The sequence below is a fragment of the Pseudoalteromonas citrea genome, assembly GCF_000238375.3.
Taxonomy (GTDB): domain Bacteria; phylum Pseudomonadota; class Gammaproteobacteria; order Enterobacterales; family Alteromonadaceae; genus Pseudoalteromonas; species Pseudoalteromonas citrea.
On sequence record NZ_AHBZ03000014.1, the window covers coordinates 1 to 230,686 of the forward strand.

The following is a 230,686-nucleotide window of genomic DNA, read 5'->3' on the forward strand; positions in this document are numbered from 1 at the left end:
GAGCCAACCAGCATATAATCAATATTACCGCTTAACACACTGCACCCACTGAGCAGTACGGTATACCCTAAAACGAGGCAGACTATTATCTTGTAACCCTTTATTTTACAAGCCAGTATCTCGCTGCTGAATATGTTTCCTAGTTTGCTTACCATGCGGCACTCACTCCTTGCGGTACTTATGCATATGATGCACGTCTATATAACATTGATTTTAAGAGAAAATAAAATAATAGCTAAGCCATTTAATTATCTTCTGGTACCGCTCGCCACTGGGCTTGCCCTGCCCCCACTTGAGTAATGACTCGGTCGGAATAACTCACGTAAGCGGCGCTGGCCACCCATACTTCAATCTCCCCGTTTTCACCAAACTCAACGATTAGATAAGGGTTTGGGTCCATATTTTTTCTGCCTGAACCATAAGTATACGGCGGTATATTCTTCGTAAATGCCGTGCCTTTTTTACTGTCAATGGTCACCTCACCAAAGTAAATTCGATTTTGACTGATATCCGTCCATGTGACTGATAGTTTTTTCGGAAAAGGAATATCACTAATACTGCTGCGTTTTCCGGCGCTGAGCGGGCAACAGCCAAGGCGACCCGGTGCGCCACCCCACGCATCATCAAACTTGAGTTCACTGACCATTATCTCATTGCCTTGCACTGTGCCAGAGCCAACCAGCATATAATCAATATTACCGCTTAACACACTGCACCCACTGAGCAGTACGGTATACCCTAAAACGAGGCAGACTATTATCTTGTAACCCTTTATTTTACAGCCCAGTATCTTGCTGCCTTGTATCATGCCTGTGAATATTTTTGTCAGCTTGCAAGCCATACCGTCTTCCCTCTCAATTGGTATTTCGTAAATGGTTTTATGTTAATTGCGGCATTAGCGGGGTCGTTATAAAAGACTTCACGCACCCCATTACCCGTGGTATGCAGTGCTTTTTCTTCTTTACCATTGGCGAGCCCATTTACAAACCCCGTGTATTTATGGCTATGGTGAATATAATGTTCACGCAAAGTGTCCCAACTAACGCTTACTGGACCTTGCATAATGGCGTGCTCCACTGAGCTTTTAAGACTTTTTGATAATTCATAAGGGTATAATTTTTTGCCATTTTTATGTCTTTTCGTGTCTAGTTCACTTAAAGGGTAAAATGGTACGCCATTGTCTTTGGCGATTTGATGCATTTTGTGTAACGCATAATGTGGTAAGCTGTTATCTATACTGCGCCGCCAAAAAGGTTGATACGGGGTGATCACCTCATTATCGCGCACTCTGCGCATTTGCCCTTGTGCATTAGGTGCTCTGCGTATTGTCCCTTGGTTTAGTTTTGCGGCCTTGGCTTTAAATTCAATATTGATCCCAGGCCAAGCATACTCTTGCTCAAGCTGCGCTTTTAATGCCTGTAGCGCCGCATGTTGGCCGGGGTTATTTCGCCTGCCCACTAAATGTTGGCGTGGAAAGTTAATATGGGTTTGCTGTGTACTATACCCCCCGCCCACATCAGCGTGCGCCCCCGGTAAAGCAACTTCAATGATATTACTGGGTGTATTGCCACTTGCATCTTGTAAGGTATGGAGCGGGAAGTTGTCTCGGTATTCATCATAGGCCACTGGGTGATATACCACCCCCGCTGAGTGTGTACTAATGTCAATATTGACGCGATACGGTAGGTTATCACTGGCATAAAATTCATTATGATTATCGTCGCCATCACCACCAATTGACGACACAGTATCAAATGGCCCTAAAAACCGGATCATAGGCTTAGCGTTACCCCAATAATTGGGGTTATTTACAGTGATATTATATATTTGGTTGACAAAAGCCCGTGCTGCAGTGGCCCCTCGGCTAAAGCCAAAAACATCAACTGTTACTAATTGCATAAATATATAATCTTGTTGATCTATAAACTCTTGTAGTTCTTTTAAAGCTTCCAAAACCCGTTCATCAAAGCTACTGGCAATTGCCAAGTCTAGTATCGAGTCACTTTTATATGCTTCAGTGCCAATTCCTTCAACATAGTAAGAATCACCATACAACTCCCCTCTAGGATAGAGCTCATATAACTTTGTGATATTGGTAGGCTCTTTATCATCTTCAAGGTCTATGTTGTCGTTAATACGGTTATTGCCGGTGCCATCAAAAAACACCCCAAAGCTGGGTGGCTCAGTGAGTAAAGTCAGCTCAATATGCCCATGCGCTGTGATGGTATGCGACAACAATTGTGGGCCACCATTTACGCCAATATTGAGTGCCGTTATTTTTTGTGGGTCGGTTAAATCACTTAATTGCTGTTCACTAAACACCGTAATGGTGAGCTGTGCCGCAATTTTAACTTGCAAGGTATAGCGTTTATTGTCATCTAGGTGCTTAAAATTATAATGGCTATGGCTACTTTGGCAGGCTTGAGGACGGCTGTTGCAGAACAAAATGGGCTCTACGTCGGCACTTTTTATTTCATGCCCTGCTACCAATTTAACGATGAGGTTTTTACCTTGCTTATTGTCTGGCGAAGCGACCACCAATCGATTAATGTTATTAACCGCCATGGGTATTGTATGATTCATCGTATCTTAACTCCCATAAACTTGCTGTAACTTGGCTTGGGTGTTTGGCCCCGCAATGGCGTCAACCGTTAATTTATGCACTTGCTGAAATTGCCTAACCCCTGCCCGTGTTTTTGGTCCGTTTAATCCATCCACTTTGCCGCACTCAAACCCGAGCGCATTGCATCGCCCTTGTACCCCCGACAGTGATGTAATTGGATCTAAATGAGCAACCTGTACAGTAAACGTGTGTATGGGTGTGTCGCTTTCAAGTGACGGGTAAATTTCAACCTGCCCGGTTAGCGCAGTGTGATCTTGTATTGCGAATTCAATTAACCCATTAGAGGCAACCACTCCCTCAAATGTTTGCTCTCCCAGTGTTACCACCACCTTTTTGCCGACCATATTATCGCCATTGGCCGCTTCAACACGTAGCCTGAACATGTCGTGCTCAGCTTGTCGGGCAAATATATTGTTTTGGTTTTCACGTAGGTTACTAAATTTAACTGCTTTAGCTGGAATATTAAGCGTGTCGCCGGGGTAAAGTAGATTTGGGTCTGGTCGTAGCGTGCGAAAGGCATGATTACTTGGGTGTTGATAAATGCACTCGGCATGATAAAAGCCGTGTAGCTTAGCAATACGCAGTAAGGTGTCTCCTTGCGCAACAGTATATTGCTGGGTAAAGGCGGTGTTTACTTTAGTCAGTGTGTTGCCTAACCCTTGAGCGTTACCCCAATCTTGTGCGTCTAACTCGGTAAAATTCACTTTAAGCGATTCATATAATGGGCTCGATAAGGTAACTTGCCCCGCCTCATCGAGCTCGCCTTCGATTATATGCCCTGATTTTAATCGTGCTTGATATTTAGCATGTTTGATCGGCTGTTGCTGCTCATCAAGTAGGCTAATATGATACGTATATACCCGCGCTTTAACCGTAAAATGCGTTTCGTCATATACACCACGGCTCGACACCGTTAACTGATAATCGCCCGGCTCAATTGGCAATTTGTAGTGCCAAAAATCCAGTGAGTCTATGGGCCGCTTTTCAAGTTCAAGCTCAGCTTCACCAGATGTTGGCCCTTGCCATTGCAACAATACACTTTGGGTGTTGCACGCAGAGCCTTCTACTTCAAGTTCCCACCCACTTGGTACCCTAAGTGGCGTGCCCACTGGCGCAGGCTTTTGTTCCGTTACACCCAAATTATAGTTATAAACCAAGTTGGGATCGGCCATGCCACTGTATTGTTCTGCAATACGCAGCGCGGTGTCGTTGGCGTTTACGATATGCGTTACAAAGGCGCGATTTATTGGCCCTTTTCGTTCAAGTAACCACTGTGAATTAAGCTCTGGGGTATATATTTTTACCGTTGGTACACCCGGTCGTACTGCGTGCTGTGGGCCGTTGGCTTTGACTTGCTTTTTACTGGCCTCGTATAGCCCTTGTTTCGTCGTTTGTGTTCGTTCATTTACCAACACAGTATTATTGGCCATATCAAGCTGTTGGTGTTGTAACGCGATAGGAGTGTACCCGGTTTGCTTGGTATTTTTTGACGTCGTGTTGGACTGAGGGTTCGCACCACCGTGTGAGGTACGTAAGTGCTTTGCGTTACCTTGCCCTGTTAACGACTCACCCGCTATACTGCTTCTTTGTTGAATTACCTGCTGAGTGTTCTCATGTTGATGGTATGCGTCTAAAGGGCCGCTTTTTGCATTAACCTTGCTATCTCGTTTTATCAAATCCGTTATTGTTGATTGAGGTTGTGTGATATTGCTGGTGTTATTTCCTTGATTCGTCAAAGGCGTTAACGCCCCCGCTGTTAGCCAAGTTAACGGGTTGTGCGCATCAATTGCATGTTGCTCTGCACTATTGCGCTGCTCAACGACCGCCTTAGGCACGATCGCAAGGCCTTGTTCAGCCCTGATGTAATCTTGATAACCCCGCTTATTCCAAGTTTTACGATCACTAACCCAAAACGTACATTGTGGGTGATCTCGTAATAAAGCCGCAGACGAGCGACTAACGACTATATTATTTGCATCCCTTACACTGGCTTTTAATTGCGGAGGTAAAGCTCCTAATAAACTTGGCGGTACACGATAGGTTTCTATCGCTGAGTGTGTATTTTTTATAGGTGCAGGTGCAACACTGAGATCAGTACTGTATACCATGGTCTGCTATTCCTTTAACAAGTACAAAGTATTTACTTTATTAACGCGACGACATAATACACTAATAATTTAGAATGAAAAGATTCTGTCACATAGATCTTTTGGGTTTATTTTCACACCAATTAGATTAATTAACACTCTAAAAACCATACCTTTGTTTAGGGGATGTTGATCTTTTAGGTTTGTTTTTGCAGCAGTTTGATTGAGCACCCTTTTTTCTTTGTTACTTACTATTCGCTTAAATTACTAAGCCACACATTAAGCGCCGCGATAAAAGCCCGCTCAAAAAAACAAAAATAGACCAGCAAAGATCAACAGTCCCTAGCCTTTTAAAAGTCGTAACAATCCCTTTTACAACAAAATATTTAAGCAACTGAATTTTATGTTAAATTAGTCATCACTGTTCGCGCGCACACACCATATTTTAAGTTATGAAAATCACAGCTCAATTATCAAACAATATTGATACCAGATATCAGCAGTTTTTATCTTTACCCCCTTTTCAGCAATGGGCCTTTACTGTACTTGCTGTGATTTATAAACCTATTTCTTTGGGTCATTTAAATAAACTGCTAAAACAACTTACGATACAGTTAGACGAAAAAGACACCGCCCCGTTTGAGCGTATTTCATCAACTATATTAAGTGATTGGCGAAAGCAAGGCTTTGTCAATGTTGATAAAGGTGACATTAAACTAACCTATTTACTTAATAACAAACTCACTCAAGATGCCATCGCTAATGATGTATTTTTAGCCATTTTAAAAGCAGGTGAAGCAGTGGTACCAGTACTGCAACTGTACGATTGGGAGCAAACATTAGAAGATGAACAACGTCTCATTCGAGACTTTTATTTTTTAAATGACCATCGAAAAGTCATTAACTTGCTTAAGCCACATAAAAACCCACAGCACATTGATTACCAGCGTACTCGCATACTGATTGAATTGGCATTCGTACCATTCGATTTAACCCATTTTTTGGCGCTTCCAGACACTGTGCAATACCATGCGTTTGCCTCTTGGTTTTATGTGCTACGCCAACATGGCGCATCCAATGCTTACCCGCTGTCATTACTCGAACAGGTTAATCGCCACCAGCCAGAGCACGTCGCACTGTCGCACTTATTGGCAGAACAATACCTACTGCAAGGTCGTATAGACAGCGTGCAACAAATCGTCAACGCCGACGATAAAAGCTGCTATGGCTTGCAGCTCAATGCGCTTAGTGCATTGCTTACAGGAGATCTTGAACGCGCCATTGCTTTATTTGCCAATGCATTAGTCGCCAAAAATAAATATGCCCGCAAAAAAAACCAGTATCTAAATGGCGTGTACGGTATTTTTTATAACATCGCGTTGTTAATACAAGCAAACCGACACGACCCCAGTTATTTCGCCTCGGCTGACGCGCACATTTTTGCCCAAAGTCACGACAAACATAATCATGACCACAGCCATTATGTTGGCCAATTTTTGCTGGCCACCACATCCAGTTTGTCGACGGCAACGCCGTACATATCGTCACTGCAAGAATACGCATTTTTAGCAGAATATCATGTATTTTACGCCCATTTACTCAGCTATTTAGAGGCGTTATCAACCATTTGGTCTGATCAGGTTTATTCGCCTTGTACGCAGCTAATTGAGGCGCATACTTTTTTTAAGACCGCAAATTACGGCCTATTTACCACACTCATAGAGCAGCTCGGGCCAATCGAGGGTAAGCGGAAAAATAGCCACCCTATTATGGACTTTACTACAGCCATAGAACATAAAGTCGGTTGGGATCTGGCCCTTGAAAAACTCATCGCGTTGGCCCCCTCTTCAAATACGCCTAGCCAACGCAATGCCGTCAAAGTCACTCGGCTTATTTGGGTCATGCACATAACCCCCTATACGGTCAGCTTTTCAGCACGTGAACAAACACAAAATGCGTCTGGCTGGAGCAAAGGCAAACCGATTGCACTGCAACGACTGTATGAGTCTCAACAAGCATTTGCGTTTTTATCAGAACACGACAAGCAATTGTGCTCGCATATTAACCGCACAGAGCAATGGCGTACAAAAACACTTTATGTACTGGAAGGCCTATCGGCTTTAAAAGCCGCCTGCGCCGCACCAAACTTGTATATGGCAGATGATTTATTTACACCCATAGAGCTTCATGAAGCCGAGCCTGAGTTGCTCATAACACAACAAGGCGAGCACCTTGTGCTAAGCATTGCTGATATTCCTGCTCAACAAACCAATACACAACACAGCTACTCGTTAATTGAACACGCACCTGAACAATATCGATTAACGGTGTTTTCACCTGAACACTTAAAAGTTACTCAAATTATTGGTGAAGAAGGCTTGAGTATTCCCGTCAGTGCCAAAGACAAAGTACTTGCAGGAGTAAATGCCATTGCGCCTTTACTGAATATTCAATCTGATATTGCAGAGTTAGATACCGGCCTAGAAACACTCCCTTGCCAAAGTGATATTATTATTAATATTCAGCCGTTTAATGATGGTCTTGCGTTCAATTGCATGGTGATGCCTTTTGGCGAACATGGCCCAGCTTTAAAACCCGGTGCTGGCAATGCCAAGATGACCACCGAGATAAAAGGTAAACGCGTTGCCACCTCGCGCGATTTAGTGAAAGAGCAAATATACCTAGACTTGCTTGACCAACACTGCCCTGCTTTTTTAGCAATGCAAGACACCCGCTTACAACTTGATGACTTACAAAGCGCGTTTAACGCGCTCGAGCAGCTAGAAACACTCTCGCGTTTATCGCCCTGCCCTGTGCCCATTGAATTACGTTGGCCCAAAGGCAAAAAAATGACCATGACTAAATCGTTGCAAAGTCATCACCTACAATTGGCAATGACTAAAAAAAACCAGTGGTTTGACTTAAATGGTGAGCTCTCGGTTGATGATAGCCAAGTCATCGAGCTCAAAACCCTACTGACTCTTGCTGCCCAAGCCCATGGTCGCTTTATTACTTTAGATGATCAACAAGTGCTCGCGTTATCTGATGAACTAAAACAGCGATTAGATAAACTCAATGAAGCAACAGATGGCGGTCAATTTCACCCATTAGCCAGCATGCATGTTTCGCAGGCTACCACAGGTATGCGAATGAAAACGCTACATGCATGGGACGAGCAGCATAATAAAATGCATCAAGCCAATTCCTTAACACCGAGTGTACCGAGTACCTTACAAGCGACGTTACGTGATTACCAGATTGACGGGTTTGACTGGGCTTCAAGATTGGCCCATTGGGGAGCAGGTGCCTGCCTTGCCGACGATATGGGGCTAGGAAAAACATTACAAGCACTGGCAGTATTGTTAGATAGAGCGAAAGACGGCCCAAGCTTGGTGATAGCGCCGACCTCTGTGTGTTTCAATTGGCTACAAGAGGCCTGCAAATTTGCCCCCAGCTTAAACATGATATTACTGGCAGATCTAAAAAGCTCAGCCGAGCGCGCGACCATGCTCAATGCACTGCAACCATTTGACTGTGTTGTGATTAGCTATGGGTTACTACAACGCGAAAGCGAGCTTCTGCAAGCACTTACCTGGCGGACCATTGTCGCCGATGAAGCCCAAGCACTGAAAAACCCACTAGCGAAACGCTCAATCGCCGCATGTGCCTTAAAAGGTGACTTTAAACTGATCACCACAGGCACCCCCATTGAAAATAACTTATCTGAACTTTGGAGTCTATTTCGCTTTGTAAACCCCGGATTGCTCGGTAATTTAAAACGCTTTAGCGCCCGATTCTCAACTCCTATAGAAGCCATAAAAGATGATCCTATTGCAGCAAAAAAAGCACGAACCAAGCTGAAAAACCTGATCCAACCGTTTATTTTACGACGTATGAAGCACCAAGTATTAACTGAGTTACCAGCTAGAACCGACATCAATATTAAAGTGCAATTAAGTGACGAAGAAATGGCATTGTATGAAGCGCTGCGCCAAAGTGCCATCGACAACCTCACTCAGTCATCAAGCCAAGACCAACCCGGCGCACAGAGGATTAAAATGCTTGCTGAACTTATCAAACTACGCCAAGCTTGCTGTAACCCCGCATTGGTATTGACCGACAATACTATACCGAGTGCCAAGCTTACCGCTCTCGACAAATTACTCGATGAACTCCAAGAAAACAATCACAAAGCGCTGATTTTCAGTCAATTCGTGGGGCACTTACAGCTTATAAAGCAGCACTTAGACGCAAGGGGTGTAAACTATCAGTACCTTGATGGCAGCACACCTAATAAGCAACGTCAGCTAAGGGTCAATGCGTTTCAACAAGGTGGTGGTGATGTATTTTTGATCAGTTTAAAAGCTGGAGGATCAGGATTAAACCTCACCGCTGCTGACTATGTTATTCATATGGATCCGTGGTGGAACCCAGCAGTTGAAGAGCAAGCAAGCGATCGCGCTCACCGTATGGGTCAACAGCGACCAGTGACTATTTACCGTTTAATCGCGAGCGACACCATCGAAGAAAAAATTGTGGCCTTGCATCAACATAAAAGAGACTTGGCGCAAACCTTACTTTCAGGAAACGACCAAACCAGTAAACTCTCAGTTGCCGACATGATGGCCATGCTCAAGCAAACTTTTTAGCCCATATATAACCTAGGCATACGGAAAGCACTAATTAATGGTCCCTTTCCGTAAATGAAGCTCGATACAAAGCTTAATGAAATATGAAACCGTCTATAAAATAAGCTGATATAACACAGAAGTCGCATTAAAATAGGCTTGTTCTAGTATGAGAAACACCATTTTTGAAAGTTAAAAGTACTCCGAAGCATACTTTTAATAACTGTAACCCAAATCCAGCAATTATCATTTAACACAATAGGGGGATAAAATCCAAATAACGACTCAAGGGAAAGTAGGCTGATCAACTTTTTAGTAATACCTTAGTGATAGTATAAGCAACATATACCGTGATATCAGCTATTATAATTAATTACCAACTTATGTAGGCTAAAGCCTTAAAAATAGAATCTAACAAAGACGTTTACACGTCCAAGCTTCAGGGCTGATTCAAGCCCCAAAGCTTCACATTAATTTATTCAATACTGTTCACTGTTATTGTACGTTGAGCGTCTTTAGTTGCTTCTTTAGAAATAACTTCCGCGTGCTTACGCTGCTCTCTTGTCGAGCATACTTTCTTCGGGATGCTCGATCCTAAGACTCTAATTTGCTCACATTTAAATCCTATCGTATTTCTAGCTTGTTTATCTGCTTCATTATCTGTCGCACTACAACCAGCTAAAACAACACAAGCAACCAGCATACTAAGTATTTCTTTCATATTTCCCTCTTCCATTATGCTTTTTAATTATTATCTGTATTTATAGCGAAGTTAATACTTCGCATAAAAATAGGAGTATTAAAACTAGCCTTAAAAGAAATATAAATCAACAAAAATAAAAAGGAAATTTAATTTTAACAAAAAAACCACATTATAACCTTTCAGCCTAGAATTTATAGCCATTAAGAAACGAGGCATTAAATACCAATAACGCATATAGCTTTATTATTTAAGTTAGCCTGTCCAAAAAAGAAAAAACAACAAACCAAGCGCGCCAAAGCTGAAACAAAAATAAAACAAATTATACATTATATTAATAGTTACACCCTATTTTACTACTTTATCGGTGTAACCCCTGACTGAATATAATAATCCTTTATTATCAAAACCACTCTATCGTCAAGCCGCCAACTATTTTTACTTACGTGATTGCCATCATGTATCAGAGTCACAAAGAATTGTGTTCCGTGCTTCAAAAAACAAAACCAAACTCCTTAGTAAGATTAAAAACAAGCGTAGACGCGGCAGTAAAGGTGTGAAAACCAAAAAACAAGGTTTATCAGATAAAAGCCTGAAACAAGGCACAAAAAGGAAGATTATGTCTATTTAAAATTTTAGAAACAGCCCGCTTTATTCTAAATTACCCAATATTAAGACTTGTAATCCCCTTCGTTTGATATATTGTATACAATATATCAACAACAAGATGTTGATAGTGACTGTTTCGAAAATAAAAACAGTGGTTCTTGTTTACATGCTGAGAAAGCGTATGAAAAATATAACAATAATTAGTGATACTAAGGGGTATACACAATGAACAATCAATGGGCAACTAATACAAAGCTAAATAAAAGTTTACTTGCACTTGCTGTTTCAACTGCAAGTCTTGGGGCTACTGCACAGGCGAATGATTCGGTTGACGTCGATACACCAGAACGAATAATGGTAACAGGCTCTCGCATAAAACGAATTAACATCGAAGCGCCCTCTCCCACTGTCGTGATCTCTGCTGAAGACATAAAATTAACCGGCGCACAAAATGTTAACGATATCCTCACGGGTATGCCGCAGTTTTCCGATGGGTTTGATTCGGCATCGGGTAATTACTCTTTTGGTAACTCTGGTCTCAATATTCTTGATTTACGTAATATGGGTGAAGAACGCACACTGGTTTTAGTCAATGGCAAGCGCCCGCCGTCTGTTTCTACCGATTATCAAGGCTTGTTTGCAGACGTAGGGACCATTCCCGCTTCGCTAATTGAGCGTGTTGAAGTTATGACTGGCGGCGCTTCAGCGATTTATGGCTCAGATGCCATTGCTGGAGTAGTGAACTTTATTCTGCAAAAAGACTTTGAAGGCACCAAAGCAAACGCGCACGTATCAGGTACACAAGACGGTGGGCACAGTACACGTAGCCTATCGTTTACTCATGGATTCAATTTTAATGACGATAATGGCAATTTTACTGTTGCATTTGATTACCTATCAGAGTCAGCGCTCACACAAAATGACCGAGAGAAAGCCTATAACTATCAACGCTCTGTTACCAACCCAAACAGAGGTGAAGGACAACCCGACAAAATTTGGGTCAAAAATGTTTCCCCGATCCCTTGGGGCGTCCCTGCAACTATTTTCTCTGTCTACAATAATACCGATGACGGTTACGACTGGTACGATTTTGATGAAGCAAGTCAAGGTGTTGCACTGCGAGCTCGCTACAAAGATATGTACGACGGCTGGTTGGTCGACGCAGCGCAAGGCTACGAAGGCACTCGCTGGGGTAACATAGAAGACCCATTTGAACGAATTAATTTGTTTTCTTCTATTACTCATCAATTTGACAGCTTTGATATGGCGTTTGACGTAACGCTTGCCAGAACAGAATCTAATAACGTCATTGATCCGCCTTTTGCCCGAGCTTGGATGCAAGTGGCCGACGTTAAAGCCGCTTTTGATACACCAGCATCCATCACAGACAACTTCCAAGACGAGGACTGGATTGGTTTTCACCATACGTTTTATGAAGTCGGAGGCAGAAAACATAAAAACGTACGTGAATTTTTCAGCTCTTCGTTAACGTTTTCTGGGGTTTACAACGACGATTGGTTTTGGGATGTAAATTTTTCATCGGGTAAATCAATGAATGACCTGGAGAATAACACCTCTCTAAGAGTAGACAGGTTAAATAGCCAAATGCAAGTGACTGGTGCTTGCGTAGAGGCCGGAAACTGCCCTACGTTCTCCCCCTTTGAGCGCCAGTCTCAAGCCCTGACCGACTACATCATTGATTCATTTATTGCTACGACAGATTCAGTCAATCATGCTTTTAGTGCCAACCTTTCTGGCGATTTATATGAACTGCCCACAGGCACAATGCAAATGAGTAGCGGGATGGAAGTCAGATACGAAGGCATTCATTTTGACCCATCTGAGCTGTGGTCTTCTGGTAATTTGTCATCCAAAAAACTACCACTGGATGTGAGCCGTAATATTAAAGAGGCTTATGTAGAATTATTGATGCCGGTGCTCAGTGATATACCCTTTGCTGAACTTGTTGAAGTAGAAGCCGCATATCGTGTTGCCGATTACTCCACCAATGAAAGTCGCTTTGAAAGTACCAAACTCGCCCTGAACTGGTCGTTTAATGAGGAAGTGCGTTTACGCTCTATATTTTCACAGGCGGTGCGTGCGCCACAACTTTACGAGCTATATGCAGGTGAAAGTATTGGCTACAGCACTATCAACGACCCATGTGATGAAGCAAACATTAATGGTGGCCCAGCCGACGGTCGTCGCAAAGCAAACTGTGCTTTATATGGTATTCCCGCAGGTTGGAACTCAAATATAAAAACCACACGAGGCCAAGTTCGTAATTCCGGTAACGCCCAACTAAAACAAGAAAAAGCCAATACGCTAACGGTGGGCTTGGTTTACACACCCACTGAATTACTTGAAGGGCTAACACTTTCGGTAGATTACTTTGATATTAAATTAAAAGACAAAATATCAGAGTTTGGAGGCCAAGATGTTATGCAAAATTGTGTAGACCTCGCACCAAACTCAATCAACAACATGTTTTGCGACCTAGTTACCCGCAAAGACAATGGCGACGTTGACTATGTGAGGCCGCTTAGCTTAAATTTTGACGAAGGACGCGTACGGGGTACCGATTTTGAGCTTTACTACACATGGGACGCACTGTCTTTTGACTTCAAAGCCAGCAGATTATATGAAGACTCTACCACCACACAAGACTTGGCGGAAGGTACATCAGAAACTAACAATGAAGCAGGCCAGTTAGGTCGCCCTAAATGGGCGTCTAACTTAGTGACTAAGTATGCTCATGGTGACTTAACGTTGAGCTGGACGTTTAAGTTCAAAACAGCAGGGCGATATGATGATGATGCCTCGGAAAACTATCGTGATAATGACACACCAGGACACTCTCAAATACATAATATTCGCGCTGACTACCAAGTAACTGATACTGCCACGGTTTACGTCGGCGTCAACAACATCACAGATAACAATGGTGGCGATCATTGGACCACTTCACGTGGTGGATATAACGGTTGGGCTATATTAGGCCGTTCTGGATATATGGGTGTTAACTTAAACTTTTAAAAAATGTACCAGCTTTAATACTCAATCTCAGTTTTACTGAATAAAACACCTTCATGTATTTCTCATATGAAGGTGTTTTCGTTGTTGGCGGTTACAAACATGAACGTCGCTTTTTATCGCGGCGACTTATTGCTGCTTAAGTACAAAAGCGCGCGTGTTATTATTTAAATCACGGTATGAGCCAACAATATCACCTTGCTCATTTATACCCATGGCTTCAACTAGCGTACCCGGTACATTGGTGATGGTGTTTAAATCCAACAGCTCGCCTTTGTAATACACAATTGCCAACGAACCTCTGTCAGGGTTTTCTGACTTGCCTACGGCTGTGCCTTGGCGATTAATATCATGAAATGCTGACAGCTCTCGGATATCTTTACCAATGCCACCAACCACATGCGCTGTTAACTCTCCCGTAATTGATGGGTACCAAATTGTAGCCTCAGAAGGTCTAAATGCTTTAGGCGAGAGAGCGCCAGCTACCATACCGTAATCGTTAATTTCGTTGGCTTCGCTCCAAATAGAGTCTGATTTTAATAATAACGACACCCCTTCATTTGTTTGAATAAAGGCTCGGTTCGGCTTGTAAGAATAGCGTTCGTATTCCATGCCAACCACATCTCCTAAATTATTCGTTGCAGAACCACGTCGAAAAAATGCTTTGTGCTCATGCCTTATCGCCGCATCACTGTGTGTATTTGACCACTCAACCATCACGTCTTTGTCGTCGTTGTTTTCCATCCAACCGACAATATAGCCATGGTCATTTATATCGAACGCTTGACTAGATGCAGACTCTTTACTTGAGTTAAAAGATAATGGTACAACTTGATCTTGTTCAACAAAAATGCCTTGAGAACCTAAATAGCGCATACCGTTAACATTGCGAATAAAGTACTCATTACCAACGATATCACCGTGCTTGTTAATCGCTATGGCAGTACTTTCTACTGAATTAGGATGAGAAGAACCTAAATCAATCATTGCGCCTGCTTGATAAACAAACGCAAACCGGCACTCTACTTGGGTACCTGATGGCGACTCACAGTCTTTTTGTTTGCTGCGCGTTGACCAACCTACCACCTGTCCAGCGTTGTTGATGTCAAATGCAGCAGTTTCAGGCCCGCCTAAAGACCCTATATCTTCAAAGGTATAAGACAATTCACTGGCTTGACCCAAACACGCTGTTAAAACTGACATAGATAATACTGAACGAACCATTGTTTTAATGTAATTCACAACATAACTCCTTTAAGCATACATTAATAAAATTACTGACACTTTGCTGTACCAGTAAGGCGCACCTTACAGGGTGGATTAGAAAACACAACAAATGCAATACATTTGTATTAATACGTTTGTACTAACTGTGGTACGCGGTGTAATTATATGGTTCCAGTCGTTTGAGCTGTGATTTCTGGCCATATTTATTAATAGTTATCAGCGTGATGTACTATAAAAGGTTTATACTTTTTCGCACTAACAACCTGTCTGTTTTTTATACAAAACAAGCAATTACACACAAGGTACTGATCTAATGCGCATACAGATGTAGCATAAAAACGTACTAAATTTTAGAAAGGCTATAAACATCAACTGCAAGCACTGAATATGGCTATTAGCTCAAAAATAAATAAGTTTGCCCAGTAGATAAAAAAGGGTTGCCAATGTCATCATGTTGCTGAAATTATCACACTGCCGACTACAAAGTGGTTTTAAACGCCGATATGGATTGTGCTACGTCGCATTGCCGACCTTTACCAGGCTTACTGTTTTCATTACCTCATCAAATGCAGCGTCAACCTCCATTCTTATCCACGCCTAAAAACCACCAATAGTTCCTTTATTGAGCCCAATGGCAGCTTTTATGCGATAAAACAAGCGAACAACAATACGATATAACGTATCATTCATTGTCATACTTACACAAAAAATAACTCATTATTAGAAGAGGTTTACAGTGCTAATAAAAACACGTTTAGCTTTGGCAATATCTGCCGGATTACTATTGGCCGGCTGTTCAAAGCAACCAGAACAAACACAAAGCAACAAAGTGCCAGCAGTAGAAACAGCAACCGTACAAAACCCTTTCTTTCAGCAATGGAATACCCCTTTTGGCGCTCCACCATTTGACCAAATTGAAACGAAACATTTTTTACCTGCTTTCGAAAAGGCCATCGCTGAACACAAAAAAGAAATTGCCGCTATCGTTAATAACGAGCAACCAGCCGATTTCGACAACACAATTGCATCAATGGAATTATCCGGCGCATTGCTTTCTCGTGTATCAGGTGTATTTTTCAACCTAACGGGCACTGAATCCAGTGACGAGATGCAAGCCCTACAGCGTAAAGTTTCATCGATGTTAACTCGCCACAGTAATGAAATTAGTATGAATGAAAATTTATACAAGCGTGTTTCAACTGTGTTTAACAATCGCAACTCAGCCGATTTAAACTCAGAACAAATACGCGCGGCTGAACTAAACGCAGAGCAAATCCGTTTAGTAGAGCGTATTAACCGTAATTTTGTGCACGCAGGTGCCAACTTAACGCCAGAACAGCGCACAGAGCTTGCAAAGATCAACGAACGTATATCGGCACTAACCACTGAATTTGGTCAAAATGCATTAAATGATTCTAGTGCCTTTAAATTAGTTCTTGAAGAGTCTGACTTAGCCGGTTTATCAGCAGCGCAACGAAATGCGGCCGCAGCAGCTGCAAAAGCAAACGATTTACCTGGTAAATATGTGATCACGCTAAATCGCGCAAGTGTTCAACCATTCTTACAATTCTCTGAACGCCGAGATCTGCGAGAACAAGCCTTTAATGGTTGGTCAAAGCGGGGTGACAACGACAATGAATTTGACAACAAAACCATTATCGTTGAAATGGTAAAACTACGAGCTAAACGCGCACAGTTGTTAGGTTACAAACATCACTCTGAATACGTATTATCAAACGCCATGGCAGGCAAACCAGAAACCGCAATGGACTTGCTACTTAAAGTGTGGGAGCCTGCCATTGTAAAAGCAGAGCAAGAACGTGAGTGGATAAAAGAAATAATGGCCAAAGAAGGTGCTACGCACAAGCTTGAGCCATGGGACTGGCGCTTCTATGCTGAAAAAGTTCGTAAAGAGAAGTTTAATTTAGATCAAGGTGAAATCGCCGAGTATTTTGAGCTTGAGAATATGCTTGAAGCTAAATTTTATGTCGCTAACCGCCTATTTGGTCTTACCTTTGAAGAACGCAATGATATACCTGTTTACAACTCCATAGTGAGAGTATGGGAAGTCAAAGATAGCGCGGGTAAATCAGTCGGCTTATTTTATGGTGATTATTATGCGCGCTCTACTAAGCAATCCGGTGCCTGGATGAGTTCAATTCGAGAACAGCAAAAACTAGCCGGTGACGTAAAGCCAATTATCGTTAACAACATGAACCTAAACAAGCCAGCTGAGGGTGAAGCGACATTAATGAGCTATTCAGACGCAGTGACTTTATTCCACGAATTTGGTCATGGGTTACATGGTTTATTATCAAACGTTACATACCCTACTCTTGCCGGTACCAGTGTTCCACGCGACTGGGTAGAATTTCCAGCTCAGTTATTCGAGCACTTTATCGCGCAACCTGAAATGCTGAAAAAGTTTGCACTCCACCATAAAACAAATGAGCCGATGTCTGCTGAGCTCCTAGCACGTATTAAACAAGCTAGCACGTTTAATCAAGGATTTGCGACCGTTGAGTTTACAGCCTCTGCTTTAGTTGATATGGCCTATCACCAGATGACAGAAGTGAAAGACTTAGATGTGCGTGAATTTGAGGATCAAGTGTTAAGTGCTTACGGTAAGCCTGAAGAGATCATTATGCGCCACCGAAGTACACATTTTGGACACATTTTTGCAGGCGGATACTCGTCAGCGTACTACGCTTATATGTGGTCTGAAATATTGGATGCCGATGGTTTTGATGCCTTCATTGAGAAGAAAGACATCTTTGATAAAGAAACTGCCGATCGCCTTTATAAGTTTATTTACAGTCGCGGTGATACATTAGACTACTTTGAAGCCTATGAAGGCTTTAGAGGCAGAAAACCAACAACGGATGCGCTACTACGCAATAGAGGGCTTGATTAATCTAACCGTTTAAATACTAAAAGCCAAAGTCATCATACTTCGGCTTTTTTATTAACTTTTTAAGATGAAACAAGAGTGGTTGCCATTTTTTATTTTGAACAAGCTATTTTGATGTTCAACCGTAAAGTGCACGGCGTACACGCCGTGCTATTAAATGCTAATAAGGCATTGTAGACAGGTAAATTAGAGCACTCCTGCTCTTATAATTTTAATCACTCACAAAGACTAGATGTATAAAGAGTGGTTAAACTACCCAGTTATGCAATAAAATTGAGCCTGCTCCACATTATTTTTATCGACAGGTACCGCTTTCAATTAAGCGTTTAACCGATGTTTTTTCGCCTGTTAGTTTACCCATTCGACCAAAGCAAGGTCGATAGTAAGTTCCTACCTGACTACCAGCCGAATCGTAGTAACCATATATTTTATATGTAAAGTAGTCACTCGATGCGTAACTGTGTGCTGCATAAGTCAGTACTGCAATACCACCGGCTACAATTGTTGCTAACATAGATTTTTTCATTTTTATATTCCTTCGTTATAGAGTTACCAAGCATCCCTTGGTGTTATAAACGTAGTAAAGAAATAAAATAAACACAACATTGCCAGTAAGCGTATAATCAACATATTGAATATATGAAGTAAATAAAAGCACTCAGGTATATAGTCAAATCACTTAAATATTAAGAACTCACACTCATTACTATGGACCACCACTTCATTGTGCTGAGCCACCAAGCTTTGATACCCTGAATAGAAACTTCGTCAATATAAGAAAGCCTCATCAATATAAACAAAACCTCGTCGCTCTGAATTTATTTCAGAGTCCACTATCGCTATCCCACAAAAACACATATACCCTGACCGACGTCAGGGAGGCAATACCGATTTCTATACCCTGTATTTGCAAGGGGCCTAAAGCTCAGGAGTCTAAAACCGACACCCAACCAAAGATTGAAACTAATAAACAGGCCACCTTCAATCTGAAGCATCGCTTAGTTAGTAAAATCGAATGGACTACACGCGCTATAAGACCAAAAATAGCGAGAAAATGAACTCATACGTATCTAAAAGGCACAGCTAACCCGCCAAGCTATTATGTGGTTATATAGAGATTACCTTGATGGTCTAAAAATTAAGCCAGTAACTTTTCACATTGTCGATAGTTAGCCCGCCGTTTAATTTCTAAACTCGCACAATAATTATCAAGCTTTTCAGGTCGCCCTACTGCGCCATGAAATACTTTGGTAAATTGGGTGGTGAGTTTTTGCCAGTTTTCTGGGGCTGTGTTAAGTCTGTCTAAAATAGGGGAATTAATTGAGCTTATAGCACCTCGCTTATCTGCTCGCATACATCTGCCTGTTAGCTCGACCAGTTCTAAATAGGACTTTAATTCAAACGGTAAACCTTTGGGCATATGTTTTCTGGGGCTGCCTGCAAAACGCGCCAGTTGTTTAGGTTGCTTGCCCTCTTTGGCATGTTCACAACGAGTTTTTACACTGGTGTAGTCTGAGGTTTCGGGTGTGTCAGCCATCTTTGCTCTGATTGGATTTAAATCAACATACGCCATACAGGCCGCCAGTGCCGCTTCATCAAGTAAAGCTTGTGATTTAAAGCGCCCTTCCCACAAATTAATAAGGAATTAATTTGAATGCCGTTAGGCAGCCCGCAGGGTGAGCGCCATGGATGGCTGCGAATAAAACCGGCCTTTGCATTTGTCTTCTTTATTCGCTTTTCGGGCTATGCTTTCATTCAGTACCCGCATAAACCAACTGATACTCGCTAAACGTTCTCTAAATTGTTCAATGTCTTTATTTAAAAAGTATTGCTGTGCTGAGTCTAGACGCTCACCTTGAAGGGACTTGTGAGACAGTATGGTACCTTTAAATAGCTTATGCCATCTGATGATAATCGCTTTATCACTCAGTCTTTTATCTTTTATATCATCTACATAAAGCACAATATGAGTATGGTTATTCATCACCGCATACGCACACACATCAATACAAAATACTTTGGCAAGTTCCAGCTGTTTGTCTTCTATCCAGCCTCTTCTGTGTTCATACGATTGCCCTGTTACCTTATCTTCACCACACAAATACGCACGGCGAACACACCGTGAAATACAATGGTAGTATTTGGTATCAGTTAAACTCACTTGTCTTTTTCGTGCCGTGGCCATAAGAGAAAGCGCCTATCTTTTAAGCTGAATCTATAAGATAGGCAATGAATGAAAAACAATCAATTTTGGGTGGGTGTCAGTTAAAATCCCAAAGCAAATTGTTGATATCGCATGGAAAGCACAATTAAGACTCTGCAAACGTTATAAAAAGCTTATAAATAAAGGCAAGCATTACAACCTCGTTGTCACTGCTATTGCCAGAGAAATGATTGCGTATATCTGGGCAATTGCAAAAGAAGTAGTATTGATACCCGTTAATCCAAGATTACGTTTAGCACGGGTACCAGCTTAAAATGAACGAATTAGAGTTAATGCATTGGGTCAAGCATCGGGTGTGGCACAACCACCGACGGCGTTGCCTACATGGATGTAGGTAAGGGGCGTGAGCAGGAGCGGAAGCTTTAGGATGGCAATGCTGCAATCGCAGCATCGAACCACGAACATAGACTGAAGACAGGTGCCACGTCGAACTAAGTAGGGTCTGCTCTGCTCATGAAAGTGAGTAACCAACGAATATCAGCATGAAAACCGACGAAATTACTTGCTTCATCCTATGTATTAACTCGCTCTAATTCGAGTTGAGAGATTATGGCTTAAAGTTAAGCAGGGATCAGTGTGTTTAACTTGACAGTGGGAGTCATACCAACGCCCACATTAAGGGGCTTTTTATTAGTTTGCTAAAATTGTGTAGCGAAGCGGAACCGAGCAAACTGTAAAAAGTCCCGCTTTAATTGCTTGTTATGTGTTTACGCACCCATATCAGTTAATAACTCGACTATTTTATGGGAGTTAGGCGATTTTTGAAGATAATGAGACTTTAGCTTTTTTAAGTTATCTAAATTATCAGAGTAACACCCTAGATTATTTATTGAGTCAAGGGTATCAAATATTAACGAGTCTAATTTATCCAAGTTAACCCCAGCAGTTTGATGCATGAGGTTTACCCTTACATCAGCTAACCTAACTAAATAATGCTTATGAGAATCCACTGATGCCATTTTTTGATGGTCACACTCTAAAGTAATTTCATAATCTGCTTTTGAAAAAAATGAACAAAACAGCGTTAATAAAAATACGAGATACTTGCTCATGACTCTCCTAAACACATAACTATTTAGTATTTATGCGGCACGTTGTTTGTGCTGCATAATCGCTTGTTGGACTGAGCCGCTACCTGCTCGGTGTGTCAGAGTTGGTGTTATTTATGCTATGGGAATTTGCTTTTAGTGGCGTAACTTGTCTTGAGCCTATTTTATCGGCTTGTCTTTCGTGATTAAGCCATCCCTGCATTACTCAGTACGTTTTATCTTGCCATTAGAGCTAATTTTCGCCGATTTATCAATGATATTTTCACCGCGCACGCACTTTTCTAGCCCGAACACTTAAGCAGGTTAACGCGTTGATTTAATTCAGCAAGCTCTGCTGCTAACTCGTTCGTGCTAATTTCATTGTCTCTTCACTTGAATTAACCATTTTACTAAATCGTAAGACCCCGATTTTACATACTTCACAAGCCCAATGAGGGGATAGTGACGCAGCTTCCGCCTTTTTCTTCTTCACTTTACGTAAACTGGGCCCTTGCGCCTTTATCAACGCCAACTTTCGCTTGTAACATGCATTGGCTAAAAAGCCATAGTGACGAATTCGCATAAACCCTTTGGGTAGCACATGCTGTAAATAGCGCCGTAAGAACTCTCTACAACTCAGTGTCATGACCTTTTCACTGTGTTTATCTGCATAACTTCGATATTTAAAGCACACGCTTTGTTTATTCACCGACACCAGTCTCGATTCTGACATCGCGCCCTTTCGGGTATACCGTGCTAGATAACTTACTAACTTATCACTGTATGTTAAACACGCTTTGCTATACACACACCATTTAGCTGGTGTCGTTATATGTGTCAGCGAAGTACCTCGCGCATGCAATGCCGCAAGCATTTTCCCTCTAAATACCGTTGATAATGCTTTAACTGGGTATAAGTAGCCCTGTTCTATTTCATGCCATTGAGTTTGCGTTAGCCCTCCAGCTGGCACTAAGCAATGCAGATGAATATGCTGACTTAAGGTTTGTCCCCATGTATGTAAAACGCTTGTCATCCCTAACTGCCCATGCCCTTTACGCTGTGCAAACTTACTTAGGGTGTCCCATACTGCTTTAAATAAACACTGATAAAGCGTGTTTGGGTCATAGCGTGCAACAATATTCAGCTCATGTGGCAGTGTAAAAACAAGGTGGAAGTAACGACAAGGCAATAAACGGGCTTGCTGTTTTTGCGCCCACTGTGCTGTTGCCATACTTTGACAGCGTGGGCAGTGTCGGTCTCGGCAGCTGCATCCGACCTGTTTTACCTCGCCACACGTATCACATTGCCAAGATTGATACCCTAACTTGCCTGTCCTACATGATTGAAGATGTTGGCAGACCCGTGTCTGCTGGTAATTCAGTGAGTGGTGTTGCCGATAATCATCTAACCCTAAGTTTAAAATATCAGCAAGGTGTAACCTACTCATTGTTTTGCCCAATCGGCCAGTAAATCAATGCCGCCATGGCCTAATTCAGGTAACCAATGTAAGTAACTCTGTGTCGTTTTAATATCACTGTGACCAAGCTGATGTTGCAATTGATGAAGCGGCATGCCTGACTCAAGTTGATGTGTCGCGTAAGCATGGCGAAGTGCATGCGGGTTACACTGCTGCAAACCAATACTGTGTGACTGCTTCCTTAATGACTTTCTAAAGCTCGATGGCGACATCGGTTTGTCCATAAGCCATCGAGAATAGAACATCCAGCCTGATGGACGGTACACTCTCCAGTAGCAACGTAACTGCTTCAATACACTCTCTGACACAACAACGTAACGTGATTTATCTCCTTTACCCTGCTCAATTAAAATGGTTTTTCGTTTACCGTCTATGTCTGTAACTTTAATGCGTAATAGCTCACCAATACGTAAACCACAGCCATAACACACGATAATTAGCGTCTTTAATCGCATATCTGTGCAGCTTGCTATCAGCCGTTGTATGTCGCTACGAGATAAATAAATGGGTGCTCGAGACTTCGCTTTTGGTAAGGTAATATCTAAGTTCAATGGCCGATGTAAAATGTGCTTAAACAAGAACCAAATACTGTTTATCTGTAACTTTTGGCTTGCCCGAGAAAGCTTGCGGATCGCCGGATCTTGAAAGAATGAATTCAACTCTTCATCTGTAATTAAATCCAACGATTTATTAAAGTAATTTCTGAGTTTAAGTAAGTGCGCGCAATAGCTTTTACTTGTTCTTTGTGAATAACCTCGATAGGTTATTTCTGCCTTGACCTGTTCAATGAGTGTATGCATTTTTGACCTCTAAGTTGTGAAATAACTCAGAGAAAGTGTGGCTCAAATGCTGAGAATAGGATCTCCGCGTAGCGGCTTAGTTCAACAGCGTATTAGCGTGAATGCCGATAAACACTCTGCCCTTATTTCATTCAGAGACAATCAGAACCGCTAATTAATTTAATATATATTAGTAACTTAACACTTTCCCTTACACACAACAATCTCCTTTTCACACCTTCTGAACCCGAGAATTTACTTAACCGAGAATCAGTTGGGTCGTTATGTAATTTTACTAAAGTAAAAACCATATATAATTCAGGTAATTATGTTCATATGCCAATTTAAACGCGCATTTTCTAAATTATATAACGAGAAGAAAGGTTAGCAATTGTGGGAAATTAAATTACAACTGTATATAAAAACAGTTATCGAATTCCTTATGTCTTCCTCTCCTTTTCTTGAATCTGTGCGAACCGAACTGCGTACAAGGCGCTATAGTATTAAAAATGAGAAGATGTATTTATACTGGATCAAGTCATTCATCATTTTTAATGATAAAAAAAACCTAAGAGAATAACCAGTGACCCCCACTCTAAAAAAATGACCAGTGACAATCATTCTAAAATAAGTACAAAAATCATAGCCACATCCAATTACACAGCAAAACATTGTGCTCTACAAAGGCCGTTCACCTCCAACTATTTTCATCTTTTTGAAATTGTCTATAAATAAAAAAACCCCAGCTAACAGCTGAGGTTTTATACTCGTCAATTTATACAAAGTTATCTATTAAAAATAACCAGTTTCAAACCAACTTATTTTAATCAACAAGCTCTATGACCTAAATAGGCTCCTTATTAAAATTTATAATTAAACTTTAAGTAAGCTTGGCGACCTAATGAGCTGTGAGTTTTATTATCAACGCCCATAGATTCAGAAGGCGCTTGTGGCGCTTCTTCATTCAATAAATTCGCCGCACCAGCCGTTAATACTAGCCCTTCAAAACCAACATAGCTGACAGAAGTATCAATGGTGGTCCATGAATCAATGCCAAACTTGTCATTATTACTATCGGCTAAATCTTTATAAGAACCAATATGACTCACACTAAGGGTTGCGACCCAGTCATCACGGTTCCAATCAACGCCACTGGTCCAACGTAGCTCTGGATGTTGGTATTCGCCGTTGCGGTCATCAATCACGTTAATACGATTACCTGCGTCGTCACTTTCAAACGCTTGCTCTTCAAAGTTAAGCGCATACGTTAGGTTATAATTGAATTTAAACTCTCCTAAATTGTCGGTCATTAATTTATATTCTAAATTAATGTCAAACCCATCTGTTTCACGGCCACCAATGTTCACAAAGGTGTCGTTAATTTGTAAAATACGGCCCAGTGTACTGCCCTGATTTGGTGCGCGCACTACTAAGCTTGAATCACTGCCACAACAATCAACCAGTTTTTGTGCGCCAATTTTCTTTATTAGGTTTTCTTGGTCATAGTTCCAGTAATCAACCCCAATACTGAAGTTATCTGTTGCTTCCCACACCACGCCTAAGTTGAAGTTTTCAGACTCTTCTGGTTGTAAGTTTTTATTACCCGCCACAATCGCCGTGTATTCAGTTGGCTCACAGTCAACTTCTGCACCGGTTTGACGGCAACGTTCTTTATCAATCACACTTGGAGATTCATCTGTACGCCCTAAGTGTAACTGAACCAGCGAAGGCGCTCTAAATGCCGTACCCCAAGAGCCTCGAACAACCAATTCATCAATCGGCGACCAACGAAATGCCACTTTCGGATCAGTGGTTGTGCCAAAGTCACTATAATCTTCATGACGAACAGCAAGCTGTAATTCGAGGGTTTCTAAAACTGGAATGCTGAATTCAGCAAAAATGGCGGTATTATCACGATCACCATTTGCCTGTGTTGCTTCAGTGCCGAAGATTTCGCCACGTAAATATTGACTGTCAGGGTTGTCTTCTATTTTTTCTTTACGATGTTCAAAACCAAACGCACCTGCGATGTAACCAGACTCAAGTTCAAACAACTCGCCTGATATCGTCCCATCTAACGCCTGCATGGTCGATGAGCCATACCGTGTTGTGGTGGTTTCAAAGAACGCTAATCCTTCGGCTGTATTTGTGCTTGGTTCAAACGGGTTCCATAAACCATTATCAATAGCTTGCTGTGCACGCAACTTATTTGGGAAGCCATCAAAGCCACGTTCAACCGCACTTGAACGAATTGTTGAATAAGCAACTTCCCAATCCCACTCTTTAAAATTACCACGAGCGCCGAGTACTGCACGGTAATACTCTGAGTCTACGTCTTTTTTACGATTACCGATATCAACGGTTCGGCGGCGCATTGAAATATCTACACCATGTAAAAAGTGAGTCGGATCATTTGCTAATGGGTGATTCGGGTTAGTACCCATCATTGTCAGCTCAGTAAAGCTTGGGCTACCCGCACCTTGAATGAAGGTCGACGAATGTTGTGCTGAAAACTCTGCAAAGCCTTCAATATCATCGGTTATCTCTTGCACACCGTTGTAGTTAAAGCTATAACGCTCGGTCGATGGCACTAAGCTCATATGCGGTGCATAGTCATAACGGCAAATATCACCAATGATCAACGACTCGTCACACTTGTCGTTACCCCATGTATCAGCAAAAATAGTCTGACGAACTTTTGTGCCGTCATCTTCAACTCTGACAACAGGCAACGCATTCCACTGAGCCTCAGTCAACATACTGCGTACGACTTCTACGCTACCAGGGAAGCCTGCTGAACTAAGCGCATTATTACCGCCGCGAAAACGCTGATCTGCACTGGCGGTGTAATCTCTATCAGAATAAAAAATATCGCCACGTTTAAAGTAGTCTAGTGAGAAGTTATGATTGCCTTTATCGTTAGACGAGCCCCATAAAAGCGTAAAGTTTTGCTCCTCGCCGCCGCCGTCCGCTGTATCAGACACTTTACCTGAGACTTCAAAGCCTTCTATATCATCGCGTAAAATGATATTAATTACACCCGCTACGGCGTCTGAGCCATAGGTTGCTGACGCACCATCTTTTAGAATATCAATGCGCTTTACAGACGAAACAGGAATACTATTTAAGTCAACAAACGATGTTTCAATGTCTTTCGCAAACGGGCTCACTGCAACGCGGCGACCATTAATAAGAACAAGCGTTGAAGAAGCGCCAAGACCACGTAACGCAACGCTTGAACCACCATTTGCAGTGTCATCACTCGAGTTACCTTGAGTACTGAATGTACCAGCACCAGATACAGGCAACTTAGCGAGCGCGCCTATTAAATCCGTTGAGCCGGTTGCTGCAAGGTCTGATGCTGATAACGATTGAATTGGTGAGGGGCCTTCCATGTCTGTGCGTTTGATGTGTGAGCCCGTTACTTCGATCCGTTCAACCTTATTTTCCTCGGCTGATACCGCACTTCCTGAGTGAGCGAGCAGGATTGCTGCTGATAGTGCACTAAGAGAATATGTTGCCTTCATTATGTTTGTCCCTGTTGTAGTGTAAGTTATTGTTTTAATTAATCACCTAAAGTTTTATCACACTTTACAGGCACAAACAAATCAACAAAATAACAACACACAGCCGGCATTAGTACATAAAATAGCAACAGTTTTGGTATAATTATCCCTTATATCTTGGAAGTGCAATATTTTTAATTACTTTTAAGGGATAATGAAGATAAAAACCGCTACTAAATAATCTATACTAAGTTTAGTATATTTTGATTAAACAGAACACCTCAAGGCGCCCCCCTTTATTGGAAATCTAATCAATACCCACTACCGCATAGACTTTCAAAGCCTATCTCAAAGTAGAACTCGTTGCTTTGCTAGCTCAATTGTAAGAATTTATTATTACATCAACATTTACTATTTATCAGCATAAAACATTAATACTACTTATCTAAAATCTAAAGAAGAATGATAAGCTTCAATATTGCATTAATTAAAACACCTACGCCTTCATCTTACTAAAAAGTAATAAAAAAACCTTGATTTTATATTTCGAGCAAATAAGATACCCCACCCTAAATAGAGTTTAAACTCTAGCGAAGCTTGATTTAATTAAGGATAAAATATGAAAAAGCTAATAACTGGCTTGGTAGCATTATGTGCATTAACGACATTAAATGTTCAAGCACATACTGATGAACTAAACACTATCATCAGCTCAAAAAAGATTAAAATCGTCGCGATTGGAGAAAGTGGCTTTGACCCTAGGTGGCGTGAACCAACCTGTAGCATTACTAAAACTGATAAAGACGAATTTGGTCAAAACTATATGATCACGCATTTTGATATGTGTACCTGTCAGAATAGCTTAAAATCTAGTTACCTAATCAAAGACACACAAGATACTCCTGACCAAAGAGCCGTAATTTGCTATATCGAAACTAACTAACAATTACATTCACTATGGCTAAGCGCCAATACAGCAGCTTAGCCATAACAGCGTGACCTAAAATACAACTCGGGCGCATTTTAATTTTAGCCTAGTTCGGTAACGCTTGACTCCACGTTAAAGCTATTTCATCTAGCATGGCACACTAAAGTCATTAACCTTAATACCCTATTCATTTTTCCACTACGTTTAATTTTAACGTGTTCGTCATAGAAATAACAGGCTATATAAACTACTCTAATAACATTCATTTTCACGTTTCATTGTCAAAAAGTGGCGGTAGAATAATCTCTTATGGATAAACTGTTCACCCTTACACGTGCAGCCTTGGTACTAATACTACTAATATCCCCCTACTGCTTTGCACAATATCCCATGCTTGCTAATGAATATGCGGTAAAAAAATTAACTGCTGAAGATGGTTTTGTGTCATCTGAGATTTATTCAATAATTCAAGATAAACAAGGATTGCTGTGGTTTGGCACCGCTGAAAATGGGGTAATGCGCTACGATGGGCGTAAAGTAACACTGTTTGAATTTGATAGTGCCAGTGAGAATGGGTTATCTCATAATGATGCTGGTAATCTCATGTCGGATCAAAGCGGTCATGTTTGGGTAGGCACATGGGGTGGCGGCGCCAATAAATACAATCTTAAAACAGGCCAATTTCAAAACTTTTTACACGACCCAAAACAGCCAGACTCAATATCAGCCAATCGGATCCAGTCTTTATATCATGATCAAGCTGGGTCTGTTTGGCTTGGCTCTTATGATCAAGGTTTAAACCGATATTTAGGCGGAAGCCGCTTTGAGCATATAAAGAAGGCAACAGATACAACACCTGGGCTTTCTCATAATCGAGTATGGGATATAGAAAGCAAAGACAAAGATAGCCTCTGGGTTGCTACGAGTTATGGCCTTAATTTATATAATAAAAAAACACAGACTTTTCGCTATTACTTCCCAGATCCAAGTAATAAAACACCGACAGGTGCCAATGAAATACGTCATATATTAAAAACATCCCAAGGCAAAATATATGTGGGCACTCAGCAAGGGCCTTTTCTCTTTAATATAAAAACTGGCACGTTTAAACAACTCGGAGTGCTGAACGATAACCTGTTAGGCCAAGTTAACTCAATGATTGAAGACCAAGCTGGATATATTTGGTTTGTAACCAGTAAAGGGGTATTCCGACAGTCAAATTCAAGCGAAAAAATAGAACAGTTAGATCTTGAGTATAACAGTGGCTTAAGAATTATTTTCGAAGACAAAGCCAAAACTATTTGGATCACAAATGAGGTTCATGGAATATTCAAACTCGTACCTCACCGCCAGTTTAAATCAATTAAAAACCCCGAGCTAGTTGCGCCAAATGGCATTGTCACCGACGGTAATGGCGACCTATTAATCGCGACATCTTCGTCGCAGCTTTATAAGTGGCAAGTTTCAGCACAAACACTAACAAAGCTCTCACCTTCTATTTTCAGCGAACTCAATGGGTTTGATAGCAATCGACTATTGGAGCGCCCAGTCCTTCATTTAAGTGACCAGAATAGTTTGTGGGTAGCTCAAGATGAAGGGATTGCTAAGTTTAATTTACACACTCAACAAACTGAGGTATTGACTTACCCTACTACAGGGCCCCATTATCAACAATTCAGGGAGATCAGAGCACTCAGTACCGACAAAAATGGCAACCTTTGGGTAGGTACCTATAAAAATGGAATCTATGTTTATGACACAAAAGAACATACATTTCGACACTTAGACTCATCATTCGGGCTATCGCACCCTGAAGTACTCGTACTTTATAAAGACAACCAAGAAAACATGTGGGTAGGTACAGGGGAAGGCGCTAATTTATGGGTAGAAGAAAGTCAGCGCTTTTTGTCATTCAAAGCTGATAACTATAAACCCGGCAGTTTACTCGGCAGTATAGTCCAAGATATAAAGCAAACGCGCGATGGAAACATATGGATTGCGACGCAAAAAGGGCTTAATCTATACCTACCTGAATATCAAGGTTTTAAGCACTACAGCACTGATCATGGCCTCCCAACCACACTCATCAGAGCAATTGCCGATGATAAAGAAGGAAACTTGTGGTTAACAACCAATAAAGGAGTCTCTAAGTTCAACCCCACAACGGGAAAAGTGAGTAATTTTGACAGCCAAAATGGTTTACTGGGCCTAAATTATTACCCAAGCAGCCTAGTAGAAGGTGATAACAGCACACTATTCACAAGCAGCCAGCGTGGTATTGAATACTTTAGTACAGCGCCATTAAAAACAAATCAAATAGACCCAAACCTCATACTAACTGGCTTTAATACTATGGGTCAGCCGATGAAACTTGACAAGCCCTACTCTTATACCACAGATATTCATTTATCTTATCTTGATTATATTTTCTCGTTTGAATTTTCAGCACTCGATTTTATTTCACCAAACAAAAACCAATATGCATACAAACTCGTTGGATACGATGACAACTGGATAGAGATAGGGAACCGAAATACCGCTTCGTTTACTAACTTAGACGGCGGGTCGTACCAATTTCAAGTCAAAGCAACAAACGGTGATGGTAAATGGAGTAAAAACCAACTGTCTATTAATTTACATGTCTCACCGCCTCCATGGAAAACATGGTGGGCATATAGTTTATACGGTTTTTTAGGTACTTTTATCGTTGTAACAGCAATTTACTTAAGAACAAGATTGCAAAAAGCTGAGATTATCAGGCAGAAACAGTTTGTTATAAAGTTAGAAGAGCAAGTATCAGAAAAAACAGCATCATTGGAAGCTCAAGCAAGTGACTTGGCCGATGCACTAAAAGAAGCAGAAGCCGCAACGCAATTAAAGTCTGAATTTTTAGCCAATATGAGCCATGAGATAAGAACGCCCATGAATGGAGTCATTGGTATGCTAGACCTGCTAAAAAATAGCAACCTATCTTCTGATCAAGCCCACTCGGTAAACATCGCTAGTTCAAGTGCTCAGTCATTATTGACGCTCATTAACGACATTTTAGACTTTTCTAAAATTGAAGCAGATAAACTAGAGCTAGAGCATATAGATTTTAATTTAACAGAGTTGATTGAACAGTTGTCAGAATCAATGACATTAGCCGCCCAACAAAAAGGCGTTGAAGTTATTTTAGATTTAGCGGATATCCACCACCCTCATGTGACATCAGATCCTGGTAGGATCAGGCAGGTTTTGACGAATATTATAAGTAATGCGATAAAGTTTACCGAACACGGAGAGATTGTTGTGACAGCTAAGCTTTCCAGCGCAGATAACAACAATAATACAATTTTGACTTGCCAAATTACAGATACCGGAATTGGCATCGAACATTCAAAGATTGACACTTTATTTGATTCTTTCAGTCAAGTCGATGCATCAACCACCAGAAAATATGGTGGGACTGGTCTTGGGTTGAGTATTACCAGGCGCCTGTGCCAATTACTCGGGGGAGATATTTCTGTTTCTAGTACGTTAGGCAAAGGCAGTTGCTTTGAAATAACCTGCTTGCTCGATGCAAACACACAGCTCCCCGATACATATCCTGCGTTTGGCACGCTTAACTTAACTGTCGCAATTGTTGATGGTAACAGCTCAAGCCGAGGAGCCTTAAAGCGACAATTTGAAAGTTGGGGTATTTCGGTCAAAGTCGCTAAAAGTGCAAATGAAGCCATAGCCCTTTTTAGCGACGTTACTAAAGTGGATACAAACCCAATCGATCTCGTTATTTTTAATAAAACACTCACAGACATGGATAATTTATCATTCATCAAAAGGCTTAAAGCGAGTACTGCTAACCCTAGATTAAAGTTGGTCATGATGAGTCAATTAGGAGATAAAAATGATGTTGAAAATACAGGGGACAAAGAGATTGATGCAACTTTTCCAAAACCAGCGACAAAGCAAGATCTCTTAGCAGCTTTATCAACGGTCCACCCTGATGTTCAAGCATTTTTAGACAGTACCCGTGCCCCTTCATATAAAAATGGCCTATCAGACAGTGATTGCACTTGGTCTGCCCATTCGAGAGTACTTCTTGTTGAAGACAACAAAGTCAATCAACTCGTCGCTCTTAAACTGCTCAGCAAAGTCGGTATTGACACTGTAGTAGCAGAAAACGGGGTAGAAGCTCTATTGAAATTAAAAGAGTCTGAACAGAAAAACGTACTTTTTACACTGGTACTCATGGACTGCCAAATGCCTGAGATGGATGGGTATGAAGCAACTAAACAGATTAGAAAAGGCAGTGCTGGCGTTCAAAACCAATCTATTCCCATTATTGCAATGACTGCAAATGCCATGCAAGGAGATAAGCAAAAATGCCTTGATGCCGGTATGAACGATTATATTACCAAACCTATAGAAGCTGAAAAAGTACTGAATAAACTCCAATTATGGCTGACTAAAGCGCTTCGCTCATAAGCTAAAGTTTGCTACTGTGCCTGATATTCTAATATTGAGGTAAGTTCCACATACACTCATAAATGCATGCCAAATATCTAATTGAAAATAACCCCCTGAACCAACATCAATGTTTAATTGCTTATCACCTGAACGTTACCGACCACTTTAGAGAGAATATGTAAACAAGCTCCTTCAATCGCAATGCTTTGTTACAACTTACCAATACAATTAAACACCTTGACACATCTATTATCGTATCATTAAAAGCATCGGTACTGACCGTCAATTAGTATCTCATGTTTCAATAGTAGGAAGGACTATAACGTGGCTAGTAAAAAACAGATTATATTACCCATCGCGGTACTGATTGCAGGAATAGGTATATCTGCAGCATTTTCCGCGATGAAAAAACCACCCGAAGAAAAAATCGAAAAGGTGATCCACCCATTAGTTGAAGTTCAAACGGTCACAGTTGCGCCTATGCAATTGACAGTTGATTCATATGGCATAGTTAAGCCTAAGTATACAACTAACTTAGTCGCGCAAGTGAGTGGTCAAGTTATTCAAATCTCAGAACGTTTCGTCCGTGGTGGCTTCGTAAAAACGGGAGAAACTCTCGCGCGTATCGATCCGAATGACTACGAAGCAGCTTTAATTGAAGCGCAAGCCAATTTGGCTCAAGCAAGTTCTGCATTAGAAATTGAACAAGCACAAGCACATGTAGCTAAAGCAGAATGGCAACGTATAAAAAACAATACCAATGAAACCATTCCATCAGAGCTCTATTTAAGAAAACCGCAATTGGCTGAAAAACTGGCACAATTTAGAGCTGCACAAGCGAGTGAAAAACGCGCCAAACGGAACCTAGAGCGAACTTACATTAAAGCGCCTTATGATGCCATCATCGAAAGCCGCCAAGTGAGCTTAGGAAGTGTTGTCAGCCCTGGCAGTCAATTTGGAGCGCTTAACGCAACGTCAGTTGCTGAGATACGCTTACCTGTCGCTGACAAAGACTTACAATATCTGGTCAACAATGGAATTAACGCACCTGTGGTGCTTTCAGCTAAGTTTGCAGGAAAGCCGGTTACATGGAATGGTCAAATAGTTCGTAGCGAAGGGGTTATTGATGAACGTAGTCGCATGACCTATCTAGTTGCACAAGTAGATATACCTTACGGATTGACAGAAAAACCACTGCGTTTTGGCACCTACCTAAACGCAAAAATCGAAGGTCAGTGGTTACAGTCAGCAGTCATAGTACCAAGGCATTTAGTCAAAGATGGTCGAATTGCAACATTACAAGGAGACTCAACTCTTACCTTTAAGTCACTCAATATTGTCCGCGAAGCCAACGGGTTGATCATTGCAGACCATGGGTTAAATGACGGTAATCACATCATTACATCGGCATTAGAGTACCCCTCTGACGGCATGACTGTGCGCATAGAAAATACCTTAACCCAGTCGCCAGAAACACAATTAGCATTAAAAAAGGAGTAAGCGATTATGACTATTCCATCTGAAAAAGGCATTATCGCTTGGTTTGCTCGTAACCCTGTTGCCGCAAATTTGCTCATGATATTCATTCTCGTAGGGGGGGTGTTAACCGCGTTTTCAATCCGAAAGCAAATGTTCCCACAGTTTGAAAACAACTGGTTAAGTGTGCAAGCTGTCTACCCCGGCGCCGCCCCTCAAGAAGTTGAAGAAGGAATTACCATTAAAGTAGAAGAGTCTATGGAGGGACTTGAAGGGATCAAACGTCTGATCACTTATTCAAACCGAGGTATGTCACAAACCTGGATTGAAGTAGAAGAGCAGTATAATCCGCAAGAGGTATTGGATGAAGTGAAAATGCAAGTCGATTCCATATCAAGCTTCCCTGTTGGTATGGAAAGGCCTGTTGTTCGCTATGATAAGTTTACCCAAGAAGTAATGTGGCTTGCTCTGAGTAGTAATCTACCTGCGCAAGAACTAAAAGAGCTCGGTAATACCTTACATGATGAGATGTTGGCGCTACCAGGGGTTAACCTTGTGGACTTTAATGGTGGTTTAAATTATGAGATAGGCATTGAGGTGAGTCCTGATAAGCTGCGTGAGTTCGGATTAAGCTTCCGTGATATAGCCAATGCTGTATCAGCTTTCTCAGCTAATATGTCTGCCGGCCAAATACGCTCTGATAATGGGTATATTTCAATGCGAGTCGAGAACCAAGCATATCGCGGTAATGAGTTTGAAAACTTACCATTACTTACATTAGCAGATGGCGCTCAAATTAAGTTAGGAGATGTGGCAACCGTTAATGATGGTTTTGAAGAAGGCTTACAATACTCAAAATATAATGGTAAAAACTCACTCATTTTCCAAGTCAGTGCGTCTAAAGATCAAGATATTTCAAAAGTAGCTGACGTAATCAAAAATTACTTAGCTCAACGCCAAACCACCCTACCAAGTGACACCGAGTTAGAGCCCTTTATTGACTTAACCTATTATCTTGATGGCCGTTTAAACATGATGGTCGAAAACATGATTTGGGGAGGCTTGTTAGTTATGCTCATGTTGGCATTATTTTTACGAGTCCGATTAGCATTTTGGGTTATGATGGGCTTGCCGGTATCGTTTCTTGGCGCATTTTTGTTTATGCCAATGGGCGGGCTTGACGTCACTATAAACCTTGCTTCACTGTTCGCCTTTATTCTTGTACTCGGTATTGTTGTTGATGATGCCATTGTTGTTGGCGAGTCCGTACACTCTGAAATTGAAGAGCATGGACACAGCCTAGATAATGTTGTGCGAGGCGTAAAGCGTGTTGCTATACCTGCTACATTTGGCGTACTTACCACAGTAGCTGCGTTCTTACCTCAAACCTTAGCAACTGGTCCTGCCGCTGCGTTTTCAAAGGCTATTGGTGGCGTTATTATTTTGTGTTTAATTTTTTCGCTTATTGAGTCTAAGCTCATTTTACCTGCCCACCTTGCAGCAATGAAAGACAAACCAAGTAATCCAAAAAACCCATTGCATCGCTTAAGAGCACTGTTAGACGGCGGCCTTAAAAACTTTATCGAGCATTTATATCGCCCCTTTATTGAACGCTGTATCCATTATCGTTATACCGTTATTGTTGGCTTCTTAACTATTTTAATTGTAAGTGCAGGGTTGTTTGCAGGTGGGTTTATTAAATTTGTCGCGAACCCTAAAATACCTCATGACTTCCCTGAAATCTCCATTGAGATGAACTTATCATCATCAGAAAGTGCGACGCTTCTGAGCGCACAAAAAATTGAAACGTTAATTTTAAATGTTGATAAGCAAGTTGAGGAGCAATACGGGCAAAGTATGATCCGAGATCTCTCTGTAAGCTTACGTGGTCGCACAAATGCTCAAATCATGGCTATATTAGTGGAGCCAGATAAACGCCCTATTGACACTTTTGAACTTAGCGCCCTGTGGCGAGAGCAAATGCCCCAGTTACCGGGTGTAAAAACGCTGAATATTCGCGATAGTATTTCAAATGGTGGGCGAGATGATGGCGACATTAGCTTTAGGCTAGAAGGTAAAGACAAAGCTTTACTCAAAGAAGTGGCAGAGAAGCTAAAAACTAAACTCAACACAATTGCAGGTGTGGGTGATGTTAATGACTCAATGCAAAGTGCTACAGATGAAGTTCAACTTGAACTGAAACCGCTTGCTTATAGTATGGGGTTAACACTTGCGGACGTGGCCTCCCAAGTTAACTTTAGTTACTATGGGTTAGAAGCACAGCGTATTCTACGCGACGGCGAAGAAATAAAAGTCATGATCCGCTACCCAAAAGAGTCTCGAAACTCCATTAGCGATATTCAAGATGTGCGTATTATCTCTCCCGCTGGTGCTGAAGTACCATTAGCCGAAGTTGCTGACATTAAACTGGTTGACGGTGTGAATCGTATACGTCGTGAAAACGCGAGACGCACAGTAAACGTTTGGGCTTCAGTTGATACTGATCAAGCTGAACCTTTTGAAATTGCGAAAGAGATCAGAGATGAATATTTGCCTTCCTTACTGGTTAATTACCCAGGTATTGAAAGTAATGTTGCGGGCAGAATTCAAGAAGAGATGGACAGTGTTGCCGAGCAAGTACGTGACTTTGCGCTGTCGATGATGATTATCTTTGCACTCCTTGCGATTCCTTTGAGGTCATATTCACAACCGCTTCTGATCATGTCTGTGATCCCATTTGGAGTCGTTGGGGCCGTGATTGGACACATCGTTATGGGAATGACGATGAGTAGCCTATCCTTCTTTGGCATAATTGCTGTCGCGGGGGTCGTCGTTAATGATTCACTGGTTATGGTTGACTTTGTCAACAAAGCGCGTGAAAAAGGCGCAACCATTAAACAAGCAGTGGTTGAAGCTGGCTGTAAACGCTTTAGAGCTATCTTATTGACTTCCTTGACTACGTTTATTGGATTAGTTCCAATTATTACTGAAACCAGCTTACAGGCGCAAATTGTGATACCAATGGCGGTTTCTTTGGCATTCGGTGTTTTGTTTGCGACAGTCATAACGCTCATATTGATCCCATGTCAGTATGTCGTGTTAGAGGATATAAAAGCACTAAAGCGAAAATGGTTTCACAAAAATTCACCGCAATTAAATAATACTGCGTCAGAATAATTACTCCCAACGACTAAAGCTCGGTAGACACTACCGAGCTTTTTCTATTGTACATGCCAGGCAAAGCAAATTCGAATATCTGAATTAATATACAAACCTTTGTTTATCATGAATTAACTCTTTAAAGTTAATAATAAAGAATGAATAAGCTAGTATTTATTTAGTAAAGTGTCGTATAGCACTTTACATATCTACATTTAGACTACAAACTTATCATTACGTTATTCAAGTTAGACTGCATTATGAAGTATTTAACCGTAATTTTTGCATGTTTTACATTGCTCCTTGCCGGGTGCGGCAAAGACAATAAAGGCACTGGTGAGTCAAGTACCCCGGGGTATACTGCAACAACCTATTTTGACTCTTTATACAATCAAAATAACTTAGAAATGGCAGCAAAGCACGCAACTCCGCGCCTAGCACGCGTTATGCGCTCTTACGGCACAGCGAAGCAATTCACGCGTAATCTAGTAAACATGCAATTTGACCAAGTAACTATTGAGCTAGATATGACCAATCAGAGTTTGCGCGAACAGTATGGTGATTCGGCAAAAATTAATATGGTATTTACTGGTATGTTGCGCGGGGAACAAGTCGATGACATGCGCAGTGTGCAGTTGCTGCGTAAAAAAGGCAAATGGTATGTAGATAAAATTAACCCTGATCCATTCGCCCGCTAACGTATTATACTGTGTTAAATAACATCGACGGAAATCGCTTTTACCCGCCAACGCTCGGCCTCTAAAAGAGATTTCCCTTGCGATTCATTTATCACTTTGTCCGCTACCGCTAATGCAACTTTCTCTTCAAATGACATCGACAGGGTATCCGTTCTACCTCTCAGCCACTTTTTAAACTCTCCCCGTTCTTTTTCAGTGGCTTTGGCAAGTATGTACGCGTGCTCCATCGTATGCACCGCCCCCTCCTCACCCACGCTACACAAATGACTAACGCGCTCTCGTGCCGCTTCACTATAAGTTAATGCATTACACACTTTGACCACGAGACTATCTGAAGGCAATTTACAACCATGGCCCGTAATATGTGTCCAGCTTTTGAGTAAAAAAGCGAAAATAGGATGGGTAAAATTGTCAAAGAATTCATCTAATGCTCGAAAACCTTCAGATAAACTATGTTCTACAGCATAGCTTACCGATGGTAGATCTCCTTGTTGCCTGCCGTCATGTTCATATTTCTTCAAGGCGCATGACGCTAAATACAAATGACTCAGAACATCACCGAGTCTAGCCGACAACATTTCTCGCCGTTTTAAAGAGCCTCCAAGACCCAGCATTGCTAAATCAGCACTCAAAGATAAGCACGTGCTTAACCAAGTCAATTTTTGATAATATCGCTTCGTAGGCCCGCTCACTGGCGCTTGAGAAAATCTTGCTCGAGTTATCCCAAACCATAGCGCTTTCAAAACATTCACTCCAGAATGTTGTAAATGTGCCATTAAAAGCTTATCAAAAGGCTTTATCGCTTGTGCTTCATCTAAACTCTGAATTGTTTGAATTTCTTTGAATATATAAGGGTGACAGCGTGTAGCACCTTGGCCAAATATCATCAAATTTCTCGTGAGTATATTGGCACCTTCCACTGTAATCGATATAGGGATCCCCATATAGTTATTCGCTAAATAGTTATTTGGCCCTTTCTGAATACCTTTACCAGCATGAATGTCTAATGCATCATTCATCACAGTCCTCGACATTTCGGTTAAATGGTACTTTGCAATTGCGGTAATTACTGCAGGACTCTTTTTCATGTCAATTGCTTGCGCCGTTGTTTGACGACAAGCTTCTATACTGTAAGTTAGGCCTGCAATACGTGCTAAGCTTGCTTGAACTCCTTCAAAAGCAGCGATGGGAAGTCCAAATTGTTCTCTTACTTTGGCATAAGCGCTGGTTGTTCGAGTGCATAAATGTGCACTGCCAGCACTTAACGCGGGTAACGATATTCCCCTTCCAGCGCTTAAGCACGATACCAGCATTTTCCACCCTTTCCCTATGCCACCTTTACCGCCAATGATCCAATCAAGTGGAATGAAAACCTCATTACCTTGCGTAGTACCATTCATAAAGCCTTGATTAAGCGGATTATGCCGAGCACCGATCGTTACCCCTTCGTGACTGGTCGGGATCAACGCACACGTGATCCCTAAACTTTCACTATCACCGAGTAAGTGCTGCGGATCATACACCTTAAATGCTAAACCAAGCACCGTCGCAACAGGCGCAAGTGTAATATAACGCTTGTCCCAGCTCACTTTTAGTCCAAGAACCTGCTTCCCCTCAAATTCAGCCTCACAGACAATACCAAAGTCTTGAATACTACCCGCATCAGAGCCTGCGTCTAATGCTGTCAAAGCAAAGCATGGTAAGGCTTCTCCTGAGGCTAATTTGGGAAGCCAATGAGATTGCTGTGATTGTGTACCATAATGAAGTAATAATTCAGCAGGCCCTAAGCTGTTTGGTACCATAACAGTAACGGCTGCCGATAGACTTTTGCTGGCAATTTTAGCCACGATTGTAGAGTTAGCCTGCGCACTAAATGCCAAACCTCCAAATTTTTCTGGAATGATAAACGCAAAGAAACCTTCTTGCTTTAAATACGCCCAAACAGCATCCGGTAAGTCTTTATCAGCTTGGATCTGCTCTTCATCAAGCATTGACAGTAGCTGTACCAACTTAGAATCAATAAAATCGCGTTCTTTGTCACTCAATGACGGCGCATCGATTTGATGCCATTGTTGCCAATTTGGCTTTCCTGAGAACAGTTCTGCATCCCACCAAGTATCGCCGGCTTCCATTGCTTCTTGCTCAGTTTGACTCAACGACGGTAATGCCGATTTAAAGTAGTTCATAACGGGTATTGTAATTAATTTAAAACGTAATGCACTGACCATAAATACAATACATGCCAAGATAATCACTAACACAATTAAAGCCATTTTGACCTCCTGTTCACCTTGTTTTATATGTTCAAATATAGCGTAAACTCAGATTAACACTGCATTTATCTGACAGTAATTGTGGCCTCTTCTCTTCACTGTTATTATCACGCTGTTTTAACAACAACAAGTGAACTCATAATGAAACCATATTTTAAACTTAGCTTTGGAGCACTCCTCGTTGCGAGTACTTTAACGCTTTCTGCGTGTAATAACACCGCTCCTAAAACCCAGCAGCCAACAGAAAAAGAAGCTGAACTATTCCTTGCTCAATCAGAGCAAAGACTCATGGATTTATCTGCTCGTTCTAGTCGAGCAAATTGGATTTATGCAAACTTCATAACGGAAGATACCGCCAGTTTGGCGGCTGATGTGAATCGTGAACAAACAGATATCATCGTACAACTTGCGAATGAAGCTGCGCGTTTTGATAACCTAGAATTGAGCGATGATAATCGTCGTAAAATGGACAAGCTTAAGTTAAACCTCACGCTACCAGCGCCACAAGATCCAGCTAAATCGAAAAAACTGGCAGCATTAAAAGCTGAGTTAGATGGCATGTACGGCAAAGGTCAGTATTGTAAAACAGCAGACCAATGTTTAAGCCTCGGCGATATGACAGCCAAAATGGCATCAAGCAGAAACTATGAGGAATTACTCGATTTATGGCAGGGGTGGCGACAAGTTTCACCGCAAATGCGTGAGCTGTACGCCCAGCAAGTTTCTCTGACAAATGAAGGGGCAAACCAACTAGGCTATGCTGACACTGGAGCAATGTGGCGCAGTAAATATGACATGCCAGCAGATGACTTTGCGACAGAATTGGATCGTATCTGGGGCCAAGTAAAGCCTTTATATAATTCATTACATTGCCATGTACGAGCAAAGCTTGGTGAAAAATACGGTGAAGACAAAGTACCACAAAACCAACCCATACCAGCGCATCTATTGGGGAATATGTGGGCACAAACTTGGGGCAATATATACGATGTCGTGGCTCCAGAAAATGCCGATCCAGGTTATGATGTAACACAGTTATTAGCAGAGCATAACTATGATGAGCTAAAAATGGTGCAAGGTGCTGAAACCTTCTTTACATCAATGGGGTTTGAAAAGTTACCTGAAACGTTCTGGACTCGCTCGCTATTCACAAAACCAAAAGATCGTGATGTACAATGTCATGCCTCTGCTTGGAACTTGGATAACAAAGATGATTTACGTATCAAAATGTGTATTCAGCGCACGGGCGAAGAGTTCTCCGTTATTCACCACGAATTAGGCCATAACTTCTATCAACGTGCCTACAATAAATTACCACTTTATTATCAAGAAAGTGCCAATGATGGTTTCCATGAAGCGATTGGTGACACCATTGCGCTGTCTGTAACTCCCGGTTACTTAAAAGAAATTGGTTTGTTAGAGCAAGTACCTGATGAGTCAAAAGACATTGGCTTATTAATGAAAATGGCACTAGACAAGGTTGCATTTGTCCCATTTGGTTTGCTGGTAGACCAATGGCGCTGGCAAGTATTTTCTGGGCAAATATCACCAGAGCAATACAATAAAGCGTGGTGGGATTTACGTGAAAAATATCAAGGTGTACAAGCGCCAATAGCGCGAGATGAATCACATTTTGATCCAGGTGCAAAATACCATGTACCTGGTAATGTACCATATACTCGCTACTTCCTAGCCCATGTTTTACAATTTGAGTTCCACCGTTCATTGTGTGAAATCGCGGGTAATAAAGAGTCAATTCACCGTTGTTCAGTATATAACTCTAAAGAAGCCGGTGAGCGTCTAAACGCTATGTTAGAAATGGGCAGCAGCCGTCCATGGCAAGAAGCATTAGAAAGTATTACAGGGAGCAAACAAATGGATGCAACCGCAATGCTTGATTACTTTGCCCCTTTGCAAAAGTACCTTGATAAGCAAAATGAAGGCCGCCAGTGCGGTTGGTAATTTAATGCGCTAAAGGCCATTTATGACTGTCGCCACATTCTGAAACAGTTTTCTACTTTAAATTCAGTAAATAACACGTTACTGTGCAAAAAAAGGAGAAATTATGTCGATATTCAGAGTGTGGCAACTTGCTCAATTTGAGCTAACGCGCCTCTTCGCTACAAAACGTGGCTTACTTGCACTCGGTGCCTTTGCCATGGTTTGGTTTATGATCCAAAACTATTTAATAGCGCAAGCAGTGCCATTTTTAAGTAGCCCAGAGTTTGCCGATATCACTGGGCAACTTGCTGGTAACATTGGTTTAAGAGAGCTAGTCAGTTGGCCTGAAGCTGAATTGGCCATTTTTTGGATAATCGCTCTATATAGCTTCCCTGCATTTAGTTTGTTCGTCTGTTCTGATCAGACAGTTGGTGATAGATTGCGTGGTACCCTTCGCTTTATTAGTTTGCGTTGTACTCGTGAGGAAATCTTACTAGGCCGATTTTTAGGTCAACTTATCATCATTGCAATTCTTATTTTTCTTACCGTTTTAGCGACATTTATTGTGATGATCTATCGTGATATTAGCTTGTTTGGCTCAGGTACATTGTTGAGCATCTCTCTTACTGTGCAACTCACTCTCATTGTTATGCCATTTATTGCTTTGATGTCGTTGCTAAACTTAGTAACAAGCTCCTCTCGCTTAAGTGTGGTCCTCGCCATACTCTTATTTACACTTGGCAACGCGCTAATAAGCTACCTCAGTTATTACTTCTCCATTATGTCTTGGCTTTTATATGTTTATCCCGGTGTACAAATCGTAGATGTTGCGCCTCAAAATAGCTTTTCTCTGAGTGATTGGTTGCTGCCTGTCGCACAAACTTTAGGGCTGTTAACCCTAAGTATTATAACGTTTAAAAGGCGGTCACTATGAGTGTATTAATTGCAGTAAATAATCTTTGTAAATCCTTTGGGGATAAGCAAGCTCTGAGTGATGTCAGCTTTGAGGTGAAAAAAGGTCAGACGGTGGCATTAGTTGGCCCTAACGGAGCCGGTAAAACGACTCTATTTAGTATTTTATGCGGATATTTAATGCCCAGCTCAGGAACGGTTAGCATTATGGGCAAACCACTTGGCTCACCCGATCTATTTGGCGTGGTGAGCGCACTTCCGCAGGATGCTACGCTCGACCCACGCTTTTCAATACAAAAACAATTAAACTTCTATGGCCGCTTGCAAGGTATGAGCAAACACACAGCAAGCATTGAAACTAGCCGAGTACTTGACTTAGTTGGATTAGCAGACAACCACCATGCAAAAATAGCAGAGCTTTCTCATGGTATGAAAAAGCGAGTTTGCATTGCACAAGCATTGATAGGCTCTCCTAAAATTGTTTTCTTAGATGAAGCAACCGCGGGATTAGATCCCCTTAATGCACGTGAGATACGACATGTTATTGCATCATTAAGTGATGACATAACCTTTATATTAAGTTCACATGATTTAGCTGAGCTAGAGAAACTGTGCGACCATGTTTTATATTTAAATCAGGGGCAGCTTACTACTCACGATCGCGATGCAAAGCAAGGGAGTAACCACTACGTTACTTTAACGCTGATAAATGATCCTAGAAATGCACTCGAACAAATTAAGCAGTTATCAGGGGTATTACACGTCACACAAAGCCAAAATAAAGAATATATTATTGAATATCAATCCCACTTTGAGCAATTTGATATACACTTGCTTAAATATTGTCACAAACTGAATTGGCAATACCGTCAATTAGTGAATGGTCATACTCTCGAAAATCAACTCTTTCAGAAGGACGAATAATGGGATTATTAAGTGGAATTCTAGGTAACGCAAGTGAAGTCGACAATGATAAACTTGATGAGCTACTTGCTGATACATTGATTGAATCAGAGCAAATCGAAAAAGCTTACCAAGTCATTCGTGACATGTTTGTCTTTACCAATAAAAGGTTAATACTCATTGATAAGCAAGGCGTTACAGGTTCTAAAGTAGAAATACTGACAATACCCTACAGTAAAATAACGAAATTTAGTAAAGAAAGCGCGGGCCACTTTGATATGGACTCAGAGCTTAAAATCTGGGTTGGTTCAGAAACCGAACCACTCACAAAAGAATTTAAAGCCGGTGATAATATAAACGACGTGTATAAAATCATTAGCAGCCATACGCTATAAACTCAAAGCTGTGATACCGTATGGGTACAGTCATACGGTATCTTTATCTTTCATATAACGCGATGTGTTACATACGCATTTTTTGGCTTTTAGACCACAGCGATACACCCAGCTTTTCAACCATAGTACTGACGCTTAAACCAAGCTTCTCAGGCAACCCTTTCTTAATTTTGTAGCTTACTTTATACAACTGGTACTGCTCATTCAAAGACAATAACACGTCATCACTGGTTTTAAGCTCATCGACTAAGTTCAATGATTTTGCGTGTGACGCAAACCAATGCTCACCAGTTGCCACTGCAGAAATATCCAAAGTTGCTCGATGTTCAGCAACAAAATCCTTAAATAAGCCGTGAGTATGTTCTATTTCCTCTTTGAATTTTTCACGACCTTTATCAGTGTTTTCACCAAACATGGTTAAGGTACGTTTATACTCACCAGCTGTAATTTGTTCAAAATCAACGTCATTCTTTTTCAGAATTTTACTAAAATTTGGCAGCTGTGCAATCACACCGATTGAGCCTACAATGGCGAATGGCGCAGCCACAATTTTATCCGCCACACATGCCATCATGTAACCGCCACTGGCTGCGACTTTATCAATACATATAGTTAACGGTAGACCGAAGTCTTTAAGACGTATTAACTGAGATGCGGCCAGCCCATATCCGTGAACAACACCACCACCACTTTCAAGATTAATAACCACTTGATCTTTTTCTTTATCTGCAATGGTTAAAATGGCACTCACCTCTTCCCTTAAGCTTTCCACCTCATGCGCATCCATACTGCCACTAAAATCGATTACAAAGGCTTTTCCATCAGGGTCAGTTGTAACCTGCTTTTTATTCGCTTTCTTATGCGCTTTTAACGCTTTTTTATCTAGCGTTTGCTCTATAAATTGATTGCGAGTGTCTGCTATCTGCTTAGATAAGTCTTTAAGCTCTATTTCACCAGACTTGCCTTTCGGCTTTTGGCTTGCGCCTATGATCATTATCAGTATAACCCCAATAGCAGCCACTATTGTCACCGCTTTAGCTAAAAATAACCCATACTCAAATAAAAATGCCAACACCTACTCCTAAAAATTTAGCAATAAAAAAGCCGCTATATCTAGCGGCTTTTCATAGTGAACTAATTGTAATTAATTAGCAACAACTGCTGAGTTAGTTACTTGAAGCCCTAACCCTTTTGATTTTAAGTAAGACACAAGCTGAGTTTGCATCTCCACAGTTGCCATTGCATGCCCCTGTGCTGTACCACCAGCACTTTCACTAAATGCCGTCGTAATAATTGAACCGTGGTGCCCTTGGCTAAAGTTCACCACATAGTTACCTGGCCCTTGAGACTCAGAAACAGTTTGTAAACCCATAAAGCGCGCTAACGGTGTTGAGCCTGACAACGGGTTCGTCGTTGTAGGAGGAATAACAGTATCCGGTTTATTACCATCAACCCCACCCGTAACCACATTCATATACATAGGCGTGCCAACAGCCTGCACTAGAGATGCATAATTAAGCGGATCCGCACTATCTAAAGCAGACTGAGCTGCAACAGCGAACTGTTGGATAATACCATTAATTGCAGCCAAAGATGCTGTATCACCTGTCTCAGTCAAATGCTTAATGTACGCACTGTAACCACATGGCACGATATTCTCTGCAGTACACCCTGCGACCCCATCACTTTGCAAAAAGGCTAAGAAAGCTTTAGAAGCAACATTACCAGCGGCGCTGAGCACTGAGCCTTGAACAAATGGACCAAACTGCTCTGATGCAATCAAGAAGCTTGCAATGCCGCTTCCGCCACTTGCCAGCGCTGCGCTTTGCACTTTAAATAACCCATCTACTTGCTCATTCAATGGTAAATTTGCGTGTGCAACAAAGCTTGGAGCAACAATTGCTCCCAAAGAGTGACCAACAAAGCTAACATCGGTCGGGTTTAACCCTATTGCTGGAGCGCCAAAGTTAAGCCCTAAACGCAGCGCTAATAGATCTGCGGTTGATTGACGTAAGTTATCTCGAGCGACTAACAATGAGGTTAAGTTCATATAAGACAATATGGAACCCGTCGTCGCATTAAAGTCATCTGCGCCATCATTATCAACATCAATACCACGCTCACCATGCATCGGGTGATCGATTGCTACAGTGGCGAAACCTTGCGCACTCAATGCTAAAGTCAGCCCTAGCATTGTTTCTTTACTCGTTGTGATCCCATGTTGAAGTATCACTACTGGCCAACCTGTAGCAGGCTGCTCTATACCCAATAATTGAGGTATAGGCTTTGTAATTTGTACGGGGACATTCGCAAGCCATTGTTGCTTTGGAATGCTATTGTACTTAGTAACATGACGCATTGAGTCAAGACCGAAATCTCTAAGTAACCCGCCTGATAGTCCTGCACATACGGCATCAGTAGTTCCCGCTTCTGGTGTTGGTAACGTACCACCAACGGCAGCTTGGTAACCTGCAACAACTGCCGCATTGTCACATAACCCTTGCCAATACGTATCGGCTAAGCTTTCAACGCTAGTCGCTTGTGGTTTACCAGTATACATTGGTAATTGTATGCTGCCCTTCATATATTGTATCGCTTGGAACGAGGCAACAGCTGCTGGATCTTGTCCACCCATAACCAGCACATCTCTTACTGTAATTACTGGCTGTTCAGGTACTTCTAGCTTTGGGTTAGTACCTGTTGTCAAACTTGACGCCAATAGACCTTTGACTGCAGCCATCGCTGGACCTACTGATTGCATAGTCGCAGCCGAAGTATAAATAATACTGTCTTTACTTAAGGCTCCAAGGGCATCATCAAAACTACCTTCTGTTACTGCTTTTTCATAACTACGCACCGCACCTTGAAGCGCAAGCTGAGATGGCGTCACTAAATCGGCTTCTTGACGCGCTAGCGTATAAGTCGAAGAAGCTTTGATTGGACGTCCATCAGCCATTTCAAGACCCGATGTCAGTACCGTTATATACGTCGAGCCAGCTTTGAATGGCTTTAAAGGTTGAATTGCGATGCCATCGCCAGTACTGGTTAACTGCGCAATAAAATCACCAGTTAAGCCATTACTAAGCTCCGCAACTGATTTACATGCGATCCCAGCAGGAATTTGAGCACACTGCTCATCAGTGCGGCTAGCCCCCATCACAACTTCAAAAATACGCACAGATCCAGGCATTTTCACTGAATCTCCATTCACACTCATGCCCGATGCCATGTTTAAGTCAATAACATAAGGCATTTGAGTTGACCAGCCATCTAGTGCGCCAAGCGCTAAAGATGGGTTTGCATAATGCGCGCGCGTGATGGCAGGATTGCCCTCAGCATCCAATTCTCCTGGCAAATTTAATGTGCCATCCTTCGTGCCACTGAGTAACAAATCATTCGGTATTGAAACTACACCGTTGGAAGGGTCAAATTTAATCGAAACAGACGGCAATACCGGGGCTGTTTCATTTTTAATATCTTCTAATGTTTCACCACCACCACAGCCTGCTAAGACTGAGGTAACTGCGAGTGAGAGTAGCATTTTTTTCATTTTATAGGCTCCGACAGAATCTTATTATTATTTTGCTGTAATTAGTTAAATTATTGTAATCGTATTTTTAATAAGACATTAGACCAGTTAAAGTTAACGCAAAGTGTAGCCTTTCGCCACTTATATTTACAATAAATTCGATAACTTGAGTGATTGCTATGATAAAATGTCTAAAAGTTCTAATTTGGGGTCCACGATGCACGATTATAAAGCTGCGGCAAATGCCTTAGAAAATAAAACCATATTAATTACAGGTGCAGGCGATGGCATTGGCCGAGTTGCAGCATTAACTTATGCTAAACACGGTGCAACCGTCATCCTACTTGGCAAAACAACACAAAAACTCGAATGTGTTTACGATGAGATAGTCAATTTAGGCTATCCTAAGCCTGCCATTGTACCTTTAGATATGCGCGGTGCAACAAAACAAAACTATAGAGATCTTGCTGCAACAATTGAACAGCAATTTGGCAAGCTAGACGGCCTATTAAATAATGCATCAATTTTAGGCTCTTTAGGCCCGCTTGAGCATTTTTGTGTATCAACCTTTGAGAATATTATGAAGGTGAATGTGACAGCACAAGCAATGATCACTAAATACATGTTTCCATTGCTTAGAAAGTCGCCATCGGCTTCAGTTGTATTCACATCATCTGGCGTTGGCCGCCAAGGTAGAGAGTTTTGGGGACCTTATGCCATCTCAAAATTTGCAACTGAAGGCATGATGCAAACTTGGGCCGCAGAAGTAGGTAAGACTAACATTCGTATTAACTGCATCAATCCTGGTGCAACAAGAACGAGTATGAGAGCCTCTGCTTTCCCTGGTGAAGATAAAAACACTTTAAAAACAGCTGAAGAGTTAATGCCTACCTACTTATACTTGATGTCAGAGTCATCAAAAGAGGTCAATGGCCAGTCAATTGACGCACAGCCAAAGTAGTACAGTAAGTTTCAGTTCTAACAAACATAAAAAAGCCGCGTATCCTGCGGCTTTTTTTACTTAACTCTGATCATATCAATATTGGATGAATTGACGTTATGATTGGCGACGCTTCGGCTTTTGCACTCTCTGATTGTGCTTTTTAACGGCCTTGCGAATTTGATTAATCTTCGCTCGCTTATCTTTGCGCTTTTCAGGCATTACAGATAATTTAGTCTGCGTTTCATTACCCAAACGTACTGATTTACGTAAATAGTTTACTTCTGGTAATTCAAGCTCTTCCCAGCCGCCCTGCGGTAAACGTTTATTTAGTTCTAACTTGCCATAACGGATCCTAATAAGGCGCGACACTTCAACATCTTGTGATTGCCACAAACGACGTACTTCACGATTTCGTCCTTCAGTCAGCATCACGTTAAACCATTTGTTGATCCCTTCGCCGCCCATTGGTTTGATATTTAGAAATTTTGCAGGCCCATCTTCTAACTCAACACCTTTAGTGAGCGTACGTAACGTTTCATTGGTTACTTCACCAAATACACGTGCAGAATATTCACGCTCTACTTCATATTTAGGGTGCATCAATCGATTTGCAAGTTCACCGTCATTGGTGAATAACAGTAATCCAGAAGTGTTTATATCTAGACGACCAATTGCTATCCAGCGCTCTCCATCAATACGTGGCAATCTATCAAATACCGTGCGACGTCCTTCTGGATCTTTTCGTGTACATAACTCACCTTCCGGCTTATGGTACATAATTACACGACAAATACGGTCTTCTTTTTGCTCAATTTTTACAATATGGCCATCAACACGGATCAACGCATCTTCTTCAACACGATCGCCTAATTTAGCCACTTTGCCATCAACACTAACGCGATTAGCGTCAATGTACTTTTCCATTTCACGACGTGATCCCACGCCAGCTCGGGCCAATACTTTTTGTAACTTTTCACTCATTCGGATGATTCTCTCACAGAAGGATCGCTTAACATCTGATCTATTTTAACTTCATGCTGCTCTGGTAATTCAGGCAACATACTTAAGCCAGATAACGAAAAATAATCTAAAAACTGGTTTGTCGTCGCATATAAGGCAGGCTTACCTGGCACTTCTTTAAAACCGACAACTTTTATCCATTCGCGTTCTTGTAAGCTCTTCATTATATTGGAGCTTACAGATACACCACGTACTTGTTCTATCTCACCTCGGGTGATCGGCTGACGATAAGCTATCAGAGCCAATGTCTCTAAGGTCGCTCTTGAGTATTTCGGCGCTTTCTCTTGCCACAAATTACTTAACCAAGGCGTTAATCTTTTACATGCTTGAAACCGGTACCCACTGCCTACTTCAACTAATTGAACACCGCGTGTTTGATAGTGCTCAGATATAGCTTGAATTGCATCATCAACACGCCCACCTGAAGCGGCAACGTCTTTCAACACTGTTTCTCTTAATCGCTTTTTTGACAATGGTGTTTCTGATACAAAAATAGCCGCTTCTATAAGCTCAACTAATTGCTCGTCACTTACACGCCGCATTTATCAAACCAAAATAGAATTCAATCCCCTATTATGACAGAGGTTACACTACTCTTGTAGCTGCAAACTCAAATAAATCTGACTAGACGGTACAACTTGTAAACAATTTATCAATTGCTCTTTAATTAATTCCAGCATCGCAATAAAAGTAACCACAACCCCACTGCGACCTTCTTCTACTGTAAATAACTTGGTAAACGGGCATGGGCCATTGTATTCTGACAAATAATGTAAAATATGGCTCATGCGCTCACGCGTTGACAACGATTCAGTTGTAATATGGTGATGTTCGAATTGTTTAGCTCGCGCCATAACTTCAGCCAAAGCCAGCATAAGCTCTTTGAGTTCAATATCGGGCGTTTCAGCGACTGGCGAGTCACTTTCATCAATTAAAGCCCTTGCCAGCAATATATCACGCTCCACTCTGGGAAGGTGGTCAAGACTCTCAGCTGCTGTTTTAAATTGCTCATATTCTTGCAGCCTGCGGACAAGTTCTGCTCGAGGATCTTCTTCTTCTACCAGTTCCTCATGCACAGGTAACAACATCCGCGACTTTATTTGTGCCAATAATGCCGCCATCACCAAATATTCCCCAGCCAACTCAAGCCTTAATTCAGTCATCAGTTCCACATATGCAACATATTGCTGAGTAATACTCAAAATAGGTAACTCTAAAATATCCAGTTTATGACGTTTGATCAGATATAATAAAAGATCGAGTGGCCCTTCGAAGGTTTCTAAAATAATTTCTAGGGCATCTGGAGGAATATATAAGTCTTCAGGCTTTTCTATCACCGCTTGCCCATGTAAAAATGCAAACGGCGGTGTATTTTCTGCTAAATCACTCATTAAGAGGCATCATGTAAACGCTGCGGTGTCGCCACACCCAACGCGCAAAATATCGACTTCATCTTCAGATAAGTCTATGACCGTTGTTGCTTGCTCTATTAAATAACCGCCGTGAATAATTAAATCCACCAGCTTTTCAATTCTGAGACGAATTTCATCGGGATCTGACTCCGTAAACTGCTCACCGGGTAAGATTAAAGAACACGACATCATCGGCTCGCCTAACTCAGTCAATAAAGCGCTGGTAATTGGGTGATCGGTTACCCGAATACCAATGGTTTTCTTCTTATCATTCAACAACCGCTTAGGCACTTCTTTCGTGCCTTTAAAAATGAAAGTATACGGGCCTGGGGTATTATTTTTTATCAGCCTAAACATTTGGTTATCTACTCGAGTATAGGTCGCAAGCTCTGATAAATCTCTGCACATCAAGGTGAAGTTATGATGCTTTTCAATGCCTCTTATACGCTCAATACGTTCTTTAGCTTGCTTGTTACCAATACCGCACCCTATGGCATACCCTGAATCGGTTGGATAAACAACAACACCGCCTTGCTTGATAATATCAGCCGCTTGCTTAATTAGCCGTGCCTGCGGGTTATCTGGGTGAACATGAAAAAATTGGCTCATATTAACATTCCTCGTTTTCTTCCCAAAACTGCCAAACACCTTGGCAATCTTTTGGTAAGTATAGGTTTTTCCCCAGTTCTAGCCAAGGCATCGGGTAATGGAAGTCTGAGCCTTGGCTGGCTAGTAACCCAAACTCTTGGCTTAGTTGGCCTAAAAACTGACGTTCGCTCGGCGCTTGCTGGGGTTGGGCGACCTCCATACCTTGCCCGCCTATATCTGCAAACTCTTGCAATAACTTACGTAGCCATTTGTTCGACATTTGATATCGAGCGGGATGCGCAACAACACTTATGCCACCTGCTGCTTTGATTGCATTAATAGCCGTTGCCATATCACACCATGAGCTTGGCACATATCCTGTTTTATTGCGTGCTAAAAACTTTTTAAACACACCCTGAATATTCTTTGCGACTCCACGTTCAACCAACGCGGCAGCAAAGTGAGCACGGGTGATCTCAGCATCGCCAGCAAGCTCTTTTGCCTGCTCATAAACCCCTTCGTAGCCGCGTTTGGCCAATCTAACACCGATTTCTTTAGCGCGCGCTTCTCTTTTTGCTTGTTGAGACTGCAGTAGTTCACTTAACTGCTTAGCACTTGGATCAACTGCTAACCCTACTATATGTATTTCGAAGCTTTCCCATCGTGTTGAGATCTCAACCCCCGGGATCAACTCAATCGCCAAATCATTTTGCTCTATATACGCCTTCGCTGGCTGAATTGCGGCGGTGGTATCATGGTCTGTAATCGCCAATACATCTACGCCCTTTTCTGTTGCTCGCTCTAGCAACTGCTGAACCGTTAAACGTCCATCAGAAAAAGTGGTATGGCTATGTAAATCATATTTAATCAAACTAACTCTTTTATATCTGGTAGCTTTTTACTAGGTAGTGAGTATAACACTCCTAACCGCTACGAACTTTGTATATTTTTTATATTTTTCTTTAACGATCGCTGTTTTGCCCTTGACAGAATTGCGCCTAGTGGGGTTTACTGTACGTACTAAAGATACATATGAATGATTAACACATGCTAAAATTAACTAAAACAACAAATTGGTGGTGGCGCTCGTAAAGTCGGGTGTTTCGTTGTATCTAGCGAAAGTTTAAACCCGCAAATTACGCGGGTTTTTTTATATCTAAATAAATGTTAATAATTGGAATTACACATGTTAAATAACAATGCAATGACACATTCTTGGTGGTGGTGCCTGGCTTAGCGGGACGGCATTGTTATACGTATTTAAACGCCCCGCTTAGTAACACTTACTAGCGGGGCTTTTTGTTTTAGGGGAATGAGGTTTGATTTTTAGTCATATAACGACAACACCTGGTGAGGTGACAAGTATAAGGCAGCGGCGCAACTATATTAGCAGCCCGCTTTCACTTTATGCGGCGCTCGATAAGCGCAATTCACTACTTTTAGAGTCAGCAGAAATAGACTCAAAAGACAACGTCAAAAGTATTGTTTTGGTCGATGCGGCTTTACGCATAGAATGCCATGGTAGACAAGTGATTGTTACTGCGCTTTCGAACAATGGTAAACAACTACTTGCTCACTTAACGCATAAAGTCAAAAACTGTCATGTCGAGTTAACCGATAGGGTGCTCACTATTGAATATCAAATAGATGATGCACAACAAGACGAATACAGTAAATTAAAAGCGGATAATGCATTCAGCGCACTCAGAACCTGCATTAATGAAATTAGAAGTAATTCAGATACGCCTTTTTCAGTATTCTTAGCGGGTGTATTTGCTTATGACATGGTCGCCAATTTTGAGCAATTGCCAGATGTACCCAATGATAAAAACACCTGCCCAGACTATGTCTTTTATTTAGCTGAAACACTCGTACTAATCGACCATCAAGAAAAAACCACAGAATTAATTGGTAACGTATTCAACGGGCCTGATGTTCATGCTAATTGTTTTGAAATTGGCAAGCAGCTTGAATCATTAAATCAACAATGCGATGACATTGTACCCTACTCCCCGACGCTAAATCGTGGTGAGTGCAATGTGAACGTAAACATTGATGATGCCACTTTCTGTGATCAGGTCGAAAAACTAAAGAAAAACATCATAGATGGCGATATTTTTCAAGTTGTTCCCTCTCGGGCATTTACTTTACCTTGTGATCAACCGTTGGCGGCATATCAAAAATTAAAAGCGCAAAACCCAAGTCCGTACATGTTCTTTATGCGAGATCAAGACTTCATTGTATTCGGTGCATCTCCTGAGTCCGCTTTGAAATATTGTGTGCAAAGCAACCAAGTTGAAGTTTATCCAATTGCAGGAACGCGCCAACGTGGTAAATTTGCAGATGGTACGATAAACCCAGACTTAGACAGCCGTATTGAACTTGAGTTAAGAGATGATAAAAAAGAACGAGCAGAACATTTAATGCTAGTTGATTTAGCCCGTAATGATGTCGCTCGAATTAGTGTTGCAGGAACACGCCATGCAAAAGAGCTATTAAAGGTAGATAGGTACTCTCAAGTCATGCACCTAGTATCTCGTGTTGTTGGTCAACTAAAGCCCGATTTAGACGCATTACACGCTTATCAAGCTTGCATGAACATGGGTACTTTGGTTGGAGCCCCAAAAGTGAAGGCCGCAGAGCTTGTTCGACAGGTTGAAAAGTTTAGAAGAGGCAGCTACGGCGGTGCCGTTGGATATCTAACCGGAGATGGCACAATGGACACCTGCATTGTCATTCGCTCTGCATTTGTAAAAGATAATATGGCATATGTTCAGGCCGGTGCAGGGGTCGTATATGACTCAGTACCGCAAGCTGAAGCCGATGAAACTCGAGCCAAGGCACAGGCTGTAATTAAAGCCGTGCAGTCAACGTATCAAGGAGGTTAGCATGCGTAATATCAAAGTGTATTTTTTAGATAATTTTGATTCTTTCAGCTACAACCTTGTAGATGAGCTTTCTTTGCTCGGCACTGAACTTGTGATTTATCGTAATAACATCAGCGCTGACAGAATATTTACCGAAATGTGCAAAGAAACACAACCTGTTATGTTGGTGCTATCACCAGGCCCAGGTAACCCCGCCAAAGCGGGATGTTTACTTGAATTAATTGAGCTGTGTAAAGGCAAATTCCCCATGCTAGGAATATGTCTAGGACAGCAAGCGTTAACGCAAAGCTATGGCGGCACAATTGGTCACGCAGGAGAAACAGTCCATGGTAAATCATCTACCATCATGGCCGACGAACACCCTGTATTTACCGGCCTTGGACAACAGTTTCCAGTTGCTCGCTACCATTCGTTAATGGCCACCAAAGTACCTGACTCACTAAAAGTGATTGCTCAGTATGAGAATATCCCAATGGCAATTTATCACCCTCAAGACAAAGTCATTGGATATCAATTTCATCCTGAATCTATATTAACCCCTGATGGCGCTCAGTTACTTAAGCAAACCATCGACTATCTGACACGTTAGGAGCCAACATGGATAGTTTAAAGAAGTTACTTGATAAACAGTCGTTAAACTTTACTCAAGCACAAGAAATGTTTGACCAGATCATGTTAGGCAAGATGTCTGATATCGAGCTAAGTGCTGCGCTTGTCGCGTTAAAACTAAAAGGTGAGAGCGTCGATGAAATCGCAGGTGCAGCGCAATCAATGCGTAACCATGCTCTGTCTTTTAATAGTCAAGGCTTGAGCTGCTCTGATAGCTGCGGCACAGGTGGTGACGGCGCAAATACTATAAATGTTAGTACCACAGCAGCCATTGTTGCAGCCGCATGCGGCATTAATATGGTAAAGCATGGTAATCGCAGTGTCTCTAGTAAATCAGGTTCTGCCGATTTGTTAAAGACGCTGGGCATTAATCTAGAAATGAGCCCAACACAAGCCAGTAGATGTTTAGAAACGACTGGATTTACCTTTTTATTTGCGCCGCAGTATCACCAAGGTGTTAAGCATGCTATGCCTGTACGAGGCACACTTAAAACGCGTACCATCTTCAATATTCTCGGGCCATTAGCTAATCCAGCGACACCACAAGCACAGCTACTAGGCGTTTATGATCCTGCGCTATGTCGGCCAATGGCTGAAACATTAAAAACTCTCGGTACCAAGCGAGCCATGATAGTACACGGAAGTGGCACTGATGAAATTGCCTTGCACGGTACAACAGAAGTGACCGAATTAAATAACGGCGAGATCACGCAATACACGTTATCACCACAAGATTTTGGTCTTGAAAATTACTCGCTTGCACAAATTGCGGGGGATACCCCTGAATACAATGCTAAAGCCAGTATTGCCATATTAAAAGGTGAAGGCCCTGATGCACATAATGCCGCAATTGCAGCAAATGTAGCAGCACTATTATTTATTAATAACCAAGCTGATAATCTAAAAGAAGCAACTGATCATGTACTTACAGTAATACGCTCTGGTGCTGCTATGACGAAACTAGCCGACATTGTGGAGGTAAGTAATGGCTAATGTATTAGAGAAAATTGTTGACGATAAACGTATTGAACTGACACAGCGAAAAATAGATCTGCCGCTGGCGGCCTTTCGTGACAAAGTGGAACCAAGTTCTCGTGATTTCTTCGCAGCGCTTGCCACTAAAGGAACGCAATTTATTCTAGAGTGTAAAAAAGCTTCACCATCAAAAGGCCTGATACGTGATAAATTTGATCTTGATGAAATTACCGACGTATATAAAAACTATGCAAGCTGTATCAGCGTACTGACTGACGAAAAGTATTTTCAAGGTTCTTATGATTATCTTTCTTATGTACGCGCTAAAGTAGAACAACCACTAATATGTAAAGACTTTTTTATTGATGAATATCAAGTGTATTTAGCACGTCTAAATGGTGGCGACGCTATATTACTGATGTTATCTGTCCTCGATAACGATCAATATGCCAATTTGGCAGAATTGGCTGCAAAGCTCAATATGGCAGTACTTACTGAAGTTAGTAATGAAGAGGAAGTTGCGCGAGCCCTTGAACTCGATGCAAACATCATCGGGATCAATAACCGTAATTTGCGTGATTTAAGCACGGATTTAGCGACAACTGAGAGGCTTCGTAAGCTGATCCCAAGTGATAAAGTGGTGATTTCAGAATCAGGTATTTATACCCATCAAGATGTGAAACGTCTAGCGCCTTTATGTGATGGGTTTTTAGTGGGCAGTTCACTTATGAGTGAGAGAAACCTAGATGAAGCATGCCGAAAACTCATTTTAGGTGAAAACAAAGTCTGCGGCTTAACACGTACACAAGATGCGCAAGCTGCATATCAAGCCGGCGCACTTTATGGGGGCCTTATTTTCCATCCCAAGTCACCTCGTTACTTAGATTTAGATTGTGCAAAAGCCGTGGTAGAAAGTGCGCCGTTAAAGTACGTGGGTGTGTTTGTTAATGAAGCGCTAGGTACGGTCATTGAATATGCACAAACTCTTAAATTGAGCGCAGTGCAACTTCATGGCTCTGAAGATCCGCAGTACATAGAGCGTCTTAGAAATGGGTTACCTGTCACCTGCCAAATTTGGAAAGCACAGGGTGTAGAAACGGCGTTACCAAAAGCCATTGAGGGTGTTGATAAAATACTATACGACACAAAATCTGCTAAAGGGTTTGGCGGCACCGGAGAGCAATTTGATTGGCAACTATTAAAAGACCATGACGTCAATAACTTTATGCTCGCAGGCGGCCTAACACCTGACAATGTAAGGTCCGCAGCGCAATTTGGCGCGCAAGGTTTAGATTTAAATTCAGGGGTGGAATTAAGCCCCGGCAAAAAGTGTCAAAACAAACTAAAAGACGCTTTTACTAACATTAGAAATTACTGAGGTGAGAATGAATAACGCAGCCTATTTTGGCGACTTTGGTGGCATGTATGTCCCAGAGTTGCTTGTTCCTGCACTTAAGCAGTTAGAGCAAGAGTTTAATAACGCACAAAAAGACGCCGGCTTTTTACAAGAATTTCAGCAATTGCTCAATGAGTATGCTGGACGCCCTACGCCACTTACATTAACACGTAACTTAGTCAAAAACCCAAAGGTAAAACTATACTTAAAGCGCGAAGATTTATTACACGGTGGAGCACACAAAACAAACCAAGTATTGGGTCAAGCACTGCTAACAAAACGTATGGGGAAAAAAGAAGTCATCGCAGAAACAGGCGCCGGTCAACATGGCGTTGCAACCGCATTGGCCTGTGCATTGCTTGATTTGAAATGTCGTGTATATATGGGTGCGAAAGACATTGAAAGACAGCAACCTAACGTATTTAGAATGAAACTTATGGGCGCTGAAGTGATCCCCGTAACAGCAGGCTCTGGTACCTTAAAAGATGCAGTAAATGAAGCGATGCGCGATTGGTCAGCAAACTATCAAACAGCGCACTACTTATTAGGCACAGCCGCAGGTCCTCATCCATTCCCCACGGTAGTCCGTGAATTTCAAAAGATGATTGGCGAAGAGGCCAAGCAGCAAGTACTCGAAAATGAAGGTCGCTTGCCAGATGCTGTTATTGCTTGTGTTGGTGGCGGTTCTAACGCAATTGGTATGTTTAGCGATTTTATAGATGAACCTAGTGTTAAGTTAATTGGTGTAGAACCTGCTGGTAAAGGCCTTGAAACAGATGAACATGGAGCAGCTTTGTGTAAAGGAACAAAAGGCATTCTACATGGTGCTTATACCTATATTATGCAAAACAACGATGGTCAAATTGAAGAGTCTTATTCCGTTTCTGCCGGCCTTGATTATCCTGCGGTTGGTCCACAGCATGCATTTTTACATGAAACAGGCCGTGCCCAATATGTTGGCATTTCAGATACTGACGCACTCGACGCATTTCAAGCGCTTGCCAAGCACGAAGGGATCATCCCTGCATTAGAGTCTAGTCACGCTTTAGCTTACGGACTGAAGTATGCAGAAAACCAAACAGAAGAGACTATTATCGTTGTTAACCTCAGTGGCCGTGGTGACAAAGATTTAGCTCACGTCCATCAAGTACTTAATGAGCAAGGAGCACTTTAATGAGCCGTTACGCACAAACGTTCGACCGACTAGCAAGCAATGATCAAGGTGCATTTGTTCCTTTTGTGACCATTGGTGATCCGAATAAAACACTCAGCTTTGACATTATTAAAAGTTTAATCGACGGAGGCGCAGATGCCTTAGAGCTTGGCATCCCATTTTCAGATCCAATTGCGGATGGGCCTGTCATTCAATCAGCCAATATTCGTGCTTTAAATGACAATGTTAACACCGAAGACTGCTTTGAAATTATCAAACAGGTCAGAGAGTACAATCAAGATATTCCGATTGGTTTACTTTTATATTCTAATTTGGTTTTTGCACGCGGCATCAATGAGTTCTATCAGCAAGCTCATGAAGCGGGTGTGGATTCCATCCTAGTTGCAGATGTGCCTCTTCATGAATCTAAAATGTTTCGTCAAGCTGCTCAACATGCGAAAATTGAACCGATTTTCATTGCAACCCCCAATGCAGATGACGACACAATACGCACCTGTGCAAGTTACGGAAGAGGCTACACTTATCTTCTATCTAGAGCCGGAGTTACAGGTACAGAATCAACCGTTCAAATGCCAGCTGACTCTATGATAGCGCAGTTAAAAGAATATCATGCTGCCCCTGCACTACTGGGGTTCGGTATTTCTACGCCGGAGCATGTTAAGGCCGCATTAGACTCTGGAGCTGCTGGCGCTATTTCTGGCTCAGCAGTGGTTAAAATAATCGAGAAAAACCTTGATAACCCGGCTGTAATGCTCGCTGAACTAAAAGCATTTGTCACTCAAATGAAAGCGGCTACCTATAAGTAGCCCACCGCTTATTCAGCTAAGGCGCTCTTCAGTGCCTTAGCTGGCTTAAACTGTACTTTATTTGCCCCCTCAATCATGATTTCTTCGCCTGTTCGTGGGTTTCTACCAGCTTTTGCTGGATGATAACTCAAGGCAAAGGTGCCAAATCCCGCTATAGGTACCTGATCTCCTTCTGATAAGCGCTTAGATATTACGGCTAAAATACTCTGTAACGCAGCTTGTGAAGACTTTTTAGTGAGTTCACTGTGCTCTGCCATTTGTGCAATAAGCTGTGTTTTATTCATTTTCTATTCTCTTTATTCAATTTGTTAGGGCCAGTATAGGACACAAAAGCTGAAGGGATGCTGAGGCTAAGGATTTAAGCCACAAATGTCAATCTTGAACTTAAACTCAGTTCTTGATACAACCCTATGAGTGATTAAAAAAAGGTAAACAACAATGCCAGTGTTGCTAGAGTATCTGCCACTCATTTTATTCTTTACAGTCTATAAATTTGTCGATATTTATTGGGCTACCGGAGTACTTATTCTTGTCTCCACAATTCAACTCGCTTATCAGCACTTTGCTCATGGTAAAATTGCGACTCGACATTGGGTTTTTTTTGCAATTGCACTGATCCTTGGTGGAATGACAATTCTGTTTCAGGATGAACAATTTATCAAATGGAAAGCGACGGTGATTTACGCAACCCTTGCTGTGAGTTTACTTATATCGCGTTATATTTTTAAGAAGAATTTAGTGGAGAAAGCACTCATAGGCATGCTGAAGTCAGCCACTGAAAAAACCGATAACGAACAGCAACTCAACATAAATCTTCCGCCACATATTTGTGAACAATTAAACGTAATGTGGTTTGCTATTTTAGTGTTTATTGCTGTCCTTAATATTTATATTGCTTACACATTTTCTTTAGATTTTTGGGTCAACTTTAAAGTGTTTGGTCTAACGGGGATCACCTTTGTGGCAATTTTAATCACACTGATCAGAGTCTATAAGTACTTGCCAGAAGAAGAAAGTTAAATTGTCATCATTGAGCGCGCTTTTTACTGCTATAGTTTTTGAAACCAAACATAGAGTGAGAAGCGTCTTTGAGTGCAAGTCAATATCGGTGGTGTGAATTACTTCTTATTTTCTTTTGCTTGCCCGTTCTAGCGTATTTTTTTCGTTCTCATCTCTCTAACTGGTTATTTCCCGCTTTAATCATTTTAATGGCGGTATGCACATTTTTATTACTCACAGATCCACACTTTAAACGTTTTCGGCTAACCAGTTTAGGGCAATTCTCCACCGTAAAAAAACGAATATTTACCAGTTTTTTTGCAGGCGCACTATTTTCAGCAATGTTATATGGATTACTCAATCAAGAAAACTGGTTTAGTTTTCCGTTAGACTCTACAAGGCAGTGGCTCATACTGTTGATTGCCTACCCACTTCTATCTGTTCTTCCACAAGAGCTTATCTTTCGCAGCTATTTTTTTCATCGCTATAAAAGGATACTACCGAATAAAACCATGCGAATTATTCTCAGTGCCAGCGTATTTGCCCTAGCTCACTGTGTTTATGATAATTGGATCGCCATTGGCCTTTCATTTGGTGGCGGTTTGCTGTTTGCTTACACATATGCACATAGCCGGTCTCTGCTCGTTTGTGTATTTGAACATAGCTTGTGGGGGTTATGGGTATTTACCTTGGGGATAGGTGAATATTTAGATTCTGGACTAACTTTTTGAATCCCTGACAAACTTGCAAACTCTCGGCAGCTCGACATTCTGCTATAAAATACGAATGTGGCTGGTAGCACTATATTAACCTCAGCTCTGGATAAGCAAATTTGCCCAATAAAGCTATTTTTCTCACTCTCGGCGTTGCTTTCATTTGTAATAGCCCGCTATTACTGTATAAAAGCGCCTTGATATTGAGCAAAATACATTCATTGGATTGTACGTAAGTTTGTTTTCAAAACATTTTCTATTCCAAAACCCTTATCCAAACCTGAGGTTATATTAGATAAAACATAACACGGCGAAAAATAACTTTGCGACTTCAAAACTGATTGAGCTTTATTTGTTGGGCCTTACCCCACATAACAAAGCTCTTTATCTTTTATCCATGCAAATGGTTGGCTTTATTTAAACGATCCAAACGCGTCATCTTCGCCATATACTTTTCGACTATACTCAGTACTTAAAGCAAATGTAAACTCACTCAAGTCATTTAAGCAGCTTACATCTGGTGCAACCCAAGGGTTAGCCATAAAGCTCTCCATGATGTCGACTCCGCATATATCTTCACCAGCTGTTTTAACGCCCGTATTAAACACAACTCCGTGTGGTGCAAAAGGCACCTCGATAAAACGTTGATTAATATTAGTAAAAGAGCCCTGTATATCTTTAGCATGATGAATTGGAGTTGCATGGTCTAACGTACCATTCAATGCGACAGTAGGTATATAGTGATATATTTCTTTGTAAATATATTCACTAGCGTAACGATTTGCCCATGTTTTTTGAATGCTTTGTGAGAAAGCATGGTAGCTAGCATCAAAGCACACAATCGCATTCGTACAAAACTCAGCTCGTTCCCCTTCACTTCGTTTTTCATAATTAATTTCATTCATCGAGATAAGATCGAATAATGAACTCGAAAAGTTAGGCTTCAATTCATCTTTCACTGCTTTAGCACGATTCAGTGTTTGAATAGATTTACCCAATCCATAATGTAATACGGCTTTGTTTAGTGCGATAACATCATTATCATTACAACGCGCTAGACGACTATAAAAAGGCAGTAACGACCGTTTATCTAGTCCAGAAATTTGAGCCATTGACCACTGTTGAAGTTTATCACGATCAATTGAAACATCTGGACAATGCACTCCAGCAAAGTGCTGCTGCACGGTCAGTCTAATACTTTCATTAACCGGCGTAATAAATTTAGCACTGCAATAGCTATCAGAGTTACAATAATTGGCTAACTGAGTAAATACTTTATCAGCATGCTCCTCATAAAGATCAGTGCTAGAATTATGAGCTGGTAAAACTGAGTCTAAAATGATCCCTTGTGCGCCATTAGGTGCAATTTGCGTAAACCGCTGAGCCAACATAGTGCCGTACGATATTCCATAAATATAAGTCGGTACCCAGCTCAATGCCTTGCTCTTAGAAATAGCATACTTCAAATCACGAGCAGTATTAGTCGTGTTAAACTCAAATAAGCCTTCACCCCATACTTCATACAGAGCATCAAAACACTTTTTAGGATCAAAATAATTACATTGCAACTCAGTAGACCAGCCAATTCCTCGATGCTCTAGTATATAAACATCATAGTCTCTGACTATATCAGGCATATCGTGTTCAATTACATATGGAAAATATGTGGACCCCGATACTCCTGGACCGCCACTCAACATCCATAATTGACCTTTACTTATTCCACTCGTTGCACTGTACTTTGAAACAAGCACTTCAATAACCTTACCAGTTGGTTCTTCCCAATTTAGTGGAATTTGTGCAAATGAACACTCATTTCTCCCATCTAGTGTTTTAAATTGAGCTGGGCACTCTCCCCAATTGAAAGCGAGGTATTGATTAAATTCAGACACTTGTTTATCAAAGTAAGCTTCTGAGTTCGACGCAAAAGATAAGCCAGAAAAACCCATTAGAGCCAGTAAAGTGATCACACTTCGTTTGATATTCATAACAATTCCTTTTATAGGTAAAAATAGACGCTACGACAAAAGGCAACAAAAAAAAATTGAAATTTATTCAACGTTGTAATAAAAAGCTAGTGTCGTAGATATTATTAATATCTACGACTATGCACCTGGTAATTATCGAAATCAGAAAAATGCAACAGGTAGACTATATTTTGTAACTTTATCTAAATGAATTTTTCGTTCTCCACAGATAAATTAATTAGTCAACAGTAAAAGATGTCGGTATGTCGGTATGTCGGTATGTCGGTATGTCGGTATGTCGGTATGTCGGTATGTCGGTATGTCGGTATGTCGGTATGTCGGTATGTCGGTATGTCGGTATGTCGGTATGTCGGTATGTCGGTATGTCGGTATGTCAACACAAAAAAGACAGCAATTGCTGTCTTTTTTCATTATTTCACTTTAAAATTAAAGTGGAACGATGTTGTCAGCCTGAGGACCTTTCTGACCTTGTGAAAGAGTGAACTCTACACGTTGGCCTTCAGCTAAAGTTTTGAAACCTTCGCTTTTGATTGCACTGAAATGAGCAAAAACGTCTGCGCCATTTTCTTGTGCGATGAAACCGAAGCCTTTAGACTCGTTGAACCATTTTACTGTACCAGTAACTGTATTAGACATAATGTATATCCTGTATAAAAAAAGAAATTGCTGACTATCATCAGAGTCAGACGTAATAGCACAAAAAATAAATGATATTTAAAAACTACAGGACGAGATACTAATAAAGCTTCGAAATGGAGTGTATAAAAGGTATTACTTTTAAGCTGTGACTAATAATATAGACTTCTCCCATGAAGTCAACCATTACTTCCAATTAAAAGAAAAAAGGTGCAGCTTAGCTTTTTAAGCTAAACAAAAGCTAAGCTGCTTATTACACTTTGTCCAAAATACTATTACACGCGTTAATAAATCTGTGTAATTTATCTAACCGCCACACCCCAACGTAAGGCCCTTACATTTATATTCAGTCTCCTCGGTCTCCAGCCCCGTTAAATTCATTAAGTGAAAAGCATCTCCATTCACTTCTTGAGGGCTGCTCGTTGAACTGTCGCAAAACCCATTGCCAGTCCACTTATTACTGCTTACACTGGGGACTTCTCCCTTGGACCAATAATCACTAATAAACACTTCTCCGTTATAGACAACCGTTTCACCTTTTAAATATGCTTTATTTGTGTACCAGTCTTGTGGGCAAGTTGGGGTTTGACCTGATAATAGGTACTCGTGTGCCTTTGCGAAATCCGGAAGTCCAAAGCCATACCGAGTATCCTTACCAGTTCTGCCAAGGTCTAAACTGGTACGTTTAAGTGCGTCAATAATTTCGTCTCTGGTCCATTGTGAATTTTGAGACCATAACTTTGCAATTCCACCGGTCATAATTGCAGCCGCTTGTGAAGTGCCAGCCCCAACGACATAATCATCGTTGTAATGACCTACGGTAAGTTGTGTATTAGGTACTAACAACTCTGTATTAGTATGGACCAAAACAGTTGGAAACTCGGTATAATGTGGCAAGCCATACAATCTAAAGTTTACTGTACTCAGATAATCAATAATGAGCAATTCCCCTCCACCCTTCTTACAGCTGTGCTCAGCATTTTTTAGTACTATAGATGTTGCCTCAGACAGCTCATTCGAAATCAACATATCACTGAGGTCTTGACCTGTCAGTGTGTATTTACATGACTCTCTCACTGTGACTTTTTCTGGGGGACGAACCGTTCCTGTGTCAATTTGTGTATAGGCTATATTAGTAAGTCCATTTTGAGCTTCTAACTCAATACTTTGTATTGCAAAGTGATGGCGGTTTGCGGTTGAAACTATTTTTGTACCCGGTGTTACAAAGTCTATTTTATTGTTGATAGGTGAAAAATCTGCCACCGCTCCACTCTCATTCAATGCGCCAACGGATAGGACATTATGATATGATGCAGGGTAATGCAGCGCATCACTATGATCGCCATTTAATTTTCCCGTGGCCGAACCATGATTTCCCGCAGCTCCGATAAAAATAATCCCCTTATCATAGGAAAGTCTGTCAATCACCTCGACCATTACGCGAGAGTAGTGCTCTCCACTTAAAGACATATTAATGACTTTAGCACCAACACTGGCACATACTTCTATAGCTTCAATTAGGCTACTACCCCAAATTGTTGAATTCTGCCCATTTGCCGTCTTTATTAGCTTACTTACATGCAAACTAGGTGTCGGATCACTCAAAGCGCCTTTTACACCAACTCCATTCTCTTGAGCTGCAATTATCCCTGTAATATGTGTGCCATGACTAAACGCATCTTGATCCCAAAAACCAGCGTAATTGCTATGGTTACCCGTTATGTTATTTGGTAAATCTGGATGGCCAGCGTCTAATCCAGAATCAATTACACACACAGGGATACTACTTGTAACTGGAGGTAATTTATCAATCGCAGTAGCACGCAACCAATAGGGTTCAAGTTCGTTGTACTTGAGTGCTTCAGCGTTTTCAGAGCTAACACTAACGGATTTAACTGAGCCAGCGTTAAGCGAAAGGTTAGGATTTTCTTCGACAACAATACCAGATAAAGCTTTAAGCTCATTAGCTTGTGCTTGTTTCAATAGCCCTTTTGCAAAAATGACGTCTCCACGGCTCCACATGACATCTAAAGCTGCCATTAATTCATCATTGATCTGTCCGGACTGGAATTGAACTAAATACTCTTTCATTTTTGTATTTTCATTCGATTTAACATTGAGAGAAATTAAACTAAATACAATGACCATCAGATAGTTTTTACTTTTTATACTTTGTTTTTTCATAAGTTCTCCGATATGAATTTTACAATCGATATTGGTAATAAGAGTTATGTAAAAGAAAGCTGATGATTCCATTCTCAGCTCCCTTTGTGCTCAAACTCAATAAGCGATTTTTCACTTTTTCAACCCTTAAGTGCAGGTTATATTTTTACTTTATGTATCGCACTTAGATTAATAAAACGACAAAATCATAGAAAAATAACAACAATATGAACCTTTATGAAAAATAGTGAATATTAATTCAAGAAAATGTACGTTAACTACGTCAAAATAACAACGAGAAATGAAAACGTGGCTTAACCTATTTATTTATCAAAATTAATTTTTATCCTTTGTTATTTTAGTTATTTATTTCCGTTACTATCTAAAAGTACAAGTTAGTATCTACACTCATGACCGCCATACGCTGATAACTGTAACTAACAACGCGATTAACAATGCCATATTGCATAATTTATAAGAGCAAAAACGGATGCACATTCTTTTATCTGATAAACGCTATACCTATCAACCAAAATTTCGATTCATTAAGCCGAAAGACCAACAGAAAGTTAAAGTAAAGCTATCAAACAACCTAGTCCTTGCATTTGGTTATAAGCTTACCGAGCAACTAAATTACTTCACTATGGCAGCTGAAGCCGCGTTCATGACATTGAACCCACTAGACAGACAAAAAAATCAGTTTTTTATTGAGCTCGACTTATATTGCGATGAACAAGAAACTATTAATTTGCAAGCAGAAAGCACAAGTGTTGGATTGGGCTATTCATTAGGGGTCGCACTTGCTTATCGAAATCACTTAGACAAACACGAGCCTCTTATTGAACACATTTTCGCTACTGGTGAAGTTTCCTCAAGTGGAAATGTTCATGGTGTTGGGCATATAAACGAAAAAATTATGGGTGCTCTCCACTCAATGCAAAAACACCCTAATCAGGCTTTTACCGTGTTTGTGCCAAGCGCAAACGATAGTGATATCATGCCAGCGCTGGTCGATGAACTTATTAGCAAAGGTGGCACTTTGTGTTCAGTCGAGCATATTAGCCAAGCAATTCAAGCACTACTAAGTCATGACTTCGATGGCTCGGTTGCCGCGGAAGCTCTCACTTTTAAGGGTTTATGTAGTTTTGACCCATATGATGCTTTTTATTTCTTTGGCCGAGAAAAACAAATCGCAGATTTACATTCCCTTTATCATGAGGGACCCTCACTGATAAAAGTGCATGGCGTTTCAGGCAGTGGTAAGTCAAGCCTAATAAAGGCGGGGTTATTACCCGAACTGCTTAAAGAACAACCCAATTTAAAATGGCATATTGCTGCACCTCGACAATTCAACAATAGCCATGAACTTCTTACTGACTTTGTGTCTTCGAGCGACGCTGGTTTTAGTGTGCTCTTGTCTATGCTTGAAATCCCAATAGCACAATTTGTTGACAGTCTACTAAATCAAAATACTACTTACCTTGATGAAATTTCAGCGCATTTAAGTGCTCATAAAGCGCAATATATATGGTTTATTGACCAATTTGAGGAACTATATGACTTAGATTTAAACAGCCAAGTATTGCGTTCACTGTCGATACTTAGTGACATAACACCGATCACTGTAATCGTAAGTATTCGTAGCGAATACCTTCATTATACAGATATGATCGGCCACGATTTTTATGTAACTCATAGTCTGTCAGCAAAAAGCTGGATAAATATTATTGAACATCAATCGATAGCGTTAGGCCTATCACTAGAGCCAGGGCTTGCTCAAACCATACAAACAGAAGCACTGAAGCTATCACACGGGCTACCTGCAGTTGAATATCTACTCACTCAAATGCACGGTTTAGCAATAAAAACCGAAGAACCAAAGCAACTTACACATGCCCAATACCTGCACCTAAACAAATTAACAGGTGTTATATATAAACAAGCAGAACGGATCCTTAGCCAACATGAACAATTAACAGAGCAATTTTTTGAGCTCTTTATTGGTGTTAATTTAAATGGTAATAGCTACGCAAAACATGTTGATTTTACAGTGTTGCTCCAGAATTACCCACACCTAAAAGAGTTGGTCAATGAGTTGATAGAAAAGCAACTTATCATTAGACATCAAGTTCACAAATCACCACCCTATGTCAAGTTGACACATGATTGCCTTATTACCATTGCTGAGGATTTATCATTAGATCAGCAGATCTGGCCTCGCTTCTATATTTGGTTAAGCGATAAAAAAAGTTACCTTCAATGGTTTCATGGTATTGAAGCCAAGTTTATCCTGTGGAAGCAATGTTTAAATAGTATTCAAGAACAGCAGGCATATACGCTCAGTAAATATGAACTGCACGAAGGCGCAAAATACCTAAGTCAGCCTGGTACTATATCCCTGCAAGAAGTTCGCAATTATATTATGCAATCTCAACAAGGGTACCAGTCTTCATTAGAGCTGCAAAATAAGAGTCAAAAGCGCCAACTGATTAGCTCCAGCATTTTATTCAGTATTGCTTTTGGTTCTGCTGTCTTTGCCTATATACAAAAACAGCAAATACAAAAAGAACAACTCAAGACAAGTAATGCCCTTTCGAGTTTAAAAGAAACTGTACTTGTTAATATTGACTCTTTAGAGCCTCTTTTAACCCAGTATTTACCAACATATCAACGAAAATACCTAAACCAGCACTTAACAGAGCTTATTGAAAGTGTAGATGATTTGCCACTGACAGATGTGGACAAATTACGTTTGTTATTAATGCGAATAAAAACGCTACGCCAGGATGACTCGAGTCACATAAGTACAATTAAAGAAGCGCTAAATGCTGTACAGAATAAGTTGACTACATTGACAAAGCTAGCATCACAAAGCTCTGCGCAAACGCAAGTTATTGTGGAGTTTAATTACCAACTGGGTGCTCTGCTACTAAAACACGGCGAGTCTGATGAAGCACGCCGCTATTTTACAGAAGCGCTTCGCCAAGCTGACACACTGACAGAGAAAAGCAAGCATATAACGTTACTCGTTATGAAGATCTCCATAAAACTAAACATCATTGCTATGAATTCAGGAGATGTTATACCTGCAAGGGCCCAGCTCAACGAGCTTTTAACAAACCTTAATAAGTTATCTTTTCCTCAAAAATTCGAGCAAAATATTAACAACCTAAAAGTCGATATCTTAAGAAGTATTGCTTTAACATCAGATTCGAATTCACAGGCAACGCCTCTATTACTTCAAGCTAAAGCAGTTTTAGAGAAGCAGCTACATAACGACCCTAACCACCTAATTTTAAAATATAATTTACTAAGAACTTATATCAACCTTGCTGAGTCTAGTAGAGACAAAACTAAGTCATATAACTACTACGAAAGTGCGAATGAGATAGCCCATGCTTATGCAATAAAAGACCCTGATAATATACACATACAAGTAGCTCAGTTATTACTCTCCACTCGACTAGGAAAGCGCTCCGTTGCTAAAAAACAGCTGGATAAAGCACAAGCATATTTTATCACTGGGATGGAAATTGCCAAAAAGCTTAATCAATTAGATAGTACCAATATCGATTGGCTTGGTCATACAACAGAGCTGTATAGCGCCTATGCCAATTACTATGTAAAAGCGAATTCACCATCGATGAGTATGAAGTACTATCAAAGAGCGATTGAAACAGCAAGAAAGCTCGTTGATCAGAATGAAAACAACCTACAGTTTGCAAACTTACTGCAAAGCATATATTCGGAAGTAGCAAATCATTTGTACAACTCTGGTAAAAAGCAATCTGCAATAGAATACTTTGAAAAAGCAAAAACTATCTCGTCAATGCTGATACAAAAACAGCCTAATAACATCAATTATAAGACGAGCCACAGGAAAAAACTGTTTAACCTCGGGTATATTGCAGCTGAGCTACAGCAAAATAGCACTGCATGTAACTACTTTTTATCGGGACAAACACTAGCTAAGAAACATATAATTAACAACCCAAGCACTGACTGGGTTAAAGCACTAGATAAATTTAGCTATAGGGTAACAGCTTTAAAGTGCTCTAAAACCCAAGAGCATTAAAGCTAATAAAAATAGTTTTACACAACATTAAGGAGGTGTAGATGTGGTTTCATAAAAAAGATTCGGTACAAGAAGCTTACCGATTTATTAAATTTCTAACTAAGAAAAAATCAATATCAGATCACCGAATTGACACCGAGTCGCTCATTCAAGAAACTTTGTTAAAGGTGATAAAAGCGACGCAACGAGAGCTAACATTGGATACTAATACAGCCAGTGAAGATAGGCTAAGTATTCAAAATGAGTTTAATCATCTATTAAAAGCATATACTTACCGAGCTTTCGAGTGTGTATATCTAGACATGTGCAATAATGTAACATTTCGTCGAAAGTCACCGGGCGAATTAGCAAACTCATCGGATGAAAATAGCTCCGTGCAATTAGTCCATGTCTATGACAGTCATAACACTGAACATTCAAGTAATATTTTTGAAATGCTGCCAACTCCTCAAGCAACGCCGCTTCAAGGAACAAGAATTGATAAAAATGCATCCCAATTTATAAACTTGCTACTTGAAACAATTGGTCAAGAGAAAGACCAACGTAAGCAAGCTTTATTTTTTGACTTTTTCTCATTGTCATTTAGACAAAGCGGACAAACACAGAAGCAATTAGGTCAATTACACGGATTCCAGGGTAATATAGCAATTACTCACATATCAAGATTTGTAAATAAACTCTCTCACCGAGTCAAAGAGTCTGAATTAGACTTAGAACTACACAGCTCAAATTTAGCAAGTTTAGACATCTACTTTCTCAATCACAGTAACAAATTAAATGAGACGATATCAGTATGAACAAGGTTAAGATCACAAACAAGGTACTAAAGTCACTTGAAGATCACCTCATCGCAAAATCTATTAGTGAGTTTGAACACTCAGAGCACATGGGTCTCAGCTCTCAAGAGTTAGTAGTTATTGATACTATTTATGCTCAACATACGAAAAAATCTATTACAAAACGTCACTTTGAAGTGCCTCTACTCGCTGCTAGTGCAGAGCTAAGTCAAAAAAATAAACCTTGGTGGGATTTTGATACAATAATCAACGACACATTTCAGCTAGCTGTTTTTAGCTCATATGGGCAAAATATGTTGGAAGATGTCGATTTTGAATTAAACCCTATAAAAGGTAAAGAAAGAGAGTTTAGTGATTACTTCTCTTCATTTAGGGGCTCAAAACAAGGTATACGCATATATTGGTCTAAAAATAAACAACAAGTCGTTATGGAAGGAGAGTTAGTCCACTCCTTTGAAGGGGACTACGTTACAGGCCAAGGTAAAATATTATCAAACGAGTACATACATGACGGGAGTTTTAAGCTGATGCTAGAGTTTTACTCCATACCATTATGAAAATACCGTGCACGCAAACATAATAAAATGGGAGAGATATAAATATCTATATCTCTCCCCTATTCACCAATGAGGCTCTATTTCTTATATTTTTCGAACCATGCTAATGTGTGTTCTATTTTACTTATCATACGTGATGGTCTGCCAGCAATTCCATGAGGAGCGCCTGGTATCTTTATGAGAACGGTGTCTATTTTACGAAGCTTTAACGCTTGGTAATATTGCTCAGTCTCTGCCATTGGGGTACGCAAATCATCCTCCCCTGTCATTAGCATTGTTGGTGTCGTTACATTACCAACGAGCGACATAGGTGAACGCTGCCAATAATGCTCGACATGCTCCCATGGCATTCCCGGAAACTGCGTTGGGATCTGTGTTAAGCCACTATCTGCTGTAAGTACTTTGCTAAGCCAGTTAATTACTGGTTTTACTACCACTGCGGCATTAAAACGCTCTGTTAGCCCAATAGCATAAGCAGTCGCAATACCGCCTGCTGAACCTCCGGCAATAAATAAATTTTTCTCATCAATAAAGCCGGTTTTCAACATGGCATCAACCCCTGAATCGTGATCGGCAAAGTCCTCCTTAGAGCTATATTTATATTTTAATAACATCGCAAAGCGCTCGCCGTATGAGCTGCTGCCTCGGTGATTATCATAAAATACCACATAACCTTCTGCGGCATATCGTTGGAGCTCAGCAGAAAAATGCGGGCCGTAAGCTAAATGAGGGCCGCCATGAATTTCTAACAACAGAGGGTACTTTTTAGCAGGATCAAAGTTTGGAGGCGTAATATACCAGCCCTGAATTGCTTCACCATCAAATGATGATGTGTAATTTATCTCATGCACTTTACCGAGTTTTTTATGTGCTAACACATCTTCGTTCAAAGACGTTAACTGCTTCACTTTACCACGGGTACTCACAATCGCGACGTTTGACGGTCTAGTACTTGAGCCTAACGTATATGCAATATCACCGGCGTAGTTAGCGCTAAACGAACCACTTAAATAAGGACGACCTAGCGTGGTCCCTGATACGGTATCAGTTAGGTCTTTGATTTTGCCGTTTGTGGTAATTGTTGCGAGCTTTCGCTTACCAAAATCGTCATACGACATTGCAAGTTTAGAAGTACCGATCCAAGTAGGATTTTGAACTGAGCGGTCAAAGTCACTGGCAACCACCTCAGATTTTTTGGTACGCCACGTCATAATATTGAGCTTGTGATTGCGATAAGGGTTTGGTGCGTTCGAAGCGCTTAAATATGCCAACTGCTTACCATTTTCAGAAAAGCTCGGCGAATGCTCTCGACCTGGTGCAAAAGTAAGTTGAGTTAATTGATTATCTAAACTAATTTCGAACAAATCACCTTCTAATCTTTTATATTCCCAATCAGCAATTCTGTTTGCAGAAAATACTATCGACTTAGAATCACGACGCCATGCAAGTTTGCCACTGTGATGAAACTTACCTGTGGTTAACTGCCTTGGCGTCCCACCTTCGCTTGGTAAGACGAATATCTGCTTGTAGCCAGGCTTGACCAAACCGCGTCCATCCGCCTGATAATAGGCTTTATCAATAACAATAGCTGGCTCAGACCAGTTAGCTCCTTTGGGTTTTGCCGGCATTTTGGCAACCACGGTTGGCTTTTCGTTCACTTGTTGGCTAAAAGCAAGCCACTTGCCATCAGGTGACCAAGTTAAATTACTCACACTTGAGGTAAGTTGTGATAGAAGTGCAGTCTTATTTTCAGCTAAATAATGTACATGTATTTGCGTGGTACCAGATACATTGCTGATGAATGCCACTTTTTTACCATCTGCAGACCATCTCGGGTGTTTAAACTGATTTGCCCCTGAAAACAATGGCGTCTGCTCCTGGGTTTTTGTATTTACCAACCACAGATTGCGACGTTTGCTGTCATTCATAACGTCATTACTATTACGTACGTAGACTATTTGCTCACCGTCAGGTGACAGCTGTACATCACTGGCGTATTCAAGTGAAAATATATCTTTTGCAGTAAAAGTGTTATCAGCGTGAGCCATTGCAGGTAATAACGCGCAAATCGCGACCGCAAGACGGTTTCTATATGACATGACAGGTTCCAAACGATTATTATTAATTAACACGCATTTTTAAACAAAATTTGCCATTCGTCACTGATTAGTCGATGAAATGTCTTAGATAAGAGAGCAACGGCTTGCCACTCACGGTGACCATAAGCCAAATAATAAAATCAGGGGTGTAAAGTTGGCAACTTCGATAAGAACTATCAATAAAAACAAAAAAGCCAGCAATTAATGCTGGCTTTAAATCACTCGTCGCTATTACTAAAAGCCAAATAAGCTCACAGCAAAAAATTTAGTCGCGACCGTATTTACAAAAATAATGAGTAAGATAACCGGAATAAACGTTGAAAGTGAAAAGTTCACATACTTCTCGGTGAAGCTACCTTTATAGCCCTCGCACCCTTGTGATAACTCTTCAGATAGTTTTATTTTTTTCCAGCGATAAATTACAAATAAACAAACCATTAGGCCATTAAGCGGTAAAATAGTGTCGTAAAATACATCGTACACTAAATCAAATAAGCTTTTACTGCCGCCACCATAATTAATAAACTGAGTTAACCAATCCACCATTCCAAACGACATCGTACACAGAACAGTTAACGCCCCTGTTGAGCCTGCCAATATCATTAGTGCCGTTTTACGGCTTACCTTTTTCTCTTCAATTAATGCGGCTGTAGGTACTTCAATAATAGAAACTAAAGACGTTATTGCAGCAAAAAATACTAATAAGAAGAATACAAATGCAACTATCGAAGCGCCCGTGTAACCAATATCTGACTGAATAGCTAATAAAATCTTAGGTAAATAAACGAAAATCATCGACACTGAAGACTCTGATAGCTCATCAGGGTTCGTCGCGGGGTTAAAACTAAAAATAGCTGGGAGCACCATCAATCCGGCAATAAAGGCAACCAATGAGTCTGTCACTGCTACCATTTTAGCGCCACCAACAATATCTTCTTTTTTAGAGATATACGATGCATAGGTCATTAAAATACCCATACCCAACGATAACGAGAAAAAGGCTTGTGACAGAGCGCCATTTAACACACTGGCATTCATTTTAGAAAAATCAGGAATGACATAATAACGCACACCTGCCATTGCATTATCGAGTGTCAATACATAAGCAACCAAACCAATTAAAAGTACAAATAATGCTGGCATTAAGAACTTTGCAGCTTTTTCAATCCCCTGTTTCACACCACCGACTAGAATCAAATTAACGATTACGCCTACCAGTAGCATGTACCAAAATACACTTGACTGGTTAATAAATTGCCCAAAATGATTTGGATCAGCGAGTGCATCTAAATTACCCATCGCTGTTTGGGCAAGATACCCAAATATCCATACCGTAATTACCATGTAGAATACAGCAATCATAAACGGGGTCAGAACAGCGAGCATTCCCGCAAATGACCATTTTTTGTCATTGCCAGATAATGTTTTATATGCGCCGTATGGGTCTTGCTGTGCTTTTCGGCCCATCGCCATTTCAGCCATCATCACGGGGAGACATATAAATGCCACAAATAGCGCATAAACTAATAAGAAAGCACCGCCACCATTTTTGGTAGCCGATACTGGAAAGCCAACTAAATTACCTATACCAACAGCAGATCCCGCTGCAGCTAAGATAAATCCGAGTCGGGAGCTAAAATGCTCACGATTTGCACTCATGCAGACAACCTTATTATTATTTTTAATGAATATTCGAGCGACTCTAACAGCCTTGGCCGGTAATTTTCAAGTATTTAACGTTAAAGCTCTCCACAAATCGCATCAACGTTTACAACGCAATATAAATCAGACTAAGATAAGGAAATTTTATCTTACTGATTAGCAAAGCTATGTTATACATGATCTACTCTACAGATGTAGAAAACTCGTTAGAAAAGCGCTTGAGTGCAAGACCTGCTCACTTAGCGAGATTGACCGAATTACAAACTCAAGGCAGATTAATTACTGCAGGTCCATTGCCTGCTGTTGATTCTAACGAGCCTGGTGAAGCAGGATTTACAGGCTCTTTACTCATCGCAGAGTTTGCTTCTCTTGAAGATGCCAAAGTATGGGCCAATGATGATCCATATATTATCGCGGGCGTATACTCAGGTAGTACGGTAAAGCCGTTTAAAAAAGTTTTTTAATCCAGGTGTAAGTTCAGGAAAGGTTAATCACCTTACTTCTAATCTTATACTCTCTTGTTAAGTAAATTTAAGATCGTGGAGCTTTGTAAAATGCGATTGTCAGTTTGTCTGTTTCTATTAGGTTTGTTTCTGACCTCAAACAGTGCCCAAAGTGCTGAAAAGCCTACTGAGCAGACAATTACCAAAAAACAGGCAGTAGAACTTGCACTTGCAAGCTTTGCTGGAAGAACGTTAAAGATCACTGAACAAGGTGAACACTTCATCATACGTATATTACAAAGCAACGGTCGTATTGTAGACCTCAAAGTGAATAAGATGACTGGTGAGGTCAAAAAGGATTAGAAATGCGAATTTTAGTAATTGAAGATGATATTCAGCTAGCAGAGAACTTACGCAGCGCCCTTGAGAAAGAAAAATATAGTATTGACCTATGCCACGATGGTGAATCGGGCCTGTTTCATTTGAAAGAGTATCCACTCGACATGGCCGTGATTGATTTGGGCTTACCAAAACTCAACGGGATTGAAATTATCCGCCAAGCTCGCGCAGCAGGCATTGATATTCCCATATTAATCCTGACCGCTCGCGATAGGTGGCAAGACAAAGTCGAAGGCCTTGATGCAGGCGCTGATGATTACTTAACCAAGCCATTTCACCTTGAAGAACTTATAGCCCGCTGCAACGCGCTTATTAGAAGAAGCGCCGGACAAGCTAATCCAGAAATGAGTATCGGTCCGATAAAAATTCATACGCGTTCACAACAAGTTTGGGTCAACGAGCGTGAGCTATCCCTCACTGCTTATGAATACAAAGTACTTGAATACCTAATGGTGAATCCACAAAAAGTCATTTCTAAATCAGAGCTCACAGAGCATATCTATGATCAAGATTTCGACCTTGATTCTAATGTCATAGAGGTGTTCGTACTCAGGCTGCGCAAAAAACTTGATCCTGACGGCACACTCAATCCCGTTGAAACGCTTCGAGGTAGAGGGTATAGGTTCAAAAGCCAGTGGTAAACGCAGCACAAATATCTTTGAAAATAAGGCAAGGTTTTATCCTTGTCTTTGTTTTAATTATCGCTCTACCGGCGCTGTTTTTTTCTATAGGGCGCGCTTATCATGCGTCACTGGTTGATGCCACAGAAAAAACCCTAGAAGCCCACCTTTACTCTCTCATTTCTGAAGTTGAATTCGTGTCCGACGGCATTGAAATGCCACGAACCATTTTGGCACCCGAACTAAACCGGCTTAATTCAGATACCTTCGCTATGGTATACCAGGACCAAACTCTTGTTTGGTACTCCGAGTCAGCCGTCAATTTGTCAGTGACTCCTGAATTTATTGATGGTAAAGCAGGGGCTGCCGAGTTTGAACTTGTTGAGTATAATAGTGCCAAATATTGGCAACTGAGCTTAACGGTAATTTTAGGAAATGCAGAACAATCTCAGCACGCTCGGTTTATTCTTTTAAAACGCAATGACGCGTTAGTTGCACAAATGTCAGGGTTTAGAAATACCCTAGTCAATTGGATGCTGGTGATGGGCGTGATCATTGCCGGGCTTATGGCCATCGGTTTCATTTGGAATGCAAGGCCACTGCAACGACTCGATAAAGAAATAAAAGAAGTTGAAGCGGGTGAAAGAGATAAAATTAGCGGCTTATACCCTATCGAATTACAAACAATCAAAGCTGACTTAAATTTATTGCTAGACTCTCAACGGCGTCAAAAAGAACGTTATCGCGCGTCTTTGAGTGACTTGGCTCATGCCCTTAAAACACCGCTTGCAGTGTTAAAATCAAGCCCAATGGCAACCGATGCCGATGCACAAGAACAATTAGATCGGATTAACGCCATGATTGAACACCAACTAAAACGTGCCGCGACTGGTGCATCTGATACATGGAAAAAACAAACAGTTATAGAACCTGTGCTAAAATCTATACTCAATGCAATGCGAAAGGTTTATCACGATAAGCAGATTGATTTTAAGTATCGTTGCGATGACCACTTGGCGTTTCTGGGTGATAAAACTGATTTAATGGAAATTCTCGGCAATATCATTGATAACGCATGTAAAGCATGCGAAAAACAAGTAGAAATCACTTTATCGGTATTAGATAAAAAAGGCCTACGCATTGAAATTTGTGATGATGGGCCCGGAGTACCTGAGCATCTGCGTTCTGAATTATTAAAACGCGGGGCAAGATTAGATACTTATGAGGCAGGACACGGAGTTGGTATGGCCATTGTTGCTGATTTAGTCAACGCCTATCACGGCCGAATACATATAAATAATTCACCTTTGGGTGGGGCTAGGTTTACGATTGAGTTTAACTATGAAAAACACTAATTTATTATTAGCATCACTGCCTTGTCTATTGCTGACTACCTTTGCGCAGGCAAACCTCGACATTTTAAAAGACTGCGAACCATTAGCAGATACGCACCCCTCTCGGGCTAAAAACTATATTGTTTGTCTAGATAGTAATATCACTAACCTTGAGCGTACCCGTAAAACTTGGATCACAAAACTTCGCCTTGATATGGACTTAATCGAGCAAGATACGGGAAATTCGCAACTGCTGCCTATTGTTGAGCGAAGCTTTATTCGTCAAGATAACTATATTGAAGATAGCTGCCGGTGGCGTTACTTGCACCAAATGCCCAACGCAACCAAAGCAGCCATTATTTATAAAAAGTGTAAAATCCGCATGTTAAAAAGACACATCGAAGATTTAAAACATCCTTATTGAACTTTAACTTCACCATTTCCGAGCATGGTCGCAAGCCACTGCCCTTCCTCAGTGGCTTCTAAAGCAATTTTTACTATCATCGTCAGTGGTACTGACAGCAGCATACCCACAGTGCCTAACAACCATCCCCAGAAAATTAACGAAAGAAATACCACTAAGGTAGATAAACCAAGCCCTCGACCCATAAAGCGAGGTTCGATAATATTACCCATCACGGTATTTATCGTAATATAGCCAATTGCCACAATACCAGATGCCAGAGGGCCAACAGTCAGTAATGCCAATAAAACCGCAGGAATAGCCGCGATAATAGACCCAATATTAGGGATGTAATTCAGTAAAAAAGCCAACACTGCCCACAATACGAAATAGTCGACATCAAGTATCCAAAGTAACAATCCCGCACAAAAGCCAGTACCAAGCGACACCATAGTTTTAATCGCTAAATAAGAATTGATCGACTCTAAAAAGCGGTCGACTTGTAGCATTTTCATTTCAGGATCATCTAATGCCAAATGCACTTTTTTACTTAACATGGGTGCTTCAAATAGCATAAACACCACTGTTAAAATGATTAAAAATAAGTTGGCCATAACCCCACCAAAACCGGTTAGCATATTGGTCGCCATATCAATCATTTTTCCGGGGTCGAATAGTGAGATTAACTGGTTTTTATCTATTAAAATATTGTACTGCGCTGCCATATCGACTAACCAAATAAACTTATCTTGTAACTGCTCTCTGTAGTCTGGAAGTTGCTTAGAAAAGTCGGTAAGTGATTGCCCTACGAGGCCTGCTAAACTCATCCCAACAGCGCTTATTAAGCAAATAATAAGTACAATAGACAGCCCTTTTGGTATATGAAAACGCGCAAAGAATCGAAGCAGTGGATTGCAAATAATGGCAATAAAGGCGGCTAAAATAAAAGGGACGATAATGTCACTCGCTAACTTCACGCCCGCTAGCACAACAAACAAAGAGGCCAAAATAACAAGGCTTCTGTTTAAACCCGACAATGACGACACAGGATTTCCTTAACGATTTTTTTCTGATTCTAATGCATTCCCTGATAAAGTCATAGCCACTAGACGCTAAAGATGATCTATATTGTTTGGTGTACGTACATATTACGTTGACATTAACGCAGTAAGGAAGGTAAACCACATGAAAGTATTGATCACAGGTGCGACAGGGCTCATTGGTCGTCAATTGTGCCAAGTGCTGTATCGGGAGCATAAGCTTATCGCGTTAACACGTAACATAGTAAACGCGAAATCAATTCTGCCAAACACCGTGACATGTATAGATACGCTAGACGACGCTGATTTTAATGCGCTCGATGTCATTATCAATCTTGCAGGCGAGCCTATCGCCGATAAACGCTGGTCAGACAAACAAAAAAAGAAAATTGTAAACAGTCGGATTAGTATCACCCAACAACTGGTTGAAAAAATTAAACTCGCGAATAGCCCCCCACATACCTTAATTTCAGGCAGTGCCATTGGGTTTTATGGTCGCCAGTCAAGTCATCTCCAAATTGACGAATCATTCACAAAATGTGCCACAGAGTTTAGCAACGAATTGTGCACACAGTGGGAAGAGCTAGCCCTTAGTGCTCAGCAGTATAATACACGGGTATGTATCGTTCGCACTGGCATTGTACTCAGCGCACAAGGTGGCGCATTGGCTAAAATGTTTCCTCCTTTTAAAATGGGTCTTGGTGGCAGAGTATCCAGCGGCATACAAATGATGTCTTGGATCCACATAGATGACATGGTGAACATAATTGTGCACTTGATGAACAATACTAAGCTAACGGGTAAATTTAACGCCACTGCTCCTCAACCGGTAAGCAACATGGAATTTACTAAAACATTAGCTCGTGTACTTAAGCGACCCGCGATAATCCCCATGCCCGATATTATCTTGCGATTACTGTTTGGAGAGATGGCCGATTTACTTATTTATGGCCAAGCGGTTGTGCCCGAAAGATTAGCTAAAGACAACTTCACATTTAAGTATAAAGAATTACACAGTGCCCTAAGTGATATATTGATCTGATAAGAAGTAACCAACACACGGTTACTTCCTTATTAAAAAGTAGAGCTTATTTAATGATAAGCTGGTCTTCAAGTAGGTAGATGCTTTCTGGATTAGTTAAGCTAAAGACTTTAACTGCCAGCGTTTTACCGGCAGCATTTTCACACTGAAGAATTTGGTAAAGTACTGGCTGACGCGTATCGTTTACCACTTCTTTGTTCACGGTAAATACATCTGAATGGAAAGGCCCTTTTGCCTCTTTACCAGAGAATAAACCAAGCTCAACACCACGATTAGACAAAGTAGAACAATAAGCTTGGTTATTCTGGTTATTCACTGTTAAACGGCTCGTGACAGAGTATGCACTATGATAGCCATATGAATATGGCTGGTGTACAAACTCGCCACTAGGCACTACATCGATTTGCCAATCAACAATAGGCGCACCTGGAATGTTAACTAATACATTATAGTCAACCCCTTCACCATCAATACAATTAACATGCATCGTTTTATTGTTTGTTAAATATTGCTCAGGAATATCTGCTGATACAGTGATCTTTGCAGGTGTAGCTGGGTCGATTTCAAAACTTGGATTAACAATGTACTCGCCGCCATTGTTGCCACCACCTGTATTTGAGTAAACATTTGCAAATTGACAGCTGCTTAACTCATCTCTTAATAACAAGTCCACACGTAGTTGGTGCGCAAATTCACTTGTTATCGCCGCTGAAGATACTGGGCCAAATGAATATTGAGTTGAACGCTCATAACCATCTGTATCAGCCACATTTTGTGCTAATGCAAAACTAGCCCCAGAGAACAATGTAGAAGCCAATAATAACGCATTAGTTTTATTCATGATAATTTCCTTTTTAGTCGCTTTTTAGAATACTAATTCAAACTCATTCCGAATTAGCTGCGGCCATTCTACATAGATAAAAACACCCGCATCAACCCAAAAAATTTACATTTTTAACCAATAATATTTAAAAATATACCTTTTTAAATCGTGACTAAAAATAAAAACAAATTAAATCAGTGAGCTTAATAAACAGCGTTAAGTTCCCCCTGGTTGTTACTATGCATGATGAGTAAAACTGATTTGTTCTCATTTGATTTGGCTAAGCGTTAATAAGCATCACTAATGTACTTTTTCATAATAAAATTTAACATTAATTTATTTAATGAATAACATATCAAATAGCCAGCCAAAAAAGTCTTCATTACACAGTCAAATTAAGGTTTATACGTATTGAAAATATGTACCTTATGATGTGACCATCACCAAAGTAACACCAATAAAAAGAGCAAAGCGTGGGATCAGCGTAAAAAGCTTTTCGCAATATCGCTGTTTTTCAACATAAACGCACTGACAATTGCACCTTCAGACAAAGTAAAGAGTCGCTCTAATTCGTGCTGTGAGCCCCCTTGTAGATGTCGATTAAGCAATGCCTTAACTTGGTTTTTATGGTACGCGCAATATGCGGTAATATCTGGGTTGTATTCTTGAAATTCTGCTGCGGTATTGATAAAAAAGCACCCTCGAAACTGTGCTAAAGAGGGCACCTGGCAATTAAACCATTTATCAAGCGCACTGAACAATTGAAAGTAAGTGCTCTTTATGTCGTTAGCACCTTCTAATTCATCACAGAGCCAAGCCATAAAAACGTCATGTCGCTCCCTCAAGCAAGCTAAGATCAAATCATCTTTACTGGCGAAGTAAGCATATAGTGTTTTTTTGGCCACACCAGATGTGCTAATGATTTCGTTAATACCTACTTGCCCTGCACCTTTGGTATAAAATAAATGCAATGCGGTTTGAATGAGCTGTTGTTTTTTATCTGTCATTTTGTCTCCTTAATTATATCTATCTTGACATGAGTAGACCACCCTGTCTACCATGTAGGTAGACAGAGTGGTCTACTTAAGAAGAGGATAGGATATCGTGAAATTTAAAGATAAAATTACAGCAGGGATCGGGGCAAGCACAGCAATTGCGCTACTTGGTTTACTAGAAAAAATAGATATGCAATTGATGTTACTCATCGCACCTTTTGGTGCAAGCGTCGTACTTATTTTTGGTATACCGACGAGTCCGCTAGCCCAGCCTAAAAATGTGATATTCGGACATTTACTCACTGCACTCATTGGCTTGATTTTTGTCAATTATGTTGAAGTCAATACACTCACTATTGCATTAGCAACAGGGTTAGCAGTCAGCCTAATGCTGCTTACCAATACGACCCATCCGCCCGCTGGCGCAAATCCTATATTAATTATGATCACTGCACCCAGTTGGCAATTTTTGCTCTTTCCCATATTCACTGGCACAGTGATCATGGTACTCACCGCAAAGATGATTGAGCGGTGCCGTCAACGAGCATAAAGTACGCATAAATTAAGCATGTATGCAGACTAATGAGCCTGCATACTGTCAGTACATTTAAGGAAATGAGTAACGCAAAATACGTTTTAGCACCGAGCTATACTGCTTAAAAAACCCACCAGTATTGTACGCAATACCATGCTGAGAAAGCACAGCTTGTACCTTGGGTGCAATTTCTTGGTAACGTGATGCAGGTAAATCAGGGAATAAATGATGCTCAATTTGATAACTTAAGTGACCCGTTAAAATGTGGAATGTATTGCCTCCTTGAATATTCGATGATCCCAATACTTGACGGTAATACCACTGCCCTTGACTTTCATTCTCACAATCACGCTGCTCAAAGGTTTGTGTTTGCTCTGTGAAATGACCACAAAATATAATGGTCGATGTCCACAGGTTACGAATGAGGTTAGCGAGTAAGTTACCACTGAATACCCACAAAAATAGCGGACCTGCAAGTAACGGAAAAACAACATAATCTTTAAGTAATTGCCGTGTGCCTTTGCTAAAAAAGCGTTGCTTTAACATTCGGTGCGACACTCGAGAATCACGGCCTTGTTTTTGCTTACCTAAAAATACCCGCTCAGCAGCCAACTCATGATACGACACGCCCCACTGAAATAAGATACTCAAATTAATATAAGTTAATAGTTGCCAACTATTTTTTAGTCGCCACTTAAAGTCATTTGATAACCGTAACAAACCATAGCCAAAATCTCTGTCTTTGCCTAAAATATTAGTGTAAGTATGATGCTCATAGTTATGTACTCGATGCCAGCTTTGTCCATCACACGCAATATCCCACTCATAAGCGTGAGAGTTAATATGTTTATCATTCATCCAGTCATATTGACCATGCATAACGTTATGACCAATTTCCATATTATCTAGTATCTTTGCTACGGCGAGTAGTACAACTCCAATTAACCATAATACTGGAAGTAAAAACCCCATCATGAGTAATATCCGCCCAGACCATTCACAATACCTTTGAATTCGAATGACTCGACGAATATGATCAGCATCCGCTTGACCAACTTTACTTAGCGTTTGCAGCTTAATATCATCAAGTTCTTGAGCTAGCTGGGTAAAATTTATCGCATTCATATATTTAGCTCCAAGTCAGATACAGGTTCAGATACACACAGCTGGATCAACTGCTGACCACTGTCTGAAAGCTGTCCGGTACGAACATCTCTAACAACTCCCGCATTTTTAACGCATTGGCATTGATGACATACGCCAATTCCACATCCACGTATGACTGGTAAGTTTTGTAATTCCAATTGTTCCAGTAATGTGCCGCCGCTCTTGATGTGTGTCGATGATTGCTTGAGTTTGAGGGTAAAACGGTTCGAGTCTGTGCCCGCTGCGTGTAATAGTTCCTTTCGAACACCAAATGTTTCTTGATAGTACGGCATCCCGAACGCTTCACATGCATTTTGCACTTGTTTCATCATATTAAATGGTCCACAACAATACACATCCGATAGTCTATTTTCAGACACATAAACATCAACCGGGTGACTGTTTTTTCTTACACACTGGGTGAAACTAAAGTGCTCATGTTTCATCTGAAGCGCATTAAGCTGTTCAATAAATTGATGCTCGTGCTCTTTTGCAAAGTACACCAAACGTACAGGTTCTTTGATCAGTGGTAAGTGTTGGCTCAATAAAGCAATAAAAGGCGTAATACCAGAACCACCAGCGACCAATAGAAGTGGTTTTTTTAACGAGTTAATCGTAAATTCACCGTAAGGATTTGAAATATTGCACCAGGTTTTTGTCCGAAGAACGTCATATAACTGCCCTGTAAACCGTCCATTTTCGCCTACTTTGATCAATAACTTTATTGCTCCCGTTAACTGATGCTCATCACAACTTGATGCAATCGTAAATGTCCGAGTTAATAACTTTCCGCCTATTTCTATCGTTAAGTTAATATGTTGCCCTGCAAGATGCCTGGGCCACCCTTTCTCTGGTTTTAATGTAACTTCAACATAAAGCGATGATAACTTATTAACCGCTTGCACCTTCGCTCGGTATGATCCATCTCTCCATGCGGGTAAAAAATACTGAACAACAGGCTCCACATATCCGGAAAAACTTTGGTGATGTAAAAAGAGCTGTGTGAATTTATCAAAAATGATTCGTGCAACACGCATTTTGAGCGTACACCTGTTAGCTGAAAAAATCTGAGCGCACAAGTGTACGCTCAAAATATATAATTTCAAGAAAAATAGAGTAAATGCATTAAACAAGGTACCTTGATCAACTAAAAAGTAACGTGATAGTCCTCTAGGTTGAAATTTCTAGCCATAAAAACAATAGGCAAGAAAGCCGAACATTAGCTCGACCTATGCGATGGAATATAGGTGGCTTGTTCTTTAACACACCTACCAAATGAATTTTGTTAAAACAGGTGAATCAACAGACATTTTGTTGCCATTAACCATTACCCAAATTCTAATACGTACATTATTTTCAATGGTATTCAAACTATGTTGTATAAAAACACTCGTTTGATAACTTTTTTTTATCAAATTAATAAAAATCTTCAATGTTGTCATTCAACTTCGTAGATAGCTGAACAAAGTTAATGCTTCATTTATTAGAACTGATTTGTGACTCTTAGCAAGGTAGATGGCGTAAATATCTCGACTATAGTCTTGTGTACCTGCAACATGGAACAACTTCCCTTTTCTGATATGATCAAAACACATTTGCTTAGGTAAATAAGCACAACCACCCGCTTCAAGAATGAAATTTAGCGCAATGCGAGGCTGACTCATATTATGTCGAATAATGGCGCTGTCTCCGTATTCTCTTATAAATTGACTGTTAACTGCTTCACCATAGTCAACCATCACCATATTTTTTATCTGTGAAATATGAGTATCAGGTTCAGTTGAAACAAGCTGAAGTGGCACTGTCGCCACCTTTTCTGTGACAATATCTTCAATATAAGGTGGCTCAAACAAAAAAGCTATATCAATCAATCTACTTACTATTTGACGACGTAGCTCTAATTGAGAATATGTATGCGTGTATAAATGAACATCATCCAAATTTCGGTGAATTTTTTGCAGCCAATCTTGTAAAATGATATCCCATATAGACATCATAGAACCCACAAAAAGCTGCTGTGTATCAGCTTGAGCGACTCCAACTTCTTGTTTTAACTTTTGCCACATCATCACCATTTCATTGGCATATTTAACCAGCTTATGTCCTTCTGCAGTTAATTTTAGCCGCTTTTGTGTACGATCAAATAATAGTACACCAAGTTCCTCTTCTAGCTGTTTAATACGGCTGCTAACAGCCGCCTGCGTAAGAAAAAGATTTTCAGATGCGACTCTAACATGAAGTGTTTGGCTCACTTCTAAAAAAGTAGTTAATAGCTCTATCTTCATTTTTAATAAAATTATTTTATCAAACTATGCTTTTTATTTTGATTCTCTTTTTGATCTTTTTCAACTAATTTTCGCATCACACAATCAAGGAGTTAAAAATGAAAATTGCTATTTTATCTAGAAATGAAAATTTATATTCAACACGTCGGTTGAAAGAAGCTGCCTTATCGCGAGGTCACGAAGTCGATGTCATTGATACATTGCATTGCTATATGGATATCACCAGCAGTCGACCTACCGTGCGCTATCACGGTGATGAGCTACCACAATATGATGCGATTATTCCACGGATCGGTGCATCCATTACATTTTATGGCACTGCCGTAGCACGGCAATTTGAAATGATGGGCACATTCAATGTCAATGAGTCTGTTGCAATAAGCCGCTCTCGAGATAAGTTACGATCTTTACAACTTCTTTCTCGAAAAGGTATTGGCCTGCCTCGTACAGGTTTCGCAAGTAAACCTGACGATATAAAAGATCTGATAAAAAATGTAGGTGGCGCACCTTTAGTGATTAAGTTACTTGAGGGGACCCAAGGTATTGGTGTGGTATTAGCTGATACCGCAAAAGCAGCAGAAAGTATCATTGAGGCATTTATGGGTTTAAAAGCAAACATACTAGTCCAAGAATTTATCAAGGAAGCTGACGGTGCTGATATTCGATGCCTCGTTGTCGGAGGCCGAGTTGTTGCTGCTATGAAGCGCCAAGGTGCTGAGGGCGAATTTAGGTCAAACTTGCATCGAGGTGGTAGCGCCCAACTGGTAAAGCTAACCAAAGAAGAACGGGAAACGGCTGTTAACGCGGCAAAAGTAATGGGATTGAATTTCTGTGGTGTGGATTTACTTCGTTCAAATAATGGCCCCATGGTGATGGAAGTTAACTCCTCCCCAGGCCTCGAAGGTATTGAGCTTGCTACAGGTTATGACGTTGCCAGTAAATTAATTGAATTTATCGAAAAAAATGCAAAATTCAATACCAATAAAACCAGAGGCAAAGGCTAACTAAGCCAACAAGCATGAGATTAACATGAACGAACTAAAAATTGGTGAACACATTATTCAACTTGGAGAAACGCGTAAAGTAAACCTGCCTGTAGCAAAACTCTATACAGATGCAGATGTAAACTTACCCGTATATATAATTAGAGGAAAAAAAATAGGACCCACTATATTTATTAGTGCAGCGGTACACGGAGATGAACTAAACGGTATAGAGATCATAAGGCGCCTCATCAATTTAAAAGGGTTTAAAGTGTCAATTGGCTCCATCATTGCTGTTCCAATGGTAAATGTATATGGCGTTGTTAACCAAAGTCGTTATATGCCAGATAGACGAGATTTGAATCGCTCTTTTCCAGGGTCTTCAAAAGGGTCGCTTGCTGGACGTGTGGCTAATATCTTTCTAAAAGAGATTGTTGCCCAATGCGACTACGGTATTGATTTACATACTGGTGCAATAAATAGATCCAACCTACCACAAATAAGAGCGCAGCTGTCAGATCCGCATACTCTGGAGTTGGCTCAGGCATTTGGGGTACCCGTAGTATTAAACTCAGACATCATCGAAGGATCGCTCCGAGATGCAGCAGTGGCCACTGGAACTAAGGTATTACTCTATGAAGGTGGTGAGGCATTGCGCTTTGATGAGTTCTCCATAAGAGCCGGGATCAAAGGTATCCTAAACGTATTGCGCCACCTGGGTATGATCTCTAAAAAACAGAAAATGAGAGTGAAGCAAACACCATTTATTGCCAATAATAGCAACTGGGTACGCGCTTCAAGCAGTGGCATTGTCACACATCATTATCAACTTGGCGATCAAGTGAAAAAAGCACAAATTCTAGCCACCATCGGAGGGCCTTACGGGGAAACTTTGGGTGAAGTCATCGCCACTAAAAGCGGTGTAATAATTGGAAAACAAAATATTCCATTGGTACAAGAAGGTGAAGCAATGTATCACATTGCGTATTTTTCAGAAGACGACGAACATATTGCAGATCATATCGAAACAATAGAAGAGCAATTGATAAATGATCTTTCGATAAATGAGGAAATTTCATGAGTACAAGACCCATTATTGGTCACGTTGAGAGTATTAACTTACCTGAACTAGGCATTGAACAGCTTCTTGTTCGAGTTGATACTGGCGCACAAACATCATCATTACATGTAGATAATATCCAAAAAACATATATTGATAATAAGCCTGCCGTGTTATTTGATATACACCCAGAGATCCACAACGTACAGAAGAAGGTAAGATGCCAAGCTATACTTCATGATATTCGGCAAGTTAAATCTTCAAACGGAGGCCGGGAGCAGCGTTATGTCATTCAAACGTTAGCAATTCTTGGAGCACATTCATGGAACATAGAAATAACACTAACAGATCGTTCTGATATGACCTACCTAATGCTATTAGGTCGTCAAGCATTGGCCAATCATTTTTACATAGATGCGGCCAATACCTTTTTAATGTCGAACAAATAATGTTTTCAAACAAGGTCATTAATATGCTAGAAAAAGTCAGTCACTGGTTAAGCTATCCTTTATTTACATTTAATGAGCGGGCTATAACATTAATCGAAGTACTCACAATACCACTGTGGTTAATCATCAGCTGTTGGGTGGCCCATATAGCGATTTCTAAACTAGGAAACAAGCTAAAACATACGAATAAAGACCCAAACATTGTGCACTTAATACAGCGAGTTTTATATATAGTGGTGTTAGCCGTTATATTTATCACCACTTTATCGATGCTTAATATTCCAGTTACCGCTTTTGCGTTCTTATCTGGTGCAATTGCTATCGGCTTTGGCTTCGGAGCACAAAATATCATTAATAATTTTATTAGTGGTTGGATCTTAATGGGCGAAAAACCAATACGCATAGGTGATTTTCTCGAAGTAGAGGGTGTGAAAGGCATCGTTGAGGAAATTAACACCCGCTCCACGCGTGTAAGGCGAGTCGATGGTGTTCATATGCTTATTCCAAATAGTAAATTACTAGAAAATACAGTAACTAATTGGACTCTCAAAGACAAACTCGTTCGCGGTACGGTGTCTGTCGGTGTTGCCTATGGCAGTGACTGTCAGAAAGTAAAAAATATTATCTTAGATGCCGCCCGAGCTCAGCCAGATATATTATTAACCACAGGGAAAGAACCTACGGTATTCTTTCAAAATTTTGCAGATAATGCACTCGTGTTTGAGGTCTATTTTTGGGTTAACTCACAAGTAGAAGGTGGGCTTCGCCTTGTTGCCAGCAACATACGCTTTGAATTAGATAACGCTTTTAATGAGCATGGTATTGTTATCGCATTTCCTCAGCGCGATGTACATATTGATGGCGTTATAAAGCTAAAGCGTCAATAATGGTAATATATTATGGAGTTGGAAGATGAAAGACAATACGACTCAGTTTGAGCATTTACTCGGTGTACAAGGCTCTCATTTTAAATGGGTCCATTTACTCATAGATAACGATACCCCGGCTGACGTGTTGCAGACATTGAGCATACCCAAAGCAATTCAAGATAGTCTAGTTGCGCAAGAAACGCGTCCAAAATGCTTAAGCATTGAAGGCGGTGTTTTTATCTGCCTCCGTGCCATCAATTTTAATCAACTAGCGCAACCTGATGATATGGTTTCGTTACGAATTTGGATGACCAAAGATATGGTTATTTCAATAGACAAGCAAGCGCGTAGCTTACGGTCAATCAGTGAGATCAATGATGCAGTCAATTATGGCGTCGTGTTTAAACACCCTGCTGATTGGTTCCATATGTTGTTAGAAAAGATTTCAGATAAAATAAGCGATCAAATAGAAACGCTAGACATTGGATTAGATTTAATTGAAGAGCAAGCCAGTTTATCAATGGATGATGTTCATCGCCAAAATGCCATTGATATTCGTAAAGAAGCGGCCAAAATGAAGCGCTTTATTGCTCCGCAAAGAGATGCTTTGGAAGTATTTAGTCGATCTAGTGAATTTATCAGTAAGACCCATAGTTTTAAAATTAAAGAGCAAGCAAATAACATACTCAGATACCTAGATTCGCTTGAAGTAATACGTGAAAGAACAGTGTTAATTCAAGACGAATATAGGCACACAATAGCCGAGCGTCAGAGTGAACGTATGTATGTGTTATCGCTCGTGACAGCAATATTTCTACCTTTGTCATTTTTAACTGGTGTGTTTGGCATGAATGTGGGTGGTCTACCTGGCATTGATAATTTGCATGCCTTTAAAATATTAATGATCATAATGTCATGTATCGCAGTAGTCATTTTTTTACTTATGCGATACAAAAAGTGGTTTTAACCGAACTAAAATTACAACTAATATACTTTAATAGTGAGTAGAACTTGCTGGAATACTGCACTAACTTCCATCCGCTATCACTCTTATTTCTCTTTGCCTGTTAATTGAATCATGTGAAAATGCGCCACGTGATGGTAATCGATTAAACGTTCCCAAGGGTGCATTGCCCAGTGCAATTTCCACCTCAAAGTGAAACGCTTGAGAATTTTCTGGTGCATAATTTTCTTTGGAAAAGAAAAAACAAGGATCTCCGCCAGCTCCCCAACGAACGCCTTTTTTTAATATATAAGATGCCCCAGGTATATCCGTCCACTGTCGGCCTGGTTGTAAATATTGATATCTTTGCCTGATCTCGATGGTTCTTCCCATTGTCAACGGACGTCGTACAATGTAATCAGGGTTAAATGTAGAGTGGTCATCGCCTATTACGGTACCTTGCGATCCATTCGGGGGTTGAACAAAGCTCTGCGGTACACGGCCCAATAACTGATTAAAAGGCGGATCATATGCTCTAGCAGTCGGGTACCAAACATGTTCACGCGTCAAACAATGAGAAAAGGTACTGTTATCTCCATTGGTGCTTTCAAAGGTGAATTGATGTTTAAACATGTATCTGGCATTGTCAATACGGATCATACCATGGGTCTGATGACGAAACTGATACCACTGCAATTCGAAGCCAACAAACCCCATTTGATAGTTAGTCGGTCGCGCATAACTGTCTATATTGAGCGTATTTCCTAGATAAACTAACGCAGTCCTATATCTGTGTAACTTATCAACTGGTAATTGATGAACCTCTGATTCAATATTCAATGCGGTTCGGTTGTTAATATTTCGTACATCGACACTGTTTTGCGCATTACCGCCTAACAGTATAATAATATTGTTCAAGGATGATGTAGATTGACGGAAGCTTCCGTGAGCCCCCTCAACCAGTCTCATGAAGTTTCTCATTGAAATATTTGGCATTATCAATTTTCCATAATTCTATTACCGTGAGCAGTAGGATGCACAGCTAGTCACAAAAATTTAACTTACAAGCTAAATGAGAATAAAATATGAAACAACTAAAATTATCATTGCAAAGTGCAGAACGTGCCTAATGCAGTCTGGTTTATGAATGTTCCGTATTCGATATCGACATAGCGACTTTTTCAACACCATGATCAGGCGTCCATTTTTTAAACACTACAAACCCCTGTTTTTGATAAAGCGCAATGGCCGGAGCGTTCACCGCAGCTGTCTCTACAAGCGCGCATGAAAAAGGATATTCATCCATAACAAAACACAATAGCTTGCGCGCAATACCCTTTCGAAAAAAAGCCGGTGATACCGTTAAGCTGTCAATACTAAGTACCGTGTCTTGCATCGAAATCTCAACTACCGCAGCCAATTCTTGTTCTTCAAAATAACCGTAAAATAGAGTTTTCGCTGCGTTAATATCGTCTATCATGCGAGCAAGCGGAGGAAAATACGCAATACCAATCAATGCTGCTTCAATTTTATACGATGCCTGAAAAACATCATATATTTGCGTCGCAACCGTATGCTTGGTGTTATCTAAAAGTCTGATCATGATCCCTGAAATTACCTTTACTTGTTTTTCATTTCAAAACAAAAAAGCACAGCGCAAGCCATGCTTTTTTATCAACGCTGTACGTCAGTACACTGTACTAGGCTTACAAACGAATACCACCATCGATTTCTACCACTCGACCGGTAAAAAAGTCGTTTTCAATGATGTACCTCGCAGTATGCGCAATTTCTTGTGCCTCGCCAAGCCGTCCCACAGGCTTCATTTTTAGCAATCGCTCTTTGGCTTCAGGCTTCATAGCATCCGTCATTTGCGTACGGATCACACCTGGTGCAATCGCGCCAACTCTAATACCAAAACGACCTAACTCTTTTGCCCAAGTTGTTGTTAATGCAACTACACCAGTTTTTGCGGCTGAGTAATTGGTTTGGCCCATATTACCTGCACGTGCCACACTCGACATATTAATGATCACGCCGCCTTGCTCACCCTCTACCATTTTCACAGCAGCTTCACGGCCACACAAGAAAACGCCTGTCAGGTTTACATCAATCACCGATTGAAATTGCGCCAATGACATTTTGTCGATTATTTTACCTTCTTTGGCTTTAAGTAATAAGCCATCGCGTAAAATACCCGCGTTATTGATCAACACTGCAATGTTACCAAAATCACTAACTATGTCGTTAAATACGCCTTCGACATCTGCTTCGATACTCACGTTGGCCACGTAGGTTTTAACTGTTGTACCATATTGTGTTAACTCAGAAGCCGCAGTTGCTAACACATCTTCTTGCATATCAATCAACGCAAGGTTTGCACCTAATTCAGCCATTTGTGTCGCCATTGCAAAACCTAAGCCCTGCGCACCGCCAGTGATCACCACTGTTTTATCTTTAATATCCATAATGAATCTTATTTTTCACTAAAAAGTTTAAAAATCGCGCTAAAGTCTTCTGAGCCTTTGCCTTGATTTTGCATCAAGTTGTACAAGTTTTTCGCAAGTGCACCCATCGGCGTTGCCGAATTCGTTTGTTGTGCTGCTTGCTGTGCTAGGCCTAAGTCTTTAGCCATTAAGTCAACCATAAAGCCCGGCTTGTAATCATTTGAGCTTGGGGCGTTTTCTAATACATCTGGACATGGGTTATACAATTCTAATGTCCAGTTACGGCCAGAGCTATTGAGCATGATTTCGCTAAGTACTTTTGGATCTAAGCCATGGTCAATGCCCATTTGCAGCGCTTCACTGGTTCCGGCCATTAATATACTTAGCAGCATATTGTTACAGATCTTAGCCACTTGGCCTGCGCCAATATCGCCCGCATGAAAAATATTTTTGCCCATATCAGGTAGCACGCTATTTGCGCTATCAAAATCACTTTGACTACCGCCAACAATAAACGTCAATGTACCAGCAGCAGCACCCGCAACCCCGCCAGATACAGGGGCATCTACGAATTTCACACCCGCATCACCCAAGGCTTTACCCACAAACTGCGCAGACTCCGCATCAATAGTAGAGCAATCAATCACCAATGTGGATGGATCGAGATGGTTAATCAAACCATTTTCACCACAATAAATCGCACGCACATGTTTACCCGCCGGCAGCATGCTGATCACATAATCAGCTCCTTCACATACCTTTGTTACATCGCTCGCGGTCTGTGCACCTTGCGCTGCTAAATGCGCCATTGCATCAGCACTCAAGTCAAATACCGTCACTGAGTGCCCTGCTTTTACCAAATTGCAGGCCATCGGGCCACCCATATTTCCTAAGCCTATAAATCCTATATTTGCCATATTCTATTCCTTACATCTTTGCTAATGGGTGTGCATCATCATTCCAACGCGGTGCAGTAAAGGCTGATATCATCTCATCAGACACATCACTCACCGATTTGAATTGCCAATTTGGCGCACCATCTTTATCTATTAATAGTGCCCGGACACCTTCTTGAAATTCTCCAGCTTCACCCGCTTGCACTGACATACCTAGCTCGAACAAAAAGCACTCTTTCAAAGATCTATTTTTTCCAAGTTTGAGTTGCTCTTTTACCAATACTGCACTCAATGGGGAACCCTGTCGCAATGATTTTTGCGCCCTGCTTAACCATTTATTTCCATCACTTGGAATGGATAGAATATAGTCAACCTGAGCTTGGAGATCATGACAATTATTCACGCCTGCGATGTGGTTGATGTTAGCCTGAATGTCACTTTTTGGCGGTTGCATAGAGGCACTATTCAGTTCGGTGAGCATATCGCTGAGCATATTATGGTTTGAACTCATCGTTTTGCCCCATTCCACACCAAGTAAGCCAGCTACTAACTCGCCATACTTTTCAGCATCAACAAAATGATCTGCCAATCCAACAAACTGTGCATCAGCGGCATTCATCGAGGCACCTGTTAACCCTAAAAATAACCCCACACCTTGTGGCATCTTATTCAAAAAGTAACTCCCCCCCACATCTGGATATAGCCCAATGGTTATTTCTGGCATAGCAATACGTGCGGTTTCTGTTACGACTCGATGACTGGCACCTGCCATGAGCCCTAATCCACCGCCCATAATGATGCCATTACCCCAGAGCAAGATCGGCTTTTTATAAGTGTGAATTTGATAATCTAAGCGATACTCTTCACTAAAAAATGTTTCTATATAATTATTACCGTCATTTGCTGCCATTGCATTATAGAGGCTCACTACATCCCCACCGGCACAAAAAGCTTTTTCACCTTCACCTTTAATAATGACTAATGCCACTTGTTCGTCTTGCGCCCATGCCTCTAACTGCGGTGTGAGTAATCGGATCATATCCAGATTCAGCGCGTTTAATGCTTTAGGTACGTTAAGTGTGGCAAAAGCCACTTGCATACCGTTATCACAGTGAGCAAGCTCAAACACCACCGGCGCATCTGCTTGATTTAATAACTGTAGCTTTGCCATTAACCATTCACCCAGTTTGCTTTACGTTTTTCCAAAAAGGCATTGACGCCTTCTTTTTGGTCTTGAGTGTCAAACAAAGTAACAAATAGCTCACGCTCTAAAGGCAGTGCGCTATTAATTGTGCCTGTGCGGCCTTTTTGAATCAGTGCTTTACACGCAGTGACTGCAACAGGGCTCTGGTCAGCAACCTTAGTCGCCAATGCGATCGCCGTCTCTAACGACGTGCCTGTATCAACAACTTCTTCTAATAGCCCTATCTCACGTGCTTTTTCTGCTTTAAGGCGTTCACCACACAAAATCATACGTTTAGCCCAGCCCTCACCGACTAACCACGCTAAATTTTGCGTTCCACCAGCACAGGGTAATAGGCCAACCTTTGCCTCAGGCAATGCCATCTGTGCTTGCGCTTCAGCAATTCGGATATCACATGCCAGCGCGACTTCTAACCCACCACCCATAGCAAACCCATTGATGGCAGCAATAGATACGCCTCTGAAATCACTCAAAGTTTCAAATGCTTCACCAAAAACACGAGACATATCCGCAGCAACACCTTTATCGCCGCTGGCAAATACATTTAAGTCGGCACCTGCTGAAAAGAACTTTTCACCTTCGCCAGTAATGACCAAAGCATAAATGTTTTTGTCAGCATTAAGCTCTAAAACCAACTCTTTCAAACCCACTAACGTATCACGCGTCCACGTGTTAGCCGGTGGATTGCTCATTGTAATTACGGCTGTATTGCCTTGTTTTTCAAGTTTCAATTGTGCTGTCATGGGGATCCTTATAATACGCTAGCTGCGCCTTGCGCTAAAATTCGACGTGCAATAATTACACGCATGATTTCGTTTGTACCTTCAAGAATTTGGTGTACGCGAACATCACGCACATGACGTTCTAACGGATACTCTTTAATGTAACCATAACCACCATGGATCTGCAGTGCATCATCACAGACTTTAAATCCAACATCGGTTGCAAAACGCTTTGCCATGGCGCAATAAGTGGTTTTTTCAGCGTCATTTGTATCCAATTTAAACGCTGCTAAGCGAACCATTTGGCGAGCAGCAACCAGCTCAGTATTCATATCAGCAATTTTAAATTGCAATGCTTGAAACGCCGCTAAAGGCTTACCAAATTGCTCTCGCTCTTGCATATACTCTTTTGCCGTGTTTAGTGCTTGCTGCGCTGTGCCAATAGAACAGGTTGCTATATTAATACGCCCGCCATCTAAGCCTTGCATAGCAAATGTGAAACCTTGCCCTTCTTCCCCTAAAAGGTAACTTGCAGGGATCCGAACGTTTTCAAAACTGACTAACCGGGTCGGTTGTGCGTTCCAACCCATCTTTTCTTCCGCTTTACCGTACTCCACACCCGCGGCATCTGCAGGTACGAAGAACGCCGAAATACCTTTAGGACCCGCTTCTCCTGTGCGAGCCATCACCACTAATACGTCGGTTTCACCTGCCCCTGAAATAAACATTTTAGAGCCATTTAATACGTACTCATCGCCTTCTAGTACCGCTTTAGTTTTGAGAGATGCAGCATCAGAACCCGCCCCCGGTTCAGTCAAACAATATGAGGCGAGCAGCTCCCCCATGACCAGTTGATCAATATAGCTTTCTTTGACAGCCGCGCTGCCAAAACTGGCTATCATCCAAGTCGCCATATTGTGAATAGTTAGCATTGCGGTTGTCGCCGTACACCCCATGGCAAGCTGTTCAAAAATAATACTGGAGTCCAAACGTGACAGGCCTAAGCCACCTGCTTCTTCAGGGGTATAAAGTCCACAAAAACCGAGTTCACCGGCTTTTTTTATCACATCTTTTGGAAAAATATGTTCGCGATCCCACAAAGCTGCATTGGGTGCAAGTTCACTCATTGCAAATTGGTATGCTGTATCGGCGAACGCCTGTTGATCTTCGTTCAGATTAAAGTCCATAAAGACCTCTTTTGTTGTCTAATGCAAACCCACACAGGCAGGCTTGATTGTTTTAATTATTGATACGCGAGCGTTATACGGGGATAACGCTCGGCTACTACTTAGTGTCTGTAGCTCTTGCGGCTACTTTTTGACTACTTACTATATTATTTAAGATTAATACTCATGTTTGGGCCTGATACGGCATCATCTTCAAACCAACGAGACGTGATGGTTTTCGTTTCAGTGTAAAAGCGTACACCTTGCTTACCATAGGTATGTTGATCACCATAAAATGATCCTTTCCAGCCTGTGAAAGAGAAAAATGGCAAAGGCACAGGAATTGGTACGTTAATACCCACTTGACCCACTTCGATATGATGTTGGAACTTACGAGCAGCGGCGCCACTAGAAGTAAATAGCGATGTGCCATTACCGTAAGGGCTGTTATTAATAAGTTCAATGGCCTCTTCTAACGTATCAACAAACATACACGCTAATACTGGACCGAATATTTCTTCTTTGTATAAGTCCATATCCGGTGTGACATCAGTAAATAACGTTGGACCAACCCAATTACCATTTTCATAGCCTTCAACGGTAAAGTCTGAGCCATCCAATAAACAGGTTGCCCCTTGCTGCTTAGCACTGTCTATTAAAGACAAAATACGCGCTTTAGCTGCACCGGTCGTTTGCGGGCCATAAGCTGCCTCTGAATCATTCCATACACCTGGGCGAACTTTGGTAAAGGCTTCTTTTAAATCAGCAACCCACTCTTTAGAATTACCGACAAATACTGCGACCGAGATCCCCATACAGCGCTGACCTGCCGCGCCCACAGATGAACCAACCAAATTGTTAATTAGCTGCTCTTTCTTAGAGTCAGGCATAATTACCATATGGTTTTTAGCGCCAACACATGCTTGAACACGCTTTAAGTTTTGTGTGCCTTTTGAATAAATATATTGACCAACACCACATGACCCCACAAATGAAATTGCTCGTACTTCTGGCGCTTCTAAAATTTGGTCTACTTGTGGTTTAGTACCATGTATAACTTGCAGCACACCTTTTGGTGCGCCTGCTTCTTCAAACAATTCAACCAAACGCATTGGCGTAAGTGGATCTTGCTCTGAAGGTTTTAGTATAAACGTGTTACCACACACAATCGCCAGCGGAAACATCCATAACGGGATCATCGCTGGGAAGTTAAACGGTGTGATCCCTGCACACACACCCAGAGGCTGCATATAAGAATAAGTGTCGATATTGCGAGCAACATTGCCTACGGTCTCACCCATCATCATAGACGGTGCGTTCGCTGCTTGCTCTACCACTTCAATGCCACGCCAAACATCGCCTTTGGCATCTTCAAATGTTTTACCAAGCTCATGACAAATAATGGTCGCGATTTCGTCGTGATGTTCTTTCAGTAAGGCTGCATAACGCATCATGATGCGCGCGCGCTCTGAGATTGGGACTTCCTTCCACGTTTTAAACGTTTCTTGTGCTGAAGTAATAGCAGCTTGCACTTCTGCTTCAGTCGCACAAGGTACTTTAGCCAAGACTTCTTGATTTGCAGGGTTAACTACGTCAATCCAAGTGTCTGAAGATGATTGTGAAAATTCGCCGTTGATGTATAAAGGTACTTGGTGCATGACGCACTCCTCCCCAAAGTAAATAATAAGGCACCGCTGGTTAGTAATATTTGTTATACCAGTTATTCGATGCCCGAATTTTTAAAACAGTGTCAAATAAGCATTACACTTCAACTGCAAGTGCAACCGCTTCACCACCACCAATACATAATGAAGCGATGCCTTTTGATAAGCCGCGATTACGCAATGCATGGATAAGTGTTACTAAAATACGTGCACCACTTGCGCCAATAGGGTGACCTAACGCGCATGCACCACCATTGACATTAACTTTATTGGTATCTAGCCCCATTTCATTAATGGCTAGCATAGTAACCATGGCAAACGCTTCGTTAATTTCCCATAAGTCAACATCGGCTTTATTCCAGCCAGTGCGTTCGAGTAGCGTATTCATTGCGCCAACAGGTGCCAATGTGAATTCTTCTGGCGCTTGTGAATGCGTTGCATGTGCTGCGATTTTACACAGAGGGGTTAAACCTTGACGCTGAGCTTCTGATTCACTCATTAAAATTAAAGCTGCTGCACCGTCAGAGATTGAAGATGAATTGGCTGCGGTGATCGTGCCATCTTTTTTGAACGCAGGACGTAACCCAGGAATTTTATCTGGACGCGCATTGCCAGGCTGTTCATCAATGTTCACTTCAACATCACCTTTGCGAGTACGAAGCGTATGTGCTGCAACTTCTGCATCAAAACTGCCATTCTCAATTGCAGCATTCGCTTTACTGAGTGACCCTAATGCAAACTCATCCATATGCTCACGCGTAATGCCATACTGATCTGCTGTATCTTGTGCAAAGCAACCCATGGCTTTATTGTCATACGCATCTTCTAAACCATCGGACATCATATGATCTTTAATTTCGCCGTGCCCCATGCGCATTCCGCCACGTGCTTTTGGAATGAAATACGGTGAATTGGTCATGCTTTCCATGCCGCCCGCAATAGCAGATGAAATACTGCCCGCTTTGATTAGGTCGTGAGCAAGCATGGCCGCTTTTAAGCCTGAACCACATACTTTATTAATTGTTGTTGCGCCTGTTGAACGCGCGAGGCCGCCATGTAACATTGCCTGACGAGCAGGCGCTTGCCCTAGCCCAGCAGGTAGTACACATCCCATGATCACTTCGTCTATTGAGGCATCTGATAGTCCTGTTTCAGACATCACACTTTTTATCGCAGTTGCGCCTAATTCAGTAGCACTTGCGCCAGATAAAGCGCCCATAAAGCCACCCATTGGGGTACGTTTTGCAGCTACGATGACAACAGCATCATTACTCATTTTTTGCTCCTATTAACAAGCGCTCTCGCTTGAACAATAAATTTTATATTTCGAGCATACATAATATTTACGTTTACGCCAACGTAAATCTAAAAACTTGCGACATGCGTTCGCTTAAACTGTAAAGTTATGTTGCACACTATCCTTGCCAAACACGTAATTTCCTTGCCACAGCTTCATTTTTTTCTCTGAGCTTATCTATTTACAACCACTACCAAAGTATGATTTGAATGTTCAGCTTTACCTTTACGTAAACTTCACTTATATTGGTTTTAACAGTATAGATGTAAATGTGTAAACACCATGCAAGATAACAACAATGAACCTACTTTTTCTATTAGTGATTTAGCTAAGGAATTTGACATTACCACGCGAAGTATTCGCTTTTATGAAGATCAGGGATTACTTTCTCCTGAACGTCATGGCCAAACACGTATTTACTCCAAACGTGACAAAGTTCGCCTAAAGCTCATCCTGCGTGGCAAACGATTAGGGTTTACGCTTGCCGAAACAGGCCGTTTATTCGAGCTATACGACGCAGACAAGTCTAGCGCAAAACAGTTAGTTACCATGTTGAATTTAATTGAAGAGAAAAAAGCCGATTTAAGTCAACAAATGGATGATATTAAAGTTGTATTGATGGAATTAGTGACCGCAGAACGTCGCTGCCGCGATACCTTAGGAAATTTAGAAGAATAACTCTCACAGGATTATTAATATGAGCACCGTATCTTTATACAAAGAAATGAATTTTGGATTAGGCGAAACTGCAGACATGATCCGCGACCATGTCAATGGCTTTGCCGCAGCAGAGATTGCCCCTCTCGCTGAAAAAACTGACCTAGATAATAGCTTTCCAAATCAATTGTGGCCGCAATTTGGCGAAATGGGATTACTTGGGATCACAGTGCCAGAAGAATTCGGCGGTGCAGGCATGGGATACCTGGAGCATGTTATTGCGATGGAAGAGATCAGCCGAGCAAGTGCTTCTATTGGATTGAGTTATGGGGCGCACTCTAACCTATGCGTGAATCAAATAAACCGTAATGGTAATGACGCACAAAAGCAAAAGTACCTTCCTAAACTTATCAGTGGCGAACATATCGGCGCACTGGCGATGAGTGAACCAAATGCTGGCTCTGATGTTGTCTCTATGAAATTGAAAGCGCAAAAGCAAGGTGATAAATACATCCTTAATGGTAATAAGATGTGGATCACCAACGGTCCAGATGCAGATGTATTAGTTATCTATGCAAAAACAGACTTAGATGCAGGTTCTAAGGGCATCACAGCATTTTTAGTCGAAAAAGACTTTCCTGGATTCTCTACAGCACAAAAGCTCGACAAACTCGGGATGCGTGGCTCAAATACCTGCGAATTAGTGTTTGAAAATTGCGAAGTCCCTGAAGAAAATATTTTAGGGGGATTAAATGAGGGCGTAAAAGTACTTATGAGCGGCCTAGATTATGAACGTGTTGTACTTGCAGCAGGGCCGTTAGGCATTATGCAAGCATGTATGGACATCGTCACCCCTTACATTCATGAACGCCAACAATTTAATAAATCCATCGGTGAGTTTCAGCTTATTCAGGGCAAGGTAGCTGATATGTATACGCAAATGAATGCAGCACGTTCCTATGTATACACTGTGGCTCGCTCATGTGACCGTGGTGAAACGACTCGTAAAGATGCAGCGGGTGCGATTTTATATGCCGCAGAGCTAGCCACTAAAATGGCACTCGATGCCATCCAAATTCTTGGTGGCAACGGCTATATCAACGAATATGCGACAGGTCGATTACTGCGTGATGCCAAGCTCTATGAGATTGGCGCGGGAACTTCAGAAATACGACGCATGCTAATTGGTCGTGAATTATTTACTGAAAGCCGTTAAGGATAAAGCTATGACTGTACTTAACTCTTCAGTTAACCCACACGACAGTCAGTTTAAAGCCAACAGCGATGCAATGGCGTCGCTGGTGAGCGATTTAAACGACAAAGTGTCTATTCTTTCTCAAGGCGGTGGTGAAGCACTGATCGCTCGTCACCAAGGACGCGGAAAACTCTTTGTTCGTGACCGAATTGATACCCTGCTTGATGAAGGCTCGCCCTTTTTAGAGATCTCTCAGTTCGCGGCGTTTGCCGTGTACGAGCAAGACATTCCCTGCGCCGGCGTGGTAGCGGGTATAGGCCGAGTCAAAGGTGTCGAGTGTATGATTGTCGCCAATGACGCTACAGTTAAAGGTGGGACCTATTTTCCAATCACAGTGAAAAAACATTTACGAGCACAAGAAATTGCTGAACGCTGTCACCTGCCCTGCATTTATCTGGTTGATTCTGGTGGCGCAAACTTACCAGAGCAAGACGAGGTATTCCCTGACAAATTGCATTTTGGTCGAATTTTTTATAACCAAGCACGTATGTCAGCAAAAGGGATCCCACAAATTGCAGTCGTTATGGGGCTGTGTACTGCCGGTGGCGCATATGTGCCTGCAATGGCTGATGAGAGTATTATCGTTAAAGAACAAGGCACCATATTTTTAGCGGGTCCTCCATTGGTCAAAGCTGCAACAGGCGAAGAGGTCAGCGCAGAGGATTTAGGCGGTGCGGATGTGCACTGTAAAACATCAGGTGTGGCAGATCATTACGCTGAAAATGATGAACATGCGCTATCAATTGCCCGACAATGTATTCAACGGACTAATCACCAACGTCCTACAAAGCCTATTTTACAAGACGTCAAACCGCCACGTTACGATATTCGTGAAGTGTACGGCATTGTTGGCACTGATCTTAAAAAGCCATTTGACGTACGTGAAGTCATTGCTCGAATTGTTGATGATTCTCAATTTGACGAGTTCAAACGCTATTTTGGTGAAACCCTTGTAACTGGCTTTGCACAAATATACGGCCATCCGGTTGGGATAGTCGCAAATAACGGTATTTTGTTTTCTGAGTCAGCCCAAAAAGGCGCCCACTTTATTCAATTGTGTGCACAACGCGATATCCCGCTGCTCTTTTTACAAAACATCACGGGCTTTATGGTTGGCCAGAAATACGAAGCTGAGGGCATAGCCAAACACGGCGCTAAAATGGTAACCGCCGTATCCTGTGCAGATGTACCTAAATTCACTGTATTAATAGGTGGTTCGTATGGCGCGGGTAACTACGGTATGTGTGGCAGAGCGTACGAGCCAACTATGATGTGGATGTGGCCAAATGCACGAATTTCAGTCATGGGCGGAGAGCAAGCGGCGGGTGTATTAACACAAGTACGCCAAGATGGCTTAGCACGAAAAGGGCAAAGCATGAGCGAAGACGAAGTGGCTGAGTTTAAAAAGCCCATCGTCGAGCAATACGAAAAGCAAGGTCACCCCTATTACGCCAGTGCACGATTATGGGATGACGGCATCATCGACCCGGCAGATACTCGTACCGTACTTGGTTTAGCACTTGATGCGGCAGCAAATGCGCCGCGTGTAGAGTCTAAATTCGGTATTTTCAGAATGTAATGGGAGCAGAGAATGTCAGTCACTTTAACCATAACAAAAACACAGGTGGCGATTTTAGAATTAAGTCGCCCAGAAAAACACAATGCATTTGATGATGTCGTTATCGGCGAATTGATCAAATGTATTGAGCATGCAAATTCGTTAGATATTCGTGCGTTAGTATTGAAAACCGAAGGTAAGCACTTTTCCGCAGGAGCTGATCTGGGCTGGATGAAATCCATGGCCGGAAATAACTTTGATGAAAATGTTGCAGACTCTGAACAACTTGCAAAGTTGATGTATGTTTTAGCTAACTGCCCTCACCCGACACTTTGCTTGGTGCAAGGCGCAGCTTTTGGTGGTGCACTGGGCCTGATCGCCTGCTGTGATATTGCCGTTGCAACCGACAAAGCTAAGTTTTGTTTAAGTGAAGTGAAGCTTGGGTTGATCCCTGCAGTGATAAGCCCCTATGTGATAAAAGCGATTGGCGAACGTCAAGCTAGGCGCTACTTTCTTACCGCCGAAATATTTACCGCAGATATAGCACTTGATATGGGGCTAATACACGAAATTAGTGATGATTTGGCGCAAAGTGAAGCACACTTTTTAGCATGCTTGCTCAATAATGGTCCACAGGCTGTAAAGTCTGCCAAAACACTCATTAATGAGGTTGCCCATAACCCAGTCAACGACACGCTAATCGCGCATACAGCTAAACGCATTGCACAAATACGAGTCAGTGCTGAAGGACAAGAAGGCCTCAGTGCTTTTTTTGAAAAGCGCGCACCAGCTTGGCAACACGCCGCCAAACAATAAGGGACCTATCATGCTTAAAAAAATTCTGATCGCAAACCGTGGCGAAATCGCATGCCGTATTATAAAAACAGCGAAACGTCTTGGTTTAAAAACAGTGGCGGTATATTCAGATGCCGATGCAAATGCATTGCATGTCCGCAGTGCTGACGAAGCTTACCATATAGGCCCTGCACCCAGTAAGGATTCATACCTAGTCGCTGATAAAATCCTTAGCGTCGCCAAACAAGCGAATGCCGATTGTGTTCACCCAGGCTATGGCTTTTTATCGGAAAATGATCATTTTGCCAATGCCTGTGAACAAGCCGGTATTGCTTTTATTGGCCCATTAGCCAGTTCAATTGAGGCCATGGGGTCAAAAACCCGCGCCAAAGAAATTATGGCACAAGCCAATGTGCCATTGGTGCCAGGTTATTATGGCCAAAAACAAGAAACCACTTTCTTAGCCAGTGAAGCTGATAAAATTGGCTACCCTGTTTTAATTAAAGCAGCGTACGGCGGCGGCGGTAAAGGTATGCGTGTTGTACGTGAAGCCCATGAATTTACCATCGCCCTTGAAGGTGCCCAGCGAGAAGCGCTAGCTGGATTTGGTAATGACTTGGTTCTGCTTGAGCGTTACGTTGATACACCACGTCATGTTGAAGTCCAAGTATTTGCCGATAATCATGGTAATTGCGTGTATTTAGGTGATAGAGACTGTTCTTTACAGCGTCGTCACCAAAAAGTCATTGAAGAAGCCCCTGCTCCGGGTCTCAGTGACGCATTACGACAAGCGATGGGAGAAGCTGCTGTACGATGTGCCCAGGCAATTAATTATCGTGGCGCTGGAACAGTGGAATTTTTATTATGTGGTGAAGAATTTTTCTTTATGGAAATGAACACCCGCTTACAAGTAGAGCACCCTGTCACAGAAATGGTAACCGGGCTCGACTTAGTTGAGTGGCAAATTCGTGTCGCGAATAATCAAGTATTGCCATTGACGCAAAATCAAGTAAGTTTGTCAGGCCATAGCTTTGAAGCACGTATTTACGCAGAAGATCCGACTGAAAACTTCATGCCTTATTCTGGCACTCTGAGCTATTTATCGTTCCCAGTAGAGCGTGATGGCGTGCGAATCGACACAGGCGTGGTAGCAGGCAGCGAAATCAGCTCTTTTTACGACCCGATGATAGCCAAACTCATTGTCCACGCACCAGAACGTTCAATTGCATTACTTAAATTACACCATGCTTTAGAAGAAGTTCACTTAGCTGGTGTCAAAAGTAACATCGCGTTTTTACACCACTTATCTAGCCACCCTACTTTGACGGCTGGTGCACCCGACACCCATTTTATCGACAGCCAAACGGACGTTTTAACCCAGCAAACTTTACCTTTAACCGAATTATTGGCTTTAGCAACCGCTGCATACACACAGCATAGGCAACAGGCTAATGTAACAACGCCATGGCATGCTGGGAATGCCTTTAGGCTCAACCAAAAAAATACGCTTTCAGTGCCATTTGCAGAATATGATGTGAAGGTCGAGCTTAATGATGAACGATACACAGTGCGCATATTGCGTGAAACCTATAACGTATCAGCCGAACTACAGAACACCCATCTCAGGGCTGAAATTGATGGCAAACAATATAACGCCAGCGTGTTAGTCAATGAAGACGCTGTCACTGTTATGTTCGGCGCAATAGCGCATCGCTTTGAACTTAAGTCTAAACACTTCATCAGTGAGCACGAACACGAAGCTGCCCCGCTCGCAGCGCCGCTTAATGGTACTGTTGTGAAACATTTACAAAAATTAGGAAGCCAAGTACAAAAAGGCGACCCTATTGTTGTCATTGAAGCCATGAAAATGGAGTACACATTGAATGCACCATTTGCTGGTACGCTTGGGAGCTACTGCTTTGCAGAAGGTGAACTCGTTAGCCATGGTGCCATGCTCGCTATTGTTGAACCTGAGGAGAAATAACCAGATGGCTTACCCTAGCAAGGTTAAAATTGTCGAGGTAGGTGCCCGAGATGGCCTCCAAAATGAAGCATCAGTGTCAACTACCGACAAAATAGCGCTGATCAATGCGTTAAGTGATGCAGGTTTGAAGCACATTGAAGCAGGCGCATTTGTTTCCCCTAAATGGGTGCCGCAAATGGCAGATTCACTCGCGGTGATAAATGGCGTCTCGGTTGCTCAAGATGTTTCACTCAGTGCACTCACACCTAACCTCAAAGGTGCCGAGGCTGCATTAACAGCGGACATCAAAGAATTTGCAATATTTACCGCTGCCAGTGAAAGTTTCACCAACAAGAATATCAATTGTTCAATCAACGATAGTATTGATCGCTTTAAAAGCGTACTTGAATTGGCAAAGCAGCATGATGTCAAAGTTCGTGGTTACGTGAGCTGTGTATTGGGCTGCCCCTATGAGGGGGATATTGAGCCAGAAGCTGTTTTGCGCGTATGTAAACAATTGTTGGCTCTTGGCTGCTACGAAATTAGCTTGGGTGATACCGTTGGCGTGGGTACCCCAAACAAGGTCAAAGCACTTATCAGTCTATTACTGCAACATATCCCTGCGGACAAGCTGGCCGTGCATTTCCATGATACCTATGGCCAAGCATTAGCGAACATTCATAGTGCATTGGAGCTTGGGGTCTCGACCATTGACAGTGCTGTTGCTGGACTCGGTGGCTGCCCCTATGCACAAGGTGCGTCAGGAAATGTTGCCACTGAGGATGTAATTTACTTGCTTCAAGGGCTTGGCATTGACACCCAAATTGATTTAGAAAGGCTAGCAAAAGCTGGATGGACAATTTGTCGTGCGCTAAATAAACCTCCTGTTAGTAAGGTTTCTTTAGCATTGCAAGCTAAATGTTCTTCGTAATAACAACACAGTGTTGACGCTAATCTGAGCGATAGAGGTCACACTGAAGATATAACAACAATTTAGGAGTGGGCTAATGGCCGGTTTCGATAAAGTAGTAAACAGCTACGCCGAAGCGATGGAAGGCATCAAAGATGGCGATACCATCATTGCAGGTGGTTTTGGACTATGTGGTATTCCTGAGGGCTTAATTAACGAGATTAAGCGTAAAAAGACCCAAGACCTTACCGTCGTATCTAACAACTGTGGTGTTGATGATTTCGGTTTAGGCGTTTTATTGCATGACCGTCAAATTAAGAAAATTGTTGCATCATATGTCGGTGAGAATGCGTTATTTGAGCAACAGTTACTGGATGGCATTATTGACGTTGAACTTACCCCACAGGGCACATTAGCAGAAAAAATGCGTGCAGGTGGAGCTGGGATCCCAGGTTTTTATACCGCCACTGGCTATGGCACTCCTGTCGCGGAAGGTAAAGAAGTTAAAGAGTTTAATGGTCGCCCCTATATTCTTGAAGAATCAATCACTGGTGAGTTTGCGATTATTAAAGCGTGGAAAGCAGACCGCTACGGTAACCTTGTATTTCGTCACACAGCAATGAACTTTAATCCAATGGCTGCGACAGCAGGAAAAATCACCGTTGTTGAAGTAGAAGAAATCGTAGAACCAGGTGAATTAGAGCCTAGTCAAATTCATACCCCTGGTATTTATGTCAACCGCGTTATCAAAGGTAACTTTGAAAAGCGCATTGAACGTGTCACGACGAGTAAGTAAGGAGAATTAATAATGGCTTTATCACGTGAACAAGTTGCAATGCGTGTTGCACAAGAACTAAAAGATGGTTATTACGTTAATCTGGGTATTGGTATTCCTACGCTTGTAGCCAATTTCGTACCTAAAGGTATTGAGGTCATGCTGCAATCAGAAAACGGTCTTTTAGGCATGGGTCCGTACCCTACTGAAGACCAAGTTGACGCAGATATGATCAACGCGGGTAAAGAAACCGTGACAGCAGCCACAGGTGCGGCTATTTTTAATAGTGCAGAAAGTTTTGCCATGATCCGTGGTGGTCATGTAGACTTAACGGTTCTAGGTGCATTTGAAGTTGATCAACAAGGCAATATCGCGTCTTGGATGATCCCGAAAAAATTAATTAAAGGTATGGGTGGTGCGATGGATCTCGTCGCTGGTGCACAAAATATCATTGTGACCATGACCCATGCTAGCAAGCACGGCGACTCTAAGTTACTAGAGACCTGCTCACTGCCACTGACTGGCGTGAACTGTGTTAAAAAGATAGTAACTGACTTAGCCGTACTTGAAGTAAAAGATGGCGCGTTTTATTTGTTAGAACGTGCCCCTGGTGTTAGTGTTGATGAAATTATAAGCAAAACAGCAGGCAAACTCATTGTTGAAGGTGATATTCCTGAAATGCAGTTTGCCGAGTAATCGACTTACCAGAGCTTATTTAATGTACCGACCTCATTCCCAGTGCTTAAAGCGCTGAGTTACCCAAAACCCCTCGTTAGAGGGGTTTTTTTTATGTTACAACTTATTTATTCGCAACAAAATCTAATACCGTTGCATTTATACAGTACCTGTCAGACCCTCCAGGACCCTCATTTGCAAATACGTGACCTAAATGAATACCACTTGATTTAGAACGAATTTCAGTACGCTTCATGCCATAACTATTATCTTCATGGTAAGTGACACTGCCCTTTACTGGGTACTTAAACGATAACCAGCCAGTACCTGAATTAAAACGATCTTTGGTATTAAAAAGTGCTGCACCACTGAGTTTATCTATGAAAACCCCGTCAGCCGTATTTTTAAACAAGTCATACTCTTTACAAAACGGACGATCAGTCCCTTTCTGGAAGGCAATAGAATAAGCTTCACTGTCACCCAATTTAAATGCCCCTAACGCTTTATAAAATCGAGGCTTATCCATAAAACCTTGATGACCAAATACTTCTTTGCCATCGTCCATGAATAAAATCGTTGGGGTCGCCCATGTTGCCGATTTAACTTTTAACCCTCGCAATTCATCGGCATATCTAAAGTGCACAGGAATATCACCTTGATAATCGTTTAGCACAGTCTTCTTTAGCTTTTCACAGTAAGGGCAATAATTTTTTGAATCGATAACAACGATATGCTTACCACTCAGTATCCCCTTGTTATCACGGGTTTCTCGTTCAACAGGCGCAAATACAACCCCCGTAGAATGATCTGGACAATAGCCATTGGGGTTTTTAACCAAATAATTCTGGTGATACTCTTCAGCGGGGTAAAATTTTCCCAATGGTTTAATTTTTGTCTGTATTTTTCCATAGCCATTTTTAGACAGTAAACCTTGATAAGTCGCCTTTAATGTAAACGCCATTTTTTGCTGTTCAGGCTCACTAAACAAAATAGTCGAACGGTACTGGGTGCCAATATCATTCCCCTGTCGGTTTTTCTGAGTTGGGTCGTGACTTTCAAAGTAGCTTTGTAACAGTGTTTGAGTGGTTAAAATATTGGCGTTATACGTTACTTTAACCACCTCTGCATAATTATGCTCATCAAACTGTCGTGCACGTTTGGTTATTTCCTTATAACTTGCTTTAAAGCCCGTACCATCAGCATAACCAGATTCAGCATCAATTACCCCTTGCATGGCCTCGTAGCGCTTCTCCGCTCCCCAAAAGCACCCAGAGCCTAGAACCAACGTCTTCACATGCATACTCGCCTGTTCAGGCTGTGGCATTGGCATATCACCAGCATATCCAGAAAACGAACTCACCAAAAATATGGCAGTCAACAGCGGCTTCTTTAAACTATTCGACATCAAATATAACCTTTTAAAAGTTTTTGACTGACTTAATTAGCTCAGTACACACATTCATTGCTCTGCTTACATAGACCTTAGTACAGCACTTTTGATTTCAATTACCGCAATAAATTACGCACATCTAACCAACAAAGTTCAATTTAAATTACCTATATTCGTCACATAACAACCGTAACTGAGCTTTGTAAAATGGCAGTTCAACGACTATTAGTTACCTGTATTCAATTTTTGATGTAAAAACTCTGCAGTTTTCTTACTTAGGATTTATCATGAAACTTTTTTCTTCTATGAGTGCAGTTACACTCGCTGTAATGAGCACGAGTAATGCCTTCGCCGCTGATTTCAATTTCACGTCAAAACTCGCAAAAGGCGATGCACTTGTCGTTTTTCAAAATGTCGATAGCGATGCAAATCTTAAGTTTCTTGACCGAGATACTCGTAAACAATTGCAGCGCGCAATAAAAACAGACGCGTTTACCGGTAAATATGGCAAAACAGTTGACGTACTCGCGCCCGTAGACAGCAAGTATTCTCGTATCGTTGTGGTTGGGTTAGGCCAAAGCAGTGAGTTAACAGCAGCTAAAATGGCTAAACTTGGTGGTAATATTCACGCGAAGCTAGAAGCAAAAAAAATAGCCAATGTGTCACTTGCATTTGAGTCTGTGCAAAGTGATGTGGAAAATAGTGAGCTTGCTGCACAATTTGCACATGGTGCCAACCTTCGCGACTATACATTTGAAGTCTACAAAAAAGAACCACAAGCATTTAATGTAACTTATAACATTGATGTTGCAGACAAAAAGCAAACTATTAAACGCTATCAAGAACTTGCTAATATTGAACAAGGGGTGTTTTTAGCTCGCGATTTGACGTCTGAAATTGCAACAGAAATGACACCGGTTGATTTTGCACTAGAAGCAAAGTCACTCGAAAAGCTGGGCGTTAAAATTACCATCTTAGAGCCTGCACAATTGAAAGAACTTGGCATGGGCGCACTTGAAGGTGTCGGTCGTGGTAGTAAAGAAGGAGCACGTCTTATTGTTGCTCACTACGAAGGTAATAAAGACACACCTATCGCCCTTGTAGGTAAAGGGATCACCTTTGATTCAGGTGGTTATAGCCTCAAAAAAGGCCCTTCAATCGCGCGTATGAAATCAGATATGGCGGGCGCGGCGGCAGTACTTGGTACAATCAAAGCAATCGCGTTAAATAAAGCCGATGTTAATGTTGTTGCTGTGATGGGTATGGCTGCTAATATGGTCTCTCGCTACTCTATCGCACCAGGTGACGTACTGCGCACAGCTGAAGGACATAGCGTAGAAGTCGTTAACACTGACGCCGAAGGCCGTTTAGTATTAAGCGATGCAATGTGGTACGCACGTAAACACTTTAAGCCAGAAATAATGGTTGATGTTGCCACGTTAACTGGATCTAAGATTCGCGCCGTAGGTAATCGCTATTCAGCTATCTTTTCAGAAGACGATGTCCTAGTTGAGCAAATGACACTCGCTGGTAAGCAAGTTAACGAACAAGTATGGCGCTTACCTTTGGGCTATAAAGATACACTTTCTTCAGATATAGCAGACTTCACTAACCTAGGTTCAAGCGGACCGGGGGCCACAACTGCAGCTACTTTCCTTCAACAATTTGCTGGCGATACACGTTGGCTACACATTGACATTGCAGGTAATGCATTATCGAGTAAAGCCAAAGGAGAAGTACCTGTCGGTGGCACAGGTTACGGTGTTCGCCTGCTGAGCGAGTGGTTATTAAAAAACCATAAATAGCATTTGACTGCCGCTGTATTTAAACCAAAAGCACACTTTATATAATTTAAAAACCATGCACTGCATGGTTTTTTTATACTTGTTAATTACAAATTAGATATACTAGCAACAATAATAAAAAGTATATTGGAGACTGGATGATTGATCCGCATTGCTACTTATTGGGGGAGCAAGCCATTGTCTTTATGCTCGAAACTGACACCCCTTCAACAAGTGAACAACGGCGTTTATTTACCTTGACGTCTAAATTAATGAATATTGATGCGTTTTTTGATGTTGTACCAACAAAGTCCTCTGTGACAGTCTATTTGAAGCGTCCTCAAGATTATCAAGTATGGATAAATCAGATCATTCGCTTGTGGGATGAATGTGAGTTAGCCAGCTTTACGCCTAACAGGCACCGCTTTGAAGTAACGTATGGGGGCCAATTTGGACCAGATCTCACTGACCTTGCCAACAGCCTTTCATTATCTGAACACAACATCATTGAACTTCATACATCTGTAACATATCAGGTAGAATTTATTGGCTTTTTACCGGGTTTTGGTTATTTGGGAACCTTGCCAAAAGCGCTGCAAGTGCCGAGAAAGTCGACCCCTAGAACAAGTGTACCCAAGGGCTCTGTTGCCATTGCACAGGAGCTTACTGCGATATATCCAAGTAACTCCCCTGGCGGTTGGCACTTAATTGGCTTATGTAACACGCCTTTATTTGATCCTACTCTTAAACAGCCAAGCTTATTGCTGCCAGGCGATCAGGTTCAATTTATCCCAGCAAAGGACAGTGTATGCTCAAAGTAATTAAACAAGGTGTGCTATGCAGTATTCAAGATGCAGGGCGTCATGGCTATCGACATTTAGGTGTTGGGCAATCGGGCGCACTAGACCCAACAGCACTCAAACTGGCTAATTTATTAGTCAATAATAACATCAATGATCCCGTTATTGAGATCACCATTGGTCTTGCAGAGTTTGAATTCAGCGCATCAACTAACTTCTCAATAACGGGCGGTGACTTACGAGCGAAACTGAATAGCAGTCCACTATATCCCGGCTGGCGATATTTTGCTAAGCCTGGAGATAAACTCTCATTTGCTACCAACCACAGCGCACAGCGTGCCTATTTGGCCATTCAAGGTGGCTTTGCCATTGAAGAGCTACTAAATGCGAAATCAACCGATATTCAAGCACAGTTTGGTGGGTTTTCTGGCCGAGCGCTTATAGCGGGTGACGAGCTCTCTTTTCCCTGCAATAAAGTCGCCCTTAAGCACCTTGGCGCTAAACAACCAGAATACGCTAATGAAGTAAGAGTACTCAAAGGGCCCCATTGTGATAAGCTGCCAAAGGGGGCTTTTGAGCACTTTTTACAAACTGAGTGGCTGATCAGTGAAATGCATAGCCGCATGGGTTCGCGGTTAACGGCAAATCAAACCATTAAGCACAATGCAACAATCTCGAGCCAAGCTGTTCACCCTGGAGTAGTCCAACTTCCCCCTAACGGGCACCCAATTGTGTTGCTCAATGACTGTCAAACAACTGGAGGCTACCCCATTATTGCATCGGTGATCAGTGCAGACCTGCGTTTATTTAGTCAATTAGGCAGTAAACAAAAATGTAAGTTTAGTAGCGTCAGTGTTTCGCAAGCTCACCAAGCTATGAATAAATTAAACTCACACTTAGCGCAATTTGCGTTAGCGAATAATAACAATATAGAGCAGTAGTTATGAACGAATTAAATTTATTACCACTAAGCGGTATTGTGATTGTCGTGCTGGGCTTTGCCTTGCGCTTCAACCCGCTTTTAGTGGTCACCGCAGCTGGCTTAGTGACTGGCTGGGCCGTTGATATGCAATTTTTGGCACTAATTGAAACCTTTGGCGAAAAGTTTATGAACTCCCGTCAATTGGCTAGCTTTTTACTTATTTTACCCGTTATAGCGTTACTAGAACGCCATGGCCTACAACAGCGAGCACAAAGTTGGATAGCCAGTATAAAAAGCGCCACCACAGCCCGGATACTTTCTGTCTATTTTGTGGTTCGTGAATGCTCATCTGCATTAGGTTTACTGAGTTTAGCAGGCCAACCGCAAACAGTTAGGCCATTGCTCGCCCCGATGGCGCTAGGTGCAGCCAGCAATGTTCATGGTGAGCTACCAAAAGAAGTGAAAGATATGATCAGCGCGCATGCCGCAGCATGCGACAACATTGCCATGTTTTTCGGCGAAGACATTTTTATTGCATTTGGAGCTGTGTTACTCATGGATGCTTTTTTGCGAGAAAACGGCATAGAAGGGATTGAGCCTTTACACATCGGATTATGGGCAATTCCAACCGCAATTGCCGCACTTATCGTCCATCTATTTCGATTAGCAAGATTAGAAGCGAAAATTACCCAAGCAGTCGCCACTCATAGAAAACAACCGGCTAACTTAACGGGAGAGTTATCATGAGTGCACCATCGACAAGTACAACCGATACGATAGCTATCATTTCCATCGAAAATATCTATTTATTAATCGGTTTTGTGGTCATGTTCTTAGTCATCCGTACTTTACAAGACCAAGGTCACCCAAAGAAATATGGCACTGCGCTATTTTGGGTATTATTCGGCAACGTATTTTTGTTTGGCGATTTATCAGTGTCACTCTTTGGTACAGCAATCACCTATCAGTGGGTTGGCTTGAGTGTAATGATCATCGCTTTACTCGCAGGCTTTGGCTTGGTTTCAATGGGCACTTACGACACACCATCAGATGAAGTAAAAACACAAAGCGCTGAAAGAATTGGCAACAAGCTATTTATGCCTGCCGTGATGATCCCCATCGTAACCGTTGTATGTACTTTGTTACTCGGCCACATTAATTTTAATGACTGGTATTTATTTGATCAAAACCATTTAACCCTAGCCTCCTTAACACTGGCTTGTGCCGTAGCGCTGTTAGTTGGATGGAAGCTCACCTCAGGTAGCCCAGTACAAGCACTCACTGAGTCTCGCCGATTAGTTGATTCAATCGGCTGGGCCGCTATCTTACCGCAAATGCTTGCTATGCTAGGTGGTGTCTTCATCGTTGCTCAAACAGGCACCGCTATTCAAGAGCTTGTCACATTGTTTATTTCACCCGATAACCGCTTTATGTTGGTAGTACTGTACTGTGTAGGCATGGCACTGTTCACTATGATAATGGGTAATGCCTTTGCCGCATTCCCAGTTATGACTGCGGGTATAGCAGTCCCCTTTCTCATTCAAGGCCACGGTGCATCAGCCGCGCCACTGGTTGCAATAGGTATGTATTCTGGCTACTGCGGTACATTAATGACCCCTATGGCTGCAAACTTCAATATTGTTCCTGCTGCATTGTTAGATCTGAAAGACAAATATCAAGTCATCAAAGTCCAGATCCCAACGGCACTGGCACTACTGGTAATTAATATTCTACTTATGTACGGAGTGATCTTTAATGACTAACTCAGTAAAACCCTGTGTTTTAATCACGGGCTTTGCCCCATTTGGTGGTGAAAAAATTAACCCTTCGTGGCAAGCAGTTCAAGCCTTAGAAGGGCTTAACATTGATGGCTTTGCTATTCACACTAAAGAGCTCCCGTGTGAGTTTGATACCTCTATCAGTGTGCTTCAAGGGGCTATAAATAAATACTCTCCACATGTCGTGTTGTGTATTGGCCAAGCAGGTGGTCGCGCTGATATTTCCATTGAACGTGTTGCGATTAATGTCAATGATGCGCGCATTGCCGATAATGCCGGTGCACAACCTATTGATACGCCCGTGGTAGCAACAGGCCCTGCCGCTTATTTTACTAATTTGCCTATAAAGCGTATACAGCAGGCGTTACACCAGTCTGATATTCCAGCTTCCATTTCAAATACTGCCGGTACTTATGTGTGTAATCATATAATGTATGGCCTAATGCACGAAATTACATTACATCACCAAAATATCAAAGGCGGATTTGTCCATATTCCCTATTTACCAAGCCAAGCAGTGCATCATAATGGTGCACCGAGTATGAGTCAGGAAACAGTCATATCAGCATTGAAAGTCATAGTTACCGCTGCAATCAGCAATAAAACAGATCTCAAAGTGACGGCAGGTACAACCCACTAACAGTCAACCCATATTGGTGCAGCTTAGCTTCTTTGTTGCACCAATAAAGACACCAAATCGAGCAAAAAAATACCATTTAACCGTGTGACTTAGTCTTTCATTTCTGATACACCTATAGTAACCGAAAGGCACAACGGTGCCTTTTCATCAACTAATATAATAATTAAGGGAAGCCATAGCGCTTACCCAACACAGGAATGAGGTATTTTATGTGTTCAATTTTTGGGGTGTTAGAGCTAAAGTCTGACCCAGTACAATTACGTAGCCAAGCGATAGAAATGTCAAAGCGACTGCGTCACAGAGGCCCTGACTGGTCTGGAGTATATGCATCTGAAAAAGCTATTTTAGTGCATGAGCGATTAGCGATTGTTGGCGTATCAAGTGGTGCCCAACCTTTATATAACCCAGAAAAAACCAACATATTAGCCGTTAATGGCGAAATATATAACCACAAAGAATTAGCACAAAGTCTTACTGTAGATTTTGATTTTCAAACAGAGTCTGATTGTGAAGTTATTCTCGCACTCTACAAGCAAAAAGGGCCTGAGTTTCTAGATGACTTAAACGGTATTTTTGCCTTCTGTCTCTATGATGAAGAGCAAGATAGCTACTTAATCGGCCGTGACCATATCGGGATCATTCCTCTTTATACGGGCCGTGATCAACATGGTAACTTATACGTCGCCAGTGAAATGAAAGCACTCACCCCTATCTGTTCATCTATTGAAGAATTCCCTCCCGGGCACTACCTGTACTCAAAAGAAGGAACCGTGCGTCAATATTACCAGCGTGACTGGCAATCTTATGACGCGGTAAAAAATAACGCGGCAAAAGCCGAAGAAGTAAAAGACGCCTTAGAAGCCGCAGTAAAACGCCAACTAATGTGTGATGTACCCTACGGTGTTTTATTATCTGGTGGTTTAGACTCGTCTGTTATTTCTGCGATCACCCAAAAATTTGCTGCAAAACGCGTTGAAGACAACGATGCATCAGATGCTTGGTGGCCCAAGCTACATTCATTTTCTATCGGACTAGAAGGCTCTCCTGATTTAGCCGCAGCGCAAGTGGTAGCCGATGAAATTGGCACTGTCCATCACCCAATTATATTTACTGTTCAGCAAGGGGTCGATGCACTAAAAGAGGTGGTTTATCATCTTGAAACATACGATGTGACAACCATTCGGGCATCAACACCAATGTACCTAATGTCTAGACAAATTAAAGCGATGGGCATTAAGATGGTACTCTCTGGTGAAGGGGCTGATGAGTTGTTTGGCGGTTACTTATATTTCCATAAAGCGCCCAACGCCCAAGCGTTTCATGAAGAATTAAATAGGAAAGTATCAAAATTACACATGTTTGATTGTTTGAGAGCAAACAAGTCTATGGCTGCGTGGGGAGTTGAAGCAAGAGTGCCTTTCTTAGACAAAGAGTTTGTTGACGTGGCGATGCGCACCAACCCAGACTACAAAATGTGTCAAGAAGGCCGCATAGAAAAACATATAGTGCGTGAAGCATTTGATGGCTATTTACCTGATAGCGTGTTGTGGCGCCAAAAAGAGCAGTTCTCTGATGGCGTGGGCTATAGCTGGATTGACTCATTAAAAGAGCATGTTGATAGCCAAGTGTCTGATCAAGATTTTGCCAATGCACAATACCGTTTTCCAATCAATACGCCTGATAGTAAAGAAGCTTATTTCTACAGAGAGATCTTTGAAAGCCATTTCCCAGGGGATGCAGCAGCTACCTGTGTACCCCATGGAAAATCAGTCGCATGTTCAACACCAGAAGCGCTAGCATGGGATGCATCGTTTCAAAACAACGCAGACCCATCAGGCAGAGCCGCTAATGTTCATAATGAAGCCTATGAGTAACTCTATTTAAACTGTAAATTAAAAAAGGGCTTATGAGCCCTTTTTTAATTTACGTAAAAACCTTGCTAAAGCTTTGTATGAGCAATTAAATAAACTTTTTAATAATAAAATCTACTTTGACACGCTTAGCCTGTCCCAAAAGCTTTTTAACTGGTAACGGGTAATCACTCAATGATTCGATGTCATCAGGTCCGCTCAGTAAACGACATTTAGCCAGTATTGCCTGCTTTTCTTCCTCAAGTCTCGGTAATATATCTTGCTGTGGGTCTTCTATTAAAATTCCATTTTCAATATCAAGTCCCCATGCACGCGGGTTTAAATTGTGGCCACTCAATAAGTGAGTATGGTTATCTTTACTGATCCCTTTTAAATGGAATGAATTAGCACCATCTTTCCACAGATAAACCTTTAAACGACCTGATGCTATGTGACGCTTCTGACTTTTTAGAAACTTCTGTAAAATAGTTTCGTATAAATACGGTAGCGTACCTATTCGGCTAAAGGGCTGTTCTGGACAAATATAAAAATCATTTGCAGTCTTATCACCAACAATAATGGTGACCTCTCTGCCTTGTTTTAGTAATCGTCGTAATGAACGCAGTAACGGTGCAGGGAAGTTAAAGTAAGGCGTGTAAAGTACCAGCTCGTGATCTGTTGTATCAAATAAGCTTTTTATCAAGCGGTTAAGTTTGTTCGTGCGACGCCCAAAACCAAGAAACGCGCGAACATTGAGACCATCCCTTTCACCTGCTGATGATAAATCATACTTGGCTTTTTTAAGCTCTCGCATTAACTTTTTTTGTGCTAACTTGATATCGTTAAACTTAGGTAAGGGGCGTACATCAATTCTAGGGACCCCCTCACTGCTGAGTAAGTATTTATTCGTAAAATGACAAAAGCTATCGGCCAATTGACGTTGTTTTAAAACAAAATAACGGTCTAAACGATACTTGTCACCGCTTTGCAAATATACATCGTTTAAGCTTGCACCACTGTACAAAACCATATCATCAACAACGAAACCCTTCAGATGTAACACACCAAACAACTCTTTCGCCTTCACAGGTACCCCATAAATGCGAACATTACTTTGATAATCACTCAAAGCTTGGCAATACAGACTGGCATTTCCATCTGATTTTTTTTCTCCAATAAGGCCTCTTTGAGCTCGATGGAAATCAACTAATACGTTAACTTCCAGGCTGGGATTGGCACACGATGCTTCATGTAACGCGCTTAATACTTCTCTTCCCGCGTCATCATCTTGCAAATATAATGCGGTAATATAAATACGCTCTTGCGCATTTTTAATAAGCCGTAATAACGTTGCATGGTACTGCTTCGCATCAGTTAAAACCTGAATGTTTTCAGCCTCAAGTTCAAACCCTGGAGTTTCCTGCCAAAAAACCATAAATACCTATTAATTTAGAGTTAGTTTTAGTTAACTAACGAAACACAATTCTTTAAAACATATCAAAAAAAAACTGCTTGGTCATGAATAAGCGTTCATTTTCGTGTCAATGGCATAAAAAACGTTCAAGTACAGTATTTTTGACAACTTTGTGATTTATCAAAAAATGAAATGTTGAATTTATTTTACATCTTGGTTGAATTTCATAGAATCAACCTCATTCAATCTCAGTATATAACATTTTAGGAAATCGTAATGAGTGATGGTAAACATTGTAAGCTGCTTATTTTAGGTTCTGGCCCTGCAGGTTACACAGCCGCAGTTTACGCCGCACGTGCCAATTTAAACCCTGTATTAATTACAGGTATGCAGCAAGGTGGGCAGTTAACAACGACTACCGAAGTAGAAAACTGGCCTGGTGATGCACATGGTCTTACTGGCCCTGCACTAATGGACCGCATGAAAGAACATGCTGAGCGCTTTGAAACTGAAATTATTTTTGATCACATCAACAAAGTTGATGTAACAAAACGTCCTTTCACATTAACGGGTGATCAAGGCACATATACATGTGATGCGTTGATCATCGCTACGGGCGCATCAGCAAAATATTTAGGCCTTGAGTCTGAAACTGCATTTCAAGGTCGTGGTGTATCTGCATGTGCAACATGTGATGGCTTCTTTTATAAAGGTCAAAAAGTGGCTGTAGTTGGCGGTGGTAATACCGCTGTAGAAGAAGCTCTTTATCTATCAAACATCGCTGAAGAAGTTCATGTGATTCACCGTCGTGATTCTTTCAGAAGCGAAAAGATTTTATCTGACCGTCTGATGGAAAAAGCGAAAAATGGAAATGTAACATTGCACTTAAACCGTAACCTAGATGAAGTATTAGGTGACGAAATGGGTGTTACGGGTATTAGAATCAAAGAAACTGATTCTGAAAACACTGAACAACTCGATCTTGCTGGTGTATTTATTGCGATTGGCCACAAGCCAAATACCGATATGTTTGAAGGCCAGCTGGATATGAAAGATGGTTATTTAGTAGTTGAGTCAGGTCTTCACGGTAACGCGACTCAAACAAGCGTAGAAGGCGTTTTTGCTGCTGGTGATGTGTCTGACCACATATATCGTCAAGCCATCACATCTGCTGGTACAGGCTGTATGGCTGCTCTAGATGCCGAACGTTATCTAGATAACTTGTAAGCTAAATTAAAATGGGGGGACACTCCCCCATTTGATTTTTTACACAATTGCGTTATTTTACTCCCAATCGAGTTTTAATATTTGCCCTATGACGCAACAAATTACCCACTTATCAAATGATCACTATCAATTTCCGCCCTGTGACCTTGCGCTGACAAATCCAGATGGCTTGTTAGCCGTTGGAGGGTGTCTGTCTTTAGCTCGACTCAAAAGAGCATACAGTTGTGGCATTTTCCCCTGGTTTAATGAGCGAGAACCCATCATGTGGTGGGCCCCCAGTGAGCGTGGCATCGTTGAACTAGACGAATTTCATATCAGTAAGTCACTCAAAAAAGCAATGCGCCGAATGCAACCTACAGTGACCGTTAATACCGCGTTTAAGCAAGTCATTAATGCTTGTCGAACGCAACGCATTAATAGTGAAGGTACCTGGATCAACACACAAATGCTCGATGCGTATTATGCAGCACATGAAGCTGGTTTTGCCCATAGCTTAGAGCTCTGGCATGAAGAACAGCTGATCGGCGGATTGTACGGCATCATGCAATCAGGCATTTTTTGCGGTGAATCTATGTTTTTTAACCAACCGAATGCGTCTAAATTAGCCATGTGGGCACTCGTCAACTGGCTGAAAAAACACAATGCTCATTTTATCGATTGTCAGCTAGAAAACCCTTATTTGACCACGCTCGGCGCAAAAGTTATTCCTCGAGAGGATTTTTTGACTAGACTTAACAAAGCGAACGAATTCGAAATCCCAGCCGATATGTGGCTAGCTCAAACCTTGGAAAACATTTATGACTGAACACTTTCCATCAAAAATTGGTTTAAGTCAGCAGTTCAGTTGCAGCTATCTGCCTGAACAACAAGAGCAATTACTGGTTATCTTAGATCATAATTGTTACTCTCCAGAGCGTTTCGAAGGGTTATTAGAGCTTGGTTTTAGACGAAGCGGCGATCAAATTTATCGACCCCATTGTCCAGCATGCAATGCATGTCAGTCGTTACGCCTACCTGTGGGGCAGTTTAATGCCTCCAAGTCACAAAAACGGAAATGGAATAAGCTCTCTGATGAGTTTCGTATTGAGATAAACCAACAAGAACAACCAAATTATTACACTTTATATGAAAAGTACATTTCCCTACGCCATCAAGATGGCAGTATGTATCCGCCAAATCACCTCCAGTATGAAAGCTTTTTGTTCTGTCAATGGCTGCCTATTACCTTCATTGAACTGTGGCATTTAGATAAATTGATCGCAGTTGCAGTGACCGATACCATGCCTAACTCACTGTCCGCGATATACACCTTTTTCGACCCTGATTATGAGCAATATAGTCTCGGCACCATCATGATCCTTGCACAAATAAACTATGCACGAGACACACAACGTCAACATCTATATTTAGGCTACCAAATCGACAGCTGTAAAAAAATGCGTTATAAATCGCACTACAAACCCGCCCAGCGTTTTGTAAATGATATTTGGGTGAATAGCGATACAAGCCAAAAAAGCACCTAGCAGTCTATAAGTACATTATCGTAATTTGCTAAAATTCGTACCAAAAAAGTACTTTTATCACTGTTCTTGAATATATCGGCTAATAAAATAACAATTTTTTAGCCCTTTCCTTTACTTATTGCCTGCTTTTGGGCAAAATCTCCAGCGTTTAAATATTCAAAGAGGTGTTACGCTACACATGGCGAAAGAAGACGTAATTGAAATGCAAGGCACGGTCCTTGATACTTTACCAAATACAATGTTCCGCGTTGAGTTAGAAAATGGTCACGTGGTTGTTGCTCATATTTCTGGAAAAATGCGCAAAAACTACATCCGTATTCTTACAGGTGACAAAGTAACGGTTGAAATGACCCCTTACGACCTAATCAAAGGACGCATTGTCTTCCGCGCTCGTTAATCGAACCGTGTAGAACTGTTCTTGGAACAGGTTGTAATACGTCGCTCTTGGACGTGTTTCATAAACCTAACCATTGGTTATTGTAAAAGTCTACAGAGCTGGGTTATATGACCCAAAAACAAAAAGCCTAGCATTGCTAGGCTTTTTGACGTTTACTACTTTAACATTTACGCAGAGACTAAGGACGATTCATAAGTAAATGCAATTTTATTGTCTTTGATACTCACTTTCACTGAACCACCGTCCACCAGCTCACCAAATAAAATTTCATTGGCTAGTGGCTTCTTAAGCTGCTCTTGAATAACACGCGCCATAGGACGTGCACCCATTGCTTTATCGTATCCCAGTTCAGCCAACCACGAGCGTGCTGCTGAGGTAAGCTCTAAATTAACTGACTTACGGTCAAGCTGAGCCTGTAACTCAACAATAAACTTATCTACCACCTGTAGAGTGACTTCTTTATCTAGGTGGTTAAACCAAATAATATTGTCTAAACGGTTTCTAAACTCAGGCGTAAAAACTTTATTTATTTCAGACAATGCATCATGAGAATGATCTTGCTCTTGGAAACCAATAGATTGTCTTACTGTCTCCTGAACACCCGCATTTGTCGTCATCACTAAAACCACGTTTCTAAAATCCGCTTTGCGGCCATTATTATCCGTTAACGTACCGTGATCCATCACTTGTAGCAGTATGTTGTAGATATCCGGGTGCGCTTTTTCAATCTCATCCAGTAAAACCACTGAATGCGGATGTTTGATCACAGCATCGGTCAACAGACCACCTTGCTCATAACCCACATAACCAGGAGGCGCACCAATCAATCGGCTCACAGCATGGCGCTCAGAGTACTCAGACATATCAAAACGTATAAACTCTACGCCCATACATTTACCAAGCTGTTTTGTTACCTCTGTTTTACCCACACCCGTAGGCCCTGCAAATAAGAAAGACCCGATTGGCTTATCTTCATTTGCCAGCCCTGAACGAGACAATCGAATTGCTGAAGTTAACGCGTCAATTGACTGATCTTGTCCAAATACCAACATTTTTAAATTACGGTCTAAGTTTTTCAGAGTGTCTTTGTCACTAGAGGAAACACTTTGCTGTGGGATCCTCGCAATTTTTGACACAATCATTTCAATATCTGATACGCCAATGGTTTTCTTACGGCGAGATACCGGTAATAATCGCTGATTTGCGCCCGCTTCATCAATAACATCAATGGCCTTGTCCGGTAACTGACGCTCGTTAATATATTTAGCGCTTAGTTCAGCGGCAGCTCGCAATGCCTTTTGTGTGTAACGAATGCCATGATGCTCTTCATACCGCTCTTTTAAGCCATAAAGGATCTTGGTTGTATCTGCAACGCTTGGTTCAACAACATCAATTTTTTGGAAACGACGCACTAACGCTCTGTCTTTTTCAAAAATATTCTTAAATTCGTTGTAAGTCGTCGAGCCCATACAACGCAGCTGACCGCTAGACAATAGGGGTTTTATGAGATTTGAGGCATCCATAACTCCGCCAGATGCGGCACCGGCACCTATTATTGTATGAATCTCATCAATGAATAAAATAGCATGCGGTTTTGCTTGTAGTTCTTTAAGTAACGCTTTAAAACGTTTTTCAAAATCACCACGGTATTTAGTACCCGCTAAAAGCGCTCCCATATCTAAAGAATAAACCACCGCATCTTCGATAACATCGGGCACTTGGTTGTTCACAATGCGATATGCTAACCCCTCTGCGATGGCTGTTTTACCAACGCCTGCTTCACCCACTAACAAAGGATTATTTTTCTTTCTACGACACAGCACCTGAACCGTGCGTTCAACTTCTTCATCACGGCCAATTAATGGATCGATTTGTCCAGCTTGCGCCATCACATTTAAGTTTGAAGTAAAATTTTCAAGCTTAGATTTTTCTTCATTTTGAATATCATTAGGCTCATCGTTCATCTCTTCATGATCATCATTTTCTGAATCATCATCATCCGATTTCGCAATACCATGAGAAATAAAATTAACGATATCGAGGCGACTGACATCACTCTTTTTCAATAAATAAACAGCCTGACTTTCTTGTTCTGAAAAAATAGCAACCAGCACATTTACACCCGTTACTTCACTGCGCCCTGATGATTGCACATGAAACACTGCGCGTTGTAAAACACGCTGAAAGCCAAGTGTAGGCTGGGTTTCTCTGTCTTCTTCTAAATCGGGTAAGACCGGCGTAGTCTCATCAATAAACTCTGAAAGCTCACGCTTTAGTGTCTCTGTATTTACGCCACAGGCGCCTAACGCTTCTCCTGCTGACGGGTTATCTATTAACGCCAGAAGCAAGTGCTCTACCGTCATAAATTCATGACGACGAGTACGCGCTTCTCGAAACGCGGCGTTTAAGGTAATTTCTAGATCTTTGTTTAGCATTGGCAACCCCCAAACGAGAATTAAAAAGGTTATTCTTGCTCACAACTACATAGCAACGGATGCTCATTGTCGCGGGCATAACGATTGACCTGCTCAGCTTTAGTGTGCGCTATATCGGCAGGATATATTCCACATACAGCCTTCCCTTCGTGATGTATTTTAAGCATCACATCAGTTGCTCTTTCGCTATCCATATTAAAAAACGTCATTAAAATTTCAATTACAAAATCCATCGGAGTGTAATCGTCATTATTTACAACGACCTTGTACTTACGTGGAGGGCTAAGCTTTTGCTTTTCACTTTCACGTACCGTGTCTATAACACCTGAATCTTTTGTCCCACTCATAATTAAATATAGTCTTGTCTTGGTAACTCAAGCAAACTTGAATTAAAAAATAAATAAAATGTTAAAAAAAAGAGTAAATAACTTGACTGACTGCTTATATAAACTACAGTCCTATTAGATTGCTCTATATGGGCAGTCTAGCAAATTATAAAGTTTAGATTAACTAATTAACTAGATTTAGTCACTTATAGAAGGATGTAGAAGTATGGCTTGCGGAAAAGTCAAGTGGTTCAACAACGCCAAAGGGTTTGGTTTCATCGTAGAAGACGGCAGTGAGGAAGATATCTTCGCCCATTACTCAACGATTGTAATGGATGGATACAAAACACTTAAAGCTGGTCAAGGTGTAACATTCGAGCTGCAAGAAGGCCCGAAAGGGTTACACGCTACAAATATCGCGCCCAGCGGTGAGCTGTTAGTGTAAAGCAGTGATGACTATTCAAAGCGAGTCGCATTTGCTACTCGCTTCATTCCTATTTCCCCTTATATTTTTTCATTCTTTAACTTTAATTTTTTGAATTAGCCCCAATATGTAATGATTGATACAATTGCTACGTCTATTAGGTAGGTTAGATATTATTATTTACGATTAGTAAAAATATCTAACAAACTTGCTATACCCTATTGCCTTAGGCAACATAGCGTTCCCTTTGCATTGTTGAATGGCTTTTTAGAAGCCACAAATTCTAGGAATGATGATGACATCAAAAATTATTTACACGAAAACAGATGAAGCACCAGCTTTAGCCACATATTCTTTGCTTCCAATCATTCAGGCATACACCAAAGTGGCCGGTGTTGAAGTCGAAACGCGTGACATTTCATTAGCAGGACGTATCATTGCTAACTTCCCTGATTTTTTAACTGAAGAGCAGCGTATCGGCGATGCCCTTGCAGAGCTTGGTGAGCTGGCTAAAACTCCAGAAGCAAATATCATCAAACTTCCTAATATCAGTGCTTCAGTACCACAGCTTCACGCCACAATTAAAGAGCTTCAAGCGAAGGGCTATGCACTTCCTGATTACCCAGCTGAGCCACAAGATGAAAAGCAAGCTGCGATTAAAGCAACTTACGATAAAATCAAAGGCAGTGCCGTAAACCCAGTACTTCGTGAAGGTAACTCTGACCGTCGCGCACCTGCGTCAGTTAAGGCATATGCGCGTAAAAACCCTCATTCAATGGGTGCATGGGCGGCTGATTCACAATCTTACGTTGCTAGCATGACTGATGGTGACTTCTTTGGCTCTGAGCAATCAACAACTGTAGAGCAAGCAACAGACGTTCGCATCGAGCACGTTGCAGCAAATGGTGATGTAACCACGCTTAAAGCAAGCACGGCATTATTAGCAGGCGAAATCATTGATGCGTCACGCATGAGTGTATCTGCACTACAAGATTTCTTAGCAGCAGAAATTGCATCAGCAAAAGATAAAGGCGTACTTTTCTCATTGCATATGAAAGCAACCATGATGAAAGTGTCTGATCCAATCATCTTTGGTCATGCAGTTAAAGTATTCTATAAAGACGTATTCACAAAGCATGCGGCACTATTCGCAGAGCTAGGTGTTGATGTAAATAACGGTTTAGGTGACGTTTATACAAAAATACAACAACTTGATGATGCAAAGCGTGCTGAAGTAGAAGCTGATATTGCAGCGGTATACGAAAGTAGCCCAAGTATCGCAATGGTTGATTCTGACCGTGGCATTACTAACCTACACGTACCAAGTGACGTGATCATTGATGCGTCAATGCCAGCAGCTATTCGTACTAGCGGGCAGATGTGGAACACAGCCGGTAAACAACAAGACACCAGCTTTGTTATTCCTGACCGTTGTTATTCTGGCGTTTACCAAGCAACTATCGACTTCTGTAAAGAGCATGGTGCATTCGATCCTCGTACAATGGGTACTATCCCGAACGTGGGCCTAATGGCACAAAAAGCAGAAGAGTATGGTTCTCATGATAAAACATTTGAAGCACCATCAGCAGGTACCATTCGAGTTGTAGATGCAAATGATGCTGTGCTACTTCAACATGATGTTGAGCAAGGCGATATCTGGCGCATGTGTCAGGTAAAAGATGCGCCAATTAAAGATTGGGTTAAACTTGCTGTAAATCGTGCTCGCGCAACCGGTGTTCCAGCTGTATTTTGGCTAGATGCAAACCGAGCTCACGACGCTCAGCTTATTGAAAAAGTTAACACATACCTTGCAGATCATGACACAGCAGGTTTAGAGCTTCTTATCAAAGCACCCGTTGCAGCAACTGAGTACTCTCTAGCGCGCATGAAAGAAGGCCAAGACACGATTTCAGTAACAGGTAACGTACTACGTGATTACTTAACTGACTTGTTCCCAATTCTTGAGCTAGGTACTAGTGCAAAAATGCTGTCTATCGTGCCATTAATGAATGGTGGTGGTCTATTTGAAACTGGCGCGGGCGGTTCTGCTCCTAAGCACGTCCAACAGTTTGAAAAAGAAAACCATTTACGTTGGGATTCTTTAGGTGAGTTCTTAGCACTAGCGGCATCACTTGAGCACCTAAGCCAAACAACGGGTAATGCAAAAGCACAAGTGCTTGCTGATACGCTTGATCAAGCAACAGGCAAGTTCTTAGATGAAAATAAATCACCTTCTCGCCGTGTAAACGAGCTAGATAACCGTGGTAGCCATTTCTTCCTATCTCTGTACTGGGCACAAGCACTTGCTGCACAAACCACAGATACAGAACTTCAAGCACAGTTCGCTGCTTATGCTGAAACATTAACAGCACAAGCACAAACAATTGTTGAAGAGCTAAATAATGCTCAGGGCGTAGCAAAAGATGTAGGCGGTTACTTCCAGCCTAATGACGATATTGCCTATGCAGCAATGCGTCCAAGCCAAACATTTAACGATATCCTTGCAACACTGGTATAATCGTTAACGAGTCATTTAAAAGGGTAGCTTTAGCTACCCTTTTTTCTCTTCGCCCTGCTACATAAACACCTAACGCATTGATTAACCATAAACCTATCACAAAACCAGTTCATTTATTAAACACACACAGTATAAGCCTATATAAGCCCATGAATCAGTAAGCCGTCGCCTTCATAAAATGTGAGCACAACGTAATGACAGTTGCTATAATCCAGCCTTATATTTATGCACTCGGGTACAACATGGTATACAAAGCAAAATCGTCATCTCGGCATACTTCAAAACAGTCAAAACCCAGTCATAGAAAGTCAACAAAACCCAAAGTTGCACCAGAAGACGTCAAAATTGTTTTATTCAATAAGCCATTTGATGTGCTATGTCAGTTCACCGATGATCAAAACCGAGAAACACTGGCACAGTATGTAAAAGAAAAAGACGTTTATGCTGCAGGTAGACTTGATAGAGACAGTGAAGGGTTATTACTGCTAACGAATTGCGGTAAATTACAGCATACATTGACAGATCCTAGTAAAAAAACCGATAAAACCTATTGGGTTCAAGTTGAAGGAGTGCCTGAGCAAAAAAGTCTTGATGCGTTATGCTCAGGTGTTGAACTCAAAGATGGCTTAACACGCCCTGCAAAAGTTAAAATCATTGCTGAACCAAATATTTGGCCACGTAACCCGCCAATACGCGAACGCGCTAATATTCCTACCACATGGTTGAGTGTGACAATCAATGAGGGGAAAAATAGGCAAGTCAGAAGAATGACCGCCCATATTGGCCACCCTACACTGCGATTAATACGCTACAAAATTGGCAAATATTCGCTCGACGGGCTAGAAAACGGACAATATAAAGTGATAAGTCGCCGATGACTTTGATCTCGACTTTTAGCCACCCGCATTTGCATGCTATAATCACGGCCTTTCAAAATCACATAGATTTACAGCAAAAATTATGAGCGATAATAGTCACATTAAAGTCATCGTTGGTATGTCCGGCGGTGTTGATTCTTCAGTTTCAGCTTACCTTTTAAAAGAACAAGGGTATCAAGTTGAAGGCCTGTTCATGAAAAACTGGGAAGAAGATGACAATGATGAATATTGCGCTGCTGCCGAAGATCTAAAAGACGCGCAAGCTGTCTGCGATAAACTCGGTATCGAGCTTCATACGGTAAATTTTGCCGCAGAATATTGGGATAACGTATTTGAATACTTCCTCGAGGAGTATAAAGCGGGCCGCACGCCAAATCCCGATATTATGTGTAACAAAGAAATTAAATTTAAAGCATTTTTAGAATTCGCAGCACAAGCACTAGGTGCTGATTACATCGCGACCGGTCACTATGTACAACGCGAAGAACGTGATGGTAAATTTGTTATGCGTCGCGGGCTGGATGACAATAAAGATCAAAGCTATTTCTTATACACGTTAAGTCATGAACATATCGCACAAACGCTCTTCCCCGTTGGCGAAATCGAAAAACCAGAAGTACGCCGTATTGCTGAAGAGCAAGACTTAATCACCCATGATAAAAAAGACAGTACAGGAATTTGCTTCATCGGTGAACGCAAATTCAAAGACTTTTTACAAAAGTTCTTACCGGCGCAACCTGGCAAAATTGAAGATACTGACGGTTTAGAAGTCGGCGATCATGAAGGCCTCATGTACCACACTCTAGGCCAACGCAAAGGCTTATTAATTGGTGGTATGAAAGAGGGCAATGGAGAGCCTTGGTACGTTGTAGACAAAGATATTGCACGCAATGTATTAGTTGTTGGCCAAGGTAAAGACCACCCTCGCCTATTTAGTAATGGCTTAAATGCTGACCAATTGCATTGGGTTGACCGCACAGGTCCTCAAGGCACATTACGGTGTACCGTTAAAACCCGCTATCGTCAAACGGATATAGCCTGTACGTTGCTGGTAGGTCAAGACGGACTTGCTCGGGTATTATTCGATGAGCCACAAAAAGCCGTAACACCAGGGCAATCTGCCGTATTTTATTTAAATGATGTCTGTTTAGGCGGCGGTATTATTGACTCGGTGATCAAGTAATGGCTGCTGAATATGTTATGCCTTTAGCGGCAATGTGTCAGATCACCAAGCTGGTACAAAAAGCGTCAAAATACGGACAGTTTTCGGAGCCCGATGTAGCAAGCTTTTTAAAAAGTATTGTTAACCTTTCGCCTAATCATCCTTCTGATGTTTATGAAGACAGCTTTGCTCTAAAATCAGGGTATCGCACCTTGGTAGAGCAATTAACCCCAGCTGGTGAAAAAGACGTTGAAATGGTGAAATACGTCGGTAGCTTAATGCAGCTAGAAAGAGCTTTGGCGAACAATAGCCAAGCTCTGGATGAATTAGCACGACGTTTAAAAGATGTAGAACGCCAGTTACAGCATTTTGATGTGTGTGACAGCACCATTGTCGCTGCATTTGCCGATATCTACAGTGAAGTACTGAGCCCACTAGGTCAGAAAATTCAAATTTTTGGTAAACCTGAGTTATTAAAACAGCCTGGGATCCAAGAAAAGATCAGAGCGCTACTCCTTGCTGGTATTCGTAGCGCTGTGCTTTGGCGACAACTAGGCGGTAAACGCCGCCAGTTTTTCTTTGGTAAAAAGAAAATTATCGCCGAAGCACAAAGTAGAATTTAAATATCGTTCAAAACCAATTAGTTTAGGAGAAATTATGGAGCTTTCAGCGTTGACCGCTATCTCTCCAGTAGATGGTCGCTATGGCAGTAAAACTGCTGAGCTTAGAAGCATCTTCAGTGAGTTTGGCTTAATTAAGTACCGTGTAACGGTTGAAGTACGCTGGTTGCAAGCTTTAGCTAAAGCCGAAGGTATTGCAGAAGTACCTGCTTTTAGTGATGAAGCAAATGCGCTTCTAGACAGCATAGTTACAAATTTTAGTGAAGCCGATGCTGCACGCGTAAAAGAGATTGAGCGCACAACTAACCACGATGTTAAAGCCGTTGAGTATTTACTAAAAGAAAAAGTGGCTGATAACGCTGAACTACATGCTGTAAATGAATTCATTCATTTCGCATGTACATCAGAAGACATCAACAACTTATCTCACGGTCTAATGCTTACAGAAGCGCGTGATGAAGTATTGCTGCCTTATTGCGACAAGTTACTTGCTGCAATCAAAGAAAAAGCAATTGAATACCGCTCAATCCCTATGATGACACGTACGCACGGTCAACCTGCGTCTCCTTCTACCATGGGTAAAGAGTTTGCAAACGTGTATGTGCGTTTACAACGTCAGCGAAATCAAATTGCGGCCGTTTCTATTCTAGGCAAAGCCAATGGAGCTGTAGGTAACTACAACGCACACCTAAGTGCATACCCAGAGTATAACTGGCACGAGCATGCTGAGCAGTTTGTTACAAGCCTCGGTTTAACATGGAATGCCTTCACAACTCAAATAGAACCGCATGATTACATTGCAGAGCTTTTTGATGCTGTAGCACGCTTTAATACTATTTTGCTTGATTTTGACCGTGATGCATGGGGCTATATTGCACTTAATCACTTTAAGCAAAAAACCATCGCTGGTGAAATTGGTTCATCAACCATGCCGCATAAAGTTAACCCGATTGATTTCGAAAACTCAGAAGGTAACTTAGGCTTAGCAAACGCTATTTTCTCGCATCTTGCACAGAAATTACCAGTATCTCGTTGGCAACGTGACTTAACGGACTCTACCGTGTTACGCAACCTAGGTGTTGGTATGGGCTATACGCTCATAGCATACCAAGCAACCCTTAAAGGTGTGAGTAAACTTGAAGTAAACGCAGACCGTCTACTTGAAGAACTAGACCAAAACTGGGAATTGCTTGCAGAGCCAATTCAAACGGTGATGCGTAAATATGGTATTGAAAAGCCTTATGAAAAGCTTAAAGAGCTCACTCGCGGTAAGCGTGTTAATCAAGAGATCATGGCTGAATTCATCGATGGGCTAGATCTTCCAGAGCATGCAAAAGCTGAAATGAAGTTAATGACTCCAGCAAACTATATTGGTCGTGCTGAAGCATTTATCGACGAACTTGTATAACTCGCTCGTAAATTAAATTTTAAAGCGAAAGAGTTTCTCTTTCGCTTTTTTTATGGAAAAACCATGTACGAATTGACAATAAATCAACTGAGCCATGCTGAGTTTCTCTCACAATATTGGCAAAAACGCCCTTTACTGATCAAAGGTGGCTTTAGCGAATTTGAAGACCCTATTGAGCCTGAAGAGCTCGCAGGGCTTGCAATGGAAGAGAGCATAGAGTCACGTTTAATCACTAATCATAATAGCGATTGGCAATCGTACCATGGTCCATTTGAAGATTTTAGTAAACTCACAGAACAACACAGTACGCTACTGGTTCAAGCCGTTGATCACTGGCACCCTATCGCAGCGCAACTACTCGAGCCATTTAGATTCATACCAAATTGGCGCATTGATGATTTAATGGTGAGCTATTCGACACCCCATGGTGGTGTCGGGCCGCACTTAGATCAATATGACGTATTTATTATTCAAGGCCAAGGTAAGCGCCATTGGCGTGTGGGTTTACCTGATGCAAATCTAAAACAATTTGCGCAAAATAAAAGCTTACTTCAAGTAGAGCAATTTGATGCTGAAATTGATGCCATACTAGAACCCGGCGACATTTTATATATACCACCAGGCTGCCCACATGAAGGTTATGCAGTAGAAAATGCTCTTAACTACTCAGTTGGATTCAGAGCCCCAGATCAAAAAGACTTTTTATCTGGTTTTGCTGATCACTTGATTGATTCTGAAGGTGGTAAAACACGCTACTGCGACCCTATGTTATCTATTCGTGAGTCAAAAGGCCAATTAACGTCTACGGAAGTGAACGATATTCAAAGACTTATGCAGGATGCGCTCAGCGACCCTGAGCAGTTAAAACACTGGTTAGGGACTATGCTCAGTCAACCCAAACATGATATGGATCTGGCACCACTTGCCCCCCCACTTTTGCATACAGAACTCGCAAATTACATAACAACAAATGATATAATTGAACGTGCGGGCGGTGTCCGTACAATTTACCAAGTATTGACAGACTCGATCGTATTAAGTGTTAACGGGGATAATTATTCACTTGCAACAAAACACTTAGAGTCCATTAAATTACTGACTGATTTACCTCACTTTTCAGGCTCTGAAATAGAAGATTCATTAAATTGTATTGAATTTGCACAAATGTTAACTAGACTAATCAATGAAGGAACGTATTTCTTACAAGAAGATGACTGATCTCGTAGTACCTTGTTGTATGCAGATCAAAGGTTTCTCCTGCTTTTAAGTTTAGTTTACCTACAGCTGAGGGTAAACGTAGCTGTTCGCACTTAATAAGCAGGCCAAAGCCGTTGTTTTTGTACTTTGCGGAGGAATCATGATTTATCACGTCGACAGAGTCAATTGGTACCAAACCCAAAAACAATTAAAGCAAATAAGAGAGCGTGTCTTTGTCTATGAATTTCATATGCCAATGGAAGTTGAATTTGATGGATTAGACTCACATTCAGAGCATGTTCTGATTAGTGATGAACAACACGAACCAGTAGGCACAGGTCGATTGTGCCCAGACGGCTTAATTAGTCGAATAGCCTTACTTAAAGCGCATAGGAACCGCTCAGCCTATAGTTCATTATTAAATTATCTTGTCCACCTAGCTAAGGAAAGAGGGCTAAACGATATATTCGTCAATTGTGTATTGCAAGAAGTCCCCAGTTTTGTTGAAAACGGTTTTTTAAAGCAAGGTTGTGTGTTTATGGAGGCAGGGATCCCAAGGCAAAAGCTCAAGTGCCCTATCTCCTCATTTAAAACAGATCCGTTTACGATGCTTCATTAGCCCATAACTGATCATTTTCTGCTATATCGTACAATCCATGGGCACGATTTATTAATAAGTTTGCAAATTGAGCTTGAGACTGGTCTTGCCCAGCATTTGCTAGAATAGCATCTGCTTTTAATTGCCATTGGTAAGAGAAGTGTTTGATCGCTGCACGTGCACTGGTAGCCGCAACCACCTCAACATGATCGGTTGGTAATTGACCAGTGATCACCCAGTAAGTTTTACCGTTTTGAGCCTTCATTTTCCATACCGCACACAAAGGCGCTAAGAACCGACTATCTTTATCAATCACTGCGTTTGGAATAATACCTTTTTCGGCTAAATGCTTTTGGGCGTTTTCAAAACATTCTCTTTGCCATTTTATATCTTGTTGTTGTTTTTGCTCTTCTGTTAATTCAGGTTGCTGTTGCTCACTCATACTTTTATTTCTCGTGACTTTTTTAATGGCATTAATGTAAGGGTTTGATCAGTTACTTGCAACCAAAACGCAACCAAATATTTTTTACTTAATTTCATTTTGCACAATTTTCATACTTTACTAGGCTTGTAGGTGATGTTAATACTTTCGGCCTGAATAATGTCAAAGCCCTATATGATGTACTTTGCGAGTCATGTAACAATAGTACTGTTACTACTTTCGCTTGCCGAAATAAGTGTATTAACATGGATAATTATTGTTGCTTTATTAATATCGGACATTTATTTAGTCACGATTACCAAAAAGGTCAACGTACTACACAGTCATAATAAAAAAGCTCATACACCAGAGGGCTCCACGTCTAGCGATTTGGCCTGTTTGGAACAGTTGAGTAAAGTTATAATTCCTCAGATTGTTGAACAAATCTCTTCTGCCCGAGAGCAAACTAATCACGCAGTTGTAAGAATGTCTGGTGAATTCTCAGAGGTTGTCAAAGATATAACCATGCGGCTAGAACAATCAGACGCATGTGGCTCAGAGAAACTCAATACCATTTTTGAACAAAAGCGTGACAAGTTGCTCCAAGTGCTCAGTTCAATTCATGAAGCTAACCACTCTCAAGAATCTATTACGACTACCATAGAAGAGTTAGTTATTAAAAGTGAGGCACTACAGGCTATGTCTATTGACGTGTCTAAAATTGCCGACCAAACAAACCTACTCGCACTCAACGCATCCATTGAAGCTGCGCGTGCTGGCGAAAATGGCAGAGGTTTTGCGGTTGTTGCTGATGAAGTAAGAACACTTGCCAATACCAGTGGCCAAACCGGTGTGAAAATAGGTGAACTCATCGCCGCAGTCACGCAAGAGCTTCAAGCATCAATGGCACTAATGAAACAAGATCTCGTGCGAAAAGATGAGGCACAAGGTCGCTACGAACATGAAATAAATACCATTATTGACCAATCACTCAGTCTTGCTACAGAGATCACCAACGATGGACAAGCGTTTCATCAATCAAGTATTGACATAAAACAGGTGCTATCTGAAATATTAGTTGATTTACAATTTCAAGACCGAGTTGATCAAATCCAAAACAGCGTCATGTTAGCACTCTCCACCATGACCGACGAACTAAATAACTTCATTGCAGAACGTAAGCTCAACCATAATGCCGAGTTTAATCATCAGCGAGTCAGCGATGAACTACTTAAAACTGCAGCAACCAATGAACAAAGAGCCATACTGTCGAAAGATCGAGAACAAAGAGTCGACGACATAACTTTTTTATGAGGAATTTAAATGAGTAAAACAATTTTGATTGTAGATGACTCTGACTCCCTTCGACAGGTCGTAAATATCGCCCTAACTGGTGCGGGATATACTGTCATTGAAGGGCGAGATGGCAAAGATGCGCTAGCTAAGCTCAACGGCACTAAAATTCATTTGATCATCAGTGATGTCAACATGCCAAATATGAATGGTATTGAATTTGTTAAGCAAGCAAAGCAGTTGCCACAATATAAGTTTACGCCAGTGGTCATGCTGACTACTGAAAACCAGCAACATATGATGGAGGAAGGTAAAAAAGCCGGCGCTAAAGCCTGGATGGTGAAACCTTTTAAACCTGCACAAATGTTGCAGGCCGTTGCAAAGCTATTAAGTATGTAGGCAAATGGATGAGTGATAATGCAGGTTTTCAATTTCCTAACGAGCTGACTATCTATGAAGTTGCCAATACCTACAGCGAGTTAAAACAGTACTTAACCGCGAATGAGGAGGTCTCATTTAACTTCAGCTATGTGAATGAAATTGACTCATCAGGCCTGCAACTCACCCTTTGGGCCTTAGATCAATGTAGTAAAAATAATAAGACTATAAATACGATAACCCAAAGTGATTTGGTAAGGACTAAGTTTAGTCTGCTTGGTATATGCCTTGAAAGCCTATCAGATATAAGGTCAACACCATGTCAATAGACCTTTCTGCTGCGATTACAACCTTTGTTACTGAATCGAAAGAGTTACTCCAAGACATGGAGGATGGTTTACTAGAACTGGAGTCAGATCTCAGTAAAGAACAAAAGTCCGAGGTCATTAATAGTATTTTTAGAGCCATTCACACAATTAAAGGAAGTGCTGGCATTTTCGGTTTCAAAAATGTTGTCGACTTAACCCATATTATTGAAACCACGCTTGATGAAATTCGTCTAGGTGAAATCATATTAGATAATAAATTAATTACCGCGTTGCTATCTAGCCGAGATGTCGTCGAAACTCTAGTAATTTTGTCTGCCCAAGAAACAGAAGTCGATCCCGCGACCTTACATAAAGCACAAGATCTACAAAACACCTTTAAAGAATATCTAGCACCAGAACCCCCTTCTCACCACCCTGATGCTCTTCAAAACAGGGAAAACTTAGCGCAATCAGCCGGTAACACTCGCTGGCATATACTTTTCACCCCTAATGAAAATGTATATCGCGATGGCTTAGACCCTTTTGCATTTATTTTCTTCTTATCAAAAGAAGTTACAGAGTTACAAGTAGATACTTACACAGGAAGCTTAGAATCCACAGATGCATTCGACCCAGAAAGCAATTATTTAGCATTTCACCTATGCTTTGATAGTGATAAAAGCGAGTCTGAGATTGCCGATATCTTTGACTTTATCAAAACTGAAGCCGTGCTTGGCATTTTCCCACCGAATGCAGCATTTGAACAGTTTAAAACAGCCTGTCATGAATTTAGCAATATAAACTACCTGATCGAAAAGATTAAAAAATGTCATAGCATTGAAACACATGTACTCGACGCGATAGCGCAAAATAAAGCGACGATATCAGAGGCTATTCCCACCTCTGTAGAGCAAGACAAAAGTAAGCAACCACCGCCAAAACTACATCAGAGCAAAACACTGCGCGTTGAAGCACTCAAACTCGATAGGTTAATTGATCAAGTTGGTGAGATGGTGATAACGGGCGCCCGTACCAATCTGCTCGCCCATGAAACTGGGAATGAAACCCTTATTGAAGCAATGGCGTTACTTGAACGACTTGTCGAAAATATTCGCGACAGTTCGTTAAAGCTGCGTATGGTCCAAATTGGTGAAACATTCAATAAGTTTAAGCGTGTAGTGAGAGACATTTCCCAAGAGCTGGGAAAAGAAGTCGAATTGACAATTGAAGGGGCCGATACAGAATTGGATAAAACCTTTGTTGAAAAAGTCAGTGATCCTCTAATGCACATTATTAGAAATGCCATTGACCATGGCATTGAATCCCCACAAGAACGCATCATCAGTGGTAAACCTACAACAGGTAACTTAAAACTGCGTGCATATCACGATTCAGGATCTATCGTTATAGAAATTAGTGATGATGGCAAAGGTTTAAATAAAACCAAAATTCTTCAGCGTGCCATAGAAAAAGGTTTAGTGGCACAAGAGCACTCTTTACCAGAGAAAGAAATTAATTTACTCATTTTTGCACCTGGCTTTTCTACTGCAGATAGTGTCACCAACATCTCTGGTCGGGGTGTTGGCATGGATGTAGTAAAGCGTAATATTGAAAGTTTGCGTGGCAGTGTTGAAGTTGAAAGTGAACCAGACAAGGGTTCAACTATCTTGATCCGCTTACCATTAACGCTTTCAATTATTGATGGCTTTATGTTTTCAGTGCACAACGATAACTACGTAATACCCTTAGATACCGTTGTTGAATGCCTCGAACTACACGAAGTCGTTGCTGAGCAGGATATACAAGATAAAAGCTACATCAACTTACGAACAGAGGTCTTACCCTTTATTCGATTACGCTCGTTGTTTGGCGTGGAGGAACGTATTGCCCACACCAGAGAGTCATTGGTCATAGTGCAATTCGGTACATTACGTGCTGGGCTCGTTGTCGATTCTCTCAAAGGGGAGTTTCAAACGGTTGTTAAGCCGCTAGGGAGGCTCTTCGAAGGATTAAAGTGTATTAGTGGAGCCACAATATTAGGCAGTGGAGACGTCGCAATTATTCTTGATGTGTCTGCTTTGATCAAATCAGCTATCGCCGTTTATGAAACGCTCGAGTTTAAGCAATAACATGTTATCGGAGATAAATCATGTTTAAGAATTTAACCATTCGCAATAAAATTATATTTGCGATGTTTACTATGGGGTTGCTACTACTGATCATTGCGGTGTCAGTGCAGATTAAAAATGGCAGCATCGAAGAATTTGCCGTAAAAGTTGGAGAGAATAATATTCCAGAAACCATCTATGCGCTGAACATGCTGGATGAATTAGGAGATATGAACAGTAATGTACTTGAATATATTTCCGGCGAAGCGGATGAAAGTGAAGATTTTAGAGCAAACCACAATGAATTTATTAACTACCTAGAAGACCTAAAACGACTAAATACCATTGATACCGGCCGTATTCGTCAACTAGAAGATTTATTAAGCCGCTATGCAAATGAAAGCCAAGACCTTATTTTTTCAAGATTTGATCCTCAGTTGGAACAAAAAGCAACAGACAAATATGATTACTTAAATAAAGAGTTCGCAGAGCCTCTTGAACAATTATTAGATGCTTTAAAAGAAGAAGAAGTGGCTGATGCTGGGAGCAGTGGTGACTTTAAAGAAGTGGTAAATGATGACTTACCTGGTGTCAGATATTACTTAGAGCTGATTGATGAACAGGGCGACATGATGAGCTCCTTAAATGCCTACATGCGCGGTGGTGTTGGTGCAGATACGGCTTTTGAAAAAGATGCTAGAACGTTTTCTGGTTTTTTAGCTGATATTAAACCGCTTGAGCGTAAGCCACAGGAGATTAAAAGTATCTCTGAGGTCGAACGCATGTATTTAGAACTTTATAACGGCGGTAAAGAAATTTTTGCACTGTACGACCCCCGTATGAAAATCCAAGCTGCGCGTGATATTGATAGGCTAGAACACGAAGTGTTTAGTAAAATTGAAGACTTGCTTGAATCGATTTCTAACCAAGCGATTGATGATGGTAATGCGTCGCTGTCGGCACTTGTCTCAGCGGCACAAGAAAGCATTTCTTTAGTTTGGGCTCTTTTGGTTGTCGCAATTGTTCTCGCAGTGGCAACCGCGGCGTTTCTCATCAATGGGATTGTCATCCCGATCAATGCGCTCGCTGATGCTGCGGAAGACTTACGCTCAGGAGAAGGAGATTTAACCCGGCGTATTCCAGACTTTGGTAACGATGAAATAGGTAAAACCGCCCGTAGTTTCAATGGGTTCATCGAACGACTACAAAATATTTTGTTAGATATACAAGAATCTGTAGAGTCGATAGCACACAGCACCAACGAGGTCAGTACAACGTCCCGCATGTTGAGCTCAACATCAAACCAGCTTGCCGCAAGCGTTGAAGAAACCTCCGCCTCGTTAGAGCAAATGAGTTCATCAATTTCCATGAATACTGAAAACTCGACCATGACCAACGACATTGCAAAGCAATCCAGTAGCGAAGCAAATGACGGCGGCCAAGCGGTAAAAGATACCGTCAGTGCCATGACTCAAATAGCAGAGAAAATAGGTATCATTGAAGATATTGCCTACAAAACAAACCTCCTAGCATTAAACGCCGCCATAGAGGCGGCAAGAGCAGGTGAACATGGCAAAGGATTTGCTGTCGTAGCCGATGAAGTTCGCAAATTGGCTGAACGCTCGCAAGTTGCAGCGCAAGATATCAGCACGTTAGCTGACAATAGCGTGAAAATAGCACAACATGCTGGCGGCATGCTTGACAGAATGGTTCCCAATATTGGTAAAACGGCTGACTTGGTCCAGGAGATCACCGCAGCATCTACAGAGCAAAGTACCAGTGTTGTAGAGATCAATCGCACGGTTTCACAACTTGATGAAATAGCCCAACAAAATGCCTCTGCGTCGGAGGAGTTAGCATCAACCGCTAAAATGGTTCAAGACCAGACTGGGGATATTCGTGCAACTGTTAGCTACTTTAAATTAACCAACGAGAGAAGCCACTTAAAAAACAGACGCTCCGTCTCATCAAAAAATAACCACCATACCCCCCTCCCAGAAGATGGCTTTATGCCTTTTGATGAGTAATAGATGATGCCTAATCAATCGCTAAAGCCCGTTAGCATTATTGAAAAAGATAAATATTTAGCTTTTGAGCTAAATAAAACCCCCTACGCTATTTCTATCTCGTTGGTAAAAGAGATTATGGAATATATCAAAGTCGACCCGATCCCTATGTCGCCTGACTTTATCATTGGCGCCATTAACTTAAGAGGCGATGTGATCCCTGTATTTGATTTATCGGTTAGATTGGGTAAACCGCAGCAAACTTGTACCAATAGAACCTGTATTATTATCGCCGAATGTTTATACAATGAGAGCGCAATTGTAATTGGTTTAAAAGTAGATATGGTGACGAAGGTCATTGATATATTGCAATCTGATATAGATGATGTTCCGAGTATTGGCGGGCAATTTCAAAGTCGCTTTGTCTATGGATTAGCTAAACTTGAAGACAAAATACTCACTATATTAAACATTCTACGCATATTAACATTGAATAACTTAGAATTAGTCACAGAATTAAATCACGCCCAACTTGGCGGTAAAGCTGACATGTCAAATACCGAACAGATACACGATGAGGCTGATGATGGAGATGATTGAAACAGATACAACGCATGGTAATAATAATCGATATTTATTTGTTTGTATCGGCCACGACAACTTTGGGATCCCTATCGACGCAGTAAAAGAAGTCATTGAGTATACGGATACCACCATGGTCCCAATGTGTTCCACAGTCATTAAAGGGGTTATCAATGTTCGTGGCAGTGTTATCCCTGTCCTCGATATACAAAACAGATTATCTCTTAAGAAAAATCTAAATTACAATCGATACAGTTGTATCGTACTTTACGAATTCATCGACGATGTCATTGGTGAAACAGTGACCCTGGGTATGCTTGTCAACAGTGTGGTGTCTATTGAGTATATTACTCATGAGCACTTAGAGTCGTCTCCTTCATTTGGATCCAATATTCCTCGCCAATATGTGTGGAAGATGGCAAAAATCCACAATCGACTTACCACGTTATTAGATATGTCAAGAGTATTAGACATAAACGAAATAAATGCACTGCTGAAAACATCCCAAGACAAGTTCTTTGTAAATTATTGCAAGTCATAAATATGATCAGTGTTCAAGCATTCAATCAATTGAACCGGGTTTTAGAACAAAAAACAGGCATTAGTTTGGCTAAAAATAAGCGAGATATTGTTGGGAGTAGGCTTTCAAGCAGATTGAGAGCAACGCAATGCGAATCATATAATGAATATTACCACTTTATTATCAGTGAAAAAGGCTCTAATGAATTAAGTACGTTTATTGATAAAATGACAACACATGAAACCTACTTTTTCCGCGAAGCTTCCCAATTTGAATTTTTATTAAGCTATTTAAAAGATAAGCCACCTAAAAGGTTCCCCATTAGGGCATGGAGTGCAGCTTCATCAACAGGTGAGGAGGCTTACAGCATTGCTATGATCCTCGAAGATTTATTTTACAATCACAGTTGGCATGTTTATGGAACCGACATATCAGAAACGACCATAGCAATGGCACAAGAAGCGCTGTTTGCTATCTCGACTGTCAGTAAAGTGCCAAAAAAATATAAAAAATCTTATTGTTTAAAAGGGTACGGTGTACATGATGGGAGCTTTTCTGTCACCAAGCAAATTAAAAGCAATTGCACATTTAGCGTTGATAATTTGTTAGCACCCTCAACGCTAGACTACTCTTTTGACATCATATTTTTACGTAATGTACTAATTTATTTTGATGAAACTAAACAATTAAAAATTTTAAATAACGTAATTAAACGTTTAAACCACGCCGGATTACTATTTTTAGGGCACTCGGAATCTTTACGCTACAAGCGTGACGATTTAAAAATGCTACAACCCTGTATTTATAAAAAGATATCACCATGATCAATGTGTTCGTTATTGATGACTCTGCGGTTATGCGCCAAGTAATGGGGGATATTATCAAACGTGACCCTAAATTTAAGCTACTAGGTGCTGCTCCCGACCCAATAATTGCAGAGCGAAAAATGCGGAGTAACTGGCCCGATGTCATATTACTCGATATCGAAATGCCAAAAATGGATGGCATAACTTTTTTAAAGAAAATAATGGAAGAGCACCCTACTCCTGTTATTATTTTTTCTATTCTCACTCAAAAACATTCAGCCACAGCAATTGAAGCGCTTGCCTGTGGTGCCATTGCAGTAGTCGCGAAGCCCACGACTGGTTTGACTGAGTTTTTACAAAGTACACACGTAAATGAGTTACTTGATGCCATAAAAGGCGCGAGTAAAGCTAAAGTGAAAGCGGTGAGTTATCTAAGTCGTAACAATTCAATTAGAGAAAACTATCCAACAGATGCTGTTCTTGAGAAAGTGGATAATAAGCAGATCATTGAAACCAATAAAATAATAGCAATAGGCGCATCTACTGGTGGCACAGAAGCAATTGGGCAACTCATTCAAATGATGCCTTTAAACGGCCCGCCAATTGTCATCGTACAACATATGCCAGCGAAATTTACACTTGCTTTTTCTGAGCGCTTAAATTCATTAAGTAACCATAATGTTAAAGAAGCCGAATGTGGTGAAATCATGTCTAATAATGGAATTTATATTGCGCCTGGGGGGCGTCACTTATTGGTAAATCGCCAAAGTAAGGACTATTATTTGGAAGTAAAAGATGGGCCACTTGTGAGTCGGCATAAACCGTCTGTAGATGTTTTATTCCGCTCAGTTGCGCAGTCTGCAGGTAGCAATGCCATTGGCATTATTTTGACGGGTATGGGCGATGATGGCGCAACTGGTATGTTAGAAATGAAAAAGCAGGGCGCAGTCACTTTCGCGCAAAGTGAAGCGAGTTGTGTCATTTTTGGTATGCCAAAAGAGGCGATAAATCGTGGTGGCGTAGATAAAGTATATGCCTTAGAAAACATACCATATCAAATTCAAAAGTTGTTAGGTTGAAACATGTCGAGTCTTCAGGTTACTGAGTTATTTTCACTCACTTATATCGCTTATGATAAAGCAGGAATGATAACAGAGATCTCCACATGTGCTGCAAAACTATTTAACTTATGTACCAGCGACATACTAAATGACTTACCTCATTTGCAGCTTCTCAATGAAGACTATGAGCCTGTGCGCACAGATAGTATATTTATTCATCCTGATGAAAAACATACAACAGAGGTCGGGATCAGTGTTGATAACAGCACAGTGATATGGATGAAACTTGACTTTTACCCGCACGAAAACAAAGTTTACGTGCGCTTTAGTCCCATTGAAGAACTCATTGCTATTCGCCGTTTAAACAAACAATTAGCGATTCAAGATCCTCATACTGGTTTACTTTACAGAGATGCATTTGTAAGTAAAATAAAAGAAATCGGGAGCTACGGAACAATGTGCTGCGTGCGCATATGTAATTATCAACGCATCTCAGAAGTCTGGAATATCGGTGTCGCAAACTTGGTCTTTATGGAAGTCTTATCACGGTTCCAAATTGAGTTTGAAGACGCAACATTTTCCAAATACTCAACGGATTGCTTTAGTGCGTTTGTTCCCATTGAACATACGTTTAACATTGAACGGCTGTATAATGAGCTTAACGCCCCTTTTAATTTCAATGGAAATAGCTTTTACAGTAATGTGGCATTGGGGTATTACCGAGAAAAAGAACATGATGACCATGAGATAAGTCTCAACAAAGCCGAAATGGCTACCTTTGATGTTTTATCTGAAAAGCTGCGTCTGGTGGAGTTTCAAGATGCATTAGCAAAACAAATCGAATGGCAGAATAAAATTGAAACTGCTTTACGTGCATCATTACACAGTGACGCACTACACAGGGATTTTCACATCGCTTTTCAACCTATTCATGACACAAGTACAGAATGCCTGATTGGCGCGGAATGTTTAATGCGATGGAGTATGGATGGAAAACCCGTCTCCCCCGCTACCTTTATACCTATTGTTGAAAGCTCAGGCGAAATCAATAAGCTCACATTGTTCACGTTATCGCAAATAAGACGATTACTGTCGGAATTAGAAGCTGAAGCTATAGATTCTGGTTTTTACTTATTCTCAATTAACATTAGTGTGATTGAAATTTTAGATATTAATTTTGAGAAAAAACTACTCGCGACACTGGCTCAGTATAAGTTAACCCCCAACAAAATTAAGCTAGAGCTAACCGAATCAGCTTTAATTGATAACTTTAACTTTGTAAATGAAGTACTCATGTCGCTTCAACGTCACGGTTTTATAATTTCTTTAGACGATTTTGGAACCGGATTTTCAAGCTTAAGCTATTTATGCAAACTCAATTTTGATGAGATCAAAATTGATCGTTCATTCGTTACAAATGTCGTCAAAGACAACCGACTTCAATCGGTATTCAACTCCATCGTGTCACTTGCTAAAAACTTAGAAAAGCCAATCGTTGCAGAAGGCGTCGAAGATATGGAACAAATGATTTACGCCAAAGCTAAAGGCGTTGAATATATTCAAGGGTACCACTACAGTAAACCTCTCCCGCTCACTGACTTTGTCAACTATGTCGTTGCGGATAAATCAAGCTATTTGCATTTTGACTCGTAAACGTTGACAGTTATTTTATATTTAAGAATAACTGCCAATACATTTTAGCTGTTTCCCAATACGGAAGCGGGTTCAGTTTTCGTTGCTTGCCATGCTGGGTAAACACTCGCTAGCAATGCGAGAATAAAGGTAACACCAAGCGTTATCAGAATATCAGACCACACCAATTTCGACGGTAAAAACTCCACAAAATAAACTCCGGCTAATGGGTTGTTATCAGGCTGATTAAATATAGCATTAAATAAATCAGGCAAATTAATCGCAAGTAGGACCCCAACAACCGTTCCAAAAAGTGCACCAACTAACGCGTAACCTACACCTTGCATTGCAAACGTTGCAAAAATTGTGCGATCCTTAGCGCCCATGGTTTTCAATATGGCTATATTGGCTTGTTTTTCTTTGACCTCCATCACCATCGAGGAGACAATATTGAAACTCGCTACCGCAATAATCAAAAATACCACTAAAAACACAATAGTACGTACCATTTGAATGTCTTGATATAAGCTGCCTTGTGTTCTAAACCAGCTATTTACATAAACCAAATCAGGTAAACTACTCCCCGCTGCCATGGCGATTTGATGTGCATCAAACACATCTTGTACCTTTGCTCGTAGCCCTGTCGTTTGGCTCGGATTTAAGTTCAATGCTTGTTGTAAATCAGCTAAATTAACGAGCGCAATAGACTCATCAATAGGACCGCCCATTTTCACAACACCAATCAGCGTAACCGTTATCCGCTTTGGTGCCGACAACGGTTGCGAGGCTTGCTTGTTCGCCACCAATAAAGTTACCTTATCACCCAGAATCAGCTTAAGGTGTTCTGCAATACGATCCCCCAAAATCAACGTACCCGAATTTAACTCACTCAAGTTACTCCCTTCAATATATCGCGAAACTGAAGAGACCTTTGCATGAATACTGGGTTCAATCCCCTTAACTTGCGCAGCTTTTAGCTGACCTTTGTACTGCACCATCGCCGTTAAATTTATTTCAGGTGCAGCAGCGACAATGCGTGGATGCTTATTAAGTAAGGCAACTTTGTCTTGCCAATTATCAATGGGATCGTAAGGCGCTTGATAGCTAACCTGTGGCACAACCGACAATAACCGCTCTTCAAGTTGTTGCTCAAAGCCATTAATAACCGACAGCGCGATAATTAATACCGCCACGCCTAACATTACCCCCAGTGTTGACGCCTTACTAAGTAAACTAACAAATCCCGTTTTTTGCTTTGATTGACGGAATCGTTTACTCAAATAGACACTAAGCATGCTCAACTCCTGACTTGAACGCAGCCTCAGACAACACGCCATCATCAAGTTGCACACTGCGACCTAGTTTTGCAGCCAGCTCTAAATCATGAGTAACCACAACAAAACTGGTTTGCAATTCTCGGTTCAATTGAGATAACAACTCGTAAATTTTCATTGCGTTATGTTTATCTAAGTTACCTGTTGGTTCATCTGCTAATACTAAAGCAGGTTTCGTAACCAAGGCTCTCGCTATGGCAACTCGCTGGCGTTCTCCCCCTGATAATTCAGAGGGTTTATGATCAGCACGGTGTGCTAACCCAACTTTATCCAGCATATCCATTGCATCTGTCTGTGCTTGCTGCTTTTTCGTCCCTTTGATCAATAGCGGCATCGCCACATTCTCTAACGCGGTAAATTCCATCAATAAATGATGAAATTGATAAATAAAGCCCAAATATTGATTTCTAAATTCAGCTTGCTTGTTACGAGACATTGCCGCAACTTCTTGATCTTTAATTTTCACGCTACCGCTGGACGCTTTATCTAAAGTACCTAAAATATGTAAAAGGGTACTTTTACCCGACCCAGAGCTACCTACTATTGCCAACATCTCACCTTGTATGACGGATAAATTAACCCCTTTTAAAACCTCAACTTGGTTTTTTCCGTCTTGGTACGATTTGCCCAACTGTTTACATTCAATTACTAAATTACTCATATCTTAAAACCTCAGCGGGTAAAACGTTAGCTGCTTTTTTAGCAGGGTATAGTGTTGCAACAAAGCTCATAGCAACGCTTGCGATAGCCATGGACGCCAAACCAAGAGGCGAAAATAATACTGGTAACTCAGCACCTCCTAACAAAGACAACCCTAACGCATTTAAGATGGCGTTAATATTATTCGCAACAACTAAGCCTAATATTGTACCAATAGCAGTTCCTACTAATCCGTTATATAACCCTTGCACCATAAATACCCGAGCGATCATATTTGGGGTAAACCCTAAAGTTTGCAAAATGGCGACTTCCCCTTGCTTTTCTCGTACCATCATCGACAAAGCAGAAAGAATATTAAATACAGCGACAATGACGATTAACCCTAATAACATCGACATGACTCGCTTCTCCATCGCTACTGCCGAAAATAGTGCACCTTGTTGTGTTTGCCAATCATCTCTTTCATAGTGTGAGTACATATCAACCGTTGCCTCGTAAAACGGCTGTAAAGCAAAGGCATCTTTTAGCGTAATACTTAAATCAAAGGAGTGTTCACCGGTGCGTCGCATTAAGCGCATCAAACTATTGCCATCAGCAAAAGCAAGGTGCATATCGGCTTCACTTTTTGAGCTATATAAGGCAGACACTGTAAATAAACGTTGCATAGGCACACGACCTAGCGGGGTATAGCTTGTCACTTCGGGTAAAATCACTCGGAGTTTATCTCCGATGCCAACGCCGAGCTTATTTGCTAAGTATCGACTGATCGCCAGTTGGTATTTCTGCTCGACGACATCAGCCAAACTCCCTAATTCAACATGCTTACTCACTGCATTATCATACCCAGAGAAAAGCCCTTGTAAGCGTACCCCCATTAATTCTTGATTCGTTTGTAATATTACATCTGATGTAATATAAGGCTGTACGCGTTCTACCAAGGGATGACTGTTTAACTGTTCGAGTAATTTTTCTGTATCAGCTTTAGCTGCGTTATGCGTTTTTAATTGCACATGGGGGATTAAGTCAAGCATCGCACTCTTAAGCGACTGCTCAAACCCGTTCATCACGGAACTCACCGTGATCAATGACATTAAACCTAACGCGATACCCGCGATAGAAAAAAATGAAATAAACGAAATGAAGGCATTTCCCTTCGCTGCTTTTGCATATCTTAACCCAACAAAGAGGCTAACTGGTTGAAACATGGTTAATTATGGCTATGTCCAAGGCTAATAGTTAGCGATACTAACACAAAGCTATATAGCTTGGGTACGCAGCAAATTGTAAAAAAATATTGAAGTTCTGATAGTTAAAGGAACAATTTAGTGTAAAATGCGTGAAATCTCGCGGTATGGAAGTCCAATGTTGTCTTTATCTCGATTTAAGCACATGAATTTAAAAGGAGATTTATTCGGTGGTGTGACCACTGCGATAATCTCTCTGCCACTGGCATTAGCATTTGGTGTCGCCTCTGGCGCTGGCGCCGAAGCTGGAATGTGGGGCGCGATCCTCGTCGGCCTCTTTGCTGCCCTTTTTGGCGGCTCTACCTCCCTGATCTCTGAACCAACAGGTCCGATGACTGTCATTATGACAGCGGTTCTGACCACCATGATGGCCAATTACCCTGAAACCGGCTTAGCAATGGGCTTTACCGTTGTTATGATGGCAGGCGCATTTCAAATCTTGTTAGGCACGCTTAAATTAGGTAAGTATGTCACTCTCATGCCCTATAGCGTTATTTCTGGGTTTATGTCGGGTATCGGCGTTATTCTCATAATATTGCAACTGGCCCCTCTGCTTGGCCATAAAGCTCCTTTAGGTGGTGTAGTTGGTACACTTGAAGCACTACCCAACTTGTTATTAAACGTTCACTTTTCAGAACTACTACTTGGTATACTGACATTAGGCATCTTGTTTTACCTACCAAAAAAATACCGCCAATATGTGCCAGCTCAATTAGTTGCACTAGTAGCTATAACGCTACTATCAATCATCTTGTTTGATACAGATAGCATCAGACGCATCGGCGAAATTCCCAGTGGTTTACCTTCTATCGTTTGGCCAACTTTCACCAGTGAACTATTCACCGAGATGGTTATAGATGCGCTTGTTTTGGGCACCTTAGGATGTATTGACACATTGTTGACAGCCGTCATTGGAGACAGCTTAACGCGTACAGAACATGACTCAGACAAAGAGCTGCGTGGTCAAGGTATTGCAAACATGATCTCAGGATTATTCGGCGCACTGCCTGGTGCGGGCGCAACCATGGGCACCGTGGTAAACGTCCAAGTTGGTGCACGCTCTCCACTTGCAGGCATATTTCGAGCTCTCATTCTTATGGCCGTTGTCTTCGTCGCAGGGAGTTTAACCGAACCGATCCCGATGGCTGTTTTAGCGGGTATAGCAGTTTACGTTGGATTTAATATTCTCGACTGGAGTTTTATCCAACGTGCCCACAAACTCAGTCTAATGCAAATGGCCATCATGTATGGTGTGATGCTACTCACCGTATTTGTTGATTTAATTGTCGCTGTAGGACTCGGCGTATTTATATCGAATATTATTGTGATTGAGCGTTTGAGCCAAGTTCAAGCTGAACAAGTAAAAGCCATCAGTGATACTGATGACGATGTACCAATGAGTGACATTGAGCGTAACTTATTTGAACAAGCGAAAGGCCAATTACTCTACTTCTACCTATCTGGCCCAATGATATTTAGTGTTTCAAAAGCAATCGCGCGCCAACATAGAGATATCAATAAATACCAAGCAATGGTATTAGATTTAAGTGACGTTGAAATGCTTGATGTGACCGTGAGCCTCGCCCTTGAAAATGCGATTAAAGATGCATTAGACGCCAAATGTAAAGTTTATATATTCTCGCCAAACAAGGAAACGTGCGACAAGTTACATCGCTTTAATATACGAGAGAAACTTGGCGCAGATGCATTTTGCGATAGCCGTGAAGACGCTCTTAATCAGGCTTTAGCTGCGATGGACCTTGAGGGTCAAAATGAGCAACCAAATAGTCCAATAACAAACGTAGGCTAGTTGGCATATATTGTCTGGGCGGGTAAACCGCCCATATTCCCTCACTTTTTGGCTTAAAGTTTGATAACACCTCAATCAGCCGGCCATCTGACACTGCCTTTTCAACGTAATAGTGTGGCAATTGCACCAAACCTAGACCCTTACATGCCGCATCTAATAAAGCCCACCCGCTGTTACAACTTAATGGTCCATTCACTTTAATATTGCGCTCTTTATTTTTATCAAAAAAGCGCCAATAGCTGCTGTTGCCCACCAAACAAGTATGTTCTGATAGTTCACTTAAGCTGTGTGGCTGGCCATGATGAGCTAAATAACTCGGTGCTCCACAAACCAAGGTATTTCGCCATGACAAACGGCGTGCTTTGAGGCTTGAGTCTTTCAAATGCCCTAATCTGATAGCAATATCAAAACCCGTTGCAACTAAGTCAAGTTGTTCATTTGAAAGCTGCATTTCAACTTTAACTTTGGGGTATTTGGCCATGAAATCATGCACAATTGGCATGATATAACGCTCCCCATACATCACAGGTGCTGTAAGTTTTAAAGTGCCAGTTGGCTGCTGATCTCGCTGTCTTAGTGCTAGGGCCGCATCATCATAGGCATGCTGTAAATGACGGGCATGAGTTAAAAACATCTCGCCTTCTTCTGTCAGTGCTAACTTTCGCGTGGTACGCGTCAATAATTGATGATCTAGCCTTTGTTCTAGTTCTTTCACTCGGCGGCTTATTTGCGCAACCGAGGTATCGAGTATCTTTGCCGCTTGTGTAAATGAGCCACTCGTTGCAACAGCAACAAACTCGTCAATACCGATCCATCTATCCATTATTACAAATCTGTAAAAGTATTTTTTATAATTAGAGATTATCAAAAATAATAAAGTAATTATACTGTGTGTAAATCAAAATAGATGGAAGTAGTTATGTCAGAGTTTATTAAATCTAAAGCCGCTATTGCTTGGGGTCCTGGTCAGCCTCTAAGTATTGAAGAAGTCGATGTTATGATGCCAAAAGCGGGTGAAGTATTGGTAAAAATAATTGCCTCAGGCGTGTGCCACACTGATGCATTTACCCTATCAGGTGATGATCCCGAGGGCGTATTCCCGGCTATTTTAGGTCATGAAGGCGCTGGAATTGTCGAGGCTATCGGTGAAGGCGTAACCAGTGTTGCGATTGGCGATCATGTTATTCCTTTATACACGCCAGAATGCGGTGAATGTAAGTTCTGTACATCAGGTAAAACGAATTTATGTCAAAAAATTCGCGAAACTCAAGGTAAAGGCTTGATGCCTGATGGCACTACCCGCTTTTATAAAGACGGTGAGCCAATTTATCATTATATGGGCACCTCAACATTCTCAGAGTTCACCGTGTTACCGGAAATATCGTTAGCTAAAGTCAATCCTGAGGCACCACTTGAAGAGATCTGTTTACTTGGCTGTGGTGTAACGACAGGTATGGGCGCTGTAATGAACACCGCCAAAGTACAAGCTGGGGATACCGTTGCTATTTTTGGCCTTGGTGGGATTGGGCTTTCAGCCATCATTGGGGCAACGATGGCCGGTGCAAAACGCATTATTGGTATTGATATCAACGAAGATAAATTCGAGCTTGCGACCAAACTCGGTGCCACTGATCTGATCAACCCTAAAAACTATGATAAGCCAATTCAGGAAGTCATTGTAGACATGACCGATGGAGGCGTTGACTTCTCTTTCGAATGTATTGGTAATGTTGATGTGATGCGCTCAGCACTAGAGTGTTGTCACAAAGGCTGGGGCGAGTCAGTAGTCATTGGTGTGGCAGGCGCCGGACAAGAAATTTCAACGCGTCCATTCCAGCTTGTTACCGGCCGAGTATGGCGTGGCAGTGCATTTGGAGGGGTTAAAGGCCGTTCTGAACTGCCTGACATAGTTGAGCGTTACATGGCTGGTGAATTCAAACTCAATGACTTTATTACCCATACTATGGACTTAAACGGCATTAATGATGCTTTTGACCTCATGCATGCGGGCAAGAGTATTCGTTCAGTCGTTCACTTTTAATAAGGATCCACTATGGAACTTGTCGCCAGCAATAAAGTCGTTGGCGGCTGGCATAAGCGATACCGCCATGCCAGTCAAACCACCCACTGTGATATGACCTTCGCCATATTTCTACCTGAGGCTGTAAATACTGGACAAAAAGTCCCCGTACTTTACTGGTTATCAGGTTTAACATGCACCGACGAAAACTTTATGCAAAAAGCAGGGGCATTTAAAGTCGCAAACGAACTAGGCATCGCCATCGTAGCACCAGACACCAGCCCAAGGGGTGACATGGTGCCTGATGACTGCGATAAAAGTTACGACTTTGGCTTAGGCGCAGGCTTTTATGTCAATGCGACACAAGCACCTTTTGATAAACACTATCAAATGTATGATTATGTTGCTGAAGAGCTACCCGGGATCATTGAAAGCTACTTTCCAGTAACTGAGCAAAGGGCTGTCAGCGGGCATTCGATGGGGGGTCACGGAGCGCTTACACTCGGCCTTAAAAATAGTGAACGCTACAGCAGTATATCTGCATTTAGCCCTATTGTGCATCCCACAAATTGCCCTTGGGGTATAAAAGCGTTATCAGGTTACTTAGGCACTGATAAATCTCAGTGGCAAACTCACGATGCCGTTTTACTGATGCAAAATAACCAATATACCAAAGCAATTCCTATGCTAGTAAGTCAAGGCAGTTCTGATAACTTTCTTGATGAGCAATTACAACCTTGGCACTTGCAAAAAGCCGCAAGTGAACAGGATTACCCGCTGCAATTTACGATGCATGACGGATATGACCATAGTTATTACTTTATCGCCAGCTTCATAGAGCAACATTTAGCGTTTCACGCAAAATACTTTTAGAAGCATAAACAATCAAACACTAATATCAGAGCATACTAGCTTGTGTGCTCTAAGCCCCCTGAATTTATAATTCCTTCCCCTAACACAGTTGATATTTTTTATTGGCATCTATGCTATAATGATAAGTTGTTTTATCTTAAAGATTTACGTTTAATTAAACTCTAAAAATCATAATCTGTAATACACACGGGGAACACTATGTCTGAACATGACGTCAAAGCAAAGTTGAATCCACCGGTTTTTTATTGTGCGTCAGGCCTGATCATTTTATTGGTCATTTTTACCGCATTCATGCCCGAAACCGCCGATACTTTTTTTCAATCTCTACAAGCTAGCATTGTGCACACAGCCAGTTGGTTTTATGTCCTAACGGTCGCCATTATACTCATCACTGTGGCATACTTGGGACTGTCTCGATTTGGTAACATCAAACTTGGTCCAGACCATTCAACGCCTGATTATAGCCATACTACGTGGTTTGCCATGCTCTTTTCTGCAGGCATGGGAATAGGCTTAATGTTTTTTGGTGTCGCTGAACCTGTAATGCATTTTCTGTCTCCGCCAGTTGCCGAATCAGGCAGTGTTGAAGCCGCTCGAGAAGCCATGAAAATTACCTTTTTTCATTGGGGATTACATGCATGGGCTATTTACGCCATTGTTGCTTTAATCTTGGCTTTTTTCAGTTATCGACACGGGTTACCTCTCACACTTCGTTCTGCACTCTACCCATTGATCGGCGATAAAATCTACGGCCCAATTGGTCATGCGGTTGATATTTTTGCCGTAATAGGCACTGTATTTGGCGTGGCAACCTCACTTGGTTACGGCGTATTACAAGTAAACTCTGGTTTAAACTATTTATTCGATGTTCCTGTCGGATTAACTACGCAGGTGGTATTAATTGCAGTGGTGACAGGCTTAGCCATACTCTCTGTTACAACTGGCCTTGATAAAGGGATCCGCCGTTTATCTGAGCTTAATATGGGCTTAGCAGTTCTGATGCTGTTATTTGTTTTAATATTAGGCCCAACCATTTATTTACTCCAAGCGTTTGTACAAAATGTTGGCGCGTATACCGCTGATATTGTGCGGAATACTTTTAACTTATTCGCTTATGAAAAAACTGAGTGGCTAGGTGGCTGGACCATACTATATTGGGGTTGGTGGATGTCATGGGCTCCCTTTGTTGGCCTTTTCATTGCCCGAGTGTCGCGGGGACGGACCATTCGAGAGTTCGCTATGGGTGTATTATTTATCCCAACAGGTTTCACACTAATGTGGATGACCTTCTTTGGTAACTCCGCCATTGATTTAATCATGAATCAAGGTATTGCAAGCCTTGGAGAAGCCGTATCAAAAGATGTTGCGGTCTCTATTTTTGTCTTCCTTGAGCAATTCCCCTTGTCCGGCGTATTATCTTTTGTCGCCACTTTGATGGTTATTATCTTCTTTGTAACATCGTCAGACTCTGGCTCAATGGTTGTCGATATGTTGTGTTCAAACGGTAATAACAACACCCCTCTTTGGCAGCGTATTTATTGGGCTGGCGGCGAAGGCGTAGTTGCTGCTGTATTGCTGATAGCTGGTGGGTTAGGGGCTTTACAGACCATGACGATAGCCAGTGCGCTGCCGTTTGCTGTGATCTTACTGATCGCAACTTGGGGTTTGATAAAAGCGCTCAGAGTTGACGCAGCAAAACGAGAAAGCTTGCAAATGAATGTGGCCCCGGTGGCCCCAGCAAACGGTAATACCGCGAGTAGCTGGCAAGAGCGCTTAGGTAATATAGTAGACTTTCCAAACAAGCCCAATGTTAATAAATTCATCAATAATGCTGCGCTAGCCGCCATTAATTCGGTTGCCAGTGAGCTCAATCAACACAATATTGAAACCCAAGTTGATCAAGACGAAAAGCTCGGCCGGATCAGCCTACTGGTGCTGCTTGGTGAAGAATTAGACTTTAAATATGAAGTCCGTCGCAGATCATCAGATAAACCAAGCTACGTTGAAGAAGATGATGACGATAGCGAGGACAAATACTATCGTGCAGAAGTACATTTGCGTGAAGGTGGTCAAGACTACGATGTTATGGGCTGGTCAAAAGAAGCGGTGATCAATGATATTGTTGACCAATACCATAAACACATGCACTTTTTACATACAGTTCGTTAATTTATTGTTTTATTCCAATCAACAAAAAGGCGCTCTAAATGAGCGCCCTGCTTTGCTTAACATAGCTTTTTAAAGGTTACTTTAAATCACCATATTGATTATTTACATTGAGCTTAACGGCTTTTTCAAAGCCCGGTAACGTCAATTTATCTGTCTCTATTTTTAAACCCGCTTCATCTAACATGCCGTTTCCAAACTTATAAATAAGCTCGTACTGACCTAAATCAGCCGCGTTTTGATAGTTACGTTGCATCGCCGTCGTTTGCACTAACCTATCGGCATAGCAGTTCCATGCTTTATCATCATAACGTTTATTTAGTAGTTGTTTTGTTAACGACGGGGAAAACACTGTCGCGGTCGCATTATTCCCGCCGAACCCCTTTGAGTTCACAAAGGCAATATCCATTGGCTGACACTCATAATGTGCATTGCGTATATCCAAGTGTTCAGCGTGTACGTCATCGGCTACTTTATCGATCGTCGTGATCCCTGGCATTATATTATGGCTAAATACACCCAATGCCATTGCTAACTGATCACCACTTGCCGGTGCGATCGTGTGGCCTACAAATGCCTTAGGTGCGGCTACTTTCCAGCCATTAATAGCAAATGCTTCAGCGACTTTGTGGTAAATCAAAGATTCTGTTACTCGGTTCTGAGGTGTACTTGAACCATGGGCTAAAATAAAGCTTCGCTCTTTCAGTGCCTCTGTCCCAGCTATTTGCTCAGCCAAGGCGACCGATTTAGCCATGGTAATATAATTACCAGGTCCTGGCGCTGTGATTGACTTTTTAACACCATCGGCATTAACAAATACATCAACCACAGATCCCATAATTTCAGCGCCAAGCTCAATCGCTAAAGCATCATCCATTAGAATAACAACTTGTGCACCTTCGCCAATCGTAAAGCCACAGTTTTCACCAAACGGACGGCTGGTTTTACGATGGTCAACATTGTCAGTATTATCCAGTTTGCGCAGGCCCTCTTCATTCGCCAACGCACCCATGGTACCAAACCCTTCAATCACTTCCGGTGTTAACGCACATTCCACACTTGCCACTACCGCAATACGGGTACGGCCAGCTTGAATATCGTTTACCGCAGCGCGAAGGTTATACAAAAATGTGGCACATGCGCCAGAAGCCGTAAAAGTAGTGCCTACACTGCCCGTAACGTAAGCATTGATAAAGTCGGTCGACATGGTGTTTAACCCCAGTGCCAATTGTTTGGTACTCACGCGCTCGCCTTTCATTCGGCTGCGCACTAAACCCCCAAATCCTTCATCATTCATTTGTCCGGCAATTGAACCCGAATATGTACCAATTTTATCAGGCTCAACACTGTTCATCACGGCTTCCCAATCAAGCCCTGTTGAACGAATAGCATCTGTCGCAGCGAATATAGTGGCTTGTAAACCACGTGGCTGATAACGGCTGTTATACATTGCTGATGGCTCAAAGCCGGTTGGAAACTGCCCCGCAGCTTTAATCGGGTTGTCTCGGTAACTATCGTGTTTCACATCGAGTTGATCAGGCACAATGACGTTTACTGTCTTTTTATCTATTTCAGTAACCTGCCAAGACGACGGAACGGGGTTTGGTAAATCTCTTAAACGACAAGTAAAACGCAAGCCTTCATCACTATTCGCTTTAATCGCCAATTTTTGCTGCCAATGCGTCGCGTCTACATCAAAGTGGTTCTTTTCTATTTTACGGATCAAGGTACCCGCTTTGATTTTATCACCCAGCTTATCTTCAATATCTGCCGCCGTGATCGTTTCACCATCTGCAGTGACAAGGCTATGGCCATCAAACTTCACTAAGTTCATTAATGTCGCAAGGCCTAAAAATGTTTCCTGACGCGCTTTTTGATCTAACTTATCTAAAACAATACGTCTAAAGCCCTGGTGAAATGAGGTACGGCCAGAGGCGTTAATACCGCCCATACCGACGATAATTGGTAATGCTGTCATGGTATTCTTGTCTTTATAACTGCTAATGTCCTAATTCTAGTTGGAAGTGAGATATTAATTTTATAATATTAGCCATATAAAGTATAATACTCGCCAAATGGTAATGGTCGGTCCAGATGAAACAAGAAATAAATATCGCATTTACCTTATATGAGCACATGTTGTTCACCAGTGTCACCTTACCAGCTGAAATGCTCAGGGCTGGCGAAGCATACGCAAAGAGACATTTAGGGGAGAAATTTATCCCTTTAAAACTCAATTGGCTTGCTCAGCGCGACACACCAATTGGAAATGATTTAGGGATGCAGCTCAACCCCAATGGTGATTTAACTTTGCTCGCTCAACAAGACTATGTGATAGTCCCGAGTATTTGGCGTAACCCTCGACCCGTCGTAAGGAAGAATAGCAATATAGCTAAGCAACTTACGCTAACATGGCTGCAAGGTGGCACCATCATAGGCGTTGGTACTGGTGTGTGCTTTTTAGCTGAATCCGGTCTGCTAAATAGCCACCCAGCGACAACTCACTGGCACTATGCTAAACAGTTTGAGAGGGATTATCCTGACGTCGACCTAAAACCTGACTTTTTTATTACACAATCAGAAAGAATTTATACCGTTGCCAGTCTAAACGCACTAGCAGACGTGATTGTCCATCTCATTTCGCAACTATACGGTTTGGAAGCTGCCAATCATGTACAGCAAAACTTTTCTCATGAAATTCGTAAACCCTATGAAGAACAGCGTTATTTAGAAGGTGCGGTCGACAAACACCCTGATGAACAAATTGCGGCGATACAGTTTTGGATGAAACACAATTTTGCCAATGAGATCACACTCGCAGAAGTAGCTCAACAATTTGATATGAGCTATCGAACCTTTAATCGCCGCTTTAAAGCCGCTACAGGCCAAACTGCTGCTGACTACTTACAAGTCCTTCGCTTAGAAAGCGCAAAAGAGCTACTAGCAAATAGTAATTTATCATTACAAGATATTGCGGTTTCTGTTGGCTTCAGTGCACAAGGTTTATTAACCCGGATCTTCAAAACTCGATTACAGCAAACCCCCAGCGAATATAGAAAAATAGTCAGGAAAAAGTTATTCTCATAACTGCACAGCAATACAACAAGGAAATATAGTATGAAATACCTCGGATGGTGTTTGGCTTCTCTATCATTATTATTAGTACTTCCAAGTGTCGTACCCGGTGCGATGTCGTTACTGGCGTTCTACTTTTCACTCTTTACTTTAATACTCTGTATCAAAACCATTAAAACTCAGGGAGGTAAGTTTTTTAAGATAACTATGGCTTTTACCGGCATTGGGCTCTTTATATGTAACGACTATCTCAGAGTATATGGCGCTTATGAAAAAGCAACCTGGGTTGAAAAGCTTTCGCTGTATACAATTTACCTTGCGCTCTCTTTATTTGGACTCTATAAAATTAGGCAGCACACAACGAAACCCTAAGCACAAGACATAATAAACCACGCTTAGTGATCGGTCACTGAGCGTTAAATTGCTTTCTATCACTCGTTTCACTCAACAGAAAAATTGAAATCATACAAAACCCCTGCTCCCAATGTTATTTTTTAGTAATAAAACCGTTATTTAAAATGGTTTTATTTACAACATGAATAGGAAGGATCACCGTGAAACAATTTATAACCCCACTCGCCTGTGTCGGGATGCTCAGCGCATTCAACACCTTGGCAACGCCCATAAAAAACGTGAGTTATAGTCCATATGTCGACTTTGAATGGGGTGAGTGCCCAACGCAGTTTCAAAGTTTCGACAACAGAAACCAATGTAGTTTGGCTGAAGTGCCACTTGATTGGGATGCACCAAATGGCAAAAAAATAGACGTTTTGGTCTCTAAGTACCCTGCAAAATCAGGTAATAGTCAAGGCCAAATTTGGTTCTTACAAGGTGGTCCGGGGGCATCTGGCAGCTTTTACGTTGATGAATATGAGACACACCTCAATCATTTTACTCAAGACTATGACTTATACGTCCTTGAGCATCGGGGTGTCGGATGGTCAACACACTTAACATGCAGTAACCCGCCATTAGCGGACTACGCTGACTATGCGCAAGCCTGTTTTGATGACCTCCACCAGCAATGGGGTGAAGGTTTGTATAAGTTCACCACAACCTCAGCCGCCAAAGACCTTGAATACGCAATCACAAAAAGTAAAACGCTCGATTGGCAACCCACTTATGTATATGGCGCGTCATATGGCACTCTCTGGGCGCAGAGATTTAGTCAAATAGCTCCCACAGGCGCACAAGGGATCATTTTAGATTCGGTCGTGCCTAGTGAAAAATTTGGCCTAGATTCATGGGACAAAAACTTTAATGACATCTTCGCCGATATGTTTGCCTATTGCCAAGATGACGAATTCTGTCGCAGTGAATTAAGCTTAAACTCAGTAGAAGAACTCAAAACCTTGGTCAACCGTGTTTATGCTGGAGAACATTGCCCTGCGACTGATTTAAAGCGTTTCGAGTTACAGGCAATATCCTTACTTGCATTAAGCCGCTCAGTTGAGCAAATATTAATGCCCATGTACCACCGGTTAGCCCGATGTAGTGATAACGATGTAATCGCACTCAACAACTTGCATAATTTTATGTTCAAAGGCGTAGGTAAACAATTTATTGAACTCGCTGCTAAAGACTCGTTTAACTCATCTCCCATAGTGTCAAAACTTATTGTCCAAAATGAGATTAATTACAACGAAATCGATCTTCAATCCAAGCTGGCATATTGTAAAGATGCTATTTCATGTATTCCAGGGTACCTGCTGTACCAAAGACATATAGATAAACAAGTGTGGGGGAATCGCTACACAGATCCGTATATCTACCAGCCAACAAGACACTACATGCCAACCCTATTACTCAATGGCGACTTAGACCCACAAACGCCGCATTATTATGTGCCTATAGTTCAAAGCGCGTTTACCAACAACAACCAGCGCTATGTTGAATTGCCTGAAACAGAACATGGCGTTATTTTTGTCTCTTATAGCAAAAAAGACCATGCAAATACCTGTGGTGTAGATATTATGCATAGCTTTATCAATAATTTATGGTCACAACCAGACACAAGCTGCATTGCCAATTTGAAAGGGCTTGATTTTGAAGCAACCCCCTTTGAAAGCCAAGTCATCTTTGGCAGCGTAGAAGCTTATAATGGGGCAGCAACCTCACAATCTTTAACTGATCTAAATACACTAAAGCAAAACAACCCAACCGCGTACACACGTGCATATGGTGCGTTTTTACGCTTAGCTGATTTTTAGACTCAAACATACACCATGAAACATAGTTGGGCTCTTCTAATATGTGGACTTAGAAGAGCCCTCATTCCCAACACTTTTCTGCCAAATCACTAAAAAACATCCTCTGTAACATTTTTCGCGGCAATCATACCTAGAGTTGAAACTTAACTAGGATATAATCACATCGTCTTTAACCAAATAACTGAACAGATCCATCGCCTATGTACGAAACTATCAAACTTAATCTGAACAATTTAAAAAACAACAAAATATTTGAGCTCACTGTTGTCGCGGTGATCATCATTTCTGCTTTAGAAATTGGTGCAAAAACTTTTGCTTTGCCAAATAGCGCGATATCTGTGACATATGTCCTAGATATGTTTATCACGTTATTCTTCCTTTTTGAGATCTCAGTGCGCTTTATTGCCGACGATGATAAAAAAAGCTTTTTCAAAAAAGGCTGGAATATTTTTGATACCTTGGTTGTTGCGATTAGTTTGATCCCAATCAACGATAGCGAAATGGCCCTACTCGCAAGGCTAATTAGGGTTTTCCGCGTACTTAGAATGGTATCGGTCGTCCCTGAATTACGCGTCCTTATCAACTCACTAATTAAAGCAATGCCGCAATTAGGCTATGTTATTCTTTTGATGTTTATCATTTTTTATATTTATGCCGCAATTGGCAGCTTTATATTCGCTGATATAAACCCTGTTTTGTGGGGAGATATTGCCATTTCTATGCTGACCTTATTTAGGATCATGACGTTTGAAGATTGGACCGATATTCAATATGAAACAATGGCAGTGTACCCAATGTCATGGGTTTTCTATTTGTCATTCATCTTTTTTACCGCATTTGCATTTCTAAACATGGTGATTGGTATTGTGGTAAATGTCATGGAAGATGAGCGTTCAAAGTTACGTCAAGAAAAAGAGAGTGCTAAGAATGTTCCAACGATTGAAGACTTACACAGCGAAATCCAAGAATTGAAACACCTGATCAAACAACAAAATAGTCAATCCAACCCTCGCGAATAAAGAAAGGCTATTTATAACTATGTGACTGAGCTTACGTGTTCACCTACCGTAGTTCAGTCACTGAATAAAAACCGTGATGATATTCACATCAACTGAAAAAATCATTACACTATTGTTTTATATTTATTGTTTTATATTTATTGTTTTGTATTGTATCGCGAACTTTATTGCGAACGCTCATATACATTAATGAGATTGATATGTTTAAGCCACTTTCAAAAACCTGCATCGCTATCATGATGATGATTGCCTTCATAGGGCAGGCTATGGCTTATCACACCGCATTTTCTATTGAAGCCTCTTCAGACGTCCACATAGAGACCGAGCATGTTGAACAACCACAGCACACAGAAAACGCTGACAATGACTGTCAATTAGCAAACTGCTGTGACACTGACTGCTGTGAAATAGACTGTATTTGTCCTGCAAATGCTTGTACGTCGGCACTGTACATACTCAATGAACCACAAGTGATTGGCTTTATGTATGTCAATGAGCCAATTTATTCGTCTATGAATAAGCAGCCAATTTCCATTTTATCACTCCCTTTTCGCCCCCCAATTTTTACCTCATAAAGAACACAGCTCCGTCTGTTTTCTGACTTATTAAAAAATAAAAACGAACTCTGCGCAACGCGCACCATTTTTAGCATTCTTTGAGGTAAATAATGCGAACTAAATTAACTAAGCTGGCCACGGCTATATTGCTATTTCCATCACTTTCTCAGGCTGGCGAGCACCATGAAGATCATCATCACGGCGCTCATGATGATAAAAAAATAGAAAAAATTCAGGTTACAGCATCCCGATTGGGTCGCATAGTGACCGAATCAGCAACACGTACCGAAATTATCAATGGAGAAGAAATACAAGAAAAAGCCTTAATGCGCCCAGGGAATATTTCAATGCTTGTCGCTGAAACTGGTGGCGTGAGAGTGCAAAATACCTCACCGGCATTAGGTAGCGCGAATATTAGATTACAAAGTTTATACGGCAGATATACTCAGCTTTTAAGTGATGGACTCCCACTCTATGGTGGTCAGACAGCCTCAATTGGGCTGCTACAAATTCCGCCTACTGATTTAGCAAATGTAGAAATTATCAAAGGCTCTGCGTCTTCTTTGTATGGTGGTTCAGCACTCGGCGGCGTAATAAATCTTATCTCACGCACACCGTCTGAAGAATTTGAAGGCGAAACGCTATTCAATGCAACCTCAAAAAATGGCCAAGATGTCACCGCGTATTTTGCCTCACCGGTAACTGACACCCTGAGTGCGTCAGTTACAACGGGAGTACACCATCAAAAAGAACAAGATTTAGACGATGATGGCTGGATAGATCTGGCAGGCTATGAGCGAGCAAGCGTACGCCCGCGCTTATATTGGTCTGATGACAGTGGTGCCAATTTATACCTCACCTTTGGTGCAATGACCGAACAACGTCGTGGCGGAACATTAAACGACGCCCTACTACCCGATGGCAATCCGTTTGCGCAAACACAAGACTCGTTGCGATTAGACAGTGGTTTTATATTTGATAAACCCTTGGATGACTCTCTCAATCTCAATGTGCGAGGCTCTGCCATGCACCAAGAACACGATCATCAATTCGGTCAAATACAAGAGGATGATACGCACGAAAGCTACTTAATAGAGTCCAGTGTTTCAGGATTTAATGAGGCAACTGCTTGGGTATTAGGTATTGCCTATCAATCTGATAAATTCGACTCTGTTGATTACCCTGTGTTTAATTATACCTATGATGTACCCGGTCTATTTTCGCAGGTAGATTATGAAGCCAGCGAAACCACTTCACTGTCACTCAGCGCGCGTGCCGATTGGCACAGTGAATTTGGCACCCAAGTTAGCCCCAGATTTTCTGTACTATACAATCCTGAAAGTTGGACGATAAGAGGCTCCTACGGTAAAGGATTTTTTGCGCCAACGCCGTTTATCGAAGACATAGAAGATGTAGGGCTATCACGCCTCGCACCGCTGGAGGAGTTAGATGAAGAGCGCGCCACAACAGCATCGGTTGATATAAGCTATGTCGTTGATGCTATTGAAGCAAGCGTTACATTATTCGCCTCTGATGTCAGAGGTGTCACCGAGTTACAAGTGATAGATAATGCGCCACAACAGGTTCAAATTATCAATGCCACAGGTCAAACAGAGATCCGTGGTGCAGAATTGCTGCTAAGGTATCGTTGGCGAGACATTAAATTGACCGGGAGTTATTTATATACTGATGCCACCAAAGACGATGATGGCACACTTACACGTCTCCCGCTTTCTCTCACTCCTAAACACTCAGCAGGTGCCGTGATCATGTGGGAAGAACATGGCAGTCATTTAGTCGGGTTTGAAGCATATTATACCGGCACACAGCACCTCACAAACAATCCTTATCGTGAAAAAAGCGACGCCTATTGGCATTTAGGCTTGTTGGGGCAAATCACCGTGGGCAAAGTCAGCTGGTTTATTAACGCCGAAAATTTACTGAACGTACGACAAACCAAAGAAGATTCACTCTTGCTACCAACACAGTCACCGAGCGGCAGATGGACGACTGACATATGGTCAAGAAATGATGGTTTTACCGTTAACGCCGGATTCCGCTTTCAATTTGGCAGCTAAACCGCGTTACAGTGGCCCGCTTCCACCATAAATAAAGTCATTAGGTTATAAATCAATCCCTCACACACGGGATGAGTTTATAGCCTAACACTCTGTGATTAATAGAAGATAAGAAGCCCGAACCAAACTTTTTCCGAATGCCTCGAGCTAATTGCTTAATACATTTCTTTATACTAAAGTTGAACAATGCTAATCATCTAGAAAGATAACCCATTCTGTTTAACTCATCAGATTTATGACGTAAAGGGTCTTGAATTCGACAGTGCCCTTGCCCATTCTCTATAAATTCCATCAATGAACCATTGTCTTGATAGTCATCTAGGCCACGACATTGCTGCGGCAATAATCGTGATTTTAGCTCTTGCGGATCAAAATCCGTGTCCAGTTTAGTCTGCTCATGTATTGCATAGGATGTTGCGACCGGGGTAGTCCAAGAAGAGGCATACAAAGCCTGCTCAGCACCATATCGCATACCAAGTACATCGGGTTCCATTTTTGGAGTGCTATTTTTGCTATTGCTATATGGTCCGTAACCGACATTAATATATAGGTCAATACTCGAATTACCCACAAAGCTGTCTTGGTGGTTTACAAACTCTTTTTGCCAACCAGACTGTCCGAATGGCTGAATTGCCGTATTATCGCCCAAAGTAGAGTATTGATACACTCTAACACGATGGTCAAACTCCATTAAATCCAACTCGTCACCACTTAACTGCGCATCAATGTTTCCAGCATGGAACCCTAAAGCGTTTGGTGCATTAAATAATGCCTGGTAAACCGGTGTAAGTGTAGTTAAAAACGCCAGAGCTTGATCATTGGACAACAGCCCTTCACATTGATTTTTCTGCCATGCCGTCGTAACACTGTCTAAGGTAAAACCACCAGAGTAATTAATAAACTCAATTTCTTGCGCTTCGATAATATCGGTTTGCAACGAACTCGCCGCACTTTTCATATAAGACGAAAATACGTCGATATTAAGCGAACAAAATGTTTCTTTATGCTGTTCGAATGGATTAAAAGAGGCCGTATCAATTACTGCAAACTCTGCTTCTGGATTATGTTGCGCCAGATAACCAAATACTTTTGTTCCATGGCTAAAAAAGTTCGTTTTCGCCACTCTATCTTGGGTATCCTGAGGTACAGCTTCCCGATACGCTTCAGCCAAGTCTGACAACCAAGCCGCTGGTAGAAATGCAGGCTGAGGTATGTCAAATTTTTCATCTGTGAACTTGAAATTATTTACTTCAGTAAGTAGCTTCTTACCTAATTTCGACACATTAATATTAGGATTATCTGCTATAAATGTTTTCGATGTAGGATCATAACGAAAAGCCGCTTTTATGCGTGATCGGTACCTCAGCACTGAGTGCAAGTCTAAGCGATAATCAAGAACAAGTACGGTCTGATTCTTATTGGTACGCTGTTGCTCAAACAGACCATCATTAAACTCTACGTTAGTTATTTGGCACATATCATGTTGTGCCACTGTATCAGTGCAATCAATATTCTGCTCTTTTATCCAACTGGCTGTATCTACTACATATTGCTTTCCTTGAGCTTCAATAACATCCATAAACACCTCTGGATCTGGCTCAACGATAACAGGAGGATCAGGCGTAACCACAACTGGCGGAGGGTCTTGCTGGATAGGTTTAGAATCACCGCTACTGCCACCACACCCTGAAATGACAATTAACATTGAACTCGAATAAATGATTAAAAATTGCTTCAACATAGTACTTTTTACCTTCCTTAGAAAAACTATCGGCACATCCGGATATAATTAAAAGCTCAATTAAAACTGCTATATAGAAATAATAACTCCAGCTTTAACTATACCATGCATATCAAGAACTATAATTCAAGTTTACAAATTAATACAAAATATAAAAGCCACCTCTTAAGCAAGAGCTATTATGATAAATTTCGAAGTTCGAGCTAAAACAAAGGAAAGATTAACATTAATTATTTCTCTATTAATCTAGGCCTATCATAATAAGCACTTTCTTAACCGAGTGCTGCTTTATTAGATACTTTGGCTATTCCTTTTGTGAAAAATTTTACAAAAGTATATTCAACATAAAACCAAGCGGCTGAGATCGATTTATATAAATTATGCTCTTGACTGTATAAAAATATTCTCAGGTTTTACTTCTGCTTTTGTCTTCAACCTTTTTTACCTAACAATAGGGCAATAACAGCATTTTAAGGCAATTTAAAATTCCGTTTTTTTCTTTTAATATACGGCTGAATAAACAAAATAATCCCAGTCACCGAGATCACAAGTACAATAAATGAAATGGGTAACATCAGCCACAGGTTGGCATTTTTTTCAAAAAAAGTGCCATCATGTATCGACTCAATGAGTTCTGAATTACGTTCAGCAACATGCAACACTTCACCTGTGCTGCTGTCTATTTGAATTTCAACGCTGTTATTACTGCGAATTTTAGTGATCCCTTTACTCGGCCTCACATCTAATCTATTGATGTCGTCCCAACTTGAGATGTGCGCTTCTTCTACCGATTTTGCAATTATCAACACCTGTCCAAAAGGGATGCTGGGTTCGGTGCTTGTGCCTTTTGCTGTTGGAGGCTGAATAATACTAAATTCTTTTTTTACTAGGAGTAAAATACCGGTAATTAATACCACTAATAAAGGTAATGAAATGGCAATGCTTGCCCATTTATGAATGGTTCTATTGGTTTTTTTAAAACTCATGTTGTCCTTCAAAACTGCCAACTGGTTGATAATTTATAGCTACGTTCAGGTTGAAATGGGGCATCCTCATCCAAGCTGGCATAATGTTCTTTATTGGTAATATTATTTGCACTCAAGCTAACGGTTTGTTTGTCATTAAGTTGATACTCTAAAGAGAGATCCCATATCGTAAAGCTGTTGCGCGTTTGCTCGTCATGACCGACGCTATTAGCGGAAAAATAATGCCGATAGGCATTTACCAATGCCCAATCTTCAAACGTGAGTAACATACTCCAAGTGAGCTTTCTTGGATGCAAACCTGCCAACCTTTGCCCTGAGCTATCTTGCCCTGCTTGCTGTTGATAACTCAACGTATGCTCTGTTATATCATTTTGATACCACTTTAGCTCGGTTTCAAAGCCATGCAGATCTGCGGTATCTAAATTTTGATAGCTGAGCTGCTCATCATTTGCGGCATAGCGCTGTATATAATTATCCAATTGATAATTATATACAGCGCTATGCAAGCGAATTTGCTCTATCGGAAACCACGTCATCGTCAATTGGCTGCCTAGACTACTTTCAGGCTTTAAGCCTTGTTTTCCTTTTATTAAACCCCGTGGTGTTTTGCCATAGAAAAATCGTTCTGTCAGGGTTGGATAGCGAAAACCACTACCAATATCTAACCCAACCGTTAATTGATCTGATAGAGAGTGTGAAACAGCAAAAGAGGCATTAAGCTGACTATCAACCGCACTATGAGCTTGTTGATTATGCTGCTTCATCCAGTCATACCTTAAACCTACATCAAACTGAGTATCTCGCCATCGCCAATCCGATTTAGCATATAAACCGAGGTTGTCTTCTTTTCCGAGCATTTCGTTACTCACGCGTTCATTGTTAGCGCTCATATCAGAGTTAAATAGGCGGTAATCACTGGTAATTTTTACCCCTTTTCGCGAGAGCCAGTCTACTCCCCAATGAGTTTGTAAGTCGTCTATCATCACTTGCTGCAACCATTGGCCACCTAAGGTATGGCTTTGATATTGCGTGAGGCCATCATAACGCTCAAGCCTAAGTGTTTTACTGTCCCAGTTTTGATAGTGATGGAATAGCTTAGCGGTCCACCGCTGCCCTGCATTCATTTGGATCTGAGCCAATGAGTGCAGCTCTTTTGGATAGCTGCTTACTTGTTTTGTTGGAAACTTTCGACTGCTTTTACCTATATCTTTTCCATAGCTAGGTAACCAAGAGGCCGTTGTTGTGATGCCATCACGCGAACTTTTATACCTTAGGAGCCCTGAAACTCGCTCAAATCGAGTATGTAACGTTTCACCGTTTACAGCCTGATCATTATTGCCATGTTGATAAGCAAACGCTGATGTAAAATCATGTGCTTGATGATTAACTACGATGCCAATACCATTTCCAGCCGATTGCCCAGAGACCGACAATTGCGTTTTGTCTGACGCCTCAGTGCTTAAACTCACTACACCGCCCAAAGCTTGTGCCCCGTAAAGTGCCGAACTTGGGCCTTTGACCACATGCCCCAAACTAAATAGCTCCGGCGCAATAAAGGAGACTGAATTACCAGCTCGCCTATCTGTAATAATGGGAATACCGTCAATTTCAGTTCTTATTCTGCCTCGGCTGAATCCACGAATAGAATAACTTTGAAACTGCCCTCCTTGCCCAGTTAAGTTTACCCCCACGAGTGTAGAAAGTTGATCGGCAATCGTTCTGTTTAAAGAATAATTAAGTTGATCGTCAAGATCTGACACGGCTTGGCCAGCCCCTGTGATTGCCAAAGGCTGTTTCGGTACTAAAATCTCCATGATTTCAAATTCACGCTCATTGGCATTACTAAGCCAAGAAAGGGTGCATAAAAAAAGAGAACACATCGTTTTCATGTTGAGATACTGCTTTAGTCATTAGTTATTGCATAAGGTGGTGCACTAATATATATAGCGATAAAACATAGGGAAACTAGCAGTGAAAATCTACACACTCACTGACTGTTTCCCCGTTGAGCTTCACGCTAAACTTAGTCTTGAATACAAAATAAACAGCACTGCAACGTGCAATGCTGTTTATCAATCGCGTTAGCGAGTGATCAGTGGTGCGCCTGTTGTCCAAGGGCCACCAGCGTCAATCACTGATTTTTGCAGGTCAGGCACGCTACTTTCTTGTAACTCTTTCACACGTTTACTAACACTGTCTAAACGTTTAGTCGCATAAGAAAACTGCTCTTTATGCTGTTGTGTCGGCCCGTAAGATGACCAAGCCGCCGTCATCGCATAACCCAATCGGCTCGAGATATTTGCCGGTTTAGTGCCCATACGATTACGAGAGTTTAAGCCATTTAAGTCAAAGTGAATCTCGTTAGCTTCGCGCTGAATATCTGCATAGCGCGTTTCTAATGATTCAATGTTACCCGGTGTACGATCTATTGCTGTACGCAAGGTTTTCATCGTTTTTTTCAACTCATTCAAGACTGCATTTACCGCTGTAATTTGCTTCTGAGCTTCAGAAATTTGTTTACCAAATGCCAGTACCTCTTTATTAGTTGCAGTAGAAAATGCACTGTCGATGATCGGCTTTAACTCAAATTCAACAGGGCTGGCCAGCTGAGACACAACACCATTCACACGTTTGTGCAAAGTCGCAGTATATTTACCCGGGATCGCCATTAGGCCCGCATTAAATGGGCTCCAACCCGATGACTCAGCACCTGTAACCGCTTTACCTGACGCATAAGTCATATCCCATGTAACTCGGTGTAACCCTTTTTTCGCTTTACCTGATACACGGTTTACAAACTCACCCGACGCATCTCGAATTTCAAGGTAGACCATTGGTTTAGCTTCTTGATTTTCTTTCTCGATATCTTTCCAATCAGGGTATTTAGGGTAGTTTTTCTCTTTAACCATCTCTTTTTCAGCTTCTTGGCGCGTTTCTTTTGCCGTTAATAAGCTCTCTTTTAAGAAATAAGTTAACGTTGCACCATGTTCTGGGTTTTTCGCTGAAAAACGATCATCGCCGTCAGTGTTGGCATGATTACCATCTAATTGAAACCATTTAACTGGTCGGCTCGGCGCGATCAATAGTGCATCTTGCTCCATCGACTGTTCGGTTAGTTTTCGCAGTGGTGCATAGTCATCAAGAATATAAATACCACGACCAAAAGTCCCAGCAACCAAGTCGTTTTCACGGCGCTGTATTTTTACATCTCGGGTGGCAATTGTTGGGATCCCACCATCTAATTCAGTCCACTTCTTACCGCCATCTACAGTGAAGAAAATACCAAATTCAGTTCCAATAAACATAAGGTCTTTTTTCACATGATCTTGCACAATACGCCAAACCAAGTGCTTCTCAGGCAATGTATCTGCCAGTGATTGCCAACTCTTCCCTAAGTCAGTCGACTTAATAAGGTAAGGTTTGAAATCTCCATATTTGTGGTTATCCAGTGCAACATAAACCGTTTTATCATCAAATAAGTCGGCGCGAATATCATTAACATACGCGGCTGCTGGCACACCATCAACATTACTCAAATCAATCTTTTTCCAGTTTTTACCACCGTTGGTTGTGACTTGAATAAGGCCGTCATCCGTGCCAGCCCATAAAATGTCTTCGTTCACTGGGCTTTCAGTGAAATTTGCAATGGTATGATATTCAGACATTGCATAAATATCCCACCCCGCTTCTACTGACCAAGTTCTACCCATCATCGGCATATGCATGCGATTGCCATTTTTAGTCAAATCACCTGAGATTGGCTCCCAACTATCACCTCGATCATCTGAACGCCAAACACGTTGTGATGCAAAATAAAGTCGCTTAGCATCATGACTTGATACATTAATAGGCGCATCCCAGTTAAAGCGTTCAGCAGGCTCGCCCGGACGCGGTTGAGGTTTTATATACACGCCTTCTCGAGTTTTTAAATCATGACGTGTTAAGTTTCCTTGTTGCCACTGTGAATACATAATATCTGGATTACCTGGTTCTACCGCAGGTTGATGACCGTCACCGCCTAGCGTTAAAAACCAGTCTTTGTTCTTGATCCCTTCATCGCGAGCGGTACGTGAAGGGCCACCTTGCGTAGAATTATCTTGCGCCCCCGCATAAACCGTGTAAAACGGTTCGGCATCATCAGGGGCGACTTTATAAAATTGCGTCAGTGGTAAATTCGCCATAAAGCGCCAGTTCGCCATGCGGTCATGTGACATATAAATACCGCCATCAGAGCCTATAAGCACAAAATCTGGATCTGTTGGGTGAAAAGCAAAAGCATGGTCGTCTACGTGTTTACGTTTTGTACTGATTGGCGTCCACGTTTTACCACCGTCGTTAGACACTTTACTGTAGTTACTCGCAATATAGACACGGTCAAACTGATGAGGGTCTGCAAAAATTTCTTGATAATAATGAGGGCCAGTGCCCCCACCTACTTCATCAGACTCTTTGCTCCAGCTCGCACCTTGGTTTTGCGAGCGATAAAAGCCGCCCTTGCGGTTATCTGTTTCAATTGTTGCATATAGCACATCGGGGTTGGTCGGCGAAATCGCCATACCAATTTTACCCATGTTGCCAGCAGGTAACCCTGTTTTTAGCTCCTGCCAAGTTTCACCACCGTCATCTGAGGTATGAATACCGGCACCTGGTCCAGTACCAACATAAGAGGCAACCGTTCTTTGACGAGACCACGTAGCAGCGTAAAGCTTTTTTGGATTCCTAGGATCTATAAGCAACGAAGTAACACCTGTCCACTCATTTTCAGGCTTCAAAACTTGCTTCCAAGTCTCACCGCCGTCAGTGGTTTTATATAGACCTCGCTCACCACCACTGGTCCACAGTGGCCCTTGTGCCGAAACCCACACCGTTTTTGAGTCAGTTGGGTGAACAATAATATCGGAAATTCGCTCGGAGCTTTTTAAGCCCATATTTTTCCATGTCTTACCACCGTCTAACGACTTATAAACACCATCGCCAAAACTGATGTGACGACCGCCGTTATTTTCACCCGTTCCAACCCATATAATGTTCGAGTTGCTTGGGTCTATCGTTACATCACCCGTCGAATATACAGCTTGCTTGTCAAAGATAGGAGTCCAAGTAGTCCCCGCGTTTACGGTTTTCCACACCCCACCCGACCCAACTGCAGAGTACCAAGTTGATGGATTATTTTTATCAACTTCAATATCAGCAATACGACCGGACATATAGGCTGGGCCAATATTTCGAAGCTTCATCGCTTCAAATGTTTTACTGCTAAAAATTGATTTTTCTTGTTCATTATTTTCTGCGAATACATGTGCAGAAGCCAATGCTAAGGATACAGCTAATGCTGTTTTTGCGAGAGTTTTCATTTTCACACCAAAGTCTGTTTTTATTATATCCGATACGAACATTAACCTAACAAATACAACAAGTGTGTAAAAAATCGCTCAAGTTACAAAAAATAAAGTTAAATGTGATAGTGTAACAATTTGTGTAATTAGCACTCAGCCCTCTATAGATAGCATTGCAATAGGCCTTCGCTACTGCCAACAAACCTGACCATTTATGAGCGCGAATTCATTTGCAATGCCTTACTTTACGGTGAATCCTACTTTTTCTTAGCAATAAATGTTTTATTAATAATACGCCATTCACTGTCGCGTTTGTACATAACAAGGTAGTCAATGTAATGAGTTTTTGGTGTGTTAAAATCCAGTTTAACCATAGCCATCTTGTCATCAACTATATCAACAGACAAAATGTTCGCAACCCAAGTATCTTTTGTCGCCTTTTTAAAGTAACCAGCAAACTCTTTTAACGGAACTACTTTAATCGTTTCGTCTGCTGTATCTTTATTAACGGTAATCATCTTCACATCACCAAACTCAAGATCAAAGGCTTTAGAAAGAAGCGCTTGATCTCCATTGGCAGCGCCATTAAAGTAATTGTGAGCCGTTTTTATTACCGCCTGATACTCCTTACCTGTTACTGCTTCAGCGTAACTAAGCGATGGCAAAAAAACGGTAAAAAGTGCAAGCATTATTGAAATTTTTTTAATTTTTTTCATTTTATTTATCCATCTCGAATAGGTTGAAGATTTTATTTTTCGAAAGCCTATTTGATACATAAATAAAAAATAAGTAAAGCACCAGAATTGTTACAATTTATAATTTTGCAACTATAAAATTAGTTCATATGGTGAAGAAAGTACGCCAAGCTAAAGCTAGTAACGCCTCGTACATAATAAGTGTCATTCATTTAAAATGCTCACCCTCTGAAAACATACCAACTGTCTAAACTGCTAAACCTATTTAGCATACATACACCGTATTGCAACCTTGGTGTGGCGACAGCGATGGGATTAAAATGCGAGGAAGTTTATTCTACCTCGCCAGATGTATTATTGACCTAATCACTATATTAAATTAGGTTAAAGTTTAAATGTATATCACTTTAATTTATCATTTCGATTTAAAGTTCAGTTGTTCATAAATACTTGTTGAACCAGTTAACTAGTTCTTTATTCGCTTTATCTTTGTTTTTTGTTAAATCGTGATCATCTTTCGAGTAAATAACAAGTTTATGCGGAATGCTATTTTTTGCTAAGGCATCGGCTAGTTCAACTGAGCTATTAGCAGATATGCGTTTATCATCTTCCCCATGTAAAAGTAAAATAGGCACATTGGATGATAACTCATTGACCCAATTCATTACTGAACGCTTCTCTAACTCAGTTACTTTATTAGTTTCATAATCAGGGATTCTATGTGTATAAACCTTTTCCATAGCAGGACGAAAATTCAGCTCTTTTAATAAATCAGTAGAACCTGCGATAGTTGCTACCGCTTTTACGTTTTTTACTTGCTTTAACGCTAAATGTGTTTGCATTCCGCCTCGACTAAAGCCATACATGCCTATACGTTGTGGATCAGCACCGTCAATTTTAGGGATATAACCTAATAATTCAGTAACATCCTTCACATCTTTTCCACCAAATTCATCATGCATCACATTTTTGGCACGTGTACCTGGGTATTGGCTTCCTCTATATTGGCTTCCAATAATAACAAAACCTTCGTTAGCAATTGGAAATAGATCATGCATCTTCGAACCAAGTTTGACTGAGCCAAGCTGACATGGAGAAGTAAAAAACTAATACGTATGCCTCTCAATATTGGTGATTCTATCGACGTTAATTGTTCCCATTGAAAAGGGTCCTGTTTTGGCGGGATCTTTGTCATGATGTATAGTCATCCAATAACCAGTTGCGGGTCCTGAGCGGGGCATGTGTAACATCATTGTACCAACCCAAACCTCCATCTCTGGGTCAGAATGTACTTTATAACTCAATGCCGCAGTATCGCCTAAGTGTTTGCCATGTGCATTTATTTTAAATGCATTACTTCGCATCTTATTTTTTACATCGACCCAAACAATCTCTCCATCTAAAGTAATATCTTCACCTATTGTACTGGTTCGAATATTATTAAATTCATAACGATACAATTGAGAATGAAAGCTATTGAGTTGCGACATATCCGAAGTACTTAAATCTATGCCGCTACCTTGATAATGTGCAATATAAACAGGTTTTGTAACTCGTTGAACAGGCATCGATATGCTCGAGTCACTTTTATCCATACCGATAAATGCTGCATTACTAAACATAAATAGTCCTGCCCCCCCAAAAGCAATACTTTTTTGGCTCGTTTTGATTTAAGACTCCCTTGAGTAAGTTCTTTCCTCTCAACACTAACCACTTTATTTTCACCAATTTCGCTAGGAGTTTCGTTTACCAACTCTGAAGGTATAACAGAAGCAAAATCATAGCTTAGACGCCGTACGCTTTCGATATCTAGATCTAACAATTCGGCAATTTTTTCAAGTTCAACAGGCTCAAATTTATCAGGAAGATTGAGTCTGTCGTGTAGTGTAGACTCTCCGAGGCCAATTTGTTTAGCAAACCAAATCATATTCTGACGTTGTTGTTCTCCAGTGCGATTCGTGTCCCTTAGATACACTTTAATTTCTATTCTTAACTTAGATTTGCTCTTAGATTTCACCTAATAATTCCTTTATATTTCAAATAAATGGAGTTGTTGGAGTAACTTTCCCCTACAAACCTTTTGATTTTACATTTACAAATTTGCAGCATAAAGTGTTTTGTAGTTACAACACATCAATGAACTAAAAAAGGAAATGACAAAAATGAAACTATCTCATGCTCTATGTTTAATTACTCTGGGAACCATTGCTACAGATTCGTTGGCTGGAAATATCCGAAATACTCCTAAACCTGATGTAAATGCTCGTCTAAGTGAGATGGGGTTCTCTTCAACGGAGATCACTAAAATGCGCAAATATGAAAAAAATGATACTAACACTGATTCTGGGATGCGAAATTTTCAAGACACCTCTCTATGGCAGGATACAAGGGGTTTTAGCAACAGTACGTGGTCATTGTTTAACGTGATGCGTAATGTACTTAATAATGTCGGTTATTCCAGTAAACAAGCTAAGACGATGCTTAATGCTTGTAAAGCTTATGCTCGAGATGCTCAGCATTGTGTAGTATTTATGGCTAGTGTTGGCTGTGCTGAATCTGGATGTGGTGATATTCGATACATTGGTCAGAATAAAAATATTTTCGGCATGACCGGTATAGGTAATAACTCCAATTATATGTCAGAACAGCAGGCTATTTTGGATTGGGTTAAAAGGTATAACAATACATGGTACACAGCCAATGAAGGGAGTAGTGATTGGTATAGTTTCTGTCGCTATGATGGAAGAAACACTTGGCTTTATGCTCCTGGCCTTTGTAAAGTTAGCGGTAAACTACAAGACGTTGGTATGCGTAACTTTTATAACAATATCAGAGGAAAATACCCAACCTATGAATATTGTATGTCTGAGACAGGCTCTGAATATTCTGGTCAAGGATATTGTCCAAATGGCCTTACGAATTCAACGGTAGCTTACGATAATATGATGTCAAATATTCGCGTTGGATATGTACCAAAATATTAGTTCTAATGTGATGAAGTGTCTATTTGGGCACTTCCCAAATTCAGCATGCAAGTGCACCACTATAAACTATCAAGTGAAAATACTTCCTCAGGCGACTAATAATCTAAAATCTTTTTTGGACGACCGCAAACGAACAGTGACACCCACTCAAAAAGTGAACGAACAGTGACACCCACTCAAAAAATTAAAATCAATAAGCTGGCAATGTTCAACCTGAAATATAGCTTAGTTAGTAAAATTGAATTAACTACTGTGCTATAAGTTCAAAAATAGAGAAAAACTGAACTCATGCCCAGTAATAAGGCACGGCTAAGCCGCCAAGTTATGGAGTATCTGTTATATAGAGATTACCTTGATGATCTAAAAATTAAGCCAGCAATTTTTCACATTGCTTATAATTAGCCCGCCGTTTTATTTCTAGGCTCGCGCAATAGTTATCTAGCTTTTGGGGTCGCCCTACTGCGCCGTGGAATACTTTGGTAAATTGCGTGGTGAGTTTTAGCCAGTTTTCCGGGGCTATGTTTAGTCTTTCTAAAATAGGGGAGTTAACTGGGCTGATGTAGCCTCGCTTATCTGCTCGCATACATCGGCCTGTTAGCTCTACCAATTCTAAGTAGGACTTTAATTCAAACGGTAAACCTTTGGGCATATGTTTTCTGGGGCTGCCTGCAAAACGCGCCAATTGTTTCGGTTGCTTGACTTCTTTGGCATATTCACAGCGAGTTTTTACACTGGTGTAGTCTGAGGTTTCGGGTGTGTCAGCCATCTTTGCTCTGATTGGGTTTAAATCAACATACGCCATACAGGCTGCCAGTGCCGCTTCATCAAGTAAAGCTTGTGATTTAAAGCGCCCTTCCCAAAATCTGCCTGTACAGTTATCTTCTTTATTCGCTTTTCGGGCAATACTTTCATTCAGTACCCGCATAAACCAACTGATACTCGCTAAACGTTCTCTAAATTGTTCAATATCTTTATTTAAAAAGTATTGCTGCGCTGAGTCTAGCCGCTCACCTTGAAGGTATTTGTGAGACAGTATGGTACCTTTAAATAGCTTATGCCATCTGATAATAATCGCTTTATTATTTAATCTTTTAGACTTTATATCATCTACATAAAGTACAATGTGAGTATGGTTACTCATCACCGCATACGCACATACATCAATACAAAACACTTTGGCAAGTTCAAGTAGCTTATCCTCTACCCAGCCTCTTCTATGCTCGTACGACTGCCCTGTTACCTTATCTTCACCACACAAATAAGCACGGCGAACACACCGTGAAATACAATGGTAGTACCTGGTATCAGTTAAACTCACTTGTCTTTTGCGTGCTGTGGCCATGAGGTAAAACGCCTATCTTTCAAGCTGAATCTAAAAGATAGGCAATGATTGAAAAACCGTCAATTTTGAATGGGTGTCAGTGTAAGTTTTCATTGGATGGGTGTCTTGTCAAATTACGATATTTTCAAAGGGGTCAACAAAAACACTTTTGAGATCTGATAGTGTCATGTTGTGCATCCCTGCTTCAAGTAATGCTGGATAATCCATTTCTCATCTCGATGATTGATTGCGGACTTACAAGTAGCCCTAACGCTCATATAAACGGAAATTAATAGTTATCTATAATCTTTAATTAACAAAAAACAACTAACTATTAATTTTCCGTTTGATGTTTTTGTTAGAAAGACGCTTTACGCACTGATGCATCAAGCCTGTTTTTTATTAAACGAGTTAAATGAGGAGACCTTTCTAAAATAGTTACAATTGATGGGGATATAAAGTAATAAACCTTAATAAACACTCTACCTAAGAATTTAGTCTTAAGAACTGTATCTCTGTAGTGTCGATAAAAAAGAACCTCAGGTGCATCAAAATCTCCGTATACCGATGTGGCTATAAAGCAACCAGAGAAATCTTTAACTGTAGCTCCACAAAATGGACAAAGCGACTTGCGAGGCTTGGGATCTCCAAACGCTCCCCGATCATGGATAAGCTTAGGGTACATTTTTTTGTTACAAGAAGGACAAACAACTCGATCATCTTTTCTTTGTTCGGTATTTTCTGATGAAGTAAGTATATTTAGCTGAGCAGCATAAGGTCCTTTTTTTCCTTTACGTGATTCAAACTCTACGATATCTCCATTATTAGGTAAGTTAGCACCAATAACCTCTCTTACTCCTAAAAAATGCTCAGTTCCATCATCTGCTACAACAAAACCGAATCCTTTTTCTTTAGAGAAAAATTTTATTTTCCCTTTCATTTTTACTCCATACTATGATTTAAACTGACTTTCTAACGCTTGATTAACAGGTGAGCGTAGCGAATCCTCGCTGAATCACTTGTTACAACACGTTTATGTAATTTGTTGTTTTAAATGTTTGTTGACTCTTTTGAAAATTTAAAATTAGAAAGAATATTGGTGAGAGCGACACCTTAATACTACTTCCCTACCTAGGTAGGCTACGCCAGTGATGACGTACACGTTCCCATGTGCCGAAGCGGAAACGTAAGTAGCTATTAACGAAGACAGTTTTCACTTTCATCGTAATACCCTCTTTCTAAGCCAGTTGTGGGAACTGGCACCCTTAGTGCAACGTACCTTCTCATTTATACGTTTTACGTTTGGGAATTTTCAAGAGAGTCACTCTCAGGTAGTAGAGTAACTATTAGAAAAGGACTTGTAAACAAAGGTTTATTACAACAGATTACAATTTTTAATTAAGAGGAAATAAAATTATGTACGTATTAACAGAAGATAATAAAGTTTTAGAAGTAGATCGCGGAATGTTACCAGAACTTTTCAAAGATATTAAAATTAAGGCTGTTATTATAACACAGCCTCATGACATATATGCTAGATCTTATAACGAACTACTTCGATGGGCAGGGACTAAAGATTACTCAGATACTCACGAGAATATTGTTCAAAGTCTCCAAGATTGCGAACTTGAATCGTTATACAGTTAGAAGATTTGTAAGAATAGACCCTGTAAATAATTCTGTGTAACTGCTCTTAGTTACAAGTATTCAGTTAGTCGGTCTTCAAACATAATCATAAAACGGTTTAGAGCTTGCTTCCAGTTATGAATAGGCATTGTCCACCTCTTGGAAGCATCCATTATCGCTAAGTACACCACCTTGCTAGCGGATTCATCTGTCGGGAACAGTTTACGTTTCTTGGTCGCTTTTCTGATCACACTGTTCAGAGATTCAATAGCATTTGTCGTGTAGATAGCTTTACGAATATCTTGAGGGTAGCTAAATAGAGTATTGAGATTATCCCAATGAGCCGTCCAGGAGCGGCTGATTTGAGGGTACTTTTCATCCCATTTATCACCAAAGTGCTCTAACGCCAACAGGGCTTCATCTTCCGTTGTTGCTTGATAGATTTCTTTTAAGTCAGCGGTAATTGCCTTGTAGTCTTTCCATGGGACGTATTTCATTGAGTTTCGCACCATGTGTACGATACAGAGCTGAATTTGAGTTTTTGGATAAACAGCGTTGATGGCATCAGGAAAGCCCTTCAGGCCATCTACACACGCGATGAGGATATCATTCACGCCTCGATTTTGAAGTTCGGTGAGCACGCTAAGCCAGAACTTCGCTCCTTCGGTTTCGGACATCCACATCCCAAGAAGTTCTTTCTGACCTTCCATATTTACGCCAAGTGCGAGATAAATGGCTTTGTTGATAACCTGTTTATTCTGGCGTACTTTCACGACGATGCAATCGAGATAAACGATGGGATAGACCGTATCAAGCGGGCGAGATTGCCACTCAACCACTTGTTCTAAAACAGCATCTGTAACTTTAGATATTAGACTGGCGGAGATATCCGCATCGTACATTTCTTTGAATGTTGCGACGATTTCACGGGTGGTCATTCCTTTGGCATATAGGCTTAAGATCTTGTCGTCCATCGATTGAAATCGGGTTTGATGTTTACGAACAAGCTTGGGTTCAAAGGACGCGTCACGGTCACGAGGGACTTCTAACTGGATCTCACCATCGTCTGTAATTAGGCGTTTAGATGAGTAGCCATTTCGACTGTTACTATCGTTAGTTGGTGAGTTTTTTTCGTAACCGAGGTGCTCATTAAGTTCAGCATTTAAGGCTGTCTCAACCGTCACCTTGGTTAACATTTTCCTAAAGTCATCAAGATCAGAAGGAGTCTTAATCGACTTAGCTGCTTCGCGAGCGAAGGCTTCTAGAGCTTTCTTATCCATATTGCTTATCCTCAGCCATTACTGGCTTAATTATAAGCAGATACACAATTTAAATTACAGGCTCAACTGCGGCAGCTTCATAGAAAATAGATAGTAAGGTCGTCGCACCTTACTATCGTATATTTATATCTTAGGTAATATCTTCTGCGTCACCCAAGCTTTGCGTAGAATATTGTACGTTTAGCACTTTGTTATAATAACCGTCCATTTCAATAACATCTCCGACTCTCGGAACTGTGTTAAAGGGGAATTGATAATCATAAGTATCTTTATACTGACCGTTTTCAAGATTCTCTACGGTTACATAAAGTATATAGTCTCCTAATGTTAATGGTTTGTTTAGAGTGTTTTGTTCATCGTTCATTTTTAAATCTCCATATTTAATTGTGAGAAAAGGTTGTGAATGTTTGGGTAGTGTTGTAACTATTTAGTATTTATGCGGCACGTTGTTTGTGCTGCATAATCGCTTGTTGGACTGAGCCGCTACCCGCTCGGTGTGTCAGAGTTGGTGTTATTTATGCTATGGGAATTTGCTTTTAGTGGCGTAACTTGTCTTGAGCCTATTTTATCGGCTTGTCTTTCGTGATTAAGCCATCCCTGCATTACTCAGTACGTTTTATCCTGCCATTAGAGCTAATTTTCGCCGATTTATCAATGATATTTTCACCGCGCACGCACTTTTCTAGCCCGAACACTTAAGCAGGTTAACGCGTTGATTTAATTCAGCAAGCTCTGCTGCTAACTCGTTCGTGCTAATTTCATTGTCTCTTCACTTGAATTAACCATTTCACTAAATCGTAAGACCCCGATTTTACATACTTCACAAGCCCAATGAGGGGATGGTGACGCAGCTTCCGCCTTTTTCTTCTTCACTTTACGTAAACTGGGCCCTTGCGCCTTTATCAACGCCAACTTTCGCTTGTAACATGCATTGGCTAAAAAGCCATAGTGACGAATTCGCATAAACCCTTTGGGTAGCACATGCTGTAAATAGCGCCGTAAGAACTCTCTACAACTCAGTGTCATGACCTTTTCACTGTGTTTATCTGCATAACCTCGATATTTAAAGCACACGCTTTGTTTATTCACCGACACCAGTCTCGATTCTGACATCGCGCCCTTTCGGGTATAACGTGCTAGATAACTTACTAACTTATCACTGTATGTTAAACACGCTTTGCTATACACACACCATTTAGCTGGTGTCGTTATATGTGTCAGCGAAGTACCTCGCGCATGCAATGCCGCAAGCATTTTCCCTCTAAATACCGTTGATAATGCTTTAACTGGGTATAAGTAGCCCTGTTCTATTTCATGCCATTGAGTTTGCGTTAGCCCTCCAGCTGGCACTAAGCAATGCAGATGAATATGCTGACTTAAGGTTTGTCCCCATGTATGTAAAACGCTTGTCATCCCTAACTGCCCATGCCCTTTACGCTGTGCAAATTTACTTAGGGTGTCCCATACTGCTTTAAATAAACACTGATAAAGCGTGTTTGGGTCATAGCGTGCAACAATATTCAGCTCATGTGGCAGTGTAAAAACAAGGTGGAAGTAACGACAAGGCAATAAACGGGCTTGCTGTTTTTGCGCCCACTGTGCTGTTGCCATACTTTGACAGCGTGGGCAGTGTCGGTCTCGGCAGCTGCATCCGACCTGTTTTACCTCGCCACACGTATCACATTGCCAAGATTGATACCCTAACTTGCCTGTCCTACATGATTGAAGATGTTGGCAGACCCGTGTCTGCTGGTAATTCAGTGAGTGGTGTTGCCGATAATCATCTAACCCTAAGTTTAAAATATCAGCAAGGTGTAACCTACTCATTGTTTTGCCCAATCGGCCAGTAAATCAATGCCGCCATGGCCTAATTCAGGTAACCAATGTAAGTAACTCTGTGTCGTTTTAATATCACTGTGACCAAGCTGATGTTGCAATTGATGAAGCGGCATGCCTGACTCAAGTTGATGTGTCGCGTAAGCATGGCGAAGTGCATGCGGGTTACACTGCTGCAAACCAATACTGTGTGACTGCTTCCTTAATGACTTTCTAAAGCTCGATGGCGACATCGGTTTGTCCATAAGCCATCGAGAATAGAACATCCAGCCTGATGGACGGTACACTCTCCAGTAGCAACGTAACTGCTTCAATACACTCTCTGACACAACAACGTAACGTGATTTATCTCCTTTACCCTGCTCAATTAAAATGGTTTTTCGTTTACCGTCTATGTCTGTAACTTTAATGCGTAATAGCTCACCAATACGTAAACCACAGCCATAACACACGATAATTAGCGTCTTTAATCGCATATCTGTGCAGCTTGCTATCAGCCGTTGTATGTCGCTACGAGATAAATAAATGGGTGCTCGAGACTTCGCTTTTGGTAAGGTAATATCTAAGTTCAATGGCCGATGTAAAATGTGCTTAAACAAGAACCAAATACTATTTATCTGCAACTTTTGGCTTGCCCGAGAAAACCCGCGAATAGCCGGATCTTGAAAGAATGAATTCAACTCTTCATCTGTAATTAAATCCAACGATTTATTAAAGTAATTTCTGAGTTTAAGTAAGTGCGCGCAATAGCTTTTACTTGTTCTTTGTGAATAACCTCGATAGGTTATTTCTGCCTTGACCTGTTCAATGAGTGTATGCATTTTTGACCTCTAAGTTGTGAAATAACTCAGAGAAAGTGTGGCTCAAATGCTGAGAATAGGATCTCCGCGTAGCGGCTTAGTTCAACAGCGTTTTAGCGTGAATACCATTAGCGTGAATGCCGATAAACACTCTGCCCTTATTTCATTCAGAGACAATCAGAACCGCTAATTAATTTAATATATATTAGTAACTTAACACTTTCCCTCACACACAACAATCACCTTTTCACACCTTCTGAACCCGAGAATTTACTTAACCGAGCATCAGTTGGGTCGTTATGTAATTTTACTAAAGAAAAAACCACATATAATTCAATTGATTATGTTCACATGCCAATTTAAACGTGCATTTTCTTAATTACATAACGAGAAGAAAGGTTAGCAATTGTGGGAAATTAAATTATAACTGTATATAAACACAGCTATCGGGTTTCTTATGTCTTCCTCTCCTTTTCTTGAATCTGTTCGAACCGAACTGCGTACAAGGCGCTATAGTATTAAAACTGAGAAAGTGTACTTATACTGGATCAAGTCGTTCATCATTTTTAATGATAAAAAACACCCTAAGGATATGCGCAACCATGACATTGAGCGCTTTCTAAACCACTTGGCGGTCAACAGGCTCGTCAGTGGCGCTACTCGTTTACTAAACGAGAGAAGTCAATGCCCACGGTGTTATCCCATGAAGAGGCCATGCAAGTAATTGCGCAGCTACATGGAAAGTACTGGTTAATCGGCTCGCTACTTTACGGGTGTGGGCTAAGAATAAATGAAGCACTCCAACTTCGCATAAAAGATATTAATTTACATGATAATTCCCTCTTTGTATTTCGAGGAAAAGGTAAAAAAGACCGATATACTTTGCTGCCACAGCGGCTGAACCAAGCAATAACCCAACAAATAGCGCAGGTGAAACTACTTCATACTAAAGACGTGTCTGAGGGGTATGGCCTAACTTCACTTCCGCCTGCCTTATTACGAAAATACGGCAATGCAGCAAAAGATACTGCATGGCAATATCTATTTCCTTCATCTACGCGTTGTGTGCACCCATATGACAACTACATTTGTCGACACCACATTCATGAAACATCCTTTAGAAAACAGCTAAGGCAGGCTGTGTTAGCCACGCCAATTACCAAACACGTTAAAGCGCATACATTCCGCCACTCTTTTGCCACACAACTATTACAAAATGGTACTGATATTAGAACTGTGCAAGAGCTGTTAGGCCATACTGATTTAAAAACAACCGAACTCTACACGCATGTGATAGGGAGTCGATTTAGCTATACTTTAAGCCCAATAGATAGGTGAAGTAAGCGAATGCCTTACTGACGCATTATAAAGGGCTGTTTATAACGGATGCATTACTACAGGCTGACTCACTTGGGCCTAAGTGCTGCTATCACTTTTGCATCCACCCAATGCTGTTTACCAACATAATAGCGACTACCATCTTTTCTATAATGCCAATCACCTCGAATAAAGAACAAATATTTACCATCATGTGACACGATTGGAGAACTTTCTTGAAGATTAGTGTTTATGTGAGGCCCCATATTTTGAGCCGTTAGCCAAGCGCCATCTGTATCTTTAAAGCTAATATAAAGATCCGACTGGCCGTTCCCATCTTCGCGCACCACATCCCAGATCAGATAAGATTCATCGGGTGCAATATAAGGGTGGGCGATATAGTCCCCTTGATTTATCTCAGGCCCTAATTTCACTGGGTTCTCGTATTTGCCATCAATTAAACGCGAATAACCCAAATTGCCCTGTCCATTATCTTCTTTTTTGAAAAAAGGAAAGTAATAGGTGCCATTTAATGACACTGATAAGCCATGCGCGTTTTCTTTTAAAAAGTCTCCCGGGGTTTTTAACTCTGACCATCTATCACCTATCCGCTCTCTATATTTTTTAGCGACATACATTGTATTGCCGTCATGAGAGAATTGCGGCCATCTTATTGGTGTTTCTGATACAGGCCCCCAGCGTTTACCATCATAGCGAATAACAAAAAATGTCCTTTGTTTATATTTACCATTTGCTTTTGTAAAGTAGAATGTTTTTAAGTCAGGAGTAAATGTACCGCTTTCAAATAACCCCTCTGGTGAGGCGACCTTAGGCTCGAACACTTTTGGTATTAAGCCTGGTGGCTTTTCACCAAAATAGCGTGCCTCACTCCCTATAGGTTGAGCTTGGCTCTCACCATTCCCGCTCAACGCGATGGCTGAAAAAAATAACACAGTTGACATACCAATACGTTTCATAATTTACCTTGTTGTAAAATCAATAATTCTTGTAACTCGCTTATTATTTTTAATTCGGCAGTTATTATTGATGTATGATTGAACGAGAGAGAACGGTAGCCTTTTCGCCAGAAAAACACCTGACACACGAGTGACTTTATACTGATTTTTAGCTGGTTTGTGCTGTATATCTTTCATATCAAACACAGTACTTCAAGATGAAAATATTTTTTATAACAAGATAAATCATATAGTTAAACTAGTGATGATCATAGAATTACAGGTGCGCCATTTTAAGGTGTGGTTTTTAATACTCAAGTTAATAGCAACCGACTACTGTGCCATTCGCCAATAATGTAAAGCGCATCGCCTGAACCATAAACAGGGCCAAACAGACGAATTAAAAAGGAATATAACAATGCAGCAAAATATACGAGCACAAAATCATAAAAAGGTGGGGCTATGTATTGCCTTAGGCGCTGGAGTCGGCTCCAGCGTGGGTGTCACGATTGGGGTGATTTTTGATATTTTAGCATTTAAGTATTGCAATCGGTGGCGCGTTTGGCGTAAGCATAGGAGCGGCTGTGGGTGCTGCTTTATCAGCAAAAACACCGCATAAATAGCGCAATTTTTAATGAAAAAAACGTCTCGCTCTGCTGTCTTTTGCTGACTGAGCGTTAACTAACATCACATTTTAACGACTATCACCGCTAAATTCAGTGTTCATAACGCTCGGCCCATGTCAGAGTGCCCAATACCTTGGGTTCATCCAGCTCATAAGAATAAGTATGAATATCATCTATTTGTCGGGCATGAAAACGCTGTTCAACATCAGCGATATTTGCGCTTGCCCACTGTTCGAGTGAGTCTGATTTTTTAAATAAATGCGGTTTTTCTACTACATCCGTCATCAACTTAGACCACAATTCGGCCTGAATTTGCGCGGGCTTTTCATTAACTTGCTCAACCATGTCATTCATCCAGCTTAATCCGAATCCCTCATACGCATTTAATAATTTTTTGTGGAAGTTTTTACGCGCGCCATCGTCAGGCATGGCATCATCCAATGACACGAATTGCCCCTCTGAGCTTTTGTAATAGTTTAAATGTGCGTCGTAATTCACTTGCTGCCCTACGTAATTGAAAATATTATTTGGGCCGTTGTCGTCCGCTTCATTTAACATATCAAAAAAAGTCCTTTTATCGTTATGGGGCACCAATTTTGCCATATCAATAATGCCGCGGCTTTTTTCAAAATTCCCTTCTTTTAGATGGGCGTTAATGGTGTTGAGGTCATCATCACTGTAGCTCGACCGTAATAGCACATCAGTGTAGGCATCAACTAACTGTTTACTTTGATTACCCCTAATAAAGGCCACATCAAAGCCGTTTTCTGCGCGTGGCACGTGCATTAAAATCGGCTCTTTGCCTTCCTCATTTGTGGGGATCAAAGATACCGGCTTTTGCTCATTCTCAACTTGTTCAGCGAGTACACCCAATGTCTCTATGGTGTCTTTTAACCTATCGGGTGACATACCATCAAGTGCCTTGAATAGCTCGTCTGCTTTTTTATTATTCATCAGTGAAAAGCGTGGAAATGACTCTTTTAGTACCTGTGTAAACTGGCTAAGTGTTTCATCGTCCATTTTTTCTAAAATCGATAGCAACCGTTTTGACGGCTCATACTGCTTCATGATGTCGCGCTGTTCAGGGTTGAACCTGTCTAATTGATCTAAAAATGCGTCTATATCAGGCTTATTATTTAATTCACCATAGCGATACTCACGCTCATTACCTTCGCCCGACATATCGATTTTAACATACGGCACATATCCGAAAGGCTTCGACAGTGCCGAACTCTCAGAAGCGCGAGAGGTAGTCACGTTATTTTGCGTGTATTTGGCTGCTTCTTTATCGAGCAGCGAACGTTCTGCCTCAGTCAGCGTAATTTGGCCCGAATTTATCGCAGTTGTATATTGAGCGTCCGCTAGTTGGGGCTTGTATAAAGTAGTTTGCTGTATTTTCACCGCTGTTTCCTTGCGATCGTTTAGTTGAAAAACCATTCAATAACAATAGATATCGACTAACTCCTTGCAAACTTTATCGTTATTTGGTTATAAAATTGCCACCACGTCAAAGTGCTGAGTACGATCGCCCACCGTGAGCACCACTTCATCATCAACTTCTTTATTAAACAGCGCTTGTCCAATAGGAGATCCATGTGTGATCACCAAAATAGCATGTTGCTGAACAGTTACTTTTAACCCGCCTTCGCTGGGGCCTAAGTAAAACCAGTGCGTCTTATCATCTGTATCAATGAGTTGCACAAGGCTCCCTTCTTTTGCCCGTTTTTCAGCGTCTTGGCTAAAGCTATGGGTAAACAGCGAAATCGATTTATGGATCTCATTCACCCGTTCGCTTTGCCCATGCGCTAAATACCCTGACTCAATACTTAACGAATCATACTGTGTTTCTGCTGCACTTTGCTCATGTGTTGCATCTTGATGCGCACTGTCTGCTGCTTGTTTTGCTTCTGCCAGCTTTGTCTCTAGTGCAAATTTAATATGCTCTATTACATGGCCTTTATTCATCTTCATTGTCACCGTTTACTACTGAATTACATATAGAGGAAAATCGTACACCTGTTCCTGATTGGTATTGTCGACTACGTTGAGTGTTAATCTCCATTGCATCACCTGCGTTGTGCAAAGACCAACCATGGTTGTTGCATAAAACTGACCATTTTTTTCTTGCTCAAAAAACACCGGAATATACCCCATATTCATATCTTCTCCGGCTAAAAAAGCAGACTTAATCACCATATTGCTTGGAAGAGTGACTGTTACACCGATTTCTTCCTCTCCTTTTATTAACTTGGACGAGTACCAAAGTAGTAATTTTGTGGCATTGGTACAAGGAGATTGTATTGTACAGTTTTCTATTTCACTTAAACTTTCACTTTTTTCTGAACTTTCATGTATAATAGCTGTAGGGTCAGAGCATGCGCTCACAAAACTCAACACGGCAAGTACGAAAAACCATAATTTGAGCATTATTCATCCTAATTTAGGCGATAAAAACTGATGCATAGTAATGCAGATTTTAATATTACGCTACAATGATGAATAACTGAGCAAAGAATGGAGTGAAATTTGATTGAAGTCATAATTTTACGCGTTTGAGGTATCTTTTTTTTTGCAAAAAAATTATTATTCCCTTGCAAAATTAAGGGTTTCTCAGGTTGGTTTCAAATGAAATTGTCAAGCAATTTCATTTTTAAGCAAGCTTGTTGAAATATAAAGCAGGGCCTGTTTATGCAGGTAATTCATTTCTAATCGCATTAATTGCAGCGGAATCCAGAAAATGAGCCAGACAGTAGCATCACAAACTGAGTACAATTATAAAGTTGTACGCCAATTCGCTATCATGACAGTGATTTGGGGCATCGTTGGCATGGGTGTTGGTGTTCTTATTGCTGCCCAACTAGCTTGGCCAGCATTGAACTTTGATACACCATGGTTAACATACTCACGACTTCGTCCGTTACACACGAACGCAGTTATCTTCGCATTTGGTACTAGTGCGCTTTTTGCAACATCGTATTATGTTGTACAGCGTACATGTCAAACGCGACTTTTCTCCGACAAGCTCGCTTCGTTCACCTTTTGGGGTTGGCAGGCAATCATTGTTTCGGCAGCTATTACGCTTCCTCTTGGTATTACTTCGTCAAAAGAATACGCAGAGCTAGAGTGGCCAATCGATATCGCAATTGCGGTTGTTTGGATCACCTACGCGGTTGTGTTCTTTGGTACTTTGATCAAGCGTAAAGTTTCTCATATCTACGTAGCAAACTGGTTCTATGCTGGTTTCATTATTACGGTTGCAGTGTTGCACATCGTTAACAGCATGGCAGTGCCTGTGTCGTTAACTAAATCATATTCAATTTATGCTGGCGCAGTCGATGCGATGGTTCAATGGTGGTATGGTCACAACGCAGTAGGTTTCTTATTAACAGCTGGTTTCTTAGGTATGATGTACTACTTCGTACCAAAACAAGCTGGTCGCCCTGTATACTCTTACCGTTTGTCTGTTGTTCACTTCTGGGCATTGGTTTCTCTTTACATTTGGGCTGGTCCTCACCACCTTCATTACACAGCACTTCCAGACTGGACGCAGTCTTTAGGCATGGTAATGTCGATTATCTTATTCGTTCCTTCATGGGGTGGTATGATCAACGGTATCATGACGCTATCTGGCGCATGGCACAAACTTCGTACTGATCCAGTGTTACGTTTCTTAGTTGTCTCTCTTTCGTTCTATGGTATGTCAACGTTCGAAGGCCCAATGATGGCAATTAAATCAGTTAATGCATTGTCACACTACACTGACTGGACTGTTGGCCACGTACACTCTGGTGCGCTAGGTTGGGTTGCGATGATCTCTATCGGTGCAATTTACCACCTAATTCCTGCATTATTCGGCCACGGCAACATGTATAGCGTTAAACTCGTTAATACACATTTCTGGCTACACACTGTGGGCGTTGTTCTGTACATCGTTGCAATGTGGATTTCAGGTGTAATGCAAGGCCTAATGTGGCGTGCTGTAAACTCTGACGGTACATTGATGTATAGCTTTGTACAATCGCTTGAAGCATCTAAACCATTCTACGTTATGCGATTCCTAGGCGGTGTATTCATCGTTGTAGGTATGCTTGTAATGGCATACAACGTGTTCCGCACTGTGAATGCTAAAAGTGGCACACTTGCTACCGATGCACACGCAAAAATGGCTTAAGGGGTGTAGAGTATGAGCGATAAAAAATTAGCCAATAAACATGAAATTGTAGAAAAGAACGTTGGCCTGATGGCCATACTGACTGTTTTTGCAATCAGCTTTGGGGCACTGGTAGAAATTACACCACTTATGTTCCAAGAAGACACAACTAAACCTGTTGATGGCCTACGCCCATTGACGGCATTAGAAATGGAAGGTCGTGATATTTACGTGCGTGAAGGCTGTTATAACTGTCACTCACAAATGATCCGTCCATTTCGAGATGAAGTTGAACGTTACGGCCACTACTCTGTAGCCGGTGAGTCAGTATGGGATCACCCATTTCAATGGGGTTCTAAGCGTACTGGTCCTGACTTAGCGCGTGTTGGCGAACGTTATTCTGATGATTGGCACTACGCCCATTTGATGGACCCTCGTTCAGTAGTTCCAGAATCTAATATGCCTGGTTACCCGTGGTTAGATAGCAACAAGGTAGATACTTCTCTTACTTTGAAGAAATTGCAAATCTTCCGTGACAATTTTGGCATTGATAAAGCATCACCAAAGTATGATGGAAAAGGTTACGGCGATGATAATGAGCTACTTGCTCAAATTGCTGAAGTCGATTCTATGAATAACGGAACTGGTGCAACCGAAATGCAAGCCCTAATTGCATACCTTCAGCAACTTGGCACACACTTGAAGTAATTATTATGGATTACGGCACATACAGAGGCATTTTGACTCTGATAATTTTGGTACTATTTATTGTGATTGTTGGCTGGGCATACAGCAAACGCTCAAAGAATCGTTTCGACAGCGCTGCAAATGCGATTTTCGAAGACGAGAAAAAGCACGACAGCACAATCTCTAACGAGGAAAAGGAGTCTGAAAAATGACTAGCTTTTGGAGTATTTGGGTTATCGTATTAACCCTTGCGTGTCTTGCTCTGATCTTAGGCTTACTACTTTGGAACCTGAAGAACTATGCAGGTGTTGAAGAAGGCGAAAGCTGTGGTCACGAGTTCGATGGTATCGAAGAATTAAACAATCCACTACCAAAATGGTGGACGTACATGTTCTTCGCAACCTTTGTTTGGTCTGTGTATTATTTAGCAGCCTACCCTGGCCTTGGTAATTTTGCGGGTTTCCTTAATTGGACCAGCTCAAACCAAGGTGTTAAATCAATGGAAGAATCTAAAGCCGCAATTGAAGCTGCAAAAGAGAGCGGAAATTGGGTACAGCTAGACAAAGAAGTTGAGTATGCACAAGAGCGCTTCGGTCCTATCTTTGAAGCATTTGCTAAACAAGATGTGGTAACACTTGCCAAAGACGAAAAAGCACTTGAAATTGGTCAACGTTTGTTTGCGCAAAACTGTGCACAGTGTCACGGTTCTGATGCACGTGGTGGTATGGGCTTCCCTAACCTAACAGACAACGACTGGTTGTACGGTGGCAAACCTGACCAAATCAAAGAAACACTGCTTAACGGTCGTGTAGCTGCGATGCCTGGTTGGAAAGACGCACTTGGTGAGCAAGGTATTGACGAAATGACGGCTTATGTACTTAGCCTTTCTGGTCGTAAAGTTAACCAAAAAGATGCTGATGCAGGTAAAGCTAAGTTCGCAATGTGTGCGGCTTGTCACGGTATGGACGGTAAAGGCTCAGTTGCGCATAACCTCCCATTCGGTGCACCTGATCTAACAGATAATATTTGGTTATACGGTGGTTCTAAACGTGCTGTTGAAGAAACACTTAACCACGGCCGTGCCGGTGTAATGCCAGCTTGGAAAGAGATCTTAGGTGAAGATAAAGTTCACTTATTGACCGCTTATGTTTATAGCTTATCGCAAAATAATCAATAAATTATAACCAGTTAATCGAGATCAAAAAAGCCTCCATTTGGAGGCTTTTTTTTAGGTTTTTCACCGCAAATAGGATAAAATACCTGCACACTTTTTAAGTCTTTGAGTCGTTATGAATCCTACCCCGTGGTATAAAAACTTTTGGCCTTGGTTTTTAATGTTTTTCCCTGTAGTCACTATTATTGCCTGTATTGGATTAGTCGTATTTGCGGTTGGCAACGGCCCCGATATGGTCGTTGATGACTATTATAAAAAAGGTAAAGCCATTAACCTCGAACTCACAAAGTTCAATAAAGCCAAAGCACTTTATTTACACGGAGAGTTACAAGTAACAGCCGACACCATCAAGTTTCACTTTACTAAAGGTGATACCAGCAAAGTTAACGCATTAAAGGCATCGTTTTATCATCGTACTATTCAAAAGTACGACTTCAATACAAACTTACTTGCCAACGCTAATGGCGAATTTACCGCTGTATTAGATTCAATAGAACAAGGCGCTTACACTGTATTCCTTGAACCTATGGATGGCAGTTGGAAACTAAAAGAAAACTTACAATTACCTAGCGACACAATCATAAAAATATCACCAGAATATAAGTAGTCACCATGTCAAAAGCGTGTTTTCATTGCTTAGAGCCCGTCCCAAAAGGATTTAATGAAACGGTGCTATTTGATGGCCAGCAACACCCTGTGTGTTGCATTGGCTGCCAAGCCGTTGCTGAAACCATTGTTGCACAGGGTATGAGCGACTATTACAAATTTCGAACTGAAAGTGCAGGAAAGGTAGACGAGCTTATTCCTGAGCAATTGTCGATTATTAAAAGTTACGACAACCAAGATATTCAGTCAGATTTCGTCTCAGATAGTGGTAGTTTGTCAGAAGTATTATTGAGTGTAGAGGGCATTAGCTGTGCAGCCTGTGCTTGGCTTATTGAAAAGCAACTGCTGGCACTCAAAGGGGTCTCGCGTGTGGATGTAAATACGTCAACACACCGTGCGATGATCCTCTGGAACAAAGAACACTCGCTTTTGAGTGATATCATTCAAGCGTTAATGCAAATTGGCTACAAAGCTTACCCTTTTCAGGCAGACGAAGAAGCGAACCAAAAGCAAGCGACCGCGAAAGCCTATATTCGCCGCTTGGGCGTAGCTGGCTTAATGACAATGCAAGTGATGATGTTTGCATTTGCGATGTACTTTGGCATGTTTTCAGGCATGGAAGAAGACTTCGAACAGTACTTTCGCTGGATAAGTCTGATCTTGGCGTCTCCGGTTATTCTTTACTCCGCACTGCCCTTTTTAACCAATGCGATTAAAGGTCTCAAAGCCAAACAACTCAACATGGATTTACCCGTTTCGTTAGCTATTTTTGGTGCCTATGCCGCAAGTTGCTACGCCACCGTTATGGAAGTGGGTGAAGTTTATTTCGAATCGATTTGTATGTTTACCTTTTTACTTTTGCTGGGTAAATACCTCGAATTTAGAGCACGTTTAAAAGCCAGTGAGTTTACTGCTAACTTACAAAAACTCTTGCCGCTTACCGCACGTAAAATCGATGATAATGGCGATGAAACGGTCGTTGCAGCCAAAAATTTAAAACTCCATGACCGTGTACTCATCAAAGCCGGCGAAACCATTGCTGCCGACGGTATTGTCATTGAAGGTAATACGACTGTTGATGAGTCGATGATGACGGGCGAGCACTTACCTGTGAAGAAGCACCTTGGGCAACAAGTGTTTGCCGGCACAGTCAATCACGATGGTGTTGTGAGTATTCAAATTAATAAAGTGGGGCAAAACACCCTGCTTAACCAAATTATTAAACTCCAACACTCAGCCTTGTCGAAACGGCCGAAATTAGTCGAAGTTACAGACAAGGTCGCACAATGGTTTGTTGCCTGCTTATTGGTTTTTGCATCAATTACTGCCATTGGCTGGTACCCCGTTTCCCCTGAGCAAGCCTTTTGGATCACTATTTCGGTCTTAGTGGCAACCTGCCCTTGTGCACTGAGTTTAGCCATACCCACCGCGCTCACCTGCGCCGTGGCGACCCTCACTAAAAAAGGGGTCTTGATCAAAGAAGGTCATGTATTAGAAACTTTAACGAAACTCACACGCGTCGCGTTTGATAAAACAGGCACTTTGACCGAAGGGCAATTCTCTATAGACAAAGTGGTGTTGCATAATGACGCTTACCAGGAACAAGACGTGCTTGCCTTAGCCGCCAGTTTGGAAAGATACTCTGAACACCCCATTGCAGCCGCATTTAGCGAACACTTAAACATACATCATGAGCTAAAAAACATAGAAGTGCATACCGGTAAAGGAATAAGTGCTTCATTAGGCGAGCAAACCATTGCTATTGGCAAAAGTGGCTGGCACCAGGGTCAACGCTCAAATGCACAAGCGACTTTATACATAGATGAATACGCGATCGCTGACTTTTATTTCAATGACAAAGTCAGAAACAATGCCCACGACGTAATAACACAATTGCAGAATAACGGTTTAAGCTGTCATTTATTAACGGGCGACAGCTCCGATGCCGGTGAAAAGCTGACGACAGCGCTCAAACTAGACTCACAGCAAAGTAGTTGCTCACCAAAGGACAAACAACTTGCTGTTGAAGCATGGTCTCAACAAGGCGAAATTGTCGCTATGGTGGGCGATGGTGTAAATGATAGCCCTGTTTTTAATAGTGCGCACCTGTCAATCGCAATGGAAACTGGTGCCGATATCTCAAAAAATACCGCTGATGTGGTATTGTTAAAGAGTGACCTCAATGCCATTTTGCAATTGCAACAAATTGCGTTGCAAACACGTCGTATCGTAAAGCAAAATTTAACCATTTCGTTATTATATAATGGGTCTATTTTGCCACTGGCAGCGCTTGGTATGGTCCCCCCTTGGGTCGCGGTTATAGGTATGTCGGCCAGCTCAATCATTGTGATTGGTAATTCATTGAGGTTATTAAAGTTATGAGCATCATTTATATTTTAATTCCCATCGCTATTTTGTTCGTCATTATTGCTATCGGTATCTTTTTTTGGGCCGTTAAAAGTGAGCAATTTTCTGATTTAAACAAACAAGGTCACAGTATTTTGTTTGAAGACGACAAAGAGCAACACAAAAACGCCAATGACAGAGATTAGTTTATTTGGTGCTTTTATTATGGGCTTAGTAGGCAGTGGCCACTGTATTGTTATGTGCGGGGGTATTGCCTCTAGCTTGCAAATGGCGAATACAACGCTCAAACCCATCACCGTCGGATTACTTTACAATTTAGGCCGTGCATCAAGTTACATGATTGCTGGTGCATTAGTGGCGTCATTAGGCAATGCATTTGCTAAACAAAATACTGAATTTGCACTGAGCTTAAAAATATTCAGTGGCATATTTATGATACTGGTTGGCTTATACGTGATGCGCTTAGCCAGCTCACTCAAGTGGCTTGAACAGGCAGGTAAAACCGTACTTTGGCAACATTTAGCAAAGCTAAATAAGCACTTATTACCCATTAACACTTATCCAAAAACTTGGCTTTATGGCATGCTTTGGGGTTGGCTGCCTTGCGGGTTGGTCTATTCAGCATTGACATGGACTTTACAGGCCCCTACTCCTTGGTATGGCAGTGCCATTATGCTCAGTTTTGCACTCGGTACACTACCATCAATGTTAATTGTGGGACAATCCGCACAACAACTCAGCCGTTTTTTAAACCACACGCTAATTAGATGGGCGCTAGGTAGTATTTTTATCTGGTATGGTATCTATCTACTAATCATTGCATCCGATAGATTAGTACATTAACCTAGGCTCAGCGTCATATTTTAATGGATTTATTATGGATTTAAACAATCAAAAACGTTCGAAGAGTCAATGCACAATCAGTTGCAATGACTGCAGCATCAGTCAGCTCTGTTTACCCTATACTTTAAATGGAAGTGAAATGGATAAACTAGATGAAATCATCGAACGAAAAAAGCCATTACACAAAGGCGATTACTTGTTTGAGTCTGGTGCACCACTTAGCGCCATTTTTGCAGTGCGGTCAGGATCGTTTAAATCGTATACCCTTTCAGAACAAGGTGACGAGCAAATTACCGGCTTTCATTTAGCTGGGGATTTAGTTGGCTTTGACGCAATTAATAAAATGCAGCATCAAAGTTTTTCACAAGCACTCGAAACCTCGATGGTCTGTGAAATCCCATTCGATACCCTTGACGAGCTAGCGGGGAAATTACCTAAACTTCGTCAACAGATCATGCGCCTAATGAGTAGCGAAATTAACTATGACCAAGAAATGTTGTTGTTATTAAATAAAAAAACCGCAGAAGAGCGCCTTGCTACCTTCATATATAACTTATCAAATCGTTTTGGTGAACGCGGGTTTTCTCGTAAAGAGTTCCGTTTTACCATGACGCGTGGCGAAATCGGTAATTACTTAGGCCTCACGGTTGAAACCATCAGCCGACTGTTAAGCCGCTTCCAAAAAGCAGACCTTATTAAGGTTGAAGGTAAATTCATTACTATCTTAAATATTCCGGAGTTAGCAAAAACTGCGGCCATTTCTCTTTGATCTAGGGCAATGAATTCTCAATAACGGCTTTCGCCTTACGCTAAATCAGTTACACTTAATGTAACTGATTTAGCTAATAAAGCATGTTAAGGAGTTCATAATGGATAAAATTAAACGCATTCTTGCCGTTATTGATCCAACCAAAGCACAGCAAAATAGTTTGCAACGTGCTCTTTCATTAGCCAAAAAAACCGGTGCGCACATTACCGCATTCATGTCTATTTATGACTTTTCCTACGAAATGACCACCATGCTGTCTCGAGATGAACGTGAAGCTATGCGAGAAGCGGTTATCAAAGACCGCGAAGCATGGCTCAACGACTTACTCTCTAGCATTGATGATATAGACGTACACAGCTTGGTTTTATGGCATAACCGCCCTTATGAAGCCGTTATTAATACCGTTATTAATGAAGGCTATGACTTAGTCATTAAAAGTACGCACCAACACGACACGTTAAAATCAGTGATTTTTACGCCCACAGACTGGCATCTGATCCGTAAGTGCCCCTCGCCTGTTTTGTTAGTGAAAGATCATGAATGGCCTGAACAAGGGCATATTCTCGCAGCGGTCAACTCTGTCAGTGACAACGAACAACACCAAGCATTAAACCGCCGTATTATTAGCGATGCGCAGTTTATTTGTCAGCTCGCCAATGCCCAGCTTAGTCTTGTCAATACGTACCCCGCAACACCGGTCAATATTGCCATTGAAATCCCAGAGTTTAACCCATCGCAGTACAATGAAGCGGTTAAAAAACACCACGAAGATGAAACATTTGCGCTGGCAGACTCGTTCAATATTGCGCGGACTGAATGTGAAATCAAAGAAGGCTTGCCTGAAGATGTGATCCCATTGGTTGCAAATACAAAAGGCTCTGAACTTGTTGTGATCGGCACCGTTGGACGAACAGGGCTTAGCGCAGCTCTCGTTGGTAACACCGCAGAGCATGTGATCGACAGTTTAGACTGCGACGTTTTAGCATTAAAGCCAGATGGATATAAAAGCCCGCTGGCCCGTAAATAACGAGTCAAAATATTTCATCCCCCAATCCGGTGCTACATCAGTTAGCACCGCCATTCATACAAAATTGTATCTGGCAGAAGACGCTGTTTACGGTATTATCAATGCTATTATATCGCTCATAGAAACTGACAGGTGTGTCTAATGAAGGTACTTGTGGTCGAAGATGACTTGGATACGGCTCAATTTATTGTTCATGGGCTTGAGCAACAAGGGGATGTTGCTCTGCATTGCACCAATGCTGAGCAAGCAATGATCACCGCTTCTACGCAAATATTTGACGTGATCATCTTTGATCGTCTTCTCCCGAACATGGATGGCTTAGATGCAGTCAGAATACTCAGGCAAAGTAAAATTAAAACCCCAGTGATCATGTTGACTGCCCTATCAGAAACATCAGACCGCGTTGCTGGGCTTAATGCTGGGGCCGATGATTACTTAGTGAAACCATTTGCATTTTCTGAACTTCATGCCCGGCTCAAAGCGTTAACGCGTCGACAACCAATCACCGAGCAAAGTACTGAGCTGTCCATTGCTAATTTAACACTTGAGCGAACCACACGGCAGGTTAAGCGCGATAATACAAATATCGAGTTAATGCCAAAAGAGTATCAGATCTTAGAATATCTATTACTTAACCCCAAACAGTTGGTCACTAAGACCATGCTTCTAGAACAAATATGGGGGTTTAGTTTTGATCCCAAAACCAGTTTAGTGCAAACGCATGTAAGCCGCTTGCGTAACAAAATAGACAAACCGTTTCCAACTGATCTCATCAAAACGGTCAGAGGATGCGGTTACATCATCTCAGATTAGGTATTATGTCATTATTCAAAACCTTTACATCGTTGCCGGTGATCAAACTCTCTCTTGGGCTTTGGTTTGTTGTTAGCATTATAATTAGCGCTATTGCCTTACTGGCATTACAACAAATCAAATCTGACCAAGTAAATGAGTTGATTGAACTAAAAGAGGAACTTCATAGTTTATTTAAAGAAGAAGGCTTAGCGGCAATATTGGATGAATACGAACTACAAGAACACCCTGTTTGGCATAAACAAGACAGCGACGTACGCTTTGATGAAGAAGATCTGCTCTTTGCACTATATCGCAATAATAAACTGCTTTTGGGCAGTACTGAACTTGCCCAAACGCTGACTGAAATACCTAAATGGACCGTTTACAACTCAGATATTGACACACCACCGCATGCGTTGTTTTTACACTTTAAGCTAAATGAAACGTATGCAATTTCCTTGTTACAACGCCGAGATGGCTATTATCAAACAGCAAAAGAGCTACTTACTCAGGTTATATTGTGGTTTGTCATACTCTCCTTACTGCCTATTGCTGTTATAAACGCCGCGATTACGTTCAGGCGAGAACGACGTATATTAGGCATTAAACACGCTTTAATTCAGGTTGCAAAATCTCCAGACTCCGAACGACTCACTATAGAAAAGGCTGAATCTGATGGTCTTAATGAACTGATCATCTCGATAAATGAGATGCTCGACAACATTGCTGACTTACACAGTACCATGAAAACCATGTCGGTTGGCATTGCACATGACTTGAAAACCCCCTTAACAAGAGTCGCAAATCGCTTGCATAGTATGCAGCAAGATATTACCAGCCCTGATACCTTACTAACTCATCTCGATAAAGCATCGACAGATTTACATTCGGTGATCACCACATTCAATAATTTGGTTCGGCTCAATGCCATTGAATCAGGAAAGCACAAACAAGGCTTCAAAAAGATAGATATATCTGTTTTAAGTTTAGATTTAGCACAAAGCTACGAACCGGTATTTACTGATTCAGGCCGTACATTTGAAATTTCAGTTGTTGAAGGTGTAACCTGCCTTGCTGACGAAGATCTGATCAACCAACTGATCTGTAATTTACTTGAAAATGCGCTTGATTATAGTGCTCCAAATGCACATGTTTGGCTTCGCCTGCAAAGTCATACCAATGGCGCACTTTTACAAGTTGGCGACAATGGCCCCGGTATCAGCCCAATGGACCAAGCTCATGTATTCGATAAGTTTTATCGCGCTGATGTGAGTCGGGCTCAGCCTGGGAATGGCCTTGGGCTTAGTATTGTGCTTGCCATTTGCAAAGTACATGATGCAGATATCCAGCAGCTTAATAACCAAAAAGGCGCCGTATTTAATATCGAACTCCCCCTATTATCACAATAGTAAACCTTACAAAATTGTAAGGTTTACTGCTGCAAAGTGTAAAACATAACACTAAAGTTAGTATGTATACTGATCCTATGTTTTAACAAGGGGCAATTTCTAATGAAAATAAACGTGACACTACAACGCATCATGTTAAGCACACTTATGGCTTGTACACTGGGTTGTGGAGGAGGGTCTAGTGCCGAACAAACAAATACCAGCACAGCACCAACAGGTGAAAACAGCCAACCTGTGACACCTATAGATACCACAACACCTACACCTCCCCCCTCGCCGCCACCAGAACAACCCATTACTCAGGAAGACTTAACTTTTTCAAATGCTGAAAAGACCTCTCGGTTTTTGCAACAATCTACTTTTGGCGCCACTGCAAATGATATCGCGACATTAACCAACACCAGTGCCTCAACGTGGTTTAAAAGCCAACTCGCTGAAGCCCCAAGTAACGTGCTGCCAATTGTGGTGAGCTATGCACCACCAGATACACAAAATGACGATGAATTTGATTTATTCTTCATTGAGTCAACTACCTTTGGCTTTTGGATGAACACAATTGCAGGCGCTGATCAGTTGCGCCAGCGAATGGCTTTTGCTCTATCAGAAATTTTAGTGGTTTCGAATAAAGGCGGTGAAACACTGACAGATCAACCTACTGCAGTTGCCTCATTTCAAGACATTTTAGTCAATAATGCCTTTGGTAATTACCGTACCCTACTAGAAGAAGTCACTTACTCCCCAGCAATGGGTCATTACTTAACCTACTTAGGTAACCAAAAAGCGGACCCTGCAACTGGCCGTGTACCTGATGAAAACTATGCCCGAGAGCTGTTGCAGTTATTTACACTAGGCGTTGTTGAACTTAACACCGACGGCTCTATCAAAACCAATAATAACGGCATTGCTAACGAGCTATATTCAAATAAAGACATAACGGGTTTAGCGAAAGTGATGACCGGTCTTGACTATAATGAACCCGACGAAGAAAGTGTGGCCAACAACGTGTTTACTCGCCCAATGGCGATTAATTCAGCAGCACATTCAGATGACGAAAAATCGTTTCTCGGACTCACTATTCCAGCTGGAGTTGACGCAAAAACCTCTATCAGCATGGCACTAGATCATATTTTCGCCCACCCAAATCTACCACCGTTTATTACCAAACAATTAATACAACGGCTGGTAAGCTCCAACCCAAGCGGAGCATATATAAAAAGGACAGCAGACGCATTTATACTGGGGCTATACAGTTTACCTGACGGTACCTCGGTTGGAACTGGCCAACGTGGCGATCTCAGCGCAACCCTCGCAGCCATTTTATTTGATGAAGAAGCGCGAAATTTAGCCTCAAATACTGGCGGAAAAATCAGAGAACCCATATTGCGTTTTACCCATTGGGCACGTGCTTTTAATGTAAAAAATGTCACGCCCCAATTCCAAACTATACTATGGGATACAAGCCCTGCTAATTTGTTAGGTCAACATCCGTATCGTTCACCCAGCGTATTTAACTTCTTTCGCCCCGGATACGCCGCCCCCGGCACAGTGTCAGCCTCGAATGGACTGGTAGCACCAGAATTACAGATCATTAATGCCACAACTACCCCTGGGTACGTGAACTTTATGACCCACTTCATTTCAAGTGAACAGCAGTATGCTACGACTGATGACCTCAATGATGAATTCGATAACCCTAGAATTCCAATTCGCTTAGAGGATTACCAAAAGAGCTTTCTAGTCACCTATGAAGAGGAACTTAAGTTAGCGCAAAATATTGACGCACTTGTTGCCAGATTAGATTTGATCCTCACGGCTAATCAACTTTCTGAGGCAAGTAAAACATCTATTAAACAAATTGTACGCAATATTCCCGCTGATGAAGAAAACGGCTATCTAACACGCATTCAACTTGCTGTGCTACTGGTCATGACAACCCCTGACTATATTGTACAAAAATAGGAGACATCCTCATGAACAGACGATCTTTTCTAAAAGCTGGCAGTGCATCCGTGGCTGCAGCCCCCTTTTTAAATTTAGCTGACGCACTCGCTAATACACAAATCAACGCCAATGGTGACTATAAAGCATTGGTTTGTATATTTTTATACGGCGGAATGGACAATCATGATACGGTTATTCCTTATGATCTGGCCAGTTACAACAAATGGTCAACTATTCGAAGCACACTGCTGTCAAGCTACACCACAAAGCGCACAATTGATAATCTTGCACCGATCACAGCACCTTCACGATTTGGCTCACGTCAATTTGCCTTAGCACCGGAGCTCAGTGGCATTGCGCAGCTATATCAGCAGGGGAAAGTCTCCCTCGTTGGTAATGTCGGACCTTTACTCGAACCCACATCAGCAGCGGCAATTCGTGCAGAGACAGCACAATTACCCTCAAGATTGTTTTCCCATAATGATCAACAGTCCACTTGGATGTCTGGTAAAACAGAGGGTGCGCAATTCGGTTGGGCTGGCATGCTCAATGATGCGCTCATAGAGCAAGGAATACAAAGCCCGAGTACATTTTCTGCCATCACAACCTCTGATGCAGATCTCCTGATCACTGGCAGTAATACCACACCATACCATGTCAACGATGGGCAAGCTGCTACGATCAATGTCATTGACTTTTTTGATGAACCGGATGCGCTGAACGCGCATTTTAGCGCACTAGGACACCAAACAAGTAACCTGCTTGAACAGGATGTAGCGGCACAAACAAACAGAGCTTACAATGCCAATAAGCAATTTAACACGGCTGTATCTGGAACAACGGTGTCTTTACCCTCATTTCCAGCGACACCGATTGCTAAACAGTTAGAAACTGTGAGTAAAACAATCGCCATTCGTGAACAACTCAATGAAAAGCGGCAAATTTTTGTTGTAACCATGGGTGGCTTTGATACACATTCGGGGCAAGCTCAGTCACTCCCCAAACTACAATCTGCGTTAGATGGCGCATTTGTCGCTTTTGATGCGGCGATGCAAAGCCTTGGGTTATCTGATAATGTCACTCTATTCACCGCGTCTGACTTTGGCAGAACACTCGCGATAAATGGCGACGGTACTGATCATGGATGGGGGGCGCATCACTTTGTAATGGGAGGGGCAGTACAAGGTGGTACGATATTTGGCGATATTCCTGAGTCAGAGCTTAACCACGCGTTAGACGCCGGAGGAGGTCGTTTGATCCCAACCTTATCGGTCGATCAATATGCTGCTAGCTTAGGCCAATGGCTTGGTATTGAACAAAACACCCTTGAGGCCATCTTTCCAAATCTGGCTAAATTTGGCGAGACCCCAAACTTATTTAAATAGACTAAAATCAAAACATCGGGGTTGAGACCCGTTGCTCAAACCCGATGTAATTTACTTATCGTTGCAAATTATCCCTTCTCATAAAAAGGCTTAATTATTTATGATCGTTAAATGATCTGGAGCGGTAATTTACTATAAAAGGCAAAGCATCAGCTGAAAGCTGATTAAGATCACAACTTCCAATTCTTTATAGCAGCAACACAGAAAAAACACTGAGCCATAGTAGTTGGATGCCATACGAGACTCGCTGATACAACCCAGCAGATCGTTTTTGTTTAAAACCACGTGCCAACATAAATAAAAATACGCATGCTAGAACAGCAGACACAAATGAAAATAAACGAAAAGCAACAGAAATGACTTCCCCTGTAGGACTGACTGATATCAGGATAGGTGCAACTAATAACGCAAGTAACATAATAAACCCAGCCCAAGAGTGTATCTCGCACTCTCGTGTTGGTGTTGTGGTGTAAGGATCAGCATCCATAGGAAAGTAACCCGCAACCCACGTACCAATACCATGAATGACAATACATAGTCCTGACAAATTAACTAAATAAGAAGACCACTCTAAACTAATTATATAGCCACCAAACAAGCAAAACAGTAAACCCAGAGGGTAGTTATTGATCATTGGTGATAGCTTTTCTGTTGGGCTCCCCGCCGCACCCAATTCGCTACAAAACTGTTTAGCATGGTCATAATTTGGATAAATCCGACCCGCAATATATACGCCCATGATCAACCAAACCATTGCAATTAGTCCTGATAATGCTGCAACTACTTCAAACACAAACCACTCCTTGTGATTAATAAAATTTTAGTGGGCACCCACTAGACTAAGATTACTCACGCTTACCATACCCCTAAACACATACCACATTCTTTTAGCTAATACACTGTACTTTCAGATGGCGAAAGTATTTCTCTTAAAAGCATAGTGCCATAAATAAACATCATATACAGGCACTAATTCATTGTACTCTAATTGAGGTATCACTGGCTCCATCACACAATGGAAATAGCTTCAGGGTTAAAATGCAAAGGTATATTTTATTATTGTTTTTAATGACGCCATTCTTTGGGTGGTCTAGCACGTGTGCGACTGATATTTTTGGGTGATTAATGAACGATTAGGCTATATGGAGGATGTTGCTTTGTACAAAGTAAACCACCACAAAGCAATTGAGGATATCGAGCGTGAAAAAACGGTTATCGCAGCAAGCGCCCGTTTAGCAACCTTAGTAGGGCTAGAGGAAAAAAGTATCACGCGCTTTTTTCGTCGTAAATAGCTGTCGCAAAAGCCATTCAAGATCGTTACAAAGCCGATCTGCTGAGTGTTAAAGCACACAGAGAACCAAGAGATTTAAAGTATGTGAGTACTGAAAATAAAGCGAATTTATTTGATGCGTTACAAAAAATCAAGCTGAAATAAAGAAGTTTATCACGTTCAAAATAGCAACCACAGTATGTATATGGTTGCTATCAATGTACTGGTATTTAGATATTCGTCACATCGATAAATAACGACTCATCAATATTTGACGATGACACGGTGGCCTCAGCAAATTCATACTCTGCTTTTTCCGCCTCTCGGTCAATGGGTAGATTAATAAAATCAAACAAATCTCTATCAGCTAGCTGGCTCGGACTGACATTCTGTATTGATTTAAAAATACTCTCAACACGACCTGGTGTTTTAGCATCCCAATCAACCAACATGGCTTTAATATTCTGTCGTTGTAGGTTTTCTTGAGAACCACACAAGTTACAAGGGATAATTGGGAATTGCTTATATTCAGCATATGAAATCAAATCTTCTTCACGGCAGTAGGTCAATGGCCTTATCACCACATTTCGCCCATCATCTGAACGCAGTTTTGGTGGCATTGCTTTTAGTCGAGCACCGTGAAACATATTTAAAAACATAGTTTCGACAATATCATCTAGGTGGTGGCCAAGCGCAATTTTAGTTGCACCAATTTTTTCAGCAAATGAGTACAAAGTACCCCGTCTTAAACGAGAGCAAAGTCCACATGTCGTTTTACCTTCAGGTACCTTTTGCTTCACAACCGAATAGGTGTCTTTATCTACAATGTAATAAGGAATATCAAGGCTTTCAAAGTATTCTGGTAAAATATGCTCTGGAAACCCTGGTTGCTTTTGATCGAGGTTAACCGCTACAACATCAAATTTGATCGGCGCAACTTTTTGCAAGCTCAAAAGTATATCCAGCATCGCAAATGAGTCTTTGCCGCCACTTATACACGCCATCACCACGTCGTTTTCTTCAATCATGTTGTAATCCACCACGGCATTACCAACATTCTTTCTTAAACGTTTATGTAGCTTTGTGATTTCAGGTGTTTCTTTTTGAGTCATTGCAGGCTTCCCACATCGCCAGTTCACCGACGCCGCGTTATCAAATAAAATTACAGGGCGCGAATTATACGGGTTTTTAGCTAAGGTTGGAATACTGCGGCTTAGATTCTAACATTTGGACCTTTTAGTATTGAAAAGGCTCAAAAAAGCCAGGAATTATTTGCTAAGTTTCGTAAAAGCGGCTTACCTTAGAAGGATAATATTAACAAATGAACAAGGAACTACGATGATGTTACGAATAGTATTAATAGTCAGTACTTTTATTACACTTTCTGGTTGCTCTGATGCCGCCCCCGTTCCTGTGAGTGAATGCGCAAAGGTAGTGGCTCATGCTAAAAAAATACTCGGCGATAAGGCCCCCAGTACCGCTGACATGACGAAGCAATGCAAAGAAGCAAGTGACGAAGCTCGTGGCTGCGTACTCACGGCAAATAAAGCAATGAAAATACTCAATTGTGATATGTAAACGCAGCAATAAATAGCGAATATCGCTTTTATCCAGAGAGGTCTAACCTCTCTGTTGCCTTAAACTAAGTACGATACAACACTTTTATTACGTGCCAACCAAAGCGAGTTTTCACTAGGTGAGGCTCTAGTATCTCTTTGCTAAAGGCTACTTTATCGAACTGAGGCACCATTTGACCGCGTTTGAATTCACCTAAGTCGCCTCCTTTTTTACCCGATGGACATGTCGAGTGCTTTTTAGCAAGCACCTGAAACTTTGCGCCTTTTTTAAGTTGCTTGATAATGTCTTCAGCAAGCTCTTTATGCTTCACCAAAATGTGTAATGCATGTGCTGTATTGGCCATAATTGCCCCTATCTATCTAAAACCAGCGAATTGTAACATACCTACATATCTAGTGAAGTGGATGAGGCCATCCATCCTTTATTATCTGAAGTTGGGATTAAATTAAGGTTTTAACCAGCTCGAAAAAATCATTTTATTCTAAAGTAAAAATTTAATTATATAAAAATAAAGACTTTTTATTTAAATAAAATCCACAGTAAATAGTTGCATCAATTTAAATTAAAATATATGTTAATGACAATTATCAACAATGTAAAAGGATTACAACAATGAAATTAAAGCTAAAGAAAAATAAAATCAAAGTTCTATCACAGAACGATGTAACGCTTCCTCAAGCAGCTACCCCTAATGTTGCTGGTGGTAGATGGACTGCAATAGAGCACTGTTTCTTTACAAACCCCAACCGCTGTGGTGAATCAAACCACCCGAATGCTTGTAACCCATCTCAGCATGTAACTGTTTGTACTTAAATACATTTAAAACATCCATAGAGAAAATGCACTACGCATTTTCTCTTCCCAGTTAGCAACATCAATTAGCCTTTCTCCATCACATAGCTTTGAATAATATCAAAAAACAGCCTATATTTCTCTTTTAGAACACTTCATTAAGGTAGCTGATGAAATTTTTTGCGAGTATCTTTTTGCTCTTCTCTATGCCAATAACAGCTCAAAATATTGATGCAAAGCTGCAAGAAGCCAAAGACTACCTCGTAGTAAATCCTGCACAATCATTACAGTTATTAAATGTGATTACTGATTTTAAAACTCTCACCGTCCCTCAGCAAATCAACTGGTATATCATCGCCATGCGTGCGTCTGTCCCCACAGGAAATACCACATTATTAATTGACTCCATAGACGCCGTATTTTCTCACTACCAACACCCAAAATTTATTGAAAACCTAACAACAATAACCAGCGCATTAGGAATATGGTTAAGGAAAAACAATTACTTAGATGATGCCCAAGCCAGTTTTGAATGTTCATACAAGCATGCTAAAAATGACAGACACAAACTGATACTAACCAATAGCCTTGCATTATTAGCTCGGCAACTTGATAACCTCGAAAAAGCCAAAGCGCTTTACACTCAAGCGAAAAAACTAGCTAAAAAAGCGCAGCAGAAAAATATACTCGCAATTATCGAAAATAACCAAGGAATGATTGCCTTAGAAGAAGGTTTGATTGAAAAAGCTGAGCAACATTTTAGAACTGCATTAATTGGGTATCAGAATATAGATAAACGCTCGGGTCAAATATCCGCAGGGCTAAATCTACTATTTATTTTTGTAATTCAAAATAATCAGGTTAATTTTGAACGGCTTTATGAGCCAACTTATAACCTCACAACCGCTTTTCCAAATGAAACAAAAAAAGCATTATTATTTTGGCTAAATATGCGATTTTTACAGCTTCAAGGTAAACAACTGACAAAAAATGATCATAAGCAGTTAAAAACGAACTACCTACTCATTGAAGATAAAAAACTAAAAACGCTGATAAATAGGTATATTGCACCGCACTTTAACTTTAAAGTAGTTAAAGAACGCTACGAAAAACAAAAATTTAGCCGGCTCTGGTTTAAACATGTACAGTCGTGTGATTGGAAAAAATAGCAGTAATCTATAAACCACTGCTATTAATTTTCCTTAGGTATAAATAGCCTAGTCTTTATTTGATCAGGCTATATTAAAGTATCAACCTATTAATAATTATAAAATAAATCTAAATTAACTTTTTTAATATTAACGCTCATTACGCCATCGCCTGTTGCTTCATTGCCAATTAAAAACAATGATAGGTCACTTGCTGACTCTATATACACCGGGCATCATTTTTCAAAGTTTTGAGAGTTTAATTTCCATTTCCTTCTAGAAATGAAATACCCAACGTTGAATAAGAACCACCAGACGTATTTAATTGCGTGTTATTATTAATCATTGATACTGAGCAAGTAACACCGCTCTCAACCTGATAAATCCCGTAGTCCTCTTTAATAACAACGTGGCCGATCTATGCCGGCCGCCAGCCAAACATGCCATCATATTTTTCCTAATGGTCACGTCACGACTAAATCAGTCTAACCTCACCCGTGAAGTGCCTATGTACCATCCGGTTCAAAACCAAACTCTCCAGAAATACATTCCGGATAGCCAGAAATTGCTCTTGCAGTAAGCATTCCAGCCATAACCGCAGCTTCAACGCAGCCAGCGTTCACGCCAGTTTTTATCCAATCACCGGTAATATATAAATTTTGGAAATCAGTACCGTCAGTCGCCAAACGATATGCACTACTGCCACTGACCGACAAAACATACCGTTCTGAAGGGTCTACATTGACTCGCCAATACTGATCATTGAATCGCTGCTGGCCAACAAGGCTCGGCTCACTGTGTATGACTGACCAATCAAACTGACCATCAACATAAGCGTTCGGCCATAAAGGCTGCATTTCGATATTTAATTTATCAAGTGCATTTTGTTTTACTTTGGCTTTTTCACGTTTATCAAATTCATGATCGGTAATTGGGGGGTAGCTATCACAGCTAAATGCACTACAGAAATACGCTATATTCACAGGGCCATTACTCGGCCAATCTTCTTTAGATAACAAATTCGACATCGCAGCCCAAGTATCAAATGGCTGCGAAAATGCACTTAAAATGGGCCGTTCTTCGCTCGCTGGAGTGTAATTAAATCCAAGTTCTTCATCTGTTTTATTCAACCATACCTGAAACGCCTGTGTTGCCACAGTTTTAACGTTTTCAGCCTGCGCAGCTAATTTGGCATCTTGCTGAAGTAATTCGGGGCACAAGTGCTCTAATGACGCGACTGATATACCAAAAATCACTTGGTCAAAGTCGATACCACGTTTAAGCGTTTTTATCGGCAATGCTTGATTCAATTCTGCTTGGTATATTTGTGGCCAATTCGTCCAAAAGGATTCCAAGTTAATATTATGCGCTCTAATTAAATCAGCTTGCCTCGCATCAATTTGATCTAATAATGGCTGAGCGGGCCAGCATGGTAAGCCTTTTACATCTACCAACGGTTCATACTGCTCATTTATCAACGACACTTGCTGAGTGATAACAATACCGTCGACATAATGCTTCCCATCCGCGTCGGTATTGGCCGATAATGATTCTACTTGACTGAAAAACTCGAATTTAACGCCCCGCTGTTTTAGCAATTCATAAACAGGAGAGAAAATCACATCCCCCATGCCAGCTTGCATTTTCCACATTACGCCGCCGTGATAACATAAAATGATCCGCAACATCGCCAAAGCTGCAACTCCAGCTTCTACATCGCCTTTTTTGAAATCGCCATCGACATAGCCAAACACGAGATCATAAAACCCTCGCACTGGCGCAGACTCAACACTGTACGTTTTGTTTGCCCCGTTATTTCGTAGCCACTGTTTAAAATCTAAATGGTTTATTGACCCAAAGCCTTTTGAGAAAACCTTATCCTTTATCAGTCCCGTTACCATGGCAATGGCAAGATCGGCACAAATATAGGCACGACGAATATTGTCGTTTTCGTCTAGCATGTCGGCTACTTCGCTATTTAACCAACGCTTAAGTTTTCTCACAACGTACCAAACAACCAGTCTGTCTCTGGGCTCACCCAAATGCTGATCTTGAGCCCGCAGTGCCAGTAAACGCTGTAATTGGTGCCCTAAAATACTCGGAGTTGACCAAATCTCTTTGAGTTCATCATGCGCACTGTCAAAAAAGTCTTCGACGTCATCTTCAATGTCATCGTATGCGTCTCTTATTTGCGACGCCAAATGCTGCAATAACCCCCGGTCTCGTCGCTTGGTTGTTTGTAATTTTGTTTGCTTGTGTGCTTTATCTACTTCGTATTCAATAGAGTCAACGAACTTTCGTAACCACGCAACCAACATCTCAACCAACTGCCAGAAATGCAAATCGAGCGTCCCATCGCCAGGGTTCCCTTCAATAACCGGAAAATCAACGGGCCATGTTTGCCATTCTTGCTCGATATATTCTTGTAATACCACAAAACTGTGAGGTTTAAATGCGTCTTGCCAAGTGCTCAAAGGGCATGAATTAGGGCGATCTAATTTGTTATAAACGGTTTCAATCATTTTAAACGAGTTGACATAGGCACCAAACCACACATGTAACCCATGTTCTTCAATACGTTCTGCAATTTGTGCATTACGGCCACTGGCTCCCTTCCCTCCTAAACGCCAACCGAGCTGATGAACTGTAATATCGTAATGTGATTGCCAATCATCTTTTTCAGTTAAATAAACCGCTGCCGTCATCGCAGCAACACCACCACCTAAAATAGCAATTTTTTGCTGGGTCATAATCGCGTTTCCTTCTCTACTAGAATCAGAAATTAAGCTAAAGAGGTATGAATTTCGTAAGCACCGTCTTGATCAAAGTCCATACTGACATAATAGGGCAATACAGCCTGCTGTTCGCCAATTGCGATACCAAACATGTCATCAAAAGGAAATGCATCGAGCTTATTAATCGTTACTTTGTATTCATCTTTTAAAAATCCAACCTTGTGGATTTTTTCAATCGTAGAAGGTGAATGAACCACCGCTTTGTACACTGACTCGTTCGCGAAACCATCTGGAAACTGCTTAAACAAGATCTGGTCCATTTGAGGGTTTTTAAACCCTTCCAAAAACTGCTTTATTAGCTCGGCACTTATATTTAAATCACCACAACTAGAATGCAGTAATTGAGATATTTCGTGGCCAATTTCGACTAACTCTTCAAACCAGGTATCGTCATCGGCTATGCGTTTAACATTTAGTAGTTCATGGCAACGCATTTTTGTTTCTGGAGTAAAAGGATGAAAGGTATCTAAACTAATCGAAAAGTAATCCGCTTGTTTATAAGAGGTTGGCATCTCATATCGACATTGATATTTATTGTATCCCCAAGTTTCTCGCCCATTAACTAATGCATTAATGTTATTCACAGCAATAAATGCAGGGTACCAATATATATGAGTTACTTTCTGATCTACTTTACTAACTTGTGCAATAGGCAACCACACAATGATGTCTGTTTCTTGCATCCAGCCATAGTCACTAAATGGTGGGACTTTTGACGCGATATTTTCAATGTCTGTGAAGGTTAGTAAACAATAAGATGATAAAGGCTGAAAATAAAAAGTACTGCTTTGAACAGTATTTAATGTGGTATTAACAAATTCGTGAATTTTTTCATAATCCCCAGCAATGAAAAACCCATACATCATGGCGTTTAACATTCTACATGGTGGTTTAGCAATTGGATTACCAGGAAAGTGTTGATAACGCCCATAGAGAGATTCAGTCATTGGCTGATGTCCTTTTTCTTCGTTATAAAGTGACCTCCACTTGATGATTTACAAGTGAGTCTTGAACGACAACTGCTTCTTGGTCGCACAAATTAGTATAGTGAAGATATGCGTATTTGTTGAAGTTTTGCGAAAGTGCATTCATAAAGCCATGGTTGTATCGGGTACGAACACATTGAACACCAGAGACTGTTTTTAATCTAGAAATCACCGGTGAAATATCAAAATGATCTTCTTTATGCGGAAAATAAAGATCAACATGACATTGAGGGCGTAAATTCGTGTAATTGCGTATTTGTCCAGGGTAAAACCCTATCATTTTTTGTACGCGCTTCAATGGTGTAGCCGCCAACGCTCTCCAAGCCGCTACTGCCCCAGCACTAAACGCTACGATAAAGTCAGGTTGTTCGTTAATGAGTGCTTCTTTTACTTTAGAAGCATAACCATCATGACCCATTGAGGTAATAAACCTGTCGTATGCTTGTTTTTCAGACTGCCCAGTTAAGTTTTGGCAACAAGCGTAAGGCGAACATATAACCACATTGGTACCAAGTTCCTGTGAAAATGCATCTAGGTTGGGTGTGTGACCAAAAATGTCACTAACAATGAGCGTAACCATATTATGTACTCTTCTTTGTGAGTTTTTATTTAGAAATTGTTACGCCAACCTCCGATTTTATCGGAAAATATTAACCTTAAGCAATCAAACTATCGCATTTTATGCAGTTAATCATTTGTATTCCATTAAAACCAAACATATTATGCAGCGCTTAAGCGTTATTATTTACGGTTGGGACATATTAAGCGTAGCAGTGCTTTCTACTTTGTAAATTCAGCAATACAATTTAATTACACTAAGCTTACAAAAATTTTCAAGCCATTTTTTTCTTTTTGCTACACTTAGTTAAGGTTCTTATTACAGTAGTGACAATAAATTGCGAATAATAGTGCTAGTAATAATACTTTGGTCGCCGCTAATAAATGCTAAATCAATCAACTGGATACGTTTAGATTTTGCCCCATATTATATATTAGAAGGACAACGACAAGGGCAAGGTAGAGATGAACTGGTCATTCAACTCTTACAAAATATGATGCCCGACTATACTTTTTCTAACAGCACTTTACCGGCTAGCCGCGCTATTCATGAGCTGTCTAATGCAAACAAAACTAATTGCATGATTTCACTTTATAAAACAACAAATAGAGCTCGTTACATTCAATTCTCTGAACAATATTCAACCATAGGTTTGTCACCTTCTATTGCGCTTCGAAAAGATATTATACAAGCGCTAAACTTAGCGCCTGGGCAACGAGTTTCGTTGCTTAAATTATTAAAAGAACACAAATTAACTGTTGGAGTGTCACTAAATCGCTCTTTTGGCAAAAAAATTGACTCGGTATTGGCCACTCTTCCCACAGAGCAGTTGATACTGCGACCCGGCAAAGATCCGTTAAAAAGCTTAACCTACATGCTGTTAAAAAAGCGATTAGATTTAATTATTGGTTACCCAAGTGAACACTATCACTTACAAACGTTATTAGAAAATGGCAATGAGCTCGCGCAATTAGTTATTAGTGAAACAGATGATATTACGCGTGGCTATGTTGGGTGTACAAAAAATGCTGCTGGGCTTGCGTTAATTACTGAGATAAATAAAGCATTAGCCCCTTTACACGATGAGCCTAAGTACAACGAGATCATGCTTAAGTGGCTGCCCAATGAGCTTAAAGCACAATTGAATAGCCACTTACGCTAGTTAGGTTACTTGCGGATCCCTTCGATGTGTAAACCAAGGTTAACGTGTGTTGAAGCAGGGCCTAAGTCATAGTCAATGCCATAGTCGGCCAGTTTAATTTTAGTCGCACCTTCAAAACCAACACGGTAGCCACCCCAAGGATCACTACCTTCACCTAGCTTTTGAATGTCAAACGCAATCGTCTTTGTCACGCCATGTAAGGTAAATTTACCAGTTACTTTCCCATTTGTCTCATCACTAAAGCTGATACTGGTGCTCTCAAAAGTCGCCTTTGGATATTTGCTCACGTTTAAGAAATCACTGCCTCTAAGGTGTTTATCTCTTTCTGCATGATTTGAGTCGATTGAACGCGTGTCGATGACCAGCTTGATTGCTGAGTCATTTGGCTTTTTAGCGTCATAATTAAATTCGCCATCAAACTGATTGAACCGGCCATGAAGCCAACTATAGCCAAGATGTTTAATTTTAAAATTAACAAATGCGTGAGCACCCTTTGTATCAATAACATAATCAGCTGCACTGGCTGTAGCTGATGTAACGCACGTAGCTAACAAACCTGCGATTAAAAATTTTTTCATTCTATTGCTCCTTTTGTGGTGAACACATTCTTTTTAAGGTCAAATCTTTCAATATCCAATGGTGATACAGCGCTGCGCTGGCATGTGTAACCACTAAGCCTATCAAGGTCCACGCTACATATAGATGAACAACACCTGTAATATCACTTTGCTGTTCAAACAATTCGCCAATACTGGGTAAAACAAACACCCCAAACACGTCAATCCCCCGACCATCAGCGGTTGAAATTAAGTACCCTGATACAAACAAAATAAACAACAACGCATACATAGCACTGTGTGCCAGTGTGGCAAGTCTATGTTGCAGTTGATCATTTCTTTGAACATTACTTAGGTCTTGCACAGACTCATTTGTTAATTTCCAAGCCAAACGCAAAATGATGAAAACGGCAACGATAACCCCCACACCTTTATGGATCGTGAGCGAATCTCTATACCAAGGGTCGTAGTAGCTTAAATCAACCATATACAACCCTAACCCAAACATAGCGAGAATGGCGCAAGCACTGATCCAGTGAAATACAATGGCTACCCAGCCGTAACTGCGTTTCGTATTACGGAGCATACATAACCTCCTCATCAACTTTAAGTATTGACGCTAGCTTACCGAGAAACTTTAGTGAATGATACGCACATAAAAGCATAGTTAATGTGCGCAGGCGCACAGAGTGGTGACGTATGTAAAAAAGCGCGGCACCAAAGGTAGCCACGCAAAGTTTTGGGGGGAAGTTAAAACCTTTGTCTAATTCTTATAAAAGTAACTGTCTTTGGTAATGGTGATACTGCTGTCTTCAAGTGCATCGATTGTGAATGTTATGGCTGTTGCTTTTTTACGTAAATCATACCCATCAGCAATAACGGTCACAGGCACTAAGTCCATTTCTCCTGCTTCAATCACGATTCGAGTCGGAACTTTTAGAGTTGCACTTTCTAATCCACCTAAACTAATTTGATAGCTCATCGTTTGTTGCGTCTTATTAATAATGCTTAAGGTATATGGATTTTCAACTAACCCTTCATAATTCATACGGTACAGCGCATTTCGATCGCGGATAACTGAGGCTTCAATAGGTGTACGATTAAATGCCCACACTATCATTGTTATAATGATCATAGCTGTGAGAGAGGCATACCCTAATAATTTGAGCCTGAACGGATCTGTTTTTTTACCATTCGTTTGATTTTCACTTTCATACCGAATGAGGTTTTTTTCATAGCCGAACTTGCTCATCGTGTCATTACATGCATCAATACACAGGCCACAATTAATACACTCGTACTGCATGCCATTTCTGATATCAATACCGGCAGGACACACATCAACGCATAAATTGCAGTCTACACAATCTCCTAATCCAACTTTTTTGGGATCTTCTTTGCGCTTTCTCGGGCCACGATTTTCACCACGCGCGGTGTCATACGTCACCACCAATGTGTCCTTATCAAACATCACCGCTTGAAAACGAGAATAAGGGCAAGCTACGGTACACATTTTTTCTCTTAAGAACCCCGCATTACCATATGTACAAAATGCAAACAAAAACACCCAAAAGCTAGTCAACCCTGACCACTCCAACAAGAACATATCTGCGTATAGTGTATGTGCGGGAATAAAGTAAGCCATAAAAGACGTTGCAGTAAATACAGAGATCAATAACCAAGCTACATGCTTTAATGCTTTTTTACGCACTTTGTTAAATGACCAAGGGGATTTGTCTAGTTTTATTCGCTGATTTCGCGTGCCCTCAGTTTTATGCTCGACCCATGTAAATAACAGCATCCAAACTGTTTGCGGACATATATAGCCACACCAAACGCGGCCAAGCCAATTAGTTACAAAAAATAGCGCGAATGCCCCTGACATAAATATCCACGCTAAAATCATAAAATCCTGTGGTAAAAAGGTGGCTCCAAAAACCCTAAACTGCTGCGTTGCTACGTCTAACAAAACAGCTTGTTTGCCTCCATATTGAATAAAGGGAATAGCGATAAAGGTTATCATCAGTAACCAACTTAAATAACGACGGATTTTTTGGAAGAAACCTTTTTGCTCACGAATATAAATGGGCCCCTCAGATTTATAGGGCTTAATGATCATATCTTCTTCTTTTATATCAAACTTCATAGTACTTGCTTTACATTGACAATAGACAGTTTGATATTTGCAAGTTTCAGACCAAACTGAAACTTTAATAAATAATTGATTTTTAATGAAAATAAATTATAACAAAACAGACATAGCGTGATATGTCGCGAATAAACGTGATATATCGCGATTTATTCAACTTCTAACTATACCCAGCTTTTTCATTTTTGATCTTAACGTACTTTCTGGCATCCCCAATTTCATTGCCGCGCCATTTTCGCCTGCTACACGCCAATGACTTACTTGCAACACCATTTCTATATGAGCACGCTCCACATCTAACAACAAGTAGCTTCCTTTTTTACTACCATGATTTTCTCCAGATAATGGCTGACTCAGATTAAGTAGTCGATGCGTGCTCAATATCGCTTCTCTTTCTAAAATATTTTGTAACTCTCTGATATTCCCCGGCCAGTCATAGGCTTGTAGTTTTTTTATGGTATCTTTCGACACACCTTTTAATTGTTTACCTAGTCGTTTATTTAGCTGAGATATGAGGTTTGCACACAGCACTGGAATATCTTCCTTTCGTTCTTTTAATGCAGGTACTCTGATTGGAAATACGTTCAAGCGATAATATAAGTCCATGCGAAATGCGCCACTTTCAACCATCGCCCATAAATCTCGATTAGTCGCAGCTATTACCCGTAAATCCACGTGCAAAGTTTGGCTGCCCCCAACCCGTTCAAACTCTCTCTCTTGTAACACCCTGAGTAATTTACTCTGCGCCTCTAAGGGCAGTTCCCCTATTTCATCTAAAAATAATGTGCCTTTATCTGCTAACTCGAAGCGCCCTTTTCGCTTTTCGTTTGCCCCTGTAAATGCCCCTTTTTCATGGCCAAACAACTCAGACTCCAAAAGACTTGGCGTAAATGCAGCACAATTAACTTTTACAAATGGCATGGCTTCGCGATTACTTAAACGGTGCAAATTACGCGCAACAAGTTCTTTACCTGTGCCATTTTCGCCTAGAATTAAAACAGTGCTATCAGTGGTGCTCACTAATTTAATTTGTTCTAACATGGTTTGAAATATATGGCTGTGACCGACTAACCCTGAGTCTTGCCAATCGGCATTTAGCTCAGAGAGAAGGTATGAATTTTCATCTTTCAATTGTTCACTTAAACATTGCACCTGTGCTAATGCATCTCTTAAAGCACGTTCAGTATCATGCTGCTGAGAAACATCGCGAAATATCGCGACCGCACCAATCAGAGCACCGTCTTTATAAACGGGTGTTGAGGTGTACTCTACCGCAAAGCAACTTCCATCTTTGCGCCAGAAGACTTCATCGGTAACATGGCGATGTTTACCGTCAAACATAGTACAATATATCTGACACTCATCTGCAGGATAAGGCGATCCATCGGCATGACTGTGATGATGGTATTGATGTATTTTTTTACCTAATAAATCATCTTCAGTCCACCCTGTCATTCTTTCTGCAGCTGGGTTTACAAAAACCGCATTGCCAGAGAGATCAAAACCATAAATACCTTCTCCAACAGAATTGAGTAAGAGTTCTGGATCATTTAAAAATCGTTTAACTACGTTTGACATATTTAACCTCGCGAAATATCACGATTAATTTAACAAATTAATCGTGACTTAGCGAGTTCAGTTGAGCTACTCGGGCAATGTACGTGCAGTACACATCTGCTCTAGCAATAAATAATGCTTTAAAGGTAAAACTAGCCTCTTAAAGCGGGCAACATCACTGTTCTCAACATCGCTTAAAATATCAATATTTGATAGGGAGCTGTCGTTCTCGTAAATACAAATAGAGCGGTAAAGCAAAGGACACGCCAACAAAAAATAAACCGGCAATAGCAACTAAGTAATACCTTACGCCATGACGTTTAGCATCCACAACAATAAAAAGCAGTAAAGTAACACCGCTAATCAACACATCTAGCCAAGCAAATAGACTTAGTTTGTTTACCTTAATATTATCAATTACTAATTGAATGTCTGGACCATGCTGAAATAGCCAGGGTATCAAAGCTGCATAAGGGAATAAAATCCCGATACCTGCCAACATTAAATAAATCAACGCCATGCTTCTAAACTCCTTTTTATACTTAACTTGAAAGTAATTTATCTACATACCCTTTATGAAAAAATACTGAATGCTATTGCTAACCTATGTATGTGCTTTAAGCATCTTTTTTAACTGTTACTCGCTCAATAACAATCGGTTCATAAGGCACATCATCATGGCCAGCCACCATGCCTGTTTTTACTTTTTCTATTTGTTTTATCACTTCTAACCCGGCCGTCACCTTACCAAAAGCGCAATACCCCCACCCTTCATTCGTTGTCGAGAAGTGATCAAGAAACGCGTTATCTGCTGTATTAATAAAAAATTGTGCAGACGCTGAGTGCGGTGCGTCAGTGCGAGCCATCGCAATGGTGCCTAAGGTATTTTTCAACCCTCGATTCGCTTCATTGACGATACTTTCTCGAGTTGGCTTTTCTTTCATTTTGGCAGTGAAACCGCCTCCTTGGATCATAAACCCTTTAATAACTCGGTGAAAAATTGTGCCCTGATAAAAGCCATCCTCACAATACTGTAAAAAGTTCTTTCTCGTTACTGGTGCGGTAGTTGTATCGAGTTCTATCTCAATATCACCAAAGTTTGTTGTAAATATAACCATTCTATTGCTTCACTTAGTTAAAGACTTATAACTACATATAGTACGATCTTTTTAATATCAGCAATACATTTTCATTAAAGAAATGAACAACTCTCACCCTGCCAAATACAAATAGGTCTCTCGTTGGTGCCACATATTTCAAGCCGTGAAATAACATTACTAAAGCAATAGCCACAGCATGAAATAAGCCTAAACTTGGATAGCGAATAATACCCTTTTTACTCGCCACCTCGACTCATCTTCATTATAAAAAATCGGTTAAAAATTAATATATCATTGGCTATAGGGTGCAATATAGTTTGATTGTCATACCAACCCAATCATGGCAATATCAGTGCATTAATTATCAGCAAAAGGATGTAAAATGGACTTTATAAAGCTAGGGTGCAAAAAGGAAGTTAAGCCCTTAATTGCAAAATGGTACTTTGAGCAATGGGGTAAAAATATTCAAGACTCGACTCTGCTGTCATTTAATAAAAAACTCGAAGGCTATCTTAATATTGATAACATTCCCTTTGTTATACTCGCCATAGAAAATGGCACCGTACTCGGTGCAGCGCACATACGGCTCCATGAAATGACCATATACCCTGAAAAAACACATTGGTTAGGCGGTGTCTATGTAGATAAGCCCTATCGCGCTAAAGGAGTGGCTACCTCGCTTGTAAAACACATAGAGGAATTGGCTGCTTCGCTCAATATTATGACGCTCCATCTACAAACAGAAAGTTTAAGTGGCGGATTATATGCAGCGTTAGGTTGGCAGCCAGATGAGCAAGTTAATTACAATGGTGTTGATGTACTCGTCATGTCTAAACAGCTGATATAACGATTTCTATATGCCTACTGCTCAGGCAAACCGCTCTAAATCTTGCGAACCTTTTAACTCATTCATAGTCTCAATGAGCCGCTTCGCATGGCATTCAGCTCTGCGTTGAATGTCATTTTTACTCGCATTCCCCTGAGGTATATACACCATCCCATATGAAAGAATCGGGTTTATAAAATCCATGCCACAAAAGAGTGCAGTTTGCTGCAAAGGCTTAAGAAAATCAGACATTGGGAAGCTATTATGCCCGCCAGGGCGGTAACTCTCTTCTGGGCCTCCAATCGTTGTTGAAATCAATAGTTTTTTACCTAATAGCTTATTGCCCCCCTCTCCATATGCAAATCCATATAGAAGCACGGAATCCATCCATTCCTTTAGCACACTTGGTACACTATACCAATGCAGCGGGTGCTGAAATACAATTAGATCGGACTCTAAGAGCGCACTTTGCTCTGCTAACACATCTATCTTAGAATCAGGATATAGAGTATGTAAATCCTTCACCTTTATATCTTGCTGTTGTATTAGCGCGTCCAAAATGACCTTATTAGCATTAGAGCCGTTATTTATATCAGGGTGTGCCAAAATCACTAAAATTTTCAAAGTATATATTCCTTATGTAATAATTCTATTAAAGCCTTTGGGTAATAGCATATAGAATAAAACCAAAGCATATAAGTACGCACATTTAAGGTAGTTAATATCCATTTGTATACTAAGGAATAGACCGAATGCCCCACACAGACTATGATTGCAACTTAGGTTGCCCCATTGAAGCGACATTGGAAGTAATTGGTGGGAAATGGAAATCGATTATACTTTATCATTTGATGGAAGAGACACTTAGGTTTAATGAACTGCGTCGAGTCATGCCTGAAATAACGCATAGAATGCTCACTAAGCAACTGCGAGAACTCGAACAGAGTCAATTAGTAGCTAGAAAGGTTTTCCCTGAAGTTCCGCCAAAAGTAGAATACTCACTAACATCATATGGTCAAACACTACACCCGGTATTGAGCGCACTCCAAATTTGGGGAATTGAACACTTAAAAACATCCTCTGAATGATGAAAAGAGTATGGCGTGTAACCATAAACCTGATCAGCTATGAATTGTCATACATACTCCCTCCAATTTTTATAATGACAGTAAATAAAACGAGCACATCAATGAGGTCTAACCCACATAACGAATAGTGACTCTGAACAAAGTACTTTTCTTAAATAACGTAAAATGCTAAATTGATATAATATCACATAACAAATTTATCTTTATGAACAGTAACCTTCAAGCACAAAGTCACCCCTCTTTTCCCACACAGTATGTTATCGATGATAAAGCCAGCGTTCTCGGCGAAATTTATAAGGTTGACACCTCGCTCGCTTGTTATTGTCAGCCTGCACCTTGGGCTCTTTCGCGCGCGGCACATAGCTTTGCAAAGCAGCAAGACGGTGAAGTATTAAAATATCAAGGTAAAATAGACCCTGAACTCACCACAATACTTAAAGATATATTTTGTCACCGTTCGCACGGCAACCTCATAGTTAATCATATAGAGCTGATGCTAACTATGTTTGACGCACTTTTTGAACCAAAGGAAATTGGCTTGCGGGTTATTTCTTGTATAGAAGCGCACAGCCCAGCATTTCATGAAAATAAAATGATTGCCAGAATGGCATCAAGTTTAGGGGGAAGTGGAGAGCGCTGGATTGAACGTGAACATGCGCAATATTATCCGCTTGAAAAAGGACAAATTTCTGCCCAGCTCAAAGCACCTCTCACAAATGCAATTAACAGCCTATGCGATGGCGATATTGCTGTTTATAAAGGCACTAATTGGTTAGATCATGAGCATAGCGCGCTGATCAGTGCGTCTCCACAGTTTAATGACACCGATGCCAAATTGTGTATATATATTGATTTTCTTGACTGAATTATCCCCCTCAGGTACTGAGATATATTTTACACAAGATTTATCCCAGCCAAAGTGCCGCCATCCAGCGGCAATGCAACGCCAGTTATGTAGCTGGCCTGCTCAGATGACAGCCATAATACTGAAGATACAATCTCTTCGCAGCGTGCAACACGACCAATCGGCTGTAACTTAGCTAAATGCGCTTTCATATCATCGGGCATCGTTGCGAGCATTGGCGTGTCTACACTCGCAGGACAAATGCAATTAACCCGTACACCATACTCAGCACTTTCTAGCGCTGCCATTTTGGTTAATCCAACCACTCCATGTTTTGCTGCGCAGTATGGCGCATCAGCACCCTTGGCTGCTGTAAGTCCCAATACAGAGGCGTTATTTACGATACTACCGAAACCTTGAACATGCATTATTTTGAGCTGTTCACGTAAGCATAACCACGTGCCTTTGAGGTTAATATTCTGCACTTGGTCCCATTGTTCTACCGTACAGTCAATGACGGAGGCCATCACGCCAAAACCCGCATTGTTAAATGCAATATCTATTCGTTGCCACTGATTATTGATTGCCGCGAAAACATCAATAATAAAGGCTTCATCTGCAATATCTCCCGCATAACTGAGTACTTCACAGTCTAGCGATTCTTCCAGTGATACGAGCGCATATTCGTTAATATCAAGCAGTGCTAATTTAGCGCCTTGCTGAGCATAAGCAAGTGCTGTCGCTTTCCCTATGCCTGAGGCTGCGCCACTAATGAAAACCACTTTGTTTTTAAATATTGATTGAGATTGATATGGCATTGCTTCACTGCACCAAAGAATAAACACACCCGTTATTGCAACATGAACATCACTATTTTTGTAGTCGCTATGGCATAAAATAAGCATTAATTTGATAAAAATAATAGGCCATAACCTTTCATAATCACTTTATCATGGCAAACCTAGTCTCCCTTTTGCTTTACAAACTCATAAAGTTTATCAGGTTGCTCTGTTAGTAAGTTTTCCATTGGTAAAAACAGTGGTTTAGGGAGTTTATCAATGTCGAACCATTGCCATTGAATGCACTTTTCAGGTTCAGTCACTTGTGCTTCACCCGCCTCACATGAACCAAGCATAAACAAAGTAATATAATGCTTCTCTTCAGCGCCAAATACATCATTGGTAAAACATAACTTTTTCACAGATGTTAGTCTCAGACCTGTTTCTTCTAATACTTCACGAGATGCACAAGATTCAGGGCTTTCTGTAAATTCAAGATGCCCCCCAGGCGTTGCCCAAGTATGTGCTCCATGCGCACCAATTCTTTCACCCAACAGAATTTTATTCTCTCTTACGATGATCACTCCAACGCCTACTCTGACTTCTTTTTTTAAATGCATATTTATCCTTATTGGCCCACTAAGTCTTGAATCAAAGCGTATTATATTGATTTTTAGAAAAGAGATAAAAAGAAAGTAAGTACAGCAACCGATACAAGCCGTTATTTACAAGAGTCAGATGTTCTTCCATCTTGAAAATACTGGTATTGATTATTTTTCATTCCGTATAATACGGTTGATTCAATCTGACTAAACCCTAATTTCATCAGTAATTTGTTAGAACTAAGGTTAGTTGGTGAAACGATAGCAAGAACGGTGTTTAAATTATATTTCGGTAGCTCATATCGCAACAATGCATTCGCAGCTTCAAAAGCATAGCCTTTGCCACAAAATTCAGGTAACAGCGCATAGCCTAAGTCTGGATAAGGTAATTCATCACGCTTTAGTAAACCACACATTCCAATCGGCGTGCCACCTTCATTTAAGCTTACTATATTTAAGCCAAAGCCAAAACTGTCATAGCTCGCCAGAGGTCCTTGCTTAAGATAATTATGTGCATCAGCCTCAGTACGTACATTTTTATCTGCAATGTTTTTAATAAAAGATTTATCATTTAACAGTGTAACAATAAAGCTTGCATCGGCTAACGTTAACTGCCGTAGGCTCACTCTTTCTGTCTTAGCTATGATCAACTTTTAACCCTCACTACCCCACTCTATCAGCCGTTTTATTAAGCCTTTTTGTGGTTATAAAGTCAACAACCTGAAATATTCACAAAACGAGAATTGGATACTTACCACACTTACTAGAGCACAAGTCCTTGAATTTCTTAGTCAACAAAATAAAAGAATAAACATATACCAAAAGAATATACAAAATCACGCCCCATAATTTGCATATTGTATTCAATATACACTATAAAAATTAAGGCAATATGACAGTGCTATAAATCATCAAAATATACAAAGGATAAATGCGTGTAAACATGGTGTCAGCCATACCATGTGACGGAGCAAATAAATTACACACATACAACATGTTGAAAAAAGAATATAACAATGAAAAAAACAATAATAGGTAGCGCAGTTTTACTCTCTTTAGGTAGCTCTGCTGCACTTGCAAATACATTATGTGGAGACCCTACACTCCCTAGACAAGGTGAAGTAAGCGCCAATCAAACACACTGCATAACAAATTATGGTCACTATTTTTATGTGGAAGTGCCCTATGAAAATAGCCAATTAGTTATCAGTACATCTGGTGGTACATACAATGGAGTGGATGCAGCGATAAGTCTATATGAAGGTAATCACTGGAGTGGCACAGTCACACAACGCAGTGACAACGCTGATACAAACACAGAACAACTCTCAGAAACATCACGAGCAGGAAGACGTTACTTTAAAATCGACGGTAATATTGCGCAAACCACATTAAAAGTTGACGTTACAGGAGGAGATATTCCACCACCACTTGGCGATTACATAATTTACAACACCAATATCGCCGTTAACTTACCTAACCCTGCGATCAATTCAAAATCTCAATACGGGAGCATCATTCCCACTATTTTAGCGGCAAAATATGCTGATTTTGAAGCGCTTGCCGGCGCAGAAAATGACCCGCTCACTGATGTACTCGAAGCAATTCATTACCTCGCTGATGCCGATGACATTGCCGACCCTGATTTAAACCAACTATTGTACTTCCTTGGGTCGTATAAATTTTACGCCCAAGCCATTACCACAGCAGAAGCAAGTAACCTAAATACCGCGATGCAAGCCGTTGCAAAAATGACCGCGTTTTTATCACCTACGGGAAGTGTTATTCAAGAAGGTTATGCAAAAGCCATCAATAACTTTCAACGTGGCAATGGCGCAAACCACTTTAAAGACCAACTCCCGCATATACTGGCCGCAATCCAATATCACTCATTGCAAACAGACCCATTCAAAGCTAATAATGCCAGTGATGCCATGATGGAAATGCTCGGTGCGGTTGCTAATGCTGCACTATATGGTGACCCAGCTGCACAAAATGCAATTAATGAACGGATTTTAGATGTGATGTCTGTTATTCGCTCATTTGCAGTATTAGGTGAAACGGCCATTGATTTGCGTTGGAGTAAAGAGTCTGACCGTCAGTGGATTGTGCCACACAGTTACATCGCATTGGGGAAAATTGCCACCATTGCTACTGACGAAGCAAAAGCACGCTTTGACAGTATTGTGCTTGAAACCCATGAAAAACTCATCGCATGGTTAAGCACTGAAACCATTGAAACACTGACCACCAAAAAGTACCTTGATTCGGCTAAACGACTATGTGAAAGTACCGATCCGCTCTTTGGTCATTGTATCGTGCCACCAAAAGAGTCTGATATTTTAACGGTGACGCATACGTGCTCTGAGTCAGTCACTATTCGTGCCCAAAGCACCATCAGCCAGTCAATCCTGAATAAATCTTGTGCTGAAATGGCATTACAAGAAACAGAGTTTCATGCATTTTTTAATACCCAAGGCAGCCCGGTTGCTAACGACAAAAACACCACGCTTGAAGTTGTCGTATTCTCAAGCCCAGATGATTATAAAAAATATGCACCGGAGTTTTTTGATAATGTCGACACCGATAATGGCGGAATATACTTAGAAGGCACGCCAGAAAAAGAAGGAAACCAAGCTCGATTTCTGGCGATGCAGTGCCCTGATGCTTGGGTAGGTAAGTCTTGTCAATATGAAGACCAAATCTACAACCTACGTCACGAATATGTGCATTACCTGGATGGCAGATATGTCAAAGTTGGTGGCTTTAATTACTACAACTACAACGTGTCTTGGTCTGAAGGTATGGCTGAATATTTAGCAAATGGTACTGATTTCGCTCGTACATTAGAGTCAATCAAAGGCAAAGTTATCCCGCCGCTTTATAACTTGCTATTTATGGCGTATGGCTATGATGACTTATATCAATGGAGCTATTTTGCAATGCGTTATTTAGACGAGCAGCACAATAGCGATATGCACTTACTCAAAGACGCATTAAGAAATGGCAGTAAAGAGGGTTACGTAAGCTCATTAAAAGCGGTTGCACAGCGCAGCCAAGCAGACTTTGAAGCATTTGTTATGGCTAATTCACAAGCCATTGCTGCAAACACCGAGGTCATACCTGACGCTGGGAAACTCGGTAGTTGCGGTCTTACACAACAATATGTGCGCCCAGTTGACGCAAATAACACTGACTACACTATTACCAACAACACCGATACTCCGGTATCTATTTTCTGGATTGACAATCAAAAAGGCACAGCTAACTTTGCTAAAAACTACAAAACACTGGGTCAAGGTGACACTTATACTGCAACAAATTGGCGAGAATTCGACAGAATCATGTTGTCAGACAATAATCTAAATTGTCTTGGTGTTGCGTCTTTGAAGTCAGCGGGTAACACGTTCACCATAAACGCAGATTTAGTAAAAGATGTTGTGCCAGAAACATTGCCGGCTCAACATACTCTGGGAAGCTGTGAATTAGTTAAGCCGCATATTATTGGTGATGAAGCACATCAATTTAGCATCACAAATACCACAGATCACCCTGTTCGCTTATTCCGCATAGATAACCTGACTGGTAAGCCGAAATACGAAAGTGCGGCCGATGGATTTGATTATGGCTATGGCACATTACAAAAAGGGCAAAGCTATACGTCTGATATTTGGTATGCCAATCGCAGATTCATGATCACCGATGCACGATTAAATTGCTTGAGCGTGGGCGTGCTTGATCACCCAACGGGCAACTTCACCATTGATGAGGCGATAGTCGCCAACGCGAAAAGCCCTGAAGTACTTCCTGCTGCAAACCAGTTTGGGTCTTGTGACTTAATGGAAAAGCACTTAACAGGTCCATTTGAAGCTGATTTCAAATTCACAAACACCACTGACACAACTGTGCGTATCTATCGTGTAGATAACGAAACAGGTGTATTGAGTGATAGCTTTGAGTTTAAAACATTAGCGCAAGGTGAAACCTATTCAAGTGCTAACACTTGGAAGTGGTTTGGTAATCGACGCGCCGCTATCACCACACAGTCTGGCCAGTGTTTAGCAGTTGCCGTCATGAGTGAAGAAAACACCCTTAATGACTACACAATCACTCCTGATATTATTGATAATGGTAACGGCAATAATGATGCTGATGGTGATGGTGTGATCGACTCCGAAGATGCTTTCCCACATGATCCGACTGAAACAAAAGATACCGATGGTGATGGGTTTGGAGACAACAAAGATGCATTTCCAAACGACCGCACTGAGTGGCTCGACAGCGATGGCGATGGTATAGGTGACAACAGTGATCCATTCCCGAATGATCCCAATAATGGCGCTATCCAAGATTGTGGCGCTGCCACCATTAACTATGGACAATTAACGCTTGGTAAAAATGAGTGTATCGCTGGTGGGCGTAACTCATTCTATGTGTGGGTCGCAGCAGATAACACTACGTTGACACTGCAAAGCCAAGGCGGCGAAGGAGATGTCGGTATTTACTTCAACGCCGATACTTGGGCTAGTAAAGCCAATGCGCAGTATAAATCAGGTGAAGCTGGCACAGCACAAAGCCTTGTTGTCACGGCTAACCGAGGCTGGCGTTACATTACCCTAAATACCAACACCAACTTTAAGGGGGTAACCTTTAGTGTTAAGGCGCATTAACCCCACCTTAGTTACATGTAAGTAACCAATAGGCGCTACCCTACTCGTAGCGCCTATTTTTAGAATTATACATATAAAAAGTAGAACTAATTTGCTAGGTTTTGTAAAAATGTCAGACTCTTAAGCTCTTTTGCCGACGGTTGATATGGCAGCTGTTGCAAACTATCAAATACAAAATCATTAATCTCAAAATGTTCAATTTCGCTGTCACCAAACAGACTAGGCTGAGCCGGACTTGGCGACATTAACTCAATCACAAACTCGCTCAGAGACATCGAATTCGCTTGCGGGTTTAGCACAGACCAATGTGCGGATAAAGAGAGGTTTTGTAACCCTTCGCTTAATTTCCCTTTAGTCGTCAAATGCGCGATAGGTTCACCAGATGCGTATAAGTTGGCGCGAATACGATAATTACCAGCTTTAAAAACCTCTAAATGTAGTGGCACACTCATCTTGTCATTGTCAGAATAAGCGTTGCCTATACTTAATAATTTGGCACTTGGCTGCATATACTGCAACTGTGCAACAACAGGAACTTTCTTATTCTGTACAGTTACTTTGGCGACCACCTGCAAATTACGCGGATAATCTTTATTTGCTTTAAACTTAATATCATAGCTAGATTGGCTAGCAACTAATGACTGAGTTTTAAACACCGTTTTGGTATCTACATCCATCAATGTCACACTCACTTTATCAATCTCAGCGCCCGAGATATTAACGTTAATATTTTCTGGGTAAATAAAGCGATATTTAGCTAACTTTACGGTCAGTTTTCCGCCTTGCTCATCAATTGGCATTGAGACTGGATAAAACATATTTGGCGTTAAACGATCTGTATCAAATTTACTTAACGGCTGTGAATACTTTGGAAAGCGCAGTGCCGATTGATATTGAGAAACGACCTGTTTTGCTGCAACTCTAATACTACCGTCAAACTGAGTGTCTTTGATCTGCTCATTTGTATGCTGAGTTTTTACTTTTTGTATTTCAGGTACTGCAGGCTGAACCTCGCTTGCCTCAAACGTATTGATAACACTGGTTTGCGTCTTCGCTTGGCTATCGCTACCGAAAAATCCCCAGAATATAGCAGTTACCACCAGTGCTAATGCTGCCCATAATTTATAGTTTTTCATATATACTCACTTAAATTCGCGGTATTAAACTACAAGTACCGCGAAATACTTCAACTTATTTATGGGATAGCGCTATAGATAAGTTCAGAAGCACTTAAGTTATTTGAGTTAGCCACAAAACGGTAGTGCTTCTTCCAAAACCAGTGGCCAGACGATTCGTTAACTGTTTGAAAAGAAACCGCTCGTCCACCAATCTGTGCCGTATGGTTAGCGACAGTTACATTACCTTTATGCGCTGCATTTCGTATATTGTTGTGGCTGTAATTATCAGACATGATCATCGGGAAGTGGTAAGGCATAAACCCTTGTACCCCATCACTTTGATGAGTAACTTGTCCATCCGTAGCCACACTGCGGCTGCAGCTATCAAAGGATTCAACAGCACTTGCACCACATGAAGAATGCAGTGCAACCACCCCATCATCCTTGCCTTTTAAAAACAATTTTGTTGCACCAAAAAAATCATCTCCCTCTGCAACAAATCGTAATCTAGGTGCTCTATCGTCTGGAACCGGTGCTATTCGTCTTGCGTTATTTACTTTTAAGTCATGTAATACGCCTACCGCTTCAGTTACATCACTACCTAACCACCATTTCAATGCCCTATCGATAACTGAGCTCCAACCAGCAGCACCAGTGAGCGCACTTACCGCGATATCAGCCAATTCACTACCACCACCTGCGCCCGCTATGTCAAAAGTAGCCACAATATTTAGTGGTTCTAACCCTGCATTTGATAACCAATTTTCCTGATTATCAATAATATAACGAGCCACTAAATCCCCCGTAGAGTGAGTCACCAAAACGCAACCAGCCTCACATAATTTCGACTCAGAGAATTGCTTTAATTTAGGCCAAATCCAATCCGTTGCAATCTTTCCTTCAATACGCTCATACGATGGCCAGTCAATTCTTTCATCAGACACTCGCCCCCAATAAGACGACCAATAAGATGCACCATCGCTTTCAACGTTAGTTCCACTGGCATTTATTAATTGTTGTGGCTGCAAACCATGAATTAAAATGGTTTTATATTCTTTACTCATTACTCCAAAGCTGGCACTTAGCGCAAGGAGCACCCCACATAAACTGCTTAATGTGATACTGCTATTATTTTTTTTCATATCAACTCTCAGTTCGTTAATGTTGTTTATAAATCATATGTTACTGACACATCTGATGTCAGACCTCAGATCACTAAGGTGAAAGTCAGTATTGTGAATAAACGATCAAAATTCAACCAAAAATTAACATTAGAGAATGAATAATGCTTAATAATTAAACACCCACGTTTTATCTAAAGGATTTATTTGTAGTAAATTCAATTGAATAAATACTCGACAATGAAAGGCAGTGACAAGTGAAAACAGCAGAAAAAATTCTATGATGCAGTGTAAAATATCGGTTAGGCTTATAACTGAGTGTATTTAGCAGCAATAAATGATAAAGCGGTACGAAAATGATAGGGGGTGTTTTAGGATGCATTTAGAGTGCATTTAGGGTGCATTTAGGGTGCAGGGCCAGTATACCCAAAATAAGCTACCTTTCCCCCCTATATACGATGTATTTAATGGGCTAGTTATGTGGAAAGATTAATCTAATTAGCGCAAATCAGACTAGGTCCTAATGGCAAGTAGTGATAATGGCTAAAGTGTAAGGATCTTCCCAGCGGCGTGAAACCCTATGTAAGATCTCATTATGCTAAGTAGGGTAGGATTAGCGATACAGCGCGATTAAATTGGCTCTTTTATATCCAGCGGCGGACACTCAATCGGTATCGCGTGTAATCTTCGGGAAAAGCTGCAAGTAAATGCTGCTCTTCAGATAAGGTTTGCCTGAGTAACGTAAACCAACCTATTACAAGACATATCAGTGTAAAGACGCTCGGTAGCGCCAAAAAGAAACCGAGTTGTGAAACCGCAACCCCTAAAAACATAGGGTTTCTCGAGTACTTATATAAGCCATGTGAAATAATATTTTTCGGTCCGCTGGGATCAATGCCAGAACGCCACTCTTTGCCAAAATAACAGTGCACTGAGATAGTAAATAAAAACCCTGCTGTCAGTAATACAGTGCCTGTCAAAATGACACAATACTCTTCTAAACCAGTAAACCTACCAATATAATTATCTGTATCAGGAAATAAGAGCCGACATACACATAACATCCATATCATCACTCTAAAGCCTCTAAATAGCGAGTGATTCCACCACGTCGTACCAAAGCGCTGCCCAGGAAAAATAACTTCAGCAGTGATTTTGCTTTTTAGCAAGATGATTCGAGTTGTATAAAATGCAGCAACAAAGGAATAAAAGACAGCCAAGTAAATACGGTTGAACTCTATCAAATCATAAGCAGTATTCATATCGTTTAACATTGTATTCCAACTAACTGTTACAAAAACTTAAAATAGGTACGTCGAGTGAAAATAGCGCATATGTTGATAAATGTGTACCTAATACTACTGTATATTTCGTAATAAACATGAAAGGCATTAAGCTACGACCATATCAAATTGACACTATCTTGCCTAACAATCAGCAACCTCGATTTAAATTATGATGGCATAGTTTAATTTATCCCTCTTGCTCATTATCTAGAGCAATTATACTTAATGAGCAACCTCAAACT

The 230,686-nt window shown here is 41.2% G+C and carries 196 protein-coding genes and 3 pseudogenes; 112 read left to right on the top strand and 87 right to left on the bottom strand.

Features of this window, described 5'->3' with window-relative positions; all coding sequences use genetic code 11:
- Positions 1 to 244: 244 nt before the first annotated feature.
- From PCIT_RS03340 to PCIT_RS23055, 3 genes are read right to left on the bottom strand one after another with little or no spacing between them, the layout of a single operon-like run.
- Complete coding sequence (locus PCIT_RS03340; protein ID WP_192992766.1) at positions 245 to 841, bottom strand: DUF2931 family protein; 597 nt, start codon at positions 839 to 841, stop codon at positions 245 to 247.
- Entirely contained in the window at positions 826 to 2,583 is a 1,758-nt protein-coding gene (locus PCIT_RS03345; protein WP_010367881.1) for a T6SS phospholipase effector Tle1-like catalytic domain-containing protein, read from the bottom strand. The genes PCIT_RS03340 and PCIT_RS03345 overlap by 16 nt, the downstream gene beginning before the upstream one ends.
- A gap of 6 nt (positions 2,584 to 2,589) precedes the next feature.
- The gene (locus tag PCIT_RS23055) at positions 2,590 to 4,731 is read right to left on the bottom strand and encodes a peptidoglycan-binding protein (RefSeq protein WP_010367882.1); all 2,142 of its coding nucleotides are present in this window, start codon (positions 4,729 to 4,731) and stop codon (positions 2,590 to 2,592) included.
- A 431-nt stretch (positions 4,732 to 5,162) separates the two neighbouring features.
- Between PCIT_RS23055 and PCIT_RS03355 the strand changes: the two genes are divergently transcribed.
- Positions 5,163 to 9,359 carry a DEAD/DEAH box helicase gene (locus tag PCIT_RS03355; RefSeq protein WP_010367892.1) on the top strand — a complete coding sequence of 1,399 codons (4,197 nt, stop codon included), beginning with the start codon at positions 5,163 to 5,165 and terminating at the stop codon, positions 9,357 to 9,359.
- Positions 9,360 to 9,813: 454 nt separating this feature from the next.
- On the opposite strand, the gene PCIT_RS03360 is transcribed toward PCIT_RS03355, so the two are convergent.
- A complete protein-coding gene (locus PCIT_RS03360) occupies positions 9,814 to 10,059 on the bottom strand; it encodes a hypothetical protein (RefSeq protein WP_010367894.1) in 246 nt (81 codons plus the stop codon).
- Between the two features lie 813 nt (positions 10,060 to 10,872).
- On the opposite strand from PCIT_RS03360, the gene PCIT_RS03365 reads away from it, so the two are divergent.
- Entirely contained in the window at positions 10,873 to 13,683 is a 2,811-nt protein-coding gene (locus tag PCIT_RS03365) for a TonB-dependent receptor plug domain-containing protein (protein ID WP_010367896.1), read from the top strand.
- Positions 13,684 to 13,809: 126 nt separating this feature from the next.
- On the opposite strand, the gene PCIT_RS03370 is transcribed toward PCIT_RS03365, so the two are convergent.
- The gene (locus PCIT_RS03370; protein WP_010367898.1) at positions 13,810 to 14,922 is read right to left on the bottom strand and encodes a DUF3466 family protein; all 1,113 of its coding nucleotides are present in this window, start codon (positions 14,920 to 14,922) and stop codon (positions 13,810 to 13,812) included.
- Between the two features lie 721 nt (positions 14,923 to 15,643).
- Here PCIT_RS03370 and PCIT_RS03375 point away from each other — a divergent pair.
- Positions 15,644 to 17,821 carry a M3 family metallopeptidase gene (locus PCIT_RS03375; protein ID WP_010367900.1) on the top strand — a complete coding sequence of 726 codons (2,178 nt, stop codon included), beginning with the start codon at positions 15,644 to 15,646 and terminating at the stop codon, positions 17,819 to 17,821.
- A 292-nt stretch (positions 17,822 to 18,113) separates the two neighbouring features.
- Here PCIT_RS03375 and PCIT_RS03380 read toward each other — a convergent pair whose 3' ends face one another.
- Both PCIT_RS03380 and PCIT_RS03385 read right to left on the bottom strand, forming a co-directional pair.
- Complete coding sequence (locus PCIT_RS03380; RefSeq protein ID WP_010367901.1) at positions 18,114 to 18,344, bottom strand: hypothetical protein; 231 nt, start codon at positions 18,342 to 18,344, stop codon at positions 18,114 to 18,116.
- A gap of 612 nt (positions 18,345 to 18,956) precedes the next feature.
- Positions 18,957 to 20,003: pseudogene (locus PCIT_RS03385) on the bottom strand (transposase).
- Positions 20,004 to 20,088: 85 nt separating this feature from the next.
- Here PCIT_RS03385 and PCIT_RS03390 point away from each other — a divergent pair.
- Positions 20,089 to 20,295, top strand: a pseudogene (locus PCIT_RS03390) (IS110 family transposase); the annotation flags it as partial.
- A gap of 454 nt (positions 20,296 to 20,749) precedes the next feature.
- Here PCIT_RS03390 and PCIT_RS03395 read toward each other — a convergent pair.
- The 3 genes from PCIT_RS03395 to PCIT_RS03405 all read right to left on the bottom strand — a co-directional run bounded on the left by PCIT_RS03395 (position 20,750) and on the right by PCIT_RS03405 (position 23,347).
- Complete coding sequence (locus PCIT_RS03395; protein WP_010368311.1) at positions 20,750 to 21,094, bottom strand: hypothetical protein; 345 nt, start codon at positions 21,092 to 21,094, stop codon at positions 20,750 to 20,752.
- Between the two features lie 334 nt (positions 21,095 to 21,428).
- Complete coding sequence (locus PCIT_RS03400; protein WP_192992767.1) at positions 21,429 to 22,517, bottom strand: IS91 family transposase; 1,089 nt, start codon at positions 22,515 to 22,517, stop codon at positions 21,429 to 21,431.
- On the bottom strand, positions 22,514 to 23,347 hold the full coding sequence (locus tag PCIT_RS03405) for a tyrosine-type recombinase/integrase (RefSeq protein ID WP_192992768.1): 834 nt from the start codon (positions 23,345 to 23,347) through the stop codon (positions 22,514 to 22,516). The genes PCIT_RS03400 and PCIT_RS03405 overlap by 4 nt, the downstream gene beginning before the upstream one ends.
- 421 nt (positions 23,348 to 23,768) lie before the next feature.
- Between PCIT_RS03405 and PCIT_RS23305 the strand changes: the two genes are divergently transcribed.
- On the top strand, positions 23,769 to 23,906 hold the full coding sequence (locus tag PCIT_RS23305; RefSeq protein ID WP_337913958.1) for a phage integrase N-terminal SAM-like domain-containing protein: 138 nt from the start codon (positions 23,769 to 23,771) through the stop codon (positions 23,904 to 23,906).
- Positions 23,907 to 24,186: 280 nt separating this feature from the next.
- Here the strand turns inward: PCIT_RS23305 and PCIT_RS03410 are convergent, their stop codons facing one another.
- The gene (locus PCIT_RS03410) at positions 24,187 to 26,853 is read right to left on the bottom strand and encodes a TonB-dependent receptor plug domain-containing protein (protein ID WP_010363271.1); all 2,667 of its coding nucleotides are present in this window, start codon (positions 26,851 to 26,853) and stop codon (positions 24,187 to 24,189) included.
- A 598-nt stretch (positions 26,854 to 27,451) separates the two neighbouring features.
- On the opposite strand from PCIT_RS03410, the gene PCIT_RS03415 reads away from it, so the two are divergent.
- The 5 genes from PCIT_RS03415 to PCIT_RS03435 all read left to right on the top strand — a co-directional run bounded on the left by PCIT_RS03415 (position 27,452) and on the right by PCIT_RS03435 (position 37,542).
- On the top strand, positions 27,452 to 27,775 hold the full coding sequence (locus PCIT_RS03415) for a hypothetical protein (protein ID WP_010363269.1): 324 nt from the start codon (positions 27,452 to 27,454) through the stop codon (positions 27,773 to 27,775).
- 294 nt (positions 27,776 to 28,069) lie between these two features.
- Entirely contained in the window at positions 28,070 to 32,227 is a 4,158-nt protein-coding gene (locus PCIT_RS03420; RefSeq protein ID WP_010363268.1) for a hybrid sensor histidine kinase/response regulator, read from the top strand.
- A gap of 306 nt (positions 32,228 to 32,533) precedes the next feature.
- The gene (locus PCIT_RS03425) at positions 32,534 to 33,709 is read left to right on the top strand and encodes an efflux RND transporter periplasmic adaptor subunit (RefSeq protein WP_010363267.1); all 1,176 of its coding nucleotides are present in this window, start codon (positions 32,534 to 32,536) and stop codon (positions 33,707 to 33,709) included.
- Positions 33,710 to 33,715: 6 nt separating this feature from the next.
- On the top strand, positions 33,716 to 36,862 hold the full coding sequence (locus tag PCIT_RS03430) for an efflux RND transporter permease subunit (RefSeq protein WP_010363266.1): 3,147 nt from the start codon (positions 33,716 to 33,718) through the stop codon (positions 36,860 to 36,862).
- Positions 36,863 to 37,104: 242 nt separating this feature from the next.
- Positions 37,105 to 37,542, top strand: coding sequence for a hypothetical protein (locus PCIT_RS03435; RefSeq protein ID WP_010363265.1), 438 nt, complete (start codon positions 37,105 to 37,107; stop codon positions 37,540 to 37,542).
- 14 nt (positions 37,543 to 37,556) lie between these two features.
- Here the strand turns inward: PCIT_RS03435 and PCIT_RS03440 are convergent, their stop codons facing one another.
- Positions 37,557 to 39,815, bottom strand: coding sequence for an acyl-CoA dehydrogenase (locus tag PCIT_RS03440; RefSeq protein WP_010363264.1), 2,259 nt, complete (start codon positions 39,813 to 39,815; stop codon positions 37,557 to 37,559).
- A gap of 141 nt (positions 39,816 to 39,956) precedes the next feature.
- Here PCIT_RS03440 and PCIT_RS03445 point away from each other — a divergent pair, with 141 nt between their 5' ends.
- The 4 genes from PCIT_RS03445 to PCIT_RS03460 all read left to right on the top strand — a co-directional run bounded on the left by PCIT_RS03445 (position 39,957) and on the right by PCIT_RS03460 (position 43,966).
- Positions 39,957 to 41,777, top strand: coding sequence for a M2 family metallopeptidase (locus tag PCIT_RS03445; RefSeq protein WP_010363263.1), 1,821 nt, complete (start codon positions 39,957 to 39,959; stop codon positions 41,775 to 41,777).
- A 103-nt stretch (positions 41,778 to 41,880) separates the two neighbouring features.
- The gene (locus PCIT_RS03450; RefSeq protein ID WP_010363261.1) at positions 41,881 to 42,690 is read left to right on the top strand and encodes an ABC transporter permease subunit; all 810 of its coding nucleotides are present in this window, start codon (positions 41,881 to 41,883) and stop codon (positions 42,688 to 42,690) included.
- Positions 42,687 to 43,592, top strand: coding sequence for an ABC transporter ATP-binding protein (locus PCIT_RS03455; protein WP_010363259.1), 906 nt, complete (start codon positions 42,687 to 42,689; stop codon positions 43,590 to 43,592). Before PCIT_RS03450 ends, PCIT_RS03455 begins: the two co-directional genes overlap by 4 nt.
- The gene (locus tag PCIT_RS03460) at positions 43,592 to 43,966 is read left to right on the top strand and encodes a PH domain-containing protein (protein ID WP_010363257.1); all 375 of its coding nucleotides are present in this window, start codon (positions 43,592 to 43,594) and stop codon (positions 43,964 to 43,966) included. Before PCIT_RS03455 ends, PCIT_RS03460 begins: the two co-directional genes overlap by 1 nt.
- Positions 43,967 to 44,033: 67 nt before the next feature.
- On the opposite strand, the gene sohB is transcribed toward PCIT_RS03460, so the two are convergent.
- Together sohB and PCIT_RS03470 are read right to left on the bottom strand one after the other, a co-directional pair.
- Complete coding sequence (gene sohB / locus PCIT_RS03465) at positions 44,034 to 45,038, bottom strand: protease SohB (protein WP_010363255.1); 1,005 nt, start codon at positions 45,036 to 45,038, stop codon at positions 44,034 to 44,036.
- Between the two features lie 72 nt (positions 45,039 to 45,110).
- On the bottom strand, positions 45,111 to 47,516 hold the full coding sequence (locus PCIT_RS03470) for a VolA/Pla-1 family phospholipase (protein ID WP_010363253.1): 2,406 nt from the start codon (positions 47,514 to 47,516) through the stop codon (positions 45,111 to 45,113).
- Between the two features lie 196 nt (positions 47,517 to 47,712).
- Between PCIT_RS03470 and PCIT_RS03475 the strand changes: the two genes are divergently transcribed.
- Positions 47,713 to 48,456 carry a YciK family oxidoreductase gene (locus tag PCIT_RS03475; RefSeq protein WP_010363252.1) on the top strand — a complete coding sequence of 248 codons (744 nt, stop codon included), beginning with the start codon at positions 47,713 to 47,715 and terminating at the stop codon, positions 48,454 to 48,456.
- A gap of 96 nt (positions 48,457 to 48,552) precedes the next feature.
- Here PCIT_RS03475 and rluB read toward each other — a convergent pair whose 3' ends face one another.
- The 5 genes from rluB to rnm are packed head-to-tail and all read right to left on the bottom strand — an operon-like array spanning position 48,553 to position 52,329.
- Positions 48,553 to 49,419 (bottom strand): 23S rRNA pseudouridine(2605) synthase RluB, encoded by an 867-nt coding sequence (rluB, locus tag PCIT_RS03480; protein ID WP_010363251.1) that lies wholly within the window; start codon positions 49,417 to 49,419, stop codon positions 48,553 to 48,555.
- Entirely contained in the window at positions 49,416 to 50,000 is a 585-nt protein-coding gene (gene scpB, locus PCIT_RS03485) for an SMC-Scp complex subunit ScpB (RefSeq protein WP_010363250.1), read from the bottom strand. Before scpB ends, rluB begins: the two co-directional genes overlap by 4 nt.
- A gap of 48 nt (positions 50,001 to 50,048) precedes the next feature.
- Positions 50,049 to 50,849: a segregation and condensation protein A gene (locus tag PCIT_RS03490; RefSeq protein ID WP_010363249.1), complete on the bottom strand. Its 801-nt coding sequence runs from the start codon at positions 50,847 to 50,849 to the stop codon at positions 50,049 to 50,051.
- A gap of 9 nt (positions 50,850 to 50,858) precedes the next feature.
- A complete protein-coding gene (locus PCIT_RS03495; protein WP_010363248.1) occupies positions 50,859 to 51,479 on the bottom strand; it encodes an L-threonylcarbamoyladenylate synthase in 621 nt (206 codons plus the stop codon).
- A 1-nt stretch (position 51,480) separates the two neighbouring features.
- Positions 51,481 to 52,329, bottom strand: a complete 849-nt coding sequence (gene rnm / locus PCIT_RS03500) for an RNase RNM (protein ID WP_010363246.1) — start codon at positions 52,327 to 52,329, stop codon at positions 51,481 to 51,483.
- 448 nt (positions 52,330 to 52,777) lie between these two features.
- On the opposite strand from rnm, the gene PCIT_RS03505 reads away from it, so the two are divergent.
- From PCIT_RS03505 to trpA, 6 genes are read left to right on the top strand one after another with little or no spacing between them, the layout of a single operon-like run.
- Positions 52,778 to 54,346 (top strand): anthranilate synthase component 1, encoded by a 1,569-nt coding sequence (locus PCIT_RS03505; protein ID WP_010363244.1) that lies wholly within the window; start codon positions 52,778 to 52,780, stop codon positions 54,344 to 54,346.
- A 1-nt stretch (position 54,347) separates the two neighbouring features.
- Positions 54,348 to 54,935: an aminodeoxychorismate/anthranilate synthase component II gene (locus PCIT_RS03510; protein ID WP_010363242.1), complete on the top strand. Its 588-nt coding sequence runs from the start codon at positions 54,348 to 54,350 to the stop codon at positions 54,933 to 54,935.
- Between the two features lie 8 nt (positions 54,936 to 54,943).
- The gene (gene trpD / locus PCIT_RS03515) at positions 54,944 to 55,948 is read left to right on the top strand and encodes an anthranilate phosphoribosyltransferase (protein WP_010363240.1); all 1,005 of its coding nucleotides are present in this window, start codon (positions 54,944 to 54,946) and stop codon (positions 55,946 to 55,948) included.
- The gene (gene trpCF / locus PCIT_RS03520; protein WP_010363238.1) at positions 55,941 to 57,308 is read left to right on the top strand and encodes a bifunctional indole-3-glycerol-phosphate synthase TrpC/phosphoribosylanthranilate isomerase TrpF; all 1,368 of its coding nucleotides are present in this window, start codon (positions 55,941 to 55,943) and stop codon (positions 57,306 to 57,308) included. The genes trpD and trpCF overlap by 8 nt, the downstream gene beginning before the upstream one ends.
- 7 nt (positions 57,309 to 57,315) lie before the next feature.
- The gene (gene trpB / locus PCIT_RS03525) at positions 57,316 to 58,500 is read left to right on the top strand and encodes a tryptophan synthase subunit beta (protein WP_010363236.1); all 1,185 of its coding nucleotides are present in this window, start codon (positions 57,316 to 57,318) and stop codon (positions 58,498 to 58,500) included.
- Entirely contained in the window at positions 58,500 to 59,306 is an 807-nt protein-coding gene (trpA, locus tag PCIT_RS03530; RefSeq protein ID WP_010363234.1) for a tryptophan synthase subunit alpha, read from the top strand. Before trpB ends, trpA begins: the two co-directional genes overlap by 1 nt.
- A gap of 8 nt (positions 59,307 to 59,314) precedes the next feature.
- Here trpA and PCIT_RS03535 read toward each other — a convergent pair whose 3' ends face one another.
- A complete protein-coding gene (locus tag PCIT_RS03535; protein WP_010363232.1) occupies positions 59,315 to 59,590 on the bottom strand; it encodes an HU family DNA-binding protein in 276 nt (91 codons plus the stop codon).
- 154 nt (positions 59,591 to 59,744) lie between these two features.
- Between PCIT_RS03535 and PCIT_RS03540 the strand changes: the two genes are divergently transcribed.
- Positions 59,745 to 60,326 carry an inner membrane-spanning protein YciB gene (locus tag PCIT_RS03540; protein WP_010363231.1) on the top strand — a complete coding sequence of 194 codons (582 nt, stop codon included), beginning with the start codon at positions 59,745 to 59,747 and terminating at the stop codon, positions 60,324 to 60,326.
- Positions 60,327 to 60,394: 68 nt separating this feature from the next.
- Positions 60,395 to 61,036 (top strand): CPBP family intramembrane glutamic endopeptidase, encoded by a 642-nt coding sequence (locus PCIT_RS03545; protein ID WP_040696325.1) that lies wholly within the window; start codon positions 60,395 to 60,397, stop codon positions 61,034 to 61,036.
- A gap of 395 nt (positions 61,037 to 61,431) precedes the next feature.
- On the opposite strand, the gene PCIT_RS03550 is transcribed toward PCIT_RS03545, so the two are convergent.
- The gene (locus PCIT_RS03550) at positions 61,432 to 63,006 is read right to left on the bottom strand and encodes an alpha/beta fold hydrolase (protein WP_010363228.1); all 1,575 of its coding nucleotides are present in this window, start codon (positions 63,004 to 63,006) and stop codon (positions 61,432 to 61,434) included.
- A gap of 250 nt (positions 63,007 to 63,256) precedes the next feature.
- Here PCIT_RS03550 and PCIT_RS03555 point away from each other — a divergent pair, with 250 nt between their 5' ends.
- Complete coding sequence (locus PCIT_RS03555) at positions 63,257 to 63,430, top strand: hypothetical protein (protein WP_192992769.1); 174 nt, start codon at positions 63,257 to 63,259, stop codon at positions 63,428 to 63,430.
- Positions 63,431 to 63,432: 2 nt separating this feature from the next.
- On the opposite strand, the gene PCIT_RS03560 is transcribed toward PCIT_RS03555, so the two are convergent.
- Complete coding sequence (locus PCIT_RS03560; RefSeq protein ID WP_010363226.1) at positions 63,433 to 63,642, bottom strand: cold-shock protein; 210 nt, start codon at positions 63,640 to 63,642, stop codon at positions 63,433 to 63,435.
- 306 nt (positions 63,643 to 63,948) lie between these two features.
- A complete protein-coding gene (locus PCIT_RS03565) occupies positions 63,949 to 65,826 on the bottom strand; it encodes a S8 family peptidase (protein ID WP_162144418.1) in 1,878 nt (625 codons plus the stop codon).
- Positions 65,827 to 66,295: 469 nt separating this feature from the next.
- Here PCIT_RS03565 and PCIT_RS03570 point away from each other — a divergent pair, with 469 nt between their 5' ends.
- From PCIT_RS03570 to PCIT_RS03580, 3 genes are read left to right on the top strand one after another with little or no spacing between them, the layout of a single operon-like run.
- On the top strand, positions 66,296 to 69,880 hold the full coding sequence (locus PCIT_RS03570; protein ID WP_010363224.1) for an ATP-binding protein: 3,585 nt from the start codon (positions 66,296 to 66,298) through the stop codon (positions 69,878 to 69,880).
- Positions 69,881 to 69,921: 41 nt separating this feature from the next.
- On the top strand, positions 69,922 to 70,677 hold the full coding sequence (locus tag PCIT_RS03575) for a hypothetical protein (protein ID WP_010363223.1): 756 nt from the start codon (positions 69,922 to 69,924) through the stop codon (positions 70,675 to 70,677).
- The gene (locus tag PCIT_RS03580; protein WP_010363222.1) at positions 70,674 to 71,234 is read left to right on the top strand and encodes a hypothetical protein; all 561 of its coding nucleotides are present in this window, start codon (positions 70,674 to 70,676) and stop codon (positions 71,232 to 71,234) included. The genes PCIT_RS03575 and PCIT_RS03580 overlap by 4 nt, the downstream gene beginning before the upstream one ends.
- Before the next feature lie 77 nt (positions 71,235 to 71,311).
- Here PCIT_RS03580 and PCIT_RS03585 read toward each other — a convergent pair whose 3' ends face one another.
- Both PCIT_RS03585 and PCIT_RS03590 read right to left on the bottom strand, forming a co-directional pair.
- A complete protein-coding gene (locus PCIT_RS03585; protein ID WP_010363220.1) occupies positions 71,312 to 73,333 on the bottom strand; it encodes a S9 family peptidase in 2,022 nt (673 codons plus the stop codon).
- Between the two features lie 234 nt (positions 73,334 to 73,567).
- Positions 73,568 to 74,992 carry a sodium-dependent transporter gene (locus PCIT_RS03590; protein WP_010363218.1) on the bottom strand — a complete coding sequence of 475 codons (1,425 nt, stop codon included), beginning with the start codon at positions 74,990 to 74,992 and terminating at the stop codon, positions 73,568 to 73,570.
- A 170-nt stretch (positions 74,993 to 75,162) separates the two neighbouring features.
- Here PCIT_RS03590 and PCIT_RS03595 point away from each other — a divergent pair, with 170 nt between their 5' ends.
- From PCIT_RS03595 to PCIT_RS03615, 5 genes are all read left to right on the top strand, one after another.
- Positions 75,163 to 75,459 (top strand): YciI family protein, encoded by a 297-nt coding sequence (locus PCIT_RS03595; RefSeq protein ID WP_010363216.1) that lies wholly within the window; start codon positions 75,163 to 75,165, stop codon positions 75,457 to 75,459.
- Positions 75,460 to 75,549: 90 nt separating this feature from the next.
- Positions 75,550 to 75,801 carry a PepSY domain-containing protein gene (locus PCIT_RS03600; protein ID WP_010363213.1) on the top strand — a complete coding sequence of 84 codons (252 nt, stop codon included), beginning with the start codon at positions 75,550 to 75,552 and terminating at the stop codon, positions 75,799 to 75,801.
- Positions 75,802 to 75,803: 2 nt separating this feature from the next.
- A complete protein-coding gene (locus PCIT_RS03605) occupies positions 75,804 to 76,478 on the top strand; it encodes a response regulator transcription factor (RefSeq protein WP_010363212.1) in 675 nt (224 codons plus the stop codon).
- A complete protein-coding gene (locus tag PCIT_RS03610) occupies positions 76,472 to 77,812 on the top strand; it encodes an ATP-binding protein (protein WP_010363210.1) in 1,341 nt (446 codons plus the stop codon). Before PCIT_RS03605 ends, PCIT_RS03610 begins: the two co-directional genes overlap by 7 nt.
- Positions 77,799 to 78,215, top strand: coding sequence for a hypothetical protein (locus tag PCIT_RS03615; RefSeq protein WP_010363209.1), 417 nt, complete (start codon positions 77,799 to 77,801; stop codon positions 78,213 to 78,215). The genes PCIT_RS03610 and PCIT_RS03615 overlap by 14 nt, the downstream gene beginning before the upstream one ends.
- Here the strand turns inward: PCIT_RS03615 and PCIT_RS03620 are convergent.
- The gene (locus PCIT_RS03620; protein ID WP_010363207.1) at positions 78,209 to 79,240 is read right to left on the bottom strand and encodes an AI-2E family transporter; all 1,032 of its coding nucleotides are present in this window, start codon (positions 79,238 to 79,240) and stop codon (positions 78,209 to 78,211) included. The two genes, PCIT_RS03615 and PCIT_RS03620, sit on opposite strands and share 7 nt — an antisense overlap.
- Positions 79,241 to 79,379: 139 nt before the next feature.
- Here PCIT_RS03620 and PCIT_RS03625 point away from each other — a divergent pair, with 139 nt between their 5' ends.
- Positions 79,380 to 80,276, top strand: coding sequence for a TIGR01777 family oxidoreductase (locus tag PCIT_RS03625; RefSeq protein ID WP_010363206.1), 897 nt, complete (start codon positions 79,380 to 79,382; stop codon positions 80,274 to 80,276).
- Positions 80,277 to 80,322: 46 nt separating this feature from the next.
- Here the strand turns inward: PCIT_RS03625 and PCIT_RS03630 are convergent, their stop codons facing one another.
- Both PCIT_RS03630 and PCIT_RS03635 read right to left on the bottom strand, forming a co-directional pair.
- Complete coding sequence (locus PCIT_RS03630; RefSeq protein WP_010363205.1) at positions 80,323 to 81,117, bottom strand: hypothetical protein; 795 nt, start codon at positions 81,115 to 81,117, stop codon at positions 80,323 to 80,325.
- Between the two features lie 461 nt (positions 81,118 to 81,578).
- Positions 81,579 to 82,106 (bottom strand): TetR/AcrR family transcriptional regulator, encoded by a 528-nt coding sequence (locus PCIT_RS03635; RefSeq protein ID WP_010363204.1) that lies wholly within the window; start codon positions 82,104 to 82,106, stop codon positions 81,579 to 81,581.
- Between the two features lie 97 nt (positions 82,107 to 82,203).
- Between PCIT_RS03635 and PCIT_RS03640 the strand changes: the two genes are divergently transcribed.
- Entirely contained in the window at positions 82,204 to 82,644 is a 441-nt protein-coding gene (locus PCIT_RS03640; protein WP_010363203.1) for an HPP family protein, read from the top strand.
- 57 nt (positions 82,645 to 82,701) lie between these two features.
- Here the strand turns inward: PCIT_RS03640 and PCIT_RS03645 are convergent, their stop codons facing one another.
- The 3 genes from PCIT_RS03645 to PCIT_RS03655 form a co-directional block, all read right to left on the bottom strand.
- Complete coding sequence (locus tag PCIT_RS03645; protein WP_010363202.1) at positions 82,702 to 83,754, bottom strand: fatty acid desaturase family protein; 1,053 nt, start codon at positions 83,752 to 83,754, stop codon at positions 82,702 to 82,704.
- Complete coding sequence (locus PCIT_RS03650; protein WP_010363201.1) at positions 83,751 to 84,812, bottom strand: flavin reductase family protein; 1,062 nt, start codon at positions 84,810 to 84,812, stop codon at positions 83,751 to 83,753. Before PCIT_RS03650 ends, PCIT_RS03645 begins: the two co-directional genes overlap by 4 nt.
- 405 nt (positions 84,813 to 85,217) lie before the next feature.
- On the bottom strand, positions 85,218 to 86,060 hold the full coding sequence (locus PCIT_RS03655) for a LysR family transcriptional regulator (protein ID WP_010363200.1): 843 nt from the start codon (positions 86,058 to 86,060) through the stop codon (positions 85,218 to 85,220).
- A 98-nt stretch (positions 86,061 to 86,158) separates the two neighbouring features.
- Here PCIT_RS03655 and rimK point away from each other — a divergent pair, with 98 nt between their 5' ends.
- The 5 genes from rimK to PCIT_RS03680 are packed head-to-tail and all read left to right on the top strand — an operon-like array spanning position 86,159 to position 90,388.
- On the top strand, positions 86,159 to 87,064 hold the full coding sequence (gene rimK, locus PCIT_RS03660; protein WP_010363198.1) for a 30S ribosomal protein S6--L-glutamate ligase: 906 nt from the start codon (positions 86,159 to 86,161) through the stop codon (positions 87,062 to 87,064).
- A 25-nt stretch (positions 87,065 to 87,089) separates the two neighbouring features.
- Positions 87,090 to 88,124, top strand: a complete 1,035-nt coding sequence (locus PCIT_RS03665; protein WP_010363196.1) for a succinylglutamate desuccinylase/aspartoacylase family protein — start codon at positions 87,090 to 87,092, stop codon at positions 88,122 to 88,124.
- Positions 88,121 to 88,552, top strand: a complete 432-nt coding sequence (locus tag PCIT_RS03670) for an ATP-dependent zinc protease family protein (RefSeq protein WP_010363194.1) — start codon at positions 88,121 to 88,123, stop codon at positions 88,550 to 88,552. The genes PCIT_RS03665 and PCIT_RS03670 overlap by 4 nt, the downstream gene beginning before the upstream one ends.
- 23 nt (positions 88,553 to 88,575) lie before the next feature.
- Positions 88,576 to 89,439 carry a mechanosensitive ion channel family protein gene (locus tag PCIT_RS03675; protein WP_010363193.1) on the top strand — a complete coding sequence of 288 codons (864 nt, stop codon included), beginning with the start codon at positions 88,576 to 88,578 and terminating at the stop codon, positions 89,437 to 89,439.
- A gap of 25 nt (positions 89,440 to 89,464) precedes the next feature.
- Positions 89,465 to 90,388, top strand: a complete 924-nt coding sequence (locus PCIT_RS03680) for a zinc transporter ZntB (RefSeq protein WP_010363192.1) — start codon at positions 89,465 to 89,467, stop codon at positions 90,386 to 90,388.
- Positions 90,389 to 90,448: 60 nt separating this feature from the next.
- Here the strand turns inward: PCIT_RS03680 and PCIT_RS03685 are convergent, their stop codons facing one another.
- The 9 genes from PCIT_RS03685 to PCIT_RS03725 form a co-directional block, all read right to left on the bottom strand.
- The gene (locus PCIT_RS03685; protein ID WP_010363191.1) at positions 90,449 to 91,360 is read right to left on the bottom strand and encodes a hypothetical protein; all 912 of its coding nucleotides are present in this window, start codon (positions 91,358 to 91,360) and stop codon (positions 90,449 to 90,451) included.
- A 145-nt stretch (positions 91,361 to 91,505) separates the two neighbouring features.
- Positions 91,506 to 91,967, bottom strand: coding sequence for a GNAT family N-acetyltransferase (locus PCIT_RS03690; protein ID WP_010363190.1), 462 nt, complete (start codon positions 91,965 to 91,967; stop codon positions 91,506 to 91,508).
- Positions 91,968 to 92,070: 103 nt separating this feature from the next.
- Positions 92,071 to 92,832, bottom strand: a complete 762-nt coding sequence (locus PCIT_RS03695) for an SDR family oxidoreductase (protein WP_010363189.1) — start codon at positions 92,830 to 92,832, stop codon at positions 92,071 to 92,073.
- An 8-nt stretch (positions 92,833 to 92,840) separates the two neighbouring features.
- Positions 92,841 to 93,728 carry a 3-hydroxyisobutyrate dehydrogenase gene (gene mmsB / locus PCIT_RS03700; protein ID WP_010363188.1) on the bottom strand — a complete coding sequence of 296 codons (888 nt, stop codon included), beginning with the start codon at positions 93,726 to 93,728 and terminating at the stop codon, positions 92,841 to 92,843.
- A 10-nt stretch (positions 93,729 to 93,738) separates the two neighbouring features.
- Positions 93,739 to 94,878 (bottom strand): enoyl-CoA hydratase/isomerase family protein, encoded by a 1,140-nt coding sequence (locus tag PCIT_RS03705; RefSeq protein ID WP_010363186.1) that lies wholly within the window; start codon positions 94,876 to 94,878, stop codon positions 93,739 to 93,741.
- On the bottom strand, positions 94,878 to 95,654 hold the full coding sequence (locus PCIT_RS03710) for an enoyl-CoA hydratase (protein ID WP_010363183.1): 777 nt from the start codon (positions 95,652 to 95,654) through the stop codon (positions 94,878 to 94,880). Before PCIT_RS03710 ends, PCIT_RS03705 begins: the two co-directional genes overlap by 1 nt.
- An 8-nt stretch (positions 95,655 to 95,662) precedes the next feature.
- The gene (locus PCIT_RS03715) at positions 95,663 to 96,820 is read right to left on the bottom strand and encodes an acyl-CoA dehydrogenase family protein (RefSeq protein ID WP_010363182.1); all 1,158 of its coding nucleotides are present in this window, start codon (positions 96,818 to 96,820) and stop codon (positions 95,663 to 95,665) included.
- 146 nt (positions 96,821 to 96,966) lie between these two features.
- Positions 96,967 to 98,457 (bottom strand): CoA-acylating methylmalonate-semialdehyde dehydrogenase, encoded by a 1,491-nt coding sequence (locus tag PCIT_RS03720; RefSeq protein WP_010363181.1) that lies wholly within the window; start codon positions 98,455 to 98,457, stop codon positions 96,967 to 96,969.
- 103 nt (positions 98,458 to 98,560) lie between these two features.
- Entirely contained in the window at positions 98,561 to 99,739 is a 1,179-nt protein-coding gene (locus PCIT_RS03725) for a thiolase family protein (protein WP_010363180.1), read from the bottom strand.
- A 303-nt stretch (positions 99,740 to 100,042) separates the two neighbouring features.
- Between PCIT_RS03725 and PCIT_RS03730 the strand changes: the two genes are divergently transcribed.
- The 8 genes from PCIT_RS03730 (at position 100,043) to PCIT_RS03765 (ending at position 108,369) form a co-directional block, all read left to right on the top strand.
- A complete protein-coding gene (locus PCIT_RS03730) occupies positions 100,043 to 100,438 on the top strand; it encodes a MerR family transcriptional regulator (RefSeq protein ID WP_010363179.1) in 396 nt (131 codons plus the stop codon).
- 19 nt (positions 100,439 to 100,457) lie between these two features.
- The gene (locus PCIT_RS03735; RefSeq protein ID WP_040697705.1) at positions 100,458 to 101,633 is read left to right on the top strand and encodes an isovaleryl-CoA dehydrogenase; all 1,176 of its coding nucleotides are present in this window, start codon (positions 100,458 to 100,460) and stop codon (positions 101,631 to 101,633) included.
- 10 nt (positions 101,634 to 101,643) lie between these two features.
- Positions 101,644 to 103,251 carry a carboxyl transferase domain-containing protein gene (locus tag PCIT_RS03740; protein WP_010363177.1) on the top strand — a complete coding sequence of 536 codons (1,608 nt, stop codon included), beginning with the start codon at positions 101,644 to 101,646 and terminating at the stop codon, positions 103,249 to 103,251.
- A gap of 12 nt (positions 103,252 to 103,263) precedes the next feature.
- Positions 103,264 to 104,046, top strand: a complete 783-nt coding sequence (locus tag PCIT_RS03745; RefSeq protein WP_010363176.1) for an enoyl-CoA hydratase-related protein — start codon at positions 103,264 to 103,266, stop codon at positions 104,044 to 104,046.
- A 10-nt stretch (positions 104,047 to 104,056) separates the two neighbouring features.
- Complete coding sequence (locus tag PCIT_RS03750) at positions 104,057 to 106,009, top strand: acetyl/propionyl/methylcrotonyl-CoA carboxylase subunit alpha (RefSeq protein WP_010363174.1); 1,953 nt, start codon at positions 104,057 to 104,059, stop codon at positions 106,007 to 106,009.
- Positions 106,010 to 106,013: 4 nt separating this feature from the next.
- Entirely contained in the window at positions 106,014 to 106,919 is a 906-nt protein-coding gene (locus tag PCIT_RS03755; protein ID WP_010363169.1) for a hydroxymethylglutaryl-CoA lyase, read from the top strand.
- Positions 106,920 to 106,995: 76 nt separating this feature from the next.
- Entirely contained in the window at positions 106,996 to 107,694 is a 699-nt protein-coding gene (locus PCIT_RS03760) for a CoA transferase subunit A (RefSeq protein WP_010363168.1), read from the top strand.
- A 12-nt stretch (positions 107,695 to 107,706) separates the two neighbouring features.
- Positions 107,707 to 108,369: a 3-oxoacid CoA-transferase subunit B gene (locus tag PCIT_RS03765; RefSeq protein WP_010363165.1), complete on the top strand. Its 663-nt coding sequence runs from the start codon at positions 107,707 to 107,709 to the stop codon at positions 108,367 to 108,369.
- Between the two features lie 103 nt (positions 108,370 to 108,472).
- Here the strand turns inward: PCIT_RS03765 and msrA are convergent, their stop codons facing one another.
- Complete coding sequence (gene msrA / locus PCIT_RS03770) at positions 108,473 to 109,753, bottom strand: peptide-methionine (S)-S-oxide reductase MsrA (RefSeq protein ID WP_010363162.1); 1,281 nt, start codon at positions 109,751 to 109,753, stop codon at positions 108,473 to 108,475.
- Between the two features lie 272 nt (positions 109,754 to 110,025).
- On the opposite strand from msrA, the gene PCIT_RS03775 reads away from it, so the two are divergent.
- The 7 genes from PCIT_RS03775 (at position 110,026) to asnB (ending at position 117,536) form a co-directional block, all read left to right on the top strand.
- A complete protein-coding gene (locus tag PCIT_RS03775; protein WP_010363160.1) occupies positions 110,026 to 111,543 on the top strand; it encodes a leucyl aminopeptidase in 1,518 nt (505 codons plus the stop codon).
- Between the two features lie 137 nt (positions 111,544 to 111,680).
- Entirely contained in the window at positions 111,681 to 112,343 is a 663-nt protein-coding gene (gene pxpB, locus PCIT_RS03780; RefSeq protein ID WP_010363159.1) for a 5-oxoprolinase subunit PxpB, read from the top strand.
- Positions 112,331 to 113,263, top strand: a complete 933-nt coding sequence (locus PCIT_RS03785) for a 5-oxoprolinase subunit C family protein (RefSeq protein ID WP_010363157.1) — start codon at positions 112,331 to 112,333, stop codon at positions 113,261 to 113,263. Before pxpB ends, PCIT_RS03785 begins: the two co-directional genes overlap by 13 nt.
- A gap of 2 nt (positions 113,264 to 113,265) precedes the next feature.
- Positions 113,266 to 113,991, top strand: a complete 726-nt coding sequence (locus PCIT_RS03790; protein WP_010363155.1) for a DUF969 domain-containing protein — start codon at positions 113,266 to 113,268, stop codon at positions 113,989 to 113,991.
- Complete coding sequence (locus tag PCIT_RS03795) at positions 113,988 to 115,007, top strand: DUF979 domain-containing protein (protein ID WP_010363154.1); 1,020 nt, start codon at positions 113,988 to 113,990, stop codon at positions 115,005 to 115,007. The genes PCIT_RS03790 and PCIT_RS03795 overlap by 4 nt, the downstream gene beginning before the upstream one ends.
- Complete coding sequence (gene pcp / locus PCIT_RS03800) at positions 115,000 to 115,662, top strand: pyroglutamyl-peptidase I (protein WP_010363151.1); 663 nt, start codon at positions 115,000 to 115,002, stop codon at positions 115,660 to 115,662. The genes PCIT_RS03795 and pcp overlap by 8 nt, the downstream gene beginning before the upstream one ends.
- 209 nt (positions 115,663 to 115,871) lie before the next feature.
- Positions 115,872 to 117,536: an asparagine synthase B gene (gene asnB / locus PCIT_RS03805; protein WP_010363149.1), complete on the top strand. Its 1,665-nt coding sequence runs from the start codon at positions 115,872 to 115,874 to the stop codon at positions 117,534 to 117,536.
- An 85-nt stretch (positions 117,537 to 117,621) separates the two neighbouring features.
- Here asnB and pssA read toward each other — a convergent pair whose 3' ends face one another.
- Positions 117,622 to 118,947 carry a CDP-diacylglycerol--serine O-phosphatidyltransferase gene (gene pssA, locus PCIT_RS03810; RefSeq protein ID WP_010363148.1) on the bottom strand — a complete coding sequence of 442 codons (1,326 nt, stop codon included), beginning with the start codon at positions 118,945 to 118,947 and terminating at the stop codon, positions 117,622 to 117,624.
- Between the two features lie 255 nt (positions 118,948 to 119,202).
- On the opposite strand from pssA, the gene trxB reads away from it, so the two are divergent.
- The 4 genes from trxB to infA all read left to right on the top strand — a co-directional run bounded on the left by trxB (position 119,203) and on the right by infA (position 122,073).
- Positions 119,203 to 120,153, top strand: coding sequence for a thioredoxin-disulfide reductase (gene trxB / locus PCIT_RS03815; RefSeq protein WP_010363145.1), 951 nt, complete (start codon positions 119,203 to 119,205; stop codon positions 120,151 to 120,153).
- 88 nt (positions 120,154 to 120,241) lie between these two features.
- Positions 120,242 to 120,958, top strand: a complete 717-nt coding sequence (gene aat, locus PCIT_RS03820; protein ID WP_010363144.1) for a leucyl/phenylalanyl-tRNA--protein transferase — start codon at positions 120,242 to 120,244, stop codon at positions 120,956 to 120,958.
- The gene (locus PCIT_RS03825; RefSeq protein ID WP_010363142.1) at positions 120,951 to 121,676 is read left to right on the top strand and encodes an arginyltransferase; all 726 of its coding nucleotides are present in this window, start codon (positions 120,951 to 120,953) and stop codon (positions 121,674 to 121,676) included. The genes aat and PCIT_RS03825 overlap by 8 nt, the downstream gene beginning before the upstream one ends.
- 178 nt (positions 121,677 to 121,854) lie before the next feature.
- Complete coding sequence (gene infA, locus PCIT_RS03830) at positions 121,855 to 122,073, top strand: translation initiation factor IF-1 (RefSeq protein ID WP_010363141.1); 219 nt, start codon at positions 121,855 to 121,857, stop codon at positions 122,071 to 122,073.
- A 167-nt stretch (positions 122,074 to 122,240) separates the two neighbouring features.
- On the opposite strand, the gene clpA is transcribed toward infA, so the two are convergent.
- Both clpA and clpS read right to left on the bottom strand, forming a co-directional pair.
- A complete protein-coding gene (gene clpA, locus PCIT_RS03835) occupies positions 122,241 to 124,508 on the bottom strand; it encodes an ATP-dependent Clp protease ATP-binding subunit ClpA (RefSeq protein ID WP_010363140.1) in 2,268 nt (755 codons plus the stop codon).
- 29 nt (positions 124,509 to 124,537) lie between these two features.
- Positions 124,538 to 124,855 carry an ATP-dependent Clp protease adapter ClpS gene (gene clpS / locus PCIT_RS03840; protein WP_010363138.1) on the bottom strand — a complete coding sequence of 106 codons (318 nt, stop codon included), beginning with the start codon at positions 124,853 to 124,855 and terminating at the stop codon, positions 124,538 to 124,540.
- Between the two features lie 205 nt (positions 124,856 to 125,060).
- Here clpS and cspD point away from each other — a divergent pair, with 205 nt between their 5' ends.
- The 8 genes and pseudogenes from cspD to PCIT_RS03880 all read left to right on the top strand — a co-directional run bounded on the left by cspD (position 125,061) and on the right by PCIT_RS03880 (position 133,660).
- Complete coding sequence (gene cspD, locus PCIT_RS03845) at positions 125,061 to 125,279, top strand: cold shock domain-containing protein CspD (RefSeq protein WP_010363137.1); 219 nt, start codon at positions 125,061 to 125,063, stop codon at positions 125,277 to 125,279.
- 274 nt (positions 125,280 to 125,553) lie between these two features.
- Positions 125,554 to 127,776 carry an NADP-dependent isocitrate dehydrogenase gene (locus PCIT_RS03850; RefSeq protein ID WP_010363136.1) on the top strand — a complete coding sequence of 741 codons (2,223 nt, stop codon included), beginning with the start codon at positions 125,554 to 125,556 and terminating at the stop codon, positions 127,774 to 127,776.
- Between the two features lie 242 nt (positions 127,777 to 128,018).
- Positions 128,019 to 128,654 (top strand): pseudouridine synthase, encoded by a 636-nt coding sequence (locus PCIT_RS03855; RefSeq protein WP_040697721.1) that lies wholly within the window; start codon positions 128,019 to 128,021, stop codon positions 128,652 to 128,654.
- 73 nt (positions 128,655 to 128,727) lie between these two features.
- Positions 128,728 to 129,837, top strand: a pseudogene (gene mnmA / locus PCIT_RS03860) (tRNA 2-thiouridine(34) synthase MnmA); the annotation flags it as partial.
- Positions 129,837 to 130,439 carry a high frequency lysogenization protein HflD gene (gene hflD / locus PCIT_RS03865; RefSeq protein WP_010363133.1) on the top strand — a complete coding sequence of 201 codons (603 nt, stop codon included), beginning with the start codon at positions 129,837 to 129,839 and terminating at the stop codon, positions 130,437 to 130,439. The pseudogene mnmA and the gene hflD, both read left to right, overlap by 1 nt.
- Positions 130,440 to 130,473: 34 nt before the next feature.
- The gene (gene purB, locus PCIT_RS03870) at positions 130,474 to 131,844 is read left to right on the top strand and encodes an adenylosuccinate lyase (protein ID WP_010363132.1); all 1,371 of its coding nucleotides are present in this window, start codon (positions 130,474 to 130,476) and stop codon (positions 131,842 to 131,844) included.
- Positions 131,845 to 131,907: 63 nt separating this feature from the next.
- The gene (locus PCIT_RS03875) at positions 131,908 to 133,062 is read left to right on the top strand and encodes a cupin domain-containing protein (protein ID WP_010363130.1); all 1,155 of its coding nucleotides are present in this window, start codon (positions 131,908 to 131,910) and stop codon (positions 133,060 to 133,062) included.
- A 139-nt stretch (positions 133,063 to 133,201) separates the two neighbouring features.
- Positions 133,202 to 133,660 (top strand): GNAT family N-acetyltransferase, encoded by a 459-nt coding sequence (locus PCIT_RS03880; RefSeq protein WP_010363128.1) that lies wholly within the window; start codon positions 133,202 to 133,204, stop codon positions 133,658 to 133,660.
- Here PCIT_RS03880 and PCIT_RS03885 read toward each other — a convergent pair.
- Positions 133,644 to 134,081 carry a DUF4826 family protein gene (locus tag PCIT_RS03885; protein ID WP_010363126.1) on the bottom strand — a complete coding sequence of 146 codons (438 nt, stop codon included), beginning with the start codon at positions 134,079 to 134,081 and terminating at the stop codon, positions 133,644 to 133,646. The genes PCIT_RS03880 and PCIT_RS03885 overlap by 17 nt on opposite strands.
- Positions 134,082 to 134,240: 159 nt before the next feature.
- Between PCIT_RS03885 and PCIT_RS03890 the strand changes: the two genes are divergently transcribed.
- The 10 genes from PCIT_RS03890 to PCIT_RS03935 are packed head-to-tail and all read left to right on the top strand — an operon-like array spanning position 134,241 to position 144,775.
- Positions 134,241 to 135,374, top strand: a complete 1,134-nt coding sequence (locus tag PCIT_RS03890) for a methyl-accepting chemotaxis protein (protein WP_040697709.1) — start codon at positions 134,241 to 134,243, stop codon at positions 135,372 to 135,374.
- A gap of 9 nt (positions 135,375 to 135,383) precedes the next feature.
- The gene (locus PCIT_RS03895; RefSeq protein ID WP_010363123.1) at positions 135,384 to 135,752 is read left to right on the top strand and encodes a response regulator; all 369 of its coding nucleotides are present in this window, start codon (positions 135,384 to 135,386) and stop codon (positions 135,750 to 135,752) included.
- An 8-nt stretch (positions 135,753 to 135,760) separates the two neighbouring features.
- The gene (locus tag PCIT_RS03900) at positions 135,761 to 136,060 is read left to right on the top strand and encodes an STAS domain-containing protein (protein WP_010363121.1); all 300 of its coding nucleotides are present in this window, start codon (positions 135,761 to 135,763) and stop codon (positions 136,058 to 136,060) included.
- Positions 136,051 to 138,168 carry a chemotaxis protein CheA gene (locus PCIT_RS03905; protein ID WP_010363119.1) on the top strand — a complete coding sequence of 706 codons (2,118 nt, stop codon included), beginning with the start codon at positions 136,051 to 136,053 and terminating at the stop codon, positions 138,166 to 138,168. The genes PCIT_RS03900 and PCIT_RS03905 overlap by 10 nt, the downstream gene beginning before the upstream one ends.
- Before the next feature lie 20 nt (positions 138,169 to 138,188).
- Entirely contained in the window at positions 138,189 to 140,174 is a 1,986-nt protein-coding gene (locus tag PCIT_RS03910) for a methyl-accepting chemotaxis protein (protein ID WP_010363117.1), read from the top strand.
- Between the two features lie 3 nt (positions 140,175 to 140,177).
- Positions 140,178 to 140,753, top strand: coding sequence for a chemotaxis protein CheW (locus tag PCIT_RS03915; protein ID WP_010363115.1), 576 nt, complete (start codon positions 140,178 to 140,180; stop codon positions 140,751 to 140,753).
- Positions 140,737 to 141,276 (top strand): chemotaxis protein CheW, encoded by a 540-nt coding sequence (locus tag PCIT_RS03920; protein WP_202889055.1) that lies wholly within the window; start codon positions 140,737 to 140,739, stop codon positions 141,274 to 141,276. Before PCIT_RS03915 ends, PCIT_RS03920 begins: the two co-directional genes overlap by 17 nt.
- A gap of 2 nt (positions 141,277 to 141,278) precedes the next feature.
- Positions 141,279 to 142,079, top strand: a complete 801-nt coding sequence (locus PCIT_RS03925) for a CheR family methyltransferase (protein WP_010363112.1) — start codon at positions 141,279 to 141,281, stop codon at positions 142,077 to 142,079.
- Positions 142,076 to 143,140 carry a protein-glutamate methylesterase/protein-glutamine glutaminase gene (locus PCIT_RS03930; RefSeq protein ID WP_010363111.1) on the top strand — a complete coding sequence of 355 codons (1,065 nt, stop codon included), beginning with the start codon at positions 142,076 to 142,078 and terminating at the stop codon, positions 143,138 to 143,140. Before PCIT_RS03925 ends, PCIT_RS03930 begins: the two co-directional genes overlap by 4 nt.
- A 3-nt stretch (positions 143,141 to 143,143) precedes the next feature.
- On the top strand, positions 143,144 to 144,775 hold the full coding sequence (locus PCIT_RS03935) for a bifunctional diguanylate cyclase/phosphodiesterase (protein ID WP_010363110.1): 1,632 nt from the start codon (positions 143,144 to 143,146) through the stop codon (positions 144,773 to 144,775).
- 44 nt (positions 144,776 to 144,819) lie between these two features.
- Here PCIT_RS03935 and PCIT_RS03940 read toward each other — a convergent pair whose 3' ends face one another.
- From PCIT_RS03940 to PCIT_RS03950, 3 genes are read right to left on the bottom strand one after another with little or no spacing between them, the layout of a single operon-like run.
- Entirely contained in the window at positions 144,820 to 146,049 is a 1,230-nt protein-coding gene (locus PCIT_RS03940) for a lipoprotein-releasing ABC transporter permease subunit (RefSeq protein ID WP_010363107.1), read from the bottom strand.
- Positions 146,042 to 146,749, bottom strand: coding sequence for a lipoprotein-releasing ABC transporter ATP-binding protein LolD (gene lolD, locus PCIT_RS03945; protein WP_010363106.1), 708 nt, complete (start codon positions 146,747 to 146,749; stop codon positions 146,042 to 146,044). The genes PCIT_RS03940 and lolD overlap by 8 nt, the downstream gene beginning before the upstream one ends.
- On the bottom strand, positions 146,742 to 147,953 hold the full coding sequence (locus PCIT_RS03950; RefSeq protein ID WP_010363105.1) for a lipoprotein-releasing ABC transporter permease subunit: 1,212 nt from the start codon (positions 147,951 to 147,953) through the stop codon (positions 146,742 to 146,744). The genes lolD and PCIT_RS03950 overlap by 8 nt, the downstream gene beginning before the upstream one ends.
- A 157-nt stretch (positions 147,954 to 148,110) precedes the next feature.
- Here PCIT_RS03950 and PCIT_RS03955 point away from each other — a divergent pair, with 157 nt between their 5' ends.
- Positions 148,111 to 149,802 (top strand): SulP family inorganic anion transporter, encoded by a 1,692-nt coding sequence (locus PCIT_RS03955; protein WP_010363101.1) that lies wholly within the window; start codon positions 148,111 to 148,113, stop codon positions 149,800 to 149,802.
- Here PCIT_RS03955 and PCIT_RS03960 read toward each other — a convergent pair.
- A complete protein-coding gene (locus tag PCIT_RS03960) occupies positions 149,726 to 150,625 on the bottom strand; it encodes a LysR family transcriptional regulator (RefSeq protein WP_010363100.1) in 900 nt (299 codons plus the stop codon). The genes PCIT_RS03955 and PCIT_RS03960 overlap by 77 nt on opposite strands.
- A gap of 96 nt (positions 150,626 to 150,721) precedes the next feature.
- Here PCIT_RS03960 and PCIT_RS03965 point away from each other — a divergent pair, with 96 nt between their 5' ends.
- The 3 genes from PCIT_RS03965 (at position 150,722) to PCIT_RS03975 (ending at position 154,864) form a co-directional block, all read left to right on the top strand.
- On the top strand, positions 150,722 to 151,843 hold the full coding sequence (locus tag PCIT_RS03965) for an S-(hydroxymethyl)glutathione dehydrogenase/class III alcohol dehydrogenase (protein ID WP_010363098.1): 1,122 nt from the start codon (positions 150,722 to 150,724) through the stop codon (positions 151,841 to 151,843).
- A 12-nt stretch (positions 151,844 to 151,855) separates the two neighbouring features.
- The gene (gene fghA / locus PCIT_RS03970) at positions 151,856 to 152,695 is read left to right on the top strand and encodes an S-formylglutathione hydrolase (RefSeq protein ID WP_010363096.1); all 840 of its coding nucleotides are present in this window, start codon (positions 151,856 to 151,858) and stop codon (positions 152,693 to 152,695) included.
- Between the two features lie 198 nt (positions 152,696 to 152,893).
- Positions 152,894 to 154,864: a BCCT family transporter gene (locus PCIT_RS03975; RefSeq protein ID WP_010363094.1), complete on the top strand. Its 1,971-nt coding sequence runs from the start codon at positions 152,894 to 152,896 to the stop codon at positions 154,862 to 154,864.
- Positions 154,865 to 154,940: 76 nt separating this feature from the next.
- Here the strand turns inward: PCIT_RS03975 and PCIT_RS03980 are convergent, their stop codons facing one another.
- Positions 154,941 to 156,839, bottom strand: coding sequence for a beta-ketoacyl synthase (locus PCIT_RS03980; RefSeq protein ID WP_010363092.1), 1,899 nt, complete (start codon positions 156,837 to 156,839; stop codon positions 154,941 to 154,943).
- A gap of 116 nt (positions 156,840 to 156,955) precedes the next feature.
- Between PCIT_RS03980 and PCIT_RS03985 the strand changes: the two genes are divergently transcribed.
- The 6 genes from PCIT_RS03985 to PCIT_RS04010 all read left to right on the top strand — a co-directional run bounded on the left by PCIT_RS03985 (position 156,956) and on the right by PCIT_RS04010 (position 163,800).
- Positions 156,956 to 157,948 carry a GlxA family transcriptional regulator gene (locus tag PCIT_RS03985; RefSeq protein ID WP_010363090.1) on the top strand — a complete coding sequence of 331 codons (993 nt, stop codon included), beginning with the start codon at positions 156,956 to 156,958 and terminating at the stop codon, positions 157,946 to 157,948.
- Positions 157,949 to 157,978: 30 nt separating this feature from the next.
- On the top strand, positions 157,979 to 158,308 hold the full coding sequence (locus tag PCIT_RS03990; protein ID WP_010363088.1) for a hypothetical protein: 330 nt from the start codon (positions 157,979 to 157,981) through the stop codon (positions 158,306 to 158,308).
- 182 nt (positions 158,309 to 158,490) lie between these two features.
- Positions 158,491 to 160,146 carry an alpha/beta fold hydrolase gene (locus PCIT_RS03995; protein WP_010363086.1) on the top strand — a complete coding sequence of 552 codons (1,656 nt, stop codon included), beginning with the start codon at positions 158,491 to 158,493 and terminating at the stop codon, positions 160,144 to 160,146.
- Between the two features lie 200 nt (positions 160,147 to 160,346).
- Positions 160,347 to 161,165, top strand: coding sequence for an ion transporter (locus tag PCIT_RS04000; protein ID WP_010363085.1), 819 nt, complete (start codon positions 160,347 to 160,349; stop codon positions 161,163 to 161,165).
- Between the two features lie 200 nt (positions 161,166 to 161,365).
- Complete coding sequence (locus tag PCIT_RS04005; RefSeq protein WP_010363083.1) at positions 161,366 to 161,740, top strand: hypothetical protein; 375 nt, start codon at positions 161,366 to 161,368, stop codon at positions 161,738 to 161,740.
- Positions 161,741 to 161,832: 92 nt separating this feature from the next.
- A complete protein-coding gene (locus tag PCIT_RS04010) occupies positions 161,833 to 163,800 on the top strand; it encodes a TonB-dependent receptor plug domain-containing protein (RefSeq protein ID WP_010363076.1) in 1,968 nt (655 codons plus the stop codon).
- 193 nt (positions 163,801 to 163,993) lie between these two features.
- Here PCIT_RS04010 and PCIT_RS04015 read toward each other — a convergent pair whose 3' ends face one another.
- The 8 genes from PCIT_RS04015 to PCIT_RS04050 all read right to left on the bottom strand — a co-directional run bounded on the left by PCIT_RS04015 (position 163,994) and on the right by PCIT_RS04050 (position 174,575).
- A complete protein-coding gene (locus PCIT_RS04015; protein ID WP_010363075.1) occupies positions 163,994 to 165,541 on the bottom strand; it encodes a hypothetical protein in 1,548 nt (515 codons plus the stop codon).
- Between the two features lie 470 nt (positions 165,542 to 166,011).
- Positions 166,012 to 166,527, bottom strand: a complete 516-nt coding sequence (locus PCIT_RS04020) for a PepSY-associated TM helix domain-containing protein (RefSeq protein WP_010363074.1) — start codon at positions 166,525 to 166,527, stop codon at positions 166,012 to 166,014.
- Between the two features lie 8 nt (positions 166,528 to 166,535).
- On the bottom strand, positions 166,536 to 168,416 hold the full coding sequence (locus tag PCIT_RS04025; RefSeq protein ID WP_010363073.1) for a TonB-dependent receptor domain-containing protein: 1,881 nt from the start codon (positions 168,414 to 168,416) through the stop codon (positions 166,536 to 166,538).
- Positions 168,417 to 168,608: 192 nt separating this feature from the next.
- Positions 168,609 to 171,881: a VPS10 domain-containing protein gene (locus tag PCIT_RS04030; protein ID WP_010363072.1), complete on the bottom strand. Its 3,273-nt coding sequence runs from the start codon at positions 171,879 to 171,881 to the stop codon at positions 168,609 to 168,611.
- A 239-nt stretch (positions 171,882 to 172,120) separates the two neighbouring features.
- Positions 172,121 to 172,579: a nuclear transport factor 2 family protein gene (locus PCIT_RS04035; protein ID WP_010363069.1), complete on the bottom strand. Its 459-nt coding sequence runs from the start codon at positions 172,577 to 172,579 to the stop codon at positions 172,121 to 172,123.
- Positions 172,580 to 172,998: 419 nt separating this feature from the next.
- Positions 172,999 to 173,616, bottom strand: a complete 618-nt coding sequence (locus PCIT_RS04040) for an alpha/beta hydrolase family protein (protein WP_010363067.1) — start codon at positions 173,614 to 173,616, stop codon at positions 172,999 to 173,001.
- A gap of 48 nt (positions 173,617 to 173,664) precedes the next feature.
- Complete coding sequence (locus PCIT_RS04045; protein ID WP_162144419.1) at positions 173,665 to 174,180, bottom strand: hypothetical protein; 516 nt, start codon at positions 174,178 to 174,180, stop codon at positions 173,665 to 173,667.
- Positions 174,066 to 174,575: a hypothetical protein gene (locus tag PCIT_RS04050; RefSeq protein WP_010363065.1), complete on the bottom strand. Its 510-nt coding sequence runs from the start codon at positions 174,573 to 174,575 to the stop codon at positions 174,066 to 174,068. Before PCIT_RS04050 ends, PCIT_RS04045 begins: the two co-directional genes overlap by 115 nt.
- A gap of 145 nt (positions 174,576 to 174,720) precedes the next feature.
- On the opposite strand from PCIT_RS04050, the gene PCIT_RS04055 reads away from it, so the two are divergent.
- On the top strand, positions 174,721 to 175,542 hold the full coding sequence (locus PCIT_RS04055; RefSeq protein ID WP_010363062.1) for a hypothetical protein: 822 nt from the start codon (positions 174,721 to 174,723) through the stop codon (positions 175,540 to 175,542).
- A gap of 367 nt (positions 175,543 to 175,909) precedes the next feature.
- Here PCIT_RS04055 and PCIT_RS04060 read toward each other — a convergent pair whose 3' ends face one another.
- The 6 genes from PCIT_RS04060 to PCIT_RS04085 form a co-directional block, all read right to left on the bottom strand.
- Positions 175,910 to 176,884, bottom strand: coding sequence for a transposase (locus PCIT_RS04060; protein WP_192992770.1), 975 nt, complete (start codon positions 176,882 to 176,884; stop codon positions 175,910 to 175,912).
- 337 nt (positions 176,885 to 177,221) lie between these two features.
- A complete protein-coding gene (locus PCIT_RS04065) occupies positions 177,222 to 177,803 on the bottom strand; it encodes a cold-shock protein (RefSeq protein ID WP_010368222.1) in 582 nt (193 codons plus the stop codon).
- 757 nt (positions 177,804 to 178,560) lie between these two features.
- Positions 178,561 to 179,769 carry an IS256 family transposase gene (locus tag PCIT_RS04070; protein ID WP_192992771.1) on the bottom strand — a complete coding sequence of 403 codons (1,209 nt, stop codon included), beginning with the start codon at positions 179,767 to 179,769 and terminating at the stop codon, positions 178,561 to 178,563.
- A gap of 130 nt (positions 179,770 to 179,899) precedes the next feature.
- Entirely contained in the window at positions 179,900 to 180,133 is a 234-nt protein-coding gene (locus PCIT_RS04075; RefSeq protein WP_192992772.1) for a hypothetical protein, read from the bottom strand.
- 374 nt (positions 180,134 to 180,507) lie between these two features.
- Positions 180,508 to 181,596, bottom strand: a complete 1,089-nt coding sequence (locus PCIT_RS04080; RefSeq protein WP_192992773.1) for an IS91 family transposase — start codon at positions 181,594 to 181,596, stop codon at positions 180,508 to 180,510.
- On the bottom strand, positions 181,593 to 182,426 hold the full coding sequence (locus PCIT_RS04085) for a tyrosine-type recombinase/integrase (protein ID WP_192992774.1): 834 nt from the start codon (positions 182,424 to 182,426) through the stop codon (positions 181,593 to 181,595). The genes PCIT_RS04080 and PCIT_RS04085 overlap by 4 nt, the downstream gene beginning before the upstream one ends.
- A 436-nt stretch (positions 182,427 to 182,862) precedes the next feature.
- On the opposite strand from PCIT_RS04085, the gene PCIT_RS23060 reads away from it, so the two are divergent.
- Together PCIT_RS23060 and PCIT_RS04090 are read left to right on the top strand one after the other, a co-directional pair.
- Positions 182,863 to 183,129, top strand: a complete 267-nt coding sequence (locus PCIT_RS23060; protein ID WP_238347995.1) for a site-specific integrase — start codon at positions 182,863 to 182,865, stop codon at positions 183,127 to 183,129.
- The gene (locus PCIT_RS04090; RefSeq protein WP_273541990.1) at positions 183,090 to 183,743 is read left to right on the top strand and encodes an integron integrase; all 654 of its coding nucleotides are present in this window, start codon (positions 183,090 to 183,092) and stop codon (positions 183,741 to 183,743) included. The genes PCIT_RS23060 and PCIT_RS04090 overlap by 40 nt, the downstream gene beginning before the upstream one ends.
- Before the next feature lie 68 nt (positions 183,744 to 183,811).
- Here the strand turns inward: PCIT_RS04090 and PCIT_RS04095 are convergent, their stop codons facing one another.
- The 4 genes from PCIT_RS04095 to PCIT_RS04110 all read right to left on the bottom strand — a co-directional run bounded on the left by PCIT_RS04095 (position 183,812) and on the right by PCIT_RS04110 (position 187,731).
- Positions 183,812 to 184,699: a TolB-like translocation protein gene (locus PCIT_RS04095; RefSeq protein ID WP_010362729.1), complete on the bottom strand. Its 888-nt coding sequence runs from the start codon at positions 184,697 to 184,699 to the stop codon at positions 183,812 to 183,814.
- Positions 184,700 to 185,394: 695 nt separating this feature from the next.
- On the bottom strand, positions 185,395 to 186,705 hold the full coding sequence (locus PCIT_RS04100; RefSeq protein WP_010362727.1) for a hypothetical protein: 1,311 nt from the start codon (positions 186,703 to 186,705) through the stop codon (positions 185,395 to 185,397).
- 87 nt (positions 186,706 to 186,792) lie between these two features.
- Complete coding sequence (locus PCIT_RS04105; RefSeq protein WP_010362726.1) at positions 186,793 to 187,269, bottom strand: GreA/GreB family elongation factor; 477 nt, start codon at positions 187,267 to 187,269, stop codon at positions 186,793 to 186,795.
- Positions 187,270 to 187,287: 18 nt separating this feature from the next.
- Positions 187,288 to 187,731, bottom strand: coding sequence for a hypothetical protein (locus tag PCIT_RS04110; RefSeq protein ID WP_010362725.1), 444 nt, complete (start codon positions 187,729 to 187,731; stop codon positions 187,288 to 187,290).
- Between the two features lie 310 nt (positions 187,732 to 188,041).
- Between PCIT_RS04110 and ccoN the strand changes: the two genes are divergently transcribed.
- The 14 genes from ccoN (at position 188,042) to PCIT_RS04180 (ending at position 202,457) form a co-directional block, all read left to right on the top strand.
- Positions 188,042 to 189,475: a cytochrome-c oxidase, cbb3-type subunit I gene (gene ccoN / locus PCIT_RS04115; RefSeq protein WP_010362724.1), complete on the top strand. Its 1,434-nt coding sequence runs from the start codon at positions 188,042 to 188,044 to the stop codon at positions 189,473 to 189,475.
- Between the two features lie 12 nt (positions 189,476 to 189,487).
- A complete protein-coding gene (gene ccoO, locus PCIT_RS04120; protein ID WP_010362723.1) occupies positions 189,488 to 190,162 on the top strand; it encodes a cytochrome-c oxidase, cbb3-type subunit II in 675 nt (224 codons plus the stop codon).
- A gap of 5 nt (positions 190,163 to 190,167) precedes the next feature.
- Positions 190,168 to 190,353 (top strand): CcoQ/FixQ family Cbb3-type cytochrome c oxidase assembly chaperone, encoded by a 186-nt coding sequence (locus tag PCIT_RS04125; protein WP_010362722.1) that lies wholly within the window; start codon positions 190,168 to 190,170, stop codon positions 190,351 to 190,353.
- Positions 190,350 to 191,318, top strand: coding sequence for a cytochrome-c oxidase, cbb3-type subunit III (ccoP, locus tag PCIT_RS04130; RefSeq protein ID WP_010362721.1), 969 nt, complete (start codon positions 190,350 to 190,352; stop codon positions 191,316 to 191,318). The genes PCIT_RS04125 and ccoP overlap by 4 nt, the downstream gene beginning before the upstream one ends.
- Positions 191,319 to 191,430: 112 nt before the next feature.
- Positions 191,431 to 191,922 carry a FixH family protein gene (locus PCIT_RS04135; RefSeq protein ID WP_010362720.1) on the top strand — a complete coding sequence of 164 codons (492 nt, stop codon included), beginning with the start codon at positions 191,431 to 191,433 and terminating at the stop codon, positions 191,920 to 191,922.
- Between the two features lie 5 nt (positions 191,923 to 191,927).
- Positions 191,928 to 194,303, top strand: a complete 2,376-nt coding sequence (locus tag PCIT_RS04140; RefSeq protein ID WP_010362719.1) for a heavy metal translocating P-type ATPase — start codon at positions 191,928 to 191,930, stop codon at positions 194,301 to 194,303.
- On the top strand, positions 194,300 to 194,473 hold the full coding sequence (ccoS, locus tag PCIT_RS04145; protein ID WP_010362718.1) for a cbb3-type cytochrome oxidase assembly protein CcoS: 174 nt from the start codon (positions 194,300 to 194,302) through the stop codon (positions 194,471 to 194,473). The genes PCIT_RS04140 and ccoS overlap by 4 nt, the downstream gene beginning before the upstream one ends.
- Positions 194,460 to 195,131 (top strand): sulfite exporter TauE/SafE family protein, encoded by a 672-nt coding sequence (locus tag PCIT_RS04150; protein ID WP_010362717.1) that lies wholly within the window; start codon positions 194,460 to 194,462, stop codon positions 195,129 to 195,131. Before ccoS ends, PCIT_RS04150 begins: the two co-directional genes overlap by 14 nt.
- 34 nt (positions 195,132 to 195,165) lie before the next feature.
- A complete protein-coding gene (locus PCIT_RS04155) occupies positions 195,166 to 195,900 on the top strand; it encodes an FNR family transcription factor (protein ID WP_040697037.1) in 735 nt (244 codons plus the stop codon).
- A 100-nt stretch (positions 195,901 to 196,000) separates the two neighbouring features.
- Positions 196,001 to 196,927 (top strand): universal stress protein UspE, encoded by a 927-nt coding sequence (gene uspE, locus PCIT_RS04160; protein ID WP_010362715.1) that lies wholly within the window; start codon positions 196,001 to 196,003, stop codon positions 196,925 to 196,927.
- A 141-nt stretch (positions 196,928 to 197,068) separates the two neighbouring features.
- Positions 197,069 to 197,740, top strand: coding sequence for a response regulator transcription factor (locus PCIT_RS04165; protein ID WP_010362714.1), 672 nt, complete (start codon positions 197,069 to 197,071; stop codon positions 197,738 to 197,740).
- A gap of 5 nt (positions 197,741 to 197,745) precedes the next feature.
- On the top strand, positions 197,746 to 199,131 hold the full coding sequence (locus PCIT_RS04170) for a sensor histidine kinase (protein ID WP_010362713.1): 1,386 nt from the start codon (positions 197,746 to 197,748) through the stop codon (positions 199,129 to 199,131).
- Positions 199,132 to 199,233: 102 nt separating this feature from the next.
- Complete coding sequence (locus tag PCIT_RS04175; RefSeq protein WP_010362712.1) at positions 199,234 to 201,090, top strand: DUF1800 domain-containing protein; 1,857 nt, start codon at positions 199,234 to 199,236, stop codon at positions 201,088 to 201,090.
- 11 nt (positions 201,091 to 201,101) lie between these two features.
- Positions 201,102 to 202,457 (top strand): DUF1501 domain-containing protein, encoded by a 1,356-nt coding sequence (locus PCIT_RS04180; RefSeq protein ID WP_010362711.1) that lies wholly within the window; start codon positions 201,102 to 201,104, stop codon positions 202,455 to 202,457.
- Between the two features lie 187 nt (positions 202,458 to 202,644).
- On the opposite strand, the gene PCIT_RS04185 is transcribed toward PCIT_RS04180, so the two are convergent.
- Complete coding sequence (locus tag PCIT_RS04185) at positions 202,645 to 203,250, bottom strand: DUF998 domain-containing protein (protein WP_010362710.1); 606 nt, start codon at positions 203,248 to 203,250, stop codon at positions 202,645 to 202,647.
- Between the two features lie 325 nt (positions 203,251 to 203,575).
- On the opposite strand from PCIT_RS04185, the gene PCIT_RS04190 reads away from it, so the two are divergent.
- Positions 203,576 to 203,749 (top strand): chorismate mutase, encoded by a 174-nt coding sequence (locus PCIT_RS04190; RefSeq protein ID WP_157592799.1) that lies wholly within the window; start codon positions 203,576 to 203,578, stop codon positions 203,747 to 203,749.
- Between the two features lie 208 nt (positions 203,750 to 203,957).
- Here PCIT_RS04190 and ttcA read toward each other — a convergent pair whose 3' ends face one another.
- Positions 203,958 to 204,839, bottom strand: coding sequence for a tRNA 2-thiocytidine(32) synthetase TtcA (gene ttcA / locus PCIT_RS04195; RefSeq protein ID WP_010362708.1), 882 nt, complete (start codon positions 204,837 to 204,839; stop codon positions 203,958 to 203,960).
- A gap of 226 nt (positions 204,840 to 205,065) precedes the next feature.
- On the opposite strand from ttcA, the gene PCIT_RS04200 reads away from it, so the two are divergent.
- A complete protein-coding gene (locus PCIT_RS04200; protein WP_040697040.1) occupies positions 205,066 to 205,305 on the top strand; it encodes a hypothetical protein in 240 nt (79 codons plus the stop codon).
- A 64-nt stretch (positions 205,306 to 205,369) separates the two neighbouring features.
- Here PCIT_RS04200 and ppiC read toward each other — a convergent pair whose 3' ends face one another.
- Entirely contained in the window at positions 205,370 to 205,648 is a 279-nt protein-coding gene (gene ppiC / locus PCIT_RS04205) for a peptidylprolyl isomerase PpiC (protein ID WP_010362706.1), read from the bottom strand.
- A gap of 269 nt (positions 205,649 to 205,917) precedes the next feature.
- Here ppiC and PCIT_RS04210 point away from each other — a divergent pair, with 269 nt between their 5' ends.
- Positions 205,918 to 206,118, top strand: a complete 201-nt coding sequence (locus PCIT_RS04210) for a hypothetical protein (protein WP_010362705.1) — start codon at positions 205,918 to 205,920, stop codon at positions 206,116 to 206,118.
- Positions 206,119 to 206,267: 149 nt separating this feature from the next.
- Positions 206,268 to 207,266: a hypothetical protein gene (locus PCIT_RS04215; protein WP_010362704.1), complete on the top strand. Its 999-nt coding sequence runs from the start codon at positions 206,268 to 206,270 to the stop codon at positions 207,264 to 207,266.
- 485 nt (positions 207,267 to 207,751) lie between these two features.
- On the opposite strand, the gene PCIT_RS04220 is transcribed toward PCIT_RS04215, so the two are convergent.
- The 3 genes from PCIT_RS04220 to PCIT_RS04230 are packed head-to-tail and all read right to left on the bottom strand — an operon-like array spanning position 207,752 to position 211,606.
- A complete protein-coding gene (locus tag PCIT_RS04220; protein WP_010362703.1) occupies positions 207,752 to 209,995 on the bottom strand; it encodes an NAD(P)-binding protein in 2,244 nt (747 codons plus the stop codon).
- A gap of 32 nt (positions 209,996 to 210,027) precedes the next feature.
- Entirely contained in the window at positions 210,028 to 210,987 is a 960-nt protein-coding gene (locus PCIT_RS04225) for a hypothetical protein (RefSeq protein WP_010362702.1), read from the bottom strand.
- A 22-nt stretch (positions 210,988 to 211,009) separates the two neighbouring features.
- Positions 211,010 to 211,606, bottom strand: coding sequence for a hypothetical protein (locus PCIT_RS04230; protein WP_010362701.1), 597 nt, complete (start codon positions 211,604 to 211,606; stop codon positions 211,010 to 211,012).
- A 328-nt stretch (positions 211,607 to 211,934) separates the two neighbouring features.
- Between PCIT_RS04230 and PCIT_RS04235 the strand changes: the two genes are divergently transcribed.
- Positions 211,935 to 212,747, top strand: a complete 813-nt coding sequence (locus tag PCIT_RS04235; RefSeq protein ID WP_010362700.1) for a TIGR02285 family protein — start codon at positions 211,935 to 211,937, stop codon at positions 212,745 to 212,747.
- A 5-nt stretch (positions 212,748 to 212,752) separates the two neighbouring features.
- Here the strand turns inward: PCIT_RS04235 and PCIT_RS04240 are convergent, their stop codons facing one another.
- The 6 genes from PCIT_RS04240 to PCIT_RS04265 form a co-directional block, all read right to left on the bottom strand.
- Positions 212,753 to 213,325, bottom strand: coding sequence for a YceI family protein (locus PCIT_RS04240; RefSeq protein ID WP_010362699.1), 573 nt, complete (start codon positions 213,323 to 213,325; stop codon positions 212,753 to 212,755).
- Position 213,326: 1 nt separating this feature from the next.
- Entirely contained in the window at positions 213,327 to 213,890 is a 564-nt protein-coding gene (locus PCIT_RS04245; RefSeq protein ID WP_010362698.1) for a cytochrome b, read from the bottom strand.
- Positions 213,891 to 214,067: 177 nt separating this feature from the next.
- Entirely contained in the window at positions 214,068 to 215,450 is a 1,383-nt protein-coding gene (gene ccoG / locus PCIT_RS04250) for a cytochrome c oxidase accessory protein CcoG (RefSeq protein WP_010362697.1), read from the bottom strand.
- 156 nt (positions 215,451 to 215,606) lie between these two features.
- Positions 215,607 to 217,031, bottom strand: coding sequence for a sigma-54 interaction domain-containing protein (locus PCIT_RS04255; protein WP_010362696.1), 1,425 nt, complete (start codon positions 217,029 to 217,031; stop codon positions 215,607 to 215,609).
- A gap of 181 nt (positions 217,032 to 217,212) precedes the next feature.
- Positions 217,213 to 217,530, bottom strand: coding sequence for a DUF2834 domain-containing protein (locus PCIT_RS04260; protein WP_010362695.1), 318 nt, complete (start codon positions 217,528 to 217,530; stop codon positions 217,213 to 217,215).
- Positions 217,531 to 217,627: 97 nt separating this feature from the next.
- Complete coding sequence (locus PCIT_RS04265; RefSeq protein WP_010362694.1) at positions 217,628 to 218,128, bottom strand: peptidylprolyl isomerase; 501 nt, start codon at positions 218,126 to 218,128, stop codon at positions 217,628 to 217,630.
- Between the two features lie 364 nt (positions 218,129 to 218,492).
- On the opposite strand from PCIT_RS04265, the gene PCIT_RS04270 reads away from it, so the two are divergent.
- Entirely contained in the window at positions 218,493 to 218,957 is a 465-nt protein-coding gene (locus PCIT_RS04270) for a GNAT family N-acetyltransferase (protein WP_010362692.1), read from the top strand.
- Positions 218,958 to 218,978: 21 nt separating this feature from the next.
- Here the strand turns inward: PCIT_RS04270 and PCIT_RS04275 are convergent, their stop codons facing one another.
- Positions 218,979 to 219,560, bottom strand: coding sequence for an NAD(P)H-dependent oxidoreductase (locus PCIT_RS04275; RefSeq protein WP_010362691.1), 582 nt, complete (start codon positions 219,558 to 219,560; stop codon positions 218,979 to 218,981).
- Between the two features lie 128 nt (positions 219,561 to 219,688).
- Between PCIT_RS04275 and PCIT_RS04280 the strand changes: the two genes are divergently transcribed.
- Positions 219,689 to 220,024: a winged helix-turn-helix transcriptional regulator gene (locus PCIT_RS04280; RefSeq protein WP_010362690.1), complete on the top strand. Its 336-nt coding sequence runs from the start codon at positions 219,689 to 219,691 to the stop codon at positions 220,022 to 220,024.
- A gap of 205 nt (positions 220,025 to 220,229) precedes the next feature.
- A complete protein-coding gene (locus PCIT_RS04285) occupies positions 220,230 to 220,889 on the top strand; it encodes a DUF1826 domain-containing protein (RefSeq protein ID WP_010362689.1) in 660 nt (219 codons plus the stop codon).
- A gap of 29 nt (positions 220,890 to 220,918) precedes the next feature.
- Here the strand turns inward: PCIT_RS04285 and PCIT_RS04290 are convergent, their stop codons facing one another.
- The 3 genes from PCIT_RS04290 to PCIT_RS04300 all read right to left on the bottom strand — a co-directional run bounded on the left by PCIT_RS04290 (position 220,919) and on the right by PCIT_RS04300 (position 222,875).
- Positions 220,919 to 221,773, bottom strand: a complete 855-nt coding sequence (locus tag PCIT_RS04290; protein ID WP_010362688.1) for an SDR family NAD(P)-dependent oxidoreductase — start codon at positions 221,771 to 221,773, stop codon at positions 220,919 to 220,921.
- Between the two features lie 56 nt (positions 221,774 to 221,829).
- Positions 221,830 to 222,267: a nucleotide triphosphate diphosphatase NUDT15 gene (locus PCIT_RS04295; RefSeq protein ID WP_010362687.1), complete on the bottom strand. Its 438-nt coding sequence runs from the start codon at positions 222,265 to 222,267 to the stop codon at positions 221,830 to 221,832.
- A 101-nt stretch (positions 222,268 to 222,368) separates the two neighbouring features.
- The gene (locus PCIT_RS04300) at positions 222,369 to 222,875 is read right to left on the bottom strand and encodes a GNAT family N-acetyltransferase (protein WP_010362686.1); all 507 of its coding nucleotides are present in this window, start codon (positions 222,873 to 222,875) and stop codon (positions 222,369 to 222,371) included.
- A gap of 390 nt (positions 222,876 to 223,265) precedes the next feature.
- Between PCIT_RS04300 and PCIT_RS04305 the strand changes: the two genes are divergently transcribed.
- Positions 223,266 to 226,919 carry a collagenase gene (locus PCIT_RS04305; RefSeq protein WP_010362685.1) on the top strand — a complete coding sequence of 1,218 codons (3,654 nt, stop codon included), beginning with the start codon at positions 223,266 to 223,268 and terminating at the stop codon, positions 226,917 to 226,919.
- 86 nt (positions 226,920 to 227,005) lie between these two features.
- On the opposite strand, the gene PCIT_RS04310 is transcribed toward PCIT_RS04305, so the two are convergent.
- The 3 genes from PCIT_RS04310 to PCIT_RS04320 form a co-directional block, all read right to left on the bottom strand.
- Positions 227,006 to 228,055, bottom strand: a complete 1,050-nt coding sequence (locus tag PCIT_RS04310) for a hypothetical protein (RefSeq protein ID WP_010362684.1) — start codon at positions 228,053 to 228,055, stop codon at positions 227,006 to 227,008.
- A 59-nt stretch (positions 228,056 to 228,114) separates the two neighbouring features.
- Positions 228,115 to 229,179, bottom strand: coding sequence for a hypothetical protein (locus PCIT_RS04315; protein ID WP_010362683.1), 1,065 nt, complete (start codon positions 229,177 to 229,179; stop codon positions 228,115 to 228,117).
- A gap of 623 nt (positions 229,180 to 229,802) precedes the next feature.
- Positions 229,803 to 230,432 (bottom strand): methyltransferase family protein, encoded by a 630-nt coding sequence (locus PCIT_RS04320; RefSeq protein WP_010362682.1) that lies wholly within the window; start codon positions 230,430 to 230,432, stop codon positions 229,803 to 229,805.
- Positions 230,433 to 230,686 lie beyond the last annotated feature (254 nt).

Excerpts from the sequence above, each read along its gene's own strand:
- PCIT_RS03340 (WP_192992766.1), bottom strand. The coding sequence starts at position 841 with ATGGCTTGCAAGCTGACAAAAATATTCACAGGCATGATACAAGGCAGC.
- PCIT_RS03345 (WP_010367881.1), bottom strand. The coding sequence starts at position 2,583 with ATGAATCATACAATACCCATGGCGGTTAATAACATTAATCGATTGGTG.
- PCIT_RS23055 (WP_010367882.1), bottom strand. The coding sequence starts at position 4,731 with ATGGTATACAGTACTGATCTCAGTGTTGCACCTGCACCTATAAAAAAT.
- PCIT_RS03355 (WP_010367892.1), top strand. The coding sequence starts at position 5,163 with ATGAAAATCACAGCTCAATTATCAAACAATATTGATACCAGATATCAG.
- PCIT_RS03360 (WP_010367894.1), bottom strand. The coding sequence starts at position 10,059 with ATGAAAGAAATACTTAGTATGCTGGTTGCTTGTGTTGTTTTAGCTGGT.
- PCIT_RS03365 (WP_010367896.1), top strand. The coding sequence starts at position 10,873 with ATGAACAATCAATGGGCAACTAATACAAAGCTAAATAAAAGTTTACTT.
- PCIT_RS03380 (WP_010367901.1), bottom strand. The coding sequence starts at position 18,344 with ATGAAAAAATCTATGTTAGCAACAATTGTAGCCGGTGGTATTGCAGTA.
- PCIT_RS03395 (WP_010368311.1), bottom strand. The coding sequence starts at position 21,094 with ATGAGCAAGTATCTCGTATTTTTATTAACGCTGTTTTGTTCATTTTTT.
- PCIT_RS03400 (WP_192992767.1), bottom strand. The coding sequence starts at position 22,517 with ATGAGTAGGTTACACCTTGCTGATATTTTAAACTTAGGGTTAGATGAT.
- PCIT_RS03405 (WP_192992768.1), bottom strand. The coding sequence starts at position 23,347 with ATGCATACACTCATTGAACAGGTCAAGGCAGAAATAACCTATCGAGGT.
- PCIT_RS23305 (WP_337913958.1), top strand. The coding sequence starts at position 23,769 with ATGTCTTCCTCTCCTTTTCTTGAATCTGTGCGAACCGAACTGCGTACA.
- PCIT_RS03410 (WP_010363271.1), bottom strand. The coding sequence starts at position 26,853 with ATGAAGGCAACATATTCTCTTAGTGCACTATCAGCAGCAATCCTGCTC.
- PCIT_RS03415 (WP_010363269.1), top strand. The coding sequence starts at position 27,452 with ATGAAAAAGCTAATAACTGGCTTGGTAGCATTATGTGCATTAACGACA.
- PCIT_RS03420 (WP_010363268.1), top strand. The coding sequence starts at position 28,070 with ATGGATAAACTGTTCACCCTTACACGTGCAGCCTTGGTACTAATACTA.
- PCIT_RS03430 (WP_010363266.1), top strand. The coding sequence starts at position 33,716 with ATGACTATTCCATCTGAAAAAGGCATTATCGCTTGGTTTGCTCGTAAC.
- PCIT_RS03435 (WP_010363265.1), top strand. The coding sequence starts at position 37,105 with ATGAAGTATTTAACCGTAATTTTTGCATGTTTTACATTGCTCCTTGCC.
- PCIT_RS03440 (WP_010363264.1), bottom strand. The coding sequence starts at position 39,815 with ATGGCTTTAATTGTGTTAGTGATTATCTTGGCATGTATTGTATTTATG.
- PCIT_RS03445 (WP_010363263.1), top strand. The coding sequence starts at position 39,957 with ATGAAACCATATTTTAAACTTAGCTTTGGAGCACTCCTCGTTGCGAGT.
- PCIT_RS03450 (WP_010363261.1), top strand. The coding sequence starts at position 41,881 with ATGTCGATATTCAGAGTGTGGCAACTTGCTCAATTTGAGCTAACGCGC.
- PCIT_RS03455 (WP_010363259.1), top strand. The coding sequence starts at position 42,687 with ATGAGTGTATTAATTGCAGTAAATAATCTTTGTAAATCCTTTGGGGAT.
- PCIT_RS03460 (WP_010363257.1), top strand. The coding sequence starts at position 43,592 with ATGGGATTATTAAGTGGAATTCTAGGTAACGCAAGTGAAGTCGACAAT.
- PCIT_RS03470 (WP_010363253.1), bottom strand. The coding sequence starts at position 47,516 with ATGAAAAAAATGCTACTCTCACTCGCAGTTACCTCAGTCTTAGCAGGC.
- PCIT_RS03475 (WP_010363252.1), top strand. The coding sequence starts at position 47,713 with ATGCACGATTATAAAGCTGCGGCAAATGCCTTAGAAAATAAAACCATA.
- rluB (WP_010363251.1), bottom strand. The coding sequence starts at position 49,419 with ATGAGTGAAAAGTTACAAAAAGTATTGGCCCGAGCTGGCGTGGGATCA.
- scpB (WP_010363250.1), bottom strand. The coding sequence starts at position 50,000 with ATGCGGCGTGTAAGTGACGAGCAATTAGTTGAGCTTATAGAAGCGGCT.
- PCIT_RS03490 (WP_010363249.1), bottom strand. The coding sequence starts at position 50,849 with ATGAGTGATTTAGCAGAAAATACACCGCCGTTTGCATTTTTACATGGG.
- PCIT_RS03495 (WP_010363248.1), bottom strand. The coding sequence starts at position 51,479 with ATGAGCCAATTTTTTCATGTTCACCCAGATAACCCGCAGGCACGGCTA.
- PCIT_RS03510 (WP_010363242.1), top strand. The coding sequence starts at position 54,348 with ATGCGTAATATCAAAGTGTATTTTTTAGATAATTTTGATTCTTTCAGC.
- trpD (WP_010363240.1), top strand. The coding sequence starts at position 54,944 with ATGGATAGTTTAAAGAAGTTACTTGATAAACAGTCGTTAAACTTTACT.
- trpCF (WP_010363238.1), top strand. The coding sequence starts at position 55,941 with ATGGCTAATGTATTAGAGAAAATTGTTGACGATAAACGTATTGAACTG.
- trpB (WP_010363236.1), top strand. The coding sequence starts at position 57,316 with ATGAATAACGCAGCCTATTTTGGCGACTTTGGTGGCATGTATGTCCCA.
- trpA (WP_010363234.1), top strand. The coding sequence starts at position 58,500 with ATGAGCCGTTACGCACAAACGTTCGACCGACTAGCAAGCAATGATCAA.
- PCIT_RS03535 (WP_010363232.1), bottom strand. The coding sequence starts at position 59,590 with ATGAATAAAACACAGCTTATTGCACAAATGGCAGAGCACAGTGAACTC.
- PCIT_RS03540 (WP_010363231.1), top strand. The coding sequence starts at position 59,745 with ATGCCAGTGTTGCTAGAGTATCTGCCACTCATTTTATTCTTTACAGTC.
- PCIT_RS03550 (WP_010363228.1), bottom strand. The coding sequence starts at position 63,006 with ATGAATATCAAACGAAGTGTGATCACTTTACTGGCTCTAATGGGTTTT.
- PCIT_RS03555 (WP_192992769.1), top strand. The coding sequence starts at position 63,257 with ATGTCGGTATGTCGGTATGTCGGTATGTCGGTATGTCGGTATGTCGGT.
- PCIT_RS03560 (WP_010363226.1), bottom strand. The coding sequence starts at position 63,642 with ATGTCTAATACAGTTACTGGTACAGTAAAATGGTTCAACGAGTCTAAA.
- PCIT_RS03565 (WP_162144418.1), bottom strand. The coding sequence starts at position 65,826 with ATGAAAAAACAAAGTATAAAAAGTAAAAACTATCTGATGGTCATTGTA.
- PCIT_RS03570 (WP_010363224.1), top strand. The coding sequence starts at position 66,296 with ATGCACATTCTTTTATCTGATAAACGCTATACCTATCAACCAAAATTT.
- PCIT_RS03575 (WP_010363223.1), top strand. The coding sequence starts at position 69,922 with ATGTGGTTTCATAAAAAAGATTCGGTACAAGAAGCTTACCGATTTATT.
- PCIT_RS03580 (WP_010363222.1), top strand. The coding sequence starts at position 70,674 with ATGAACAAGGTTAAGATCACAAACAAGGTACTAAAGTCACTTGAAGAT.
- PCIT_RS03585 (WP_010363220.1), bottom strand. The coding sequence starts at position 73,333 with ATGTCATATAGAAACCGTCTTGCGGTCGCGATTTGCGCGTTATTACCT.
- PCIT_RS03590 (WP_010363218.1), bottom strand. The coding sequence starts at position 74,992 with ATGAGTGCAAATCGTGAGCATTTTAGCTCCCGACTCGGATTTATCTTA.
- PCIT_RS03595 (WP_010363216.1), top strand. The coding sequence starts at position 75,163 with ATGTTATACATGATCTACTCTACAGATGTAGAAAACTCGTTAGAAAAG.
- PCIT_RS03600 (WP_010363213.1), top strand. The coding sequence starts at position 75,550 with ATGCGATTGTCAGTTTGTCTGTTTCTATTAGGTTTGTTTCTGACCTCA.
- PCIT_RS03605 (WP_010363212.1), top strand. The coding sequence starts at position 75,804 with ATGCGAATTTTAGTAATTGAAGATGATATTCAGCTAGCAGAGAACTTA.
- PCIT_RS03615 (WP_010363209.1), top strand. The coding sequence starts at position 77,799 with ATGAAAAACACTAATTTATTATTAGCATCACTGCCTTGTCTATTGCTG.
- PCIT_RS03625 (WP_010363206.1), top strand. The coding sequence starts at position 79,380 with ATGAAAGTATTGATCACAGGTGCGACAGGGCTCATTGGTCGTCAATTG.
- PCIT_RS03630 (WP_010363205.1), bottom strand. The coding sequence starts at position 81,117 with ATGAATAAAACTAATGCGTTATTATTGGCTTCTACATTGTTCTCTGGG.
- PCIT_RS03635 (WP_010363204.1), bottom strand. The coding sequence starts at position 82,106 with ATGACAGATAAAAAACAACAGCTCATTCAAACCGCATTGCATTTATTT.
- PCIT_RS03645 (WP_010363202.1), bottom strand. The coding sequence starts at position 83,754 with ATGAATGCGATAAATTTTACCCAGCTAGCTCAAGAACTTGATGATATT.
- PCIT_RS03650 (WP_010363201.1), bottom strand. The coding sequence starts at position 84,812 with ATGCGTGTTGCACGAATCATTTTTGATAAATTCACACAGCTCTTTTTA.
- PCIT_RS03655 (WP_010363200.1), bottom strand. The coding sequence starts at position 86,060 with ATGAAGATAGAGCTATTAACTACTTTTTTAGAAGTGAGCCAAACACTT.
- rimK (WP_010363198.1), top strand. The coding sequence starts at position 86,159 with ATGAAAATTGCTATTTTATCTAGAAATGAAAATTTATATTCAACACGT.
- PCIT_RS03665 (WP_010363196.1), top strand. The coding sequence starts at position 87,090 with ATGAACGAACTAAAAATTGGTGAACACATTATTCAACTTGGAGAAACG.
- PCIT_RS03670 (WP_010363194.1), top strand. The coding sequence starts at position 88,121 with ATGAGTACAAGACCCATTATTGGTCACGTTGAGAGTATTAACTTACCT.
- PCIT_RS03675 (WP_010363193.1), top strand. The coding sequence starts at position 88,576 with ATGCTAGAAAAAGTCAGTCACTGGTTAAGCTATCCTTTATTTACATTT.
- PCIT_RS03680 (WP_010363192.1), top strand. The coding sequence starts at position 89,465 with ATGAAAGACAATACGACTCAGTTTGAGCATTTACTCGGTGTACAAGGC.
- PCIT_RS03685 (WP_010363191.1), bottom strand. The coding sequence starts at position 91,360 with ATGCCAAATATTTCAATGAGAAACTTCATGAGACTGGTTGAGGGGGCT.
- PCIT_RS03690 (WP_010363190.1), bottom strand. The coding sequence starts at position 91,967 with ATGATCAGACTTTTAGATAACACCAAGCATACGGTTGCGACGCAAATA.
- PCIT_RS03695 (WP_010363189.1), bottom strand. The coding sequence starts at position 92,832 with ATGGATATTAAAGATAAAACAGTGGTGATCACTGGCGGTGCGCAGGGC.
- mmsB (WP_010363188.1), bottom strand. The coding sequence starts at position 93,728 with ATGGCAAATATAGGATTTATAGGCTTAGGAAATATGGGTGGCCCGATG.
- PCIT_RS03705 (WP_010363186.1), bottom strand. The coding sequence starts at position 94,878 with ATGGCAAAGCTACAGTTATTAAATCAAGCAGATGCGCCGGTGGTGTTT.
- PCIT_RS03710 (WP_010363183.1), bottom strand. The coding sequence starts at position 95,654 with ATGACAGCACAATTGAAACTTGAAAAACAAGGCAATACAGCCGTAATT.
- PCIT_RS03715 (WP_010363182.1), bottom strand. The coding sequence starts at position 96,820 with ATGGACTTTAATCTGAACGAAGATCAACAGGCGTTCGCCGATACAGCA.
- PCIT_RS03720 (WP_010363181.1), bottom strand. The coding sequence starts at position 98,457 with ATGCACCAAGTACCTTTATACATCAACGGCGAATTTTCACAATCATCT.
- PCIT_RS03725 (WP_010363180.1), bottom strand. The coding sequence starts at position 99,739 with ATGAGTAATGATGCTGTTGTCATCGTAGCTGCAAAACGTACCCCAATG.
- PCIT_RS03730 (WP_010363179.1), top strand. The coding sequence starts at position 100,043 with ATGCAAGATAACAACAATGAACCTACTTTTTCTATTAGTGATTTAGCT.
- PCIT_RS03735 (WP_040697705.1), top strand. The coding sequence starts at position 100,458 with ATGAGCACCGTATCTTTATACAAAGAAATGAATTTTGGATTAGGCGAA.
- PCIT_RS03740 (WP_010363177.1), top strand. The coding sequence starts at position 101,644 with ATGACTGTACTTAACTCTTCAGTTAACCCACACGACAGTCAGTTTAAA.
- PCIT_RS03745 (WP_010363176.1), top strand. The coding sequence starts at position 103,264 with ATGTCAGTCACTTTAACCATAACAAAAACACAGGTGGCGATTTTAGAA.
- PCIT_RS03750 (WP_010363174.1), top strand. The coding sequence starts at position 104,057 with ATGCTTAAAAAAATTCTGATCGCAAACCGTGGCGAAATCGCATGCCGT.
- PCIT_RS03755 (WP_010363169.1), top strand. The coding sequence starts at position 106,014 with ATGGCTTACCCTAGCAAGGTTAAAATTGTCGAGGTAGGTGCCCGAGAT.
- PCIT_RS03760 (WP_010363168.1), top strand. The coding sequence starts at position 106,996 with ATGGCCGGTTTCGATAAAGTAGTAAACAGCTACGCCGAAGCGATGGAA.
- PCIT_RS03765 (WP_010363165.1), top strand. The coding sequence starts at position 107,707 with ATGGCTTTATCACGTGAACAAGTTGCAATGCGTGTTGCACAAGAACTA.
- msrA (WP_010363162.1), bottom strand. The coding sequence starts at position 109,753 with ATGTCGAATAGTTTAAAGAAGCCGCTGTTGACTGCCATATTTTTGGTG.
- PCIT_RS03775 (WP_010363160.1), top strand. The coding sequence starts at position 110,026 with ATGAAACTTTTTTCTTCTATGAGTGCAGTTACACTCGCTGTAATGAGC.
- pxpB (WP_010363159.1), top strand. The coding sequence starts at position 111,681 with ATGATTGATCCGCATTGCTACTTATTGGGGGAGCAAGCCATTGTCTTT.
- PCIT_RS03785 (WP_010363157.1), top strand. The coding sequence starts at position 112,331 with ATGCTCAAAGTAATTAAACAAGGTGTGCTATGCAGTATTCAAGATGCA.
- PCIT_RS03790 (WP_010363155.1), top strand. The coding sequence starts at position 113,266 with ATGAACGAATTAAATTTATTACCACTAAGCGGTATTGTGATTGTCGTG.
- PCIT_RS03795 (WP_010363154.1), top strand. The coding sequence starts at position 113,988 with ATGAGTGCACCATCGACAAGTACAACCGATACGATAGCTATCATTTCC.
- pcp (WP_010363151.1), top strand. The coding sequence starts at position 115,000 with ATGACTAACTCAGTAAAACCCTGTGTTTTAATCACGGGCTTTGCCCCA.
- asnB (WP_010363149.1), top strand. The coding sequence starts at position 115,872 with ATGTGTTCAATTTTTGGGGTGTTAGAGCTAAAGTCTGACCCAGTACAA.
- pssA (WP_010363148.1), bottom strand. The coding sequence starts at position 118,947 with ATGGTTTTTTGGCAGGAAACTCCAGGGTTTGAACTTGAGGCTGAAAAC.
- trxB (WP_010363145.1), top strand. The coding sequence starts at position 119,203 with ATGAGTGATGGTAAACATTGTAAGCTGCTTATTTTAGGTTCTGGCCCT.
- aat (WP_010363144.1), top strand. The coding sequence starts at position 120,242 with ATGACGCAACAAATTACCCACTTATCAAATGATCACTATCAATTTCCG.
- PCIT_RS03825 (WP_010363142.1), top strand. The coding sequence starts at position 120,951 with ATGACTGAACACTTTCCATCAAAAATTGGTTTAAGTCAGCAGTTCAGT.
- infA (WP_010363141.1), top strand. The coding sequence starts at position 121,855 with ATGGCGAAAGAAGACGTAATTGAAATGCAAGGCACGGTCCTTGATACT.
- clpA (WP_010363140.1), bottom strand. The coding sequence starts at position 124,508 with ATGCTAAACAAAGATCTAGAAATTACCTTAAACGCCGCGTTTCGAGAA.
- clpS (WP_010363138.1), bottom strand. The coding sequence starts at position 124,855 with ATGAGTGGGACAAAAGATTCAGGTGTTATAGACACGGTACGTGAAAGT.
- cspD (WP_010363137.1), top strand. The coding sequence starts at position 125,061 with ATGGCTTGCGGAAAAGTCAAGTGGTTCAACAACGCCAAAGGGTTTGGT.
- PCIT_RS03850 (WP_010363136.1), top strand. The coding sequence starts at position 125,554 with ATGACATCAAAAATTATTTACACGAAAACAGATGAAGCACCAGCTTTA.
- PCIT_RS03855 (WP_040697721.1), top strand. The coding sequence starts at position 128,019 with ATGGTATACAAAGCAAAATCGTCATCTCGGCATACTTCAAAACAGTCA.
- hflD (WP_010363133.1), top strand. The coding sequence starts at position 129,837 with ATGGCTGCTGAATATGTTATGCCTTTAGCGGCAATGTGTCAGATCACC.
- purB (WP_010363132.1), top strand. The coding sequence starts at position 130,474 with ATGGAGCTTTCAGCGTTGACCGCTATCTCTCCAGTAGATGGTCGCTAT.
- PCIT_RS03875 (WP_010363130.1), top strand. The coding sequence starts at position 131,908 with ATGTACGAATTGACAATAAATCAACTGAGCCATGCTGAGTTTCTCTCA.
- PCIT_RS03880 (WP_010363128.1), top strand. The coding sequence starts at position 133,202 with ATGATTTATCACGTCGACAGAGTCAATTGGTACCAAACCCAAAAACAA.
- PCIT_RS03885 (WP_010363126.1), bottom strand. The coding sequence starts at position 134,081 with ATGAGTGAGCAACAGCAACCTGAATTAACAGAAGAGCAAAAACAACAA.
- PCIT_RS03890 (WP_040697709.1), top strand. The coding sequence starts at position 134,241 with ATGTCAAAGCCCTATATGATGTACTTTGCGAGTCATGTAACAATAGTA.
- PCIT_RS03895 (WP_010363123.1), top strand. The coding sequence starts at position 135,384 with ATGAGTAAAACAATTTTGATTGTAGATGACTCTGACTCCCTTCGACAG.
- PCIT_RS03900 (WP_010363121.1), top strand. The coding sequence starts at position 135,761 with ATGAGTGATAATGCAGGTTTTCAATTTCCTAACGAGCTGACTATCTAT.
- PCIT_RS03905 (WP_010363119.1), top strand. The coding sequence starts at position 136,051 with ATGTCAATAGACCTTTCTGCTGCGATTACAACCTTTGTTACTGAATCG.
- PCIT_RS03910 (WP_010363117.1), top strand. The coding sequence starts at position 138,189 with ATGTTTAAGAATTTAACCATTCGCAATAAAATTATATTTGCGATGTTT.
- PCIT_RS03915 (WP_010363115.1), top strand. The coding sequence starts at position 140,178 with ATGATGCCTAATCAATCGCTAAAGCCCGTTAGCATTATTGAAAAAGAT.
- PCIT_RS03920 (WP_202889055.1), top strand. The coding sequence starts at position 140,737 with ATGATGGAGATGATTGAAACAGATACAACGCATGGTAATAATAATCGA.
- PCIT_RS03925 (WP_010363112.1), top strand. The coding sequence starts at position 141,279 with ATGATCAGTGTTCAAGCATTCAATCAATTGAACCGGGTTTTAGAACAA.
- PCIT_RS03930 (WP_010363111.1), top strand. The coding sequence starts at position 142,076 with ATGATCAATGTGTTCGTTATTGATGACTCTGCGGTTATGCGCCAAGTA.
- PCIT_RS03935 (WP_010363110.1), top strand. The coding sequence starts at position 143,144 with ATGTCGAGTCTTCAGGTTACTGAGTTATTTTCACTCACTTATATCGCT.
- PCIT_RS03940 (WP_010363107.1), bottom strand. The coding sequence starts at position 146,049 with ATGCTTAGTGTCTATTTGAGTAAACGATTCCGTCAATCAAAGCAAAAA.
- lolD (WP_010363106.1), bottom strand. The coding sequence starts at position 146,749 with ATGAGTAATTTAGTAATTGAATGTAAACAGTTGGGCAAATCGTACCAA.
- PCIT_RS03950 (WP_010363105.1), bottom strand. The coding sequence starts at position 147,953 with ATGTTTCAACCAGTTAGCCTCTTTGTTGGGTTAAGATATGCAAAAGCA.
- PCIT_RS03955 (WP_010363101.1), top strand. The coding sequence starts at position 148,111 with ATGTTGTCTTTATCTCGATTTAAGCACATGAATTTAAAAGGAGATTTA.
- PCIT_RS03960 (WP_010363100.1), bottom strand. The coding sequence starts at position 150,625 with ATGGATAGATGGATCGGTATTGACGAGTTTGTTGCTGTTGCAACGAGT.
- PCIT_RS03965 (WP_010363098.1), top strand. The coding sequence starts at position 150,722 with ATGTCAGAGTTTATTAAATCTAAAGCCGCTATTGCTTGGGGTCCTGGT.
- fghA (WP_010363096.1), top strand. The coding sequence starts at position 151,856 with ATGGAACTTGTCGCCAGCAATAAAGTCGTTGGCGGCTGGCATAAGCGA.
- PCIT_RS03975 (WP_010363094.1), top strand. The coding sequence starts at position 152,894 with ATGTCTGAACATGACGTCAAAGCAAAGTTGAATCCACCGGTTTTTTAT.
- PCIT_RS03980 (WP_010363092.1), bottom strand. The coding sequence starts at position 156,839 with ATGACAGCATTACCAATTATCGTCGGTATGGGCGGTATTAACGCCTCT.
- PCIT_RS03985 (WP_010363090.1), top strand. The coding sequence starts at position 156,956 with ATGAAACAAGAAATAAATATCGCATTTACCTTATATGAGCACATGTTG.
- PCIT_RS03990 (WP_010363088.1), top strand. The coding sequence starts at position 157,979 with ATGAAATACCTCGGATGGTGTTTGGCTTCTCTATCATTATTATTAGTA.
- PCIT_RS04000 (WP_010363085.1), top strand. The coding sequence starts at position 160,347 with ATGTACGAAACTATCAAACTTAATCTGAACAATTTAAAAAACAACAAA.
- PCIT_RS04005 (WP_010363083.1), top strand. The coding sequence starts at position 161,366 with ATGTTTAAGCCACTTTCAAAAACCTGCATCGCTATCATGATGATGATT.
- PCIT_RS04010 (WP_010363076.1), top strand. The coding sequence starts at position 161,833 with ATGCGAACTAAATTAACTAAGCTGGCCACGGCTATATTGCTATTTCCA.
- PCIT_RS04015 (WP_010363075.1), bottom strand. The coding sequence starts at position 165,541 with ATGTTGAAGCAATTTTTAATCATTTATTCGAGTTCAATGTTAATTGTC.
- PCIT_RS04020 (WP_010363074.1), bottom strand. The coding sequence starts at position 166,527 with ATGAGTTTTAAAAAAACCAATAGAACCATTCATAAATGGGCAAGCATT.
- PCIT_RS04025 (WP_010363073.1), bottom strand. The coding sequence starts at position 168,416 with ATGAAAACGATGTGTTCTCTTTTTTTATGCACCCTTTCTTGGCTTAGT.
- PCIT_RS04030 (WP_010363072.1), bottom strand. The coding sequence starts at position 171,881 with ATGAAAACTCTCGCAAAAACAGCATTAGCTGTATCCTTAGCATTGGCT.
- PCIT_RS04035 (WP_010363069.1), bottom strand. The coding sequence starts at position 172,579 with ATGAAAAAAATTAAAAAAATTTCAATAATGCTTGCACTTTTTACCGTT.
- PCIT_RS04040 (WP_010363067.1), bottom strand. The coding sequence starts at position 173,616 with ATGCATGATCTATTTCCAATTGCTAACGAAGGTTTTGTTATTATTGGA.
- PCIT_RS04045 (WP_162144419.1), bottom strand. The coding sequence starts at position 174,180 with ATGTTTAGTAATGCAGCATTTATCGGTATGGATAAAAGTGACTCGAGC.
- PCIT_RS04055 (WP_010363062.1), top strand. The coding sequence starts at position 174,721 with ATGAAACTATCTCATGCTCTATGTTTAATTACTCTGGGAACCATTGCT.
- PCIT_RS04060 (WP_192992770.1), bottom strand. The coding sequence starts at position 176,884 with ATGGCCACAGCACGCAAAAGACAAGTGAGTTTAACTGATACCAGGTAC.
- PCIT_RS04065 (WP_010368222.1), bottom strand. The coding sequence starts at position 177,803 with ATGAAAGGGAAAATAAAATTTTTCTCTAAAGAAAAAGGATTCGGTTTT.
- PCIT_RS04070 (WP_192992771.1), bottom strand. The coding sequence starts at position 179,769 with ATGGATAAGAAAGCTCTAGAAGCCTTCGCTCGCGAAGCAGCTAAGTCG.
- PCIT_RS04075 (WP_192992772.1), bottom strand. The coding sequence starts at position 180,133 with ATGAACGATGAACAAAACACTCTAAACAAACCATTAACATTAGGAGAC.
- PCIT_RS04080 (WP_192992773.1), bottom strand. The coding sequence starts at position 181,596 with ATGAGTAGGTTACACCTTGCTGATATTTTAAACTTAGGGTTAGATGAT.
- PCIT_RS04085 (WP_192992774.1), bottom strand. The coding sequence starts at position 182,426 with ATGCATACACTCATTGAACAGGTCAAGGCAGAAATAACCTATCGAGGT.
- PCIT_RS23060 (WP_238347995.1), top strand. The coding sequence starts at position 182,863 with ATGTCTTCCTCTCCTTTTCTTGAATCTGTTCGAACCGAACTGCGTACA.
- PCIT_RS04090 (WP_273541990.1), top strand. The coding sequence starts at position 183,090 with ATGCCCACGGTGTTATCCCATGAAGAGGCCATGCAAGTAATTGCGCAG.
- PCIT_RS04095 (WP_010362729.1), bottom strand. The coding sequence starts at position 184,699 with ATGAAACGTATTGGTATGTCAACTGTGTTATTTTTTTCAGCCATCGCG.
- PCIT_RS04105 (WP_010362726.1), bottom strand. The coding sequence starts at position 187,269 with ATGAATAAAGGCCATGTAATAGAGCATATTAAATTTGCACTAGAGACA.
- PCIT_RS04110 (WP_010362725.1), bottom strand. The coding sequence starts at position 187,731 with ATGCTCAAATTATGGTTTTTCGTACTTGCCGTGTTGAGTTTTGTGAGC.
- ccoN (WP_010362724.1), top strand. The coding sequence starts at position 188,042 with ATGAGCCAGACAGTAGCATCACAAACTGAGTACAATTATAAAGTTGTA.
- ccoO (WP_010362723.1), top strand. The coding sequence starts at position 189,488 with ATGAGCGATAAAAAATTAGCCAATAAACATGAAATTGTAGAAAAGAAC.
- PCIT_RS04125 (WP_010362722.1), top strand. The coding sequence starts at position 190,168 with ATGGATTACGGCACATACAGAGGCATTTTGACTCTGATAATTTTGGTA.
- ccoP (WP_010362721.1), top strand. The coding sequence starts at position 190,350 with ATGACTAGCTTTTGGAGTATTTGGGTTATCGTATTAACCCTTGCGTGT.
- PCIT_RS04135 (WP_010362720.1), top strand. The coding sequence starts at position 191,431 with ATGAATCCTACCCCGTGGTATAAAAACTTTTGGCCTTGGTTTTTAATG.
- PCIT_RS04140 (WP_010362719.1), top strand. The coding sequence starts at position 191,928 with ATGTCAAAAGCGTGTTTTCATTGCTTAGAGCCCGTCCCAAAAGGATTT.
- ccoS (WP_010362718.1), top strand. The coding sequence starts at position 194,300 with ATGAGCATCATTTATATTTTAATTCCCATCGCTATTTTGTTCGTCATT.
- PCIT_RS04150 (WP_010362717.1), top strand. The coding sequence starts at position 194,460 with ATGACAGAGATTAGTTTATTTGGTGCTTTTATTATGGGCTTAGTAGGC.
- PCIT_RS04155 (WP_040697037.1), top strand. The coding sequence starts at position 195,166 with ATGGATTTAAACAATCAAAAACGTTCGAAGAGTCAATGCACAATCAGT.
- uspE (WP_010362715.1), top strand. The coding sequence starts at position 196,001 with ATGGATAAAATTAAACGCATTCTTGCCGTTATTGATCCAACCAAAGCA.
- PCIT_RS04165 (WP_010362714.1), top strand. The coding sequence starts at position 197,069 with ATGAAGGTACTTGTGGTCGAAGATGACTTGGATACGGCTCAATTTATT.
- PCIT_RS04170 (WP_010362713.1), top strand. The coding sequence starts at position 197,746 with ATGTCATTATTCAAAACCTTTACATCGTTGCCGGTGATCAAACTCTCT.
- PCIT_RS04175 (WP_010362712.1), top strand. The coding sequence starts at position 199,234 with ATGAAAATAAACGTGACACTACAACGCATCATGTTAAGCACACTTATG.
- PCIT_RS04180 (WP_010362711.1), top strand. The coding sequence starts at position 201,102 with ATGAACAGACGATCTTTTCTAAAAGCTGGCAGTGCATCCGTGGCTGCA.
- ttcA (WP_010362708.1), bottom strand. The coding sequence starts at position 204,839 with ATGACTCAAAAAGAAACACCTGAAATCACAAAGCTACATAAACGTTTA.
- PCIT_RS04200 (WP_040697040.1), top strand. The coding sequence starts at position 205,066 with ATGATGTTACGAATAGTATTAATAGTCAGTACTTTTATTACACTTTCT.
- ppiC (WP_010362706.1), bottom strand. The coding sequence starts at position 205,648 with ATGGCCAATACAGCACATGCATTACACATTTTGGTGAAGCATAAAGAG.
- PCIT_RS04210 (WP_010362705.1), top strand. The coding sequence starts at position 205,918 with ATGAAATTAAAGCTAAAGAAAAATAAAATCAAAGTTCTATCACAGAAC.
- PCIT_RS04215 (WP_010362704.1), top strand. The coding sequence starts at position 206,268 with ATGAAATTTTTTGCGAGTATCTTTTTGCTCTTCTCTATGCCAATAACA.
- PCIT_RS04220 (WP_010362703.1), bottom strand. The coding sequence starts at position 209,995 with ATGACCCAGCAAAAAATTGCTATTTTAGGTGGTGGTGTTGCTGCGATG.
- PCIT_RS04225 (WP_010362702.1), bottom strand. The coding sequence starts at position 210,987 with ATGACTGAATCTCTCTATGGGCGTTATCAACACTTTCCTGGTAATCCA.
- PCIT_RS04230 (WP_010362701.1), bottom strand. The coding sequence starts at position 211,606 with ATGGTTACGCTCATTGTTAGTGACATTTTTGGTCACACACCCAACCTA.
- PCIT_RS04240 (WP_010362699.1), bottom strand. The coding sequence starts at position 213,325 with ATGAAAAAATTTTTAATCGCAGGTTTGTTAGCTACGTGCGTTACATCA.
- PCIT_RS04245 (WP_010362698.1), bottom strand. The coding sequence starts at position 213,890 with ATGCTCCGTAATACGAAACGCAGTTACGGCTGGGTAGCCATTGTATTT.
- ccoG (WP_010362697.1), bottom strand. The coding sequence starts at position 215,450 with ATGAAGTTTGATATAAAAGAAGAAGATATGATCATTAAGCCCTATAAA.
- PCIT_RS04255 (WP_010362696.1), bottom strand. The coding sequence starts at position 217,031 with ATGTCAAACGTAGTTAAACGATTTTTAAATGATCCAGAACTCTTACTC.
- PCIT_RS04260 (WP_010362695.1), bottom strand. The coding sequence starts at position 217,530 with ATGGCGTTGATTTATTTAATGTTGGCAGGTATCGGGATTTTATTCCCT.
- PCIT_RS04265 (WP_010362694.1), bottom strand. The coding sequence starts at position 218,128 with ATGGTTATATTTACAACAAACTTTGGTGATATTGAGATAGAACTCGAT.
- PCIT_RS04270 (WP_010362692.1), top strand. The coding sequence starts at position 218,493 with ATGGACTTTATAAAGCTAGGGTGCAAAAAGGAAGTTAAGCCCTTAATT.
- PCIT_RS04280 (WP_010362690.1), top strand. The coding sequence starts at position 219,689 with ATGCCCCACACAGACTATGATTGCAACTTAGGTTGCCCCATTGAAGCG.
- PCIT_RS04285 (WP_010362689.1), top strand. The coding sequence starts at position 220,230 with ATGAACAGTAACCTTCAAGCACAAAGTCACCCCTCTTTTCCCACACAG.
- PCIT_RS04290 (WP_010362688.1), bottom strand. The coding sequence starts at position 221,773 with ATGCTTATTTTATGCCATAGCGACTACAAAAATAGTGATGTTCATGTT.
- PCIT_RS04295 (WP_010362687.1), bottom strand. The coding sequence starts at position 222,267 with ATGCATTTAAAAAAAGAAGTCAGAGTAGGCGTTGGAGTGATCATCGTA.
- PCIT_RS04305 (WP_010362685.1), top strand. The coding sequence starts at position 223,266 with ATGAAAAAAACAATAATAGGTAGCGCAGTTTTACTCTCTTTAGGTAGC.
- PCIT_RS04310 (WP_010362684.1), bottom strand. The coding sequence starts at position 228,055 with ATGAAAAACTATAAATTATGGGCAGCATTAGCACTGGTGGTAACTGCT.
- PCIT_RS04315 (WP_010362683.1), bottom strand. The coding sequence starts at position 229,179 with ATGAAAAAAAATAATAGCAGTATCACATTAAGCAGTTTATGTGGGGTG.
- PCIT_RS04320 (WP_010362682.1), bottom strand. The coding sequence starts at position 230,432 with ATGTTAAACGATATGAATACTGCTTATGATTTGATAGAGTTCAACCGT.